This window comes from Bacillus sp. SA1-12 (genome assembly GCF_000981385.1).
Classification (GTDB): domain Bacteria; phylum Bacillota; class Bacilli; order Bacillales; family Bacillaceae; genus Metabacillus.
On record NZ_LATZ01000120.1, the window covers coordinates 115,344 to 346,029 of the forward strand.

General features: G+C 37.0%; 218 protein-coding genes, 8 pseudogenes and 2 riboswitches (2 of these 228 only partly in view). Of the genes and pseudogenes, 94 read left to right on the plus strand and 132 right to left on the minus strand.

The genetic code is table 11. The features are described 5' to 3' along the window. From WQ54_RS22470 to WQ54_RS22500, 7 genes are all read right to left on the minus strand, one after another. A protein-coding gene (locus WQ54_RS22470; RefSeq protein ID WP_046587571.1) for an ABC transporter ATP-binding protein crosses the window boundary here: on the minus strand, positions 1-112 show its 5' portion. It extends 668 nt beyond the left edge of the window; 112 of the gene's 780 nt are visible here — the first part of the coding sequence; it begins with the start codon at positions 110-112; the stop codon falls past the left edge of the window. Beyond that, a complete protein-coding gene (locus tag WQ54_RS22475; RefSeq protein WP_046588005.1) occupies positions 102-1,049 on the minus strand; it encodes a branched-chain amino acid ABC transporter permease in 948 nt (315 codons plus the stop codon). Before WQ54_RS22475 ends, WQ54_RS22470 begins: the two co-directional genes overlap by 11 nt. 12 nt (positions 1,050-1,061) lie before the next feature. Continuing rightward, positions 1,062-1,937 (minus strand): branched-chain amino acid ABC transporter permease, encoded by an 876-nt coding sequence (locus tag WQ54_RS22480; RefSeq protein WP_046587573.1) that lies wholly within the window; start codon positions 1,935-1,937, stop codon positions 1,062-1,064. A 188-nt stretch (positions 1,938-2,125) separates the two neighbouring features. Continuing rightward, positions 2,126-3,307: an ABC transporter substrate-binding protein gene (locus WQ54_RS22485; RefSeq protein ID WP_046587574.1), complete on the minus strand. Its 1,182-nt coding sequence runs from the start codon at positions 3,305-3,307 to the stop codon at positions 2,126-2,128. Positions 3,308-3,756: 449 nt separating this feature from the next. Next, positions 3,757-5,010: a cation:dicarboxylate symporter family transporter gene (locus tag WQ54_RS22490; protein WP_046587576.1), complete on the minus strand. Its 1,254-nt coding sequence runs from the start codon at positions 5,008-5,010 to the stop codon at positions 3,757-3,759. A 98-nt stretch (positions 5,011-5,108) separates the two neighbouring features. Continuing rightward, on the minus strand, positions 5,109-6,542 hold the full coding sequence (locus WQ54_RS22495; RefSeq protein WP_046588007.1) for an amino acid permease: 1,434 nt from the start codon (positions 6,540-6,542) through the stop codon (positions 5,109-5,111). A gap of 85 nt (positions 6,543-6,627) precedes the next feature. Then, a riboswitch (Lysine riboswitch) is annotated at positions 6,628-6,809 on the minus strand. 241 nt (positions 6,810-7,050) lie between these two features. Continuing rightward, on the minus strand, positions 7,051-8,877 hold the full coding sequence (locus tag WQ54_RS22500) for an APC family permease (RefSeq protein ID WP_046588008.1): 1,827 nt from the start codon (positions 8,875-8,877) through the stop codon (positions 7,051-7,053). A 168-nt stretch (positions 8,878-9,045) separates the two neighbouring features. Further along, positions 9,046-9,190, minus strand: a riboswitch (cyclic di-AMP (ydaO/yuaA leader). A 156-nt stretch (positions 9,191-9,346) separates the two neighbouring features. On the opposite strand from WQ54_RS22500, the gene WQ54_RS33880 reads away from it, so the two are divergent. Further along, a complete protein-coding gene (locus WQ54_RS33880; protein ID WP_156178080.1) occupies positions 9,347-9,487 on the plus strand; it encodes a hypothetical protein in 141 nt (46 codons plus the stop codon). A gap of 924 nt (positions 9,488-10,411) precedes the next feature. Here WQ54_RS33880 and secDF read toward each other — a convergent pair. The 11 genes and pseudogenes from secDF to WQ54_RS22560 form a co-directional block, all read right to left on the minus strand. Further along, entirely contained in the window at positions 10,412-12,676 is a 2,265-nt protein-coding gene (gene secDF, locus WQ54_RS22510) for a protein translocase subunit SecDF (RefSeq protein WP_046587579.1), read from the minus strand. Between the two features lie 59 nt (positions 12,677-12,735). Continuing rightward, complete coding sequence (locus tag WQ54_RS22515) at positions 12,736-13,071, minus strand: hypothetical protein (protein ID WP_156178082.1); 336 nt, start codon at positions 13,069-13,071, stop codon at positions 12,736-12,738. Positions 13,072-13,316: 245 nt separating this feature from the next. Continuing rightward, positions 13,317-14,099, minus strand: coding sequence for an alpha/beta hydrolase family protein (locus WQ54_RS22520; RefSeq protein ID WP_046587583.1), 783 nt, complete (start codon positions 14,097-14,099; stop codon positions 13,317-13,319). Positions 14,100-14,364: 265 nt separating this feature from the next. Then, a complete protein-coding gene (locus tag WQ54_RS22525) occupies positions 14,365-15,294 on the minus strand; it encodes a manganese-dependent inorganic pyrophosphatase (RefSeq protein WP_046587584.1) in 930 nt (309 codons plus the stop codon). 130 nt (positions 15,295-15,424) lie between these two features. Then, the gene (locus WQ54_RS22530; protein ID WP_046587586.1) at positions 15,425-16,501 is read right to left on the minus strand and encodes a nitronate monooxygenase family protein; all 1,077 of its coding nucleotides are present in this window, start codon (positions 16,499-16,501) and stop codon (positions 15,425-15,427) included. Positions 16,502-16,630: 129 nt separating this feature from the next. After that, a complete protein-coding gene (locus tag WQ54_RS22535) occupies positions 16,631-17,935 on the minus strand; it encodes a dicarboxylate/amino acid:cation symporter (protein ID WP_084822274.1) in 1,305 nt (434 codons plus the stop codon). Between the two features lie 795 nt (positions 17,936-18,730). Then, positions 18,731-19,879, minus strand: coding sequence for a galactonate dehydratase (gene dgoD / locus WQ54_RS22540; RefSeq protein ID WP_046587587.1), 1,149 nt, complete (start codon positions 19,877-19,879; stop codon positions 18,731-18,733). An 18-nt stretch (positions 19,880-19,897) separates the two neighbouring features. Further along, positions 19,898-20,530, minus strand: a complete 633-nt coding sequence (locus WQ54_RS22545; RefSeq protein ID WP_046587589.1) for a bifunctional 4-hydroxy-2-oxoglutarate aldolase/2-dehydro-3-deoxy-phosphogluconate aldolase — start codon at positions 20,528-20,530, stop codon at positions 19,898-19,900. Between the two features lie 24 nt (positions 20,531-20,554). Then, positions 20,555-21,508 (minus strand): annotated as a pseudogene (locus WQ54_RS22550) (sugar kinase). Between the two features lie 21 nt (positions 21,509-21,529). Next, entirely contained in the window at positions 21,530-22,276 is a 747-nt protein-coding gene (locus WQ54_RS22555) for an IclR family transcriptional regulator (RefSeq protein WP_046587591.1), read from the minus strand. Between the two features lie 323 nt (positions 22,277-22,599). Continuing rightward, positions 22,600-23,661: a DctP family TRAP transporter solute-binding subunit gene (locus tag WQ54_RS22560; protein WP_046587592.1), complete on the minus strand. Its 1,062-nt coding sequence runs from the start codon at positions 23,659-23,661 to the stop codon at positions 22,600-22,602. A 102-nt stretch (positions 23,662-23,763) separates the two neighbouring features. Here WQ54_RS22560 and WQ54_RS22565 point away from each other — a divergent pair, with 102 nt between their 5' ends. Then, positions 23,764-25,341 (plus strand): sensor histidine kinase, encoded by a 1,578-nt coding sequence (locus tag WQ54_RS22565; RefSeq protein WP_046587594.1) that lies wholly within the window; start codon positions 23,764-23,766, stop codon positions 25,339-25,341. Between the two features lie 20 nt (positions 25,342-25,361). Beyond that, positions 25,362-26,045 (plus strand): response regulator, encoded by a 684-nt coding sequence (locus WQ54_RS22570; protein ID WP_046587596.1) that lies wholly within the window; start codon positions 25,362-25,364, stop codon positions 26,043-26,045. Positions 26,046-26,095: 50 nt separating this feature from the next. Here the strand turns inward: WQ54_RS22570 and WQ54_RS22575 are convergent, their stop codons facing one another. The 3 genes from WQ54_RS22575 to WQ54_RS22585 all read right to left on the minus strand — a co-directional run bounded on the left by WQ54_RS22575 (position 26,096) and on the right by WQ54_RS22585 (position 29,119). Next, positions 26,096-26,986, minus strand: a complete 891-nt coding sequence (locus WQ54_RS22575) for a 50S ribosomal protein L11 methyltransferase (protein WP_046587598.1) — start codon at positions 26,984-26,986, stop codon at positions 26,096-26,098. A gap of 321 nt (positions 26,987-27,307) precedes the next feature. Further along, positions 27,308-28,159, minus strand: a complete 852-nt coding sequence (locus WQ54_RS22580) for an NAD(P)-dependent oxidoreductase (protein ID WP_046587600.1) — start codon at positions 28,157-28,159, stop codon at positions 27,308-27,310. A gap of 12 nt (positions 28,160-28,171) precedes the next feature. Then, on the minus strand, positions 28,172-29,119 hold the full coding sequence (locus tag WQ54_RS22585) for an aldo/keto reductase family protein (protein WP_046587601.1): 948 nt from the start codon (positions 29,117-29,119) through the stop codon (positions 28,172-28,174). A 164-nt stretch (positions 29,120-29,283) separates the two neighbouring features. Here WQ54_RS22585 and WQ54_RS22590 point away from each other — a divergent pair, with 164 nt between their 5' ends. Beyond that, positions 29,284-29,616, plus strand: coding sequence for a helix-turn-helix domain-containing protein (locus WQ54_RS22590; protein ID WP_046587604.1), 333 nt, complete (start codon positions 29,284-29,286; stop codon positions 29,614-29,616). 22 nt (positions 29,617-29,638) lie between these two features. On the opposite strand, the gene trpB is transcribed toward WQ54_RS22590, so the two are convergent. The 6 genes from trpB to WQ54_RS22620 form a co-directional block, all read right to left on the minus strand. After that, positions 29,639-30,805: a tryptophan synthase subunit beta gene (trpB, locus tag WQ54_RS22595; protein ID WP_046587605.1), complete on the minus strand. Its 1,167-nt coding sequence runs from the start codon at positions 30,803-30,805 to the stop codon at positions 29,639-29,641. Positions 30,806-31,106: 301 nt separating this feature from the next. Further along, positions 31,107-32,012, minus strand: a complete 906-nt coding sequence (locus tag WQ54_RS22600) for a peptidylprolyl isomerase (protein ID WP_331435172.1) — start codon at positions 32,010-32,012, stop codon at positions 31,107-31,109. A 126-nt stretch (positions 32,013-32,138) separates the two neighbouring features. Continuing rightward, a complete protein-coding gene (locus tag WQ54_RS22605; protein WP_046587609.1) occupies positions 32,139-33,539 on the minus strand; it encodes a cell wall metabolism sensor histidine kinase WalK in 1,401 nt (466 codons plus the stop codon). After that, complete coding sequence (locus WQ54_RS22610) at positions 33,529-34,239, minus strand: response regulator transcription factor (RefSeq protein WP_046587611.1); 711 nt, start codon at positions 34,237-34,239, stop codon at positions 33,529-33,531. The genes WQ54_RS22605 and WQ54_RS22610 overlap by 11 nt, the downstream gene beginning before the upstream one ends. Before the next feature lie 209 nt (positions 34,240-34,448). After that, complete coding sequence (locus WQ54_RS22615; RefSeq protein WP_046587612.1) at positions 34,449-34,637, minus strand: hypothetical protein; 189 nt, start codon at positions 34,635-34,637, stop codon at positions 34,449-34,451. 230 nt (positions 34,638-34,867) lie between these two features. Next, a complete protein-coding gene (locus WQ54_RS22620) occupies positions 34,868-35,065 on the minus strand; it encodes a cold-shock protein (RefSeq protein ID WP_046587614.1) in 198 nt (65 codons plus the stop codon). Positions 35,066-35,324: 259 nt separating this feature from the next. Here WQ54_RS22620 and WQ54_RS22625 point away from each other — a divergent pair, with 259 nt between their 5' ends. Next, on the plus strand, positions 35,325-35,873 hold the full coding sequence (locus WQ54_RS22625) for a CBO0543 family protein (RefSeq protein WP_046587616.1): 549 nt from the start codon (positions 35,325-35,327) through the stop codon (positions 35,871-35,873). A 152-nt stretch (positions 35,874-36,025) separates the two neighbouring features. Here the strand turns inward: WQ54_RS22625 and WQ54_RS22630 are convergent, their stop codons facing one another. After that, the gene (locus tag WQ54_RS22630; RefSeq protein ID WP_046587617.1) at positions 36,026-39,145 is read right to left on the minus strand and encodes an MMPL family transporter; all 3,120 of its coding nucleotides are present in this window, start codon (positions 39,143-39,145) and stop codon (positions 36,026-36,028) included. Between the two features lie 2 nt (positions 39,146-39,147). Then, positions 39,148-39,609, minus strand: coding sequence for a MarR family winged helix-turn-helix transcriptional regulator (locus WQ54_RS22635; protein ID WP_046587620.1), 462 nt, complete (start codon positions 39,607-39,609; stop codon positions 39,148-39,150). A gap of 174 nt (positions 39,610-39,783) precedes the next feature. Between WQ54_RS22635 and WQ54_RS22640 the strand changes: the two genes are divergently transcribed. From WQ54_RS22640 to WQ54_RS22650, 3 genes are all read left to right on the plus strand, one after another. After that, the gene (locus WQ54_RS22640; protein ID WP_046587622.1) at positions 39,784-40,014 is read left to right on the plus strand and encodes a hypothetical protein; all 231 of its coding nucleotides are present in this window, start codon (positions 39,784-39,786) and stop codon (positions 40,012-40,014) included. Between the two features lie 123 nt (positions 40,015-40,137). Continuing rightward, entirely contained in the window at positions 40,138-40,935 is a 798-nt protein-coding gene (locus WQ54_RS22645) for an MBL fold metallo-hydrolase (protein WP_046588010.1), read from the plus strand. A 119-nt stretch (positions 40,936-41,054) separates the two neighbouring features. Next, positions 41,055-41,879 carry a protein-glutamine gamma-glutamyltransferase gene (locus WQ54_RS22650; RefSeq protein WP_046587624.1) on the plus strand — a complete coding sequence of 275 codons (825 nt, stop codon included), beginning with the start codon at positions 41,055-41,057 and terminating at the stop codon, positions 41,877-41,879. A 142-nt stretch (positions 41,880-42,021) separates the two neighbouring features. Here WQ54_RS22650 and WQ54_RS22655 read toward each other — a convergent pair whose 3' ends face one another. Further along, positions 42,022-42,255, minus strand: a complete 234-nt coding sequence (locus tag WQ54_RS22655; protein ID WP_046587626.1) for a DUF2651 family protein — start codon at positions 42,253-42,255, stop codon at positions 42,022-42,024. A gap of 177 nt (positions 42,256-42,432) precedes the next feature. Then, the gene (locus WQ54_RS22660) at positions 42,433-42,837 is read right to left on the minus strand and encodes a secondary thiamine-phosphate synthase enzyme YjbQ (protein WP_046587628.1); all 405 of its coding nucleotides are present in this window, start codon (positions 42,835-42,837) and stop codon (positions 42,433-42,435) included. Positions 42,838-43,268: 431 nt separating this feature from the next. Here WQ54_RS22660 and WQ54_RS22665 point away from each other — a divergent pair, with 431 nt between their 5' ends. Together WQ54_RS22665 and WQ54_RS22670 are read left to right on the plus strand one after the other, a co-directional pair. Next, a complete protein-coding gene (locus WQ54_RS22665; protein ID WP_046587629.1) occupies positions 43,269-43,514 on the plus strand; it encodes a hypothetical protein in 246 nt (81 codons plus the stop codon). A gap of 5 nt (positions 43,515-43,519) precedes the next feature. Then, positions 43,520-44,515, plus strand: a complete 996-nt coding sequence (locus tag WQ54_RS22670; protein ID WP_046587631.1) for a TrkA family potassium uptake protein — start codon at positions 43,520-43,522, stop codon at positions 44,513-44,515. Here the strand turns inward: WQ54_RS22670 and WQ54_RS22675 are convergent. The 4 genes from WQ54_RS22675 to WQ54_RS22685 all read right to left on the minus strand — a co-directional run bounded on the left by WQ54_RS22675 (position 44,512) and on the right by WQ54_RS22685 (position 48,151). Then, a complete protein-coding gene (locus WQ54_RS22675) occupies positions 44,512-44,916 on the minus strand; it encodes a YugN-like family protein (RefSeq protein ID WP_046587633.1) in 405 nt (134 codons plus the stop codon). The two genes, WQ54_RS22670 and WQ54_RS22675, sit on opposite strands and share 4 nt — an antisense overlap. A gap of 105 nt (positions 44,917-45,021) precedes the next feature. Further along, positions 45,022-45,171, minus strand: coding sequence for a hypothetical protein (locus WQ54_RS33885; protein ID WP_156178086.1), 150 nt, complete (start codon positions 45,169-45,171; stop codon positions 45,022-45,024). Positions 45,172-45,277: 106 nt separating this feature from the next. Continuing rightward, the gene (locus tag WQ54_RS22680) at positions 45,278-46,630 is read right to left on the minus strand and encodes a glucose-6-phosphate isomerase (protein WP_046587635.1); all 1,353 of its coding nucleotides are present in this window, start codon (positions 46,628-46,630) and stop codon (positions 45,278-45,280) included. A gap of 357 nt (positions 46,631-46,987) precedes the next feature. Next, positions 46,988-48,151, minus strand: a complete 1,164-nt coding sequence (locus WQ54_RS22685) for an iron-containing alcohol dehydrogenase (RefSeq protein ID WP_046587636.1) — start codon at positions 48,149-48,151, stop codon at positions 46,988-46,990. Positions 48,152-48,293: 142 nt separating this feature from the next. Between WQ54_RS22685 and WQ54_RS22690 the strand changes: the two genes are divergently transcribed. Next, positions 48,294-48,518 carry a DUF378 domain-containing protein gene (locus tag WQ54_RS22690; RefSeq protein WP_046587638.1) on the plus strand — a complete coding sequence of 75 codons (225 nt, stop codon included), beginning with the start codon at positions 48,294-48,296 and terminating at the stop codon, positions 48,516-48,518. 213 nt (positions 48,519-48,731) lie between these two features. Here the strand turns inward: WQ54_RS22690 and yugI are convergent, their stop codons facing one another. From yugI to WQ54_RS22715, 5 genes are all read right to left on the minus strand, one after another. Then, entirely contained in the window at positions 48,732-49,130 is a 399-nt protein-coding gene (gene yugI, locus WQ54_RS22695) for a S1 domain-containing post-transcriptional regulator GSP13 (RefSeq protein ID WP_046587640.1), read from the minus strand. 141 nt (positions 49,131-49,271) lie between these two features. Then, entirely contained in the window at positions 49,272-50,945 is a 1,674-nt protein-coding gene (locus WQ54_RS22700; RefSeq protein ID WP_046587641.1) for a hypothetical protein, read from the minus strand. Beyond that, positions 50,938-51,498, minus strand: coding sequence for an RNA polymerase sigma factor (locus WQ54_RS22705; RefSeq protein WP_046587644.1), 561 nt, complete (start codon positions 51,496-51,498; stop codon positions 50,938-50,940). The genes WQ54_RS22700 and WQ54_RS22705 overlap by 8 nt, the downstream gene beginning before the upstream one ends. Positions 51,499-51,728: 230 nt before the next feature. Beyond that, positions 51,729-52,898: an aminotransferase gene (locus WQ54_RS22710; protein ID WP_046587646.1), complete on the minus strand. Its 1,170-nt coding sequence runs from the start codon at positions 52,896-52,898 to the stop codon at positions 51,729-51,731. Beyond that, the gene (locus tag WQ54_RS22715) at positions 52,895-53,395 is read right to left on the minus strand and encodes an Lrp/AsnC family transcriptional regulator (protein ID WP_046587649.1); all 501 of its coding nucleotides are present in this window, start codon (positions 53,393-53,395) and stop codon (positions 52,895-52,897) included. Before WQ54_RS22715 ends, WQ54_RS22710 begins: the two co-directional genes overlap by 4 nt. Before the next feature lie 269 nt (positions 53,396-53,664). Here WQ54_RS22715 and WQ54_RS22720 point away from each other — a divergent pair, with 269 nt between their 5' ends. Further along, positions 53,665-54,498 carry an alpha/beta fold hydrolase gene (locus WQ54_RS22720; protein WP_046587650.1) on the plus strand — a complete coding sequence of 278 codons (834 nt, stop codon included), beginning with the start codon at positions 53,665-53,667 and terminating at the stop codon, positions 54,496-54,498. Positions 54,499-54,673: 175 nt separating this feature from the next. Here WQ54_RS22720 and WQ54_RS22725 read toward each other — a convergent pair whose 3' ends face one another. Further along, the gene (locus WQ54_RS22725; protein WP_046587652.1) at positions 54,674-54,934 is read right to left on the minus strand and encodes a DUF1871 family protein; all 261 of its coding nucleotides are present in this window, start codon (positions 54,932-54,934) and stop codon (positions 54,674-54,676) included. 111 nt (positions 54,935-55,045) lie between these two features. Between WQ54_RS22725 and WQ54_RS22730 the strand changes: the two genes are divergently transcribed. Together WQ54_RS22730 and WQ54_RS22735 are read left to right on the plus strand one after the other, a co-directional pair. Next, a complete protein-coding gene (locus WQ54_RS22730) occupies positions 55,046-56,212 on the plus strand; it encodes a MalY/PatB family protein (protein WP_046587654.1) in 1,167 nt (388 codons plus the stop codon). A gap of 157 nt (positions 56,213-56,369) precedes the next feature. Further along, entirely contained in the window at positions 56,370-57,668 is a 1,299-nt protein-coding gene (locus tag WQ54_RS22735; RefSeq protein ID WP_046587656.1) for a sensor histidine kinase, read from the plus strand. A gap of 106 nt (positions 57,669-57,774) precedes the next feature. On the opposite strand, the gene WQ54_RS22740 is transcribed toward WQ54_RS22735, so the two are convergent. Next, positions 57,775-57,975, minus strand: coding sequence for a hypothetical protein (locus WQ54_RS22740; RefSeq protein ID WP_046587658.1), 201 nt, complete (start codon positions 57,973-57,975; stop codon positions 57,775-57,777). Positions 57,976-58,136: 161 nt separating this feature from the next. On the opposite strand from WQ54_RS22740, the gene WQ54_RS22745 reads away from it, so the two are divergent. Beyond that, positions 58,137-58,526 carry a kinase-associated lipoprotein B gene (locus tag WQ54_RS22745; RefSeq protein ID WP_046587659.1) on the plus strand — a complete coding sequence of 130 codons (390 nt, stop codon included), beginning with the start codon at positions 58,137-58,139 and terminating at the stop codon, positions 58,524-58,526. A gap of 100 nt (positions 58,527-58,626) precedes the next feature. On the opposite strand, the gene kapD is transcribed toward WQ54_RS22745, so the two are convergent. Then, the gene (kapD, locus tag WQ54_RS22750; RefSeq protein WP_084822276.1) at positions 58,627-59,250 is read right to left on the minus strand and encodes a 3'-5' exonuclease KapD; all 624 of its coding nucleotides are present in this window, start codon (positions 59,248-59,250) and stop codon (positions 58,627-58,629) included. A 392-nt stretch (positions 59,251-59,642) separates the two neighbouring features. On the opposite strand from kapD, the gene WQ54_RS22755 reads away from it, so the two are divergent. Together WQ54_RS22755 and WQ54_RS22760 are read left to right on the plus strand one after the other, a co-directional pair. Beyond that, positions 59,643-61,451 carry a transglycosylase domain-containing protein gene (locus WQ54_RS22755; protein WP_084822301.1) on the plus strand — a complete coding sequence of 603 codons (1,809 nt, stop codon included), beginning with the start codon at positions 59,643-59,645 and terminating at the stop codon, positions 61,449-61,451. A 14-nt stretch (positions 61,452-61,465) separates the two neighbouring features. Beyond that, positions 61,466-61,873 carry a thiol-disulfide oxidoreductase DCC family protein gene (locus tag WQ54_RS22760; protein WP_046587663.1) on the plus strand — a complete coding sequence of 136 codons (408 nt, stop codon included), beginning with the start codon at positions 61,466-61,468 and terminating at the stop codon, positions 61,871-61,873. 185 nt (positions 61,874-62,058) lie between these two features. On the opposite strand, the gene WQ54_RS22765 is transcribed toward WQ54_RS22760, so the two are convergent. Further along, entirely contained in the window at positions 62,059-62,616 is a 558-nt protein-coding gene (locus tag WQ54_RS22765) for a DUF5366 family protein (RefSeq protein WP_046587666.1), read from the minus strand. Positions 62,617-62,753: 137 nt separating this feature from the next. Beyond that, positions 62,754-62,981 carry a hypothetical protein gene (locus WQ54_RS22770; protein WP_046587668.1) on the minus strand — a complete coding sequence of 76 codons (228 nt, stop codon included), beginning with the start codon at positions 62,979-62,981 and terminating at the stop codon, positions 62,754-62,756. Positions 62,982-63,223: 242 nt separating this feature from the next. Between WQ54_RS22770 and WQ54_RS22775 the strand changes: the two genes are divergently transcribed. The 7 genes from WQ54_RS22775 to mnhG are packed head-to-tail and all read left to right on the plus strand — an operon-like array spanning position 63,224 to position 68,984. Further along, the gene (locus WQ54_RS22775; protein WP_046587669.1) at positions 63,224-65,629 is read left to right on the plus strand and encodes a Na+/H+ antiporter subunit A; all 2,406 of its coding nucleotides are present in this window, start codon (positions 63,224-63,226) and stop codon (positions 65,627-65,629) included. Between the two features lie 11 nt (positions 65,630-65,640). Then, a complete protein-coding gene (locus WQ54_RS22780; protein ID WP_046588013.1) occupies positions 65,641-66,063 on the plus strand; it encodes a Na(+)/H(+) antiporter subunit B in 423 nt (140 codons plus the stop codon). Further along, complete coding sequence (locus tag WQ54_RS22785) at positions 66,063-66,404, plus strand: Na(+)/H(+) antiporter subunit C (RefSeq protein ID WP_046587671.1); 342 nt, start codon at positions 66,063-66,065, stop codon at positions 66,402-66,404. Before WQ54_RS22780 ends, WQ54_RS22785 begins: the two co-directional genes overlap by 1 nt. Then, entirely contained in the window at positions 66,397-67,878 is a 1,482-nt protein-coding gene (locus tag WQ54_RS22790; protein ID WP_046587672.1) for a Na+/H+ antiporter subunit D, read from the plus strand. Before WQ54_RS22785 ends, WQ54_RS22790 begins: the two co-directional genes overlap by 8 nt. A 5-nt stretch (positions 67,879-67,883) precedes the next feature. After that, positions 67,884-68,360 carry a Na+/H+ antiporter subunit E gene (locus WQ54_RS22795; RefSeq protein ID WP_046587674.1) on the plus strand — a complete coding sequence of 159 codons (477 nt, stop codon included), beginning with the start codon at positions 67,884-67,886 and terminating at the stop codon, positions 68,358-68,360. Next, a complete protein-coding gene (locus WQ54_RS22800) occupies positions 68,360-68,644 on the plus strand; it encodes a Na(+)/H(+) antiporter subunit F1 (protein WP_046587676.1) in 285 nt (94 codons plus the stop codon). Before WQ54_RS22795 ends, WQ54_RS22800 begins: the two co-directional genes overlap by 1 nt. After that, positions 68,628-68,984: a monovalent cation/H(+) antiporter subunit G gene (gene mnhG, locus WQ54_RS22805; protein WP_046587678.1), complete on the plus strand. Its 357-nt coding sequence runs from the start codon at positions 68,628-68,630 to the stop codon at positions 68,982-68,984. The genes WQ54_RS22800 and mnhG overlap by 17 nt, the downstream gene beginning before the upstream one ends. A 15-nt stretch (positions 68,985-68,999) precedes the next feature. Here the strand turns inward: mnhG and WQ54_RS22810 are convergent, their stop codons facing one another. The 7 genes from WQ54_RS22810 to WQ54_RS22835 all read right to left on the minus strand — a co-directional run bounded on the left by WQ54_RS22810 (position 69,000) and on the right by WQ54_RS22835 (position 75,298). Then, positions 69,000-69,365 carry a hotdog fold thioesterase gene (locus WQ54_RS22810; RefSeq protein ID WP_046588015.1) on the minus strand — a complete coding sequence of 122 codons (366 nt, stop codon included), beginning with the start codon at positions 69,363-69,365 and terminating at the stop codon, positions 69,000-69,002. Between the two features lie 517 nt (positions 69,366-69,882). Continuing rightward, the gene (locus WQ54_RS22815; RefSeq protein WP_046587680.1) at positions 69,883-70,533 is read right to left on the minus strand and encodes a response regulator transcription factor; all 651 of its coding nucleotides are present in this window, start codon (positions 70,531-70,533) and stop codon (positions 69,883-69,885) included. A gap of 112 nt (positions 70,534-70,645) precedes the next feature. Then, positions 70,646-72,943, minus strand: a complete 2,298-nt coding sequence (locus WQ54_RS22820; protein WP_046587681.1) for a histidine kinase — start codon at positions 72,941-72,943, stop codon at positions 70,646-70,648. A 20-nt stretch (positions 72,944-72,963) separates the two neighbouring features. Next, positions 72,964-73,122 (minus strand): competence pheromone ComX, encoded by a 159-nt coding sequence (gene comX / locus WQ54_RS32990; protein ID WP_084822277.1) that lies wholly within the window; start codon positions 73,120-73,122, stop codon positions 72,964-72,966. A gap of 4 nt (positions 73,123-73,126) precedes the next feature. Next, on the minus strand, positions 73,127-74,059 hold the full coding sequence (locus WQ54_RS22825; protein WP_084822278.1) for a polyprenyl synthetase family protein: 933 nt from the start codon (positions 74,057-74,059) through the stop codon (positions 73,127-73,129). Between the two features lie 169 nt (positions 74,060-74,228). Further along, positions 74,229-74,369 (minus strand): DegQ family regulator, encoded by a 141-nt coding sequence (locus tag WQ54_RS22830; protein ID WP_046587683.1) that lies wholly within the window; start codon positions 74,367-74,369, stop codon positions 74,229-74,231. A 704-nt stretch (positions 74,370-75,073) separates the two neighbouring features. After that, entirely contained in the window at positions 75,074-75,298 is a 225-nt protein-coding gene (locus tag WQ54_RS22835) for a hypothetical protein (RefSeq protein WP_046587685.1), read from the minus strand. Positions 75,299-75,567: 269 nt separating this feature from the next. Between WQ54_RS22835 and WQ54_RS22840 the strand changes: the two genes are divergently transcribed. Further along, complete coding sequence (locus tag WQ54_RS22840; RefSeq protein WP_046587686.1) at positions 75,568-76,260, plus strand: TerC family protein; 693 nt, start codon at positions 75,568-75,570, stop codon at positions 76,258-76,260. Between the two features lie 459 nt (positions 76,261-76,719). Then, positions 76,720-78,174 carry a 4-hydroxyphenylacetate 3-monooxygenase, oxygenase component gene (gene hpaB, locus WQ54_RS22845; protein WP_084822279.1) on the plus strand — a complete coding sequence of 485 codons (1,455 nt, stop codon included), beginning with the start codon at positions 76,720-76,722 and terminating at the stop codon, positions 78,172-78,174. Between the two features lie 23 nt (positions 78,175-78,197). Here hpaB and WQ54_RS22850 read toward each other — a convergent pair whose 3' ends face one another. From WQ54_RS22850 to WQ54_RS22890, 9 genes are all read right to left on the minus strand, one after another. Beyond that, complete coding sequence (locus tag WQ54_RS22850; protein WP_046587688.1) at positions 78,198-78,446, minus strand: YueH family protein; 249 nt, start codon at positions 78,444-78,446, stop codon at positions 78,198-78,200. A 106-nt stretch (positions 78,447-78,552) separates the two neighbouring features. Continuing rightward, positions 78,553-78,774 (minus strand): spore germination protein, encoded by a 222-nt coding sequence (locus WQ54_RS22855; RefSeq protein WP_046587690.1) that lies wholly within the window; start codon positions 78,772-78,774, stop codon positions 78,553-78,555. A 73-nt stretch (positions 78,775-78,847) separates the two neighbouring features. Beyond that, positions 78,848-79,966, minus strand: coding sequence for an AI-2E family transporter (locus WQ54_RS22860; protein ID WP_046587692.1), 1,119 nt, complete (start codon positions 79,964-79,966; stop codon positions 78,848-78,850). A gap of 243 nt (positions 79,967-80,209) precedes the next feature. Beyond that, positions 80,210-81,547 carry a hemolysin family protein gene (locus WQ54_RS22865; protein WP_046587694.1) on the minus strand — a complete coding sequence of 446 codons (1,338 nt, stop codon included), beginning with the start codon at positions 81,545-81,547 and terminating at the stop codon, positions 80,210-80,212. A gap of 194 nt (positions 81,548-81,741) precedes the next feature. After that, a complete protein-coding gene (locus WQ54_RS22870) occupies positions 81,742-82,425 on the minus strand; it encodes a zinc metallopeptidase (protein ID WP_046587696.1) in 684 nt (227 codons plus the stop codon). Between the two features lie 119 nt (positions 82,426-82,544). Further along, positions 82,545-82,973: a MerR family transcriptional regulator gene (locus WQ54_RS22875; protein ID WP_046587698.1), complete on the minus strand. Its 429-nt coding sequence runs from the start codon at positions 82,971-82,973 to the stop codon at positions 82,545-82,547. A 177-nt stretch (positions 82,974-83,150) separates the two neighbouring features. Beyond that, positions 83,151-83,681, minus strand: coding sequence for an HD domain-containing protein (locus WQ54_RS22880; RefSeq protein WP_046587700.1), 531 nt, complete (start codon positions 83,679-83,681; stop codon positions 83,151-83,153). Between the two features lie 382 nt (positions 83,682-84,063). Then, entirely contained in the window at positions 84,064-85,296 is a 1,233-nt protein-coding gene (locus WQ54_RS22885; protein WP_156178088.1) for a sensor histidine kinase, read from the minus strand. 302 nt (positions 85,297-85,598) lie between these two features. Then, a complete protein-coding gene (locus WQ54_RS22890; protein WP_046588021.1) occupies positions 85,599-86,351 on the minus strand; it encodes a (S)-benzoin forming benzil reductase in 753 nt (250 codons plus the stop codon). A 168-nt stretch (positions 86,352-86,519) separates the two neighbouring features. On the opposite strand from WQ54_RS22890, the gene WQ54_RS22895 reads away from it, so the two are divergent. The 5 genes from WQ54_RS22895 to WQ54_RS22915 all read left to right on the plus strand — a co-directional run bounded on the left by WQ54_RS22895 (position 86,520) and on the right by WQ54_RS22915 (position 90,049). After that, positions 86,520-87,752 carry a CdaR family transcriptional regulator gene (locus tag WQ54_RS22895; RefSeq protein ID WP_046587703.1) on the plus strand — a complete coding sequence of 411 codons (1,233 nt, stop codon included), beginning with the start codon at positions 86,520-86,522 and terminating at the stop codon, positions 87,750-87,752. A gap of 109 nt (positions 87,753-87,861) precedes the next feature. Beyond that, positions 87,862-88,995 (plus strand): alanine dehydrogenase, encoded by a 1,134-nt coding sequence (gene ald / locus WQ54_RS22900; protein ID WP_046587705.1) that lies wholly within the window; start codon positions 87,862-87,864, stop codon positions 88,993-88,995. Between the two features lie 74 nt (positions 88,996-89,069). Continuing rightward, complete coding sequence (locus tag WQ54_RS22905; RefSeq protein ID WP_046587707.1) at positions 89,070-89,315, plus strand: DUF2164 domain-containing protein; 246 nt, start codon at positions 89,070-89,072, stop codon at positions 89,313-89,315. 73 nt (positions 89,316-89,388) lie between these two features. After that, positions 89,389-89,835, plus strand: a complete 447-nt coding sequence (locus WQ54_RS22910) for a YndM family protein (protein WP_046587709.1) — start codon at positions 89,389-89,391, stop codon at positions 89,833-89,835. Between the two features lie 13 nt (positions 89,836-89,848). After that, a complete protein-coding gene (locus WQ54_RS22915) occupies positions 89,849-90,049 on the plus strand; it encodes a hypothetical protein (RefSeq protein WP_046587711.1) in 201 nt (66 codons plus the stop codon). Positions 90,050-90,106: 57 nt separating this feature from the next. Here the strand turns inward: WQ54_RS22915 and WQ54_RS22920 are convergent, their stop codons facing one another. The 3 genes from WQ54_RS22920 to WQ54_RS22930 all read right to left on the minus strand — a co-directional run bounded on the left by WQ54_RS22920 (position 90,107) and on the right by WQ54_RS22930 (position 92,948). Further along, positions 90,107-90,838: a bifunctional 2-polyprenyl-6-hydroxyphenol methylase/3-demethylubiquinol 3-O-methyltransferase UbiG gene (locus WQ54_RS22920; RefSeq protein WP_046588023.1), complete on the minus strand. Its 732-nt coding sequence runs from the start codon at positions 90,836-90,838 to the stop codon at positions 90,107-90,109. 108 nt (positions 90,839-90,946) lie between these two features. Continuing rightward, positions 90,947-91,315, minus strand: a complete 369-nt coding sequence (locus WQ54_RS22925; RefSeq protein ID WP_084822282.1) for a GrpB family protein — start codon at positions 91,313-91,315, stop codon at positions 90,947-90,949. 394 nt (positions 91,316-91,709) lie between these two features. Beyond that, positions 91,710-92,948, minus strand: coding sequence for an IS110 family transposase (locus WQ54_RS22930; RefSeq protein WP_231597630.1), 1,239 nt, complete (start codon positions 92,946-92,948; stop codon positions 91,710-91,712). A 289-nt stretch (positions 92,949-93,237) separates the two neighbouring features. On the opposite strand from WQ54_RS22930, the gene WQ54_RS22935 reads away from it, so the two are divergent. Next, positions 93,238-93,444 carry a hypothetical protein gene (locus tag WQ54_RS22935; RefSeq protein ID WP_046587712.1) on the plus strand — a complete coding sequence of 69 codons (207 nt, stop codon included), beginning with the start codon at positions 93,238-93,240 and terminating at the stop codon, positions 93,442-93,444. A gap of 198 nt (positions 93,445-93,642) precedes the next feature. Here the strand turns inward: WQ54_RS22935 and WQ54_RS22940 are convergent, their stop codons facing one another. From WQ54_RS22940 to WQ54_RS35325, 4 genes are all read right to left on the minus strand, one after another. Next, positions 93,643-94,653 (minus strand): DUF3231 family protein, encoded by a 1,011-nt coding sequence (locus WQ54_RS22940; protein WP_046587714.1) that lies wholly within the window; start codon positions 94,651-94,653, stop codon positions 93,643-93,645. A gap of 427 nt (positions 94,654-95,080) precedes the next feature. Then, positions 95,081-96,166 (minus strand): nitronate monooxygenase family protein, encoded by a 1,086-nt coding sequence (locus tag WQ54_RS22945; protein ID WP_046587715.1) that lies wholly within the window; start codon positions 96,164-96,166, stop codon positions 95,081-95,083. Positions 96,167-96,190: 24 nt separating this feature from the next. Next, positions 96,191-96,853 (minus strand): YbfB/YjiJ family MFS transporter, encoded by a 663-nt coding sequence (locus WQ54_RS35320; protein WP_269431589.1) that lies wholly within the window; start codon positions 96,851-96,853, stop codon positions 96,191-96,193. Further along, entirely contained in the window at positions 96,819-97,373 is a 555-nt protein-coding gene (locus WQ54_RS35325; RefSeq protein ID WP_269431584.1) for a YbfB/YjiJ family MFS transporter, read from the minus strand. The genes WQ54_RS35320 and WQ54_RS35325 overlap by 35 nt, the downstream gene beginning before the upstream one ends. A 126-nt stretch (positions 97,374-97,499) precedes the next feature. On the opposite strand from WQ54_RS35325, the gene WQ54_RS22955 reads away from it, so the two are divergent. The 11 genes from WQ54_RS22955 to WQ54_RS23010 all read left to right on the plus strand — a co-directional run bounded on the left by WQ54_RS22955 (position 97,500) and on the right by WQ54_RS23010 (position 106,137). Next, positions 97,500-98,360, plus strand: a complete 861-nt coding sequence (locus WQ54_RS22955) for a LysR family transcriptional regulator (protein ID WP_046587716.1) — start codon at positions 97,500-97,502, stop codon at positions 98,358-98,360. A gap of 696 nt (positions 98,361-99,056) precedes the next feature. Continuing rightward, complete coding sequence (locus tag WQ54_RS22960) at positions 99,057-99,377, plus strand: PadR family transcriptional regulator (protein ID WP_046587718.1); 321 nt, start codon at positions 99,057-99,059, stop codon at positions 99,375-99,377. A 71-nt stretch (positions 99,378-99,448) separates the two neighbouring features. Beyond that, positions 99,449-99,790, plus strand: coding sequence for a DUF1048 domain-containing protein (locus tag WQ54_RS22965; RefSeq protein WP_046587721.1), 342 nt, complete (start codon positions 99,449-99,451; stop codon positions 99,788-99,790). A gap of 272 nt (positions 99,791-100,062) precedes the next feature. Further along, positions 100,063-100,824 (plus strand): ABC transporter ATP-binding protein, encoded by a 762-nt coding sequence (locus WQ54_RS22970; RefSeq protein WP_046587723.1) that lies wholly within the window; start codon positions 100,063-100,065, stop codon positions 100,822-100,824. Then, on the plus strand, positions 100,825-101,574 hold the full coding sequence (locus tag WQ54_RS22975; protein WP_046587725.1) for an ABC transporter permease: 750 nt from the start codon (positions 100,825-100,827) through the stop codon (positions 101,572-101,574). A 1,234-nt stretch (positions 101,575-102,808) separates the two neighbouring features. Next, a complete protein-coding gene (locus WQ54_RS22985) occupies positions 102,809-103,612 on the plus strand; it encodes a bifunctional 2-polyprenyl-6-hydroxyphenol methylase/3-demethylubiquinol 3-O-methyltransferase UbiG (RefSeq protein ID WP_046587729.1) in 804 nt (267 codons plus the stop codon). A 213-nt stretch (positions 103,613-103,825) separates the two neighbouring features. Further along, a complete protein-coding gene (locus WQ54_RS22990) occupies positions 103,826-104,011 on the plus strand; it encodes a hypothetical protein (RefSeq protein WP_046587731.1) in 186 nt (61 codons plus the stop codon). 187 nt (positions 104,012-104,198) lie between these two features. After that, on the plus strand, positions 104,199-104,645 hold the full coding sequence (locus WQ54_RS22995) for an NUDIX hydrolase (RefSeq protein ID WP_046587732.1): 447 nt from the start codon (positions 104,199-104,201) through the stop codon (positions 104,643-104,645). A gap of 172 nt (positions 104,646-104,817) precedes the next feature. Next, positions 104,818-105,096 (plus strand): helix-turn-helix transcriptional regulator, encoded by a 279-nt coding sequence (locus WQ54_RS23000; protein WP_046587734.1) that lies wholly within the window; start codon positions 104,818-104,820, stop codon positions 105,094-105,096. 98 nt (positions 105,097-105,194) lie between these two features. Further along, on the plus strand, positions 105,195-105,578 hold the full coding sequence (locus WQ54_RS23005) for a VOC family protein (protein WP_046587736.1): 384 nt from the start codon (positions 105,195-105,197) through the stop codon (positions 105,576-105,578). 334 nt (positions 105,579-105,912) lie between these two features. Continuing rightward, the gene (locus tag WQ54_RS23010) at positions 105,913-106,137 is read left to right on the plus strand and encodes a hypothetical protein (protein ID WP_046587738.1); all 225 of its coding nucleotides are present in this window, start codon (positions 105,913-105,915) and stop codon (positions 106,135-106,137) included. A gap of 56 nt (positions 106,138-106,193) precedes the next feature. On the opposite strand, the gene WQ54_RS35710 is transcribed toward WQ54_RS23010, so the two are convergent. Next, positions 106,194-106,448, minus strand: a complete 255-nt coding sequence (locus WQ54_RS35710) for an IS3 family transposase (RefSeq protein WP_084822283.1) — start codon at positions 106,446-106,448, stop codon at positions 106,194-106,196. Positions 106,449-106,567: 119 nt separating this feature from the next. Further along, positions 106,568-107,065 carry a hypothetical protein gene (locus WQ54_RS23015; RefSeq protein WP_046587740.1) on the minus strand — a complete coding sequence of 166 codons (498 nt, stop codon included), beginning with the start codon at positions 107,063-107,065 and terminating at the stop codon, positions 106,568-106,570. A 530-nt stretch (positions 107,066-107,595) separates the two neighbouring features. Between WQ54_RS23015 and WQ54_RS23020 the strand changes: the two genes are divergently transcribed. From WQ54_RS23020 to WQ54_RS23085, 14 genes and pseudogenes are all read left to right on the plus strand, one after another. Further along, on the plus strand, positions 107,596-109,545 hold the full coding sequence (locus WQ54_RS23020) for a translation factor GTPase family protein (protein ID WP_046587741.1): 1,950 nt from the start codon (positions 107,596-107,598) through the stop codon (positions 109,543-109,545). A gap of 372 nt (positions 109,546-109,917) precedes the next feature. Further along, positions 109,918-110,913, plus strand: a complete 996-nt coding sequence (locus WQ54_RS23025) for a LacI family DNA-binding transcriptional regulator (RefSeq protein ID WP_046587742.1) — start codon at positions 109,918-109,920, stop codon at positions 110,911-110,913. Between the two features lie 386 nt (positions 110,914-111,299). Continuing rightward, on the plus strand, positions 111,300-111,905 hold the full coding sequence (locus WQ54_RS23030; RefSeq protein WP_046587743.1) for an SIS domain-containing protein: 606 nt from the start codon (positions 111,300-111,302) through the stop codon (positions 111,903-111,905). 4 nt (positions 111,906-111,909) lie between these two features. Beyond that, the gene (gene rbsK, locus WQ54_RS23035; RefSeq protein WP_084822284.1) at positions 111,910-112,851 is read left to right on the plus strand and encodes a ribokinase; all 942 of its coding nucleotides are present in this window, start codon (positions 111,910-111,912) and stop codon (positions 112,849-112,851) included. Positions 112,852-113,142: 291 nt separating this feature from the next. Next, the gene (locus WQ54_RS23040) at positions 113,143-114,489 is read left to right on the plus strand and encodes a sugar ABC transporter substrate-binding protein (RefSeq protein ID WP_046587745.1); all 1,347 of its coding nucleotides are present in this window, start codon (positions 113,143-113,145) and stop codon (positions 114,487-114,489) included. Positions 114,490-114,595: 106 nt separating this feature from the next. Beyond that, on the plus strand, positions 114,596-115,525 hold the full coding sequence (locus WQ54_RS23045) for a carbohydrate ABC transporter permease (protein ID WP_052737921.1): 930 nt from the start codon (positions 114,596-114,598) through the stop codon (positions 115,523-115,525). A 48-nt stretch (positions 115,526-115,573) separates the two neighbouring features. Continuing rightward, positions 115,574-116,452: a carbohydrate ABC transporter permease gene (locus WQ54_RS23050; protein WP_046587746.1), complete on the plus strand. Its 879-nt coding sequence runs from the start codon at positions 115,574-115,576 to the stop codon at positions 116,450-116,452. Between the two features lie 70 nt (positions 116,453-116,522). Continuing rightward, positions 116,523-117,644: pseudogene (locus WQ54_RS34880) on the plus strand (glycoside hydrolase family 172 protein). Between the two features lie 541 nt (positions 117,645-118,185). Next, positions 118,186-118,251 (plus strand): hypothetical protein, encoded by a 66-nt coding sequence (locus WQ54_RS35505; RefSeq protein ID WP_331435185.1) that lies wholly within the window; start codon positions 118,186-118,188, stop codon positions 118,249-118,251. A gap of 341 nt (positions 118,252-118,592) precedes the next feature. After that, a complete protein-coding gene (locus WQ54_RS23060; protein ID WP_046587748.1) occupies positions 118,593-119,075 on the plus strand; it encodes a DinB family protein in 483 nt (160 codons plus the stop codon). A 515-nt stretch (positions 119,076-119,590) separates the two neighbouring features. Next, positions 119,591-120,552 (plus strand): annotated as a pseudogene (locus WQ54_RS23065) (aldo/keto reductase). Between the two features lie 81 nt (positions 120,553-120,633). After that, complete coding sequence (locus WQ54_RS23070; protein WP_046587750.1) at positions 120,634-121,659, plus strand: AraC family transcriptional regulator; 1,026 nt, start codon at positions 120,634-120,636, stop codon at positions 121,657-121,659. Positions 121,660-122,733: 1,074 nt separating this feature from the next. Continuing rightward, positions 122,734-123,141: a hypothetical protein gene (locus WQ54_RS23080; RefSeq protein WP_046587753.1), complete on the plus strand. Its 408-nt coding sequence runs from the start codon at positions 122,734-122,736 to the stop codon at positions 123,139-123,141. 774 nt (positions 123,142-123,915) lie between these two features. Beyond that, positions 123,916-124,470 (plus strand): annotated as a pseudogene (locus WQ54_RS23085) (alpha/beta hydrolase); the annotation flags it as partial. A gap of 407 nt (positions 124,471-124,877) precedes the next feature. On the opposite strand, the gene WQ54_RS23090 reads toward WQ54_RS23085, so the two are convergent. Further along, positions 124,878-125,159: a hypothetical protein gene (locus WQ54_RS23090; protein WP_052737922.1), complete on the minus strand. Its 282-nt coding sequence runs from the start codon at positions 125,157-125,159 to the stop codon at positions 124,878-124,880. A gap of 511 nt (positions 125,160-125,670) precedes the next feature. Between WQ54_RS23090 and WQ54_RS35715 the strand changes: the two are divergent. The 8 genes and pseudogenes from WQ54_RS35715 to WQ54_RS23125 all read left to right on the plus strand — a co-directional run. Next, positions 125,671-125,856, plus strand: a pseudogene (locus WQ54_RS35715) (DUF4304 domain-containing protein); the annotation flags it as partial. A 131-nt stretch (positions 125,857-125,987) separates the two neighbouring features. Further along, positions 125,988-126,203, plus strand: coding sequence for a hypothetical protein (locus WQ54_RS23095; protein WP_052737923.1), 216 nt, complete (start codon positions 125,988-125,990; stop codon positions 126,201-126,203). Positions 126,204-126,395: 192 nt separating this feature from the next. After that, positions 126,396-127,277 (plus strand): aminoglycoside 6-adenylyltransferase, encoded by an 882-nt coding sequence (locus WQ54_RS23100; RefSeq protein WP_052737924.1) that lies wholly within the window; start codon positions 126,396-126,398, stop codon positions 127,275-127,277. A gap of 157 nt (positions 127,278-127,434) precedes the next feature. Then, positions 127,435-128,004: a nucleotidyltransferase family protein gene (locus tag WQ54_RS23105; RefSeq protein WP_046587755.1), complete on the plus strand. Its 570-nt coding sequence runs from the start codon at positions 127,435-127,437 to the stop codon at positions 128,002-128,004. Positions 128,005-128,294: 290 nt separating this feature from the next. Next, a complete protein-coding gene (locus WQ54_RS23110; RefSeq protein WP_046587757.1) occupies positions 128,295-129,092 on the plus strand; it encodes an aminoglycoside adenylyltransferase domain-containing protein in 798 nt (265 codons plus the stop codon). Positions 129,093-129,361: 269 nt separating this feature from the next. Beyond that, the gene (locus tag WQ54_RS23115; RefSeq protein WP_046587759.1) at positions 129,362-129,907 is read left to right on the plus strand and encodes a DUF1697 domain-containing protein; all 546 of its coding nucleotides are present in this window, start codon (positions 129,362-129,364) and stop codon (positions 129,905-129,907) included. A gap of 310 nt (positions 129,908-130,217) precedes the next feature. Then, entirely contained in the window at positions 130,218-130,769 is a 552-nt protein-coding gene (locus tag WQ54_RS23120) for an N-acetyltransferase (protein ID WP_046587760.1), read from the plus strand. Between the two features lie 149 nt (positions 130,770-130,918). Then, positions 130,919-131,338 carry a nucleotidyltransferase domain-containing protein gene (locus tag WQ54_RS23125; protein ID WP_046587762.1) on the plus strand — a complete coding sequence of 140 codons (420 nt, stop codon included), beginning with the start codon at positions 130,919-130,921 and terminating at the stop codon, positions 131,336-131,338. A 362-nt stretch (positions 131,339-131,700) separates the two neighbouring features. Here the strand turns inward: WQ54_RS23125 and WQ54_RS32100 are convergent, their stop codons facing one another. Then, the gene (locus WQ54_RS32100; RefSeq protein WP_052737925.1) at positions 131,701-133,266 is read right to left on the minus strand and encodes an MIR domain-containing protein; all 1,566 of its coding nucleotides are present in this window, start codon (positions 133,264-133,266) and stop codon (positions 131,701-131,703) included. 228 nt (positions 133,267-133,494) lie between these two features. Beyond that, positions 133,495-133,641, minus strand: coding sequence for a BH0509 family protein (locus WQ54_RS33890; RefSeq protein WP_156178092.1), 147 nt, complete (start codon positions 133,639-133,641; stop codon positions 133,495-133,497). Between the two features lie 555 nt (positions 133,642-134,196). On the opposite strand from WQ54_RS33890, the gene WQ54_RS34885 reads away from it, so the two are divergent. The 5 genes and pseudogenes from WQ54_RS34885 to WQ54_RS23145 all read left to right on the plus strand — a co-directional run bounded on the left by WQ54_RS34885 (position 134,197) and on the right by WQ54_RS23145 (position 137,785). Beyond that, positions 134,197-134,280: a putative holin-like toxin gene (locus WQ54_RS34885; protein WP_269431590.1), complete on the plus strand. Its 84-nt coding sequence runs from the start codon at positions 134,197-134,199 to the stop codon at positions 134,278-134,280. Positions 134,281-134,844: 564 nt separating this feature from the next. Continuing rightward, positions 134,845-135,318, plus strand: a complete 474-nt coding sequence (msrB, locus tag WQ54_RS23135; protein ID WP_046587764.1) for a peptide-methionine (R)-S-oxide reductase MsrB — start codon at positions 134,845-134,847, stop codon at positions 135,316-135,318. Positions 135,319-135,572: 254 nt separating this feature from the next. Further along, positions 135,573-136,334: pseudogene (msrA, locus tag WQ54_RS23140) on the plus strand (peptide-methionine (S)-S-oxide reductase MsrA). A 295-nt stretch (positions 136,335-136,629) separates the two neighbouring features. Continuing rightward, positions 136,630-136,776 (plus strand): redoxin domain-containing protein, encoded by a 147-nt coding sequence (locus tag WQ54_RS35720; RefSeq protein WP_197089656.1) that lies wholly within the window; start codon positions 136,630-136,632, stop codon positions 136,774-136,776. Between the two features lie 370 nt (positions 136,777-137,146). Beyond that, positions 137,147-137,785 carry a peptide-methionine (S)-S-oxide reductase gene (locus WQ54_RS23145; RefSeq protein ID WP_052737926.1) on the plus strand — a complete coding sequence of 213 codons (639 nt, stop codon included), beginning with the start codon at positions 137,147-137,149 and terminating at the stop codon, positions 137,783-137,785. Between the two features lie 522 nt (positions 137,786-138,307). Here the strand turns inward: WQ54_RS23145 and WQ54_RS23150 are convergent. Continuing rightward, the gene (locus tag WQ54_RS23150) at positions 138,308-139,534 is read right to left on the minus strand and encodes an epoxide hydrolase family protein (protein WP_046587767.1); all 1,227 of its coding nucleotides are present in this window, start codon (positions 139,532-139,534) and stop codon (positions 138,308-138,310) included. Between the two features lie 532 nt (positions 139,535-140,066). On the opposite strand from WQ54_RS23150, the gene WQ54_RS23155 reads away from it, so the two are divergent. From WQ54_RS23155 to WQ54_RS23175, 5 genes are all read left to right on the plus strand, one after another. Continuing rightward, complete coding sequence (locus WQ54_RS23155; RefSeq protein WP_046587769.1) at positions 140,067-141,575, plus strand: spore germination protein; 1,509 nt, start codon at positions 140,067-140,069, stop codon at positions 141,573-141,575. Between the two features lie 10 nt (positions 141,576-141,585). Then, positions 141,586-142,680, plus strand: a complete 1,095-nt coding sequence (locus WQ54_RS23160) for a GerAB/ArcD/ProY family transporter (RefSeq protein ID WP_197089657.1) — start codon at positions 141,586-141,588, stop codon at positions 142,678-142,680. Next, the gene (locus WQ54_RS23165; RefSeq protein WP_046587772.1) at positions 142,670-143,779 is read left to right on the plus strand and encodes a Ger(x)C family spore germination protein; all 1,110 of its coding nucleotides are present in this window, start codon (positions 142,670-142,672) and stop codon (positions 143,777-143,779) included. The genes WQ54_RS23160 and WQ54_RS23165 overlap by 11 nt, the downstream gene beginning before the upstream one ends. 66 nt (positions 143,780-143,845) lie before the next feature. Then, entirely contained in the window at positions 143,846-144,067 is a 222-nt protein-coding gene (locus WQ54_RS23170) for a hypothetical protein (protein WP_156178094.1), read from the plus strand. A 447-nt stretch (positions 144,068-144,514) separates the two neighbouring features. After that, the gene (locus tag WQ54_RS23175; RefSeq protein ID WP_046587776.1) at positions 144,515-145,687 is read left to right on the plus strand and encodes an MFS transporter; all 1,173 of its coding nucleotides are present in this window, start codon (positions 144,515-144,517) and stop codon (positions 145,685-145,687) included. Between the two features lie 273 nt (positions 145,688-145,960). Here WQ54_RS23175 and WQ54_RS23180 read toward each other — a convergent pair whose 3' ends face one another. Both WQ54_RS23180 and WQ54_RS23185 read right to left on the minus strand, forming a co-directional pair. Then, complete coding sequence (locus WQ54_RS23180; RefSeq protein WP_046587779.1) at positions 145,961-146,500, minus strand: GDYXXLXY domain-containing protein; 540 nt, start codon at positions 146,498-146,500, stop codon at positions 145,961-145,963. Next, positions 146,493-147,581, minus strand: coding sequence for a DUF2157 domain-containing protein (locus WQ54_RS23185; protein ID WP_046587781.1), 1,089 nt, complete (start codon positions 147,579-147,581; stop codon positions 146,493-146,495). Before WQ54_RS23185 ends, WQ54_RS23180 begins: the two co-directional genes overlap by 8 nt. A gap of 422 nt (positions 147,582-148,003) precedes the next feature. Between WQ54_RS23185 and WQ54_RS23190 the strand changes: the two genes are divergently transcribed. The 3 genes from WQ54_RS23190 (at position 148,004) to WQ54_RS23200 (ending at position 151,229) form a co-directional block, all read left to right on the plus strand. Further along, positions 148,004-148,570: a VanZ family protein gene (locus WQ54_RS23190; RefSeq protein WP_046587782.1), complete on the plus strand. Its 567-nt coding sequence runs from the start codon at positions 148,004-148,006 to the stop codon at positions 148,568-148,570. Positions 148,571-149,153: 583 nt separating this feature from the next. Continuing rightward, the gene (locus WQ54_RS32105) at positions 149,154-150,158 is read left to right on the plus strand and encodes an EmtA family 23S rRNA (guanine(2470)) methyltransferase (protein ID WP_052737927.1); all 1,005 of its coding nucleotides are present in this window, start codon (positions 149,154-149,156) and stop codon (positions 150,156-150,158) included. A gap of 474 nt (positions 150,159-150,632) precedes the next feature. Continuing rightward, complete coding sequence (locus tag WQ54_RS23200) at positions 150,633-151,229, plus strand: TetR/AcrR family transcriptional regulator (protein ID WP_046587785.1); 597 nt, start codon at positions 150,633-150,635, stop codon at positions 151,227-151,229. Between the two features lie 257 nt (positions 151,230-151,486). Here WQ54_RS23200 and WQ54_RS23205 read toward each other — a convergent pair whose 3' ends face one another. Beyond that, complete coding sequence (locus WQ54_RS23205; RefSeq protein WP_046587787.1) at positions 151,487-153,346, minus strand: FtsX-like permease family protein; 1,860 nt, start codon at positions 153,344-153,346, stop codon at positions 151,487-151,489. A 14-nt stretch (positions 153,347-153,360) separates the two neighbouring features. Then, on the minus strand, positions 153,361-154,119 hold the full coding sequence (locus WQ54_RS23210; RefSeq protein WP_046587789.1) for an ABC transporter ATP-binding protein: 759 nt from the start codon (positions 154,117-154,119) through the stop codon (positions 153,361-153,363). Between the two features lie 251 nt (positions 154,120-154,370). Between WQ54_RS23210 and WQ54_RS23215 the strand changes: the two genes are divergently transcribed. From WQ54_RS23215 to WQ54_RS23235, 5 genes are all read left to right on the plus strand, one after another. After that, positions 154,371-155,882, plus strand: coding sequence for a cation acetate symporter (locus WQ54_RS23215; RefSeq protein WP_046587790.1), 1,512 nt, complete (start codon positions 154,371-154,373; stop codon positions 155,880-155,882). Positions 155,883-155,902: 20 nt separating this feature from the next. Then, the gene (locus WQ54_RS23220; protein ID WP_052737928.1) at positions 155,903-157,678 is read left to right on the plus strand and encodes a LytS/YhcK type 5TM receptor domain-containing protein; all 1,776 of its coding nucleotides are present in this window, start codon (positions 155,903-155,905) and stop codon (positions 157,676-157,678) included. Next, positions 157,675-158,403 carry a LytTR family DNA-binding domain-containing protein gene (locus WQ54_RS23225; RefSeq protein WP_046587792.1) on the plus strand — a complete coding sequence of 243 codons (729 nt, stop codon included), beginning with the start codon at positions 157,675-157,677 and terminating at the stop codon, positions 158,401-158,403. Before WQ54_RS23220 ends, WQ54_RS23225 begins: the two co-directional genes overlap by 4 nt. 199 nt (positions 158,404-158,602) lie before the next feature. After that, positions 158,603-158,944, plus strand: a complete 342-nt coding sequence (locus WQ54_RS23230) for a DUF485 domain-containing protein (RefSeq protein WP_156178096.1) — start codon at positions 158,603-158,605, stop codon at positions 158,942-158,944. 81 nt (positions 158,945-159,025) lie between these two features. Then, the gene (locus WQ54_RS23235) at positions 159,026-160,567 is read left to right on the plus strand and encodes a cation acetate symporter (RefSeq protein WP_046587794.1); all 1,542 of its coding nucleotides are present in this window, start codon (positions 159,026-159,028) and stop codon (positions 160,565-160,567) included. An 89-nt stretch (positions 160,568-160,656) separates the two neighbouring features. Here the strand turns inward: WQ54_RS23235 and WQ54_RS23240 are convergent, their stop codons facing one another. Further along, a complete protein-coding gene (locus WQ54_RS23240; RefSeq protein ID WP_046587797.1) occupies positions 160,657-161,433 on the minus strand; it encodes a phytanoyl-CoA dioxygenase family protein in 777 nt (258 codons plus the stop codon). An 89-nt stretch (positions 161,434-161,522) separates the two neighbouring features. Here WQ54_RS23240 and WQ54_RS23245 point away from each other — a divergent pair, with 89 nt between their 5' ends. Further along, a complete protein-coding gene (locus WQ54_RS23245; RefSeq protein ID WP_052737929.1) occupies positions 161,523-162,461 on the plus strand; it encodes an AraC family transcriptional regulator in 939 nt (312 codons plus the stop codon). A 714-nt stretch (positions 162,462-163,175) separates the two neighbouring features. On the opposite strand, the gene WQ54_RS35510 is transcribed toward WQ54_RS23245, so the two are convergent. From WQ54_RS35510 to WQ54_RS23280, 9 genes and pseudogenes are all read right to left on the minus strand, one after another. After that, entirely contained in the window at positions 163,176-163,481 is a 306-nt protein-coding gene (locus WQ54_RS35510) for a sensor histidine kinase (RefSeq protein WP_046587799.1), read from the minus strand. Beyond that, on the minus strand, positions 163,415-163,615 hold the full coding sequence (locus WQ54_RS34890) for a hypothetical protein (RefSeq protein WP_156178098.1): 201 nt from the start codon (positions 163,613-163,615) through the stop codon (positions 163,415-163,417). Before WQ54_RS34890 ends, WQ54_RS35510 begins: the two co-directional genes overlap by 67 nt. Beyond that, the gene (locus WQ54_RS34895) at positions 163,609-164,136 is read right to left on the minus strand and encodes a PAS domain-containing protein (protein WP_231597621.1); all 528 of its coding nucleotides are present in this window, start codon (positions 164,134-164,136) and stop codon (positions 163,609-163,611) included. The genes WQ54_RS34890 and WQ54_RS34895 overlap by 7 nt, the downstream gene beginning before the upstream one ends. A gap of 13 nt (positions 164,137-164,149) precedes the next feature. Then, positions 164,150-164,593 (minus strand): annotated as a pseudogene (locus tag WQ54_RS34900) (PAS domain-containing protein); the annotation flags it as partial. A gap of 43 nt (positions 164,594-164,636) precedes the next feature. Then, positions 164,637-165,038: a GAF domain-containing protein gene (locus WQ54_RS23260; protein ID WP_046587801.1), complete on the minus strand. Its 402-nt coding sequence runs from the start codon at positions 165,036-165,038 to the stop codon at positions 164,637-164,639. A 97-nt stretch (positions 165,039-165,135) separates the two neighbouring features. Further along, positions 165,136-165,794: pseudogene (locus WQ54_RS23265) on the minus strand (response regulator). Next, a complete protein-coding gene (locus tag WQ54_RS23270; RefSeq protein ID WP_231597632.1) occupies positions 165,791-166,678 on the minus strand; it encodes a hypothetical protein in 888 nt (295 codons plus the stop codon). The pseudogene WQ54_RS23265 and the gene WQ54_RS23270 overlap by 4 nt, the downstream one beginning before the upstream one ends. A 230-nt stretch (positions 166,679-166,908) precedes the next feature. Beyond that, positions 166,909-167,415 (minus strand): hypothetical protein, encoded by a 507-nt coding sequence (locus WQ54_RS23275; RefSeq protein ID WP_046587802.1) that lies wholly within the window; start codon positions 167,413-167,415, stop codon positions 166,909-166,911. A gap of 165 nt (positions 167,416-167,580) precedes the next feature. Beyond that, positions 167,581-168,843, minus strand: a complete 1,263-nt coding sequence (locus tag WQ54_RS23280; protein WP_046587804.1) for a glycosyl hydrolase family 18 protein — start codon at positions 168,841-168,843, stop codon at positions 167,581-167,583. Between the two features lie 267 nt (positions 168,844-169,110). Here WQ54_RS23280 and WQ54_RS23285 point away from each other — a divergent pair, with 267 nt between their 5' ends. Beyond that, complete coding sequence (locus WQ54_RS23285; protein WP_046587806.1) at positions 169,111-169,656, plus strand: DUF420 domain-containing protein; 546 nt, start codon at positions 169,111-169,113, stop codon at positions 169,654-169,656. Positions 169,657-169,755: 99 nt separating this feature from the next. Here the strand turns inward: WQ54_RS23285 and WQ54_RS23290 are convergent, their stop codons facing one another. From WQ54_RS23290 to WQ54_RS23345, 12 genes are all read right to left on the minus strand, one after another. Then, the gene (locus tag WQ54_RS23290) at positions 169,756-170,961 is read right to left on the minus strand and encodes an MFS transporter (protein WP_046587808.1); all 1,206 of its coding nucleotides are present in this window, start codon (positions 170,959-170,961) and stop codon (positions 169,756-169,758) included. Positions 170,962-171,009: 48 nt separating this feature from the next. After that, entirely contained in the window at positions 171,010-171,756 is a 747-nt protein-coding gene (locus WQ54_RS23295) for an ABC transporter ATP-binding protein (protein ID WP_046587810.1), read from the minus strand. Further along, a complete protein-coding gene (locus WQ54_RS23300; protein ID WP_046588054.1) occupies positions 171,743-172,564 on the minus strand; it encodes an ABC transporter ATP-binding protein in 822 nt (273 codons plus the stop codon). The genes WQ54_RS23295 and WQ54_RS23300 overlap by 14 nt, the downstream gene beginning before the upstream one ends. Further along, on the minus strand, positions 172,564-173,463 hold the full coding sequence (gene opp1C / locus WQ54_RS23305) for a nickel/cobalt ABC transporter permease (RefSeq protein WP_046587812.1): 900 nt from the start codon (positions 173,461-173,463) through the stop codon (positions 172,564-172,566). The genes WQ54_RS23300 and opp1C overlap by 1 nt, the downstream gene beginning before the upstream one ends. Continuing rightward, positions 173,464-174,396, minus strand: a complete 933-nt coding sequence (opp1B, locus tag WQ54_RS23310) for a nickel/cobalt ABC transporter permease (RefSeq protein ID WP_046587814.1) — start codon at positions 174,394-174,396, stop codon at positions 173,464-173,466. It lies immediately after the preceding gene. A gap of 75 nt (positions 174,397-174,471) precedes the next feature. Beyond that, positions 174,472-176,073 carry a nickel ABC transporter substrate-binding protein gene (nikA, locus tag WQ54_RS23315; protein WP_046587816.1) on the minus strand — a complete coding sequence of 534 codons (1,602 nt, stop codon included), beginning with the start codon at positions 176,071-176,073 and terminating at the stop codon, positions 174,472-174,474. A 140-nt stretch (positions 176,074-176,213) separates the two neighbouring features. Then, positions 176,214-177,530 (minus strand): opine metallophore biosynthesis dehydrogenase, encoded by a 1,317-nt coding sequence (locus WQ54_RS23320; RefSeq protein ID WP_046587818.1) that lies wholly within the window; start codon positions 177,528-177,530, stop codon positions 176,214-176,216. 18 nt (positions 177,531-177,548) lie between these two features. Then, on the minus strand, positions 177,549-178,355 hold the full coding sequence (locus WQ54_RS23325; RefSeq protein ID WP_046587820.1) for a nicotianamine synthase family protein: 807 nt from the start codon (positions 178,353-178,355) through the stop codon (positions 177,549-177,551). 13 nt (positions 178,356-178,368) lie between these two features. Next, entirely contained in the window at positions 178,369-179,217 is an 849-nt protein-coding gene (locus WQ54_RS23330; protein ID WP_046587822.1) for a diaminopimelate epimerase, read from the minus strand. 278 nt (positions 179,218-179,495) lie between these two features. Next, positions 179,496-180,803 carry a DUF4129 domain-containing protein gene (locus WQ54_RS23335; protein ID WP_046587824.1) on the minus strand — a complete coding sequence of 436 codons (1,308 nt, stop codon included), beginning with the start codon at positions 180,801-180,803 and terminating at the stop codon, positions 179,496-179,498. Next, the gene (locus WQ54_RS23340; RefSeq protein WP_046587826.1) at positions 180,787-181,941 is read right to left on the minus strand and encodes a DUF58 domain-containing protein; all 1,155 of its coding nucleotides are present in this window, start codon (positions 181,939-181,941) and stop codon (positions 180,787-180,789) included. Before WQ54_RS23340 ends, WQ54_RS23335 begins: the two co-directional genes overlap by 17 nt. Continuing rightward, on the minus strand, positions 181,938-182,912 hold the full coding sequence (locus WQ54_RS23345) for a MoxR family ATPase (RefSeq protein WP_046587828.1): 975 nt from the start codon (positions 182,910-182,912) through the stop codon (positions 181,938-181,940). The genes WQ54_RS23340 and WQ54_RS23345 overlap by 4 nt, the downstream gene beginning before the upstream one ends. A gap of 209 nt (positions 182,913-183,121) precedes the next feature. On the opposite strand from WQ54_RS23345, the gene WQ54_RS33905 reads away from it, so the two are divergent. Beyond that, positions 183,122-183,265 (plus strand): hypothetical protein, encoded by a 144-nt coding sequence (locus WQ54_RS33905; RefSeq protein ID WP_156178100.1) that lies wholly within the window; start codon positions 183,122-183,124, stop codon positions 183,263-183,265. Positions 183,266-183,370: 105 nt separating this feature from the next. On the opposite strand, the gene WQ54_RS23350 is transcribed toward WQ54_RS33905, so the two are convergent. Beyond that, positions 183,371-184,450 (minus strand): glycoside hydrolase family 172 protein, encoded by a 1,080-nt coding sequence (locus WQ54_RS23350; protein WP_046587829.1) that lies wholly within the window; start codon positions 184,448-184,450, stop codon positions 183,371-183,373. Positions 184,451-184,715: 265 nt separating this feature from the next. Between WQ54_RS23350 and WQ54_RS23355 the strand changes: the two genes are divergently transcribed. Next, entirely contained in the window at positions 184,716-185,585 is an 870-nt protein-coding gene (locus WQ54_RS23355; RefSeq protein WP_046587830.1) for an AraC family transcriptional regulator, read from the plus strand. A gap of 325 nt (positions 185,586-185,910) precedes the next feature. On the opposite strand, the gene WQ54_RS23360 is transcribed toward WQ54_RS23355, so the two are convergent. From WQ54_RS23360 to WQ54_RS23390, 7 genes are all read right to left on the minus strand, one after another. Continuing rightward, entirely contained in the window at positions 185,911-186,906 is a 996-nt protein-coding gene (locus tag WQ54_RS23360) for a hydroxyacid dehydrogenase (RefSeq protein WP_046587831.1), read from the minus strand. A gap of 29 nt (positions 186,907-186,935) precedes the next feature. Continuing rightward, positions 186,936-188,087 carry a DUF2264 domain-containing protein gene (locus WQ54_RS23365; RefSeq protein ID WP_046587832.1) on the minus strand — a complete coding sequence of 384 codons (1,152 nt, stop codon included), beginning with the start codon at positions 188,085-188,087 and terminating at the stop codon, positions 186,936-186,938. Positions 188,088-188,199: 112 nt separating this feature from the next. Beyond that, complete coding sequence (locus WQ54_RS23370; protein ID WP_046587834.1) at positions 188,200-189,567, minus strand: sugar ABC transporter substrate-binding protein; 1,368 nt, start codon at positions 189,565-189,567, stop codon at positions 188,200-188,202. Positions 189,568-189,619: 52 nt separating this feature from the next. Beyond that, positions 189,620-190,474 carry a carbohydrate ABC transporter permease gene (locus WQ54_RS23375; RefSeq protein WP_231597622.1) on the minus strand — a complete coding sequence of 285 codons (855 nt, stop codon included), beginning with the start codon at positions 190,472-190,474 and terminating at the stop codon, positions 189,620-189,622. A gap of 20 nt (positions 190,475-190,494) precedes the next feature. Next, positions 190,495-191,415: a carbohydrate ABC transporter permease gene (locus tag WQ54_RS23380; protein WP_046587836.1), complete on the minus strand. Its 921-nt coding sequence runs from the start codon at positions 191,413-191,415 to the stop codon at positions 190,495-190,497. Between the two features lie 151 nt (positions 191,416-191,566). Then, on the minus strand, positions 191,567-192,466 hold the full coding sequence (locus WQ54_RS23385) for an AraC family transcriptional regulator (protein ID WP_046587838.1): 900 nt from the start codon (positions 192,464-192,466) through the stop codon (positions 191,567-191,569). Between the two features lie 85 nt (positions 192,467-192,551). Further along, positions 192,552-193,313 (minus strand): sugar phosphate isomerase/epimerase, encoded by a 762-nt coding sequence (locus WQ54_RS23390; RefSeq protein ID WP_046587840.1) that lies wholly within the window; start codon positions 193,311-193,313, stop codon positions 192,552-192,554. A gap of 410 nt (positions 193,314-193,723) precedes the next feature. On the opposite strand from WQ54_RS23390, the gene WQ54_RS23395 reads away from it, so the two are divergent. Genes WQ54_RS23395 through WQ54_RS23415 form a run of 5 tightly spaced genes read left to right on the plus strand, consistent with a single transcriptional unit; the run spans position 193,724 to position 198,987 of the window. Then, on the plus strand, positions 193,724-195,250 hold the full coding sequence (locus WQ54_RS23395; protein ID WP_231597633.1) for a spore germination protein: 1,527 nt from the start codon (positions 193,724-193,726) through the stop codon (positions 195,248-195,250). A gap of 35 nt (positions 195,251-195,285) precedes the next feature. Beyond that, positions 195,286-196,479 (plus strand): Ger(x)C family spore germination protein, encoded by a 1,194-nt coding sequence (locus tag WQ54_RS23400; protein ID WP_046587844.1) that lies wholly within the window; start codon positions 195,286-195,288, stop codon positions 196,477-196,479. A 5-nt stretch (positions 196,480-196,484) separates the two neighbouring features. Continuing rightward, positions 196,485-196,718, plus strand: a complete 234-nt coding sequence (locus WQ54_RS23405) for a hypothetical protein (protein ID WP_046587846.1) — start codon at positions 196,485-196,487, stop codon at positions 196,716-196,718. A gap of 15 nt (positions 196,719-196,733) precedes the next feature. Further along, complete coding sequence (locus WQ54_RS23410; protein WP_046587847.1) at positions 196,734-197,849, plus strand: endospore germination permease; 1,116 nt, start codon at positions 196,734-196,736, stop codon at positions 197,847-197,849. A gap of 37 nt (positions 197,850-197,886) precedes the next feature. Further along, complete coding sequence (locus WQ54_RS23415; protein ID WP_046587849.1) at positions 197,887-198,987, plus strand: GerAB/ArcD/ProY family transporter; 1,101 nt, start codon at positions 197,887-197,889, stop codon at positions 198,985-198,987. Positions 198,988-199,747: 760 nt separating this feature from the next. On the opposite strand, the gene WQ54_RS23425 is transcribed toward WQ54_RS23415, so the two are convergent. The 9 genes from WQ54_RS23425 to WQ54_RS23465 form a co-directional block, all read right to left on the minus strand. Continuing rightward, a complete protein-coding gene (locus WQ54_RS23425; RefSeq protein WP_046587852.1) occupies positions 199,748-200,296 on the minus strand; it encodes an NADPH-dependent FMN reductase in 549 nt (182 codons plus the stop codon). Between the two features lie 120 nt (positions 200,297-200,416). Then, a complete protein-coding gene (locus tag WQ54_RS23430; RefSeq protein ID WP_046587854.1) occupies positions 200,417-201,805 on the minus strand; it encodes an MFS transporter in 1,389 nt (462 codons plus the stop codon). Between the two features lie 59 nt (positions 201,806-201,864). Further along, the gene (locus WQ54_RS23435; protein ID WP_046587856.1) at positions 201,865-202,458 is read right to left on the minus strand and encodes a TetR/AcrR family transcriptional regulator; all 594 of its coding nucleotides are present in this window, start codon (positions 202,456-202,458) and stop codon (positions 201,865-201,867) included. Between the two features lie 161 nt (positions 202,459-202,619). After that, positions 202,620-203,015: a GNAT family N-acetyltransferase gene (locus tag WQ54_RS23440; protein WP_046587857.1), complete on the minus strand. Its 396-nt coding sequence runs from the start codon at positions 203,013-203,015 to the stop codon at positions 202,620-202,622. A 252-nt stretch (positions 203,016-203,267) separates the two neighbouring features. Beyond that, complete coding sequence (locus tag WQ54_RS23445) at positions 203,268-204,035, minus strand: nucleotidyltransferase domain-containing protein (RefSeq protein WP_046587859.1); 768 nt, start codon at positions 204,033-204,035, stop codon at positions 203,268-203,270. Between the two features lie 253 nt (positions 204,036-204,288). Further along, a complete protein-coding gene (locus WQ54_RS23450) occupies positions 204,289-206,028 on the minus strand; it encodes an ABC transporter ATP-binding protein (RefSeq protein WP_046587861.1) in 1,740 nt (579 codons plus the stop codon). Between the two features lie 198 nt (positions 206,029-206,226). Then, positions 206,227-207,348, minus strand: a complete 1,122-nt coding sequence (locus WQ54_RS23455) for an endospore germination permease (protein WP_046587863.1) — start codon at positions 207,346-207,348, stop codon at positions 206,227-206,229. 164 nt (positions 207,349-207,512) lie between these two features. After that, positions 207,513-208,025, minus strand: a complete 513-nt coding sequence (locus WQ54_RS23460) for a DinB family protein (RefSeq protein ID WP_046587864.1) — start codon at positions 208,023-208,025, stop codon at positions 207,513-207,515. A gap of 206 nt (positions 208,026-208,231) precedes the next feature. Continuing rightward, positions 208,232-209,233, minus strand: coding sequence for a DUF3231 family protein (locus WQ54_RS23465; protein WP_046587866.1), 1,002 nt, complete (start codon positions 209,231-209,233; stop codon positions 208,232-208,234). Positions 209,234-209,449: 216 nt separating this feature from the next. Between WQ54_RS23465 and purF the strand changes: the two genes are divergently transcribed. Both purF and WQ54_RS23475 read left to right on the plus strand, forming a co-directional pair. Then, entirely contained in the window at positions 209,450-210,829 is a 1,380-nt protein-coding gene (gene purF, locus WQ54_RS23470) for an amidophosphoribosyltransferase (protein ID WP_046587868.1), read from the plus strand. 91 nt (positions 210,830-210,920) lie between these two features. Further along, positions 210,921-211,970: a DUF3231 family protein gene (locus WQ54_RS23475; protein WP_046587869.1), complete on the plus strand. Its 1,050-nt coding sequence runs from the start codon at positions 210,921-210,923 to the stop codon at positions 211,968-211,970. A gap of 110 nt (positions 211,971-212,080) precedes the next feature. Here the strand turns inward: WQ54_RS23475 and WQ54_RS23480 are convergent, their stop codons facing one another. The 15 genes from WQ54_RS23480 to WQ54_RS23550 all read right to left on the minus strand — a co-directional run. Further along, a complete protein-coding gene (locus WQ54_RS23480; RefSeq protein WP_046587871.1) occupies positions 212,081-213,100 on the minus strand; it encodes a Gfo/Idh/MocA family protein in 1,020 nt (339 codons plus the stop codon). A gap of 163 nt (positions 213,101-213,263) precedes the next feature. Further along, on the minus strand, positions 213,264-214,238 hold the full coding sequence (locus WQ54_RS23485; RefSeq protein WP_046588056.1) for an ROK family protein: 975 nt from the start codon (positions 214,236-214,238) through the stop codon (positions 213,264-213,266). Further along, positions 214,210-214,872 carry an SIS domain-containing protein gene (locus WQ54_RS23490; protein WP_231597623.1) on the minus strand — a complete coding sequence of 221 codons (663 nt, stop codon included), beginning with the start codon at positions 214,870-214,872 and terminating at the stop codon, positions 214,210-214,212. Before WQ54_RS23490 ends, WQ54_RS23485 begins: the two co-directional genes overlap by 29 nt. Before the next feature lie 13 nt (positions 214,873-214,885). After that, entirely contained in the window at positions 214,886-215,662 is a 777-nt protein-coding gene (locus tag WQ54_RS23495; RefSeq protein ID WP_046587875.1) for a DeoR/GlpR family DNA-binding transcription regulator, read from the minus strand. Beyond that, positions 215,659-216,966 carry a four-carbon acid sugar kinase family protein gene (locus WQ54_RS23500; protein ID WP_046587877.1) on the minus strand — a complete coding sequence of 436 codons (1,308 nt, stop codon included), beginning with the start codon at positions 216,964-216,966 and terminating at the stop codon, positions 215,659-215,661. The genes WQ54_RS23495 and WQ54_RS23500 overlap by 4 nt, the downstream gene beginning before the upstream one ends. Next, positions 216,963-217,625 carry a class II aldolase/adducin family protein gene (locus WQ54_RS23505; RefSeq protein ID WP_231597624.1) on the minus strand — a complete coding sequence of 221 codons (663 nt, stop codon included), beginning with the start codon at positions 217,623-217,625 and terminating at the stop codon, positions 216,963-216,965. Before WQ54_RS23505 ends, WQ54_RS23500 begins: the two co-directional genes overlap by 4 nt. 151 nt (positions 217,626-217,776) lie before the next feature. Continuing rightward, positions 217,777-220,242, minus strand: coding sequence for an alpha-mannosidase (locus WQ54_RS23510; RefSeq protein ID WP_046587878.1), 2,466 nt, complete (start codon positions 220,240-220,242; stop codon positions 217,777-217,779). Next, on the minus strand, positions 220,235-222,100 hold the full coding sequence (locus tag WQ54_RS23515) for an MBL fold metallo-hydrolase (RefSeq protein ID WP_052737933.1): 1,866 nt from the start codon (positions 222,098-222,100) through the stop codon (positions 220,235-220,237). The genes WQ54_RS23510 and WQ54_RS23515 overlap by 8 nt, the downstream gene beginning before the upstream one ends. A gap of 48 nt (positions 222,101-222,148) precedes the next feature. Further along, positions 222,149-223,072: a class II fructose-bisphosphate aldolase gene (locus WQ54_RS23520; RefSeq protein WP_084822294.1), complete on the minus strand. Its 924-nt coding sequence runs from the start codon at positions 223,070-223,072 to the stop codon at positions 222,149-222,151. A 22-nt stretch (positions 223,073-223,094) separates the two neighbouring features. Continuing rightward, positions 223,095-224,606: an L-fuculokinase gene (locus tag WQ54_RS23525; RefSeq protein WP_046588062.1), complete on the minus strand. Its 1,512-nt coding sequence runs from the start codon at positions 224,604-224,606 to the stop codon at positions 223,095-223,097. A 5-nt stretch (positions 224,607-224,611) separates the two neighbouring features. Beyond that, on the minus strand, positions 224,612-225,277 hold the full coding sequence (locus tag WQ54_RS23530) for an aspartate/glutamate racemase family protein (protein ID WP_046587880.1): 666 nt from the start codon (positions 225,275-225,277) through the stop codon (positions 224,612-224,614). A 59-nt stretch (positions 225,278-225,336) separates the two neighbouring features. Further along, a complete protein-coding gene (locus WQ54_RS23535; protein ID WP_046587882.1) occupies positions 225,337-226,209 on the minus strand; it encodes a carbohydrate ABC transporter permease in 873 nt (290 codons plus the stop codon). Then, positions 226,206-227,159, minus strand: coding sequence for a carbohydrate ABC transporter permease (locus WQ54_RS23540; RefSeq protein WP_046587884.1), 954 nt, complete (start codon positions 227,157-227,159; stop codon positions 226,206-226,208). The genes WQ54_RS23535 and WQ54_RS23540 overlap by 4 nt, the downstream gene beginning before the upstream one ends. A 71-nt stretch (positions 227,160-227,230) precedes the next feature. Next, complete coding sequence (locus WQ54_RS23545) at positions 227,231-228,571, minus strand: ABC transporter substrate-binding protein (RefSeq protein WP_046587886.1); 1,341 nt, start codon at positions 228,569-228,571, stop codon at positions 227,231-227,233. A gap of 434 nt (positions 228,572-229,005) precedes the next feature. Next, positions 229,006-230,686, minus strand: the 3' portion of a protein-coding gene (locus WQ54_RS23550) for a Sip1-related alpha-galactosidase (RefSeq protein ID WP_046587887.1). 449 nt of this gene lie beyond the right edge of the window; the window shows 1,681 of its 2,130 coding nt (coding positions 450-2,130); the start codon falls outside the window, past its right edge; its stop codon occupies positions 229,006-229,008.

Consider the following 230,686-nt stretch of genomic DNA (forward strand, 5'->3'; position numbering starts at 1 on the left):
TTAACCCAATTAATTCTTCAGGATAGATTTCCATATCAAAACCTGAAACAGCCTTTAAGCCTCCGAATTGGATGCCTGCCCCTTTTACTTGAAGCAATGGATTACTTACCATAAGAGCTGCCTCCTTTCGTACTTTTCCACTTACCAAAATAATCTGTAATTTCGCGAGTACCCATTAATCCTTGAGGGCGGTAGAGCATAACGATAACTAATACTAAACTATAAATAATCATTCGTGTTTCAGGATAATCCTGAAGGAAGGTAGAAACGATTGTTAAAAGAATAGCAGCAATAACCGAACCAGAAAGACTTCCCAATCCTCCCAAAACGACATAAATCAAAATATCAAAAGATTTTAAGAAACCGAAATTCGTAGGTTGAATAATATAAAAATTGTGAGAATACAAGCCTCCTGCGATACCTGCAAAAAAGGAACCAATTGCAAAGGCGACAACTTTGTAATAGGTGGTATTGATCCCCATTGCATCCGCAGCAATTTCATTTTCCCTAATTGATATCGCTGCACGTCCATGTCTTGAATTAGTAAAATTGGCGATAACCAAGATTGTAATAAATAAGCAAATGAACGTTGACGTCCAAGTAGTTAAATGAGATACCTGCATTCCTGCAGCCCCTCCAACATACTCAATATTCAGGAAGACAATTCGAATAATTTCGGCAAACCCTAAAGTGGCAATTGCTAAGTAATCACCCTTCAATCGCAAGCTGGGTATTCCAACAACTAATCCAGCTAATGCAGCTACAAGCCCTCCAGCGATCAATGCTACAGAAAATGGCAACTGCAGTTTCATTGTCATAATGGCAGAAATATAGGCTCCAACAGCCAAAAATCCTGCATGACCAATTGAGAACTGGCCAGTTATTCCGATAACTAAATGAAGACTTACTGCTAAAATAATATTAATTGCCATAAAGATTAACATATTACTGTAAAACGGATTGAGTAATCCATTAAAGATTTGAAATTGGATAATTCCATATATTATCACAGAAAGAATAAAGAATAACCAAAATTTCTTAGATTTCATTGCTGTTTTCACCTACACTTTCTCTCTTGTATTTTTACCGAATATACCTGATGGTCTAAAAATAAGAATCAAAATGAGAATGATAAATGCGGCAGCATCGCGCCATAGAGAATAACCAAGTGCACTAACGATTGTTTCTACTACACCAAGCAAGAGACCGCCTACCATGGCTCCAGGAATAATACCTATACCTCCCAGAACAGCTGCAACGAATGCCTTTAATCCCGGTATGATACCCATTAGCGGCTCAATTTTTGTATAATAAACCCCAAAAATAACTCCACCTGCGCCTGCTAAAGCTGATCCAATAGCAAAGGTAGCTGAAATCGTTCTGTCTACATTAATTCCCATTAATCGAGCAGCATCCATATCATGTGATACGGCACGCATCGCTTTTCCTATCTTTGTACGATGAACGATAAACTGCAAAATCACCATTAATGTAACTGATATCAAAAGAATTAATAGCGACTGAGTGCTAATTTTCGCTCCTAAAAAATTGATCGATGTGTTAGGAAGAATATTTGGATATGCCTCAGGCTGTGCCCCGCGGACATAAATAACTCCATATTCGATAAGCAAGGAAACACCGATTGCTGTTATTAATGCTGCTATTCTAGTCGCGTTTCGCAGCCGTTTATAGGCAATTCGTTCGATTAAAACCCCAAAAGCAGCACAAGCAGCCATTGATAGCAATAGGGCCGGAAAGAAACTCAGTCCCCACGCTGTTATAGAATAAAATCCAATAAATGCACCCACCATAAAAACATCGCCATGTGCAAAATTTATTAATTTAATAATTCCATATACCATGGTGTATCCGAGTGCGATCAATGCATAAATACTTCCAAGTGAAATGCCGTTGATTATTTGCTGAATCCATTCCATGACTCTCACTCCTTTTCATCAAAAAATCGGCGGACTATATGCTGGCAGTCACCTGCTGTGTTGACTGTTGCCTGTCCTGCGCTTATGGATCTTCTGCATAAAACATATATCCACCATAAATTTTATTATTTCAAAATATGAACAAACGAAATGGGAGGATGATAATCCCCCCATTCCTTCCTTAATCTTTAAGGATTAACCTTAGTATTGAAGACTTGTTTTCCATCTTTATATTCTAAAACAGTGGCAGATTTAATTGGATTATGATCTTTATCAATTGTAACTGTACCTGTTACTAAAGATAAGTCCTTCGTTTCCGCAAGTGCATCTTTGATTTTAGTTGGATCTAAGTCCCCTGCCCGTTCAATTGCATCTGCTAATAGATAAACAGAATCATATCCAAGTGCATTAAAAGCGTCTGGTGATTTTCCATCATACTTCTCTTTGAATGTTGTTACAAATGCTTGAATCTTTTCATCTGGATCTTCTGAAGAGTAATGATTTGTAATAAACGTATTATTTAAAGCATCAGCGCCCGCTAATTCTACTAATTTAGGAGAATCCCAGCCATCGGCACCCATTAACGGAGCGGTAATCCCCATTTCACGAGCTTGTTTAACAATCAAACCTACTTCTTCATAATAACCAGGGATAAAAATGAATTCAGGATTTTTTGCCTTAATACGAGTTAATGTAGAACGGAAGTCTGTATCTTTTGCAACATAGGATTCTTCAGAAACAACCTTTCCTCCAGCACTTTCAATCGTTTCTTTAAAGGAAGCTGCTAAACCTTTTGCATAATCACTTGCACTATCTGAAAAGATCGCCACATTTTTAACCTTTAAATCATTTGCTGCAAAGTTTGCTGCAACTGTTCCTTGGAATGGGTCAATGAATGATGTACGAAATACAAACTCATTTACCTTTCCATCTGTTCCTACTGTTACATTCGGGCTTGTACCTGAAGGTGATAGAAGAACCGTTTTATTATCGTTAGCGATTTGAGCCTGAGCGACCGTATTTCCGCTGGTAGCTGCCCCGATTATCGCTGTTACTTTATCTTGACTTGTCAATTTAATCGCAGCATTTGTAGCCTCAGCTGCATCAGATTTATTATCAACCTTAACAACCTCAATTTTTTTCCCGTCTATTCCACCGTCTTTATTAATTTCCTCAACAGCAAGTTCAAGACCATCTGCAATGGAAGAACCGTAAGAAGCAACTGCTCCCGAGAGTTCAAGGTTTGCTCCGATTTTAATGACATCTCCATTTGATCCTCCAGAAGTCTGGTTTCCTCCTGCACATCCAGTTAATAAGCCGGCAGCTAGTAACGAAGACGTTACTAAAAAACTTAATTTCTTTTTCACTATCGTTCTCCCCTTTTATAAATTTAGTATTGAGCGAAAATGGTAAATATTCAGAAATATTACTTTATTAAAAAAGTAATATATTCAAACTTTCTCACTAATACTTTTTTCTTAATTAGCTATTAGTATTTTAAAACAAACTTTTGATTAAGTCTAGTACTGTTTTTTATTTATTTTAACTAGTCTGAAAACTATTCGTGAAATATCTTATACAAATCAGCATAAATAACATTGATATAATGATTTTATGAATCTTTCTATCTTCAAATTCTTAAAATATATTCCCAAAATCTTCTTGTCCTCATAGAATCGTTGCATAAATATATGAATAAATTTACTTTATAAGTACTATTTTTTCTAATCGATGAACGAAAAGGCAAGCAATTAGCTTATGTCCGTTTCTTATACAAAATAGGCATTACCGCATATGCGGTAATGCCTATTTAAAATCCTTATGCAATTTGCTTAGTCGAAGAAGAATTATTTGGTTTGAATTCTCCCTCCCACTTAGAAATAACCACTGCTGCTAGTGAGTTTCCTACAACATTCACTGCTGTTCTGGCCATATCTAAAATACGGTCAATCCCTGCAATGAAAGCCAAACCTTCAATAGGAATACCCACTGTTCCTAATGTGGCTAACAGTACAACAAATGACACACCTGGAACACCAGCTATACCTTTAGATGTAACCATTAGTACAAGCAGTAATGAGATCTGTTGGGATAACGATAAATCAATACCATACATTTGTGCAATGAAAACAGCTGCTAATGCTTGATATAAAGTCGATCCGTCTAAATTAAAAGAATAACCTGTAGGAATAACAAATGAGGAAATGGCTTTCGGACAGCCGAATTTCTCCATTTTTTCCATAATTCTAGGCAAAACTGATTCCGAGCTGGCTGTTGAATAAGCTAATAACAATTCATCTTTTATGATACGGAGAAATTGAAAAATATTAACTCCAGCCATTTTGGCTACTAAGCCTAGTACGACAACGATAAAGAACGCCATCGTTAAATAAACAGTAATAACTAACTTTCCTAGAGGTATGAGCGACGCTAAACCAAATTTTGAAATTGTTACACCTATTAAAGCAAATACGCCAAAAGGAGCAAATTTCATGATTTGATTTGTCATATAAAACATTGCGTCAGCTGTGCCTTGGAAAAAGGCCAGCACAGGTTTCCCTCTTTCTCCAATTGCCGTTAGAGCAAAACCGAATAGGACAGAGAAAAAGATAATTGCCAGCATATCTCCCTCAATAAATGCGGTAAATATATTGCTTGGTACAATATTGACAAATGTTTCAGCGATTCCATGACTTTCTACTTCTTCAGATGTTTCTACATAACTATTAATATCTGTTTTTTGAATGGCACCCATATCCACCCCTGCTCCAGGCTGGAAGATATTTGCCACTGCGAGACCTAAGATGATTGCAATTGTCGTGATAATTTCAAAATAAAGAATAGTCTTCCCGCCTAAACGGCCAAGTTTTTTCGTATCCCCTACACTTGCAACCCCTACGATAATACTTGAAATAACAATAGGTATCACGATCATTTTTATTAGTCTTAAGAATATATCACCAATCGGTTGCAGGTATGACGCCACTTGTTCGTTCCCATAAAAAATGGCACCTACAATGATTCCGAGAATTAGTCCAATAAGAATTTGCCATGCTAGTCCAATTCTTTTCAAATTGATTCCTCCAATCTTAATCTAGTTTTAATCACCTCAAACATTTATTTTACATAAAAATTTATTTTTTCGCAAAAACAAATAAAGGATACAGATTTTTAGTTAACTATATTTTTTTCGGTATTACCATCAATTTGATCGTTATTTCGTTTACGATTTACTATCGGATAAATAATAAATCCTGCTATAAAGAGTCCAATTCCTAATGAAAATGTCTTTAAATCCGAAATTCCTGATTTAATAACCCATATCGAATAGATAAGCGCAAAAACTGCAATTAATCCATCAAGCAATCTCGAGCCTGCAATACGATCATATGTCTCTCCTTTTATGACTAGCTTTAAGAAGAAGATCGCTGAAACTAAATAAGGGATAAGATAGGCTAGTGTTGCAGATGTTGTCAAAAATGTATATGCCTCACTAATCGTGCCTGAAATCACCGAAAGAATAAAAATTTGTGACATGGCATTTGTAACAGTTAAAGCACGAACTGGGCTCCCTTTCTTATTTACCTTGGCAAAAAATGCAGGAAAAGTTCCTTTTTTTGCAGCTTGAAAAGGCACCTCAGCACTTAGGAGAATCCAACCGATTGTTGATCCTAGTAAAGAAACAACTGCAAGTAATGCCATAATTATCGCGCCCATGTCGCCAATCATAACGGAAAGTGCATCGACAAATGGTTTATCTGAAGCTCTTAATACCTCTTGAGGTAAAACACCCATTATTAGCAGCGTAATTCCCATATAGATTGTTAAAGCGATAAATAGTCCGATTATAGTTGCTCTGCTGACATCGCGTTGAGATTTTGCACGGCCAGATAAGATAACAGCAGACTCAATACCAACAAATGCCCAAAGTGTAGAAATCATCGCTAAGTTGATTTGACTAGAAAGATCATGTGTTTGTCCATCAGCATCCACAACAGGTGAATATAAATCCCCCAAGTTTGAGGATTGGAATGCAAAAAGCGCTGCAACAATAAATAAAACAAATCCAATAATTTTTGTAGCAGTTGCTACAACATTTACTTTTCCTCCAACATTTAGGTTCGTCACCAAAACGAAATGTGTTCCCCATAGTAACAGGGTACAAACGATAAATGTCACTAATCTCCCTAATTCAACATCTTGGTTCCCTAGCGTAAACAGGATCGATGAATTTCTCATTATAGGGAAGAAAGTTGATAAATAGCCTGCAAAACTCGTAATAATCGCAACGTTGCTAATCCAGTTTGCGATCCAATATCCCCATACCATACCAAAACCAGCAACATTCCCTTTGTTACGGGATGCAAATAATTCTCTTGCATAGCTTTGTGGACCAGCTGTTAAATCAGGTCTGCGGATTGATAATTTCCCAAAAACAAGTGCAATCATTAAGACACCGATCCCTGTAATGAGCCAAGCAAAGGTTACCCCTAAAGGACTTGCTGTCTGTGCAAGTGTGCTTGGCAACATAAAGATACCGGAACCTACCATATTCCCCACAACCAAGGAGGTTAAAATTAATAGCCCCCACTTTTTCTCTATCATAAAAATTCCTCCGAATAATAATTTAATCAAAAAAAACGCATAGAATCCTATTCCACGCGTTTTTATCCAAAAAACCCGCATCCTATCCCGTAATAGCTCTCCATAGAATAAATCTATGACAGTCCTGCACTTATTCAGTGCAGCCCCAACAAGGACAGCTGTGTGGTCATTCCTTGCTTCGGCGACAATTCCTTTTGTTTCTTCTTCAATGATCCCACCAGATCTCAATAAGAACTACTCTTAATTGTCGCAACCTCTACCTCACCAGGATAGCGATGAGGATTTTAACTCTATTTAATTGACTAGATTTTGAGGATAGCAAATCGTTTCGGGATGGTCAATCATTTGAGGAAAAGCTCTAATATTCTGTTTCTTCAGAATGATTGCCTTAAAAACACGCAAAAACCCTTCTAGTCGTTATTAACAGAAGGGTTTTTGCTATTTTTCAATTATTTATTTCAACCATAAAGATGATAAATTGGAATAAGTTAACACATCATCCCAATCACTATTCCTTAAGATGATATGGCACTGTAGTGACGACCACATCTTTTCTATATAAAAGTATCGCGCGAATTAGTAAGCTAGACTGATTATGAAGAATATAGTGCCATCTTTTCTTCGGAATAAATTGCGGGATTAACACAGTCACTCGATAATTTGATTCATCCGCCTTATGTTCCACTGTATCAATAAACTTCGATAACGGCTGGATAATACTTCTATAATAAGAGTGTAATGTCACAAGCCGGATATCCGGCTGAAACTTTTTCCATTTCTCTTCAAAGGTCTTTTCATCTTTTCGTTCAAACGACACATACACCGCAATGATTTGATCTGCATTTAGAGATTTCGCGTAGTTTAATGAATTTTCTACAACATGAGTAATTCCTGCAACTGGAACAATGATGACATTTCCCTCAATTGGTTTAACTGGTTCACATGTTGTAATTCTCAATTGATTTCCTACTGCTTCATAGTGCTTTTTCACCCTATGAAAGATGACCACAAGAATTGGCAGGAAGATCAGCACAGACCACACCTGGCCAAACTTAGTGATAAAGAAGGTCATCATAACTAAAAAGCTAATGATTGCACCGACAAAGTTTATTGTCAGCTTTACTACCCAGCCATTAGGCTTTTCACGAATCCATTTCACCAGCATCCCTGTTTGAGATAAAGTAAACGGTATGAATACCCCAACAGCATAAAGCGGAATTAATTGCTCCGTATGTCCTCTAAATGCGATAATCAAAATAATAGAAGCCGCTCCAAGGAATATGATACCATTAGAATACCCTAAGCGATCTCCTCTTATAGTAAACATTCTTGCCAGATATTTATCCTTGGCAAGATTAAAAGCCAATAAAGGGAAGGCTGAATAACCCGTATTTGCCGCAAGAATAAGAATCATAGCTGTTGTTCCCTGAATGAAGAAATACATGAAATTCCTTCCAAAGGTTTCTGATGCAATTTGTGAGACAACCGTTTCCTCTGCTTTTGGTGTTATTCCGTAGTAATAGGCTAAATAAACAATACCGGAAAATAAAATCGCGAGCAAAATGCCCATTGCTGCCAGCGTTTTAGCGGCATTATTTGGTGCTGGATCCTTGAAATTGGGTATGGCATTAGATATAGCTTCAACACCAGTTAAAGCAGAACAACCTGACGCAAATGCTCTAAGCAGCAAAAACAAGGTTATCCCAGTAACTGGGGACCCGACAGGTGCATGAAGCTCTGGTGAGACATGACCAGTCAGAATATGATATAAACCAACTCCAATTAAGACAAACAACGCTAAAACAAACAAGTAAACTGGATAAGCTAAAAAGGAAGCTGATTCAGTAACCCCTCTTAAATTCAAGATGGTTAAAAACACAACCAGTATACATGCGATGATGACATTGTATGAATGTAAGGCAGGAAAAGCAGAAGTAATCGCATCTGTTCCTGCCGACACACTAACTGCCACAGTCAGAATATAGTCAACCAATAATGAACCGCCTGCAACGAGTCCTGGATTTACTCCAAGATTCTCCCGCGAAACGACATATGCCCCACCTCCGTGCGGATAGGCAAAAATAATTTGCCGATAGGACAAAATAAGTGCCAATAAGAGAAATAATACACCAACTGCTATTGGAATTGAGTACCAAAAGGCAACGGCACTCACAGTCATTAAAACAAGCAGGATCTGTTCTGGTCCATAGGCAACAGATGATAAAGCATCGGAAGATAAAATAGCCAGAGCTTTCGTCTTATTCAGCTTTTGTTCTCCTAATTCTGTTGACTTTAAAGGACGACCTATTAACAATCTTTTAACCGTAGATACCATTCTTGCACCCCATGTTTTTAATTTCACTCTTATATTCCCCTCAATTAGGGATATAAGCCTTCAATATTTAAACTTTAAACCTTTTTTAGGAACGACAAAAAGCCCACAAAGGCACCATAAATAGCCTTGTGGACATTTGATTTATATGTCAATGTCACACCAGCTCCACCTTCCTCTCATAACGCTTACGGAGTTAGCTGTCGGGTTCGGGACAAAAGAGTATCCCTTCCTGGTAAAGGATTCACCCCAAGAGGATCAAAGATCCACGTAAAAATGGGTCCCCCGTTCCTAATGGATTAAGCGATTTGAATTATGAAACTGATGATTATCATACTCCTATGTTTTCGATATGTAAATACCTCTTTGCTAATTTTTTCTTCTTTGATGAAATAATAAAAAATACATGCTAAGAATATCCATGAAGAAAACGTCAATGATAATGATAGTAAAAAAATGAAGGGGTGATGAAATGACAAAGGAAAAAAAACTCTTATTATCGGACGAGTTTTTAAATGAGTTAGCAAGAGAGATTAACCTACTGTACGGACAACCCCAACCAATAGAAGACGATCATGAAGCTACGAGCGATTCACCTCATCAAGAAAAATAATGGCTCTTCCTTAAATAAGAAAAACGCAAGCACGGATGTTGATGTATTGTAATGAGACGTTTAGTTTTTTCTTTTTGGGGTCTTTTATAGACATTTCTTTCGTTCTCTTGCCGGGTTTGTCTCTTTGATGATGCTTTCAATGAGACACTTCTCCGGTTCTCCTTTCGGATGATTGTCCTTTGATGCTTTCTACGGGACACTTCTTCAGGTCTCTTGTCAGGGTTTGTCCTTTTGGTGCCTTCTATGGAACACTTCTTCGGGTCTCTTGCCAAGGTTTGGCCTTTTGATGTTTTCTACGGGACATTTCTTCTGGTCTCTTATCGAGGTTTGGCCTTTTGGTGCATTCTATGAGACATTTCTCTAACTCTTTTGCTAGGGTTTGGCCTTTTGGTGCTTTCTATGAGACATTTCTCCAGCTCTCTCACTAGAGTTTGTCCTTTTGGTGCCTTCTATGAGACTTTTCTCTAGCTCTTTTGCTAGGGTTTGTCCCTTTGATACTTTCTATAAAATTTTTCTCCAACTCCCTTGCCAAGGTTTGTCCCTTTGATTCTTTCTATAAGATTTTTCTCCAACTCCTTGCCAAGGTTTGTCCCTTTGATGCTTTCTACGGGACAATTCTTCGGGTCTCTTGTCAGGGTTTGTCCTTTTAGTGCTTTCTATGAGACATTTCTCCTGCTCTCTCGCTAGGGTTTGTCCTTTTGGTGCTTTCTATAGGACAATTCTTCGGGCCTCCTGCTAAAGTTTGTCCCATACGCTTTCTTACCTTTAATTTCTATCTTTTTTAAGGATAGTTCCTTGGCCGCAAGATGCTGAAAATGAAACATGAAAGCTAATCCATATTTTATGAATTCTATCATTCCTTGGAAAAATAAAAACACAGAGGTTAGTTTAACCTCTGTGCCTTTTAAACAATTATATTACTTTTTACACTTGTGGTTCATCTGAAACTACACGTTTCTCTTTAAAGGTTTTAATAACACCTTTTTTCTTCAATTCTTTATACTTCCATTCTACCCACAGCTGAGCCGCAATGAAAATAGAGGAATAGGTTCCAACGATTAAACCGACTAATAAAGCAATTGAAAATGGGCGAATCGCTTCACTTCCAAAGATCAGAAGCGATAGAACGGTGATCGCAACCATTAAAACCGTGTTAACGGAACGGCCCAATGTTTGACGTAAGCTTGTATTTACGACATCCACGATATCTTCATATGTCTTTAAATACCTTCTTCTTTGCATATTCTCACGCATGCGGTCAAAAGTTACAATTGTATCGTTTATCGAATAGCCCACAACTGTTAAAAGTGCAGCAATAAAGGTTATATCTACTTCAAGACCAGTAATACTAAAGAACGGAATGACAAAAAATGTTGCATATAAAAGAGCGATGACCGCTGAAACTGCCATTCGAAGTTCAAAACGGAAGGTAACGAAAATGATTAAGCCAACAACCGAAATGAGCAATGCAGTCAAAGCATTTTTTGCAAGCTCTTTTCCCACAGTCGGTGTCACGCTGCTTACATTTGGCTCTGCCCCTAATTCTTTGTTAAAGTGGCTTTTTAACGTTGCGATTTCAGCTTTTGAAAGGATTCCTTTATACCTCGCTACAGCCAAGTTATTCTCTTCACCTGAAATAACGATATCATCTGTCGGCAGATCGATCTTTTCAAGTTCAGATTCAACCATCTCCGTATTAAGAGGTTTATCTGAAAGCAGCTCCACTCTTGTCCCGCTTGTAAAGTCAATGCCGAGATTTAAGCGAAGGACGAATAAGCAAATGATACCTAATAGGAGGACCAAACCTGAAAATGCAAAAAACTTTCTGCGATGTTTTACAAAATCAAAACGATCGAATTTAGTAGGAAGATCAAGCGTATCAAAGTTTTCAGAAATATGGTGAATTTCTTTTTTCTTCACGCCAAACCAACCTGGTTTTTTATTAAAGATTTTACTGTTCACCCATAGGCCAAGCAACCATCTTGAAAGATAGACGTTTGTCAAAAAGCTTCCAAGTATCCCAATAATTAAGCTTGTTGCAAAACCTTTTACAGAACTTGTCCCATAAAAGAAAAGAACAGCAGAAGCTAAAAGTGTCGTTAAGTTGGCATCGGTAACGGCAGAAAAGGAGCTTTGATTACCAGCTTTAAACGCAGCTTGCATTGATTTTCCAACTTTAATTTCCTCTCTTATCCGCTCATAAGTAATGATATTGGCATCTACCGCCATGCCCACACCTAAAATAAGAGCTGCAATACCTGGAAGAGTTAACACCACGTTCATCCAATCAAAAACGAGAACAGTTAAATAGCTGTAAATAGTTAACGTAATCGTGGCAATGAAGCCGGGAAAACGATAGTAAAAAATCATAAAGAGATAAACAGCCAGAACTCCAATAATGCCTGCAAATACGGTTTTATCCATTGCTTGTTCACCAAATGAAGCACCTACTGAAGTGGAGTAGATTTCATCCAGTTTCACAGGCAGAGCACCTGCATTTAGAATATCAGCTAAATTTTTTGCTTCCTCTATCGTAAAATCTCCTACAATCGACACCGTATTTTGATTAAAGACCTGATTTACTACTGGTGCAGAAATGTATTTCGGTTGAGGCTTTGCACTTTCTTTAACAAAAGAGTCCTTGCCTTCTTCAAAGTCCAGCCAAATAGCTAAAACGTTGTTTGGTGCAAGATTAACGATTTCCTGGGTTACATCACGAAATTTATCTGCGCTTTTTAATTTTATTGAAACACTTGGCTTTCCATTCTCATCAAAGGTTTGTTCTGCTCCTCCCTCTGCAAGATCAGAACCATCCATCATTAGACGGTCATTTGCATCACGAAAAGAGAGGTTTGCTTCAGTTGATAAAATCTCTCGTGCCTCATTTTGATCATCAACACCTGCTAATTGAACACGAATGCGATTTTCACCTTCGATTTGGATGTTAGGCTCGCTGACACCTAAGATGTTTACACGTTTATCTAAAGCTTCAGCAGTTGCTGCAAGTGCCTTTTCGTCAATCACTTGTCCTTCTTTTGCAGGTTTTACTTCATAAAGAATTTCAAAACCACCTTGCAAATCGAGGCCTAACTTAATATTGTTTAAAATATCTTTAGATGTCGCCATCATGATGCTTGAAAAAACGACAAGAAAAATAAAAAATGCGACAATGCGACTTTTTTTGACCATTGTTTACAATCTCCTACCTTCATTATGATGAATGATTACCTTCAAATCCTTTTAATTGATCATGATATCAATATTTTAGATAGGTAATTTGATTGGCATTTTTTCACAATGAGAAAGGACTTATCACGAGGGAAAAATTCGGTTAAGCTTAGCAAAATTTGATCAATTCCAATTGTATGTATAACGTAGTTATCATTACTATGAAATGAAGTTAATATTTTTGTCACTTTCAATTCTTTAAACGACGCTAATTTAGAAGCTTCTATCTCCAATTCAAAAAGCAGAGGTAAAAGCTCTTTTTCGGAATGATCAATTTTCAATTGGCCCTTTAAATTAGGAACAGGTGAAATGAACACGTAAATAAGTATGAATAAAGAGATGCATAATTTTATCAAGTGATTCCACCTTCCCAACATTTACTTAACCTCCATTATTATACTATAAGTTACTAAAGCAGATATTAGCTATTTTCATTAATTATTTATTATCTACAAACTTTTGCTAAAATTAACATGTTGATAGAAAAAGATTAAATAATTCTGTTCATAAAAAAACAATGGATTACGATGAATCCACTGCTATACTATATTTGATTATGCCATACAAAAAGTTCCTCTTCACATTGAAAATGTATAAATGTTTATTTCTTATCTAATGGAAGCCACTCTAATACATCTTGAATCTTTTCATCCCAATAAGCCCAATCATGTGTGCCTGGCCCAAAATCTGTGGTTAATTCATAACTGGTCTGCTCACATTTTGCCCTAAAGGTTAAATTACTTTCATAGAGGAAATCCTCTGTCCCGCAGCATTGATAGATGGAAGGCTTTGGTTGACCTGCTGCCTTTTCTCCCTGTTCTAAAAGCCACAAAAGATCATGTTCTGTATCTTTTATCTCTTCATCACCGAAAATGAGATGGAACACATTGTCTAAATGTCCATCCTGCTTGATCCAGCTTGCCATGTCTACGGCTCCAGATAAACTCGCAGCTGCAGAAAAGACATTAGGATGACGCAGCGCCCATTTTAAAGCACCATAGCCGCCCATAGATAAACCTGCTACAAAGTTATCCTCTCTTCTCGAGGATAATGGAAAGAAAGATCGTGCAATCGTTGGCAATTCCTCTGTTAAAAATGCCCAATAGCGATTGCCATATTTCATGTCAGTGTAAAAACTTTGATGAACCTGCGGCATAACAACTGCCAGACCAAGCGGGGCCACATATCGTTCAATTGAGGTGCGACGTGTCCAAATCGTATCATCATCGCTAAAACCATGGAGAAGATAAAGTGTTTTATGCTTATCCGCCATTTGTCTGTTTTCCAGCCCGATCTGTGAGCTTGTTTGCTGTGGCAGAATAACCGTCATTGATGTACTTAAAGATAATACTTCAGAAAAAAATTGACATTGAATGAAAGCCATTGGAATTTCCTCCTACAAGTAATTAACGTTCTCAAAATCTATTTCTTTACTCATAGCGGCTTTTCCTTCTTCCTGCTCACAATCATCCTTAAATAAATGCAAGCACCTTCTCAGTATAGGGAAAAATAAGACTCTCATGAATAGAAGGAGCTCTTTGCCTTCATTTCTTAAGTGGCTGTGACGCTGGCAGACACAAAAACTAAATACAAAACAAAAAAAGAAGCCATTCACCTTGTATAAATAAGGCGAATGGCTTCTATATTTCTTACTTAGTAAATGCTTCTGTTAATACAGGCACGATTTGTTTTTTACGTGAAACAACACCCTTAAGCACTGCTTGGTTGTTATCAAGCTCAACGTTATATGCTTGCTCAACTTTGCTTGCTTCATTACCGATAGCTACAGCAACAGAATCGTTTGTTAAAATATCTGTTACAACGAATAAGAATAAATCTAAACCCTTCTCAGCTACAACTTTTGAAAGTGCTGCTTCAATTTCAGCTTTATTTACAAGCACATCATTTGTATCAACGGCATTAACCTGGGCAATTTCCACTTTGCTTAATCCCATTTGGAATTCTTTCGCATCAAGAGAAATTAATTGCTCAACTGTTTTATCGCTTAGATCAGCACCCGCTTTAAGCATGTCTAAGCCATATGTATTTGCATCAACTCCAGCGATTTCAGCTAATTCTTTTGCTGCGTCAACATCTTGTTGCGTGCATGTTGGTGATTTAAATAGTAGAGAATCAGAAATAATCGCTGATAACATTAATCCAGCTGTTTCTTTTTCAATTTGCACACCATGCTCTTTGTACATTTTGTTAAGAATAGTTGCAGTACATCCAACAGGCTCTGCACGGTAGTATAGTGGATCACTTGTCTCAAAGTTTGCGATTCTGTGGTGGTCGATTACTTCAAGCACGCGAACCGCTGTAATATCATCTGCACTTTGTTGACGCTCGTTATGGTCAACTAAAATAACTTCACTTGCTTCTCCAGCTACTTTTTCTACTAAACGAGGTGCATCTTTTTTAAAGTAGTTAAGCGCATATTGTGTTTCGCCGTTAATTTCACCTAAACGTACAGGCTCAGCGTTTTGTCCAATTTTATTTTTCAGCTCAGCATACGCAATCGCAGAACAGATTGTATCTGTATCTGGGTTTTTATGACCAAAAACAAGTACTTTTTCCATAAGAAAGCTCCTTTACACAATAAAATATATACTATCATATCATATTTTCATCTATTAAAATATCCATCAAATTTGAAAATTATCAAATAATAATTGGAATTTGATCGGAATACATGGCTTTGAAAGAGTATTAGTTTTTATTTAAATTCTGCAAGGCCTCTTCCATTTCCTCTAACACCTCTTTGATGATTGTTTCAGCCGACTTATCCTCCTTTAGCAATCTGGTTGCCTGTCCAGACCATAATGACATATAGTTAGGATTATTCTGTGCAGCAGCAGCCTTTCGGATATCTCCTGTTAATGTGTTTTGACTCGGAAATGGTAAAGGAGCAACACCTGCCTTTTCAAATTCCGTAATAAACACATTTTTAATCCCTCTGGCTGGGCGTCCGGAAAAGCTTTTTGTTAGAACTGTGCTTTCCTCGGTACTATCTGATAATGCTTGTTTATAAAGGGGATGAATTCCGGATTCTTTGCTTGTTAAAAATTGTGTGCCCATTTGTATTCCCCCTGCACCTAAGACAATTGCTGCGAGCATTCCTCTTCCATCCATAATTCCTCCTGCAGCAATAACCGGGATTTTCACATGATCAACGACTTGGGGAATTAGCGAAAATGTTCCGATATTCGCTCCATTTGGATGCTCGTGGATATCAAATGTGCTTCGATGTCCCCCTGCATCACTTCCTTGCGCAACAATGACATCGGCTCCAGCCGCTTCAGCCATGATTGCCTCACGAACCGTTGTGACCATCGCAATGACTTTTACACCTTTCCTTTTCACGATCTCCATTTTTTCTCTCGACAGCAGACCAAATGCAGTACTGATGATCGGCACATTTTCATCAATTACGACCTGAAACTGCTCCTCAAAATCATCAGCAGTTTTTACGGTTTCTTCTCCTTGAGGGACACCTAAATTGTTGCGAAATCGATTTAAGACCGACTGTACCTCTGTGAGATTTTTAGTATGATCCTTCATTGAGGTACAAAACAAATTAACAGCAAAGGGACGATTTGTCCGGTCTTTTATTTTCCAAATGGCTTCCCTTATCATTTCAGGCTTCATATATGCAGCACCTAATGTCCCAAGGGCCCCTGCTTCAGATACACTTGCTACCAAATCAACGGTTGTGGCACCTCCAGCCATCCCTGCCTGAATAATAGGATAGCTGATACCTAACATTTCGCATAGTTTTGAATGCATGACATGACCTCCTTAAACGATCCTCTTGATAGAAGTTCTATTTTTTTAGATCATTACCTTTTTCCACAGCCATTAAAATAGGCTGACCCAATTTGAGTCAACCTAAGTCTCACCATCCATGATAGTATTTTATTTTACGGAAGCACTTACAGATGTGTCATAACTCGGTGAACTTGATTCCGTTTCATTATTCGCTTCAGCTTCAACATACCCATTTGGATCAAACTCATTTTCTGACTTCGCAACAACTACTGTTGCTACACCGTTACCAATTAAATTGGTGATGGCACGAGCTTCCGACATAAAGCGGTCCACACCTAAAAGAAGCGCCATTCCTTCAACTGGAATCATCGGAAACGCAGCTAATGTTGCCGCCAATGTTATAAAACCTGAACCGGTTACACCTGCTGCACCCTTTGAGGTAAGCATTAATACACCCAGTAATGTTGCTAACTGCCAAATTGATAGATCCACGCCATAGGCTTGGGCAATAAAAATGGCTGCCATGGACAGATAAATCGAAGTTCCATCTAGATTAAAGGAATAGCCTGTTGGCACAACAAGGCCTACTACCGATTTGGAACACCCATACTTTTCGAGTTTTTCCATCATTTTTGGAAGTGCAGATTCTGAGGATGAGGTACCAAGTACAAGTAAAATTTCTTCTTTAATATATTTGATGAAGCTAAATATATTAAACTTATAAAATTTTGCAATCGCACCTAAAACAAGGACAACAAAGAAAAACATCGTGATATACACAGAACCCATTAATTTTCCTAAATTTACAAGAGACTCAATTCCAAAGTTACCAATTGTGTACGCCATTGCTCCAAATGCTGCAATAGGTGATATTTTCATGATCATATTAACTATTGTAAAGAAAATATCCGTTAATTTTTCAAATAACGAGATAACCGGTGATGCTTTTTCGCCTAATGATGCCGTTGCAATTCCAAATAATACCGCAAAGAAAAGGATTGGCAACAACTCTCCGCCTGCTAATGCGGCAACTGCATTTTCAGGTACAATGCTCATGACAAAATCCATAAACCCATGGCTTGTTTCCTCTGCCTGTTCCGTATATTGAGAGACATCAGCCCCATCAGCACCGCTCGTATTAAAGCCATTACCCGGCTGAATAATGGAAACAACGATAATTCCAATTGCTAATGCAAAGGTTGTGACAATTTCAAAATAGAGCAAGGCTTTGCCGCCAATTCTGCCAACCTTCTTTAAATCTCCCATACTGCCAATTCCAATGACAATCGTGAAGAAGATAATTGGTGCGATAACCATCTTAATAAGCTTAATAAAAATATCAGCTAATACCTTTAGCTGTGCTCCAAACTCCGGGAAAAGAAATCCAATCGTGATCCCCAGAATAATCCCAATAATTACCTGAACCGTTAAATTTTTAAAATTAAGTTTCATTTATCATTCACCCCTTATTGATACCGCTTTCAATCTTTCTGTTTTCTATATTAACTGATAATTTAGAAACATTATATTTATGGTTTTAATGGTCTTTTTGTTCTTTTTGGTCTTAATTTTACGGTTTAACTTATTTGAGGTTTTCCCCGGGAAGTCCAGAGCCGTTTATCACCCTTCTCAAGCTCCCCTGTCCCTTAGTTCCCTTCCGCAGGAGTCTCGAACCTTCCGCTCCAGCCAACAAACCGACAATTCAAAATGAACTTTAACATAGCTAAAAAAAGAGCAAACCTCTTAAAAGGTTTGCTCAAATCACCTATATAATTATTTTCATCCAAAGCTGTATTATAAAGAAAGTATGACAAAGAAAAGAAGGAGTGCCATTCCGAATACCACGATTAAATGAATAGTCTAGTATACTTTGTTCTTCAGTCATAGTCCATGCTTATTCATCAATTGGTACCAGTCCTGCTTCAACAATGTTTATCACAGACATTTTAACTGTTTCTTTTCGTTGTTTTGGCCTTCACAGCTCTGATCACGGACTCTTTTGCTCTTTCTTTTGCCCGTTTTGGCCTTCACAGCTCTGATCACGGACATTTTAGCTCTTTCTTTTAACCGTTTTGGCCTTCACAGCCTTGATAATGGACACTTTAACTGTTTTTTTACCCGTTTTGGACTTCACAACCTTAATCATGAACAACTTTACTTTCCCTTTTACCCATTTTGGCCTTTACTGCCTATGCACAACATGGTTCATAAACAGTCACTGCTTTGCCATATTCCTCTATATCTCTATCACCATTCAGCAATACTGCCATCTGCATGTCTCCAGATAGGATTTCTCCAATTATGGCTGATTTCCGCCATTTTCCTTACATAATCTTCATTGATTTCAATTCCTAATCCAGGGCCGTCCGGAATGTTTACGTATCCGTTTTCATATTGGAATACGCTGCTATCAGCAATGTAATCTAGTAAATCATTTCCTTGGTTATAATGAATACCCAGGCTCTGTTCTTGAATAAAGGCATTGTGGCATGTAGCATCTACTTGGAGACAGGAAGCCAATGCAATTGGACCTAACGGACAGTGCGGAGCTGCCGCAACATCAAATGCCTCAGCCATTGATATGATTTTTTTACATTCCGTAATACCGCCTGCATGGGATAAATCCGGCTGAATAATATCGACATATCCATCCATTAATAGATTTTTAAAATCCCATTTTGAGAACATTCTTTCACCTGTTGCAATAGGAATGGTTACATGATTGGCAATGTCACGAAGCGCCTCATTATTCTCCGGCAAGACAGGCTCCTCAATAAACATTGGACGGAAAGGTTCAAGCTCTTTTGCTAAAATTTTCGCCATTGGTTTATGTACTCGTCCGTGGAAATCAATTCCGATTCCAATATAAGGACCTACCGCCTCTCTGACAGCTGCAATTCGTTCAATAACCTGATCAATTTTTTCGTGAGAATCAACATATTGAAGCTCTTCAGTCCCATTCATTTTTACCGCCGTAAAGCCTTGGTCCACAACCGCTTTCGCTGAAATTCCTACATCTGCAGGACGATCCCCTCCAATCCACGAATAGACCTTGATCGATTCTCTTGCTTTCCCTCCTAACAGCTGGTGAATAGGTGCGTTGTAGTATTTTCCTTTTATATCCCATAGCGCTTGGTCAATTCCCGAAATAGCACTCATTAAGATAGGGCCGCCACGATAAAAACCAGCGCGATACATCACATTCCAGTGATCTTCAATTGTAAGCGGGTCTTTGCCAATTAGATATTCCATCAATTCTTCCACAGCCGTCTTTACAGTAGCTGCTCTGCCCTCAATAACTGGTTCACCCCAGCCGGTAATCCCTTCGTCCGTTTCTATTTTTAAAAATAACCAACGTGGCGGTACTTGAAATAATTCATAGTTTGTAATTTTCATCAATAACACTCTCCTCGTTTAATTGTCAGATGTTACAGCTACTACAAATTGTTTTGCTTTTTCTGATATTTTTTCTAGATAATCAGCAGTTATCTCTTGCTTCGTATTCACAAGTGCGCTGCCAATTCCGCAACCTGCTGCACCCGCTTTCAAATAATCCTGAATATTACTGACATCTACACCGCCTGTTGGAAGTAACGGTATTTGCGGAAGGGGTCCGCGAATATCCTTTATGTAGCTTGGTCCTAATGTTGCAGGAAAAACTTTGATAATATCTCCGCCACTTTCATAGGCTGATAGAATTTCAGTTGGAGTAAAGGCGCCAGGAATGCTTACTGCTCCATATCTTTTTGTCATATTAATGGTTTCTGGATTAACAGTAGGAGACAAGATGAACTTGGCACCTGCTAAAATGGCAGCTCTGGCCGTTTCCGGATCTAACACGGTACCGGCACCGACAAGCACTTGATCGCCAAGCTCTGCTGTAACGGCTTCAATACCAGCTAAAGCCTTTGGCGAATTCATCGTTATTTCAATCATGTTTACTCCGCCTCCATGCAATGCTTTGGCAATAGAGACAATATTTTCCGGGTTTGCTCCTCGGATAATAGCGATAAGTTTGTTTTCAAGAATGCTAGACAGTATTTTCATTAAAATATTGATCCTCCTATATTTTTATCGAGTAACATCTTCTCTATCTGATAGATGTTGAAGCGCTTCCAATCCATCTCGATCAGGCAAACCTTCAATATCTCCATTCACAGTTGTAACAGTTGCACCGATTGCACAGCCCCTCACGACAGATTCTTTAACAGTAAGCCCTTCTATTAAACCTGAAAGCACCCCTGCAGCAAATCCATCGCCTGCCCCAACGGGATCTATTATTTTTTCCACCTTAAATCCTTGAACAAATCCTTGTTCTATTGGAGTAGAAAAATAAGCCCCTTTTTCTCCAAGTTTTATAATAACGGTTTCAATTCCATGGGAGTAAAACTGCTTCGCCATTTCTTGAGGATCTTCTGTTCCAAATAAAAAAGCCCCTTCACTAATTCCAGGCAAAACGTTATCTGCTTGTTGTGCGATTGCTAATAGCACCGAATGCGCTTCTTCCTCATTCCATAATTTACGGCGTAAGTTAGGGTCAAAAACTACTTTTACATCATGCTTCTTTGCGAGCTCAATCGCATGAAAAATACTATCCCGGCAAGATGTGCTGAGAGCAGGTGTAATACCTGTTATATAAAGAAATTTCGCATTTGCAATATACGCTTCATCTATATCATCAGGTGTTAAGAAGCTCGCAGCAGAATGCTGACGATAATAATAAATTCGAACATTGTTTTCATTCATCATTTCTTTAAAAAAGATACCAGTCGGGGCGTTTTTGTCAGCAGTTACCTGGCTTGTATCGACTCCTTCTCCTCTAACTGCTGAAAGAACGAACGATCAGAATTCATCCTTCCCAACCCGACTGATCCAACCAGTGTTGTGTCCAAGCTTTGCCAACCCAATTATTGTATTGGTCTCGGCTCCAGCAATTTTAGATGAGAAATTTCTAGCGTATCTCATCTGACCTTGGGTATGAGGAGAAAACAAAACCATTGTTTCTTCTATGCCTACAACATCCATGTTCCTCCTCCATTTCTGCTTTTAGGAATAGCCAATGCTTTTGGAAATATTCTTTGCTGTTTGCAGAATCTTTTCGACGATAAAATCCTTCCTGTTGATCATTCTTTCTTTTGGCCCAGCAACACTAATAGCTGCTTGGATTGTTCGGTCCGCGCCAAAAATAGGGGCTGCCAGACAATAGAGGCCTTCCTCATTTTCCTCATCATCAATGGAATATCCCAATTCAGCAAACATGTTTAATTTATCCTCTAACTCCTGGCGATTTGTTATCGTATTCGTTGTAATCCGAGTTAATTCCGTATCGTCCAAAATAGCATTTTTCTCCTGCTCAGGTAAGAAAGCAAGAAAGGCCTTTCCTAACCCTGTGCAATACAGCGGTTTGCGATAACCTGGTTGAGCTGTAGTTCGAATCGAACGGTTATTGTCTATTTTGACGATATAGACTAACTGTCCTGCGGATAGTACAGCCATGAATACTGTTTCTTGAACTTCTTCCATTAACTTTTTCAGAAAGGGTGTTCCTTGGGAAGAAATATCGAGTGACTCCATTGCAAGCGTACCTATTTGAATCAGCTTAGGTCCTAATCTATACCGTTTATGAGAGTCTTGGTTTAAATAACCTTCCTGATATAAAGTGCCAATAAGATTTGATGTACTACTCTGTGGAAACGAAAGCTTTTCACTAATTTCTTTAATGGTTAAACCTTCTTTGTGATGAGCTAATAGCTCAAATACTTTTAATACTCGTTCAGCAGATTTTACTGACATGTTACGACCTCCTAAATCACATATGAGATTCCTAATCGTATATGTGATTTATTAATTTTATCCTAACATGGCATGATGCCATAAACAATGATTTTTGGTATAATTTCATACAACTTAGCCTAATCAAAATCTTTTTACTAAGAAAAGCGCAAGAGCATTGCTCAGCCTTGAGCAATGCCTACAATTTCATTTTGCCTGGACCCTAGATGGGCTGGGTGCTGGTGCTAGACACAAAAACTAGGTTAAAATTTTATCCTTTCTTACCTTTAAAGAAAAAAAAGATTTCCTGTGAAGATGTTGTCCATCTTCTACAAAGTATTCTTTTACTCCCTTTCCATTTCCTCTATCCTTTGTTCAATAAAATCCTTCACAAACTCTTCATTCACCTGATCATAAAGCGTATGATAAACAGGCATAAGCTTGTTTAACCAGGCTTCCCTTTCTTCATCTGTTAAATAATGAATCTCAATCATGGATTCATTGTCAATCACTTGAAGTTGTTGTTTATTCATTTTCATGGATTCTTTGATCATCCAATCGGTTGTCTCATCCATAGCCTCTGTTAAACTTGTTTGCACTCCTTTAGGCAAACTATTCCAAAAATCCTTATTCATTAATACCACATACCCTAAGAATCCATGATTGCTAATCGTCATATAGTTTTGAAGCTCATATAATCGTCGTGAATAAATATTGGAAATGGTATTTTCCTGTCCTTCAAATTTATCTGCTTCAAGCGAAACATACAATTGGTCAAACGGCATCGGAATGGGCACAGCTTCTAATCGCCGGAACTGCTCTGCAATTATTTCGCTGGGCATAATCCTAAAACGCTGTCCAATAAAATCCTCAGGCACTTTCAATGCTTTCACACTGCTTGTCATCTGTTTCATCCCATTGCTCCACAACGCCATCCCTTTGATGTTTTCATCTTCATGCAGCTTTAAGAAGTTTTTACCGATTCCACTCGTAAAAACATCTGTCACATCCTCATTCGTTTGAAACAAGAAAGGCAAGTCAAATAAGCCCCATTCTGGTGCTAAATTTGTCATTTTTGATACAGAAGGCGCGATCATTTGAACGTCGTTTTTTATTAATGCATCCAATTCCTCTTCATCTGTATATAACGTCCCATTAGGAACAACCTCAACATTCACTAATCCGTTTGTTTTATCAGATGCTAAATGGGCAAATTTCTGTGCAGCTAAACCCTTTGGTGTATTTTCAGCAACCACGTGGCTAAACCGTATCGTTATTTGATCAGACAATCCTTTTTGTTCGTCGTCATAACTGATCTTTTCTTGTCTAAATAACTCAAAAGGATAGAATAGGACACATAGTATGATGATGATGACAAGAATACTTGAGGTGATTAAATACTTCATTCTCTACCATCTACTCTCATTATTAATCCTGTTCATTGTAACATGTGTTATTTTCCATGGTAAAATAAGTTCATCTTCTTTTGAAAAGAAAGGAACTCCCAAATGCATTACGTTTCCATCAAAACAAAAATTATGGGTCTCATCTTTTTTATCGTTAGTTTTTCCTTGTTGCTTGCCGGTGTTGTTATTATCGGCAATTTTATTGATTCACGTGAGGATGATTTAAAGCACCGCGCCCTGTTAACAGCCCGTACCGTTGCTGAGGTTCCCGAGATCAGCGCTGCTATTACCGGTACGAAAGATGATAGGAGCACGATTAACGACAGAGTCGAAACACTGCGGATTATTCATGATGCTGATTATATTGTTGTTATGGATATGAACCATATTCGTCTGTCCCATCCTGTTCCAAGCCTGATTGGCAAAAAATCGCAAGGTGATGATGAGAGACCCGCTTTTGCTGAGCTTACCTATACAACAAAAGCAAAAGGAGATGCCGGAACGGTTATACGAGGGTTTGTTCCTATTATTAATAAAAACCATTATCAGGTAGGCGTCGTCGTTGTTGGCTACATCCTTCCGACTTTTTTAGAAATTATTTGGAATGTCCGTTTTGAGATACTTTTAACAGGCGGGATCTCACTTTTATTCGGCGGCTGGGGTGCATGGCTTTTAGCCTTGCGAATTAAAAAAGAAATGTTTAATCTTGAACCACATGAAATTGTTCAATTAGTGATCGAGAGGACAGAGACCTTTAATGCGATGCATGAGGGCATAATTGCGATTGATACAGATGAAACGATTACAATCTTCAATGACAAAGCGAAAAGCATGATGGGGATTACAGGTGACGTCATTGGTCGAAACATTAATTTGATTATACCTGATACAAGGCTCCCTGAAATTCTAAAACTGCAAAAACCGCTCTACAATAAAGAATTAACCGTTCGCAACCTTAATATTGTCTCAAACCGCATTCCTATAAAAGTGCAGGGAAAAACCGTTGGAGCTGTTGCAATCTTCCAGGATCGGACGGAAGTGAAAAAGCTCGCTGAGGAATTAACAGGAGTAAAAGCGTTCGTTAGCGCTTTGCGCGTCCAAAATCATGAACATATGAACAAACTCCATACAATAGCCGGCTTGCTTCAGCTTGGCCATAAAACGAGAGCATTAGAGTATGTCTTTCAAATAACCGAAGAACATGAAGAGCTCACACGATTTTTATCTAAAAACATCCATAGCGAAAGTCTATCAGGTCTTCTTTTAAGCAAGGTTAGCCGCGGAAAGGAGCTGGGCATTACGGTTCATATTGATCGTCATAGCAAATTGACATCATTCCCGCCGCCTCTAGATGATCATGACTTTGTCGTTATCCTAGGAAACCTGATTGAGAACGCATTTGACTCCTTTAAAGACTTCAATGGGAAAGAACAAGAAATATATGTAAGTATCGAACAGCATGAAAATCTGTTATCCGTCCTTGTGGAGGACAATGGAAAAGGAATACCGAAAGAAGCAGAAGCTTTCATTTTTCAAGAAGGCTTCTCTACGAAAGAAGGTTCAAACAGAGGGATCGGTTTGTTTTTAGTAAATGAAATCATTTCTAAAGCAAATGGGACAATCCAAGTGGAATCCACGCTTGAGCAAGGTACATCCTTTACCATCACCTTTAATCTGTAGAGATATGGAGGAATTTTTCTATGAAAAGTACTGCAACACGTGTGTTATTGATTGAGGATGATCCGATGGTTCAAGAAATCAATAAACAATTTGTTGAACAAGTAGAAGGCTTCACTGTTATTGGTTCTGTTTCTAATGGAAAGGAAGGAATCGAGTTTATCAAAAAGGAAAAGCCTGATTTAGCTTTAGTTGACATCTATATGCCAAATCAAGATGGGGTAACAACGATCAAGCAAATTCGTTCCGAAGGACTTAATACCGATGTTATTGCCATCACAGCTGCAAGCGATATCGAAACTGTCCGGCAGGTACTGCAGCTTGGGGCAATTGATTACATTATGAAGCCTTTTAAGTCTGACCGAATCAGACAAGCTCTGACAAATTACCGAAGCTATTATGTAAAGCTTCAAGAAAAAGACGCAATTACTCAACAGGAGCTGGATTTAATCCGATTTCAATCCTCTAAAACTGAGCAAAAACAACTTCCAAAAGGTCTTAATGCTCTTACATTGGAAAAAATAAGTGATTATTTAAAAAAACAAAGCCAGGCTGTTTCCGCCGAAGAGGTTGCAGAAGGAATTGGCATTGCCCGTGTTACTGCAAGGAGATATCTTGAATACATGGAACAATCGGGAAGTGTAAAAATTCAAATTGAATATGGCGGAATCGGAAGGCCGATTAATCGCTATCGTTTCCTAAACTAATGAAGGGTCTGACTCCAAATCAAAGAGTCAGACCCTTCGAGGCAAATCGGCTATGCTTTTGAAAAATGTATTGTTACCCATTCATTCGTTTGTGCTTTTTCTTTAATAGAAAAACCGCCTGATTCAAAAACTGCAATAAGTTGATCAATATGCCATTCAACCAAACCCGAGATGATAAAATCATTGCTGTTTTTTAAAAGGTCATGTCTCTCCAAAATACTCATCGTTTCATTTGCACCAATATTGATTAAAATGAGATCATATTGATTATCGATCGTATAATCACCCGTTATTAAATCGGCTTGCACGACTTCAATTGTGTTCGTTAGATGATTTAATTCAGCATTATGATAAAGCTCCCTTGCAACCTCCTCATAATCAACGGCAACGACTTTTTCAGCCCCTTTAAGGGAAGCAGCAATCGTCAGCATCCCTGAACCAGTTCCTAAATCAAGGACGCTTTTCCCTGTAAGATCCCTATCCAAAATCATTCGTAAACAGCCTTGGGTCGTTTCATGAAGTCCTGTTCCAAATGCAGCCAATGGATCGAATTTTAACACATGCAAATCATCATATTTTGCATGAGAATTTGGATACATAATAACCCAGCCATTTCCTAGATCAATATCCTCAAATTCATAGGTCTCCTCCCAGTCTGTTTCTTCACGGGAAATATAGCTTATGTCTTCTCTTGGAATAGATAATGTTTCTTCTAAAAGGGCAAAATACGCTTCTGGTAAATGATCGACTTCTACATCACTAGCATAAATTTTTAACTCAACATTCTCGTTTTCTTTTTCTTCATAACCATAGCCATTCTGGACTTTAATGATTTCAATTGGGGATTCATAATAAAGATTGTATATTCCCGCCGCATTCAGCGTTTCTGTGTATTCATCAATCCGCTTAAACGGTACTTGTAAAGTAAATTCGTGTAACATCAATCGATTCCTCTCTGTGTATATGTAAGAAAAGGGCAAGCGCCTTGCTAGAGCTAAGGAAAAATAAGACGCTCATGAATAGGAGGCGTTCATTGCCTTCAATTTCATGAATGGCTGGCGCTGGAGCTAGACACAAAAAACTAGTTATCCTTAAACTAAAAACAGCCTTGAAGGACAGCAATGATCCCTTCACAGTGTAATATATTTTGAATTGTGATAGCAAATGGTTTTTATTTTATGCGCCAAAGGTATTATGGCCCCGCCTTATAAATACAAAAGGGAACGATCAACGGTCTCAAACCGTTTCGTTCCCTTTTTAGCTTATTTATTTACCATTACATAATTTCTCCAGCTATGCTTAGGCTCCCAGTTTAATAGCCTTTTTGCTTTTTCGTTGGAAAACAGTGTTTCATATTTATCCAATTGCTTACGGATCTCAGCAGTTGGATAAATGGTCTCCATTAGCTCTTTGCTTTCTATGTTCATACTTGTGTCGTCTGCAGCAATATTTAAAGCAACCGAACCAAGACCATCCGTTTCTACAGCTAAACGGTAAGCAATTGCAGCATCTCTAGCATCGATATAGCTCCACATGATGACCTTACGTTGATGCGGATCATCGATGAAGGACGGAAATCTTTCATACATCGCAGGAGCAATCACATTGCCCAGTCTCATAGAGACAACCTGCATTCCGGTCCGGCGGTGAATCATATCTGCTGTTTGTTCATTCACGATCTTTGATAACCCATAGCTGTCCTCAGGCAGCTGCGGATGATCTTCATCAATTGGGGCATATTGAGGAGATAATTCACTTACCGCAAACACAATGCCATATGATGACTCGCTTGAGGTAATAACTGCTTTTTTAATTCCAAGTGTCCCCGCCGCTTCTAATACATTATAAGAAGACATGACATTGTTTTTAAACGTTACCTCATTTGGGTGTGAATAGGCGACTGGGATCGCTGCCAGATGGACAACCGCATCTGCTCCAGCAAGGACACCATACACCTCGCCAAGATTTTGCAAATCGGTTATGACCGTTTTACAAATCGGTTCCTCTGGATGCTTTAAATCTGCATTTACGACCTCATAACCGCCCGCAACAAACTCTTTTAACACCCATTGACCTAAGAGGCCGCTTCCTCCGGTAACTACGACTTTTTTCAAAGCTTTCTCCCCTTACTTTAAAATATCTTCAATGCTTGAAATGACTTCCTCTGGTAATGTCACTCCTGCTCCTTTTACATTTTCAATGATTTGCTCTGGTTTTGTTGCACCAACCAATGTACTAGCAACGCCAGGCTGACGTAAAATCCAGGCAATGGCTAATTGTGATAAGCTTATATCAAGCTCTTTTGCAATTCCGCCTAATTTATCAACTTTTAGCAAGGTGTCATCTGTTAATAATTGACCCATATGCATGTTTGCCTTCGAATCTGTAGCACGGCTTCCTTCTGGAGCACGATTGCTTAAGGTATATTTTCCTGTCAGTACTCCCTGTGCTAGTGGCGAAAACACAATTTGACTAATACCATGTTGTTCACATACTGGAAGAACCTCTTTTTCAATATAGCGCTGTAACATACTATAGTTCGGTTGATTGACAACAATACGGTTTAATAAATATTTATCAGCTGTGCCTACCGCTTCTTGGATTTGCTGTGCAGTCCATTCACTGACCCCAGCATACAAAATCTTTCCTTGACGAATTAAATCATCAATTGTTCTTAATGTTTCATCAACAGGTGTTTCTGGATCATAGCGATGGCAATAATAGATATCAACATAATCTGTTTTTAATCGTTTTAAACTTGCATGAAGCTGTTCAAATACATGCTTCCTTGACAGGCCTCGATCATTCGGACCATCTCCCATCGGCCAAAACACTTTTGTTGCCAGCACATAAGAATCGCGGGCATACTTGCTAAGCGCTTCACCAACTACTTTTTCTGATTCTCCTCTTGCATACACATTGGCTGTATCAAATGAATTTACCCCTAAGTCGTAAGCGGTCTCAATTGTTTGAATCGCTTTTTCCTTTTCAGTTGAAGCTCCAAATGTTAACCAGCTTCCTAAGCTTACCTCACTTACTTTTAATCCGGATCTTCCTAAGCGACGATATTTCATTCATCCCATCCTCCTCTTCATTTATGAACCAAACGTGTTTTTTTGGTTCTCCCATTAAAATTATAAATTTTTCGAATTTTGTGTACAAGTACTGAAATATTATTGATATAATAAAAATCTAGTGACCTACTATAAATTTTATAGTAACTATCGAGGGGGATTTTATGAAAAAATTAGAGGAAATACATATTGAATGCTCGATTGAAAAAGCGCTTGAAATTATTGGCGGAAAATGGTCTTTCCTTGTTATTAAAGAACTTTTTGAAGGAACAAAGCGATTTGGAGAATTGCAGCGTGCCATTCCAAAAATAAGCCCAAAAGCTTTAACAGATACTCTCCGCCATTTAGAAGCCCATAATGTGTTAACGCGAGAAACATTCCCTACAGTACCTGTAACGGTTGAATATACATTAACTGAAAAGGGGCAATCATTGAATAAAATGTTGAAGGAAATGAAAAAGTGGGGAGCTCAGTGGGGGAAAAAAATTGAGGGATGACATAAGTCATCCCTCATTTATTTTATAATTGAAGCATTTTATAAACCTGCTCCACATCCTTGTCTCCTCTTCCGGAAAGGTTAACAATAATAGCGTCGTCTTTGTCAAGCTCTTTAGCAAGCTTTATTGCATAGGCAATCGCATGTGAACTTTCAAGTGCTGGGATAATCCCTTCTATTTTAGAAAGAGTTTGAAACGCTTCTAATGCTTCTTTCCCGGTAACCGTCACATATTCAGCTCGGTTTGTTGTTTTCAAATAACTGTGCTCAGGCCCGATTCCCGGATAGTCCAATCCAGCTGCAATCGAATAGGTTGGTTGTGGTTCTCCGTTTTCATCGAGCAGTGTTAAACATTTAAAGCCGTGGATGACTGCTGGAGTTCCTTGGGTTAACGTTGGAGCCTCAGCTGGCTCAACACCGATTAAGCGAACCGATTTTTCATCAATATAATGGGCAAACGCGCCGATTGCGTTACTTCCCCCGCCAGCACAGGCAACAACTGCCTTCGGAAGCTTGCCTTCTTTTTCGAGAATCTGTTTTTTGGACTCTTCACTAATAATCGATTGAAAATGTTTCACCATTGTTGGGAATGGATGAGGTCCTACTGCGGAGCCCAACAGATAAAACGTTGTTTTATAGTTGGCCACTAAATCATTTAACGCCGCATCAACTGCATCCTTAAGCCTTCCTTGTCCCTTGTCAACAGGAATAACCTTTGCACCTAATAGCTCCATACGGAACACATTTAATGCTTGTCTTTCTGTATCCAACTTTCCCATGTAGATGGTACATTCCATACCGCCTACAATCGCACAGGCTGTCGCAGTCGCCACTCCATGCTGGCCTGCCCCTGTCTCAGCAATGATACGTGTTGCTCCCATCCGCTTCGCTAATAAAATCTGTCCAATCGCATTATTAATTTTATGTGCTCCAGTATGATTCAAATCTTCTCGCTTTAGGTAGATTTTCGCTCCACCGACCTGCTTGGATAAGTTTTCAGCGTACGTAAGCGGATTTTCCCTGCCGATATATTCCTTCATATAATAATTGTATTCCTCAATAAATTCAGGGTCATTCTTATATTTTTCAAAGTTTTCATCTAAAACATCCAGGACATTTTTTAAATCCTCTGGTACAAAACTTCCCCCAAATTCTCCAAAATATCCTTTTTCCATTGTACGATTTTCCATCTTGCCTCTCCCCTCTGTCTATTAAAATAGCGAATATTCAGAAATGATTGTCTCTATCATTATACCATTATTAAATCAGCAAATGTCAGCCAATATTCTAGTTCCTAATCTCGTTTAAGCACCAAAGCATTATACCGAACAGCATGATATTAATCAAAATGACCAACTGTAATAAGGAAACTTTTCTTTTCATACAATATCCACTTTTTCGAATATCCTACTATTTTGACGCTTTAGCCTGAAAGATGTTCCAGTCTTATAAAAAAAACGGACTCCATATGGAGCCCGCTTCTTAAGCCTATTACTCTTCTTCCTTATCTTGACTTAGGTAATTTTTCACCTTATATTCTTCCTTTTTCTTTTCTAACCATGTTGGATATTCAGTCGCCATTTTTTCATCAAATAAGGTTTCTTTTATTTCTTCTTTGCTATCTTCAAAGTTAGCTTCGGCTGCTTCCTGGATGTCTGTTACTTTTATAATATGATATCCATATTCTGATTTCACGGGTTTGCTGATTTCATTCACCTTCATGGAGAATGCTGCTTCTTCAAATTCGGCAACCATGCTGCCTTCCCCGAAAAATCCTAAGTCACCGCCATTTTCTGCTGATCCTGTATCTGTTGAATATTCTTTTGCAAGTTCAGCAAAATCTTCACCAGCGTCAATCTTTTCTTTGACCTCATTCGCCGCTTTTTCATCTTCTACTAAAATATGGCTGGCTTTTACTTGTTTCGTTTTTGCAAATGAATCTTTGTTTTCATCGAAATAAGTTTTCATTTCTTCATCAGTAATTTTGATACTTGACTCTAATAATTTCTCGATTTGAAGATTTGTTTTAACATCTTCCTTTACATCCTCTTCCGTTAATCCGCTAGCTGTCAGCTGCTGATTAAACGTTTCCTCACCGCCGTAGGAATCGATTAACTCTTTAAGCTCTGCATCGACTTCTTTATCAGAGACAGTCACCTTTTCCTTTGCAGCCTCCTGCTGAATAATGTTTTTCGTAATCAGTGTTTCGACTGCTGCTTCTCCGTTTTGTTCAACAAAAAATGTATATAAATTGTCTTTAGTTATAGATTCATCTCCTACCTTTGCAACAACTTCGCCTCGTGTTGAAAGAAAGATAAATACTGCAGCAGCTGCTACTACAAGCACTGCTAAAATTGCAATTGTTTTTTTACTCGAAAATAGTTTCTCTATCATCATATGTCTCCTTAAAAAAAATAGTCTTCCTTCTAGTCTACTTCTTATTGTAACGGAAAAATATTAATAAACTATGAACAAATGATGAAAAAATGAAAAAAAAGTTACTAGAGTCGCTCTAGCAACCTTTCATGAAGTAGGCAGCTTAATCATAAACTTTGTCCCTTTATTTTTCTCACTGGTAATAGTGATTTTCCCATCATGCAGCTCCACTAGACGTTTAACAATGGAAAGGCCTAAGCCAAACTCACCAAACTGGGTGCTGGTTCTAGATAAGTCCGCTTTATAAAATCTCCTCCAAATGGATTCAACCTCTTGCTTGTCTATGCCTATTCCGGTATCTTCAATTTCAATGATTGTTTCATGATGTGTTTGGCTCCCGCGAAGCCAGACTGAGCCTTGATTTGTAAACTGAATGCTGTTCTTTGTAATATTTATTAAGATCTGAATAAGCCGGTCATAGTCAGCAAAGACGATACTCTTTTCATCAACGTCAATTTGCAGCTCAATCCCCTTTTCTTCCGCTTGATAGAGTAAATGATCCTTAATGACCTCCAGTACCTCTTTTAGCTGGATTTTTTCTTTTGCTAGCTTCAGTTGGTTTGAACGAATCCGTTCATAATCAAGATTTTCATTCACAAGACGGATTAACCGTTTTGTTTCCTGGCTCACAAGCTGGATGCCTTTTTCCTTTTCACTGTCAGCTATCATATTATTTTTTAGTCCTTCAATAACGCCGCTAATCGTAGTCAGCGGTGTACGAAGCTCATGTGAAACATCGGCAATAAATTGTCTTCGCCGTTTTTCCAAACGGTCAATTTCATCGTTTTGTGATTTTAATTGATCAATCATATCATTAAAATCATTTGCCATTTCTGCTATCTCATCAAAGTTCGAGGCAGGGATATAGGCATCATAATCACCCTTGGCAATCTTAGAGGTGGCACTTCTTATTTTTTGGATTCGATTAACATGAATTTTTGAAAGAATCCAGCTTAACAAAAAGGATACTGATAACGCGATAACCACCGTGTAAAGCAAAAATTGATTCATTTCACTAATGATCTGACGAGAACCGCTAACCGGAGAGATGAGCAATATTCCTCCAATCATCCCTCCTCTGCCAATATAAGGGATAGCAACTAACGAAACTTGCTGGTCGGCCCATTTAATATTATGCCTTGTTACAACCTTTTCACCACTTACAAGCTTGTTCCAATCCTCTTCCGTTATGCGTGTTCTTGGCGAGCTTGGCGAAAGGGGATAAACAATTCTGCCTTGCTGATCAAAAATGCTAAAATAAATATTCTGCGAGCTTAAGACATTATTGTATTGGGCCAAAACGAATTCCTGTCCCGTCTGGTTAAAATCGTCAAGGATCTGTTCCCCAAACTCGGTTAATTCTGATACTTTATTTTCGTACACCAAATTTTCAACATAGTGGGCAAACAGCAGACTTAAAATTAAAAAGGCAATGATTAAAATACTGATATGACTTAAAAAAAGCTGATAAATATATTTAATCCTCATTTGCTTCTACCGATTCATCAAATTTATAGCCTACTCCCCATACGGTATGAAAAAATGGATGTGTTTCTGTCTCGATCTTTTTGCGCAATCGTTTAATATGGACATCAACCGTGCGTTCATCACCATAAAATTGATAACCCCAAACTCGTTCTAACAGCTGTTCTCTGGTGAATACTTGGCGGGGATGTTTAAGAAAGTAATAAAGCAGTTCAAACTCTTTTGGTGTTAGGTTCATGATTTTTCGCCCTTGCAAATATACCTCACGTGTTGACTTGCTAATTTTAAAGTTTTCCGTTTGCAAAACATCCGAACTGCTTTCCTGCTGATCCTGCTCAGTTAGCTGATAGCGGCGAGTAACAGCCTTTATTCTTGCCATTAAGGCTAACGGGCTAAATGGTTTTGTTACATAATCATCTGCTCCCATTTCAAGCCCAAGCACTTGATCTGACTCACTATCTTTTGCTGTTAGCATAATAATCGGAATGGCGCTTTTTTCTTGTCTAATCTTTCTGCAAAGTGTAACACCATCCATTCCTGGAAGCATCCAGTCAAGGATCAGTAAGTCCCACTCATGTTTTTTATACTCCTCATATCCTTCAAGTCCATCATAAACAAATTTACCAGTTATTCCTTCTTTTGAAAAAAACATCTCAAGCATCGAACAAACACTTGGATTATCTTCAATAACTAAAACGTCCATTTTCCACCTGCCAGTTGTATCAAAAACTTAAGTATAGATATACTTTTATTTATTTTATCGTTTTCTCACCTGCTGTACAAATAATTCAAGATAAAAAAGAAAGATGCCAATATAAGCTTCATGCTGTTTACATTCAAGTAGTTTAAGTAGAATGGCAGTATCCTTTAGCCAGGTATTCCGCCTTTATTATATTTCCTAAAAATGCTTTTTCAGCCATGCTCATTATCTTCACCTGCCGTAAGATCAAGCTTAAATCCACTGGGAATCACTCTTCCGGCAGGAAATGAATCGGTCAATTGTTTATGTTTTGGTAAAGGCTTTTGGTTCACATGGTAAGCATCAATTTCTTCAACGGTCAGTAACGATTCATTTTCCCAGTTTTTCAGATCCTTCAACATTGTACAGCCTTCCCTTGTTTTTGGCGAAAGCTATCGACATCGCTTTGAAGATCACATTTTCGGTTTTAAAAAGTGAGAATCATCTACCAGCATACAGCTGTTGTATCACATTCACCTTTTCTCAGATGGAACTTGACACCAATTGGCATTAAAAGGATTGCTGGCACGCAACAAAAAAAGACCCCGAAATCGGAGTCTTTTATAAGAGCTGTCTATGCAGCGTTATTTCATTATTTTTGAACGTTAGCAGCTTGTGGTCCACGAGCGCCTTGCTCAACTTCAAAAGTAACTGTTTGGCCTTCTTCTAAAGTTTTGAAACCTTCACCTTGGATAGCAGAGAAGTGTACGAATACATCGTCTTGGCCTTCTACTTCGATAAATCCAAAACCTTTTTCTGAATTAAACCATTTTACTTTACCTTGTAACATTGTTTTTCCTCCTGCGTGGTATTAATAGCCCACATTGTATTACTATTCTTGCTAGACAACGACCTTTCAAGAGGAAACTTTTAAAGCAACTTCCTTCAATAATCCTTATCCGAACAAAAATAATTAATTTTATTCTAACACTAATTAAACCCAAAATCAAGGATCTTATACAAACAACTTTGAGCAATTTACATAATTATTCTAAAGGTGATCAGAATAAAAGGAAAGTTTCACAATAAGACATTGAAAGGGAGGTTCTATGAATACACCTAGCTATGACGATGTGCAGAAGGTAAGGGAAAAGCTTCAAGAGTCAAGCTTTGATCATTGGGTCCAAGATGATGTTTTTGCACTAGCGTGGTGGATCTTGTTCTTTTCGACAATCCTGCCTTACGTTCTATGGTGGAAAATTGTTGATAAAACCAATCTATTTGAAATTGTTGCGTTCGGTTTGCTTTGTGCCGTTTTGGCTTGCTTTCTTGATTTAATCGGCGTATCACTAGGACTTTGGGGATATCCTGATAAATTAATCTCCATTATTCCTCCACTCATTCCAGCAGATTTAATTGTTATTCCTGTTGGCTCTATGATCGTCTACCAGTACTCTTCTTCTTGGTTTTCTTACATTTTACGTTATGCCATTTTTGCAATTTTACTGGCATATGTCATCGAGCCTTTATTTACCCTGCTTGACATCTATGAGAGCTATAAGTGGTGGAATCACACCTCTTCATTCGTTGGATTGTTGTTATTTGGAATCAGCATTCGTGCATTCATTGGCTTTCTCAAAAAACAGCATCAGTCTTAAAGGAAGCCGTTTCGCAAACATCGTGCTTTTTACTAAAAATCATTAAACAGTTTTCACAAGTAACCTACTTAAAAACAATACTCTCTTAGATTAAGAACCTAAAAGAAAGAGGCTGTCGCCATTAACATGGGACAGCCTCATATAAAGTTCACTTATGCTCGTTTAAACGGCCACCAGTTTGCAGCACCAAATGTTTTGACCATAACCGGGACAAATAGAGGCAAAACAATTAAAGCGTAAAGCAGCAAGCCTGTTAAAATAATCGAAGCAATTTGGATAAGTGAAAGCATGCCTGATGGAATCATAGCTGCAAATGTACCGCCAAGGATTACTACAGCCGAAATAATAACTGTTCCCATCTTTTTCATCGATAAAAGCATTGCCTCTCCTACTGATAAATCCTTATACTCATTAAAACGATCCATTAAGAAAATACTGTAGTCCACACCAAGGGCAACCAGAATCACAAAAGAAAAGAATGGAACAGCCCAGCTGATTCCTGTATATCCTAATAGATTCACAAAGATCATTTCGTTTATTCCAATAGCTGTGTAATACGTTAAGATTAAGGAGCCAATCAAATAAAGCGGCATGATGAGCGATCTAAATAAGAAAATAAGAATAATCGATATACCGACAAGCATTAAAATAACGGTACGCGTATAGTCGTTATTAGACATTGTATTTAAATCAGCATTTGTGCTTGTAATCCCCCCAATTGCGACCTTGGCATTTTCTAGCTTTGTACCCTTTGTCGCACGTTCAATCGCCGCATTTAAAGGTTCAACCTGATTGATGGCTTCATTTGAATATGGATTAGCCTCAAAAATAACATCAAATGTCATGACTTTGCGGTCATCTGATAAATACGTATCAAGTGACTGTTGAAAATCATCACTGGTTAACACGTCTTCAGGCAAGTAAAATCCTGCTGTCTCAGAAGTTTTTGCTAAGTCATCTAAATAATCCTGAGCAGAACCAAGTCCATCTGATACCTGATTTAAACCTGTAACACTTTGATTTAATCCGCTTGTTAATTGATTCATTTGTCCATCAAGGTCGCCAAAGCCGTCTAGCAGCTTCTTTTGGCCTGTTGTAACACTTGATAGGCCATCCGATAATTTTGGCATATTGCTTACAATTTGGTTCTGTCCATTGGCAAGCTCATTTAAGCCTGCTTGCTGCTTTTCTATTCCGGCAATTAGTTGTGATAATCCTGCAGAGACTTGCTTATGGCCTTCAATCAGCTGAGCGAAGTTTTTATTTGCCATGTTTAAACCGTCGCTGATCTCTTTTTGTTTAGTGTTTATTTGAGTGATTCCTGCTGCTAGTTTTGGAAGCTGAGTTTTAGCTGTATCCTGGACAGTCCCTTTAATGATTTTATAATCATCATCATTAGCCAGCCCGGGATTTCTTGCTTCAAGAGTCGTAAAATTACCATTTAATTGAGTCAAGGCATTAGATAGTCCCATAATCCCGTTGCCAATTTCGTTATACTGTAAAGCTAAAGCATTTACACCATTTGCGGCATCTTGATACCCTGAAAGAAGCTGACTGCTTCCTGCCTGAAGCTCTTCAACCCCTGCCTTCGCTTGAGCCAAGCCTTTCTTTATTTCATCTGAACCGGCAGATCCTTGGCGAATTCCCGTTTCAATTTTCGCCAGGTTATTCTGTATTTCTGACATACCGGAATGAATTTCCTCAGTACCTGTGATCAAATCATTTATTCCATTTGTTGCCTCTTGGAGTTGTGGCGACGATTTGGTGAGTTCGCTTTCCGCCTCTGCCAATCCTTCACTTATTGTGTCAATCCCGTCCTTTCCGTCATTAAGACCTTCTTCAAGCGTTACCGCTTGATTAGCTACATAGAACTCGTCTATTATTTCACCGGTCGGCCTTGTAACTGAACGGACTGAATCGACTAAATCAACTGTTTCGAGCTCCTTACTAATGTTTTCAGCTAAGTTGATATATTCTGTTGAATCCATTACTTCATCATTTTTTAAAACAATTTGTGTCGGCATGGATTCCCCTGGACCAAAGCTGTCCGAAATCGCATTGAACGCTTTTATCGAGTTGACATCACTGCCGATTTCCTCTAAGGAGTTATATGATAATTTGCCATCATACTGCATTAAAAATGGAACAGATATCGCTGCAACAATTAGCAGAGCGATGAGTGGACGTGCAAGCGAAAAACGGCCGACAATTGCCCATAATTTACTATCCTTATGTTCGAGAGTTCCTTTAGATGGCCAAAAGATTTTATTCCCAAGTACTGCCATGAAGAAGGGAACAACGGTAAATAATGCGATCAGCAAGACGGCAACCCCAACCGCTACGGCAGATGCGGATTGATAAAGCTTAAATTGGGAGAACCCAATAGCAGCAAAGCCGATCATGACAGCTATTCCACTGAAAAAGACAGTGCGTCCGGCATTGCGATACGTTGCAACAATCGCTTCTGTTACACTTTCATAATGTGACAGTTCTTCTTTAAATCGACTTAACAGTAAAATACAATAGTCTGTACCAATTCCGAATAAAACAGCAACTAAAAAGATTTGTGTGAAATTTGAGATTGGAAAATTTACAGCATCAACTAAAATGGCAACAATGGATTGTGAGGCCAAATAGGTAACCCCAACTGTAATAAGCGGAATAAGCGGTGCAATAACTGATCGAAACACAAGGAGCAAAACAGCTAAAATAAACACTACTGTAATCCCTTCCGTTTTCTTTAAGCCTTCTTGTGAACTTGTCATTACATCTTGATCAATCATCCATCCGCTCGTATAGTAATGATCCACATTTACATCTTCAATTGCCTCATAAAGTAATGTTGATACTTCCTTGGCCTCCCGGTCATTCCAACTGACCGACACAGACGCTAAAATGGTTTTGCCGTCCTTTGATACTAACTGTTCCTTTAAGCTTTCTTCATTAAAATGAGTAACAATGTCTTTGACTCCAAGCTCTTTGTTCTCCTCGAGCAAACGAATCGCTCTCTCTGCTTCCTTGATTTCCTCATTTGACAGTTTATCTTCATTATGAAAAACAAGGGCCACCTGTGTTTCATCCCCGGCATTTTCCTGTTTTTGAACATCCTCCAAAATCTCACTTGCCAAGGTTGAAGAATATCCTTCCGGGACGCTAATCTGCCCTTTCTCACGCACAAGGTCTGCCATGTTAGGCGCAGCAAAAAACAGCCCGGCCACAACAGCAATCCAAGCAATAATAACAAGCCATTTTCCTTTAATGATGGTGTTCACTGCTATTCCTCCAAATTACAGTTTTTAAGATTTTTTAAAAGACTATTAAGCTTTTCATACGTTTCGATAAAGGCAACAATTTCACTTTCCTCAAAACTCGTAAGAATGGATCCTACTAAGTTGCAAATTTTATCCTCTGTTTTTTTGTATAACGCTTCACCTTTCTCTGTTAAAGTTAAGTAAATGACACGACGATCATTTTCATCACGTGTCCGCTTAATTAACTCTTTGTCTGTTAAGCGGTTCATAATCGCAGTAATCGCGCTTTTCTTTACCTCAAAGACCTCTGCAAGCTCTGTGGATGTACAGGTTTTTGCCTGATGGATATACCGTAATGTGTAATGCTGGTCATTTGTAATTTCTTCTCCGATACTGTCCTTAATTAAGTTTTCACCCTTTTTTGTAACGGAAAAGGACACGGATATATACCGATTAATTAAATCTTCTATCTGTTGTTCCTTCATGAAAGGAGCCTCCCTTTCTATTAGTTCAACACTTTAACTGTTCAACTATTTAACTATATATCGGCATTCGTCTTCATGTCAATGAATATTCTGATACGCATTGAGCTAGAACATGAAAAATCATTACACGCATATAATTAGGATAAACATTGATAGTAATGAGGAGGTATGTTGGTGAAGCTTTTGTTTAGGAGTAAACAGCTTTTCAGGAGAGATCATCAAGATCATTCATGGCTTTTTTTCTTCATTTTCGTTATCCTGCTAATCGGCTATACCATTGATTTTCTCATTTATAAGGATTGGTCCTTTTTATATGTAACAATTGCAGTTCCTCTTATTTTAGGATGCATATACAGATGGAAAAGCAAAGGAAAAGGAAAGAAATCCTTACCATTCCTAGAGTAATATTTTCATTTTATATCCTCATTATTTTATCTCTATAGATCACTCTTTTAACATGGCATACTTTTCCTCCTAACAGGGTAAAGTAAAAAAAATGAAAGCTTTGGGGGTATAAAAGTGAAAAAGATGCCATTGACCTCTGTCACGAGCGGGATGGGAATTGAAGTTCTTCCAGATGTTTTTTGTTTATCTGATCAAATTGTTAATCTCTGTTTTATTGGAGATCCAAGAGAGACAAATGAATTTGTAATGATTGATGCCGGAATGCCAGGATCGTCTGAATTCATTATTAACGAAGCAGAAAAAAGATTCGGTGAAGGCTGCAGGTTGAACAGCATCATCCTGACACATGGACACTTTGATCATGTTGGTGCTTTACCTGATTTGCTGTATAAATGGGATGTACCGGTCTATGCTCATCCTTTAGAGGCGCCCTATTTAACCGGAAAGAGTGATTATCCGCCGCCAAACCCGGAAGTGAAGGGACTTGTCGCAAAAATGTCCCCCAAATTCCCTAGACATAGCATCGATATAAGCTCTCACCTTAAGCTGTTAGGTGAAGATGGTTCGCTTCCTTCCTTACCGGATTGGCGTTACATTCACACACCAGGACATACACCGGGGCATATTTCATTATACAGGGAGCACGACCAGGTGTTAGTTGTTGGAGATGCATTTACACTAGTTGAACAGGAATCATTATATGATGTCATGACACAAAAGCAGGAAATGCATGGCCCTCCTGCATACTTTACGATCGATTGGCAGGATGCATGGGAATCAGTTAAAAAGTTAGATGCATTAGCGCCTTCCATCGCTATATCGGGACACGGACTGCCAATGGCAAATGATGAGTTAAGAACAGAGCTAAGAAATCTTGCACTTCATTTTGATCAAACCGAAATTCCTGAAAATAGAAAATGAAACTTTTTAAAAAGGCACTTTAATACAGGGGCCTTTTTCTATTTTTCTAAGTCAATTGTGATTCCTATCTCTAACCTCTCTCCCAGAGACATACAATTTACTATGATAGGAGGGAGAAGATGATTTATATAGGAAATAGACTTGTACAGGAAAATCAATTAAAAACATCGTCATTTTCAGAGGAAGAACGAGAAATGATTAAACGTATGGACCGGTTTCAAGTAAGGTATTCCTTTTTAAATTATGATCATTTTAAGTTTGTTCTTCATTTGCGATCAGCAATTATTCAAGCATCAAGAGATTTATTGGCTAGTAAAGCAAAGTTCACTACATTTGAAAAGTCCCGATGCAACGAACGATATTGGAGATTAACCGCGCAAGGAGGCTTTTTGCTTAGAAGCGGGGTTCGGCCTTCAGATGCGATCACTGACATCTTTCAAAATGGCATCAAGTACGGGTTTGAGTGCGCTACTGCGATTGTGATTGTTTTTTACAAAGCCGTACTTGATTCAATAAATCGCAGTCAATTTAATCGAATCTATCAAGGGATGTACTTGCGAGATTGGCAATCAGATGATGATCTTCCAATCCATACAAGAAGGGGAAATGATTTTCTTCCTGGTGATTGTCTATATTTTAATAATCCGCAATTTGATCCAAAAAAGCCCCAATGGCGCGGGGAAAATGTTATTGATTTAAGCAAGGGACTATATTATGCTCATGGAATCGGGATTAAAACAGCAGAAGGCGTTATCGAGTCTTTAAATAAGCGCAGACATCCTTATGCAACTGTATCTGCCTATTTACTGTCACAGGTGACACGGCTTGATGATTATTATCTCTATCAATTTGACAATGACCGCCATCAGCAAGGCAATGTTCCCCGCTTTATCTCACAGAAGAAATTAGTTGGCAGGATCGGGACCCATGTATATTATGATTAACTAAGAAATGCGCATGCACCTTGTTCAGCCTAGGGTAAATAAGAAGTTCATAAATTGAAGGTGTTCTTACTTAATTGATCGCTTCTTAAACCTTGAAAAAAGGCTGTCTCAAATGAAATCCCTTCACATTGAGACAGCCTCTTCAATTTTTAATAGACCGTTTTTTAATAATTGCCATCAGAAATGAAATGATCATTGATAGCAGCGTAAATCCGAGCACCCAAATAAAAAATGTTTCGTCAAAAAACAGGAGCAGGATAAATGAAAAAAGGACGAACACAATAGCAGGGGCAACATAGAACTTTTTCGTTAACATACCCCCTGCAAATGTGAGTAAGATAACTACCGCAAAAAAGATTATAAGCAAAACTTCCATACATCACCTCATACTTACACTTCCTACTACTTATCTTCGTATATCAATCTTAAAGCAGGCATTCCTATAACCCAGCAGGAAAGAATGAACGAATGCCGGCCTTTCCACAGGACATGGCAAAGCCATTATCCCCGCTTAAGCTCCTCTTACATCTTGAAAGAAGAGTTTTCCTACAAATTAATTTTGGGATAAAGATTTTATATAAAAGGTTCTTTGTCTTGGACCGTCAAATTCACAAAAGTAAATTCCCTGCCATGTTCCTAATAGTAATCTTCCATTCGTAATAATAACTGTTTGTGATGCCCCAACAGTGCTTGCTTTCATATGCGCTGCCGTGTTTCCTTCTGCATGCATGTCCTTTACGACATTCCATGGGTAGATTTCATCAAAGCGTCTAATCATATCACCTTTTACATCAGGATCGGCATTTTCATTAATTGTTATTCCAGCCGTAGTATGCGGACAATAAATTAAGACTGCCCCTTCTTGTATCCCTAACTCATTCACGTAGGTTTGGACCTCTTCTGTTACCTCAATCATTTCGTCGCGTTTATTTGTGCGCAGCGTTTGTTTTTTCAACATCTTTGGCTCACCTCTATCAAAGTTAAATTCCCTTTCTAACCATTGGATAAAACCTTTTGCAAGTTATTTCATTCGGATATTCCTATTGACTTATTATCATTTGATTATCTCTTTTCTTATTTTAAACCATCCTGCTATTTTTTCCATAAGACTAAACTCGATTACCATTAAATTGTAGAATTTTCGCAAGCTATTTTAAGAAGTGTGCATACTAAGAAAAGCGTAAGGCGCCCGCCTATAGGCGACAAGCATAAGGCGAATCGGAATAGAAGGTGTTCTTTACCTTCAATTCCGATTTGACTTAAGACCTCGAGCCGATGGCGCCTGGAGCTGGACACCAAAACTAAGTACAAATTTTATACTTTCTGATCTAATTAAGAAAAGCGTAAGCGCCTGAAAAGATGGATTTGTTGAGAAGGTGTGGTGATTTTTTGAAAGTCAGTGAAGAGGAAAAAAAGCAGCTTAGTGAAGCAATTGATAAGATGAATGAAGGCTTAGATGCATTTATTGGATTTTATAATGATTCAGAAGAAGATAAAGGATTAATTGAGTTTTCTGAGGAAACAATCAAAACAATCGAAAACGCCATTGATGTTTATGGGAAAGAAGAAGTCACAGCAAAAATAAATACGATTATTAAAGAAGTTTTATCATTTTTACCAAATAAGAAGGGATGAGTTCAATGGCCAAAACAAATAAAACAATCATCCAATGGCTGCGATGGCCCATCCATTACCGAATATCCATTATCGTGCTTTTTATGATCCTTATATTTGGAGAAATCATTTCATTAGTAGAACCTAGTGTATTTCCCACAACGTTTGACGGGATTTGGTGGGTCGTAGTAACAGTCTCAACTGTGGGATTTGGTGATTATGTTCCTGAAACCTATCTTGGCCGAGGAATAGGGATTATCATGATCTTAGCAGGAGCAAGTTTTGTTACAGCTTATTTTGCCAGCATCTCTGCAGCGGCGATTAAAAGGCAAAATTCACATGCAGAGGGAGCTATTTCATATAAAGGTACAGATCATGTTGTGATCATTGGCTGGAATGAAAAAGCAAACGAGATGATCGAGTCACTGCAATCTGTGAAACCTTATAAGCAAATTGTCCTAATTGACGATTCTTTAAAAGAATCACCACTTATCGAAAACGTCCACTTCGTACGCGGAAATCCGCTCCATGAACAAACCTTATTCAAAGCAAATATATTAGAAGCCGATGCAGCCATTATCACAGCTGATCAGCATAAAAATGAGCATGACGCAGATATGAATTCCATTCTTATCCTATTAACCTTAAAAGGGCAGAACCCAAGTCTGTACTGTGTAGTTGAAATTTTAACTGAGTTGCAAACGAAAAATGCTGATCGTGCCGGTGCGGATGAAATTATTCGCTCCTATAAGCTCACCAGCCATTTTATGATGAGCAGCTATTTAGCGAAAAATGGATTGTCTAAATTCTATTCCGAGCTAAATCCAGCAAGCGGAAATTTGTTTAAAATATTGCCCGCATCAGAAGATCTAATCGGAAAAACATTTAAACAAGCAAGCCATGAGCTTCTTGAAAGAGAATCAATTTTAATTGGAATAAAAAGAGGAGAGGAAACAAAAGTTAATCCCCCCCATAACTATGAAATACAATCATTCGATTCATTAATCGTTTTTACACACTAACTAAGCAGCTCCGCCTCTAATTGTTTAACAAGCTCCTTCCCGGTTTTAACATATTTTTCAGGGAAGGTAGCATCCTTTTCCTCCGGCTCCTGGAACTGATTAAATGAAGCACTAAAGTTGCCAATTTTCGCATGATCATCCATATCTTCTTGATATTGATGGGATAAAAGAAATGGTGTGCCAATTTTGACCATCGTATTAGCCGTGTCAAGCTGTCCATCAGTCGCTTTGAAAGGAACTCTTAAATATTGATAGCCATTCTGAGAATCAATTTTATAATCAAAAAACCCATGATCATACTCCCAATTACCGCCAATTGAATATCCCATCGGCTTTAATTTTTGTTCAAGATCATACAATTCAATCGTTTGCCCCTCAATCCTTGATTCAATCTCGATCATTTTTTAACCCCCTTTTACCTTTAGATTTTCCTAATGATAAAAAAACATTCTTTGGGGCTAAAGATGAGTTTGAATAGGAGAGGCACTGATTTTTTTCTTAGATTTTTATTGTGCTGATATATTTTCTATTTCGCCGATATCCCGTTGGTTCCGCCGATATCCGCTTAACTCCGCTGATAAATTCTCTAAGTCGCCGAATATCAGTCCTGATTGCGGGACAGACCGTTTACATCCAGCTAAATTTGTTATAATCACTTCTGATATAATCCTCCAAAACTTATAATGTTATGCCCCTCTTATCTCAACAAACGACAGAAAAAAGGACTGACAATTTGTCAGCCCCCCAGAACAATCAAATTTATTATTTATTTAAACGGCCTTCAAGCTCAGCTTTCTTTTCTTCAAAGCCTGGTTTTCCCAGTAAAGCAAACATGTTTACTTTATAAGCTTCAACACCTGGTTGGTCAAATGGATTGACTCCAAGCAGGTATCCGCTCATTGCACATGCTTTTTCGAAGAAATATACTAAATAACCAAATGTATACTCGTCCATTTTTGGAATGGATACGACTAAGTTTGGTACACCGCCATCTGTATGTGCCAGCATAGTACCTTGGAATGCTTTCTTATTAACAAAATCAACAGATTTACCCGCTAAGTAGTTTAATCCATCTAGATCACTTTCTTCTGCCTCGACAATTAGCTCATGGCGTGAAGTTTCTACATTGATCACTGTCTCAAAAATGTCACGACGTCCTTCTTGAACATATTGTCCTAATGAATGCAAGTCTGTTGAGAAGTTTGCAGATGAAGGATAGATGCCTTTTTGGTCCTTCCCTTCACTTTCACCAAATAATTGCTTCCACCATTCAGAGAAATATTGAAGTCCTGGCTCATAGTTAATCAGCATTTCGATTGTTTTCCCTTTGTTGTAAAGAACATTGCGAACTGCAGCATATTGATATGCAGGGTTTTCCTCTAACTCCGATTTACCGAAGTCTTCGCTTGCAGCTGCTGCACCTTTCATCATTGCTTCAATGTCAACACCTGTTACCGCGATTGGCAATAATCCAACAGCTGTAAGTACTGAGTAACGTCCGCCAACATCATCAGGAATAATGAATGATTCATAGCCTTCTTCTGTTGCAAGAGTTTTTAATGCACCCCGCGCTTTATCTGTAGTTGCATAAATACGTTGCTTCGCTTCTGCTTTTCCGTATTTCTCTTCAAGAAGCTTTCTAAAGATACGGAATGCAAGCGCAGGCTCAGTAGTTGTTCCAGATTTAGAAATAACATTAATTGAGAAATCTTTGCCTTCAAGTAAATCTTGAACATCCTTCATATATGTAGAGCTAATATTGTTTCCAACGAAGATTACTTGCGGAGCTTTTCTTTGCTCTTTAGATAAAGAGTTGTAGAAAGAATGGTTAAGCATCTCAATTGCTGCGCGTGCTCCTAGGTAAGAACCGCCGATCCCGATTACTAAAAGAACATCTGAATCAGATTTGATCTTTTCAGCACTTTTTTGAATGCGGGCAAATTCTTCCTTATCATAATTTTTAGGCAGGTCAACCCATCCTAAAAAGTCGCTTCCAGCACCTGTTTGTTCATGAATTGAATGATGTGCAACCTTCACAAAGTCACGTAAGTATGTAATTTCATGCTCGTTAAAAAAAGAAAGTGCATTTGAGTAATCAAAGCTAACATGTGTCATACCATTTTCCTCCATTATTCATCAATATTATTATAGCTATTATCACTTTATCTAAACTAATGAGGTAAATCAAGCCAAGCTTCCGATGTAAGCGTAACCAATGATGTTTTTTTCATTTATGAAAAAAACAGGCTAAACACAAAGGGCTGACCACTTATTTAACACAATCTCAGAAAAGCGTGTTTGAAGAAGGGGTCAGTCCAATTGTTTTAGCCTTAAAAAAATAGGCAGTTTTCCAAACTTTGCTGCTTTATGGGAGCGGTTGATTTGGTGCTCGCTTTCCATGTGCCGGCAACCTAAATTGTTTTTGCTCAAAGAGCTGTTAAAAATTACATTCTTTTAGAACAGAAACAAACATTACAATGACGCTGTCAAGATCGCCATTACATCCTGTTTATTTAATTTTTTAAAGTTGCCGAACTCACCATTTACCATCGCTTTATCGGCCATAAGCTCAATGTTCTCATCACCGATTTGATAGTCTTGTAATCGGCTTGGTGCTCCGATGCTGCTCCAGAATTCACGAAGTTTTTCTATACCTTCCAATGCAATTGTTCTGTCATCTTTTCCGCTAGGATTAACATCAAAAACATTTACTGCAAGCTGGACAAATCGCGATACATTCTCTTCAAGAGTATGCTTCATCCAATTTGGGAATAGAATAGCCAGTCCGCCGGCATGCGGAATATCGTAAACAGCAGAGACTGCATGTTCAATATTGTGGGTTGCCCAATCTCCGTGATAGCCCATTTGCAATTGGCCGTTAAGAGCAATCGTTCCAGAATAAAGGATCGTTTCACGCAGTTCATAGTTCTCGAGATCTTCAATTAATTTGGGTGCTGTTTCAATCACGGTTTTTAAAACTGATTCACAAAAGCGATCCTGTAAAGGTGTATTTTTCGTGTGATGAAAATATTGCTCAAAAACATGTGTCATCATATCAACCATTCCATAAATCGTTTGATCCTTTGGAACCGTAAACGTATTTACGGGGTCTAAAATAGAAAATTTCGGGAAAGTAAGCGGGCTGCCCCAGCCATACTTTTCTTTTGTTTCCCAATTGGTGATAACTGATCCTGAGTTCATTTCAGATCCAGTAGCTGCGAGTGTTAGTACCGTGCCAAAAGGCAGCGCCTCTTTTGGAATATGCTTTTTGGTGACAATATCCCAGGCATCTCCATCATATTTCGCTCCGGCTGCGATGGCTTTTGTACAGTCAATAACACTGCCTCCGCCTACAGCTAAAATAAAGTCAATGTTCTCCACTTTGCAAATTTCTACTCCACGGTGAACTGTTGATAGTCTAGGATTTGGTTCGACACCTGATAATTCATATAAGGTAACATCGATTTTCTTTAACAAATTGACAACATTATCATAAAGACCATTCCGCTTAATACTGCCTCCACCATATACAAGCAGAACACTCTTTCCATATTTCGGAACTTCAGTTTCTAATTGTTGAACCTGCCCTTTTCCAAAAATCAGTCTAGTTGGATTATAGTATGTAAAGTTTTCCATTATAAGATCGCCTCCATAGTTAGATTATGTACATTTGCCTTTTTGTTGTAAAGAAAACTGCATTGCCATGAATTCCCACCGAATATAATTCCCTCATCTACACAATCTAATCATGTAGTCATATTCAAAAGGAGGTTGCACAATGAGCGCCATTCAACGTATAGCACTAGTTCTTACCATAATCGGAGCAATCAACTGGGGTCTTATTGGATTTTTCGATTTCAATTTAGTAGCTGCGATTTTCGGTGATACTGCATTATCACGTATTATATACGGTCTAGTTGGAATTGCAGGATTAATAAACCTCGGCCTGCTCTTCAAGCCTTCAGCTGAAGTTGCAAGAGAACCGCGACCAGAAGCAAGATAAAAAAATTGCTCTGAAGCGAAAGACTAAGAGCGAATATACACTATGCAAGCAATAAAAAAGGATGGAACGCTGTGCGTTCCATCCTTTTTAGTCCGTTCATTTATTCCAATCATAATGGGCAGTAAAACCAAATCTTTAAGTTATAGAGAAACTAGGAAGATAAACTGCCCGTAATCCGACGAAGGACAGGATGTCTAAGTCGGAAATCACACATTATTTTTTAATTTCTTCACGTTTAGATTGTTCGATCCATTCTTCAAGCTTATCTTTTAATGTATTAAATCCTTGTGGAGTTTCTGTATCCGTTTTAACAGTTGCTTGACGTTTTTTTGGTTTTTTCGGTGCTTCTTTCTTTTCTTCAGCTGGCGCCTCTTGTGTTGCGCGAATTGATAAACTGATTTTTCCAGTGTTTTCGTCTACAGATAACACCTTAACCTGTACTTCGTCGTTTAGCTTTAAATGTTCGTTTACATCTTTTACAAATCCATGAGTAATTTCTGAAATATGAACTAACCCTTGAGTTTCTTCATCAAGTGCAACGAACGCTCCGTATGGTTGAATTCCTGTAACTTTACCTGTATGAACACTTCCTACTTCGTACTTTGTTGTCATGATAACACTCCTAATTTTCTTATATTTAAAGGTCTCTTTATACGCAATAAAAAATTATATCACATTTCCACTTTTTTTTCAAAAAGTATTTTTCTTTCCTCAGCCCTAGTATGCCAAAAAAGCAACGATTGAAATCGTTGCTTAAGAAAGTGGTTGATATTCAACTTTTGGAAGACTATTCTCAAGTCTCATTTTAAAGAGGACCGATTCTCCATTTTCTTTTATGAGAACATGCTCGATTACTTCGCCAGTCTCCTCATAGTTCGTTCTTACATACTTTACTTCGTTTGATAAAGCTTGATAATCAGCTTGTGCAGCTTTCATCTGTTCAATAAATACTTCTAACTCCGGCAATTTAGAACCTTTTCCATGATAAGAAAGCTGGTAAGCAGTCTCAAAATCTCCTTTTGAAATGGCATACATGTAAATTCTTGCGACCGCAAATTCTATTGATGTGTCAGCCCCGCTATATGGTTCGCTGTAAATAGAAGTAGCGCCAGTATCCTTCAAAGACTTATATCGAGCAAGCATTTCCTTAGTGGTCGGCAATAAATGCTTTTCCAAAGAATATTCTTGAACTTTTGGCTTTAATATATCAGGCAAGGTAATTTCTTCTGCTCTTAATTCATCTGTCAATATAAATTGAGCTGCCTTTAATTTTTGGTAAAATTCTTCTACAACTTTTGCAGTTTCTGAAAATTTATTTTCGCTAATTAACTTTTCAAAATTTATTTTTATCTCCTCTTTTAGTTTTTCACCCTCGATTACAATGCTTGTGTTGTTCATTCCAAGTAAATAGGAAGCAAGGTAATACTGATACTGTATTTTAAGCTCTTCTGCTATAGGAGAAGACGGATTTTTCAAAATGAATTCTTCAATTTCGAGTAATCGTTTTCCAAGCTCAGGATGACTAATGGCTAAAGCTCCATCCATAAAAGCTTCCTTCTCAGACTTGATTTTCAAATATACCTTCGCATCCTCTGTTAAAGCTTTTTCTAAACTCTTATAAACGTCCGTATAATCAGGCTTAAAATTAATACCTCCTTCACCTTCATGGAAAAAGATATACCCATATGCTCTCAGTGTTTTCGTTAATTCAATAAATTCTTGGTCTCCCTCAATGAGATTGCCATCGTTTAATTGTTTAACATAATTTTCTATATCCGTTATTGAATGTTGATTTTGAATAAACAAATCATACCATTCTTCAAAGAATAATTCGTGAAGCAGCTCTAATTTATCGAGATAACTATATAGCTGGCTTTCAGTTATTTCTTCACCATTTACGGCATCTTTCTTGAACAGCTCAAATTCTTCATTTGGCATTGAAACCCGATAAGTAATGATCTCTTTAACCTTGTCCCTATACGTTTCAAGCTCAGCCTGTGATTCATAATTTTTTCGCTGTTCAAATCGTTCAACAGCCGCTTTCGCTTCTTGGACAAACCTGTATTGCTCAGCCTCCTCGAACTTTAGGTTTTCGTTTAACTGATCGAGATTTCGTTCATATAATCCTCTCGTTTCATTTATCGCTTCTTCAATTTCCTTATTTGTTACCGGTTGATTTTTCGGCCCCTCTTCACCGGTTCTAAAATTTGTTGATTGTGACATAAGCTGAATTCCGAGAATGCCTCCAATAATAAGTACTCCAATAAAAGAAGCTACAAGTGGAAGTTGAAAAACGGCTCGCTTTTTTACCGGCTTCTCTTGTCTTTTTATTTGATCCATTATTTTATCAGACGATGAAACTGTTGGGAGTTTCTCATAGGACTGTTTTAAAGATCTCATACGTTCTTCGAAAAGTTTATCATCCATTTATGTCACCTTCTTTCTTGTTAAGTTCCTCGATTACTTTTTTCAGCATGGTCTTTCCCCGTAAAATTCTTGTTTTAACAGTTGATAGGGTAATTGACATGATTTCAGCAATTTCTTCATATTTTTTCTCGTGAAAATAATATAAAACAATTGGTATCCGGTATTTCTCATCAAGCTTTTGGATGGCTAGATGCAAAATTCGATCTTCTTCACTTTTTAACACAGCTGCTTCGATTTCTGGATAATCATCATTTCGAAAGTCTTGTTGTATTTTAAAAACCTTTCGAAGGTTTGATTGTCGTTTTCTAGCAAAATCCCTTGTAACATTTAAGGTAATTTTATATAACCAGGTTGAAAACTTTGCCTTAGTAAATTGATCGATAAAGCGGTAGACACGAATAAAAACCTCTTGAGTGATGTCCTCTATTTCATCATGTCTATTTCCTAATTGATAGGCAAATTTTTCAACTACAGGATAATGAAGTTCAACAAGCTGCTGAAACGCATTCATGTTTCCTTGCTTGGCCTTTTTTATCAGTTCTTCTTCAGACATATTTAACGACCCTCCCTTTTCGCTTATAAAACGGGACTGTTTCTTCATTTGTTTCATTCAGAAAAAAATTTTAGGTGTGATAAATGAGGCAAAGATGGAAGATTTTAAAAAAAGCCTTAAAAAGGGGTTTATGTACACAAGAAAGGGGGAATAAGACAAGCGTAAGGCTTTCTAGTATTCCCCCTTTTTCTATAAAAGACTGTCTGACAGAATCAAAGACAGTCTCTTTTTTATATGCGCTTTTTCACAAAGCGATTCATTCTTTTTAATGCTTCTTGAAGCTGATCTAATGATGATGCATATGAGCAGCGAATATATCCTTCCCCGCTTTCGCCAAACACACTTCCAGGAACAACGGCTACTTTTTCTTCTAATAGCAGCGCTTCCGCAAATTCCTCTGATGAAAGATTGGTTATTTTGATTGATGGGAAAGCATAAAAAGCTCCGCCAGGAACATGACATGTCAAGCCAATATCATTTAAAGCTCCGACAAATAAATTTCTCCGTTGTCTATAGCTTTTCTTCATATGAAGTACGTCTTCTTTACCATTTTTCATCGCTTCGATTGCAGCGTATTGTGCCATGGTTGGCGCACACATCATGGAATATTGATGGATTTTTAACATCGCGCTTAAAAACTCAGGATTTGCCGCAACATAGCCTAGACGCCAACCCGTCATAGCAAAGCCTTTGGAAAACCCGGAAATAAGAATTGTACGTTCAGCCATCCCATTAATCGATACAAAGCTGGTATACATATCATCATATGTAAGCTCCGCATAAATTTCATCTGAAAGGACAAGCAAATCATGCTTTTCAATGATTTTGGCGATACTTTCCAATTCTTCTTTATTATACACTGTACCAGTTGGATTGCTTGGAGAACATAATATGATCCCTTTTGTTTTTTCAGTGATTGCCGCTTCAAGCTCAGCAGGCTGAAGTTTAAATTCCATTTCGCCATTCGTTTGAATCGAGACAGGAACACCGCCCGCTAATGAAACGAGCGATGAATAGGCAACAAAGCTAGGTTCAATCACAATTACTTCATCACCAGGGTTAATAATTGCCCGCAACGCGATATCAAGAGCCTGGCTCGCTCCAACTGTTACAATTATTTCTGTTTTGGGGTCATAGTTAATCGTTGTTTTCTCTTTTAAATAGTGGCTTATTTCGCTTCTCAATTCAAGTAATCCTGCATTCGCAGTATAGGATGTATATCCTTGCTCAAGAGAAAGAATGCAGGCTTCCCTTACATTCCAAGGAGTTACAAAATCAGGTTCACCCACCCCTAACGAAATAACGCCTTCCATACTGGAAGCTAAATCAAAAAATTTTCGGATTCCAGATGGTTTTAAATTTTTGACTGTATCTGAGAGGTAATGAGAATGTTCGATCATGGAGACACCACAATTCTCTTATCCTCATCATCTTGTTCAAATATTGTTCCATCATGCTTATATTTCTTTAAGATAAAATGAGTTGTCGTTGATAAGACTGAGTCTAATGTAGATAATTTTTCAGATACAAATTGAGCGATAGCTGACATCGATTTACCTTCAATAATGACAGATAAATCATATGCCCCTGACATTAAATAAACAGATTTTACTTCATTAAATCTATAAATACGGCTTGCGATTTCATCAAAGCCTACTCCGCGTTTAGGCTGTACTTTCACATCGATCATTGCTTTCACACCTTCGTGACCATCAACCTTGCGCCAATTTACTTGGGCAGTATAGTCAACAATGATGCGCTGATCCTCTAAATTTTTAATTAACTGTTTTGTTTCTGCTTCTGTTAAATCAATCATTTTGGCGATTTGTTCTGCAGATAGGCGACAGTCATTTTCTAAGATCTCTAATATCTCGACTTCCTTGTCCGTAAACTTCATATCCACCACTCCCACTATTCAAATCTTCAGATAATTATACCATTATACACCTGGTTTTCATATGTTTCACCAAAAGAATTAAGGGTAGATTTTACATGAGTGTTTCTTTTCATTTCGGTGAAAATATAAAAAAACAATAAAAATTCATTTGCAATGATGTCAATTGATCTTGCACATTTCGCTTTAAATATACAGCCAGCAATGTTAATCGACATTTCATTTTAACATATGATAACCTTTTATCTATAGGAAAAACGGAGTGAATGCTTATGGAAAAGAGTCATTATTATTGCAGCACTATAAACATTCTTGGTGTAAACGTTCACTATGAGGTATATGAAAAAAACCCTTCAAAACCGACAATGGTGTTAATACATGGATTTTTATCCTCGAGCTTTTGCTATCGAAAAATTATTCCTTTATTGGAGAATGAATTTAAAATTATTGCCATTGATTTGCCGCCATTTGGGAAAACAGAAAAATCAACAAGATTTGTCCATTCCTATCGAAATATGGCAAAGCTGGTGATTGAATTAATCCAATGTCTGCAAATAAAAAAGGCATATATTGTCGGGCATTCCATGGGAGGACAAGTTTCGCTGATTGCCGCGAAGGAAAGACCTGATTTATTTGAAAAGGTCGTACTCTTATGCAGTTCAGGATATATGAAACGAGTTCATCCATCTTTAATCTTAGGTTCTTACATTCCTTATTTTTATTTAGGCATCAAACATTGGCTTGCAAGCCAAGGCGTGTTAAAAAATTTATACAACGTGGTGTATGATCGGTCGTTGATCGACCAGGAAATGATGGATGGATATTTGGAGCCATTTCACGATGACCGAATTTTTAGGGCCCTAAACCGAATGATACGTGACCATGAGGGAGATTTGCTTCCAGAAGAGTTAAAGAAAATCGAGCAGCCTAGTCTTCTGATCTGGGGAAATGAGGACAAGGTCGTGCCTGTCCATATCGGGAAAAGACTCAAAAACGATCTGCCTAATTCCAGCTTTTTTTCATTTAAAAACACAGGTCATTTGGTGCCAGAAGAAAGACCAGAGCATGTGTCGGATATGATTTTTGAATTTTGTCACGCTAATTAGAAAAGCGGAAGCGCCTTGCTCAGCGACGTATGAACTGGAGCACTCCGTATGAGATAAAGGAAACACGAAGAGCGAAGCGATTCGATGTTGACTTATCGTAAGGAGGAGGGGGAAGTTCATTAGTCGCTAGGCGCTGAAGCTAGACAAGAAAATCTAAGGACAAAGAATTTATTGTTTATAATTCGCAGCTGGAATTATTTTTTATGAGAAGCAGTTGCTTAGCAAAGCTCTCGCATTTTTGCAGAGGAATAATTTCTTCAAAAGAAAACTCATAAATCGCCTGAATTTTTCTAGCAAGGAGCATGATGTCATCATATAGATGAACCGCTTGCAGGACGTCCACTACTTCTGTTTCATAGCTTCCCTCTCCATAGCCTAACGGATCCCACTGTAATAAAAGCTCCATTAATTGTAGATTCGTTTGCTGTGCTTCCATTTTTTTCACCTTTACCAATCTTATTTTTTGCACTGTCATTGTATCACATTTATCATGAAAGATAATAGGAAATGCAAGGTTAGAAAATAATCTTCTTTTGAGGTGAAACAAGTGAGTAGATTTGATGAGGTACTAAATCGAAAGAATTCAAATTCCGTGAAATGGGATACAAAGAGAATCTTTGGCATGGACGATGTCTTGCCAATGTGGGTTGCCGATATGGATTTCAAAGCGCCTGATGAGGTGCTCGATGCTCTGCATTCACGTGTTGAACATGGGATTTTTGGTTATACCATCCCTGGTGCGAAAACAGAGCAAGCTATTCAAAACTGGTTAAAAACCCGTCACAATTGGGAAATTGACACAAGTATCATTACATATAGCCCTGGAATTGTAACAGCGATTAGTATGGCGATCCAGGCATATACAGGTCCAGATGATAAAATTGTCGTTCAGCCTCCCGTTTATTATCCATTTTTTGAAGTAGCCAAAAAGCATAATCGCGAGGTCTTATATAATCAGCTGTTATTAAACAATAATCATCGTTATGATATTGATTTTGAAGACCTTGAAGCAAAGCTTTCTGATCCAATGACGAAAATGTTTATTCTCTGCAACCCGCATAACCCGAGCGGGCGTGTATGGAGGAAGGAAGAATTAGAGAGAATAGGAGAGCTTTGTATCAAGCATGATGTTCTTATTGTCTCAGATGATATCCACTCTGATTTATTATTGTTCGACAGTCAATATACACCAATCGCTTCAATAAATAATGATATAGCGGATCGGACCATTACATGTATTGCCCCAAGCAAAACATTTAATTTAGCAGGACTTCAGGCATCTGCTATCCTTATTTTAAATGATACGCTAAAAAGAAAATATAACGCTGCGCTTCAACTCTATGGTCTTTTTACATTAAACACACTTGGTACTGATGCTATGGAAGCAGCTTATACACATGGAACAAAATGGCTGGATGAGCTCATTGATTATTTACAAGGAAATATTCTTTTTATTGAAGATTTCCTGAAAGAGCACCTTCCAGAGTTAAAAGTAATGCGGCCTGAGGCTACCTATCTCGTTTGGCTTGATGTTCGCTATCTAAAGAAAACAGACAAAGAAATAAAAGAACTCCTTCTCAAAAAAGGGAAGCTTGGTTTAGAATCAGGCTCTAAATTTGGTGAAAATGGCGCAGGATTTTTAAGAATGAATATTGCCTGTCCGAGAGAATTGGTGAAGGATGGATTGAATCGTTTAGTTGAAGCATTAAAATAAAAGCTTTCATAATCAATTGGGGTGTCTCAAAAGAGTTCGCCCCTTTTCTTTTTTAAGTCCCTTTGATCAATTTTCAACTTAATTTTATCAAAAATTAACCCCTCTTAAGAAGATTTAATGGTATAATTAGGCAAACTACTTCTAAGGTGACAATCTAATGGAACTGTTAAAAGATATCATCCTGCAAATTGCATTTATTATCTTTCCGATTTTCATCTATCATTTATTTTGGCTAAGCAGAACGCATGTCCAAGTAATCGAGCCAAACAAAATTCTTATTTCTTGCAGTACCATTCTATCTTCTATACTCTGTATCCTTTACCCAATTGAACTCGCGGAGGGATTATACGTAAACCTTCAAGGGATACCTTTATTTATCAGTATTGTTTATGGAGGATTTATTCCTGGTATCTTAACGATGCTGCCAACTTTAACATACCATTTGTTTCAATTGAATCTTGAATGGTACACTGCGGTTCTATGTGTAATTGTCTATTGCACCCTCCCATATTTGCTTCGCATAAAGTGGCAAAGCTTCGGATTAAAGCGGAAGCAGGGCTGGGCAATTGTTTATGGTGCATTCCTCTTTGGATTTTCATTGCTTTTTCTCGGGTATGAAAGCGTTTTAAAAAATGCCTTTTTCTCAATGAAAGACCTTTATATTATTAATGCGTTCAACCTTGTTCTGGCGATCATCCTATTAGTTACCATCTACTTAATTGAATATACGAAAGAAAATGCATTGATACGCATGGAGCTGGTTAAAGCAGAAAAAATGTCGATGGTCAGCGAGCTTGCAGCAAGTGTCGCTCATGAGGTTCGCAACCCTCTAACTGTTGTCAGGGGCTTTGTTCAATTGATCGGAAATTCAACAGACAACAATATAACCCAAAGAAAAGAGTATATGAATCTTGTGCTTGCTGAATTAGATCGTGCCCAATCAATTATTACAGACTACTTAGGTTTAGCGAGCCAGCAATACATAGCGAAGGAAAAAATAGATTTAGCAGAAACGTTAGAGGAAATTAAAACACTTATGACCTCATATGCAAATTTTAAAACAGTCACAATTAACGGGAATATTAATAAAGATTTATATGTAATAGGCGATCACGCCAAATTAAAACAGGTATTTATTAATATTATTAAAAATGCCATTGAAGCAGTGCCGAATGTTGACGGAAAGGTTTCAATTCAGGCATATGTTTCACATGAGTTCGTCAGGATAAAAATTATGGATAATGGAATAGGCATGTCACAAGAACAAATTGCCAGGATAGGAGAGCCCTATTTTACCTTAAAGGAAAAAGGTACAGGCTTAGGATTAACAGTTACCTATTCGATTATTAAAAATCACGGCGGTACCATTCGTTACAAAAGTGAGCTGAATAAAGGAACAATTGCTATGGTTTCTCTTCCTTATTTCGTATCGGATAATGAGCAAGATGCAGGATAAGCGATTGTCATAAAAAGGACAGACCCTCTAAAAAACGCCAATATATAAGTACTAACCAAATTAGTCTTGTATATGGTGCTCTGGTGTCTGACCTTTTTATTTCTACTTAATTCTTTTCTTTCCGCTCTGACTTTTTTAACAGATCATCTACTTCTTGCTGTTCTTTCTTCGATAGTTTAATGATAAAACGAAAAGCAATGAAAGCTAAGATGGTAAAGACCACCATCGTAATACCAGCAGGAATATATTCCGTTTTATCTTCTGGAAAATATAAAAACAAACCTAAAACAGGAATTAATTGGATCATTTTGTCACGACCTTTCTTATCCTTACTATAACAAGTTTTACACTGATTCACTAGGCTGTATTTGTGTTTCCATAAAACGTTCAATATTATTCTTTTTTGTTCCTGCATGTTAAGATAACAATGGATTAGCTTGTACAATAGTAAAAAAGGATTGATGCGAAATGGAAGAAAGAAAGATAGGAGAAATAGTAACAGGAATCTACAAAACAGGAAAATATATCGGGGAAATTACAGATGTTCGTCCAATGCATTATTTAGTTAAAGTAAAAGCTGTCCTAAAGCATCCGCAACAGGGCGACTTACATCATCCAAAACAAGCAGATGTTCAGCTTTTTCATGAAAGACGTGCATTAGCGTACAATGAGCAAACAAATATTCCTAAGCAAATGGTAAAACCTTATTATGGAGCTATCCCAGAATATGAGGATTCGCTTAAGCAAGCGATGGCCGCTCTAAAAAGCGAATTAGAATTAATGGATACCCCGTGGGCGCAGAAATCACTTACCATGATTTCTTCATTAGAGGCAGATTACTTCCCTAATAAAGGGTAAAATAGGTAAACATTACTCAATAACAATAGATATGTGTACACCACAGCGACAACTATTGTTATTGAGTAAGTTAACTATGATGTGTAAAGCTTGTGTTCGATTAAGTTGCATATTTATTTAATACCTTCGCAAGATCAATTCTATCACCAATTGTAGGAGGCGTTGGTTTCTGTAAGTATCGTTTGTCCTCTTCAACCAGCTTAAATATATTATAGGTTGTTAAAGCATCATCTAAAGCACAGTGATGCTTACCTGTAGCTTTTTTTCCATATTCCTCAACCGCCTTCCACAGGCCGGTTTGGTTACGGTCACCGAAAAATTTTTTATATTCCATTGAAAGGTCTCTTATATTCCCGGTAAAAGGAAAGACCTCACCATTCATTTGACAATTTTGCCGCAATACTTTCATGTCCATGTTCCCCCAAGTAATAACAGTAGCAGGAGATGGATCATTATATTTTGTTAACGTTTTTAGAAGTTCAGAAAAGGATATTCCCTCATCAATTTTTGCCTGAGAGATCTTTAGAAAGGTTTTACAGCGCTCACTTAATAAGGGGAATCGCATCGGTTTAACATATGAGGAAAATTGTTCTTCTATTTCATGGTTTCGAACACAAACAATTCCAACTTCAATTATTTCTGGATAAAACCCTTTAGGTTTTGCCTTTCCTTCCGGCATCGTAAATTCAAAATCAATAAATAATAATCGCTCTTGTCCCTTCAAACTATCTCACCCCTCCTTTTTGTAAAATCAACTTTTTGTTTCTATTATTATATCATCGGAGCTGCTAATTTAACTTCAATTTTTCAAAAAATAATGAATTATCCCTTGACTATTTTTTCAAATGAAGAAAGTCATGAGTCGTTTTTCCCGCAACAAGCAAAAAATTTGTCCGCTAACCGGAAAGAATCAGGTAAAATAAAGTGAGACTTCCCTCAGCAGGAGGGTTTCCTGCTGTGGGTTAGCGAAACTTATCGGATCTTTACGTGCAGTTTCCCTCGGCTATTTCATTTAGGAATTACTGCTTGTTAAGAATTAAATAATTCTAGAAAAATTGATGAGAAAGAGTGTGACTTAGAGTGCGAAGTGTATTTGGATGGATTTGTGTTATCATCATGGTGCCGATTTTCCTTTTCAGCGGATTTGCTGCTGGTAAAGAATCGAAAGCCGTTAAAGGGCTTGGAACTGTTTTGGAGGAAAAGATTCCTATTGAATCTTTAGAATTAACACAAAACAGCTATATCTTTGATCATGAAGGAGAACTGATTTCAGAAATAACATCTAATCAGCAAAACCGTGTATATGTACGTTACGAGAATATACCCGAGGCTGTTAAAGACTTATATATTGCATCTGAGGATCAACGCTTTTTTGAACATATTGGGTTTGATGCCGGCGGAATGCTTAGAGCGGTATTTGTCAACGCTAAAAACCAAACTGTTGAACAAGGCGGCAGTACGATTACACAACAACTTGCACGTAATGTTTATTTATCCCATGAACAAACCTATAATCGAAAGCTGAGTGAGCTCCTTTATTCCTACCAGCTTGAGAAAAACTTTACAAAGGAACAAATCCTTGCAGCCTATTTAAATACAATTTATTTTGGAAACGGCACATACGGGATAGGAACGGCGGCTACCTACTATTTTAGCAGACAGATCCAGGAGCTACATTTAGCGGAACTTGTCTTTATCAGTACAATTCCAAATAATCCAACAATGTATGATCCTATTAAAAACTTTGGTAAAACAAAGGAGCGTCAAGAACGTTTGTTAAACCTGCTTTATCAAACCGGGACCATTTCAAAACAGCAAAAGGAAGAGGCAGTTCACTATCCTATTACTCTTTCTATTAACAAAAAAGTTGATATTCATCCAAATTATGTTACGTATGTTCATGAAGAGTTAAAGCAATTAATTTCAGAAAGCGAAGGATTTGCCGGAAAGTTAGCTGCAGATCAAAACAAAGAACTCATAGAAAAACAGCTTTCAGAACGTGTTAACGAGATCGTAAGCAAGGGTATTATTATTCATACAGCATTAGATACGTCCATACAAACGAAGCTTGATAACGCGCTCCAGCACCATATACCATCTGATCAAGTGCAGGGTGCAGGGGTCGTAATCGATCATCAAACACATAAGATTGTAGCCCTTTCTGGAGGAAAGGACTATAAAAAGTATTCGTTTCATCGGGCATATCAAGCATATCGTCATCCCGGCTCGGCAATAAAACCACTTCTCGATTTTGCACCATATATTGATTTAACCGGGACAACAGCTACATCAAAAATTGATGCAGGAGCTTTCTGTCAAGCTGACTACTGTCCGGAAAATTATAGTAAAAAGAATTACGGGATGGTATCACTCGAAACGGCATTAAAATATTCATATAATACGGCAGCGGTACGCATGCTAGATAAAATAGGAATTGAAGAGGGATTATCCTACTTAGAGCCATTTGGATTTTCTGCTTTAGCAAAGGATAAGTATGATCTTTCAGTAGCCTTAGGCGCCCTTGATATTTCACCATTAGAAATAACCGGGGCATATACGGCATTTGCTAATAACGGGCTTTATATTGAAAATCATGCGATTCGTAAAGTTACTGACCTGTCCGGAAAAACGCTCTATGAGTGGAAGGAAAAACCTGTTCGAGTTTGGAAGGAAACGACAAATGATCAAATGCGCAAGCTGTTAGCAGCAGTTATCAAAAGTGGAACAGGGCAGAAGGCTGCTGTTTCTAGTGAATATGTAGGTGGAAAAACCGGGACGTCAAGTGAATATCGCGACCTTTGGTTTGTCGGCTTAACAGATCGGTATACAGCTGGTGTTTGGGTTGGGAAAGATCAGGGAGGCAATGTAAGCCACCTTTATGATCAAGGACCTTCACTGCTGATTTGGAGAGATATTATGAAATAGAAAGTAGGCTGTAAATGAATATTTCAGATGAACGTATTATGTTGTTTGATGGGGTATGTCATTTTTGCAATCATTCGGTTCAATTTGTTATTCGGCATGATAAGCAAGGAAAATTTAAGTTTGCTGCCCTGCAATCACCTATTGGGCAAGAACTATTAAAAAAGTACAATCTTCCTTTAAAAGATTTTGACAGCTTCGTTGTCATCAAAAACAACAATTATTATTTAAAATCAACTGCGGCCATCCAAGTCTGCAAAGAACTGGGTGGGCTTTGGACAGTATGTTCCTTGTTCATTATCATTCCAAAACCGATTAGAGATACTCTCTACAATTTTGTGGCAAAAAATCGCTATAAATGGTTTGGGAAAAAAGATCAGTGCATGATCCCTTCCCCTGAAGTTCGGAAACGGTTTTTATCATAAAAAAGAAGGAGCGACATTATGTCAGCTCCTTCTTTTTTTACTTTTCAATGTTATTAACGAATTTCTATTTTATCGACGAATTTCAATTTAAATCGGCGCTTTCTTGATTTTATCAGCGACTTTCTCATTATTTAAGGGCTCCTTAACTTTATCAACGAAATTTAATCATAACACCGCAACTCACTTTAAACTGGTAAGCTTGCCATTACACTGTTATACAACCTAAAGCATACATACATCGTTCCTAAAAGAAAGATAAACCAAAAAAGGACATGAAACAAAACCAAACCAATCAAGGAAAACGACGTGAGTGAGTTGCTGATTTTGTAAACGATATAGACAAAGTAACAGCCTGTTGCAAGAACGAAGATCGCTACAATCGCTAATGGAACTTGAATAGCAGCTAGAGATAGCGCACCTGCGATTAAATATATGGCTGAACCGCCTCTTATTTTTGAAAGATTCTCTCCTGTTACATCCTTTGAGAAAAATAATAGGGAAAGCTCAGTGACTGTGTCAGCAATTAATTTTAGTGCTGAAAAAACCATAAAATAAAGCAGCGCAAATAATATAAATAAAGCCAGCCTTATGCCATTATTCGAAAAAAACTCTAGCATTCCTTCATAGATTCCAAAAGCCTGCAGATACTCGATTACTGCTATAACTGTCGCTATCGACATAGATGTACTGAATAGTAAAATCGTAATAAGTGGAAAATAACTAGTAAAATATGTATTTTTCATTTTAATTCCCCAAAATACATTTGCTTTTTATCCTCATATTATGAAGTAGAGTTCTTCATTTGACAAGTAAATTTTTACAGTTTCTATGTAAAATTACCCATAACAAAAAACAGAATGCAACAATGTTTACATCCTGTTTACTGGGTGACGACCCGAACATATTCCCGAGGTTTAAATTTTTCAAATACATTTTCTTGCTGAATGAAAAAATCAACCGAAGTTTCAGTATTTGTTAATTGAATCCATAAATCTTCTTCTATTGTCGTATCAACATACTCTCTTTTCATTTTTTCATTTATATTCCAAGCAATGCCAAACATGCATGAAAACAAGCATCCAGCGATAAGAAGCTTCACTTTTTGCATGAAATCACCTCATTATTTAGGATGCTCTTATATCTTAAGAATATACAATTCAACAAAAATTTGTTATCATTTTTATGTTCATATGAACTCGAAATCGACTTTTAGGGACTGATAGCATCCTGCATTCTGAAACATAATAATCAGTATAGGGGTTACCAAAATCCTTCATCAATTTTTTCGATGTTTTATGCAGATCTTCATCTATTTAGTAAATTATTTCAGTACTGTAAGGGGGTTAAAAAATGACATTATTACATTTGGCCATTTTATCACCATTTTTAGCAGCCATACTCGTTCCATTTCTGTATAAGTTATTCCGAAAAGTTCATACAGGCTGGTTCGTATTGGTTTTACCCATTCTACTTTTTATTTACTTTTCCCAATTTGTCAACAGGACTATGGAAGGTCAGCCAGTAATCTCTATTGCCAATTGGATTCCTTCTCTTGGCATTAATTTTACTGTATACATAGATGGCTTAGGCTTGCTTTTTGCCTTGCTCATCACAGGAATTGGTGCACTTGTTATTTTATATTCGATTTATTATCTATCAAAAAATAAAGAACAGTTACACACATTTTACGTTTATTTGTTATTGTTCATGGGTGCTATGTTAGGTGTTGTTCTATCTGATAACATCATCGTCTTGTATACGTTTTGGGAATTTACCTCCCTATCCTCCTTTCTCTTAATTGGATACTGGTATAAACGTGAGAAATCTCGCAACGGTGCACAAAAATCGATGCTGATTACTATTTTTGGTGGTCTGCTTATGCTTGGCGGATTCATCATGCTTTATATCATGACAAATTCCTTTAGTATAAGAGAAATCATTGGACAGGTTCCTGAAATGTCTCAGCATGACTTGTTCATCTCCGCATTGGTTTTGATATTATTCGGGGCATTTACGAAGTCTGCGCAGTTTCCCTTTTATATCTGGCTGCCAGATGCTATGGAGGCGCCTACACCGGTCAGTGCGTATTTACACTCGGCAACAATGGTAAAAGCAGGTATTTATTTAGTTGCCAGATTCAGTCCTGTTTTCTCCGGAACACCTGAATGGTTTTGGATTGTATCCGCTTTTGGGATCTTCACAATGTTCTGGGGTTCTTTCAATGCGGCTAAACAAACAGATTTAAAAGGTATTCTGGCATTTTCAACCGTCAGTCAACTCGGGATGATTATGTCCATGCTGGGTGTCGGGTCAGCTGCCATCGCACTAGATTCACTTGATGATAATATCTTCATCGTAGCGACACTTGCAGCCATCTTCCATTTAATCAACCATGCTACGTTTAAGGGAAGCTTATTTATGGTCGTAGGGATTATCGATCATGAAACAGGTACGCGTGATATTCGGAAGCTTGGCGGTCTTATGAGTCTTATGCCAATTACCTTTACGATTTCCATTATCGGGGCTTTCTCAATGGCAGGATTGCCGCCATTTAATGGATTTTTAAGTAAAGAAATGTTCTTTACTAGTATGATTCGTGTTCTTGAAATGGATGTTTTCAATGTCGAAACGATCGGGCTTTTATTCCCGATTTTCGCTTGGGTCGGAAGCATCTTCACATTCATTTACAGTATGATCCTTGTGTTTAAAACATTTACCGGGAAATATCAGCCTGAAAAGCTTGAGAAAAAACCGCATGAGGCGCCAATCGGTATGCTGATTTCACCGATGATCCTAGCGTCGCTTGTGATTATTTTCTTTTTCTTCCCAAACATATTAGCCTATACAATTATTGAACCGGCAATGGCTTCCATCTTACCAAGCTTACTTGCGGACGGTGGACATTTCCATGTTCATATAAGCGGATGGCATGGACCTACTCCTGAGCTTTATATGACAATTGGTGTGGTCTTGCTGGGAGTGCTGGGTTATCTCACATTGACAAAATGGCGGAGCGTTTACCGCATCGTTCCAAAGAAGCTTACGTTAAATAAAGGCTATGACCGAGCCTTATATTGTCTGGATAAATCCTCTCTAGGGATAACAAAATTCTACATGACAGGATTTATTCGAGATTATTTAGTTTATATCTTTACATTTTTCATTGTCATTTTAGGAACAGCGCTTATCATTAAACAAGGATTTTCATTTTCATTAGAAGGAACGGCACCTGTTGGAATTTATGAAACGGTTCTTGCTGCTGTAATGATCATTGGGACAATCACTGTTTTATTTTCAAAATCCCGCTTAACTGCGATCATAGCCCTTGGTTCAGTGGGTTATACGTTATCACTCTTTTTCGTTTTATTTAGAGCGCCTGATTTAGCTCTTACTCAATTATGTGTTGAAACCGTTTCGGTTGCTCTGTTCTTACTCTGCTTTTATCATTTACCAGAGTTCAAGAAGAAAGAGAAAAAACTCCGCTTTAGAATGACGAATCTGATCATCTCCTTAGGGGTAGGGACGATCGTGACATTGATTGCATTGTCAGCAAACAGCCAGCGTGTTACAGAAACCATTGCAAGCTATTTTATTGAAAACAGCTATAAGCTTGCTGGCGGGAAAAACATGGTAAATGTTATCCTCGTCGATTTTAGAGGCTTTGATACATTGTTTGAAATTACCGTATTGGGCATTGCCTCGCTTGGTATTTATGGCATGATACGCGTGAATGTAAAAAGGGAGGAAGAAGGGTGAAGAAAACAAATATAAAAACAAATGATCTCATATTCCAAACGGTAACAAAGACCGCTGTGTTTATTATTATTATTTATTCTCTCCATCTTTTCTTTTCTGGACATTATACTCCAGGCGGAGGATTCATTGGGGGATTAATGACGGCATCAGCGATTGTGTTGTTACTATTAGCCTTTGATATAAAAACAGTTGTAAATTCGTTGAACATTGACTATATCAAAATGACGGCTACAGGCTTGCTTATTGCACTATTAACAGGGGTAGGTTCGTTTTTCTTTGATGTCCCTTTTTTAACCCACACATTCAGTTATGTAGATCTTCCGGTACTTGGTAAAACCTCATTAGCAACTGCCGTCTTATTTGATCTAGGCGTTTATCTCGTTGTTATTGGTGTAACAATGACCATTATCCAAACGATTGGAGAGACGGAATAATGGAAGTTTTAATGTCTATTGTAGCTGGTGTTCTTTTTACTGCAGCCGTTTATTTAATGCTTTCCAAAAGCTTATTGCGCATCATTATTGGAACTGGTTTATTAAGTCATGGCGCACATTTATTAATTTTAACAATGGGCGGGCTAAAAAAAGGAGCTGCTCCCCTTCTAGGCGAGCATGCACAAAGTTATGTTGATCCACTGCCGCAAGCGTTAATTTTAACAGCGATTGTTATTAGCTTCGGGGTTACCTCGTTTTTCCTTGTCCTAGCCTATCGTTCCTATCAGGAGCTTGGAACAGATGATATGGATCAACTAAGGGGAAATGATCAGCATGAATAACTTAATTATCCTACCAATCGCTATACCTTTATTTGCAGGGATCATCTTAATCTTTTTCAACAAAAACATCAGGATTCAGAGATGGCTAAGTGTGATTGCTTCATTAGCTGGAATCTTTTTTTCGTGTATCATCGTTCAAACGGTTCACATAAATGGTATTCAAACGTTGGAGATTGGAAACTGGAAGGCACCATACGGCATTGTTATTGTTGCAGATATGTACTCAAGCTTACTTGTCTTAACAACGAGTATTATTGCTTTTACTTCGTTATTGTTCGCTTATTCTACAATAAATGTTGAAAGGGAAAAATTTTTCTTTTATCCTGGCGTACAATTTTTAATTTTAGGTGTATCAGGCGCTTTTCTAACAGGAGACATTTTCAACCTGTTTGTTTTCTTTGAAGTAATGCTCATGTCTTCTTATTTGTTAATCGTATTAGGGAACTCGAAAATGCAGCTTCGCGAATCTATTAAATATATTCTTGTGAACGTCATCTCATCTGCTCTTTTCGTTATTACTGTTGCGTATCTTTACGCTGTTACCGGTACATTAAACATGGCAGATTTAAGTGTAAGAATAGCTGAAATGGGACAATCCGGGCTTCTCACCGTTATCTCCCTCCTGTTTTTAATTGTATTCGGTTTGAAGGGAGCTCTGTTTCCGCTTTATTTTTGGCTGCCTGGCTCATACCAAGCACCGCCATCAGTTGTCACTGCCCTATTTGGCGCACTATTAACAAAGGTTGGAATTTACTCAATTACGAGAGTTTTTACCCTCATTTTTTATCATGACCCATCCTTTACCCATCAACTATTGGCATGGTTAGCTGCCTTGACAATTATTTTCGGGGTCATAGGCGCAATCGCTTTTTGGGATATCAAAAAGATTGTGATTTACAATATTATCACTGCAGTTGGCATAATCCTATTTGGGGTTGCCGCAAATACGCCAAATGCAGTTGAAGGGTCTGTTTATTATTTAGTTCATGATATGATTATTAAGGGAGCTTTGTTTTTCTTAGCTGGAGCGATCATTGCGATAACTGGAACAAGCAATTTACGAAAAATAAGCGGGTTGATGGCTAGTCATCCGTTTTTAGGCTGGATGTTTTTTATTGCCGCATTAGCCTTGGCAGGAATTCCGCCGTTTAGCGGTTTTGTTGGAAAGCTGAAAATCGTCCAAGGCGGTTTTGAAGCTGGGGAATATACGATTTCCTTTATCGTTCTACTTTCAAGTTTGCTCGTTCTTTATTCTGTAATGAAGATCTTTATTAACGGCTTTTGGGGGGAACCGAAGCCGGAAATGGCAAACCAAAAAGGATCGGCAAAAGGAATGCTCTTACCGATTGTCATCTTGCTCACATTAACTGTTGCATACGGATTAGGTGTAGAATGGCTTTCACCTTATATATCGCAAGCTGCCGAAACTCTGCTTGATCCGACAATCTATATTCAAGCAGTATTGAAGGAGTAGTAAATATGGCATTTCAAATCTTACTGAACTTTTTTCTAGCGTTTATATGGATGTTCCTATCAAATGATTACTCAACTCTAGCATTTTTTAAAGGTTACTTCTTTGGCGGACTTATTATCTTTGCGCTTAGGAGATTTTTTGCCCACCGCTTTTATTTACTAAATGTCATTGCTGTTATTAAGCTTTTCTTTATTTTTTGCAGTGAGCTTGTTAAAGCAAATATTGCTGTGTTAAAAGTGATTTTATCTCCAAAGCTTACAATGCGCCCCGGCATTTTTGCCTTAGAAACAGAACTTGAGAAGGATTGGGAAATTACTATCCTGGCTAATTTAATTACATTAACACCAGGTACGCTTGTGTTAGAGGTTTCTGAGGATAATAAAATACTCTACATCCATGCAATGGATATTGATGATGTGGAGCAAGCGCGTCTCGATATTAAAAATTCATTTGAAAAGGCTATTAAGGAGGTGAGCCGTTAATGTTTAACCTTGTTATCGGCCTCTCGTTACTCATTGTAGCGATCTCTACCTTATTATTTGTTTACCGTCTTGTGAAGGGGCCTTCTACACCAGATCGAGTGATTGCGCTTGATTCGATTGGTATAAATTTAATTGGCATAACAGCCATCATCTCGATCGTTCTTCATTCAAATGCGTTTGTGGAGATCATTCTCTTAATCGGGATTCTAGCATTCATTGGAACCGTTGCTTTTTCAAAATGGCTGGAGAAAGGAGAAATCATCGAAAATGATCGAGATCAGTAAATTTATCGTAGGCTTTCTCATTCTCCTTGGCGCACTATTCAGTTTAGTGGCAGCGATCGGTGTTGTCAGGCTGCCAGATACGTACACACGTAACCACGCTGCCTCAAAAAGTTCAACCTTAGGAGTTTTAAGTATCCTGTTAGGGCTGTTTATGTATTATTTACTCATTGATCATCATGCAAATGCCCGTGTACTCTTAGGAATTGTTTTTGTATTTATTACATCACCTGTTGCTGGCCATCTCATTATGAGGGCTGCCTACAATATGGGTGTTCCTTTATGGCATAAAAGTGTTCGTGATGACTTAAAAACAGCAAGGAAAGCTAAAAAAAGAAGATGAGCTCATCTTCTTTTTTTATGGCCTCTTTTTTAGGATAGCCATTGTACAACGTGACAAACAGATTAATTCATTCTCTTCATCAACAATGTTAATTTCCCATACCATTGTTGTTTTTCCTCTGTGAGCAGGCTTTGCATACGCGGTCACAGTCCCTGACTTTTTCCCGCGAATATGATTTGCGTTGATTTCCAACCCAACACAAATTTCTGTTTCCTGATCAATTAAATAATAGGCTCCTACACTTGCAACTGTTTCCGCCAATGCGACAGAAGCACCTCCGTGCAACAATCCAAACGGTTGGTGAGTACGGTGGTCTACAGGCATCGTTGCAACTACGCCTTCATCTGAAATAGATGTTATTTCTATACCTAATGCCTCCATTAAGGTATTCTCCACATTAAAGTCCACTCCATTGCCCCCTTACATCCAGTAGTATCAATATGTAGACTATAATGTGAGTATAACACAGCCTAATCGTTATTTTCTCAATAACGCTACAACCAAAAGCAAATAGAATCCTAGAAATAGCAATGTAGGTGAAATAGCCAAAATGTCCATAATAACCCCCTAATTGATGAAACAGTTAATCCTTTCCGTGCAGGCTTTGTTACCATCATAAAGGATGAATATCATGGCAATGTTTACGCTATGTATAGTTTTCGTTAAAACTAGATTCACTCTTTGTAAATTGAACATAAGTTTTGAGTCTATTGAAGGGGCTAGATCCTAGAGGCTAAAGGCTGTCGGCAGTAAAATTTGCGACGCCATCGCCATGGCAGCCCTTACACAACATGTACTGGGCTTACCAGCTGGATGCCAGCGTTTATCCTCAATTTAAAGTATTTATCATTTCCTAAACGACAAAAAAAGAGCCAAGTTAAAGGCTCCTTACATTCTGCTATTCAATGATTCCCTCAGCTTTTGCAATGAGAACTGCCTCAGTACGTGTACTGACATTTAATTTATTAAAAATGGATGTTAGGCTATATTCAATCGATCTTTTACTTAAATGCAGCTGATCAGCAATTTCTTGATTGGTAAGTCCTTTTTCAACCTCATGTAAAATCGCTTTTTCACGCTCGTTAAAGACATTTTGAACATAGGCGGAATCATCCGTTTTTGCTTGTTTATGATGAAGCAAATTTCGTAAATATTGATAAGGGACAACAATATCTCCATTAATGGCATGGCGAACAAAGGATAGCAGCTTTTCTTTCGACTCAGTCTTACTAATTGCACCATGAATGCCAAGTCGGAGTGCCTCTTCTAAATAATCCTCCACATCATAACCAGTATACAGGATTATTTTGCATGAATGCTCCATTCGAATAATCGTTTCAGAAAGCTCTATTCCGTTAATTTCTCCTAAATTTAAATCCATTAAGATCGCATCAAATGGGGAAAAATCAAATTGCTCAAAAGCCTCCACTGTGTAAGGAGGATTTAAGCAATCCACCTGGACTCCAGGCTCAGCTTCCAGTATTGCTTTTGTACCTTCTCTTACTGCCGGATGATCATCGATCACTAAAATCGTTATTTTTTCTGTCATTTTTTTCACCCTTTAAATTGTACTTAACGATGGGATGTCCAATTAAGAAGGGGCTGTCTCAGGAAGGGTCTGACCCTTTGGTTTTGAGAAAGCCCCTTTATAAACGCCAAACTTAAATTTCAACATCAATTTTTAAGCCGTTACCTTTTGCTGAGTCAATGTTAATTGAGCCTTTTAAGGCCTTCACCCGCTCGCTAATTCCTGACAATCCCATACTTTCGGTTTTATCATACCTATGATTATAATCAAACCCAATTCCATTGTCCTCATAATGAAGAACTATTTTTTCTTTTATACAAACAAGAATGATTAATACGTGTGATGCTTTTGAATGCTTTTGGGCATTTGTCAGCAATTCTTGGACAATCCGATAAAGATTTAACTGTGTATCAATATCGAGATTCATTGTAAAGTTACCTGTATTTAATCTGATATCAAAGTCAACGATTTCCTGATATTGCATCACCAGCTTATTAAGAGCCTTAACCAAGCCCAAATCATAAAGCAATTGCGGGCGCAATTCCTGACACGTTTCCCTTGTGGTTTTAATAATTTTCGTCATATTGCTATTCATCTTTTGCAGCTGGTTCTTTAATTCCGTTGATTCCACATCAATTCCAGATAGTACAAGCTCACACTGTCTTTTTAACGAAACTAAATCCTGAAGCACTGAATCATGAAGATCCTTTGCAAGATTTGAGCGTTGCTTTTCTTCAATCGAAAATAACAGTTTTGTAAGCCATGCCGGATTTTGTCCCTCTGTCTCAATCTTTTGTAAATGCTGCATAAGCTCGTCAATTTTCAAAAAGTTTTCTAACGATACATTCGTATAAAAAGATAAGGTTTTTAGCCAAGAAATTTCATCGCGTGTAAGTCTCGGTGTATTTAAGATCGACAAACAAAGCAGCACATAGCTCCTATCCTCGGTTTCGCCAATATTAATGACAAAACCCTTATCCACTTCAATTATTTTCCCAATTTCATTCGAAACATTTTTTATTTCTGAAAGATAGGAACCAAAGTCCGCTTCTTTTGCATGCGGGTCAACAGAAGTTATCTCCTTCTGCTTATCAATCTCAATAAAAAAGGCCTTGCTAACCAGCAAAACGTCCACGATGACCTGTTTCAGTTCGGTGATAACCTGATCTAAATTACTCGACTTCCTAATGCTTTGAGTATATTTAAAAATGCTGTCTTGGTAATTGTATTTTTCAGAAAATCTTTTCAGTCTGAAGCGGAAATCAAAGATTTCTTTTATATAAAAGACAAGGATCATTGCTAAATAAACTACAATTGTGAGTTTTATCTGATAAAAATCAGGGTTACTTTCCTTTAAATTAAGCATAATGCCTACAATAACCAAGGAAGGTATTATTGCTAATAATGAGTAATACCTCAACCTTCCTAATAAAAACTCAATATCATATATTTTGGTAGCTAAAAATTGATAAACCAAAGAAAAAGGTATTAATAATAAGAATGCAGCTAAAAAAGTTGGTGAAAAGATATATTTCTGAAAAATGACATAAGGTAAAACATAGAATAATAAAAAGGGTGAGAATGCTAGAACATTCGTAACTATTAATATTTTAACTATATACGCTTGTTCCGAGTACTTTATCTTTTTTAATCCAGTAAATTTCAAAACAAAGGTTAAAATAAGCAAAATAAAAAAAGAACTTAGATTGATCATTCTATTTATATGAAAGCTAAATAAAAATATATTTTGAGAAATCTCAGCAAGTAAATTAAGTACTACTAAGAAATATCCAAATTTTATAAAAGCAAAACTAAAGAGTTTTTTCCCGAGTTCATAAAAATATTGATATAAAAAATGAAGATAACTTACAGGTACCAGAATAAATAAACTTAAGTTAATATATCTGCTTATTTCATCCCCTCTTGAAGAGCCAGTGGCACTAATATATGCCATTGCAATAATTAATAAAAATAAATTAAGCAAATTTGCAGACTTTAAATTAACTGTCTTATTTGATTTATAGATATAAAAGCTACAGAAGATACAAAGAGAAAGTACTGTCAATGGTATTATTATAACAAATAGACTCTGTGTACTAAGTAATGAAGTGTAAACCTGGTAATATTTATTTATACCGTCTCTTTTTAGAGTAAATGATTGTACCTGCTCAAGAACTTCTTGATTTATTAGAGGTTCATGTTTAAATGGGTCTGCACCGTTAACCTCAACGAGAATATCCCCAACCTTAATACCTACTTTTTCAGCCCATGATTTTGGTTCTAAATTAGTAATTATTATTTCATTATTCTTGTTTATTTCGACATTTGCTCCAACATATGGATACTTAATATTTAAAAAGGAAATATATATTGAAATAATAATACTTATTACCAAAAATAATTTATATGTGTTATTAAAATTACCTCGCATTGCGGACACCTTTCAATATTTTAAGCCCAATAAGTATTTAATAACTTTCCAGAATTAAGAATCCCCTCAATCACAGCCAAAACATCATCTAGATCCACCCCAAGCAAACTTGCTTGTCCGTTAATAACTTTTTCTAATACATCTGGATTTTCAATTAAAAAGTTTACAATTTCATGCATGGCTTTATCTCTCCTTATGATTGGTTTTATTTTTTATTAAATGGAATTTCAAGCTTTCAATTTGGAATGAATTGATTTTTAATCCTTCGATCATTCGTATTGCCCGGTTGATGGCAACTTGGCTTATAACATTTAAATATTGAGCTACGCCAGAATTCAGGAGTTTTTGTTTATAGTATTTAAAATCGCCAAATTCCTCAAGAATGTCTTTTCCACTCGAAAAAAACGTTAACAGATCATGAGCATGTTTGTTGTAGCCCTGTTGTAAATATAAAATGGCCAAAGATTTCTTTTGAATCGAACGGTCATTTTTCATCGGATTAAAGAGATCTCTGAGATCGTTATCAGCTTGTGCGGCAATGCCAATTTGATAAGAATAGTTCTCCACCTCAGGATTATTGGCATTTGCAAGCAGCATTCCGCTTACACAGGCAAGTGCAATTAGTGATCCTGACTTAAGCTTCATCATTTCTAAACATTCTTCTTCTGTGCTTATGGAGTTTTGCAAATCTTCATGCTGCCCTTCCATTGCCTGAACAGCGTATTTATTAACAGCATGCAAAATTTGCTGTTGAAACGGAGAAGATAGTGTTAGAAAAGTGTGTTGGCTAACTGTATACAGTGTGGTAGCAGCATTTAAAGCAATTGCAGGATCCATTTGCATCCAAAGTTCATTCTTATTATCCAAGTCCTCAAGATCATCAAACATATCAAATGACAAAATTAACAATTCAATTGCTGCTGCCAGCCGGAGAGCTTCTGGGTCTTTTCCCCCAAATGCATGATGATGAACAAGCGCCAATTGACCAAAACTAAAACGTTTTTTAGAATTAACAAAGGATTGTAATAGGTCTTGCAGCGTCGTATTCTTAACATTTATGGCAATCGCCTGGTTCATCTGTTCTTGGATTGATTGAAAGTCTACAACTTCTATCACAGTCACCCCTTTGGCTTAATATTACTATACTAAGGGGGATTTGAGTAGTAGTGAAAATAGTATATTATACCCTATTCCATTACATCTATACCTATTCCTTTTAAATATGTCATTTTATAACATAAAAAAAACTTGGCAAATTAGCCAAGTTTTTTTTATGTATAATAATTTAAGAGACGTTCAATACTGCATATTTATCATACTTATCGATACTTTTATTTATACTGTGTAATGATTCTTTCGTTTCTTTAATTTCTTGTTCGAGTTTTAGTAACAGCTTCGTCATTTCTTCAATCTTTTGCTGATCCATCGTTTCACACTCCTTATAAGTTGGTAAGCGAATGCATGGCCAACGTATACAAAATCAATGTTCTATATATAAAAATTCTAAAATACTTAGCGATAATTTTCACCGAAAATAATACGTAATACTCAATGCGCGATACCGCAAACATACGCAATAGTCCAAATTATGTATTTTAGATACATCTTTATACCTGATTCATTAATAAATGATGCCTTTTTATCGCCTTATAAAACTTTACGTGTTTTTGTTGATTCAAATAGGGGTAATGAAATTATTTCTAGCTCTCTGCTTTTTATATAGGCACTGACATACTATTTTAACTTCCGCTGCAGAAGCTTGCTTACCTCTTATAGTGCAAGCCCACCTCTGCACCTTCCGCAGGCTTAGATCTTTCCTGTCCCATTGTCCAACAGGAGTCACGAGAATCCCTTTTAATCAATCAATTTAAGACAAACATAGTACTCTTCCCACTTTAATAAGAACTCAAACCTATTTACGCAAAAAAATAGGATAAAACACAAAAGGTTGACTCCTTTCGTCTTAATCACAGTGACGAAAGAAGTCAACCCATTTTCTTTTCTTCTAATCTTAACGGGCAGAAAGTCCCCACAAAAGGATATAAGAGGGATACTGCCCGTAAACTATCCGACAAGGGGTTGTTGCCCAAGCCAGGCGAGACATAAAGCCGTCGCGTGATAAGTCCCGCTTTATACAGTTAAAATATTATGATCAAATATATTCTGCGCTTTTAAAATTGCCAGTTCAATTAATTCAGCTCTTTTCTCTTTAGGCCCCTGATACTCTAAGGTGTAGTCTTCAATTCCAGTTTTTGAAAACAAGCATTCCATTTTAATTTTGCAATTGTCTTTCATAACCGAAAATACCGCAACCATCTTATCGTCCAAGACAAAAAATGTTGGCTGCCCTCCCATAGAGATAAAGACCTCCTTTAATTGCTCAATTATCATTTTTATAGGCTTATACATTATAAAGATTCTACGGTATCTGTGTGTTTCCTTTTTTATTTTCTTAATTTTTTCAATCAAAAATTAGAAAAAATAAAAAAACATTCTATTCACTAAACATTATGCTCTAAAATACAATAAACTTACACTATTTTCCTTATCAGACCAGTGTTAAATCTTAACAAGGATACATTGCTCCATACCGTTAAAAATAGGAGAAGTGGGGTGAAAATAAAATGGATTTTATCTCTATTGAGTTTTTTACTGCACTTCTGTCAATAGTTGTTATTGACTTAGTTCTTGCCGGTGATAATGCAATTGTCATTGGTCTTGCAGCCCGTAATCTTCCTAAGGATCAGCAAAAGAAAGTGATTCTTTTCGGAACGATTGGGGCCATTATTATTAGGGCTCTTGCTACACTGGTCGTTGTTTATTTGCTGAAGATTCCTGGACTGCTTCTTGTCGGCGGTTTGGTTCTATTATGGATTGCCTACAACTTGATGACAGATGAAAATAGTCATGAGGTAAAATCAGGCTATAGCTTCTGGGCAGCGATTCGTACCATTATCATTGCAGATGCTGCAATGGGGCTCGACAATGTGCTTGCCGTAGCTGGAGCAGCACACGGCAGCTTTTTATTAGTTATATTAGGCTTGTTAATCTCCATTCCAATTGTCGTATGGGGAAGTACTGTGATATTGAAATTTATTGAAAGATACCCGCTAATTATTTTAGTCGGTGCCGCAGTTGTCGCTTGGACAGCAACGAAGATGATTGTTAAAGAACCTTTTCTGCAGAACTTTTTTGCGGATGATTGGGTTCAGTATGCCTTTGAGATTATTGTCGTTGCGGCAATCGTTATTACGGGTTATGTTAAAATGAAGCGCAACGAACAAAGTGAGCAAACAAGAGAAAAAAGTGCTAGTTAATGAAAGTTAACTAGCACTTTTTGCCACAAAATATATTGAACCATATTAGGAAAATGAAATCTATAGGATTAAACATTTGCTGGCTTTACATGTGTTTAAATAAACTCATTGTAATCTTTATCCACCCAAAAAAGGATAACCATAATGGGACACTTAACAATGTTGCCCAAAACATACCCTTCATAAAGTTTTCTTCGTGCATTCTCCTCACACCTCTCAAAATTAGATGCTAATCTTAGCTTATCCATGGTGTATGTATTTAAACATAAAAGAAAACGCTTACATAATTTATTTCCTTGTTTCTATTATCTTTATTCCTTTTTTAGAAGCTTAATTCCTGTGAAAAGTTTTCTTCATTTTCTTACATTATTTTTATTTCCCCTTTTTCATATCTTAAAAACACCTTAGTTATTTCATCAGCATATAGTGTTACATATTTGTTGGTAAGGAGTGGGAAGTGTGCCTGCCATTAACGGGAACCAATACTTAGCACGCATGGATCAAATAAAGCCTGAGGTTTGGATAAAAGGCGAAAAGATTCAGGGTTCATTATCAATGCACCCTGCATATAAAGGGGCAATGAAGACGAAAGCAGCTCTTTATGATCTACAGGTTCATCCTGAGTTGATCAACAAAATGACATATAAGTCGCCAAAAACAAATGAAAGAGTTGGTTTATCATTTCTCCAGCCAAAATCAAAGGAAGATCTTGAAGCGCGAAGGGATATGATCAAGATCTGGGCGACAAAAACAGCCGGCATGATGGGGCGAACACCTGATTACCTGAATACGGTTCTTATGACGCTATCAGCTTCAGCAAGCATTCTTAATGATCAAGATGAAGAGTTTAGCAATAACCTTATCCTTCTCTATGAAACTGCACGTGAAAAAGATCTTTCTTTTACCCATAGCTTTATTAATCCGCAGGTGAATCGCTCTTCAGGGTATGCTGAGCAATCTGCTCAGCCGATTGCACTTACTATTGTGAAAAAAACTTCAGAAGGACTTATCGTTAAAGGAGCTAGGCTTCTAGCAACTCAAGGCGGCATGACTGATGAAGTTTTAGTTTTACCATCTGGCTCTCATGTGAAAGATGAAGCATATGCTTTTTCTTTTAGCATTCCTTCTGATACAAAGGGCTTAAAGTTTATTTGCCGTGAATCCTATTATCAAGGTGAATCTACTATTAATTATCCACTTTCATCTCGTTTTCATGAAATGGATACGATCATGATTTTTGATAATGTGCTAGTTCCATGGGAGCGTGTATTTTTTTACCACCGCCAAGATATAGCTCAAAAGCTCTTTGCCAGAAGCAGCTTTACGCCGCTTGCCCTCCATCAAGTTATCATCAGACAAATCGTAAAAACAGAGTTCATTTTAGGGCTCGCTCAAAAAATGGTGCACACTTTAAATGTATCTGAATATCAACATATTAAAGAGAAAATAAGTGAAATGATCATGGGGTTAGAAACGATGAAAGCGCTATTGGATCGCGCCGAGCTTCATGCCAGTGAGGATAGCTGGGGAACAGTTGTTCCTAATGCGAATTCATTATATGTTGCCGTAACGATGTTTCCAAAGCTATATCCAAGGTTCATTGAAATCTTACAGCTTATTGGGGCTGGGGGCTTAGTTTCGATTCCTAATGAAGAGGATTTCCAATCCTCGTTAGATGCAGATATATCTCAGTATTTCCAAGGGGCTGCCTGTGATGCTGTCACAAAGACGAAGATTTTCAGGCTTGCATGGGATTTAACAATGAGTGCCTTTGGGACCCGCCAAACTCAATATGAACGCTATTTTTTTGGAGACCCAGTGAGGCTGGCTTCCAACCTCTATAGCGGATATCCGAGGGATGACTATGTTAAACAGGTCGAGGATTTTTTAAACAATAATAAAGAGGCTCACTAATCTAAGAGCCTCTTACATTTGCCTTACATTTCCCCTACCCAGTGAATTAATTTAGCTGCCAACTCTTCCGCAGTCTCTTCCGCTACATTTTTCGACAAGGACTCAAAAAGCCGCGCTTTAAGCTCCTCTCTTTCCTCCTCATATTGAACCGACGTAGACCATTCGATTTCAGGAATCGCAATCAGGCTAAATTCTTGTTTTTTATTTTCATATATATACACATTTTCTATAAAAACTTTTCCATTATGTACATTCGCTTTTCTTATTTTCATTTACAACAATCCTTTCCTACAATCTCTCAGCTTTATTATAGTAAATTTTATCAGTTTTACATAATAAAAAAAGGGTCTGACTCCTGATCTGGAGTCTGCCCTTTTTTCAACTATTAAAGAAATTCGATTGATCAAACAGGTCAATATCACTAAAATTTGTAATATTAAATAGATTATGCATCTCAATAAAATCTCCATTATTTGCTACACCAGAACCTAATGAAGATTTATCTACACTTTTTGGAGATAAGCTGAACGAATCTCCAACCTTAAAAATCGCATTCTCTTCAATCGAGTTTAATTGCACTGGACCGACAAATGCAGGCATTGCTCTTCCTCCCCCTTTAGCCCATTAAGCGGCTTTATCGCCATTATATGAGTAAAAGGTAAAATGGTTCTGCTTAATAATCTTCTGCTTTCTCCATGTTCAGTTCTTTTTTGTATTTCATTCTTAATTTTATCAGTCTTATAATGTTCAGCGTAACCGCCTTTAACACGGCATAAGTCGGGACAGCTAAAATCATCCCGATAATTCCTCCAAAGCTTCCTGCACCGATCAATAATAAAATAATCGTCAGCGGATGGGTGTTTAATCGTTTACCAATAATAAGAGGAGAGAGAAAATTCCCATCAATTTGCTGGACAACGAGTACGACAAGGGCTGCCAGTAACGCCTTCGTCGGAGACTCAAGCAAAGCTATAATGACAGCAGGTGCTGCACCAATAAACGGTCCTAAATATGGAATAATGTTCGCAACAGCCACGACAATTCCGAGTACTAAAGCATAATCCAGACCAATAATTGTATAACCGATGAAACATCCTAAACCAACCGCAAGCGACACGATGAGCTGGCCCTGGATATAGGCTGATAACGTTTCATTTAAATCCTGAAAAATTTTAATTCCCTCACGACGATAAGCGGTAGGCAGGATTTTTACTGCGGTGGAAGGCAGCTTATGACCATCCTTTAGCATATAAAATAATATGAATGGGACCGTAATAATTGTTAACGTAATATCTGTCACAACGCCTAAAATCTTTGTAAAGCTGGCGGTAATATTTTCAGGCAAGCTTGTAGCATAGCCTGATAAATTTGCTTCAATTTGTTCAAATGATACATATTCCTGTTCCATAAGCCATTTAAATCCAGGTGATTGCCACATATTTAAAATAAACTCGGTTATTTCTTCAACGTATGTAGGGAAATTTTCAATCAAATCGGTAGCCTGTTCTGAGAGAATCGGACCGATAAAAGCAATAAGTGCAGAAATAACGCCGATAAACACGATATATGGAATTAATATGGCTAAAGTTCTCGGCACATTTCCTCTTTCAAGCAACTTAACTAATGGAGCAAAAATAAAATACAAAATCCCAGCAATTAAAATCGGAAAGAATAGAGTTGAAGCAAAAACAATAATCGGTTCAAACAAAAAGGATACCTTTGTACCAACATAAATAATTAAGAGCAGCAATAAAATCTGTAATGTCCAAAAATGAATCTTAGATTTAAACACAATTTTTCCTCCTGTTTCGTTAGAACCTCTTGTTCTAGACAAAATGGCTAGAGCAGGCATTGAATTAATTATGTATACGAACGGCTTTGATAAAGGGTTTCAAAAATGACTTACTATCTATTACAAATGTACAATATTTATCTTAGGTTTACCAATAATGTCCTAAATTCTTTAACCATTTTCTTCATTAAAATCAAAAAAGCAGTTAGACTTAAATCTAACCACTTCTCCAATTACATAAACCTATTCCTCAACTTCGAGCAGCTTTACCGTTTCCAGCTCAGGTATTTTTTGAATTTCAACTGAGCGGATGAGATGACCTTCCATATCAAGAATATGAAACTCAAAGCCATTGTAAGTCAGCTTATCTCCTTGTTTACTCTCAATATTTTGGGTAAGTATCCAACCGCCGAGTGTATCAATATCTTCATCATCTATATCTAAACCTAGTATGTTATTAATCTCGGAAATAAGCACTTTTCCATCAATAATAAAATGCAATTCACCGCGCTTTTGAATGTCTGGAACCTCATCCTGGTCAAATTCATCTCGGATATCGCCGACAATCTCTTCGATGATATCCTCTACTGTCACAAGACCAGCTGTACCACCATATTCATCCACTAATATTGCCATATGCACACGTTCTTTTTGCATTTTAATTAATAAGTCATGAATCGGAATGGATTCAATCACTTGAATCACGGGACGAATGTATTTTTCTATCGTAGTTGCGTTTCTTTTTTCGGGTATTAAATAATATAAATCGGTAAAAATTTCTTTGAGGTTGACCATGCCGATGATATGGTCCTTATCCCCATTAACAACAGGATAGCGTGTGAATTTTTCGTTCCTCATGATTTCTAAGTTTTCATTAAATGTTTTTTCAACTGATGTTGTTACGATTTCTGTTCGCGGCACCATAATTTCCTTTGCGATTCGCTCGTCAAATTCAAAAATTCGGTTTACATATTTAAATTCGGATTGATTGATCTCACCGCTTTTGTAACTTTCAGAAAGAATAATACGCAATTCCTCTTCTGAGTGGGCTAATTCATGTTCGGAGGCAGGTTTTAGACCAAATAACCGAACAAGCAAATTGGCTGAACCATTTAATATCCAAATAAATGGGAACATCACCTTGTAAAATAAGATAAGCGGTCTTGCAAAGGCCAATGTAATAAATTCCGCCTTCTGAATTGCCACTGTTTTAGGAGCAAGCTCACCAATAACAACATGTAAAAATGTAATTGCAAAAAAGGCAATAGCAAATGTTAAAAGGTGGACAATCGACTCATTTAAATGCAAGGTCTCAAAAAGCGGATGCAGCAATCTTTCTACTGTGGGTTCTCCGAGCCAGCCCAGCCCTAATGCAGTTATGGTTATTCCCAGCTGACATGCTGATAAATAGCCATCAAGATTAGAAGTTACTTTTTTCGCAGAAATTGCGGAAGTGCTACCTTCTGCTATAAGTTGATCCAGCCGAGAGCTTCTTAATTTAACGATCGCAAATTCCGAAGCTACGAAAAATGCCGTTATTGCTATTAAAATCGCAACAATTACCAGGTTAACAATATCCAAAATAAGGGACTGGCCATAAAGCGTGATTTATCGGGACTTTACTGGCAGTTATCACTCCACTTATCTTCTTAGTTTTTTTGAACCTCGAAGTCTGGATTCTACTGCCAGTGTAAGTTTTGAAAAATGATAAACACCATCTTTTAAGCTTGGACAGTCCCCGTCACCTCCTAGGAAATGAAATTTTTTCTCTCAGGTTATTCTTCCTCTCCTTGGAAGAAAATCATAACAAACTTTAATAATTCAAAGAGAGCCATTAATGCTCCTGCCACATATGTTAAAGCAGCGGCACCTAACACTTTATTAACACCATGTTCTTCATTATTACGGATAATTCCTTCTGCTACCATCAATTTTTTTGCACGGGAGCTTGCATTAAATTCAACCGGCAGAGTGATTAACTGAAATGCTACCGCGAATGAGAAGAGAATAATCCCAAGACCGATCAAATTTAGGGAACTTAGAAAAATTCCGCCGATCAGTAAAAATGGCGCAATTCCTGATGTAAGATTAACGACTGGAAACATTTTATGTCTTAATACTAACGCGCCGTATGCTTGTTGATGCTGAATCGCATGTCCTACCTCATGTGCTGCCACAGAAACAGATGAGATGGAATGGCCATAGTATACAGGCTCTGATAGACGAACAACACGCTTGATCGGGTCATAATGGTCTGTTAGTGTCCCTCTGACAGGCTCAACCGGAACTTGATAAAGTCCGTTGCGGTCAAGGATTTGCCTTGCCACCTCAGCACCTGTTTTGTGAGAGGATACAGCTACTTTAGACCACTTATTAAAATTGCCCTTCACTTTAAACTGTGCCCAAATTGATAAGCCTAATGCTGCAAAAATTAAAAAATCCATTGGATGGAAAAACATCCTTTTCTCCTCCTCAAAAAATGAAAGTCTTATTGTAAAGTTGCTGTTTTTGCAAAAAAATAACCTAAACTAAAATTACCTATGCTTATTTTGACCCATCGTACGTTGTAATAGACTCTTTAAAACTGTTGTAAAAGAAACAAAAGCGATTGCATAAGAGCCCTGCTTTGCGGGGTAATCTGCTTTGAAACCTTCTGTTGAGAATCCTCGTTTAAACGATTGAAAATTGGTTTTAATTCGTTAATTTCAATCTCAAGCTGCTTCATATGGGCGGCCAAAATTTCCGCCTGTTTTAAGCATTTATCCTGCTGTTGGCCCGATTGCTTTCCCGAGCGTTTTAGCTCAAGTCGTTCTTTTATATCATGTAAGCTCATATTCAATTCTTTACAGAATTCAATAAAACGAATATCTTCAACCGATTGTTCAGAATATAATCTGTAGTTTGAGGCTGAAGTCGATTCTACCTGCAGCAGCCCTATCTGGGTATAATAATCAATTGTTCGTTTTGAAACATTTGCCTTTTTTGCTAATTCACCAATTTTATACAACAAAACCCCATTATATCACCTCGTACTACTAGTAATACCTTAATCTTATCGTTTTGAAACTGTACAGTCAAACGTTATGGTTTATACATTCATTTCACCCGAATTTAATCCTATGTATATAAAGAAATGGTAAAACTTGCTCTAATAATAAGCCTGTTTTACCATGAACTATTTATTTTATACTGTTTTTCGATATTCCGTTAATAACTGCTCTATTTCCTGATCCAAGCGTTCAACCCTTTTCAATGCTTCCTCTTCGCTGATTTTCCGGTAATGATGTTTTCCAAGAGGTTCCTCATCCATTTCATCAGCCATACGGACAATCTGCTGTAGTGACGTTTTCTTCATTGAGTTTTCTGGTAGATAAGAATCTGTATGCAATAATACAGCTAAAGCGATCTCCTTAGCATATTGCCGATCCTCGCCAAGACGGATGAGAAGCTTGTGAGCACGCTCCGCTCCCTTAATCGCATGAATGTCATTTTTCTTATATTCTTCATAATCCCATTTTCCATTGGTATACCATTCATAATGACCAATATCATGAAGCAAGCCTGCTTTTGCTGCGATATCTGGATTCACTCCATGCTTAATGGCGAGTTGAACAGCATATTGGGCAACCGTTATAGCATGCAAAACACCAGAACGATTTAAATATTTTTGTGCAATAGGATGGATAAATATATCCATGATTCTTACTCGTCGCATGGTCATCCTCCTTTTGTTAAATATTCAGACTAATGTAACATATCTAGACTGCATCTTCAAGAGCAATAGCACAAGCGCCTTGATCAGCTCAGGGCAAATAAGACGATTTAGAATAGAAGGCTCTATTTGCCTTCTATTCTAATTTGGCAAGACACGGGAGGGGCTATGAGCTGGAGCTGGAAATCGAAGCGCTTATCCAAATTATAGAATTTTATTATTTTCAAAACCACTAGATAGGCAGGTTTTCTCTCAATTTTAAAGTATTTTAATTATATATATGTAAGATATGCATGAATGGAACAACTTTTCGATTAGCAAGGGCGAAAATGCGGCAAAATAAAGAGACTGTCTCAGGAAGGATCAGACCTTTTTTGAGACAGCCTCAAGATTTCATTGGAATTGTAATGACAAAGATTGTGGAATTTCTATTTGAATCAACCTCAATTGTTCCTCCATATCGTTCAACTACATGTTTGACAATACTTAAACCGTCGCCTCTTGGAACACCTTTTCTCTCTTCTTTTGTTGAAAATCCCACCTTGAATATTTCCTTTTTTATCTCATTTGGAATCCTTGGACCAATGTTTTCAACCTTGAAGAAGTATAGAGATGGGACTGCTTTGACTTCAATACTAATGAACCGTTCAGCCTCTGGCAGCATCATCGTTGCGTCAAATGCATTATCAATCAAGTTTGACAAAATCTTTATGATGTCAATTGATTTCATTTTGTGAAAAGAATCTTCATCGACTAACAAGTGCATATCTACCTTATCATTTTGCGCCCTAACCCACTTGGACTGTAATAAAATATAAAGTGCCGGATGATTTACTTTTTGCGGCAATTCCATAGATTCGACTTCTTTCGTTAAAGAATTGACATACTCATATGCCATGTCTTCTCGTTTTAGCTTTAATAAACCTTGTATAACTTGAATATGGTTAATAAAATCATGACGAATCGACCGCATTGTCTGAAGCATCGATTGATATTCTCCCTGGTAAGTTTCTTCTGCATCACCTACTTGTGAGGTCACATCACGCCGCAGCCATAACTGATAAGCTAGAAAAATACTAAATGTAAAAAGCACAAACAATCCGCTAAATAGAAAAAAAGGAAAACTACTTTTAATCACGTTATCTACTAAATTGTTTGCTGTTCCAGCATATTCTTCTATAACAAGTGATCCAATACATTCTCCGCTGTTGTTTAAAATAGGGACTCCAGCCAGGACATATGTCCTTTTTTTGTGGTCGTTTACCCTGATCGAAAATGGCTGATTTTCTGTAAATTCCCTCTTAAGTTCTTTCAAAAAATTACTGTACTCTCCTCCATTTGACATAGAAATGGCGGCTGAAATACTATCTGCAACCAGCTTAGGTTGATTGTTTTCAGCAGCCTTTAGGATATATACCTCTTTTGTTCCCATATCATGTTTTGCCTTTCGCAAATTCTCTTCAAGCCTTTGATGTTTGTCCGGAGAATTCTCGTCTTTTAAATAGGCCTCATATGTATGTACATTAAATTGATTCAGCACAGCTCTAGCATTTGAAATTCCTTGGTTTTCAATTGTTAATTCAATCGTTTTACGTGTGCTAGCATAGGTTACATACAAATTTATGGAAGATAATAAAACAATGAGCAAAATTGTTACGGAGATGATGACTGCAACCTTTTTTTGTTTTATACGATTAATATTCAGCCACCTCTAAACTGTTTACTATATAAAGGAAAATGATGGCACATTTCCTTTAAGCCACTTGCTAAAGACCTAAAAAATGAGTAGGAAAGTTTTCATAAGGTCAGCGTGGTACATCCTCCTCATTTTCTTCATAAAATATTATTGCATCAGTTGACAATTTTTGCGAATCTTTTTTTACAATACAATTGATTATTTACAAATAATTTCATAATGCCCTAAACATATTCCTTTATATCGTAAATCCGTCCATTTTCAATTGAACCTGAAAGAAGCTGTATTAACACTTTTGCAACAAAGCCCGGAGACCGTAACATCCCTTTTTCATGGTAGTCTTTAAACTGCTCAATCGATGAAAAGTTTTCTTTTCCCGCAGAACGTATCGTCCCTTGCATCTGTGTATCCATGATACCTGGTGAAAAAGCAATGGCAATCACCTTATTACCACGCTCACCTTGTTCGACACCGATTGTTTTTGTAAACATATTTAATCCTGCCTTTGTACTGCAATAAGCACTCCAACCAGATGTCGGCCGATTTGCAGCACCTGAAGTAATATTAACAATGATCGCTTCACATGGTAATTCCTTCGTTTTCTTTATAAAAAACTCACATAACAGCATTGGCGCAAGTAAATTGAGCTGAACATTTGCGATCATCTCATTCTCCTCTGCATCGCCAACATATTTGATCGGCTCGACCATTCCTGCATTATTAATTAATGTAATTTTAGCTGCCCTGAGGTCATCAATTCTTTCAAACACATCTTCCATGACATTACTTATTTGAGCCACATTCGTTAAATCACATTCAATAAAGTGAAGTGTTGCTTGGTTTTCTAATGCTGCTTCCTCAAGAAAGTAATTTCTTGTTCTAGCTAAGTAGAAAATAGTATTGTCCTTTATTAACAATTTACTTCCTACAGCTTCCCCTAATCCACGAGATGCACCAGTTATAATGTAATAATTCATTTTTTTCATCCCTTCATTTGGTGAATTTTTTAGCCGCTCATGCATGATTCACTAGTCATTTTTCCATAGCTTTTATTGAAAAGCAAGAATGACAAGCGATAAAATAATAGCATAGGTAATCATGTACATGAGACCTATCCTCATCTATAAGAGAAAAGTAGGGATATAATGAATGAGCATTCAAAAAATCCATTTCACTATCATTTTGAAAGATTAGAAGATGTTGCAGACAGAATAAGCGAGGTTTTGCAATGTCCAATTACAATAGAAGATGTTAACCATAGATTACTAGCCTATAGTACACATGATGAATCCACAGACCAAGCCCGAATTTCAACGATTATCCGGCGGCGCGTTCCCGAGAAGGTCATCAATAGCTTATGGAAGGATGGGACAATCCCAAAGCTGTTAAGCACAGATGAGCCAATTCGGGTAGGTCAGATCGATGAGGTTGGATTAGGAAACCGAATTGCGATTTCAATTTGGAAAAACAATGAAGTGCTAGGTTTTATTTGGGCGCTGGAAATTGAAAAGCATCTTGGGGAGAACGAGCTCCACCTTTTAAAAAAGGCTGCACAGGCAGTTAAAAACAAATTATTACATTTGCAAATAGGAAAAACGAAAAAAGCGGAGCGGAACCAAGAGTTTTTTTGGAAGCTATTAACCGGACATATTTCAACAGAAAAAGAGATTCGTGAAGGCTTTCATGAGTTAAACTTGAGACTGCCTGCTATTTTTTCCGTGGTCGTCTTTAAGTTCCCGCATGAGATAAACAGCGCAACAGAAAGAAAGCTTTCCTATTTATTACAAACAACACAGCAGGCTAATATCGTCCTTGATACCATTGATTATGATGAGCTGATTATTTTATTATCGGCTAAAAACAATGCACCTTTATCAGACATTAAACTGTTTACCCGCTCTCTTATACGACAGCTTAATGAACGTTATATAATCAATGATGTTATGGCAAGCATTGGGGGTATTTATTCTCAGCCTGGTCTAATTGAAAAAAGCTATAAAGAAGCTTTAGCAGTACAGAGAATTAAAAAACGATTTCCGTTCGAAACAAACGAATTATCATGCTTTTCAGAATTAGGAATCTATCAGTATCTAGATCTCTTATACGAACAACGTAAACAACAAGGATACACAAATTACTCCTTACAAAAATTAAAGGACTATGATAAACAGCACAAAACCAATTTGGTGCAAACACTAGAGGTCTTTTTAGACCATGACAGCCAGGTCCATGATGTATCCAAAGCGTTAAATATCCATGTGAATACGTTAACTTACCGGTTAAAAAGAATTGCTGAAATTGCGGAGTTAAACCTGAGAAACCAAAATCAAAAAATGACCATTTACCTCGATTTAAAGCTCGATCGCATGTCTTTGTGAAATTTCACAAAAAGACGAAAAATCTTTCTCTTTTTTAAACAAAGATGTTTGGAAGCATTCTATTTATACTTTTTAATAAGAAATATAGCTTCTAGGGAGATGGGTTTTTATGATAATCGGGATTCCAAAAGAAATAAAAAACAATGAAAACCGTGTTGCTCTAACACCAGGCGGAGTAACTCAATTGGTTGCTTGCGGTCATCGTGTATTAGTCGAAAATAACGCTGGGTTAGGAAGCGGCTTTGAAAATGAAGCATACTTACTAGCAGGCGCAGAAATAATTGAAAAAGCGGCAAACGTTTGGGAAAAGGCAGAAATGATTATGAAGGTGAAGGAGCCTCTCCCATCAGAATATGGTTATTTCCGTAAAGGACTCGTCTTATTTACGTATTTACATTTAGCAGCCGAGCCTGCTTTAGCTAAACATCTAAAGAATAAAGGCGTTACAGCCATTGCTTATGAAACAGTGACAGTCAATAAGACATTGCCATTGCTAACTCCAATGAGTGAGGTTGCGGGCCGAATGGCGGCACAAATCGGGGCGCAATTCCTTGAAAAGCCAAAAGGAGGTAAAGGCATCCTGCTTGCAGGTGTTCCTGGAGTTAACCGGGGAAAAGTCACAATCATTGGCGGTGGAGTTGTTGGAACAAACGCAGCGAAAATGGCAATTGGCTTAGGTGCTGATGTAACAATTATCGACTTAAGTGCGGAGCGTCTGCGTCAATTAGATGATATTTTCGGAACGCAAATCAAAACATTAATGTCAAATCCGGTCAATATTGCTGCAGCTGTAGCTGAAGCAGATTTGCTTATATGCGCTGTATTAATTCCTGGCGCAAAGGCTCCAACCTTAGTTACAGAAGAGATGGTAAAGGCCATGAATCCAGGCTCTGTTATTGTTGACGTGGCCATCGATCAAGGCGGTATTGTGGAAACAGTTGACCATATCACAACACATGATCAACCTACCTATGAAAAACACGGGGTTCTCCACTATGCTGTTGCTAACATGCCGGGAGCAGTTCCTCGTACATCAACAATTGCCCTTACAAATGTAACAGTTCCATATGCACTGCAAATTGCCAACAAAGGCATTTATCGAGCAATAAGTGATAATGAAGCACTTAAAGCGGGTGTAAATGTACTTGCCGGCGAAATAACCTATGAGGCTGTTGCCCATGATCTTGGCTATCTTTACAAAACAGTTGAAGAAGTATTAGCGAGTGAACACTTAATGTATTAGTATAAAAGGAGACAGCTTGTAATAGCCTGTCTCCTTTTTTGTATATGACGAATAAACAAATGGAGGTTTCATTTATGTATAATCAACTTTCTAAAGAAGCCAGGAATAGGATGAAAGAAGAAATAAAAAGCTATTTTTACAATGAAAGAGATGAAGAAATCGGGGAAATCGCTACAGATTCTTTTCTTGAATTTTGCATGGAAAAATTAGGTCCTTACTTTTATAACGAGGGCGTACAGGATGCTATCAAAATTATAAATGAACGAAACATGCAGTCTGAAGATGACCTCTATTCACTTAAACGCCCAGTTTCTCGTTAATGGGTTGCTTTGCTTTTTTTGCATAATTTTTTAACCCTTTTCAAATAATAAAGAAAAAAGAAGGGTGATTTAGATGCAACATGTAAAAGCATTAATTATTAAAGCTGTCGCGACTTTCGTTCTCCTTTTTGTCATTTTAGGAATAGGCTTCGATGTTTCCTTTGGCAATATCCTAGCGATTACATTTTTATTAGGGATTATCTCATACATTCTAGGTGATCTCCTTTTGCTTCCAAGAACAAGCAATACAACAGCAATTATTTCAGATTTTGCTCTAGCACTGCTCTTAACATGGTTTTACCTCGCAAATATAACCGAAAATGATACAAATGCCTTTATCGCATCACTAATAACAGCAGTGGGTGTTGCCTTGTTTGAAGCCTTCTTCCATCGTTATATGAAGGCCAATGTACTGAATAACGTTGAGACGAATGAAAAGCTGAACAATGTAAGGTATCAGACAGAAGCCTCTGAAGAGCTTACACCAAATCGACGAGAATTGGATAAAGAGGAACGTTAAGGGAAAAGCGTCTTTGAGACGCTTTTTTGTTTTAATACCAGCAGATAAATGGGGAAAACCTGAAAATTGGCGGATTCGCTTATATATTACGAATTCGCCGATAATTGTCGAACTCGCTGAATGGTTCTGGGAAGGTGCTGAAATATTGGGTCAAACCGCCGATATTTTATTAGGGAACGCTGATAAATGGAGAAATAACGCTGATATAATCTAAAGTCGCCGAAAAATTAAAAAACGTCCCTGCCTCTTGCAGGAACGTATAAGCTAACTTTTACTTTTCAGCTGAGATCATTAAAAACATCGGTCTACGGAGTTCATCTTTCATTTCAGGATTATTCTTTAACATTTCGTCAGATGGAATTGGTTCCTTTACTGCTTTAATACGAAATCCGGCATTAATTAAAGTATTTACATAGGTTGACAGTGTACGATGGTATTTAATAACGTTTTCTGTCAGAAATGTTGTTTCGCGGTTTCCCTCTGACTGATAATCATCAACAGCCCAATGCAGCTTGTTTCCTTGTACATCATAATACCAATCTTGTTCATTACGTGAAGTGAAGATTGGATGTTCTACTGAGAAAACAAAAGAACCATTAGGCTTTAGACAATCATAGACCTTTGTGCAGATTGATTCAAATGACTCAATATAGTGAAAAGCCAATGAGCTGATAACCACATCAAATTGTGATTCTGAAAAATGAATATCCTCAATTGGTAATTTCATATATGAAATTAGAGGGTCATCCGTTTTTTCACGCGCTTTTTGAAGCATTTTTTCAGATATATCGATTCCAATAACAGAACTTGCTTGTTGTTCACGGGCATAGCGGCAATGCCAACCGTAACCGCAGCCTAAATCAAGTATACTTTTATCTCTCAAATCTGGCAAAAGCTCTTTTAATACATGCCATTCGCCTGCACCTTTAAGTCCCTTAACTGAACGTGGCATTTTTTCATATTTAGAAAAGAAAATTTCATCATCATACTTATTTTGCTTCATCATTTAACATCTCCTTAATTAAGTTAGCCTCCTAAAAACTAAACAACAACTTTTTAGGAGGCGATCTATCTCCTTCTAACCATTTCTTTCACCTCTATAAAAATATTACTATTTATTTTTTTGTCTCCATTCCATTGCCTTCCGTTCCAAATTTTTCACAAAATTATCTTTACCAGCACTATAGCCTGCAATGTCATTAGGGAACTCTTTGGCAAGACGTTCCTTCAATTCGCCATAGGTATGCGCTTCTTTTTTATGAGATTTTAAGTAATCACGAACAGCTAAATGGCGTTCAATTTCATATTCGTTGTCATGTTGAAAAACATGTACTTGATGTGTCCGATTTTCCCCGCCTTTTCGAAAATACCTTCTTCCTTTCATCCCAAATTCCCCAAGGGATTCATAACCTATTTCAATCATCTTTGAATCATACATATCAACCATTTCAATCTGTTTAACTTCCTCAGTTAGATACATTTATCTTTCGAATACTCACTTATTCGCAGGATTTCAAACCACTTGATCGAACAATAACGGATGAATGGAATTAATTTTGATACTTTGGCTACATGAAGGCATGCGGAAATAGAAAGGTAGAAATAACTCCAATTATTACCATATTATGCACGCATTCTCCATGCCGCCCCTGGAGGCTATCCCTCCCATGTCTCAACGGGTCTAAGCCCTCTCATTCCTTCGTCATGCCTATCCAAGGGGTGGAGGCCGGTTTTGCTAACGGAACGGGTCGGTGCCCTTGGGTTAAACACATCCAGTACTCCGTGCTTTCTTTGAGATCCTACGAATAAGGCAACATTCGATAAAATACTAATCTAAATATTAATTGATAGGTATTTAATTTATAAAGATACAGTTATGCTGCTAATGGTGTTAAAGGTTGTACTTTTCTAGGACAATAAGATTCATTACGTCGGGCCATTCCTACTAATATTCTTGCAAGTTTACCAATCAGTTTCATAATTGATTTCATTTTCTTCATTTTTTTTACTTTTACATTGTTGGAGTGAAGCTCCTTGAACTCGGGATTGTTCATGACAAGACTCATTGTCGCTAAATACAAGAAACGCCGCAGTCTGGATCTCCCACGTTTAGAAAGAACGATTTGTCCTTTCCATTTACCCGAGCTAGCCTCTGCTAGATGTAATCCTCCATGTCGTAATAGAGAGTTACCATGGGCGAAACCACTTAAATCTCCTGCTTCTCCTAAAATTCCTGCTAATGTTATTTCACTAATTCCTTTAATGGCAAGTAATTTTCTTGCGAAAGGAATTTGTTTGAGTACGTCAGTAACTTCTTTTTCGACTCTTTCGAGTTGGGCTGTAGCGAGATCAAATTCTTCAAGTAATTGTTCTAAGTGTAGTTTATAAGCATCATGTGCTTGGTGACTACCAACAGAATGTTTGGCTAATTCTATTAGTAACTGTGCTTTTTTAAAGCCAGCGTGTCGCTTCATCAGTGTTTTCCAACCTTTTACTATATCCTGTGCTTCCATGGAACGTAGTTCCCTAGGTGTAGGAAATAAGCGAAGAGTTGCGATTGCCCCTTTGCCTTTGAAGTCTTTAAATACCTGTCGAAGTTCAGGGAAGACAATATCTACCCAACGATTTATTTGGTTTATGGAACTGACGAGCCGTTTAACAATCACGTCACGGTTAGCCATTAATACTCGAAGTTTTTCGAAAGGTTCTGAAGTGGGACGAATAAAGGCATAGTAGCCATTCTTCACCATATCAGCGATGACGAGAGCGTCTTTTTTATCACTTTTGGATTGGGTGTTATCTCGGTTTTCCTTATTCTTTTTTACAAGGTGAGGATTAACTGATACGACATCAATGTTTTGTTCGTATAGCCATTTCGATAAGTTAATCCAGTAATGTCCGGTAGGCTCCATACCAACTATTGCTTTATCAAAATTTTTTACAGCTTTTAATCCTTTGATCCATTCTAGTAACCTAGTAAAGCCCACTTCATTATTTTCGAAAGAAAGAGGATTACCAACCACAATACCACGATAATTAACAGCTCGAGCTACATGGACTTGTTGTGCAATATCAACTCCGACAACGAGATGACGGTCTGAGATTCTTTCAATAAGTTGATTTTATTTGTCTTGCATTTTATACTTCATAGTAGAGCTTCCTCCTTAAGATTTGGGTTTAGAGTGGTGTCTATATTCAATCTTACTGAGGAGCTCTTTTTTTATCAAAGTCAATAATTTACTCTCTACAGGAATGCTAACGGAGTGCTTTCCTTTAAGATTCAGGCTGCCATTTCGGTGGCTTTTTCTTATTTAACTAAGAAGCAGGTTTGTTGAAGAAGGATTAAGTATATTACTAGGAGAATTTAAATATATAAGCTTAATAATTGGAGGAAGTAATAGGTTGAAACAAGTTTTTTCAAGATTTTCGCATTGGTTAGCACTATTAATTATCGGTTTTAGCTTTTTTACGATGTTTATTAATTTTAAAGTTATCCAACTCGATGTTTTAGCTGTAATAATGGGTGGTATTGGACTTCTATCCGTTGGTTATCTTACTTTTGCTGTGGAAAAAAAAATAAAGAACCAAAGAAATGACTTATTTTTATGAAGAGAGGTGTTGCAGCATCTCCTTTTTTATTGAACTAAGAAACATAAATGACTTATTTAGATAAAAATAAATCTCAATTTCTCACTTTTGACACTGAGAGATTGAGATTTTAAATACTGGAATATCCATAATGGTATAAATCCTCATTTGCAATACTCCAAAGGGCCTTCTCCATTCGTACTTCCCTTGACATTGCATTCACTGCTTATTAGCTAACTGATCCCGATCTGGTGCTTGTGGTGGTTGCTCGAGCCAACCGTTATCAATCATTATATTGGCTCCATCTTCTGCATATTGTGCAATTTCCGCCATTAATCGAGGATAAAGAACTCCTAAATCGTGTCTTGCACTTGTTCCAAGACTAGCCCCATAATGGGTGATTCCTATCGAAATTAACGCTGTTACATGGTACATCATCAGTTTATCGGAAAATGGGGCAACCGTTGAATCTGTTGCTTCAGCATCCCATTTACTAGCTGGAGGCAGGTGATCCTCACTTAATACAGAGCCGAAAATTTCAATATGTTTGGCTGAAATGTCTCTTCCTCTTATCATAAAGGTACGAACATCTTCAGACCTCGCTACTTGACTAAATCCCGTGACCAGTGCTTCTCCTAATATATTTCGTATCATACTAAAATAGATATTCGAAATTTCAATTGCATTAAGAGGTCTACGCCTGCCAAACCAACCGGCTAAATAACTTTGTTTTTGAACGTATTGAACCTGTTTTGGTTTTGGAATATGCGGAGATCTCGTATGGTTTCCCTTTGATAGTAATACATGTAATGCTTTGTTAAATAGTTGCGTGTATTCAGATAGACAGTTGGTGAAATATTGACTTTGGTCTAATCGAGAAGAATTTGCTAAAGCCATCCCATATGATTCAATTCCGATTTTACCCATGTTGTGAATGTATGTCAGATAGAAGGTATCCGTATATAAAGGAGGGGCTTGTAAATTAAGATCCTCATTTTCGTTAAATCCATCCGGAATAGGAAGTTGTTCTTCGTTAAACATAGCAACTAATTGTTGAACATGTGATTGAGATAACTGTAACGCAAATTCTAAAACGGCACGAATTTCTGTATCTTTAACGGTAGCTAGAGCATATTTAAGAACACAAATGACCATCGTATCATTTTGGTACGCCGTCCAAAGATTTGCCATTTCTGCAGATGTTAAATCAACATGATGTTCTGTTTGCATCGAATTTCCTCCAATTTTTAATTGCTAGCAATAATTTCTCCAATATTAAATTTAATATGTATAATTAGGCTGACTAATTTCGAGAAAACTAGCTTATGTTAGTTTAATTACAAAGCTTCAGTTAGAATAAGTTTTAAAGCTAATTGTTTGCATAAATACTAGTTAATATGAGCTTTTTGTTTATTCAAGAAAAGAGCGCTTTTCTTTAGTAAAAAGGCGTCTATTTGACATGACCCTACACATTAAGGGATTAGATTTTGTTAAGGTTAATAAATTTGTGAAGATTTTCACTTAAACTAATGGGTGTTTGAGTAAAAAAGGAGTTGTTGCTGCAACTCTTTTTTTATTGAACTAAAGGAGTAGGTTAGCTCAATAAGGTATACACAAAAACCTAGCTTTATTGGCTAGGTTTTTGTGATATTAGATATTACCTCGCGTCCATTGAACATAATTTTTTTGCTTCTGTAATAATATTTTTAATGAATATCTCAACGGTTTGATTTTGGGCTAATCGTGGGCTTTGACCAGCCCAAAGTGACATAAAGTCTGGATTGTTTTGTACAGTAGAAGTTTTTCTTATATCTTGAGTAAGTGTATTTTGAACAGGAAAATCTGGTAAAAATGTTTCGTGTTTCTGCATTTCTAAAATAAATTTATTTTTAATTCCTCTTGCCCATTTACCGGAAAATGAACGAGTTAAAACAGTGTGATCTTCGTTTGAATTAAGGATTGCCTCTTTATGAACCTGATGTGCACCACTTTCAACACAAGTCAAGAAAGCAGTACCCATTTGTACACCCTTTGCCCCTAAGCAAATAGAAGCCATCAATCCTCGTCCATCCATAATTCCTCCCGCAGCAATAACAGGAATGTTTACATTGTCAACCACCTGTGGGATTAGTGACATTAAACCAACTAAACTTTCCTGATTCCCATCGATAAAGCTCCCGCGATGTCCTCCAGCTTCACTGCCTTGAACAACGACAAGATCCATTCCTGCTTTTTCATTTTCAACTGCTTCTCCCACAGTGGTGGCTGTTCCTATCAGGATCATATTATTTTTCTTTAATTCAGCCATCACTTCCTTAGAAGGGATCCCAAATGTAAAAGAACAAATAGTTACATTTTCTTCAATTAACACATTGATTTGCTCAATAAATGTTTCATAGACATGTTTAAATCTAGTAATTTCAAAACAATCTTTTCGAGGTAAATTCAATTGCTCACGAATAGGGTTTAATATCTCGTTAATTGATTTCACTTCATCGTCTATAACATCATATTCTTCAGGAACAAATAGATTTATGCCAAAAGGGTTTGATGTTAAATGTTTTATTTCCTGGATTTGTTCTCGCATTTGACCAGGTGTCATATAGCCTGCACCAATCATTCCTAGACCTCCGGCATTTGAAACTTCAGCCACTAATTTCGAAGTTGTTACTCCGCCAGCCATTGGAGCTTGTATAATCGGATACTCAATTTTTAAAAGTTCAGTCATATGATTATTTAACATAATTTCACACCTCGTAATTCATTTTTACTTACTGATTAATATTCCATTGGTTTTTCTCTCAAACTGAATTCCATTTAAAAGCATTACTGCCCCAATTAAAATGACACTAGATGCTCCTATCAATACAGTATTAAAATTATGAGTGATTGACGATAAGACTCCAGCAAGGAGGGGTCCTATCAACTGTAAAATAGCAAATATAGCGGTCAGAATGCCGATAGTTCGACTACTATTAGATGGGTTTATTTCCAGTCCTAATGTGGTAGCAAGTGTAGTGATACCCATAAACGTTGCTCCAAATAATAAAGCACTTATGATAAAACTAGTTTTTGAGATCCAAAAAGCTGGAATCGCCATCCCAAAGGATTGCATTGCCATTGCAAGAACTAAGGATTTAACGTATCCCCTTTTTTTAGCAAGTAAAGACCAAATGAGACAGGATGGAATGGCAGACAAACCAACAAACATCCAAACTAAGGTAGCATCTTTATGAAAATATGAGGTCTTTTCAGCAATAGATACGATAAACGTGCCTGTAACAATGTAACCCAATCCTTCTAATCCATACGCAATAATCAACCAGATGAGCCATTTATTAGGGGGGGATTGTGTAATTTCTTGTTTGGTTTTCATCTCAACTGAGTTTGAATGATCATCTAGCCAGGTCCATACGAAGAAAACGAGGATTCCACTTACAACAGCCTAGTCCCATCCAAGTTCCTTCCCACTGATATAAATGGTTTAAACTCGGAATTAGTAGATTGGATAAACAGATACCCAAACCTACCCCGCCATAGAATAAGCCCGACAAGCTAATTTTGTTTATAGTTGAAAGTTTATCAAACACGATACCGGAAGCTAGGATCAAGACATAAGCACTGGACACCCCTGATAGAAATCGGAGTACATACCAAAATAAATGAGAGTAGGTTAGTCCCATAAAAGCAGTGGTTAAGATACTGATGATTAGACTTATTCTTAAGGAAATCAATCTATATTTCTTCAAAGGAAAAGCACCTGCTAAAATTGCTCCAAGCAAATAACCTGCGTAATTACTGGATGCTATATAACCTGCAACCGTATTAGAAAAAGAAAGGTTTTTTTGCATGAGTGGAAGAATGGGTGTATATGCAAATCTGCCAATCCCCATAGCAATGATTAAAGACAATATTCCTCCTATTAAAAATAGATATAGTTGTTTCTTCAAATTAAAACCCCCAATAAATAAATTATATTTAAAGCATATCTTTTTTTTGGTATATTGAATAATACATAAAACTGATATTTGCTATCAGTCAATCAGATAACAAAAAGGAAGATGAGGAGGACTTTTATGGATTTGCATTCATTAAAAATTTTCCAAACGGTTGCAAAATTGGGGAGTATTTCGCATGCAGCAAGAGAACTTCAATATGCACAGTCCAATATCACGATGAAAATACAGCAGTTGGAATCGGATCTTCAAACAACCCTATTTTACAGACATAATCGAGGCACTGCATTAACTGCCAAAGGAATCATGTTGCTAACATACTCTGAAAAAATATTCGATCTTGTAGAAGAAACTAAAAATGCAATGACTGATGATCAAACACCAAGAGGTCCATTAGTCATTGGTTCAATGGAAACAACTGCAGCAGTTCGTTTACCAGTACTATTTTCAAAGTATCATAAAGACTTTCCGGAGGTTGATTTGACTTTAAAAACAGGACCTACCAAACAAAATATTCAGGCAGTTCTTCAGTATGAAATTGATGGGGCATTTGTAGCTGGACCTATAAATCACCCTGATCTTATTCAAAAAGAAGTTTTCGAAGAGGAACTAGTTCTTATTACGGATACTGTTCATCCTCCTATATCTTCTATTAAAGATATTCAAACAAAGGCAATACTTGTATCTCATATGGGATGTGCTTATCGGGAAATGCTTGAACATTTGTTTTACCAAGAGAAGATAATACCCAATAAGATAATGGAATTTGGCACAATAGATGGGATCATCGGTTGCGTATCTGCGGGTCTAGGTATAAGTCTGCTCCCTAACAGTGCTATTGCAAAACAAGTACAAGCAGGAACTCTTAGACAGCATTCATTACCCATCCCATATGGAAAAGTCAAAACAATGTTCATTTACCGAAAAGAAAAGTATTTATCAGCGTCTTTAATAAAATTTATTGATATGTTAAGCGATTAGGTGGATTTGTCAGGATTATTGTTACAACAAAAATGATAAAATCACAGAATAAATAAGGCTGTTCCGACAGTCTTTTTCATATTTAGTAAAAAGTTTGTGAAATATTGTACTAAAAGTTAACTGGTAGCTAATGTTGAAGATCCAGCTGCCATTTGGTGTTTTTTTTATTGAACTAAATTTGCAGATTACTTCAAGATATTGGGTATATTAAGAGGTGATTAAAAAATGGCTAATGAAAAGTTAATGAGCAAGTAGTGAATAAGATCATCGATAAATAATGGAGTGATAGAATTGCCATATTCACATGTTCAGCTGCCGGATGGGAATGATCAGCGGTGTAATCATTGTGAAAGATGCAAAGGAGGAAGTAAAAGTTCCATAAAGAAGATGCTGTATGAAGTGGGGATAGCTGGTTTTAAAAATAGTTAGAAAATCCATTTGACAGTCGATCTACTACGTGTTACGATATACCTGTAGTAGGTCACACTGAATACCAGCACCACTGAATAGTGGGAAAGCAATTAAATTTTTTGGAGATATAGTTGACACCCCTACTACTCGGTGTTACAATGTACTTGTAATAAGCAATACTGAATAGCGTGACTCTCAGAAGCTATTCGGTAAAAATTCGCCTCAGTACTATGTAATACTGAATATAAGTCAGACAAAATAGAGGAGGTAAAGGAGGTTCTAAACATGGAAAATTTAACTGAAATGCTGAAGGGTTCGCTGGAAGGCTGCGTCCTGGAAATCATCAGCCGCCATGAAACCTATGGCTACGAGATTACCCGCCGCCTGAACGAACTTGGGTTTACAGAAGTTGTGGAAGGGACGGTCTACACCATCCTCGTGCGATTAGAAAAGAAAAAACTAGTGAACATAGAAAAGAAACCATCAGATATGGGGCCGCCACGTAAGTTTTACTCACTTAATGAGGCTGGCAGGCAGGAACTTGAATTGTTTTGGAAAAAATGGGATTTTGTATCTTCAAAAATCAATGTCTTAAAGTCAACCTAGCTTCATAAGATATTCCGTCCGATATTTTTGGAGTGACTTATTCAGCTTTATAAAAAAGGAGGAAAAATAACATGATGGAAATGTTCAAAAAAATGATTGGTGATAAAAAAGAGTATAAGATGATGATGGCACGGGTTGAAGCCCTGCCAGAGGACTACCAGTTTGTCTTTAAGAAAATTCAAAACTACATGTGGAATTTCTCAGCGGGCAACGGGATGGATATGATGCACATGCAGTATGAATTAATCGAGTTGTTCGAAGCCGGAGCAGCGGAAGGAAGACAAGTGCTGGAAATCACTGGGGACGACGTGGCGTCCTTTGCTGACGAACTGGTGGCGAACGCTAAAACTTATGTCGCCAAGTATCGTGAAGATTTAAATCAGAGTATCATGAAGCGTTTGGGAAAAAAATAAATTCAATTGATAATACCGACTGATTAGCAGGTTACAAATGTGAATTGCCGCCTTAGCTATTCAGTTATATTTTTAACTCGGTAATAAGTAATACAGATTATCAGTCAGACTAACTAGAAGAGTATAGGCAATCTAGCTCCGCAATGAGATCGATCGGATCATTACTCAGCTTTGGCTGATCACAAGCAACATGTTTGTTTATCAGACAAAGCTCCGAAATTTCCGGAACTCGCAAGCGGCCTTGCTGCACTATTTATAAGGAGGAAAAAAATATGAGCAATGCAGCGATTTCTGTAAAAGGGTTAAAAAAATCCTTTAAAGACAAGGAAGTATTAAAGGGAGTGGATTTTGAGGTGCGGCGTGGTGAAATTTTCGCACTGTTGGGCTCAAATGGAGCGGGCAAGACGACGACGGTCAACATCCTCTCGACACTTATGAAGCCCGATGGCGGCGAAGCAGGTATTTGCGGCTTTGACGTCCAGCGTCAACCGGATCATGTTCGCCAAAAAATCAGCCTGACAGGGCAGTTCGCAGCTTTAGACGGCATGCTCACCGGGCGGGAAAACCTGATGATGATCGCCAAGTTGCGGGGAGTTTCCAAGCCCGCTCAAGTCGCCGACAATCTGCTTGCAAGATTCAGCCTGACCGATGCGGCCAACCGCCGAGCGGATAAGTATTCCGGCGGGATGAAGCGCCGGCTTGACATTGCGATGAGCCTGATCGGTACGCCAGCAGTCATTTTTCTCGACGAACCGACGACAGGGCTTGACCCCGAAGCTCGGATTGAAGTCTGGGATACCGTGAAGGAGCTTGCTGGCGGCGGCACGACCATCTTGCTGACGACCCAGTACCTGGAGGAAGCCGAACAACTGGCAGACCGTATCGCCATCCTGCATGGCGGAAAAATCATTACGACTGGTACCCTTACCGAACTCAAAGAGATGTTCCCGCCAGCGAAAGTGGAGTACATCGAGAAGCAGCCGACATTGGAGGAAATTTTCCTCGCGATCATCGGCAAAAAGGAGGAGATGTAATTGAAAAGCAAAACAGGGGTATTACTAGGACGTTTAATGCGCAACATTATGCGCAGCCCGGATACGATTATTACGGTGGCGATTACGCCGATTATGATGATGCTGCTGTTTGTCTATGTATTTGGCGGTGCCATAGAGACAGGTACGGACAACTACGTCAATTATTTATTGCCGGGAATCTTGCTGATGGCTATCGCATCCGGAGTCGCTTACACTTCCGTACGGTTGTTTACGGATGTAAAGAGCGGGCTGATGGCGCGTTTCATTACCATGCCCATCAAGCGCTCGTCGGTATTGTGGGCTCACGTGTTGACTTCGCTTGTTTCCAATGCGCTTACTCTCGTAGTGGTTATTCTCGTTGCGCTCTTGATGGGCTTCCGTTCCAGTGCTGATATCCTGGATTGGCTCGCGGTAGCTGGGATACTCGGGCTGTTTACGCTGGCGCTGACATGGCTGGCGGTCATTCCCGGCTTGACAGCAGGATCTATGGAAGGGGCGACAGCCTACTCGTACCCGCTGATTTTTCTGCCGTTTATCAGTTCGGCCTTTGTCCCCACCGAAACCATGCCTAAAATTGTCCGTGCGTTCGCTGAGAACCAGCCCGTGACTTCAATCGTGAATGCAATTCGTGCCCTCTTGTATGAAGGGCCAGTTGGCAACGATATCTGGATCGCGCTTGCCTGGTGTGTCGGCATCATGGTCATCGCTTACTTCTTCGCCAGTAAATCATTTAAACGCCAGTTAGGGTAAGTACACCATCTGTTCGGTGTCTCGTGGAACTAAATCTTCCGAATTATAATATATATTTGGAAAAGCACGGAAACATTTTCCGTGCTTTAATTATTTGTCATGTTCTAAATGTAACTATTGTCGAAATAACACCTTCATGGTATTCAAAAATCGTGCGCAATTTTGCAATATGAATTGTCCTTTTATTTCATTTAATGAAAAAGGACTTTTAAACAAAAATGGACAAAAAAGGTTTATTAGTGTGAGTTTGTGAAGAAATATATTTAAAGTAGAGGATGCAATAATTTTAGAATAAAATGGGTTGCTGCGGCAGCCTTTTTTAATTATGTTGAGTAATAATTGATAGAATTCTTAGAGATGAAATTGGTTTGGGTAAAGCTATTTGACTAAAATGTGCTTACCTTCAATAAGAAGGAAGTTTGTTATGTGGCATTTGACGTAAATTGCGTCGTAAGTGTGTGGCTTACAGTTTAATTCTTTTTATTCTTACAAAAATAAAAGTGCCACCGGGTAGCCAAACAAGCAAAAATATAATAAATTGCAGACCACCATAGCTTCCAACCCTTATATACGACGTACCCACAATAGCTGGATAAGATTTCATAAGTCACGGAGATAATAACCCAGAACAATAGATAGTAAATAAATTTTTTCTTATTATTTGGCATGAAGTTTACATACAGTATTCCAAATGTAGCAGGCAAAGTTGTTTGTATAAATAAATCATATGGTTGAGGTCCGGGATCCATTAAATCATATAAGTCTAAAATATCACCAAGAAATATATCACTCCAAAGCACAACAAGAGTAACAAATATCCATGTTAAATAAATTTCACGTCGATTTAGTTTAATGGGTGCAAACAGAATTATAAGAGAATTAATAATCAAGGAAGTAATAGTGAATACGTAGACCATTATGATGCCCCTAGTAAAGTTAGTTAGCTACAAAAGTAGTGATTATATATATACTTTGAAAAACTTAGTGATACTATTCAGAGATTAAAGCCTAATTGTTTCACAATTCGCTTAAATTGCGAACTAAAAATAAGTTTGATTTTGACTACGGTACAGGTCTGAGAAATTCATCTATAAATTCCAAGAATAGAAAATAAACCAAAAGACTAATTGGACAAAAATTTTTTTGTTCCATTAAACGTGCAATTTAGTTTAAAAAGGATTTAAAGGCAATTTATCGAATTAGAAGAAAAAATGAAGAATAATAGGTGAAAATGATGAGTGAAATAATTAAATACTACAATCAATTTGATGAGTGGGGAAGGCTGGATCGGGAACCGATAGAATTTCAAGTAAATTGGCACTATATTAAAAAATATATGCCAAAAACGGGAGATGTGCTGGATAATGGTGCTGGACCAGGAAAATATTCAATGAAATTAGCTAAAGAAGGTTACAATGTGACATTGGCTGATTTAACACCAAGATTAGTGGATATTGCAAGGAGTAAAGCAATTGACCTTAATTTAACTCATAAATTTAAAGATTTCTTAGTAGCCGATGCAAGAGAACTAAGTATGTTAGAGGATGAACAGTTTGATGCTTCATTGATGCTCGGCCCAATGTATCATTTGCAAGAAGAAAAGAACCGAATTAAAGCAGTCAATGAGTTGAGAAGGGTTATAAAAAAAGGCGGGCTCATATTTGTGGCGTTTATGCCCAGAATAAGGCATATTTTTAACTCTCTTTTATTTCCTGAGAATTGGAAACCTAACAATAATATGGAAACAATTAACCAATTTTCGAAAACAGGTTGTTTCAACCACTCAGACGAAGGGCGTTTTACTGGAGCTTATTATTTTAATATTGAAGAAATCAAGCCATTTATGGAGTCACAAGGCTTTGACAGTCTGGAATTATTAGGTTCGAATGTTGCGGCAATTTTAAATAAAAATAGTTGGGACTATTGGAAAGACAAAGGGGAAGAAGAAAATGTAATGAAACTAATTATCGATCATGCAACCGATCCTTATATTCTTGGGATTTCAACTCACTTGCTTTACATTGGAAGGAAAAAGTAGACCTATTTTTTATTCTTCTTATGCCAACAGATCTTTCATTCTACATAAGTGTTTTTGAAGATTTACATAGGGGAAATTTAAATGAATGATGTTATGGAATTAAGAAGATTAGTAGGAAATAGACCATTAATACTATCGGAAAAGGCTAATTGAAGAATGATATTTCCTAATAGAGTTTGTCATGGTTTAGAGATGGGGGCAAGGGAGATTATAATGAACCGTCATAATATCAAACAATATTTGTTTACATTTGGAACTTTAACATTTTTATTTATGTCTATTTATAGCTTTTACGATGTAGATTGGCGTAATGAGACCTTAAATAATGCAAAATCATTTATTGCACCATTGGGTATGCTGATGATTATGCAAATATTGGGTGGTCTAATCCAGCCTTAGAAAATAAAGGATGGATACTTATCTCTCTTGCAATCATTAGTAGTCTCATAATTTATAATTGGTTAACGGGTGGATGAAATTTTTTCAATTCCTTTTTCAACTGCCCTTTTGGACAGCTACTTATTTACGTAAAGGGCAGGTTAATGGAATCTATCAGTATCAATGTAGTTTTAGGGGGATAATTAATATGTTTATCGTAAATGTTGAAGGTGCTATAAGGAAAAATGATAAGTGGTTAATTATTGAAAGAAGTAAAAAAGAGGAACATGCAGGTGGTCTGCTTTCTCTTGTTGGAGGTAAGGTAGATGGAGAAGGAAATTCATCAAATATATTAGAAAGAACTATAAAGCGTGAAATTATAGAAGAAGTCGGAGTGAAAGTAATTGACAAGGTATATTACGTGCACAGTAAATCTTTTGTAACAGACAAAGGTGAAAATGTAGTAGATATTGTTTTTCTTTGCGAATATGAATCAGGTGAAGCATTTCCTAAAAGTCCTGATGAGGTAGAAGAGGTCTTATGGTTAACGACTGAAGAAATACTAAACCACCCCAATTCGACTATTTATTTAAAGGAAAGTATTAAACTTGCTGAGGATATGATTTCAATTCTACATAACTACATATGCATTTAATGGTGAGAGTCCTGCTGTTGCAGGCTTTTTTATTGAGCTAATGGGTATTTTTCTATATGATTCAAACTACAAATATAAGACTTTAACGGTTGAATGATAAGGTTCCTATCATAAGCAACTCTACAGTTGCTTATGCTTGACAAGCAACCGTAGAGTTGCTTATACTCAATATATGAATTGGGATAAAGACGCTATATTCAAAGCACTTGGCGACTCGACTCGACGACTAATAGTAGATGAACTTTCCGAACGAAACGAGCAGACGTTGTACGAACTTACGGTACGTCTTATTACAAAGCACAATCTTTCCATTACGCGACAGGGGATAGCTAAACATCTTTCTGTACTGGAGGATGCAGGGCTCGTAAAATCACAAAGAAAGGGAAAATATCGAGTAGTTATATTTAACAACGAACCACTTAAAAATTTGCTTAATGGATGGATAGATTAATTTTATTTAAAACCTTCTGACAAATGTAGGTTTTTCTGGTTGGATCCAGATTGTATCCAAAACACCAATGTGGTAAATATCAAAGGAGGCATAACATTATGAAAATCATTGTTACTAGTCTATTCGTACAAGACCAAGACAAAGCACTCGAATTTTATTCAGAAAAGCTGGGATTCGTAAAAAAGCATGACATTCCTATGGGGAAATTTAGATGGATTACGCTTGTTTCTCCCGATGAACGTGAAGGTACCGAGCTATTACTAGAACCGAATGATCATCCTGCTGCAAAGGAGTATCAAAAGAAAATATTTGCCGAGGGCATCCCAGCAACAATGTTTGGCGTTGCTGATATTCATAAAGAGTACAAACGATTATTGGAAAACGGCGTGAAGTTTACTATGGAGCCGACAAAAATGGGTGAAAACACAATTGCAGTTTTCGATGATACTTGCGGCAACCTTATTCAGATATTGCAGCAGTAACTTCATGTCGAAGTTGTCAATTTCTTAACAACTTTCTTGCTTAGGTTTTAAGTTTGCTGAAGTTTTTTTGGTATTAATCCGCTTTAGATAGCCCTGTCCAAATTTTAGGACAGGGTTATACCTTTTTAAGGGGAAAAATAATGACATTCTTCTCATTCGCCAATAGAAATGGAACATTGTGAATAAGTTGATTTACACATGAGTGTAAGAATTAAACATCAGGCTGCCATTTTCTTCTCAGCTAAGGCAGCAAAAAAAGTAGAAGAAGGTAATTGTTTTGTTAAACCAGAATAAATATATAACACACTAAAACAAAGATTAAGGTGGATGAGAAGTGGATAAAAGAGTGCTATTTGATTTTGAAATCGAATTTACGAATGGCGGTGGAATTCAAGGGCAGGAATTCCGATTAGATATTGATGGAGATGACATTTCTGACGAAGAGTTAGCAAAGTATATTGTCGAAGATATGAGGTTGCTAATGGTTGGGAATGTAAGGATTCTTAACAAGAAAATCATAAATGAAACACATAAACGAAAAGCTGCTGACGAGAACTAAGTTAAAGCTGCCAAATGAGGTGGCTTTTCTTTTTTGACTAATGAAGCAGGTTTTATTTATACAGATCTATAATATGTATGAGCATGAATAAGAAAGGTAGTGTTTGATTTTAGGTTGAACTTATTCATAATACGATAGAATTTCTTTAGATTCATCACCGTAAAATAGTCATTTTCTAGAACCATTCTTATATCTCGTTCACCTGATTTACCACTCTTTTCATCGTAGATTTGTTTTATAAGATTTAGTATCCTAGACCGATCTGATACATAATTGACATTTGTTATCCAATTGTTTATGTTAAAATTCATTAAAAATAATTTTACTCATATCTAAATTCCCCGTTCACTCTATTTGTTTTGATTATAAAGGGTTTTCTATGATAAAACACAAAAAATCCCGAATAATGGACTTTTTTTAAAAGTGTCCATTATTCGGGATACAGTTCAATATTATCCAATAAAGGGTTTTTATTTTTTCTTATTTTCTCAAACAAGAATTGAAAGACATATAAAAGATAGGCTCTAAGTTGAAGGAACAAAAAATGCTGGAATGGCTTGATTTTGACTAATGTAGCGATTCGTGTTCGCTTTAAAAGTATTAATCCCCAAACATCAAATAAAAGATGAAGTATGATATTAGAAATTAGATACAAAGGAAATCTGCCGTACGTCAATTTAAGTATCCAGAGTGCTGAAAGAAAGAAAGGACCAAATACAAATGCAGTGTCTCCGCTTATTTTAGGATTTACATTTGTATAAAATAACCACCATTTACGCTTTTTACCTATAAAATATAAAATTTTTGAGATAACACTTATAAAAATAGTGGCGGGAAAAAATCTAACGATCGTTCTCCAACCTAATAGTGGGAATGTAAGCCAAGGAAGAACAAACAGTAATATTAATAACATCTTTGGTTTCTTCATAAAACACCTCTAATTTCAGCAAATGAGCGATAAATCTTATCCACTATATTTTATCCGGAAAGATTAAATCCATACAAACTACAAAAATCCACCACAAAGTTAGCAATGGCTGATGTTCTATTCATGTTTATCATAAACAGGTTTCGTACACTCACATCTTATATTTTCCCCCTATGATTTTACTGATTATTTTGTTAAGAGCAGGTCTAATGTTTTCTTCCACCCTATTGATATCTGGAGTGTTATTGGGCCAATTTTTTCAAATATTGTTTGATATAAACAGTGATCATTCCGTATTTTTTATGCCATAATAAGACACTTTTTTTGTAAAAAACAGAAACGCATTTTTAAAGAATAAATGATCCTATTAGGAAGATGAAAAAGGGGCTCCATAAAAATGGGAATCCTTCTTAAAATTGTGCTAGAATACACTTAACTAACTAAAATGGAGGCGTTTACAATGTGTAAAATCATAAAAACAAACCAAATGAAAGGAAAAAATAAAATCATGATGAAGAGGGTAATTACAGATGAAAATACTCAACATAGGAGTGTTGGCCCATGTTGATGCCGGTAAAACAACTTTAACGGAACAACTTCTTTATAGGGCCGGAATCATTGAACAACCGGGATCTGTTGATCATGGCAATACAACAACAGATTCCTTGGAGATTGAACGGAAACGAGGGATAACGGTAAAATCTGCTGCAGTTTCATTTTCATTGGATGATCTCAAAGTAAACTTAATTGATACACCGGGTCATGCAGATTTTATTTCTGAAGTGGAACATTCCTTAACTGTACTTGACGGAGTTATCCTTGTTATTTCGGCGGTTGAGGGAGTACAATCTCAAACAAAAGTATTGATGCAAACATTAAAAGAGCAGCGAATACCGACGATTTTATTTATGAATAAAATGGACAGGATGGGTGCTAATTATCAAAAAACTAGGGACATGATTCAAAATAACTTAGTTGAAGAAATATGTGAATTGAACGAAGTCATGTATGAAGGAACTTCTACTGTAAAAATTAAACGAAAAGATCCAAAAAAAGCTGGCTGGATCGAAACGTTGGCGTTAAATAATGAAACACTTTTATATGAATTTGCAAATGATCTGTCTATTCCAGACGAACAATTATTTAACGGGTTACATGAGCAAGTTAAAAATGGAGTTGTTTACCCTCTTTTTGCAGGTTCAGCTGCAAAGGGAGTTGGAATTGATCATTTGCTTTCATCATTAAGTGATTTCTTCCCTGTTTGTTATTCCTCACAAAAAAATGAAAGACCGCTTGCTGGGATTGTGTTCAAAATCATTAAACATCCAAATGGTACGCGGGAGGCTTTTGTTCGACTTTTTGAAGGACAACTGCGAATTCGTGACGAAGTCCAAGTTATCACACAGAATGGTCAATATTCACAGTTAAAAATAAAGCAACTTCAATGCTTAAAAAACGGGAAACAAATTCAGACAGCTGCAATTGAAGCAGGGGACATAGGGGTACTTACTGGGTCAGAGCTAAAAGTTGGGGATGTCATAGGAACGAACTCTGATCAAGTGAACATCTTTACATTCCATCGTCCGCCGATACAGGTCCAAATTAATACAGCAAAGGCTGAGGATTCGATTATTCTTCATCAGGCATTGACTGATCTTACAACCGAGGATCCTTTCTTACAATATGTTTACCATCGGGAAACAAAAGAGAATATGATACACGTATTCGGCAAAGTTCAGCAAGAGATTCTTACTGAAATGATCCAACAACAATACGGAATCGACGTCATATTCTCAGCCCCTAAAGTCATTTGTATTGAAAAACCTCTTTCTACCGGTAATGCTGCAGAATACAAAGTTAAAGATGGTAATCCTTTTTGGGCAACAGTTGGTTTCCGAGTCGAGCCTGGTGAAGAAGGTTCTGGTTTGCAGTACCGATTAGAAGTAGAACTAGGTTCACTTCCCTTATCTTTCCAAAAGGCGATAAAAGAAACGGTGGAGGAAGTCTTAAAAGAAGGCTTGTATGGATGGAATGTAACAGACATCATCGTTACGTTGACACACTCAGGATATGAAAGCGCTTGTTCAACGGCAAAGGATTTTCGCAGCCTGGTACCACTTGTCCTTATGAACGCACTGCATAAAGCAGGAACAAATGTTTACGAACCGGTGAATTCCATCCAGCTAACATTACCAGAAAGCAGCCTAAGTAAAGTCTTATCAAGGTTGTCCGTGTTGAAGGGAACATATCAAGATCCGCAATTTCAAAAAGAGATCGTGTATATAAATGGAACCATTCCTGTTCGTCATTCTGATTTGCTCGAGCTAGATTTCCATTCATTAACAAGTGGAGAAGGAACCATTTCTATAAAACCTGGAGGATATAAAAAGGTTGATCAAACGATTCCTAAAAATAAACGGAGCCAACCTAATCCGCTAAATCGAGGCGAATATTTCCTTCACTTAAATAAAATTGTTTAGATAATATGTATTGAAGGGTGTCCTAACCGTATGGGGTTTAGACGCCCTTTCTTATATTATTACTGCACTCACTATTTTGATTTTCTGTTAGGATTCAAGTAAAATCCTAATTTTTTGCAAGAGTTAGTTACGATAATATTTATTGAATAAGAAAAGCTCTATCCCGTAACATCAAGAAACTTTATGAGTTGAAATGTAACCATGTTTTATTAGTCTCTATTATTAAAAGTCTGATCTAAGTCATCCATCACTTCTTCAAGCATAATTAGGGTTTTGCAATAAGGAACCGATATTGATGCATGTTGATACATTAATGTATAATGACAAAAGCGAGTGTGTGTAAACGATCGCAGCGTCAAAGGGGGAGTTTTTTTGGCAGGAATCACGATAAAAGATGTAGCTAGAGAATCAGGTGTATCTACCGCAACAGTTTCACGAGTTCTTAGTAATAAGGGATACGCAAGCGATGAAATAAGAGAGCGTGTTCTTTCTGTAGTGAAGAAATTAAATTATCAACCTAATGCAGTGGCGAGAAGTCTTAAAAATGAACGGACGAATACAATAGGAGTAATTATCCCTGATATTTCCAATTCTTATTTCATGACCATATCTAAAGGGATAGAAGATACATTACATCAAAGTGGCTATAATCTAATTTTCTGCAGCGGTGATGAAAATCCTAAAAAAGAAAAAGAAATGTTAAAAGTATTGTTGGAGAAAAGAGTGGACGCAATTGTTTTAGCTACATCTGGTGAAAACGAAGAAATGGTAACAAAAATCATCAATTCAGGTCTTCCGGTCATTTTAGTAGATAGAAAAATTAATGATCAAAATCATGGGCTGGATCTGGTTGTTGAAGATAATATTGAAGCGGCTTTTGAATTAACCAAAACTCTTATCCTTCAAGGTCATGAACGTATAGGAATTGTTAATGGGTGTTTGAATGTTAGTACGGGATTAGAACGGTATATGGGATATAAAAAAGCTATAGCAGAGTTTGGTATTCAAGAAAATCCAGAGCTTATTTTTAAAGGCAGCTTTACTCAAAATGACGGTATCAAAGCAGTAGATTATTTCTTAAATTTTACTGAGAAACCAACAGCTATCTTATCATTTAATAACTCCATGACGTTTGGAGTGATCCTTCAATTGACTCGAAGGGGGATAAGGATTCCAAAGGATGTAACGGTAGCTTCATATGGAGAAATCGAAGCTGCTCAATTACTGAAGTCTCCAAGGATAATTAGTGTGAATCAGACACCATATGAAATGGGCTTAAAGGTCGGTGAAATATTACTAACACGCTTAACGAATAACGTAAATGGTCCGATATATGAGAAATTTAAACCAACTCTGTCAATAAAATAATAAGAAAATTCAAAAAAATTCACAATAGGTATTGATATTTTAAAAACTTTATAATATTATAACAACAACGCTTACATTAAATTACATATGTAAAATGTGTAATCGTTTACCTATTATTTTGATTAATGTGTAATCGTTTACCTATAATTTTTTAATTAATATGTATTCGTTTACACATTCTTTTTTGGTTGATGTGTAATCGTTTACCTATCGTTTATCCATTAATATGTACTTGTTTTTCCATTATATCGATGTGTATTCGTATACCCATCATTTTAATCAATGTGTAATCGTTTACCTATTGTGTTTAGCTGAAAAATAAATGTTGATGGAAAAAGAATCAAGGACTTAAGTTCAATAAACTTTATTAAAAGGGAGAAAAAACTATGAATATCTTGAACCATGTAAAAAGAGTCATAGAAATAGAAGCTTCTTCAATTCAAGAACTCCTTAATCAAGTAGGTCCACATTATGAAACAGCTGTAAATTTAATTAAAAATTGCAAGGGAAAAGTTATTGTGACCGGGGTTGGCAAGTCTGGACACGTCGGAAAAAAAATTGCAGCTTCTCTTGCAAGTACAGGAACTCCGGCATTCTTTGTCCATAGTACAGAGGGTGTGCACGGCGATTTAGGCATGATACAAAAAGAGGACATAGTAATCATGATTTCAAATAGCGGAGAAACAGCAGAAGTACTAAACCTTCTCCCTTCATTAGAAAAAATAGGATCAAAATGTATTGCGATTACTTCTAGAAAGGATTCAACATTAGCACAGTCCTGTGAAGTAGCGCTTACCTATCAATATAATACAGAGGCTGATTTTCATGGGTTAGCTCCCACTACAAGTTCAACGATTACTCTTGTTATTGGAGATGCTCTAGCCATTGCACTTTCAAATTTAAAGGAATTTAAGGAAGAAGATTTTCTTCTGTATCATCCTGGTGGGAGCTTAGGTGAACAATTATTAATAAAATACAACAAAGGAAGTTGATCGTGTGGAAGTTATAGTTATTGGTAGTTTTATGATGGATTTTGTGATTCATACACCACGAGCACCTAAAAATGGGGAAACCATTATAGGCTCAAGCTTTTCAAGGTTTCCAGGAGGAAAGGGAGCAAATCAAGCCGTAGCTGCAGCCAGACTCGGCGGATATGTAACGATGATTGGGAAACTGGGGTTGGATCAATTCGGAGAAGAATTTATAGATACTCTTAAGAAAGAAAAGATTAATACGCAATTTATTTTACAAGATGAGCAATATGCTACCGGAGTTGGATTTGTTACGTTAGAAAAAAACGGGGATAACCGAATCGTTGTCGTGCCCGGTGCAAATATGAACTATAAAATAGACGACTTAAACAATATAGAAAACCTTATAAAAGAGGCAAAGATATTACTAGTTCAGCTTGAAATGGATCTCGATATGATTCAGAAGGCTGTTTCATATGCTGCTGAAAACCAAGTTCCGGTCATTCTAAACCCTGCACCTGCACCAATCCAGAGGTTAGATAGCAATTTACTTAAACATGTAACCTATTTAACACCCAATGAAACAGAACTAGAGATCCTGACAGGAATTAAGGTCATTTCTAATGAAGATGCCGAAGCTGGAGCAAGGTTGCTTATAGGTAAAGGGGTAAAAAATGTTGTCGTAACACTTGCAGATAAAGGATCTTTACTCGTTAATCAATCTGGTACCAAGTATATTCCGGGATTTCCAGTAAATCCGGTCGATTCAGTTGCTGCAGGTGATGCATTTAATGGAGCACTTGCTGTTGGGAGTATGAATGGAAAATCTTTAATCGAAGTCATTCAATTTGCAAATGCAGTCGGAGCTTTGACGGTGACAAAAAAAGGGGCCATACCATCTCTGCCTTCTATTAAAGAAGTTGAAAATTTTATTAAAGATTTTGAAAATAGGGCAGCTATTAAATAAATGATTTTACTAAAAATTAGGATCTACATTTACATACTGCAAAATAAATTAATATCTTCCTATTTTGTAAACGTTTACTTTACATTTAGGGATATGAATTTTTAAATAACCAATCAGGAGGAAAGTCCTGGGCTATGAGAATCTGTATAGGAGGTGATGAATCACTATTAGATTGAGTTAATATGTCGTTCTTTGATACTTAATTAGATCCATTTATAGCATTACCTCATGAGGCTTGTTACTTAATAGTAAAAAAAAGATTTACTATAAAATTCATAAGGGGTAAAAACTATGTTAATAGCCAATAAAAAAGTTTTTCGTTTGATTTTGATATTGACCCTTTTATCAACTTTGGTTTTTTCAGGATGTGCTCCTAAAAAGCAATCGTCAGGTGGAGAAAGTGGTGACAAAGTAAAGATTAGTATGTCGGTTTGGGGGATGCCTTGGGAAGATGCATTATATAAAGATATTTATATACCTGAATTTGAGAAACAAAACCCGAACATAGATGTTGTTTTTCATAATTACACAAAATATGATGATAAATTAGTAACTTTAGCAGCTGGGGGAAATGCACCTGATGTTATGAGACAAGGAGCTGATACGCTTCCAAAGTTTCTATCAAAGGGTATGAACTTACCGCTGAATGATTATATTGAATCATCTGGGTTGGATAAAAGTGACTTTGTAAAAACGGTATGGGATATTGCAAGTAAGGACGGAAAAGTTTACGCACTTCCACAAGATGAGGCCTTATTAACATTATATTATGATCCAGCTGCCTTTAAGGAGGCCGGATTAAAAGAGCCTGATCACAATTACACATTAGATCAGATGTTAAAAGATGCTGAAACATTAACAATAAAAAAAGGAAAAAAGGTTGAACGCTACGGTTTAGTGCAGGCTTGGAATTCATTTACATTCAGTAACTATGTCATGGCTTTTGGCGGCTCTATCTGGAGTAAAGACAAACAATCATCGACAGTTAATTCTGAAGAAGCAATAAAGGCATTAGAATATTGGAAGAAGCTGATGGTTGATTTTAACTTAACTCCTTATCAATCTGAAATGGGCCAAATAGGACCAGATGTCTATTTCCAAACAGGAAAAGCAGCTATGTTTATTGAAGGTACTTGGATTTCTCCTTCGATTTCAAAGGCAGCTCCGGATTTTAAATTCAAAGCTACTAGTTTTCCAAAGGGAGAAAGAAAAGTTGTTACCGCTCGGTCAGTTATGTGGGCCGTTAGCAATGAATCAAAACACCCTGATGAAGCCTACAAGCTAGCAGAATATTTATCTTCCAAAGAAGCTTTAACTAAGTATTGGCAAACACTATGGGTAGCACCGCCAGCCAGGTACTCAGCTGTAAAGAGCGAAGAATTCAAAAATGTTACAGGATTTAAAGATATTCCTGGAATGAAACCAGAAGAATATGAAGACAAAGCTTCATGGATTGTTGATACATTTGATAATAAATGGGACACCCAGGAATGGATAGGGCCACATCAGGCACTTTATTCAAATGAAGTAGATAATGCTATTCAATCTGTATTAGTTGATGGCTCTAAAGTCACTTCTAAAGAGGCTTTAGAAAAAGCGGCAAATAATATTAATAAAGCGATCAAACAGCAACAATAAAAATTCTTTGCACAGTGCAAATATTTTTTCCTGCACTGTGCAAAAGAAAAATAGTTTTGGAGATTTAAATTCTTTGAAATTCATTGAATAAGCTAGGGGGAAGAATGTGTTAGGGACTAAAAAAGTAGAAACCTCTACTCAATCATTTAAGATAACAAATAAAAAGAGAAAAATAACCTCGAGACTAATTGCACCTTGGTTATTTATGGCGCCAGCTATATTGATTGTTCTTATTTTTGTTGCTGTTCCTGCCGTGACAGGTTTAGGTTTAAGCTTTTTTAAATACGATGGAATCAATCCACCTAATTTTACCGGTTTAAAAAATTATGCTTACTTACTTAACGATGAATTATTTCTCAAGTCTATCCTTGTGACGGTTTATTATGTAGTAGGATCCTTAATTCCTGCTGTTGCGATCTCATTAGCCATTGCAATTGTTTTAAATAAAAAATGGTTTCCATTTAAAAATATTATTAGGGCGACCTATTTTCTGCCTACGATTGTTTCAATGGTAGCTGTCGCTTTTGTATGGAAGTGGCTTTTTAATCCACAGTTTGGCCCGGTTAATGAGTGGTTATCGTCCTTAGGGTTTCCGAATCAACAATTTTTTGGTGATCCACTGCTTGCAATGCCGATGTTAATAATCATTGGGGTCTGGAAGGCTATAGGTTTTAATATGGTTATCTATTTAGCCGGATTACAGGGCATAGATAAAAGCTATTATGAAGCGGCGGAAATTGATGGTGCAAGCTCACTTCAACAATTCTGGTTTATTACTTGGCCGCTTTTAATCCCAACTACCTTTTTTGTTGTAACAATGGGAGTGATAGGAGGCTTCCAAATTTTTGATCAAATTTTCATTATTACAGGAGGAGGTCCGGCCCAATCTACGTACGCCATTGTATTCTATATCTATCAAAAGGCATTTGAGGAATTAACATTTGGATATTCTTCATCTCTATCCATGATTCTGTTCATCATTATTTTAGTCATTACTCTTATTCAATATAAATATATGGGGAAAGTGCAATACTGATTGTTTTGGAAGAAAAATAGTCCCTAAACTAAATAGGAGGTTTTCCTGATGGCTTCATATAATAGTGTTAACAAAAGTTTACAAAGTAATGGGCTGTCACCGGCATTGCGAATCACATTAAAAACGTTAGTCTTAATTATTATCCTCCTAGGAGCATTTACAATGTTAGTACCATTTATATGGATGATCCTAACGTCGTTAAAAACAGATCAAAACGTATTTACAATCCCGATCAAATGGTTCCCTGAAGAAATACAGTGGAGTAACTATCCTGATGCGTGGAAAGTAGCTAACTTCAGTAGATATATATTTAATAGTGTCTTTATAACTACTCAGGTTATGGTATTCAGTCTTTTATTTAACAGTATGGCGGGATATGCTTTTGCAAAATTCAAGTTTCGATGGAGAGAAACGATTTTTCTGCTGCTTCTGTCGACAATGATGATACCAGGACAAGTTACAATGATACCGGTATATCTGATCTTGAAAAATTTAGGTTTTTTAGATACCTACTATGGCTTAGTCGTACCAGGTTTGGCAACCGCATTTGGAATATTTATCATGAGACAATTTATGTTAAATATACCGGATGAGTTCTTGGATGCGGCAAGAATCGACGGCGCCGGGGAAGCGAGGATATTTTTTCAAATCGTACTCCCATTAAGTAAACCTGCGTTATCAGCATTAGGAATATTTACTTTTGTAGGAGCATGGAATGATTTTTTGTTTCCGTTACTTGTAGTAAGCAGCGATGAAATGAAAACGCTGCCTTTAGCGATTGCTTCATTAGCTGCCGGACAATATGTACAAAGCTGGCCAATATTAATGGCTGCTGCAACATTTGTTACATTACCCGTTATCATTGTCTTCTTTTTAGGACAGAGATACTTTATTGAAGGGATTACAATGACTGGTATAAAGGGATAGTTTTATAGTTTTAATCAGCTGTAATTAAGAAATAATAAATAAATCATTTTATAAGGAAGGGAAGTTCAATATGATAAGTTCTTTAGGAAGTATCTTCCATTTGCAAAATGATATTAAAACTAAGCGGATTTCAAGCTATGATCAAAACGGAGGAAATGCAGACCGCCTTGTTATACAAGCTGGGGAAACAGCTAATATAGCTAAAATAAACGGGGCGGGCATCATTAAACATATATGGATTACAATTGCTACGAATGATCCCTTTATCCGACGTAATGCCATAATCCGGATGTACTGGGATGGCGAGAAAAACCCTAGTGTGGAATCTCCTATTGGTGACTTTTTTGGCCAGGGATGCGGAGAAGAATATAATTTTATCTCCCTTCCATTGGCTGCAGCTCCGATGAAAGGGCGTGCTTTAAATTGTTATTTTCCAATGCCATTCGGTGATGGCGCGATTATTACTATTGAAAATCAATCCGATTTACCAATTGATAGTTTCTATTATTATATTGATTACGAAGACACCCATCCATACCTGTATCAGCTGGCCGTTTCCATGCATGGTGGAACAAGGAATTAACTGAAGTTCACCCAGAGGAAGGGGAAACAGAATGGGGAGTCGTTGCTGCCCAAGGAAATAACACTACTGATAAAAATAATTATCTTTGCAGATATTGAAGGCAAGGGGCATTTTGTAGGGGTAAACTATTATGTAGATAGTCCCGGACCTATGTGGTATGGCGAAGGCGATGATATGTGGATGATTGATGGGGAACAATGGCCAGGATCATTACACGGAACGGGAACTGAAGATTTTTTTAACAGCTCATGGTGTCCAAATGAGTTATATCTTCATCCATATTTCGGCTATGCCCGTATACCTGACAAGTTAGGTTGGATGGGGAGAACCCATTGTTATCGATTCTTTTTAGAGGACCCTATCTATTTTGAGAAATATCTGCGGTCCAGCATTGAGCATGGACATGACAATAATCTTACACTCGATCTTTCTACGGTATCGTATTGGTATCAAACAGAGCCTCATAAGATTTTCCCGCCTTTGCCAGGAAGGGAGATGCGTCAAAATATGCCTGAAATTACAGTGCGTGATGTACATAAATGGCGCCACGAGTGGAGAAAAGCGATGGGAAATGGAAAAACGCTATGGGGACATGAAAGTAATCGCTAGATTAGTAAAAAGAAGGCAGGGTCAACATCACACATTTCGTGATTCCTAACCGTCACAAATTACAATCACTTTTTAATTGTATGGTAAGTTGAGATATCCTTAGTTATTGCTGAGACTTCAGTAATGATTGTAAGTGGTAATCTAAATTGGAACGAATCTTCATAAGCTTAACCTTATGGCACAATTCTGAAGAATTGTGCTCTTTTTTATGTATTGGGCCAGATAAATGAGTAAAACTCGGGAAAAATAATAGATATTTATGTTATTTTGAAGTAGTGTATTAACGTGATCACCTTTAATAAAAAAGAACGATAAAAGTGGAAACGATATTAAGTGATAAAAGTTCGATAGTATTGATTGAAAGGATAAGTTCTGTTTAGTTTGGCGGAAAAGAAAAAGTATAGACGCTTGAAATAAGTTTGAAAATTATCCAATTTATTTTTTAATGTTGAAAAGAATTTTAGAGATGACTTCATGAACAAATATGACTATGTGAAAAGACTATTAGCAAAAACAAACAAAAAATGCTGAGAATTACATTATTACGAGAATTTGGCATTTACTAGATAATTACAATATAAAAATGAAGAGCAATTTATTCCACTAGGTTAAATTTTACTATCCAAAGTCAGCCATAGACAAATGGTTGTTAAGTTGGGAATTTACTGCTATTCCTTAACTGTAGTCCTTCTAAACTAAATTAAAGAGTGCTTTCCTGTTATGCTTTAAACTTTTCTTTTTCATGAATGGCGAGATGTTTTTGAGTTATGTAGAATCGAAGAAGAAATTTTCATTTTCATGGAGGAACTGATTTATATTATTTTCCTTAAAGGTGCAATTTAGTTGATATTAATGAATTATTAAAGAGGGGAATAGCCTTATGGAAAAGAATCTCTTAATATAGAGGCGTATAAATTCTAATAATTTTTATGAAGGAGTGTAGCAAGTATGTTTCATGCAAAAGACGTTTTGTCTGACCAGCTATTAGCCAATGCAAATGAGCAAAGTTGGTATGTACCATTTTCAGAAGCTGTTAAAAATTTGACAGAGGATGAAGCTTTTTGGAAGGTGCATGAAGAAAGTAATAGCATAGCTGAAATTGTACAACATTTGCTTTATTGGAATGAAACATGGCAAACAAGGTATAAAGAATTTAGTGTTCATGCAGTTCCGAAAGTAGGAAGTAATGACAGTACATTTTCCATCCCAAAAGAAAAAACATTCTTTGAGTTCCAAAAACAACTATTAGAAGTTCTTTTACATTGGCAAGAAATATTAACGAAAAAACACCTTGAAAGCGATGTTCAAGGGTTCACCGATACGAAATGGTGGGAAGTAATAGGAAATGTAGCAACACATAATGCATATCATATTGGTCAGATTATATATATTCGGAAATTACAAAAGAGCTGGAATCAAAGCATTATGTAAGATTAATTTTATCATTAATAGATCTTACGGTAGCATAAGTTGAAGATCAAGAATGTGAATGGGATCATTATGTTCTTATACCGAAAAAATGTTATTCCTCTTTTTGTTGTTTCTGGAATGGGAATTGGAAAGGTTTGAACTTAATTTTTGTGATAAAATGGACTTAACGAAACGGTGCATGAGTTTAAGATGGGTTGCTGCGGCAATCCTTTTTCTTACTGGACTAACGAACTATGATAGGTTGCGATCCTTCAATAATGGGGGATCGCTTTTCTTATTTTAGCAACAGGATAGGTTAATTCAAGAAGAACGTCGAATATATTTTGTAGTCGGACTTGGAGGAAGAAATGCTTGTTTTTTTCAATATACAATGTCTTTTCTTAAATGATAATCAACAAATTTTACTCTTTTGTTGAATAAACAACAAATTGAGTTAATTTAACCATTGTAAGCGCCATCCTTTTTCTGTTAGTAATAAAAAATAAGGATAATTTATTGAAAAGTGGGTTAATCAAATGGATTTTGCAAAACTCGGATATACGGGATTAGTTGTATTAAACTTTGCTTTGGATGTATGAGCTTTGGTAAGTCAAATAAAGGGGTTCCTAGATGGTCACTTGGTGAAGAGGAAAGTCGTCCTATCATAAAAAAGCCCTTGATTTAGGGAGCGATTTTATAGATTCAGCAAATATGTATTAAGAAGGTATGAGTGAGGAGATTGTTGGACGAGCTTTAAAGGAATTCGCAAATAGGGATAAACTTGTCCTTGCGACAAAAGTTTTTTACCCGATGAATGAAGGTCCAAACGGCAAAGGCCTTTCCCGAAAGCTTATTATGAGCGAAATTGATAACTGTCTTAAACGTCTCGGAATAGATAAGTGGATCTGTATCAAATTCATCACTAGGATTACGGCACACCAATTGAAGAAACAATGGAGGCACTCCATAATATTATAAAGGCTGGTAAGGCAAGATACATTGGTGCTTCCTCAATGATGTCATGGCAGTTTCACAAGGCGACTATGTAGCAGAGAAATATGGATGGACCAAGTTTGTATCCATGCAAAATCATCTAAATCTCTTGTTCCGAGAAGAGGAACCCGAAATGCTGCCTCTCTGCATGGAAGAAAAAATCGGCGTGATTCCGTGGGCCCCACTTTCGTAAGGAAGATTGACGTGTGATTGGAGCGAAACTACATCTCGCTCGGCGAACGATCAAGTGGCACTATGGCTTATTTTCTCAACGGAAGTGTAAGACCGCAATGTTGTTGAACGTGTTGCAAAAGTGGCTGAAAAACACGTAGTTTCCAGAGCCCGAATCGCACTTGCCTGGTTACTACCAAAGGTTCCTGTTACTTCTTCAATAATTGGGTCAACGAAAGCATCTCACCTTGAAGATGCGGTAGGTGCCCTTTCAATAAAATTAACAGCTGAAGAAATTGAGTTTCTGGAAGAGCCGTATGTCCACATAAAGTAGTTGGTTTAGAATAAAATGGTTTGTGGTGGGCTGTATATTGCAGCCCAAATTTTTATTAGAAAGTTAAAAGGGGAAATAGGGATGAAATATAACCTTATCATGAATAAATTATCAAAATGGGAAAAAGATGAATCGTTATATCGAAAATATTATCAGTTGAAAGATAATGCAGAGGCTTTAAATGAATTTTTAGAAGCAATCAATGATGAAACTGAATTAAAGGAGATTATAATACACCCCGAGAATATACCTAAGTATCGGTATGAAGACGAATTTATATCTAATAACCATAATGTTGCTATTATAAAGCACCCGCGGTTTATTCCTTTCTTTTTTCATGAACACAGTTTTTTTGAAATAATATATGTACTATCCGGGACTTGTAAACAACGTATACGTGGTAAGACATTTACCTTTGTACAAGGAGATTTGTGTCTGATCCCACCAAATGTAGAACACGGTCTGGAAGTTTTCGATGATAGTCTCATCCTCAATATTCTCATCAGACGAAGTACATTTCTGGATATTTTTATTAATACCATTCGTGATAAAACTGAAATTTCTTTTTTCTTTTTAGAAAATATATATACCAGACAAAAGGTTAGATACATGATATATCACACAAATGAAGATGTTCTTATCCGAAATTATATTTTAGACATGTATTTGGAACAGCTAAACTTGGATGAATATTCAGATCGGATTATCTGCAGTATATTGATCATTTTTTTTATGCAGCTGACAAGACGCCATAAAAAATCCTTGGAAATTCCTGAGGTTAATCAGAAAGGCAAAGCCTATGAAAATCAATTTTTGAATTATATTCTGAACAACTATGCAACCGTTACTTTAAAAGAATTATCCGAACACTTTAACTTTTCTGTACCTTATTGTTCGAAACTTATTAAATCTTTAACTGGATACAGCTTTACAGAATTATTAACAAGCATCCGTATGCAGCAAGGAGAAAGTCTCCTGTTGCTAACCCAGTTAAGCATCGCTGAAATTAGCGATAAAATTGGATATAAACATCCAGAAACCTTTATCAGGGCATTTAAGAGAAACTTCGAAACAAGCCCGAGCCAGTATCGAAAAGGTAAACATTAGTGTGGCTTTTTTGTATATCACAAAGAAAGAATATGTTAATCCGATATTATGATTTAAACATGTATTCTAGACACCTAAACTCGGATGAATAATCAGAGCGGATTATCTGGCATTATACTGACCATATTTTATTAGCAGGGACAAGCACGCAATAAGGAATACTTGGTAAATCATGAAATCAATCAGAAAAACAAATATATAGACGATTATGATACGGAGAAGGTTGTTTTCTCCGGATCTTTTATAATGTTAAAAAAGGTAATTTCATAATACAGAATTTTCATTTTTTCTAATCTATATATTAATTTATGTATATTTGATTCTACAAGTAAAATAAGTGTAGGAAGCGATAAAGTAAGTGATACTAAAAAAAGAATAACTAGAGTCAATAAAACTGATTCTCTGCAGTCATGGAAAATAGGATTTCTGTTTCCTATAATTTAGATAGAAAGGAGATGGATTAATAAACTCAGAACTAAAGAGAATAGCCAAAAAACTTGTTGCAATACTAGCGTAGTAAGCTATGAACTTTACTTGTGGCTAAAGTGATTTTAACAGCCATTTTAATGAGTGATCTGATAATCCCTGAGAAACCTTCTACCGTTAATGCGTCACGAATAATAACACTTACGGTATTAACTCTTTTAAGGCTAGGTTATCTACATAAGTTAATTAGTTGTTAAAATTAAGTTTTATTTATTGTATAAAATTAATCATCCTATTTACTTCATTGTATGATTTTACTAGTTTTATCACTAATTATTTTACAATGAAGGGCGCTTTATGATTTTATAGTGGGTCATTATATCATCATTAATAGGAGTACTATATTTGAGCACATTAAATTTACGGAATTTACTGAATGAGTATCAAAAAGAACCTAATGGGTTGGATTGTAAGGTTCCACGTTTTTGCTGGGAACTTTTAAGTAATGGTAAAAATGTAAAGCAGATTGCTTGCCAGATTACGATTTATGATTATAGGTTTCGGCTATTTTGCATCAGCACAGGTTAACCAATGCAATGGAAAACAGAATAGAGACTTAAAAATTAAAAACTTAAGGTGAGGATGGATATGAACAAATACTTAAATTGGTATGAACGAGTATTTGAAGAGTTAAAAAATGAGCAATCCTATCTTGGCAGGGATAGTTATTATGAATTTATAGAGTACTTAAATGATAGTTTAATCTTTGAAAAAAAGGTAGCAAATAAACATCCTGTAATTGAGCTTTATGATTTTCAACATGAGGTAAGAGTATGTTATATCTATTTTGACCCAGTTAATTCACTATTTTATTTACCAGTTTACAATGATGAAATAGAAATGAAAATGCATATCATATTAGATTCATTTGAGGATATTCAAAAATTCTTTGTTGGAAGTTGGATTCGATATTCAAGGCTGTTTAAAGACGGCTACGAAAATGAGTCTAAAGATGTTAGTAAATTTCAAAATATTCTGGATATAATGACTCAATAGGAAGCAGATACGGTTAATTGGAAAAGAATGACGGGGCAAGAGTTTAAGATCCAACTGTCAAAATTGCAGCTTTAACAGAAATTGAATCTCTATATCTTTTTCACAAAATTTAATTTACCCCCTCATACTTATCACGTTAATTTATAAAGCACATGGGAATGACCGTAATTGACTATATAAATTCGATTCATCTATAAAGGTCGTATCATGATTTAGTCAATACTGTTTATTCAATTTTACAAATAGCATTAGAACACGGCTTCCTAATTAGAAATCATTTTTCAGGTTATTTAAGAATGTATATAATGTAACTCCAAACATATATCGAAAAGAAAATATACTGAAATCCAATCCTCATAAAAGTTATAACTAGCTTGTATTTTCTTGAAAAGGTAAAAAAATAAACAGAATTAAGACAAAAAAGGATAAATTTTTCCCACGTTTTCATTAATATGGTTTAGGTAGTACCGTCTAAGAAAGGGGAACTAAGATGGCATTAATACAGGTTAATTTTATGTCAAAGACTTTGAAAGGAGAACAGTTCCGATAAATGTCATTTTACCAGTTGATAAAATGACATTTCCGGGAATGCCGGTAAGAGAGGATATACCATACAAGACCTTATACCTCCTTCATGGTGTTTTGGGAAACTACACAGATTGGGTTTCAGGGACAAATATTCTGAGATGGGCAGAGGCAAAGGACCTTGCCGTTGTCATGCCTTCCGGTGACAATTTGTTTTACGTAGACACTCCATGAGGTCGAAATAATTATGGAGAGTTTATAGGGAAGGAACTAGTAGAAATAACAAGAAAAATGATTCCTCTTTCAAACAAAAGAGACGATACATATATCGCAGGTTTATCTATGGGTGGATACGGTGCCATTAGAAATGACTTGAAATATCATGATACATTTGGTTGTATTGCGGGGCTGTCTACCGCTTTGGAAACTGAAAGCCTTGTTAATAGAACAAACGAGAGTCCAATATTCTTTATGAACCGATCCTTTTCGGAAGGCGTTTTTGGTGACCTTACTAAGGTTGTCGACAGTGATATGAACCCGAAATGGCTTGTTCGGAAACTGGCAGAGGAACAATTGAATATACCGAAAATTTATATGGCATGCGGAGATAAAGACATCCTGCTTGAAGCAAACCGAGATTTCAGGAGCTATCTGAAGGAAATAGGTATTGATGTGACGTATGAAGAGGGACCAGGTGGTCACGATTGGGATTTCTGGGATCAATATATTAAAAAAGTGCTAAATTGGCTTCCGCTGGAAAAAAATACAGTAGGTATCAATAGTGGAAATGTGGGTTTTGAATAAAAATTAATAAATGAAACGATTCAATGGATTACGGTATGCGAATTGATAGAAGTTGAAGTAGAAATGAAAATAGCTTGGTCCTGAGGATCATAACAAACCTCTCTTCATTTGGAAGGGAGGTTTGTTATGAATAAGATTGTGAAGAATTGTACTTAAAGTAACTGGTGCGATGCTTCAAATAGGAAGGGTTGCTTTTTTATTCAAGTAACGGATCATAATAATTCAACAAATATTGGTTAATTGTGGTAAAAGAGTGATCGACAATATAAGCATATGTATGGTGTCAGTGAAACTCAATTGCTTTAAAAGAATTTTTAAAATAAAGGATAGGAATAGGTACTTTATTGATAAAAAACAGGATATTAGTCTAAAACTAATATCCTGTTAGTACTAAGGGGTTCAATTTCTTAGTCTTGTTCTTGATCTTGTTCCTGATCTTGATCAGAATCGGCTTTAGCTCTAACTCTTGCTTTTGAGTTACTATCTACTTCAATGTGGATATCCACTTTGGCATTACCACTATTAATGACTTTAGCATTATTAATGTTTTTATCCTTTACACTAATATCATTTTCGTTATCTAATTCATTATCGACGCGATTATCTAGCTTTGTTTTGTTTTCTGCTTCAGCTTTTGCTCTAGCATTAGCATTTGAACGTGATGACTTATTATTTTTCCAATAACCCATATAGTCTCACCCCCTTGCTTTCTACTAATACTATATTCAAGGGAGCAATTGATTGAATGGACAAAATTGCATAGTCAAAGACATATTTTGAAACAGTTTATGCAATTAAGAAAGAACAAGTATGGGAAATATGAGACTATTAGATAAATTAATTTCCTCGGATTGTTCTTTCTTGAACAGCTATAAAAATACGTTTCTTTAATAAAAATATGACATCAATTAAGAAGACTCTACAGAATCGTTAAAAAAGAGGAGAGCGTAAATTAATAAGACTATGGATTCGTATTGACCGGATATAGTCAGTATCAATATTGACACCTCCTAACTATTTCTATTTTTTGTGCTGCAGCTCTGCTACATGGAAGGCTAACAGGTGCAGAGGTTAACACTGAGTAATATAATATAATATGGAGAGTTGCAATGGAAGCTAATGCAAGAACAATAATGAATAATGCGTTGAAAAAAATTGTGATGCCCCTTTTAAAAGAACAAGCATTTAAAGGGCTCCTTACCACACTTTAGACGTAAGAATGAATACAATATAGATTTAATTACTTTTCAATTTAACATATGGGGAGGTTCGTTCGTAGTTGAATTAGCCAGTTGTTCAATTGAAGGAATAACTACACACTGGGGAGAACATATCTTTCATAGCAAAGTTACTGCCCACGATGTAATTTCTATGTTGTTCAAATAAAGGTTGCTTGAGTATAGGTTTTTGGTAACGCTGCATTTTTTTATTTATTGTACGGTCCAGCTAGCATAACAAGGATAATTTACCTTTCTTGAAGAATAAGGAATAGGAGATTTAAATGAGGGGAAGATGCGATGAAACTGTCATTACTTAAAGAACATTTTATTCATCTTGAAAAACATTTAATGACAAATGGTCATAAAGTATTTAATGAGTATCTTGCAGATGATTTTGTGGAAGTCACAATAACAGATTTTACTATTAAAATGCTGACTACAGATGTTGTATTGGCAACGTATCGCACATTTGTCCATCACAATAGTAAATATGCATTACGAAGTTCTATTTGAAAAAAAACGAAGGTAAATGGCAAATGATCTTCCATCAGGGAACTCCTACCTCTCCATATTTTAATGGTTGAGATGTATTATTCTAGAGTAATCGTCCTTTCCTTTAAAAAAGTTTTTTTCGATTAACGTTGAGTATAGAGTATAGGAAACAGAAACGATATTTTAGACAAAAATTTTCAATAGGTGATGAATGTGAAAAAAGAAGAGATCATGTTTAGAGAACTTACTGATTGGGCAAATAGCAAGGAAGTTATTCGAACGATCATTCTCACAAGTTCTCGTGCAAATCCTAATGCTTATAAAGATGTGTTTACCGACTTCGATATTGAACTTTTCGTAAGTGATTTACAGCCTTTTCTTACTAGCGATAGATGGTTAGACAATTTTGGTACAATGATTACTACCATTCCATTAAGACCAGTTGAAAATGATGGTTGGATAACTCGACTTGTTCTTTTTGAAGACGGCACAAAGATTGATTTTCAAATATACACTTCAGAGTCTTTAAAAGAACTTTCAAATAATCAACAGTTACCAGTCAAATATGATAACGGGTACAAGGTATTACTTGATAAGGATAACCTCACAAAAGATATTAAATCTCCTTCATATACAGCATTTGTAACCACAAAACCGACAGAAGAAGAATTTTGTGAACTAATAAATGATTTTTGGTGGGACACTACGTATGTTGCAAAAAGTTTGTGGCGTGATGAACTATATTTCGTTAAATTTATGCTGGACAATGTAATTCGATTTAATTATCTTCAAAAAGTGATTGAGTGGTATATTGGTGTTCAAAATGATTGGAATGTAAATCCTAATAAGTGTGGCAGATGGTTTAAAAGATATTTAGATAAAGAAACCTGGCAAGAACTCGAGTCTACATATGCAGGGGCAAATATTGAAGATAATTGGAATGCACTTTTTAGAACTGCTGACCTTTTTAATAGGTTAAGTGTGAAAATTGGAAAAGATTTAGGCTATGACTATCCAATTGAGCTTGAAAATAAGATTAGAGAATATTTGTTAAAAACAAGAAATTTAGATAAAAACGCTACTGCTTTTCATTAGTATTTTAATTGTTTGAGGAAATTCACTTTAATTATAAGGTGCTTTGCTTCAGTAAGGAGCAAGGCTTTTTTCTTACTGACTTAGTAATTTAGTTTAACAACCTCCTTGCCCTTTCTTATGATAATATAGGAATATACGTTCTGTCGAGGGTGATTTTATGATAATTAAAAACAAAAAAGATGTAATTGAACTAATTAAACAAGATGAATGGATGATGGAAGTATTAAAAGCAGCGAAACGATTAAATCTTCCAGATTGGTGGATATGTGCTGGTTTTGTACGCTCAAAAATATGGGATACACTTCATCATTTTAGTGATAGGACAGATACATCAGATGTGGATGTCATCTACTTTGATGAAACAAATATTGATGAAATTGAAGAAAAGAAATTGGAAGATAAGTTAAGAAACATCATTCCTAATGTTCCTTGGTCTGTGAAGAACGAAGCCAGAATGCACATTGCTAATGATATTCCACCATATGCTTCTTCGGTTGACGCAATATCAAAATTTCCAGAGACTGCAACAGCATTAGGTGTAAAATTAGATGAACAAGAAAATGTCATTTTAACTGCTCCTTGGGGTATAAGTGATGTACTAAATTTAGAAGTAAAGCCCACACTTTATTTTATGGAAAATGAAGACCTCGCTATTATCTATAAAGAACGGATAACAAAAAAGAATTGGAAAGCTACTTGGAACAAGATAAAAGTATATCAAATATAAGAGGTATTCTTTAACGGTAGGTTGCAACAGTTTTAGATCCTTGCTGTCGTAGTGGAAGCTTTCTTATTTTACGAACGTGGCAAATTAGTTCAATAATGAATTAAGATAATTTTAAGGAAGTAAAGCCAAGTATCGATTGGTTAAGAAGTAGGGAAAATCATTAAGGGATTTTTTGTTAAGTTCGTGTTATTGACTTATAGACTTACAAACATACCATTCTATAACATTTAAATGAAATGAGTAAATGTTTAGAGTTTCGAAAGATAAATCAAATACTAGGGGATAAACTTATGAATGGAAAGATTAAACCAACAGCCTATGAAGATGTAAATGAGGTGCTGAATTATTTCTTAAAGCATATTCAAGAAGCTGCTGGAGAACATTTTGTTGGTATGTATTTGATAGGCTCTCTCGCACTTGGTAATTTTAATCCGATTAGCAGTGATATTGACTTTGTGATTGTAACTGATATCGATATAGATGACACTCTCTTTAACAGACTAAAACATATACATTCTGAGTTTGCTGCAAGTCATTCACCATGGGCCAATAAGATAGATGCGGTTTATGTTACTATAAGAGCTCTTCATAATGATGATTCACCTTCATCACGGTATCCTCAAGTAGAACATGGGACTGAGCTATTCAAAAATTTTCTAGAAGATGGCTGGATTTTTCAGATGTATACATTGCGTGAACACGGAATTCGGGTTTTTGGACCTGAACTTAGCTCTTTTGTTAACCCTATTGACCCAAAAGAAATGATACCAGCAGTAACAGCTATAGCAGGATTATGGCTTGAAGGTGCCCAAAACGACCCCTCGTGGCTGGAATGGTTGGCAATTAGGAAATGGCAGGTTTTTGTTATACAAACTCTTTGTCGAATGCTCTACTCACTACGAACGGGTTCAGTAACCTCAAAACCTGTGGCTGTAAATTGGGCACAGCACGAACTGGGTAAGCCTTGGGACTTGCTTATTATGCGTTCTTTATCAGCAAAAAAGGAGAATAGTAAACTTACACAAAAAGATATAGAAGAAACTATTCATTTCATTCGATACACAGTTGAGCAAGCTACTTTGCGTTAGGGTAAAACCATATTTTTCAATTGGACTATTGGATCCTCTGGAAGTATGTTATGTCATGAAAGGCTAATGCAGTTGTTTCATTAGACGTACAAGCCTATCATACCCAACCCTCCAAGTAATTTCCAAGGGTTGTTTACGTTGAAAATTATTAATACGTACTGAAGATCATTCAGCAAAAATACTGTAAATGAGTCGCAGGTAAGTATGACTAATATAGTCACTAAGCATATAATGGATTTATATGTAAAAAGTGGAAAGGAGGATGGGTTATGGTTTATATCGCTCTTCTTCGAGGGATTAATGTGGGTGGTAAAAATAAAATTGACATGAAGTTGCTTAAAATGACTTTTGAACAAGTCGGGATGAATAATGTGGTGACATATATCAATACAGGCAATATTATTTTTTCATATAATGGCCTATCAAAAACTGAACTATCACGTATCTTGGAAGAAGCAATACATAATGATTTCGGTTTACAAATTAAGGTAGTAGTACGTAATGTTGATGATGTAAGAGGAATCATTAACGCTATTCCTGACACATGGAAAAATGACAAAGAGATGTCAAGTGATGTCATGTTTTTATGGGATGAAATTGATGATGAATCTGTACTTGAGAATTTGGCCATTAAACCAAATATTGACACGGTGAAATATGTCCCCGGCGCGATTCTATGGTCAGTTGACAAGCAAAATGTAACCAAAAGTGGAAAATCAAAGATCGTTGGGTCAAAGATATACAAACAAGTTACGATAAGAAATGTCAACACCGCTCGTAAGATATATGAACTAATGAAAGCCCAAAACAGTTAGTTCTCCCGATGATGATATCACGCTGTAGATGCAATCCGTGCCCTGCAATCAGCAAGATCTTATTAAGCTAACTGATGCTTTGCTTGTATAAAGAGCAAGGCATCTTTTTATTAGAATCATAGAGCATTTACTCAATAAACTCAGTGGTTTTTTATGGTAAACTAAACATTAAAAGGCAAGTAGGGTTTGGACAGGAAAATGCGGATTTACAACGCTTAAGAGTTTTGAGCACTGAAATAATAGCATTTTGTATTCGTAACATAATAAATTGACAAAATCCTGACTTAGCCCCTGTAAGGAGATGAATTTGATGAAAAGAATTCCACTTAAAATGATGAGAAAAGATCTGTTAGATCTTCCTGAATATTCGCTTCCAACGGGATTTCGAATCAGGTTATTTGAAAAAGGTGACGAGCATAATTGGGCTAGAGTTGAAGCAAGTGTAGATGAATTTAAAAACGAGAATGCTGCACTAGAACACTTTTATAAAGAATTCGGACCATATATTGATGAGATGTCCAAGCGGTGTGTTTTCGTTGAGAATAAAGATGGTGAAGTGATTGGAACAACAACAGCATGGTATGGCGACTTAAATGGCGATGGAGAAATATGGGGAAGAATACATTGGGTAGGTGTTATTCCCGAATATCAAGGGGCGAAACTTTCAAAACCTTTACTTAGTGCTGCGATGAATATTTTATCAGATCATCATTCAAAGGCCTATCTTACATCTCAAACGACAAGTTATAAAGCTATCAATATGTACTTAAATTATGGGTTTGAACCTTTCATTACAGGTCCTGGCTGTTATGAAGCTTGGTCCTTATTAGAAAATATTTTAAATCGAAAAATATTAAATTAGCTTATATGAAACAAAAGCTGAAGAGAAGGGAAAATTTGACTAACAAAGTAAATTACTTTATAAGGAGTAATGCTTTCTTACTAAAGTAACAGGCAGCAATGTTGAAGAATCGTGAAAATTTCTATAAATGATTCTAAGGTGTGGTAAATTTGGAAATTAAACAGAAGGTAAATTTATTGCTGGAAAATTTTAAGGAATGGTCCGGACAACAACCAACTATAAAAGGTGTTGCAGTTGTAGGTTCATTTGCAAGAGGTGACTTTCATTTAAATTCAGATGTGGATTTAACGATTATTTCTATAGATAAAGACCTAACTTTAGAGAGTATTAAAAATGATTTTCATTTCGGTCATATTGAAAGCAGTACAATTGAACAATGGGGGATTTTGACCTCTCTAAGAATATTCTATGATAATGGTTTAGAGGTAGAATACGGTGTTGTAACCGACAGGTGGGTAAAAGAGCCACTTGATGAAGGAACAAAAAATGTCGTTAAAAACGGCTTTAAGATCATAACTGAAAAAGAAGATATATTCTCTAGTGTAACAATGTTTTTAAATAAATTGTAACCATATTCTTCAACAAAAAAATGATAAATCCCTTTTCAACTGTGAAGGGATTTATCACTCTTGCAGTAATGTGTTTAGAAATTTAGTCCAATTATATGCGAATAGTTGAATATAAGTTATTTTAGAGTGTCCATGTTTGATTTCAATAAAAATTACCCGTAAGGTACGAGTCCATTACAAGATCTGACTCATACCCAACTAATCTTCCTGATGAAATCACCATGTCTGCCTATTTAAAGTCAATCCATATTTCGCATATTTGCTAAATTTCCAAACTGATAGCGACCAGATCAATAGCTTTTGATATTAATATTGTTGAAGCTTGTGATTCAAAGTACAGATGTCTTAAAACTAGTCACCACTCAGCGGATTTCGAGGAGCCACCACCAGTCATTATCGTCACGGCCTCCGAAGCCGGTTACTTCTTGTTGGCCTGCGGTCCATTGGTCATGACTGTGCTCGAGATGGGAGTGGAGGGCATGGTTCGTATTCTGGTGGACAAGCCGGATTCGACGCTGCGCTGTCCATTGACCGCCGCCTTCGAACTCGACCCGCCAGTTATCATTGTTATCTCCCTGGCCTCCAGATCCAAAACAGGTGACCTCCTGCTGACCAGTGACAGGAGAAGGGTGCCCAGAGTGGCTGTGCAGGTTACGTTTTGTGGCAACGTGCTCGAGCCGTATCACATCGCCATGCTTGACTACTTCATTGATCTTATAGTTTGCATCAGTATCATGCGGCCCTTTGATTCTCCAAAGGTCATTGTCATCGGCCCCTCTGAAGCAAGTGACCTGCTGTTGACCAGAGCTGCCTGCATGGCCGTAGTTAAGTGCATGCGAATGAAGGGTCAGCCCAGTCATAAGATGACTTACCTTAATGGTTTGACCGTATCGGACCGCAGCATTGGCCGCCGGTGGATTGGTCGTGAACACAGGAGGATTCTTTTGCGAGTAGTCGACAACAAAAAAGCCTCTCCAAGGGTCAGTATTTGTGGCGTCAAAGTGCTGGTTGCCTGGTTCAGAGGACAAAACGACTTCTTTTCCTACCGTGATGTTATCGTAAACAAATACTTTCATAATGTTGGCCTTCGAATGCCACTCATACCCATAAGCTAGAACCTGGTGATTCTCATTTCCGATCTGCCCAATATTGGTTGCATCGATCATACCTAGGACAACAGGCCTGCCAGCGTCGATGCGCGACCGAAGCTTTGGAAATTCCTCCTCCTTTGTCCAGCGGCTGACTCCTTTCCCTCCAAAAACAGTAGAATGATCAGATGCGACCGTCCAATTAATATACTTGATGGAGGAAGGAACAAGGAAGCTGTCCATTAGTCGACTGTATAGGTAATCCGCAAGCCAGTGTCCATCAGGCGGAACTTCACCGTTGAACAGGCTCCCTGTGTATTTTGGAACGGGAATGCCCTTGAGGAAGTAGTCGAGTGCAGCAAAAGCCATACCTCCGCATCTTCCTTGTGTTTGCACTTGTCCATATCCTGGGATGTTAGCTATATTGTTGACGAACTTATTTCTAAACAAAAATCCGTGAACCGCTGGGTCAAAACCAAGCTTTCGACTATGTCGCCATGTTCCCGAGTCCCAGAGTGCGTTTCCTTGGCTGGCGTAGATCACCAAGTTCCCATCGTCCTGAAGGGTGAGGTATGCTCCTCCGTTCCCATCGGTGCCAGAAGCCCAAACCGCTTGACCATTAGCCTTGTAGACGACTAGGTTGCCATCACCCTGCATGACTGCTCTCACTGCACCGCTGCCGTTGGTGTTAGACGCCCAAACGGGGATGTTATTTCCTTTGTGTACTTCATATAGAACGAAATTTCCATCCTCCTGCATGGTTAGGAATGTTCGCCCATTATTTGCGGTAATCTGTTGGTTTGCCAGAAGTTCCTGCCCTGGCTGAAGTTGATTTGCCATCTTTTAACCACTCCATTCATTATAAAGAACAATAAATTAGAATTGCTTCTCAAAATGGATATGTGATTATTATTCATTTTATGCTAATGATAACGGCAGTTAGAGGAAAAATAATAATTGACAAAATAAAAGAGGTTGTTCTCAACTAAGAACAACCCAATTCTACGAACCACAAAATACAATAAAGCCTTTGTACTCGGTACAAAGGCTTTAGGATTTATTTTCAAATTACATATAATCGTAAACAGAATCTTCAAAGTAGAGCCAGTGATAATATTCAATCTGTGCATCAGTCATTTCAGAAATTTCTTTTTGATTGAATTTTTGTTTTTCTAATAAAACTTTCACTTTAGATTCTCTTGCTAATTGGCTCATAGTCATGTCCTCCTTATGTATAAGAAGTAACGTTGCAGTTACAATCTTGTAAGCGTTTGCTCTTTTCTTGTTTTTATTATATATCTCAAATCGAGATGAAACAAATATCAATTTGAGATTATTTCTCCAAAACTAATATAGAAAAGTTATTTATTGTGTGAGGTGTTTAAATTTAGCTAAAAAAGTCATCGTTTTGTTCAAGTTATCTTTAATTATATGGATCTATCTGTAAAAAGAGGGAGATCTTCTTTAAAAAATATATCTAACGAATTGATGATGATAAAATCATAAAGGTTTTTCCTTTTATAGCACCAAAGTGATTAAAATTCATAGATTATTCTTAGCTTTGCCCATGTTCAGAGAAATGGATTACCGTTTTTAAAAAAGGGGATGCATAATCCTTCTTTTTTCACTTTAGAATTAAAGACTTTAGGAAGGAAGAAATTACGCACGAAGGGAACGTTTGTTCTATACGTGTGCTATAATGGTATTGCAATAGTTAGGGAAACTCAAGGGTGGTCCGTTACCCCAGAAAGAAAGGGGGTGAGGTTTATGATGACTGTGTCTCAAACGATCATGCTGATGATAGATTTTGCAAGTTTGGTGTTGTCAATTATTTCTTTTAGAGACAAAAAATAACCCGCCCTTGAGCTTTGCAGTGCAATAGGGTGAGTTATTTCCCAAAATGCAGATCCCCTTGTTGGGAATCTGCTATTGTATGACTGTTTGGTGTTCCAGCACCGAACAGTATTTTTTAGTTTATGCTTATTCAACTATTATTGTAACTAAAGATTCGATAAATGAAAAGCAATGAAAAGAAAAGTAATTGCTTAAAAAACATAAAGTAGACCTTTTTCCTTAAGAGAGAAGGTTTTTTAACGTTTACAAAACGAATTGCATTGCCACTCGAACAAATGTAAATACTCTCTCTGAAACAAACATGATTGGAATACTGCAGTCTGCAGGATACCATTTTATCTACTTCTATCTATTCCGATTTTTTCGTTGCAAACATTCAAGAACGATCGTTAAAAAATAATTATTGACCGATCGTTCTTGAATGTGATAAATTTGTTTCGAAAGGAGAATCGTTGAGATTTCAGGATAAACCGATTGATCGAACTTCATTAATGACACTAAGATAAGTGACTTCATTTCCGGTTGCGGTTCTTTTTTGAAAACTTTTTGGGGAGTGATTTTACAGTGAAAATTAATTCAAAGCAAGACTTCAATAAAGATTTTAATAGAGAAGATAAGCTGAAGACACTGACTAAAAACCAATATAACGTAACACAGAATGGTATGGACGAGGAGCCGTTTCATAATGAATACTGGGATAACAAAGAAGAGGGGATCTATGTAGATATTGTTTCGGGAGAGCCGCTGTTTAGTTCGAAGGACAAATACGATGCGGGGACAGGGTGGCCGAGTTTTACAAAGCCCTTGGAGTCAAAAAATGTTGTTCTCAAACGCAAAGGATTATTGATGGGGACCGAAGTCAGAAGTCGGAATGCTGATTCCTTCCTAGGCGACGTGTTCAAAGACGGTCAACCAACGGGACTCCGGTTCTGCGTGAACTCTGCATCCATGGAATTTATTCCGAAAGCTGATCTTGAAAAAAGAGGATATGGCGCTTATGCCGCGCAATTTAGCGAGCAGAAGCATGGAAAAAAATAGATTGTACAAACTATATATAGAGATAGATACAAATATAGAAGAATCCGTATGAATCGATTGGAAACCTTGCTTAACTGATAGCTGCGACAAGAAAAGTCTTGCCTCCCATCGTAAAGTGGCTAAAAGGCGAGACGGCAGGTACTTTTTTGTAGGTGAGCCAAGGAAATTAGGAGGAAATGACAAAGGTGGAAATCCTTTAAATACATTAATTGGTGGTTCTTTCTAGCAATCACTGAATAGGGAGGTATATATTTATGGCTACAAATTATGAATTAGCTACCTTTGCTGGAGGATGTTTTTGGTGTATGGTTCAACCATTTGATGAGTTACCTGGCATTCTAAAAGTAGTTTCTGGTTATACAGGAGGGCATAAGGACAATCCGACCTATGATGATGTATGCTCTAATACAACTGGCCACTATGAGGCAGTCCAAATCACATACGATCCAAACATTTTTCCGTATGAAAAGTTGTTAGAGCTTTACTGGCAGCAAATTGATCCTACCGATGCACATGGTCAGTTTCATGATCGAGGCGAGTCTTATAGAACAGCTATCTTTTATCATAATATGGAGCAAAAGCATTCGGCAGAAGAATCTAAACAAAAATTAGAAGACAGTAAAAAGTTTCAAAAGCCAATTGTAACAGAAATAAAAGAAGCGTCTGTGTTTTATCCAGCAGAAGAAAGTCATCAACAGTATTACAAAAAAAATTCCTTCCACTATAATGTTTACAAAGAAGGTTCTGGAAGAGCAGATTTTATTCGGGAAAATTGGAAAAAATGAATAATAACGAAAACATCATATGACACAAGTGAATGGCACTGAACCAGCCTTTTATAATGAATATTGGGATCACTAGGAGGAAGGAATTTACGTAGATATCGTCTCCGGACAGCTGTTTTTTATATCTTTAGATACATTTGATTCTGTGGTGATAAAGGTGGATTTCAATATTTCTTCAGTTCAGCTGCACTTAAGTTTATATCTAAAGAAAAACTAAAAGAAGATGGCTAAGGCAATTACCTACATCAATTTATATAAGTTTAGTTAAGTTCTTGGAGACTTCTCCAAGGATTTTTTATAGATGAACAAAAATGTAAGATAGTTAACAACATGAAAATACAATTGTATTTAAAATTGATAGTAAAAAGAGAAAATAGGATGTAAACATATGACTTTACGAGAACAACTTGACGCAAGATCAATCAGTTTGCTAATAACACCCTTCATTTATAGGCAGCTAAGGTTTTAGAAAGGCATGCTTCTGTCGGATAAAAAGCTCTGAATTTTACTTTTCCAAACGGGGTCGGTGAAAGAGTATCATTATACTCTGAACTCTAGAAGGGTAGTTATTTTAACTTTTTATCGAGGGGTTTGGTGTCCTTATTGTTACTTAGAGCTTAATGCCAATCAGGATTTGCTTCCCAAAATCAACAAAAGGGAGCACAGATGTTAGTCATTTGCCAGCAACGTTCATACTCTTCCTTAAGCATGAAGGAATAATGAACTATAATTCCACTTGTTAAGTGACAAAGGGAATCTGGTTTCAAACGACTATCAGCTAACATTTAAGAGGCAGGAAGCATTAATAGAAATGTACAAGAAATGGACTATTTGTTCTGATTTCAATGGGAAGATAGAAGGTAATTACCACTCGCTGCTGCCTTTGTTTTTATGATCAAGACCTTATCATGGATTAAACTCCCTAAAACTTTTTTATTTATCATAAAGAGCAATGAAATTAGAATATAGTCATTAACATCTTACAAAACAGGCATCATTTTAGATATGAATGCCATGATTTGATTTTTTTAGGAGTGATGATATTGGATACTGTTACTTTTGGAATGGGCTGTTTTTGGGGGCCAGAGGCACGCTTTGGTTCCCTGCCTGGAGTAGTCAAAACGAGAGTAGGGTATGCAGGTGGTAAAGAAGGACAACCATCTTCGAAAAACACCTTAGACTTTACAGAGGTTTTGCAAATCCAATATGATTCAGAGCTGCTGAGTCTTGATCAAATATTGACTCAATTTTTTGCGCAGCATAATACGGCAAGAGCGCCTCGGTCAACTAAGTATCGTTCCGTTTTGTTCTATCAAAATGAAGAACAGAAGGATAAAATGATGCAAAAAGTAGAGGAAAAGAAACGAAATAATGGAGTTATTTATACTGCTGTAGAGCCACTTAAGCAATTCTTTGAGGCGGAAACACGTCATCAAAAATATTATCTTCAACGATGGAAACCAGTTTATCAAAAGTGGTGCAAACTTCATAGCGAGGAAGATTCACTAGTTGAATCAACCTTAACAGCAAGGTTAAATGGACTATCAAAGGGCTGTGGAAAGTTAGAGGAGATACAACGAGAGTTTCTGGATCCATCGTTGGAACCGCTTTGGTGTGTCATTCGTGAGGGAATAATGGATAAGCAAGAGAAGACAGGAGATACGTGTAGCATAGAGTATTGATTAAAAGCAGCTCTATTTGACAGGCTGATTACTCATATATAGATTACGTACTGCATGAAGAAAATTACTCGGCTCCAAACGGGTCATAAAATTTTGATTTACTGGTTTAAAGCGAACTTTGCCTGGTTCATCAATCATAAAAGAAGCGGGTACGGGTAAAATCAATTTACTTTACCATTTCATAAATTTAATCCAATATTTTCATATGCATTCTTTAAGTACTAAAAGCATCAAATAATATAATATGCAGATATGATTCCTTTTTGGGCACTTAAAACTTGTAAATCTAGTTAGCTTCGACCAACAAAAGCTTTTTTTATAATAAAATTGCAGCCCCAACTTTTATAGGGGCTGCATTTCTTTTTTACTTATTTATTTTTCATATCCCTTAAGTTGACAAATTAATGAACGCTTAATGTTACTCAAAACTCTCCCATTGATCTCTTTCCAAACGGATTCAAATTAATGTCCCGTATGGCGTGGAGCACGAGCACAATGTGTTTTTATTCAACCTGTCTCCGACTAGCGTAGAGACTTGATTGCCGTGCGGAGTTCTGAAATGACATACTCTAGCTGTTCCCAAGCAGCGAAGTGTCCGCCCTTAGGAAGTTTGTTGTAGTGGATAAGATTTGGGTATGCCTTCTCTTCCCAGCTCTTTGGTGCTTCATAGAGCTCATCCGGAAATACGCTAACAGCAACCGGAAGTTTGACGCCTTTGATGCTGAAGAAGGAGATTCCAGCATTACTGTTCTCCCAGTAGAGACGGGCAGCAGAAACCGCTGTGTTCGTAAACCAGAAGAGCGAGATGTTATCGAGAACGTCGTCCCTCGTTAGGCCTTCTTTGACTCCAGCAAAAGATCTCGAGATCATAGCAAGGCTCTTCCAGTCGTGGTCAAGCATAAAGGCTGCCAAACCAACGGGCGAATCCACCAGTCCAGTCAGCGTCTGTGGGCGCGTTCCCATCAAGAAGGCGTAATAGAATTTATTTTCAAGCCTTTGCTCGCACGCTTTCTTCTCTTCGTCTGAAAGACCGGATGGCAGCGGGTTGCCAGACCAGAGCGCCGCATCAACGTCGGGCGGAATCACGCCTGCCATGTTAGTGTGAATACCGATTGGTCCTTCTGATTCCTGAACACCCATGAAGTCTACGACAACCGAACCCCAGTCACCGCCCTGCGCTACATACTTCGTATATCCAAGGCGTTTCATCAGCTCTCCATAAGCACGTGCGATGCGTTTAGGATCCCAGCCAGTCATTGTCGGCTTGCCCGAGAAGCCGTAGCCTTGCATCGATGGAATGACCACATGGAAAGCATCAGATGCGCTTCCGCCATGCGCTGTAGGGTTCGTAAGTGGTTCGATAAGTTTCATCTGCTCGAAGATTGAACCCGGCCAGCCGTGTGCAATGAGGATTGGCATCGCATCTTCATGCTTCGAACGCACATGAATGAAGTGGAAGTCCAGACCATCAATTTCGGTAATAAAATGCGGGAAGGAGTTAATTTTCGACTCGATTTTGCGCCAGTCGTATTCGTTCGCCCAATAACGAGCAAGTTCTTGAACCGTAGCAAGCTGTGTGCCTTGCGATTGATCCGCGACCGTTTCTTTCTCCGGCCATCTGGTTGCGTTAATGCGGCATTTCAGTTCGATAATTTCTTCTTCTGGAATGTTCACATGGAATGGACGAATAGAATTCTTGAAGGTAGATTGCTCATTACTTTGTTGTTTTGTACTTGTTGTTTGTGTCATTTTTTTCTCTCCCTTTATTAAGTTCTGTATTTCTAAGTTTGTTTGCCCGAGAGCGCTTTAATGAAATATTAGAGCAATCGGTTTGTCCAAAATTCTCAATGTTTCCTCCTTTCGAAAACAAATTTAGCATATTTAAGAACGTTCGGTTAAGAAATATTTTTGAACGTTCATTCTTGAATGTGCGGACCAATGTAAATAACACCACTATTCATATGAATATGAACGTTTTTGTTGTTGAAATGGAATAAGATAGTGAATGATTATATTTAAACTTGGATGCATTTTATGGATTTCAGCTCACTCAAAACGCACTAAAAGCTAGTGCTAAGTAATGGTGAAAAAAGGGGTTTTATCGCTGAGAAATCGAAAGAGGGAATGAGCTCCACCTACTACACTTTCACTGGGGAAATATTCTAATAATACTTCCATTTAAAACATCTACAAAAATTATGAAAAGAATTAGTTATCCGGTTATTTATGGAATAACTAGTAAAGAATAAAAAAATAAATTAGGTAAAAAGAGGGTACTTGAATGGGTCGCTTGCGAACAAAAGCCAAAAAAATTTTCTTACAAGAGGATTCAGATACAGATTTTGTTAATCTGCATAATACGCCGAATTTTAATAGTAAGGAAAAAACAAAGGCTACTTATGAAAAGACACTTAAAGAATTAGGGGATTCATTTGACTTAGTTCATCGTTCATTTAATGAGGGTGAAATTCACATTATTTATTTAAACTCTTTAGTAGATTCCCACACATTAGAATGGGAAATACTTTCACCCTTAAGAAAAATGTCATTTCAACATTTCGAAAAAGCTTTTCAACAGTCTCTGTATAAACGAGAAAATATTCATGAGAAAGTAATAAATGGAATATTAGATGGCAATGTGTCAATGTTCGCTGGAGAGAAAACCTATTTAATAAATGTTTCAGGTCTCGAGGAACGGTCTATTACACAATCTGAAACAGAAACTGTCATAAATGGGCCGCATGATTCCTTTAATGAAGTATTAAAAACAAACGTTTCGTTGATTAGAAGAAGAGTCAGAAGCCCTCGCTTAAAAATGATTAAATTATCTGTGGGGAAAATTTCAAAAACAAAAGTGCTTTTAATCTATATCGAGGGTATGGCAAATATGGATGTGGTGAATCATCTAAAAGAGAGGATCAAATCAGTTAAAGTTGATTCCATAACTGACTCCAATGTTTTGATTCAAATGATTGATGATCATCAAAATTCTCCATTCCCACAATATTATACCACCGAAAGGCCAGATATCGCTGTAACAAAACTATATGCAGGAAAGATTATCGGACTTGTCGATGATAGTCCAAACATATTTTGCACTCCCTCTAGTTTCTTTGATTTTTTTGAATCATCAGATGACTACAATCAGCGTTGGATTATAGGAACAGGGGTTAGGCTGCTGCGATATATGGCATTATTTATTACATTAATACTCACAGCTTTTTATGTCTCTATCTGTACCTATCACTATGAAATGATTCCACAATCCCTGCTTCAAAGCCTTATGCAGTCTAGGAGTAGAGTGCCTTTTCCGCCTATCTTTGAAGCTATATTTTTAGAAATAGTAATTGAACTGCTAAGGGAGGCGGGTGCGAGACTGCCTACCAAAATAGGTCAAACAATTGGAATTGTAGGAGGTATTGTGATTGGTCAAGCAGCTGTTGAAGCTGGAATTACAAGTAATATCTTAATAATAGTTGTAGCTGTATCGGCCATTGCTTCATTCATAGTACCAAGCTATATTATGAGTGCTTCCATTAGAATCGTTCGGTTCCAATTTATTTTAATGGCAGGGTTTTTAGGGAATATTGGCATTTTTTTTGCTTTAGGAATATTAATCATCCACTTAACTGGGTTAACAAATTTATCTTCACCTTATTTTATGCCGATTTCTCCTACCTTTTTCAAAGATTGGATGGATAGTATTGTGAGAGGGCCTTTTTATAAAATAAAGAAGGGACAACCAGTACAATCTTTGATGCAAAATGATGATGAAAAAGAGAGGAATTAAAGGTGATCATATGAAGGAACGACTCCATCCACTTCAACTATCTATCCTAATCATGATGAGTCAAAATGGTCTCGTCTTGTATAGTTTACCTCGAATAACTGCCGATTATTTCGGAACAAATGGCTGGTTAAGTATTATTTTCATTTTCGTACTCGTTAATATTAATATTATGATGATTGCGATCATTTATAAGCTGGGTAAAGGTAGATCAATTTTTAAAATCATTGATGCGTCGGTTCCCAAATGGGTAATGGTGCCCATCTATTTGTTTATCATTGGTGTTTGGATTGGAATAGCAAGCATGATTATGAGGGAATATATCTTCATATACAAATTGATGTTTTTTCCAGCTTTACCTGTCTTACTTTTTATCATTTTATTTACTTATCTTTGTTTTCAATTATTAAGAGGTGGAATTTACAATATAGCCAAAGCAAGTGTGGTTTTATTCTGCTTCGTGGAGCTGATGATTCTTTTGGTTCCTTATCTTTTTCCAGAATTTGATTTTGCACGTTATACAACTTTCTTTTTTAAAGGAGAAACGGATTATTTAAAGGGGTCACTTCATGTTTATTCAGCTTTTTTGGGTATTGAAGTTTCCATTCTTTTTTTTCCTATGGTAGAAAAAAAATGGACAAAGGCTCTTTTTATTGGGAATTTTATGTCCATGGTAATTTATTTCGGTATCCTCTTTTTAAGTTATGGCTTTTTTAGCTTCGATCAAATATTAAATGATAAATACCCAGTTATGACACTGTTTGAATATACAGAAGTTCCTTTTCTTACGCGAGCAGAAAATCTCTGCTTTTCCGTTTTTGCTTTCAAGGTATTATCAACAATTGTCATATATTACTGGGGAGCTCAGCAAATTTTTAAGAATATTCATAAAAAAGTTAAGCCTGATTTTTGGATATTCATTATACTAGCAAGTGGTTTTATCCTTGCATTGGTCCCAGATTCTGTGGTGGATGTCGAAAAGTGGTTAAAGTGGCTGAGTTATTGTGCAATTGGTATAGCTTGGGCATTACCTATCTTTGTGCTATGCATCCTTTTTATTCAAATTCTTAAAAACCTTTTTAATAAGGAGACAGATCATGCAAAATAAAGTTACTGTATTGATCGCGATATGTTGTTTGTTTTTAACAGCTTGTGGAAGAACAAGTAATATTATAGAAGATTTAGGAATTATACAATCTGTTGCTTTCGATATGTCGGAAAGTAAAGAAAATCCAATACAAACAACTGTCCTATTTCCCACTGTTTCTAAAGAAGGAACGTTTGATACTCAGACTCTAACTGCAAAGGGAAAATCAACTCATGACACCTTCATCAAACTTCAAAATTTAACAAATTTAAAGCTAGTTAGAGGGCAGAATACGATTCTCTTTGGGGAGGAACTCTCAAAAAAAGGACTTATAAATGTTGTTGAGTCGTTTACAAGGGATCCAGAATTCGGAGCTCGCGTTAAATTTGCTATCGTGGAGGGAAAAGGAGAAGAACTTCTTAAAAAAAAGATACCCTCTATTAAAGATAATTCTGAATACCTTTATACATTCATCGAGAAATTAGGCAATCAAAATAAAGTTTTACATACTAATAAATATCGTTTTTTAAGAGATTATTACGACGATGGTATTGATCCGGTTTTACCAGTTTTTTCATATGAAGGCGAGAACATTGAATTAAAAGGATTGGGTACTTTTAAAGGAGATCAATATGTTACAGTCCTAACTTTAAGTGAAACACATATCCTTAACTTATTAAGCGGAGACATTAAAAATGGCAGTTTAATGATTAGTATTAATGATGAAGAGTCAGGAAATAATGATCAGCTTTTGTTAAGTTTTATCAATTCTAATAATGATAAAAAAGTGAACACAAGAAAAATAAAGAATTTGACGGTCGAAGTAATTCTAGATATAAAAGGAAGCGTCCTTGAATACACAGGTACAATGGATTTAAGTGAAGAAAAGTATCAAAGACAATTGGAAAAACAAGTTGAAAATTATTTAATAACCAATTCAAAAAAGCTTCTCAGCAAATTGCAAGAATATCAGACAGATCCTATTGGAATCGGAAAGTTGGTACGTAATCGTTTATCTTATGAAAGATGGAACAAGATGGACTGGAATAACACTTACTCAAACTTGAATATTAAAGTTAAAGTAAAAGTAGATCTGATTAATACAGGGAGATCAAAATGAATTTAGGCAAGATTAGGTTGAAGTTTATCTATGTATTATTTATCTGAGATGTATACGGCAGATTTTATGAATAAACGAAAAAGAGCCAATTTCTTAGTTGAAATTGGCTCTTTTTATATCACTTTAAATACCAACCAAAACAAACAGGCGGTAAATGCAGATTGTGATAAAATGAAATTAGAATCCAAAAAACTACAGTTTTCAGGCTTATTAGAAGTTCTTCTTTCACATCCTCAAAATACCGTCTATAGCACCGTTTTTTTTATGTATGTGGTGCGTGTTTTGTAATCCTTCCAATTTCCCAGCTAACAATTAAAAGAATTATCTATTTACATCCATTACACCAACAAGGAAGTTCATATTCAAACGAGCACGGGCTCCACAGATTTAAGAACGAACGTTCAAAATATTTCTTGACCGATCGTTCTTTAATTTGCTACATTTGTTTTGAAGGAGGAATCATTAAGAGATCATGAACAAATCAATTGCTTGAACTGTCATTTTATTGTTCGTTATTTTTTACTACTGGATTACTGCCTAATGAAGCAGTATAAAACAAAAAACAAGTGAAAAAGATGACAGAGAATTGAATCAAACTATACAATTTCAAATGGTTTAAGGTTTTGGTTGGCATATTAGGTTTAAGAAATGTAGGTAGAGGAAGCTTTTTATTATTTGTACCGAGGGAATTAAGAGCGTTTATATTAAAACAAATTTTGTGAAAGCAGGAAGCCTATGAAAAGAATGCTTTGGGTTATTCTCATGATGTCATGCTGTGCAACGTTTATTTCATCGTTATTTCCTTTATACAGTGATTATTACCAGCTAAATAGTCTCCAAATTACCATCCTATTTGCTATCTATGCTGTTTTTTTGCTACCAACTTTGCTAATAGTAGGTGCCAGGGGGAGCGATTGGGGATTAAAAAGAGTCGTTCGATTCAGTATTTGGATCTCGATTATATCAACATTGATTTTTCTTGGAAGTTTTGATGTCTGGATGCTCTATGTGGCAAGGAGTTTAGAAGGCACCGCATATGGTGCTTTTACTGGAACTGCAAGCGTTTTTTTATTAAAACAGACCTCTCAAGATAAAATGAGAACGGCAATCAAGTTGTCAGGGGTTATAATAAACATCGGTTTTGGCCTAGGTCCAGCTATTTCAGGTGTTATCGTGCAATATGTGCACTTTCAGCCGCTTCGTTTGACGTATTGGTTTCTGCTCGTCATGTTATTGAGTTCCTTGGTCTTTCTTGAAATGTTACCGAAGCAAGAGGATTCACGTGCGCAAAAACCGGCTAAGACAAAGATTTCGCTCGGTGTTCCTGAAGAAATTCGGTCCCATTTTTGGTCTTTTATCGGACTTCCGATCTTTACCGTTTTTACGCTAGGAGGGATTGTATTTTCTCTTATTCCTTCTTTCACCAAGAATGTCATTCACACCACTAATCTCTCCATTTCCGGGTTATTAATATTGTTGCTTTTAGGTGGGGGAGCATTGATGCAGTTCTTTCCTTGGCCGCGTATCTCCATTTCAAGGATGCGTTTAGGGATCCTGTTTCTCGTTATTGGATCAGGGCTTGTTGTAGTTTCTGGTCAGACAGAGAAATTATTTTTGCTTTGGGCTGGCATATTCATTCAAGCAATTGGCGCCGGATGGACGTTTCAAGTAACGTTAAAATTAGCTAGTGAATTACCAAAACCAGAGGAACGCCCGCAAGTTATCTCTGCTTTTTATTTATGTGCCTACTCCGGATTTATTGTTCCGATTGTTGGTATTGGAGTATTAACTCAATTTTTTAATTTGATCTTTTCGTTGATTGTCCTAAATATCTTTGCCGCGCTAATCGTTAGCTACGTGTTGATCTACTCAGTCAAATTTAATTATTCTAAAGTTATATCACCATAATCACCATCGTTGGTTTTTTGCCATTGTTTATGCAGCCTTTTTAAGAGATATGCCTCTAGAATTTGGACGTTATTGCCACCATGATTCCTTTATCTAATATAGATAAAACAATAAATTGAACTGAACCCCGAAGAAATACACTTTTTCTAAAGTGCCTGCTATTCGGGGGTGAATTCAATAACGAAGATTGCATAACCGCCAAAATATATAAGTTTTTCAGCGGCAGCGGATTATCTATGCTATTTTATGTTAGATATAAAAATTTTTAATAAGCTACTCCATGATAATGTCAGTAAGAAGGGCATAACCATTCCTCACTTTTACCTTTGCTAAGATCTGACCTTTTGACGAAGCCTCTTCCCATTCCAGTCCTGTGTTTTCTGTGACAAAGTATTTATCTAAGCTATATTGGATATAAGCATATTCTTGCTCATCATTTTCACTAAAACCTAAACCAATGTAATTTAATTTCCCCTTTAAATAGATTCCGTCGCTGGGTTTTATCAAGGAAACTTTAGTTGGGGAGTGTATCCCATTTTTTTCCTCTAACATAACAAAGACATCAAAATTGTAAGAGCCTTTATTATATTCATCCAGAACTTCTTTTTCTATGAGTTCACGAGGAACTTCTTCTGCTTCATAGGATAGGTTTACATAATCTCCTCGGAACAAATCCGTTGGGTCGATTGGTTTAGTTCGCAAAGTAAGATCATCGCCTGTCATTAGGGTGATGAGGGGAGTAATTGTCATTCCAATAAGTATGATGATCGGGACAAGACAAGCAAGAATTAACTGTTTGGCTTTCCTATTCATGAAGTTCCCCTCCTTTTCTGCGTTGATTTTCAAAGTAGAAACCAAAGCCTACTAAGAGTAATCCTCCTAAAATGAAAACAAGTGACTTTGGAAGAAAATCGAACGTGAAATCGAAATAAAAACGCAGGATTAATACGCACATGATCACAATATTCACTAAATTACCTTTATTGATCAGGTAGAGAACAAAACATACGTAAAGAATGGAAAAAGGGATATAAACCCATCCCGCTGGCCAAATTTCTGAAAATGTCAAAGCAAAACCAGTTAATCCGTGTAAAGCATGACCAGTGTAATGAAAGACCGATTTCATTTGGCTGGCAGTCTTACCAACATGTGCAGCGTAAACCAGACCTAAGCCGATGATAAAATAACAAATTAAAATGAAATAAAAGTATGAATCATTTGCAACGATCACATTGATGGAAATAATCCCAAAAAACACAAGGCCCATAAGCAAAACTAAGAAACCTGTGATTCTAGAATACGATATCTTTACGTTTAAAAAATAGATAGCAAGAATCAAAGGAAGAATGACGAAAGGGATGCTTTCTCCTGAAAGAAATGTGTCATGGCTCATATAGATCAAGGAAAATAATGCTGAAAGAGATAATATCCATTTGTCGCGTAAAACCCAGCTCAAAGGAATAATCCCTATAGACCACCACAAAAATGCATCTTGAAAATCACCGCCAAAGTGAAACATCTGTCCAATTAGGAAAATACCAGCACCGTAAACAAAAACACTTAAAAAATAAAAACTTCTTGATGTTTTTGGGAAATTCCTTTCTAATTTGTATCCTGCCACATTGCACCCGATATACAAACCAATGATCAAAATGAATTTTGCCATTTTCCCGATTTCTTGCCAATTGCTCGCGATAAAACTTAGGAACCCAATTCCAATTAAAATTGAACCAATATATAAAAGAACCTTTGTGAAAGATAACCGTTTTTTCACTTCGTAAAGATCGGTTATTTCGGCCGTTTTTTCCGACGATAAAACTCCGGTATCTTTTAAATAACGAAGTTCTTTTTGTAAGATTTGAAAATCATTATTTTTTATCTTACGTTTTTTCAAAAAAACACCCCGTTTCTGTTAAATAATTCCTACCATTATACACTATAAACAAATAACGAATCTTCTTCAAAAAATAAAAAAGGAGACACGTAGTGAAAACTAAGTAACCAATTCTAACTGTATATACGTTGGAAATGGTTATAAATAATGTATTTTCAATTACATTTCGTTATGCTGAAGTCAAAATGAAAATCTTACATTCAAAGACGAACTCTTATTTTTCAAAAAATAAAAACCGAACAGTAGTAGGGGCAACTACGATTAATAAAGAAGAAAATATAATTTTTAAATTAAGAGAACCTTTACTATCTCTTTAAAAAATCTTTAAAAAATCTTTAAAAATAGGAGCTATACTAAAGTCAACGCTTAAGCGAAACGAACAGACCTCACCAACTACCTTTAAAATTAGGAGGAAACATTAGATGTTAATGACAATAGATTCATGGTATATTTTGCTTCCAGCATTCATTCTCTTTTTACTATCTCTTTTCATTGGGACTAGAAAAAAGAATCATCGAGCGGGACAATATTTTCTATTAATCACATTTGCTATATACTTTTTAGCAGTGATTGATTTAGTATTCTTTCCAATAGAGGTTTATGCAGGAAATGATTATAAGTCGACAGAACCATTGTGGCTAGAGATCTTACAGGAAATTAATTTTATTCCGATCTTAACCATTGACATTCCAAGTTTTGTATTAAACGTCATTATGTTGATACCTTTTGGTGTGTATTTACCGTTACTAAACGATAAAGTGGACTCAGCAAAAAAGGCAGCAAAGTATGGTTTCTTTCTAAGCTTATCAATTGAAGCCTTACAGTTAATAATCGAACTCTCATTAGGAAGCGGCAGAACCGCAGATATTAATGACCTTATTGCAAATACGCTTGGGGCTGCAATTGGATTCTTAATCATAAAGAAATTGGTAAAAATAAAACCATTCAAGGTTTTGGTTTCTAAATTTTCATTAGTGAAATCTATGTAAATCCCCTAACCAGGGGATTACGATTAAGGTAGAAAGTTCAGCAGGGAAGACCACTTTTATCGTTACCTTATTAAAAGAGAAATAAAAGGCAAATAACAGATATTAATTCGATACTGAAAAATTACTTTCATTTGCAAAGTTCATTTGGCTTTGAAAGGATGTTGGTTTATCCGTAAGTATGCTATAAATGATAAAGATGGCTTGCATGATCGGAGAAAAAAGAATAAGGTATTGTTGATTTTTTAAATCCGATATTTTAAGATAATGGTACTATATATGGGTGGAGGTATTCTAATCATGATGATGATGGCAGTGTTTTTGACAGTTATTCGATAATCACAAATTGAATAATAATGATACTTGAAAAATCCCCAGGATCGACGGGGGTAATTTGTCGTGTAATCTTCAAGTATCTGCAGTCAATGAACTTAATCATCATAATGCCGTTAAATAAGACTGTCTGTACACATGTATATAAACAGTTTATAAATAAAGTTTACACAAAGCCATGATGAAAAGTAAGTCGGTACATCATGGCTTTTTTGTGTTCTTAAACGGCGTTCAAAAAATTGGAGGCGTTAGGATGGCTCTTTATTTTGCGAGCGTATTGCCAGGATTAGAATCCGTTTTATCAAATGAAATTTACAACAAGGTGAGTGATGCTGAAATCATTCAAATAAATAGAGGGAAGGTTTTCTTTGCCACAGATAAGTCTTTTACATGCATAAGTTCTTTAAGGTCGGCAGATAACTTGTTTCAGCTGATTGATCAATTCCAAATAGGTCCGCATAAAAAGCACTTAACTCAGTTAAGTGAGCGAATATCCAAGTTGGATTTGGAGTTTATTGAACGTAAAGATTTATTTTGGGTAAATGCAAGCCGTAAAGGAAAACAAACCTATAGTCGTTTTGAAGCAGCAAAAAAAGCAATGGAGGGTATTAATAAGCGTTACCCTGATTGGAATATTGGAACGTCTCAAAATCATCAGATCGAATTCAGACTCGACATTGACCATCATCATTTGATTTTTTCACTTAGGCTTACAGATGCTACGTTTCGTTTTCGCACTCAAAATCGACTATTCTCTCGTGCTTCATTACTTCCTACAGTTGCTCATGCGATGGTGTGGTTGTCAAATCCTAAATCGACAGACATGTTCGTAGATCCTTGTTGTGGTTCAGGCACCATATTATCTGAACGAGCTGCATATCCTGCAAATCGGATCGTTGGCGGGGATATATCTGACGACGTTACAAAGATTGCTAAGAGTAATCTAAATGATTTGAAGGTACAGGTTCATGTTCAGGATGCAAGGGAATTGCCTTTTTCTGATGGTTCTGTTGATAAAATTGTAACGAATCTACCATTTGGGAGACAAATTTCACCTGACGAAGATTTAGAATTATTCAATCACCATATGATGAATGAAATATGCAGAGTCCTGAAGCCAACCGGTAGAGCCGTTATTTTATCTGAGAGTGTCAATCAATTGTTTTGGGAAGCAAAACGATTAGGTCTTTTTTGTTTGGAATCTTATTCTTTGAGTTTGAAGGGGGTCCATCCGACCTTATTTGTGTTTGAAAAATAGGAGAAACAAGAAGCAGCTGCAGAAAGACTCAATTTCATAAGAAATAGTTGACAGTTAAGCGGAGAATATACTGATTTCATGATCAGTTATCTTTCAAAACTTTAAGAGGTAGATAAAATTAAGCTTGAAGCAATGGATTGGTGAAATCCTTACAAGAATGTTGTTAATACAATCATCCAAAGGCAACAATTGTGATAAATAAGGTTTACGTCGTATAATGTAAAAAAATGCAAAGAGAATTCATTTATTATTGGATCTTGTTCTTGAATCAGGACAGATTGTTGATGATGTTATTCTATTTAATGGTAAAATAAAAAAGAGCTGCGACTAATAAATGAGCATTAATCACTGGGCGCTAAGTGCCCAGTGATTGGATAAGGATATTTATGTAGGTTAGGCGACTTAGAGATCCTCATATAGATTTGGATGGTGTCACTTACACTTGTACCACAGCATAAGGAGGTAGGATTTAAGATGGCAAGGAAAAAGGAATTCGATGAAGATGCCGCTTTGCTTAAAGCCATGCGGTTATTCTGGGAACAAGGTTATGAGAAGACATCCATGCAAGAACTGGTCTCTCATATGGGGGTTCATAAAGGGAGCATATATGATACCTTTGGCGATAAACAATCTTTGTATATCAAAACATTGAAACGATATAGTGAAATGTTGGAGCAAGCTTATAAGCGTCGTATGGCTGATACCCGTTCTGCCAAGGAAGCAATCCGAGTGTTATTAGAAATGGCAATCCAGAGAAACTCACTTTATGAACAGCAAGAGGAGTTTCCTGTGGGCTGTTTCCTAGTGAATACCGCGGTAGAGTTGGCAAAACATGATTCTGAGGCCATAGATTTGGTTCATCTGAGATGGACTTATACCCAACAGATAATATATGACCTAATTGTGGAAGGTCAGCAATCTGGAGAACTATCCAAGGCACTCAATGCTGAAGCGCTGTCTTATTATTTTATAAATGCATTAATAGGTCTTCGCGTTATGGTTAAGACGATTTCGGACAGAAAAAAATTACAGGAAATTATTGAAATGAATTTGTCAGTATTAGATTGCTAAATTCGTCAGGATTAGGGGAACTTGGCACGATATGTTTCCACACATGGGTCAGCAAAACTCCCATTTATCATTTAAAAATGAATTGATGCTTAATAAACTCTATATTAATAAACTCTATATCTAATTCGTCCTTTTCTTCATGAAGCTCCCAAAATGAGGGAGCCTTCTAACTAAAGTGATTATATAAAAACAGCCTGCAATAATGCAGACTGTTTTATTTATATTATACATAACACGGTATTAGAGATGTTCAATCCTTATGCCGTGTATTCTATTACCCTGGCTCTATTTTTTGGAAGGACAATCTTTTTATACATATACACGGTTGAAAAATAATAGACCGTATAAATGGCTATGAAAAGAAGGATGGAAATCCAGATTTTATAATACGGATCCAACATAATAAATGAAAACATTCTCATCCCAACGACGACATGCAGGATTCCTAACAAGGCTGGGAAAAGAAAGACAATAAATAATTCCTTTGAAATGGAAGCAGCCAATAGACGATTGCGTACACCTATTTTCCTTAGTATTGCATATCGATGAATATCCATGCTTGCCCCTGAGAGAATTTTAAACATAAGAACACTTGCCATCATGGTGAGAAAAGCAAAACCTAAGAAAAATCCCATAAAATAGGTGCCGCTTGCAAAAGCATATTCATTAAGGAATGAAGAATATTTACTAGAAATAGAATCAGCATCAGGCTTGTAACCAAGCAAATCAAAATATTTTGCTAGTTGAAGTTGATCAAGTTCCTTCCACTGAGCTAAATAATCCTGAAAGTTTTCCGTTTTACCTAAAACGACGATGACTTCCTTTTGCGGAATGTTTTTATAGTCTTCAATTGATACAATTTTGTTAGATCTCATAGAAAACATGGCAGGATTAATCGTTTCCAATGCCATGTACCAATCCTCCGGGAGGATTTGGAATGAGTTCTCAATAGGAAGTTTTTCCGGCAAAGGGAGATTTCCTGCTCGTCTGATTTGATACGTAATAAAATCCTCTATTAATGGAGGGTTTTTCACTAAATCCTCATAGAGATAATAATTGAATTCTTCATCAAATTTAAAACGATAGTGATGCTTCTCCGTAAAGGGAATGGAATGAATCACGGTACTTTCTAAAGCATCCGGATTGTAAAGCGTCATATCATAAATTACTTCTTTATCAACTGTCGGAAGCACATTGTTTTTAAAGGCAAACCCTCCTGAAATCGCACCTGCTGATAGGGCAATAAACATAGCAATCGTTGCTAAAACTCTTTTTAACTCATTTATTCGAAAACTCAATTGTGAGTAAGTGAACGAATTGATTCCTTTCAACCTTTTATGTTTATTCTCTTTTAAACGTTGTACAACAAGGGGCACTATCGAATCAAATAAAAGATAGGTTCCAAGCGTTGTCATGATCGGTGCTAAAAATAACCCCGCATAGGTAATGAATTCCATTAATATAAGGGCTGTATATCCAATAAAAAGGGAAGCAGTACCAAGTATAATTTTAATCATAGTGCCTTTATGTTTAGCTGGACTATGATCGGATTGAATCTCCGAATATAATAATTTTATTATCGGTGATTGTGTTAGCTTGCGATTATTAAGTAAAACAGAAATGAAATAGATAAAAAGAAAAAACAAAATGGTGAAAAGGACAGCCGGCAGATAAAATGGTTTAAAGCCTGCCAAAGTGATGTTAAGTTGTTTTGCGAGCAACATCGCAATACACAAAGAGAGAAAGACACCAAAAGCAATCCCCTGAATAATTGAAAATCCGCCAATTGCCATTGTTTCAGTTAAAATGACTTTCTTAATTTGTTCCTTTTTCACTCCTATTAGTTGATAAATTCCAAATTCCTTTTTCCTGAGGGAGAGAAGGAATGAGGTTGTATAAAGAATATAAATAAAGGAAATCACAGATAAAAGAACAGTTCCTACAATGAAAACAAGTTGTATATGATTAATCAATGAATGATTTCTAATGAAAGTTTGATTGACAGCCAGTGTCAGGAACATATAAAACACGGAAATAGGAATGATTGAACCTGCAAATAAAACAATATAGTCTTTTAACCGGCCCTTCATTCCGTTCATCGCTAATTTTATCAACATATTTTTCACCTGCTTTAAGAAAGTTCTGTATCAATTTCAGATAGGACCTGCAAGATTTCTTGATAAAATTGTTTGCGGGTGCTATTTCGCAAAAGTTCTTTATGAATCTTACCATCTTGGATAAAAAGAACCCTATTACAATAGCTGGCACTATTTGCATCATGGGTGACCATCATAATCGATACGCCATGTTCCTGATTTAGGTTGGCTAATGCTGTTAATAAATTTGTGGCATTTTTCGAATCAAGAGAGCCTGTGGGTTCATCCCCAAGTATAACGGTTGGGTTATGAACGAGTGCACGCGCTATCGCTGCACGCTGTTTTTGCCCCCCAGAAATTTCGGATGGATAGTTGTTTAGAATTCGATCAATACCAAGTATGGAAGCTACCTCTTGTACCTTAGAAACAATGATATGATCTTGAGCATGTTGAAGCGCCAGCGGTAAAGCGATATTTTCAAAAACAGTCATAGTTTCTAGTAAATTAAAGTCTTGAAAAATAAAACCTAATTTCTGTGACCGAAAATCAGAAAGTTCATCTTGACTCATGGCAGAAAGATCTTTGCCAGCAATCGTTATTTGTCCATTGGTTACGGTATCGATCGTCGAAATGATATTAAGCAAAGTCGTTTTTCCGGAACCTGATGGCCCCATAATCCCAATAAACTCTCCTTCTTCCATAGAAAAAGACAGGCCATTTAAAGCAGTATGTTTGCTGCTGCCTTTTTTTCCATATACTTTCGTCATATTTCGCGCCTCAATAATTGTTTGCATTACTATTCCTCCATCATTTATATAGATCGTCAGCTGTCATCCTTGTGTTTAAACCATCCTGTTTTTAAGGATGTAACGTCATTTTAGATGGAAAGTTTAAAGATTTTTTAAAGATAAATTTAAGATTGGGGAAAGTTTTATAAAAAGTCTCCTAGAATCGGAGTATGAAAAAATAATTGCTTAGGGTAGTTACACCTGTTATAACTAAACTAAGCAGAGATGATTAGAAGCCGGAAATAAAGGAGAAGAGTATGAATCTTTCTTATTTTATCTTTTTTCTGTTCATACTTTCAGGTACGTTAATTATTACATATTGGGCTGCAAAACGAGTCACAACAACACAGCAGTTTTATTCTGTATCCCATAGTTTAACCGGCTTTCAAAATGGGCTGGCGATTGCTGGTGACTTTATGAGTGCGGCCTCCTTTCTTGGGATTACAGGAGCTGTTGCCTTACATGGCTTCGATGGATTCTTTTATTCGATCGGCTTTCTGGCGTCCTTTTTTCTTCTTTTATTTGTTATCGCCGAGCCTATACGAAACCTCGGTACTTTTACGCTTGGGGATGTCATTTATTCACGATTCCCGGAAGAACGGATTCGCTTGCTATTAGGCTTTAGTTCGATTATGATTTCAGTTTTATATATCATTCCGCAGATTGTTGCTGCAGGGCTTCTCGTTCATTTAATGCTGGGAATAAATTATAGCACTTCCGTATGGGTGATAGGCAGCTTGATGACGTTGTATGTTATTTTCGGCGGAATGGTCTCTGCTTCATGGGTCCAAATTATTAAAACAGTTCTCTTATTGTCAGGGACTTTTTTGATGACATTAATGATATTAGCCCGGTTTGATTGGAATATTTATTATTTAATTGACCTTGTTAAGGAGAATACACCGTTTAGGGACCAATTTTTTTCTCCTGGCAATCTATTTAAGGATCCTTTGGAAATGCTTTCTCTTAATCTCACATTAATTTTAGGTACGGCAGGGCTGCCGCATATTTTAATCCGTATTTTTACCGTAAAGGATGCACAAGCTGTTCGAAAATCGATTATAACATCGACATGGATTATAGGTTTGTTTTATGTTATCATGCTTGTCTTAGGTATGGGAGCGGTCGCACTTGTCGGCTGGGATAGATTGATTGAAGTCGATGCTACAGGAAATCTTGCGGCACTTTTATTATCATCCGTGCTTGGAGGTGATTTCTTGGTTGCGTTTATATCAGCAGTAGCATTTGCCACGATATTAGCTGTCGTTACTGGACTTGTCACCGCTGCAACTTCATCCTTTACCCATGATATCTATCATCATGTCCTGCGAAAAGGGAAAGCAACTGAGCAAGAACAAATGCAGGTTGCAAAGGTTGCTGCTGTATGTGTTGGGCTTTTCTCTATCATACTTTCTCTTAGTTTAAAAGAGAGTAATGTGACATATCTTGTATCTTTCACATTTGCCATTGCAGCGGCTACAAATCTTCCGCTTTTACTTTTCACTTTATATTGGAAGCGTTTCAATCCGACAGGAGCAATTGTTGGCGTTTTTTCGGGTTTAACAGGTTCATTGCTTGTTGTTTTACTTGGTCCGCAAATGGATCTTTTAGGCGATGAATTGCTTATCCCTCTCTCTAATCCCGGTTTAATTGCCATTCCTTTTGGATTTTTAGGAGCTTTTTTTGGGGCACTTTTCTCTAAAAAACCGGTAGATGAAGAGCAGTTTACTAAAGTTGTCGTACAAGCACAAACAGGAGTAAAACGATAGGGGAGAGAAGGACTTAGGAAATGAGAGCAGGTGACAACTTGGGGGATTTATCTATTCTTTTATTTGAACGAATTGGCATGTTATTGATTTTTGCTTTTATGCTGACGCGGATTCCTTCTTTTCGGTTGCTTTTAGATCGTGAGCTATCTGTTAAAACGATCATCTATCATTCTATTATTTTTGGCATTTTAGCGATTGCAGGGGCTCAAGCTGGTGTAAAGATATCGAATGGGGAGATCACTTCACATATATGGGTGTTGCAGCTAGCTGAAGGGGAAATGCTTGTAGGATCATCCTTGGTAGCGATTGTTATTTCCGGCCTGTTAGGAGGTCCTTTTGTTGGGCTTGGGGCTGGTGCCATTGTTGCTGTTTATTGTTTCTTGATAGGAGGAGAGCATGTTCTTGCTATTTGTCTTGCAAATATGCTTTCAGGAGTGATCGCTGGTTATACTGCACGCTTTTTTTCACAGGAAAGGGTTATCGCATCGGAAAAAGCATTATTTATCGGAATGTTTGCACCAATATTGCACATGGCTTTTTTATTGATTTTTACTTCAACACCTGAGCAAACGATTGAATTAGTCAATACGATCGGAGTTCCGCTTGTTGTCACAAATAGTGTAGCCATCGCCATCTTTACAGCCATGATTCGGATTGCATTGAATGAAAAAGAACAAGAGGCAGCGTTAGAAACAAAACGTGCCTTAAAAATCGCTGAGGAAACCTTGCCTTATTTAAAGCAAGGATTGAGTTTCCAAACGGCTGTGAAAATTGCTGATATTTTGCGGGAAGAATTAAAAATTCCTGCTGTTGCACTAACTGACACGGAGAAGGTCCTTGCTCATACAGGACTTGGGTTTGATCATCACCATCATAATCAACCTATTCAAACCAAACTAACCAGATTGGCGATTGAAACAGGTGAAATCCAAGCAGCTTACGGGTATGAACAGATACAATGCAACCACCATCATTGTCCCTTGGAGGCAGCAATTATTGTCCCAATTCGTGAATCAGGTGAAGTAACAGGTCTGATACAACTATTTTTTAGAAGATCACAACAAATTCGTGCGGTTGAAATCGCTTTTGCCCAAGGATTAGGAAAATTAATCTCGAACCAGTTGGATGCAGTTGCTGCAGAGAAAATGAAAACATTAGTTCAAGAAGCGGAATTACGGCAATTACAATCACAAATTAACCCCCATTTTTTATTTAATACACTCCATGTCATTTCTGCATTAATTCAAAAAAACCCAGTCCAGGCAAGGGGGTTAATTGTAAAGTTAGGACAAATATTGAGAAGCAGTCTGAAAATATCATCAGCTACAGTCATTCCCTTGGATCAAGAAATCACTTATTTGCATTCATATATTGAAATTATGAATGTAAGGTTTTCAGATCAATTGACGATCCAGGTCGATATGGAAGATGGGGTAGGAGCGGCAATGATTCCACCTTTTACTTTACAGCCTTTAGTGGAAAATTGTATCAATCATGGATTAAAAAATGTTTCATCTGGCGGAATGATTAAGATAAAGGCCATTAAAGACGGTGATTCCGTTGTAATTGAAATAAAAGATAATGGAATCGGTTTTACTCCTTCAATGATAAGCAGTCTAGGCAGTAAAGCGGTACAAAGCGAAAAAGGAAATGGTATTGCCATCTATAATGTTAATCAGCGGTTAACCGCGATAGTTGGTGAAACAGCAAGTATGCAATTCCGAAATCGATCTTCTGGAGGTAGTCTAATCACCTTTACTCTACCAATATCCGTGAAGGAAAGGAGACATTTATGAAAATAAAAGTAATGATCGCAGAGGATGAAAGACTAACAAGAGAAGACATCGCTTTTTTAATTCAGCAGGAAAAAGAATTTATTCTGTGTCCTAGTGCGGAAAATGGGCAACAGCTTATTGAGCTATATGAACAATATGAACCAGACCTTGTGATTCTCGATATCAACATGCCGTCTTTATCTGGAATTGATGCGGCAAAACAGCTTAGGAAGCTCTCAAATGGAAAGAGCAAGCCTTATCTAATCTTTACAACTGCATATGATGAATATGCTGTAGAAGCATTTAATCTTGAAGCGGTGGATTATCTCCTTAAGCCTTATGATGTTGAAAGGTTTAAAGAAGCGCTATCGCGTGTAAAAAGGCAAATGATTCAGTCCGAGCGGAAGAACAGTCATTCTTCAAAACTATTAATTGATAATGGGGAGAAGGTTGTTGTTTTAACACCACAGTCCATTTTCTTTGCTGTCCGTTCAGAACGCCTTGTTGAAATACATACAGATAAGGGGCTTGTTCAAACGAAAATGACACTCCAGGACCTGGAAGATAAGCTGCCGTCTTCTTTTTTTCGTTCACACCGCAGCTATTTAGTCAACCTTGATTATATCGATGAAATTGTCCCGTGGTTTAACGGTGCCTTTAATATCATCTTAAAAAATAATGATCAATTGAAAATTCCCGTAAGTCGTTCATCAGCGAAGCAGCTTTTTGATCTTTTACAGGATTGAGAAGCTGTTGCATGTTAAATTGAGTATAAGGCATTTCAAACACAGATTTCTGCAATTGAGACTTAATTGTGAACATTTTACGAATGTTTTAACAATAGATTACAGTTTAATTTTATAATTATTGTAACCGCTTACAATATATAGGTATGAAAGGAGGTTCATTTCGTTTATATTTCATCATTTAAGGGGGAGTTTTTTCATGAGTATGAATGAAAATTCATTAAAGCAAAAAATGGAACAATCACAAACCTCTATTGATTATTCAAAAATCGCACAGTCTGCAAAATTCAAGGAGCTGCTTCACAAAAAACGCAACTTTATTCTGCCGATGTCCTTATTCTATCTAGCATTTTATTTTACTTTGCCTATTATGACGGCCTATTCCACGGTACTGAATCAACCAGCAATTGGTTCAGTTAGCTGGGCTTGGGTTTTTGCGTTTGCTCAATTTATTATGACTTGGGCATTATGTATTCTTTATTCAAAACGAGCGGCAAAATTTGATGAAATGGTTGATGAAATAATCGAAGATGCAAAATAAATATTCGGCTTTATTAAAAGATAAAGTCTGGTACGGTTTATTCGTGTGGCGGGAGAAGGAGAACAAGGGAGGAACAGGTTCATGAATACATTAGCATTTTCACTGTTTTTAGGTATTGTGGCTTTAACACTTGTCATCACGTATTATGCCTCCAAAAAGACAAAAACAACAAGTGATTTCTATACAGCTGATGGAAGTTTGACAGGCTGGCAAAACGGGATGGCGATTGCTGGAGACTATATGTCTGCTGCATCATTTCTTGGTATCGCCGGGATGATTGCCCTATCAGGTTTTGACGGCTTTTTCTACAGCATTGGTTTTCTTGTCGCTTATCTTGTTGTTTTATATGTCGTTGCTGAGCCTCTTCGTAATTTAGGGAAATATACAATGGCCGATATGATTGCAGCAAGATTTAATGCAAAACAGGTGAGGGGAGTAGCTGCTTTAAACACCATTGCGATTTCCATTTTCTATATGATTGCCCAGTTAGTTGGTGCAGGCGGTCTCATTCATTTATTACTTGGACTTGATTATGTTGTTTCTGTGCTTATCGTTGGTATATTGATGACAGTATATGTTGTATTTGGCGGAATGACGGCAACAAGCTGGGTCCAAATCGTCAAAGCAGCGCTGTTGATGATTGGAACGTTTATTATTTCCATTATTGTTTTTGCAAAATTTGATTTTAATATTTTCAACATGTTTACGGAAATGAAAGCAGCAACTCCATTAGGAGAGGGTTTCTTGAATCCCGGTAATAAATTTAAAGATCCGTTAGATACGATTTCGCTTAATATGGCGCTGGTTTTAGGTACAGCAGGGTTGCCGCATATTTTAATTCGCTTTTTTACCGTAAAAGATGCCATTACGGCTCGCAAGTCTGTTGTATATGCAACATGGATTATTGGAATATTTTATGTGATGACCATTTTCTTAGGCTTCGGGGCAGCAGCGTTTGTTGGATATGATAAAATCATTGAAGCAAATGCTGCAGGTAATATGGCGGCACCATTACTTGCTGAAGCAATTGGTGGAGATTTCTTGTTTGCTTTCGTTTCGGCCGTTGCCTTTGCGACCATTTTAGCCGTAGTAGCCGGGCTAGTGCTTTCGGCAGCATCAGCATTTGCCCATGATTTCTATAGCCATATTGTTCGCCGCGGGAATGCAACAGAGAAAGAACAAATAGTTGCTGCAAGATGGGCGTCAATTGGAGTTTCTGTCCTATCTGTCATTCTTGCTCTATTTGCACAAAACATGAATGTTGCTTTTCTTGTTTCATTAGCATTTGCGGTTGCTGCAAGTGCAAACCTGCCGATTATTCTGTTAACGATCTTCTGGAAACGATTTAATACAACAGGTGCCGTTGTAGGGATGCTCGTCGGATTAATTAGTTCACTTGCATTGGTTGCTGTAAGTCCAAGCGTCTTGTCGCCAGAAGCAGGGGCAGCGATTCTTGTTGGAGAACCTTTATTTAAATTAGCAAATCCAGGAATTGTCTCGATTCCATTAGGTTTTATCGGAGCTATCCTGGGAACACTTTTATCAAGTAAAAAAGAGGATGCGAAGAAGTTTGATGAAATCCTTGTTAAAGCAAATACTGGTGTCTCAACAACAATCAAGTAGAAGAAGAATCGTTAGCAGTAAATAAAATATCGTATAAACATAAATGGCCAGACCCGAACATTTGTTTGAGTCTGGCCATTTTCTTTTTATTATACTTTTAAAGCAAAGTCTGGCTGGTATTCTCGGAATTTCGGGTTTTCTCCACACACCATCAAGCCTTGCCCCCAGTTTACATGCACATCGGCAGAAGGTTTATCAGATGGGTCACGGTATTGAAATAAAACATTCCTGCGCGGACGGTCACTGCGGTTAATGTCAGAACCATGGATTGTTAAATAATTAAAAAACAGGACGTCCCCAGCTTCAGCAGGGCATGGCGTTCCGCTTGATATTGGATATTCCTTCTGGTCTAAATAATAACGACCGATGTGGGGGATTGGTCCTTGTTTATGAGATTTTGGCACCACTCTTAAACAGCCGTTTTCCAAATCGGAATCATCCAAATGAACACTTGCTGCCAACATAGTATGGTTGTCATGTGGAAAATAAGGATGATCCTGGTGCATTGGAAATGCCGCTCCCTTTTCAGGCGGTTTAACGAGCATTTTTGAGTGATGTAATTGCACATTCGGACCGATAAGCTTTTGCAAAATAGATACCATATTCGGATGAGAAATCGCCCGTGTAAAAGAGGCATCATGATAATGAACATCATGAAAACCCTTTAAAACAAGCCTTTTTAACTCGTTTGGCGGGATATAGTCACCTTGCCATGTATGGTTTCGATCGAGTTTTTCATTTGCTGCACGTTGAATGATTTGTTCGACTCCATTTTTCATTTGTTCTACTTCATCCTTTGAAAATACCCCCTTTACTAGCAAATAACCATTTTCATTGAAAAATTCTGCATCTTTTAATGTAATCATTCTATATTCCTCCTTTAAGATAGATCGTATTCTTGCTATAATTTTAGGAAAATAAAAGGTGTAAGTCTTTATCTGATGAGGCTACTATTTTGTCTAATGAGGACATCGGGGGGAAATTTGTGGTCATTCATTCTTGTAAACTGAGTGAAGGAATACTAAATCAATATGCAACCAGGCTAATTGGTGAAGAAATATGCTTTAAGGTACATTATTGGGGAGTTAACCCAGGGCATTTTAATAACATATTACATAAGCATTCATTTTTTGAGGTTTGTTATGTACTTAGTGGAGAAGGACTATATCATGACCAGGGTGGACAATTTCAGTTAAAAAAGGGTTCAGTATTTATATCACGTCCAAACATTCAACATCAAATATTAAGTGAATCTGGACTATTTCTTTTATTCGTTGCCTTTGAGGTCATCCCTGACATTTCTAAGGATGATGCTATTAGAAAGTTTGATAAACTTTCAACAACAAATAAAATCTTAATAAATTCCGCTGATGATACACCAACTGCCTTAATTTGGAGAGCACTTGTTGAATATACGTCAATTGGCGGTGCAAACGAATGCGGTTTTATTTCGAATTTGGCAAATACACTGGTCTTGTCTTTTCACTCCATGTTTTCTGAAGAAAAACCAAGAACAGAACATCATGAAAAATTATTCTCAAATCGTTCAAGTCATTTATATCAAGCAAAGTTATTCATCCGTGATAATTTATCAGATCAATTGAGGCTTGAACATGTAGCTAACAATCTGCACATATCTACACGTCACTTATCAAGACTTTTTTCTGAAGAACTTGGTGAAAGTTTTTCCAATTATATTCGCAGGAAGAGGATAGAGGAAGCTGCTAAGCTACTTGAAACGACAAATATTCCGATTAAAGAAATAGCAGATTTGACAGGATGCGGCTCAGTACATTCCTTTACACGTATGTTTACTTCGATGATGAATGTTTCACCAGCAAAATATCGCAATACATACGAAATAAAGCAAGAAAAACAGGAAATAATAATGTAGAGCAAATAAATGTGTTAGATGGGAAATTATTTCCCAATTAATTGGAGAGAACTTGAATCAAAAGATACAAATCATAGTAAGCAATAAATTAGATGAATGTAGACATAGTATAAACGGCTGAAGATTTAATGAAAATAAATAAGAATGAATTTGAGCTAAACAAACAGAAAAAATCTTAGAAATAAAATAAAAATAATTAAAGAATAAATATTGAATTGAATACCATTTTAAAATAAACGTAAATTTTGTCTCAATTGCTTAAGTAAACTTTGCTTTTGAGACGAAATTTAACTATAATATTTAACTTCCTAGAATATATATTATGTAAACTAGAATCAGAAAAAAGTAAGATACGTCTTATTGTTTATTCATAGTTCCCTCTTTAATTTTTTAAGGTTTATAAAATTTGCTTTCGCCTTTGGCTTAACTAATTGATAACAGTCATATTGTTCTAAATTAAACTTTGTATACTTCTAATCGTCCTATATACAGTTTGGAACGGTTTATCCATCAGGATAAATAGTTTTAGCAAGCTTTTTTATACCCAGAATATAAGTTTTACAGTTGTAATGACTGAACGAAAACATATGTTCGCAACTCGGTAATAAGCTGCTTTTTTAAGCTTTTTAATAACTTTTTTCTCGTCATATAATAAAAACCGACCTTCAATAGTAGATCGGTTTCAGACTTCTTCATCAGAATAACGAAATGAACTCAATTAAAAACAGGAATTTCCACAGTCACTTTCGTTCCTTTATCCTGACTCGATTCAATTAAGAAGCTTCCTTCTACAGATTTTGCTCTTTCTTCCATACTGAATAAGCCAACACCTCTGGATTCCTTAATGATGTCAAACCCAGATCCTTTATCTTGTATCTCAACATATACTATATCAGCTATTATCTTAATTTTGACTAAAGCTTTATCTACACTGGCATATTTTCGAATGTTTGTTAGAGCTTCTTGATTCTGTAGATGGTGGTTTCTACCTGTACATTGAGACGTTTCATTAACGTACAATCAAATTCGACCTTGATTCCGTAATAGTTAGAAAAACGGTTAAAATAGGAACGCAATGCAGGGATTAACCCTAAATCATCAAGAACAGATGGGCGTAATTCCCATGAGATTCCTCTAATTTCTTTAATTAGCAACGAGACTTCCTCTTGCATTTGTGTGATGAGCGGGTGGTCATAATCTGCTTTTCTTGATTGATCGTAATAAGCAGGCTATATAAGTCTTGGCCAATGCCATCATGCAATTCCCGAGAAACTTTTTTTCCCTCATCCTCCTGAACCTTGATTATCTTGGCCATCATTCGCTTAAGCTCTTCTTCCACACGTTTTCGTTCGGTAATTTCAAAACGGATCGCTAAATATTGATAAGGTTTACCTTTTTCATTTAAAAATGGAACAATGGTCGTATCAACCCAATAATAAGTTCCGTCTTTCGCTTGGTTTCTGATTTCGCCCTTCCATACTTTTCCGCTTCCAATTGTCCGCCAAAGTTCCTGGGAAAATTGGGTTGAATGATAACCTGAATTAATAATTCTATGATCCTGTCCAAGCAGCTCATCTCGAGTATAGTTAGAAATTTTACAGAACTTATCAGAACTTATCATTAACGTACTTAATGATTCCCTTTTGATCTGTAATCGCGACAATAGATGATTCATCAAGTGCAAACTTAAGATCAACTAATTCATTTAAAGACTGGTTCAGCTCCTCCTGCACTCGCTTAAATTCAGTGACCTCTGTCCGAAGCGCCAAATATTGATAAGGTTTACCCTTTTTATCCATAAACGGGACAATGGTCGTATCAACCCAGTAATAACTGCCATCCTTAGCCTTATTTTTAATATCACCCTTCCATATGTGACCATTTCCGATTGTTTTCTAAAGATTCTTCATAAACTCTTTCGAATGATAACCAGAGTTGATTTTACGATGATCATTACCTAAAAGCTCTTCACGGTCATACTTCGAGATCTCACAAAATTTATCATTAACATATTTAATAATACCTTTTTCATTAGTAACAGCGACGATTGTTGTTTCATCGATTGCGTACTTAATATCTGCCAATTCATTTAGTGTGTGAATTCGGTCTGACGATTCCTCACAGTAATCTATACTATTCCAAGATTCATAGTTTTTTCGTTTACTAAATTCATGGTTATTCATCGTTTGCTAACTCCTTACATTCCTCCTCATGCAGCGTATCTTTTAAAATCTGTTCAATCTGTGATACAGCATGGTTCATGATTGCCAGCTGCTCGGGTGAAAATTGTCCTATGCTTCGGTTTCCTCCAAGTAAGACACCCCAAATCGTTTGATTGAAACAAATTGGAACGGCAATACAAGAGATAAGCTGTTCAGCCAGCAAAATAGGATAATCCGTGGGTTTACCTGGAATCTCATGAGGGAAAGAAGAAATCGTCATTGGTGACCCTGTTCGAATAACGGTCCCTGCCACACCCTTACCATAACGGACTGAAATCCGTTTATATTTATCGTTACTATTGCCCGATGAATACTTCCATCTGATTTCCTTGGCATTTTTAGAGGATATCGCCAATCCGCAAAATCACATGGAAGTTGTGATAAGAGGCTTTTGCATATATGCTCAAATGGTTCAATACTCATGGTCATCACTACTTCTCATCAGTATATATCTAATATCCATAATCCAATAAACCCTTTTGTACTGCATATTTAACAAGCTCAGGACGTGTTTTCATCTTTAATTTCTCCATTAAATGGCTTTTGTGGGTTTCAATTGTTTTTACACTAAGAACCAACTGTTCAGCAATTTCCTTGTTCGAATAGCCTTTAGCAATTAGGGTTAGAACTTCCTTCTCGCGATCTGAAAGAATCATATACGTATCGAGGTTTCCACTCTGCTTAAGCTTGATCATGTATTCTTCCATTAAACGTTTGGTGGCACTTGGATATAAGTATGCCTGTCCGTTTGCAACAGATTCAATCGCAGAAAGAATTCTTCATGTGGGGCACTTTTTAAGATACATCCTGAAGACCCTCCTTGAATAACACGAAATAAGTATTCATCTTCATCGTCATGCATTGTCAAAATTAAGATTGATAGTTTTGGTTGCAGTTTTTTTAACTCAATCCTAGCTGATAAGCCGTCCTTTCCGTGAGGCATACTCAAATCCATTAACACAACATCTGGTAGGACCTCTTGAACTTTTTGAATAGCCTCATTCCCCTCTGATGCTTCTCCAACAACCTCCATATTGGGGTTTGCATCAAGGAGCATTTTTAACCCCATCCTTACGACTGCATGATCATCTACTAGTAAAATTCGAATCATTTGCTATGCCCTCTTTCACGTAACTCCGTTGAAACAAAGTGATTTCCGCAAACCTTGCATTGCTTCATTGATTGATTTCCGTAATGCTCGCGATAGTTTTTGGCAAAAATGCTCATGGGCCGGAATGGAATATGCGCTAACTTTCCAAACGGTAAGTAAATCAATGTCACAATTACTGAAAATTGATGAATAAGTGACATGACCGGCTGCCCGAATCCGTGTAAAAAAACATTGCTAACTGTTAATAGCAGGCCCGTTATACTGATGAAAAGCAAAAGGTATAATGGGAGAAAGTCATATAAAAAGGTTTGCTCCGCTCGAGCCTGCATGTTTTTTAAACGACGATATAAAGCCATACAAACCCCTGAAATAACCATAATGGCGGTTATATTTAATGCATTATAAAAAAAGAAGGCAATGACCCCGTCTGCTTTTACCCTTAATACATCAACCCCCATGGCGACAACTGTATAATAGCCATTTTCCCCCATCGTGAAATACATCCAGCCAAACACAAGCGGGTAGGTGACAAAACAGGAGATGATGCAGCCCCAGCCAATCAAAATATGTTGCGTCCATCGGTAAATTCCCCGATTCCAAATAAATGTGTATGTCCCTAAATGGTCTGGTGTCGTCTTAGGAGTTGATCTTCTGAAGATTAACTTTATACTCTTTTTAAGAATGATTTTCGTTGGCGGCCTTTCTCCCCAAGAAATAAATCGGTAAAAGAAGCCTCCTAAAAAGACAATTGTTCCTACCATGTAGCCATACAAATTTAAGTCAATATGTGTAAAGATCCTCGTGCCAATTAACGTTAGTAAAAAGAGGCCGCTAACGGAGAAGAACAAGGACTTTGCAATTTTTGATGCAAAAGCATGTTCCATGCTGCCAAGCTTTTTTACTGACTTCACGCGACTAATTTCTGACATTGTGATTCCTCCTCCACGTAAAAAACCTTCTATCTGTATTGTAGGAAACCAATCATCATTTTATCAGGGAACTCCCTCATCTTTTACCGAAAAGACCCTTAAATAAAAAAAGACCTGATGATCATAGTCATCAGATCTAGTATAGAAGGACATGGACTTTCTTCTGCATTGGAACAAAACGCTTGTTAACTATCTACCTTCTGTTTTTTCCAATAATCATAAATAAAGTCTCTGAAGAGTTCATTTAAATCCTTCTTCTTTTGATTTTTTAACCATTCCACCTGGTCGATAGGCAAGTTTAGTTTTACATTTACAGCTTCTATAGGCATTTCTACTTTTCTTATCTCTTCCAGGGTAATGCCCTCTTCTATATTTGGAAACCAAGAATCGTTTTCGTTTACAAATTTAACGTTTTCATAGTCATTAAGGTCATCAAGTTCACAGAATAAATTGAGCTGTGGCAATCCGCCTGGCAGACTTTTTACATGCATAATAGAATGGATGATTCTGTTATCTTCGAGTTCTACTTCGATAATAAGGTTATCTTCATTTTTATATTTTTTTAAAACAACTTCACTAACAATGAGATCCAACTCTAATGTGAATCCTAAATTTGACTCAAAAATGTAAATGGCACTATTAAATACATGAATTCTTTCGCCGTCAATATGTACTGACTTTACAACTACCATCAAACTTTCCCCCGTAAGAGTTTATTTCTTTAAAAAGGTCGATGCTTCAAAGAATTATATATATGATTTTATCATCCATTTCTCATTTATTCATAGTTTTTGTAAAAAAACTCATCAGGAGGAAAGGAATATTGAAGTGTTTGTTATCAGAATATCTACTCTCGATTATACCTTCCTTATCCTGTAAAATTTTATTAAAAGCCAAGGTCCTGGTGCAAAGCCTAGTGTAAGTTGCCAAGCGCCAAGCCCTTCCAAACCATATTCCCGAACAAGGACCATTTTTTCGCTCATGCTTCTGACATCTTCAAACCATACCTCATGGGATTGTCCTTGTTCATCCCGATAGCGATAGTAAGGTGATTGGTATTGTTGCGAATATTGGATAGGCACTTGATACCTCATTGCTTTTTCAATCGCATCCTGATTTGATATTGCCGGGGCAGCAGTTCCAGGGGTAAAAGGTGTTTTCCAATCATAACCGTATAGAGGGACACCCAGAATAATTTTTTTACTCGGAACCCTGGCAATGGCGTATTCAAGCGTCCTTCTGACCTCAGTAATTGGCGCTACCGGGCCGGGCTCACTTCCAGCGTGATGCCAATCATATGCCATAATAAACATAAAATTGACTACAGCACCAATTCCACCATAGTCATACCCTCTCAACCAAGGAATTTCATCGCTTGTTTTTGCTGGAACAGCGATGGTCAGAACAAATCCGGCGGGGTTCAAGCGATCCCTTAACTGCCTTAAAAATCCTGTAAATAAATCCCTGTCCTCCGCAGAAACACGTTCAAAGTCAATATTAACCCCGCCATAGCCCTTTCTAGTGATAAGTGTAAAAATATTATTGATAAGGTTTGTTCTTGCCGTCGGATTATTAAGAACCTCATGAACAAGTTCTGTACTAAATCCTTCAGATGTCAGATTTGTTACTGTTACTAACGGTGTTACGCGGTTTCTCCAAGTCGTTTCAACTGCGGTTATGTCATTTAGTTCGGTGAGGATATCGCCATTAGGAGCAAATTGGTAATCAAAAATTGAAATGGCAGAAGCATATGGTGCAAAATCTTTTATTAATGCTTCATCAAGTTGCGGACTTCGAACAACGTAAAACGATAAAGTACTAGCAAGATAGTTTGAGATGTTTGGAATGGTAATTTTCATACCCGGTTGTAAGAAGCTGAGATTCATTGCAGGGTTTGCTGCTCTCAATTGCGCCAAGGAAACATATGCACGTCTTGCAATACTAATCAATGTATCTCCTGGCTGTATCGTATAAACATACAAGGGAATTAACAGAGGCTGACCCTGAACGATATTTATTTCCCCCAGTCCATTAACCGCACGAATTTGATTGATAGTCGTCCCATATTTCCTGCTTATCGAAAATAACGATTCACCTTGTTGTACAACATGAACAAACATGTATCTCGCCTCCATTACTTTAAAGATCCACAAAAGTCCGTATATTCATCTTTATTAAATTGTTCCCGAATAAATGATAAGGAATAGTTAACGGGGGAATATGAGGATTTGATTTGGTGAGATATCATTCAGAAAACAGGTTTAATTAAAAAACTCAAAGTTTTTGACGAATTCATGACAAAGACGTTCTTTAGGTATAAAAACATTGCTCTTTGCTGTCACTTTATTTATTCTTAAGGAAATCACAACATTTAGGAGTAAATAAACATGAGCAATAATCATTCTGAGAAACAGCGAAATTACAATTCAATAATTTGGTTCCTGTCCATTGTCATTGTTGGTGTGATCGTCGGAACCTATTTTCTTCCGAAAAGCGATACCGGAAAATTATTTGGAATTGATCTAACCGTACTGCCGTTAATGAATGCAATTTTTAATACCTTTACGTTTGTTTTTCTTGTACTGGCGTTAATAACAATTAAGCAAAAAAACATTAAATTGCACCGTCGTTTCATCATTGCAGCATTTACGACAACATTTCTATTTTGTATTAGTTATTTAACCTACCATTCAATGGCTGAATCAACAAGCTACGGCGGTGAAGGATTATTAAAAAATATCTACTATTTTGTGTTAATCACTCACATTTTTCTTGCAGCAGCAATTGTGCCTTTAGCACTTATTACGCTAGGCAGAGGGTTGAATATGCAAGTAGAAAAGCATCGGAAAATCGCCCGTTGGACTATGCCGATTTGGCTTTATGTCAGCTTCACCGGAGTCTTAGTCTATTTTATGATCTCGCCGTATTATTAATAGGCTATATACAGAGAAAAGAGAAAAAGACAGTGCTTAAGGAAAAAGCTCTGTCTTTTTTCTTTTATTTATTAATATTTAAATCGAAATCATGACTATTTAAAGGTGAAGATGACTCGACTCTTTTTTTGTTAATATTTTTCTGCGATCATAAACAAAAAAGAACATCGCCACTCCTAAAATGGCACAAATCATATACATGGTTGAGTATGAGTAAAGATCAGCAATCGGCCCCATGATGACACCACCTAAAGAAACACCGAAATCTGCCATTGCAATAAATAAACCAAGTAATACATTACGATTCATCTGAGGCAGGACAAAGCTTAAATAGGTTGTTAATGTTGGATAGAGGAGTGCCTGAGCCAGTCCCATTAGAATGGCACCGATATAGAAAAAGATGGCTCCACCATTTATAGAAAAGCTTACACTTTGTGCGGATACAGCTAAAAGAAGCATCGTTCCCATCATAAATGATGAATGCCATTTACCGTCTGAAGGGATTTTTTTTCTGAAAGCAAATCGAGCAAAAACGACGGTACCGGCCTGAAGCATGAGATAAATTGCTGCGTTTCCATTTTTTATTTGCATAGCGTACAGTGGAATAAAAGTCGTAATTGCCCCAAATACAAGGGATGCAACTAACATCAAGACGCTGCATTTAAACAAAAACGGATTTTTAAAAAGCTGACCAAACAATTGAAACATATTTGCTTCCTGTTCAGTTTGATTTGAAGCAGGCTGAATCTTCTTTTTTTCTATTTTAGCACTATAGCCCATTCCCCCTGTAAAGGCGGCAATAGCAATCATCACCAATGTAAAAGTATTCATTTCCCCTGCTTGCCAAATGTTTAATGCGAGTAAAGGGCCGATGATACTTGGAATATAAGAAAATAAAGAATAAAGTGAAATGCCCTGTGAGCGGTCCTTCTCTGGCAATGCATCAATAATGCCTATCTGTAAAGCCATAGAAAAAAAGGCTGTCGATACCCCTTGAAGCATACGGGCAACAAGATAGCCTCCTAATCCAGTAATCGTATATAGAATTAAAGCCAAGCCATTGATAATAAGAATAACGCGCAACACTTTTATCGGACCGTGTTTTTGAATAATATGACCAGCCCATGGCCGAAAGAACATTGTTGTAAACAAATAGGCCCCCATAATAAAACCGATTGTTGTATTGCTGGCTCCTAATGTTTTCCCCTGTAAAGGTATAATTACGTTTAATATAGCATTGGCACTAAAATAAAGGAGAACTAACAGATACAAACGTAAAAACGGCCAAGACATCGCTCCACTCAATCTTTTCTCCTCCTAATCTATCACCTTTTGTGAGTTTATCTATTTGATTCAAAAGGTTATTAACATTTCTAATAGTTTTTTAGCATATTCTGACTGAACGTCCTTTAATTGTTCAATGTATACATTCTCTTCAATTTGACCATTTCTAAAGATAATGACTCTGTCGCAAATAAAAGCCGCAGCTTGAATATCATGAGTAATAAAAATGTAACTGATATTGTAGACTTTTTTTAATTCTTTTAATAAATTAAGTACTTGTATTTGAACAGATATATCTAGTGAACTGATTGCTTCATCTAATAAAATACATTTTGGCTCTGTGGAAATGGCTCTGGCAATACACACCCTCTGAACCTCTCCCCCTGATAACTCATGGGGATACTTTTTTTTATAGGTAGGATCTAAACCTACTTGGTGTAATAGAGTATCAACCTTGTTTTGCTTTTCTTTTTGCGATTTTTTTTGACCGTTTAACGGCTCCATAATGGCTTCTTCAATTGTAAAAAAAGGATTTATGGAAGATTTATAGTCCTGGAAAACAGCACTAATGGCACCTAATCTTACTCTATTATCCCGTACATTCTTTCCCTCGAATAAAACCGTGCCATGATCAGGCTTTTCAATTCCTACTATCAAACGTCCCAATGTGGATTTTCCGCTTCCACTTTCTCCGATAATACCAAGGCATTCACCATTCTTGCATTCAAAACTAACATTCTTTAAAACTTGCTGTCGTTCTTTAGAAAACAAACCACCTTTTTTGTAGAATTTCACTACTGAATCAATTTTCAGCAAGATTACTCCTCCCCATCATTTTTTTAAAATGATTACTCAACTCTTCTTTAGTGGATATTAAATATTTTGTATATTCATGTTGTGCATCTGAAAAAATAGTTCGGATATTTCCTCTTTCAATAATCTTTCCATCCTTCATGACCAAAACATAATCAGCAATCCTTTTTACAACACCTAAATCGTGAGAAACAAAAATCATCGAGCAGCCCATTCTTTCTCTTAGATTAATAAATTGTTCAACAACCTCAAATTGTGAGATTGTATCTAAAGCAGTTGTCGGTTCATCTGCGATAATAATGTCGGGCTCTAAAACAAATGCCAAGGCAATCATCAATCGCTGCAGCATCCCGCCTGACAGCTGGTGAGGATACTTATTCATGATCTCTGTGGGATTTTTCAGCATGACACTTTCCATTGCATTGTTCATTTTTGCTTCGATTTCGTTTTGGTTCCAGCCGAAATGTTGAGAAAGGGTTTCCTTCATATGTTGCCCAATCACACAAGAAGGATTAAAGGCACTCATTCCATTTTGCAATATCATACAAAGGTTTCTTCCCCTTATTCTTCTCATCTCTTTTTCAGATAGCTGGTTTATATTTTCTCCATTTAAAAAAATGTCTCCTGATTGGCGAAGCGAGGGATTATTCAATCTCATAATAGACTTGCAAGTCACAGATTTCCCGCTTCCACTTTCACCTACTATGGCCAGACAGCTTCCTTCCTGGAGATTAAATGAACTATTGTAGATAATCACATTGCCGGTCCTAACATCTCGTATATTCAAATTTTCAACTTCTAATATATTCATCATTTATTTGCCACCTCTTTTTCTTGAAACGTCATGTTATAGGTTTCAAGTTTTTTCTCGCGTTTCGTTTTCGAAGTGATTAGTTTAGGATCTAACACAACTTGAAGTGCATCCGAGAAAAAATGAAAAGCTGATACAATAAGAACAATGGCAAAACCAGGTGCTAACATTAGCTCTGGTCTTGTAAACATGACTTCTCTCGCTTCATTTAACATCATCCCCCATTCAGCATTTGGAGCTTGGATTCCCAAACCAAGAAATGAAAACCCTGAAATTTGCAAGATCATTGATCCGATAGAACTGCTTGAAATAACCGCGATATCCGAAAATGTAACAGGAACCAGGTGCTTATACATGATGGTTAGATCACTAATTCCAGCTGCTTTGGAAAATTTCACATAATCTAAATCCGAATATTGCATAACAGACGTCCTGATTACGCGGGTAAACCATGCCCATTTCACTAAAATAAACGCAATCAAAATATTCTCAAGCCCCACGCCTAATATTCCAACAATCGCCAATGTCATAACGTATCCTGGGAACGAAAGCATAATGTCACAAATCCTCATTATCAAGGCATCTACTTTTCCTTTAAAATATCCTGCAAGAAACCCTAAAACAGCCCCAATTAAAACAGATATGAACAAAGCGACTAAAACCCATAAAACGCTGGGCCGAATTCCATATATGATTCTGGACAAAATACATCTTCCAAGATGATCATTTCCTAATAGGTACTCCCACGATGGCGAGGCATATCGAAGGCCCATATTTACTTCATTAGGATCATATGGAGCAAAAAATGGAGCAAAAAGTCCAACAATAATGGTTATAATAATGATTATTAAAGAAATAACAGCTAACTTATCAGTGCTTAAATTTCTCACTATTTTCATTTAAAGACCGTTCCTTATCTTTGGATTCAGGGCAGTATTTAGAATGTCTGAAACCGTATTAAACAATACAAAGGCTGCTGCTAATAGAAGAACGTACGCTTGGATAATTGGAAAATCTCTGCTTAGAATGGCTTTCACACTCAGACTTCCTAAACCTGGCCAGGCAAAAACGTTTTCGATCACAACTGTACTTCCTAATATGATGGGTATAGCCATGCCAAATATTGAAATGGCTACTTGCAATGAGTTGCGTAAGATAAGTATAGTGACCTTCTTTTCTGATAAGCCGCATGCTCTTGCATACAGGATATAGTCCTCATTTAAGTTGCTTAGCATTGAACTTCTAATGTTTCGAAAATAAATACCTGCATAACTGATTGTGATTACAGTAACGGGAAGAATATAGCTTTTATGTGATTCCATCCCGCTTGTAGGTAATAAATCGAATTTGACAGAGAAATACCAAATCAAAATAGAGGCAAGCAAGTAGGACGGCATGGCTGTTAGGAAAAATGAAATTCCTCTTATCGATTTATCGATCATTCTTCCTTCTTTCAATGCACAAATAACACCTAATAATATGGACCACACAATAATGGCCATGGATGATAAGAATGTCAGCTTTAACGTATTTAGAAAAGCGGGACCTATTAATGACCAAACTGGTTTTCCTGTCACGTATGAAACCCCAAAATCCAATTGTAAGGAGGCAATGAGCCAATTAACATATTGGACAATAAATGGTTGATCCATCCCTAACTCTTCTATTGTTTGAGCGATTAATTCATCTGTTATGTTTGGAACACCTTGGGCTTGTAACACCACTTCTGCGGGATCTAAAGGGGAAAGATGAATTAACAAAAACGTTAAAAACGAAATAATTAATAATAAAGGGATGGATATGAATATCCTCTTAATGATGTAATTACCCATAGAAAATCTCCTTTCGAATGAACGATCGATGAGGCTGTCCCAAAAGCTCTGAATCTTTTAAGACAGCGGATCTTTCTATTCAAAATGCATCTGCTCAAATGGCAACTCAAATTGCGTCTGTTTAAATGAGATACCTTTTATATTTTTTGGCGCAACTACCGTGACGCTGCCATTTGAAATAGGAATAAAGACGGCTTCATCATGAACAATCGTCAATATATCTGCATATAGCCCCTTTCGGGTTTCTTCATCGGTGGACACCATAACTTCTTCGATTTTTTTGTATAGTTCCTCTGCTTTGGCAATACCTTTGGTAGTATGTAAATATGAAGCTTCAGAAGTAAAGGCAGCAATTGTACTTTGTGGATCATATGCTAGTCCCCATGTTTGATTGAATAATAAATCATAGTCACCTGTAGATCTTCTATTCGCGATCGAAGTTGACTCCTCACCAATAAGCTCTAGCTGAATTCCTGTCTCTTTTAATGATGCCTGGATAAATTCAGCTTGTGTTTTTTGGGAAGAAGAATTGCTATCATAATAAAGTTTCATAGTTAATTTCTTTCCGTCCTTCGTTCTAACATCTGCCCCATCCTTTAATGACCAGCCAGCTTCTTCTAAGATCTCTTTTGCTTTTTCTAAATCGTATCCTCGATTCTTTAAATCGACTTCGGCATAATTGACGTTAGATGAAAATAATGTATTCGCTGCAGTTTCAGTGCCATTTAATAGATCCTCAGTAATGGTTTCCCGATCAATGGAGTACCAAACCGCTTCGCGAACAGATGTTTCACTAACAGGATTTTCGGTTTTACTACTATTGGCCACAATCATTTTCGTATTCATTGGTTCACTTCTAATAAGCTGGTAATCACCTGAATCTACTAATTGATTCATTGCTTCGACATCAATATTATCTGCCCCTCGATCATCTGTGAAAGCAAAGTTTACTTCTCCTTTTTGTAAGGCTAAAAAGGTCGTTTCTCCTGATGGAAGAACTTTAGATGTAATTTTTTTAATTTTAGGCGAGCCGCCCCAATAGTCTTCATTAGCTCCAAATGTAGCGTACTCGTCTGTTTTATGCTCTTTCAGAATATATGGTCCTGTTCCATGATTACCATTGATGCCATCTTTTGTTTTTTCATTAATAAGATCTTTTGGTGATAGGAATACATAAGGTCTTGTCAACGATAATTCAACCAAAGTGGGGTAATAGGCTTCTGACAGTACTAATTTAACTGTATATTCATCTACTACAACACAGCTTACAATTTTTGTTGATAGCTTAATCCAGGAATGTTTTTTGGAATTTTTTTGTACAGCATCAATATTCTTCTTAACTGATTCTGCATTAAATGGTTCACCATCATGGAATTTTACATCTTTTCTTAAATGAAACGTGTATACTGTTCCATCCTCAGAAATTTCCCATGATTCAGCTAGCAAAGGCTTGATTCCATCTTTTGTATTCTCAACTAATGATTCATATACCATCCCCTGAGCCGCCATTGAACCTGTGTATAGGTGGGGATTCAAATCATTAATGTCTTTGGCTGTTGCATAGACTATTTCTGCTTTCTGCTTACTATCTGAGTTTGCCGAATTTGCAGAACAAGCAACTAAAATAGATAAAACAATAAAAACTAGCGCCGTTAAATGAAATCTTTTACTTATCATGGTCGTCCTCTCCCTATACGTCCTTTAATATCAATACAACTTCATTTTTTGTTGGATCATCTCTATACGCCAACTCTCCCGAATAAATCGTAATCGTTACTATTTAAAAAGTATATGACTCTATTGTTTTATTAAAAGTTCTACTCCAGCGTTTTTCCTGCTATTAATTTACCTATTTCACAGCAGATCATATGCAAATCTTCACCAAAATGTTGAACGACAAATGCATCTGACAGCAATTCTCCCCTGCGAGATTGTGCAACTTCTTCTATTTTACTCTCGTATGTTTTAATAAATTTTTCTATTGTTGGACAATTCAACTCTAAAAAGTTTGCAATTCCTTGGATGATTTTGATTCGATAATAATCTTCCTTAGGCATTCTTGGGATATCCAAATACCCTTCTCTGTTGACAAAAATGTTTCTAATTGGAACTGCGGAAAAATCAAAATATCTTCCTTTCTCATCAGGTTCTGAAAAAGGGTCGATCAGCAAAGAGGTATAGCGTATATACAGTAAATACTCTTGATGGATCGCCTCTAAATTAGTGAAATTTTCTATATCATAACGTGATAAACTTTCTAATCTCACCGGATAATTATCATCTGTCATAAATTGAAGTAAGTTTAACCTGTTTATCCTTATTTTTTCTAATATATTCATAATTTCTTTCCATAGGGATAACATATCTCGAATCAGATATTGCGTAATTGGTCCCTCAGGATAAATTTTATAAACATATTTCTTGGTTTCTATACCGTCGAATATGACATTTAATGAAAAATCATTCATAAATAACGGTGGGTGAACATATAAAGAAATATTCCTCGTCTCTGCCTCAATTGGTGTCCTCATCATTTCAAAAGCAACACCTAGTTTTTCATAACCCTTCACTAGGTTTTCAACATTTTCAGATGGAAAATGTGTCGATCCTATATAAATTTTTTTCTTTACTGCTGTAGTTAACACATGATTAGACGGCCGATCGTGCATCCATCGTGTATCACCAAAATAGGTAGAAAAACTAATGATTTCCGGATTAAAATGAAGTTCTTTCATATAATGACTTATTAAGCTGTTAGAACCGAAAGTTGGAGAAATTAATACAATGCATTTTACTTGTTTAAAAAGCTTATGATTGATCTGTTTTATTACTTCCATATATGCATCCGTTGTGATAGAAAAAATGATGGTATCCCATTCACCCTTAATCGTCACATACCCATTAAAAACTTGATCAACGAAGCATTCACCTTTCATATTTTGGTGCTTTTCATTTTGAATGCTAACCCGAACTAAATGCTCATTTTGCTTTAGTGCATCAAAAAACATTTCTGAACGAACAGATTCTCTCCCAGCAATTCCTACGTAGCTATTAAAATGGTTTTTAAAGTTTACCGCAAGCTGAATAGACGTAGGACCGGTACCTAAAAGTAAGACTCGCTTAAAACCGTTCATTTAATCCTTCCTTTCTCACTAACAAGTAAGCAATGCTTTTTTATACAAAGCAATATCAAACACATGATCAGGACGCAGTATGTTCTCAACAAGCTTCCATTTTCTTTTTTCTACTTCTTTTATCGGATAATTAAATAAGGACTTCAGCTGATTACCATATCTCATCGCAACTACGACATGTTCATTTGTCAATGTATGTAATTGATCCAATATGTCATATTTTTGTTCAACAGTTGAACTAAAAATGATATGAGTCACATCTTTTGTAAAATCCAGATTTTCCACTAATTCTTTTGTTAATCTAATATTTAATCCCTTGCCCAATTTCTCTACTACGTTTAATCCAAGCTGTATGGCCTCTTCATCAATATCAATGCCGACAACCTCTGCTCCTGTTCGCTTAGCAATTAACAATAATGTCATCGGGAATGAACCTGAGCCTACTAATAATACTTTTGATTCAGAAGTAATGTGAAAACTGCCGAATTCTTTTTCAATACATGATTCGATATTTTTGAAGTAATCAGTCATGTCGGCATATCCATTCAATAACTTCAAAGCACGATATTTCTCCATAATAGCCACACAAAGAGCTGATTTTTTTCTTAAATCCGCTACATGCTGATCCACCCAACTTGATTCATGCTGTTCAAGTTGTTCCCACTCTTTTCTATTATTCTCGTTTGTAATAAACTTTGAATAGGCATCTATTAAATTCTCTAACTCTGAACAATGATTGATGGTATGATCGTATTGTCCTGCTAATTCTTCAAATTTCTCTAAAAACTCGCTTAAACATTCCTGAAACGTTTTTAATGCATTCAATCATTTCACCTCACTATATATTGTTATGATTAACATCAATAAAAGCTTTGCCTTGAGCTACAATTTCGACAGCGCCTTCAATACTAAGACTTGTTATTTCCTCGTTATGACAAGTAGCAAAAACATTAATCGTACCGCCGGGCTGCTTAATCTTTGCAGCAATTTCCCCTCTTTTCCTCCAAGCTAGGTATGCTCCAATAGAGGCAGTACCAGAACCACACCCCCTTTCCCAGACCATACTGTCTAAATTTGGGACATAGATTAGGGGAGCCAATTGATAAGAATCCGGATTATACAATAAAATGCCGATCAAGCCAGCACCTAAAGTGACTCCAAGTAACTTTGCCAATGATTGAGCTTTTTCCCTTACTGTCTTACTAAATTCGTCTACTTCTATCACAATATGTATAAACTCTTGATATCTCACGATAATGATATTCACATCACCACCATCATACTTAATTGTTTTCTGTTCTATTTTTTTAGGAATAGGCATAGTAACCTGACAATAAAATTCATCTGAAGTTCTTTTCACTTGACACATAATTAACGATTCTATTCCTGATACCTCTAATAAAATTTCCGTCAAATCATTTTGCTTTATGCCTTTTTCAGCTGCAATCAAGGCTGCCATTGCCATACAAGCATTACCGCAAAACTCACCTCCTGCCATGTGCAGGCGGGCAGCAGCTTCATTGTTTGTCGGTTTTGTTATAAAACCGACTTGCTCAGCGTATACACTGTCATATGACATTATTTTTGATGCGATGTGCTTATACTCTTCAACTAGATAATTACTTTTAACAAGAATGGTCATATTCTGTGTTGGATTTACTTTTATAAAGTCAATTTCCTGTTTCATCACAACTACCTCTACCTTTATTTTTTGTAAATCGTAATGATTACTATTTGTTAACTTTCAAATGAATTATAGCATGTTGTTAGATAATGTCAATAATGGATTTTTTTATTATGGGAACGTGTGTGGTACACAAAGGGCGTGGGTCAGTAACAATACTTTATTTTCACAAAAAAAATACTTACACAAAAAGACCAGATTAACAGTAAGGAAAACACTGTCTCTCTGGTCCTCGATGTACAATATTAAAACTCCTTGTCCACTTTCTATAACGAATTGGATTACTCGTAACGATCAACAAGATGTTTAACCTGCTCTAATTCAGGAAAACTTATTTCCTTATTTCCATATCTAGCTTTATCATACGTTTCAGATAATATTTGCAAATCCTTTTGCTCGGTGGCACTTTTTTTGATTTCATTAACTGTTTCTGTCGGAGTTTGGGAAACATTAAAGTTTAACCCTTGCTTAACCTCATCTAATACCACTTGACGATAAGCAAAACGGACCTTTTCTTTGTCTGATAATTCATCCCATTTTGGTTTTCGGCTAAACAACTTAGAAAAAATTTCTCTGGCCTGATCTTCTTTTCCTCTTCTCCATTTTTTAAAATCGATCAGACTTACCTTCTCATCAATATATTGAATTTCTTCTTCCTGCTCAATCTCCCTTATCTTGAAGATCTGATTCAAGCGTTCGATCAGCCATTTAAGACCTAGTTTAAACAAGCGGCCAAACTTCTTTCCGGCAAAAATAATAAAAAATACAATAGCGACAATTGCAATTCCAAAAAAGAGAACGTACATTAGTTTTTCCATAATGACAGCAAATGCAGAAGGGTCGCCTTTCTCTATAACCGGAAAAACAGCTTCATTTGTTGGTAATGTACTTTCAACAGGCTCATCCTTTTCAAACAGGGATAAAAAAGACAAAATCATAGAAAGGACTGTTGAAGTAAGCTTATAAAGAAAATGTTTTATCGTTTCCAAATTGGATATGGCTGCAATCACAAATAAAATAACCAAAATATAGGCGCGATTCTTGCCTTTAATTGAACCAGTTACAAACGGCTTTTTTTGTTTTGATAGGGTTGATGTTTTTAACATATGGTGATTAGAAAGAAATAAAGTAATTGTGACTAAAAGGATACCGCTCCAGGTGATGATCTCAAGATAAGGATTTAACCTATTTACAAAACGATAAGCGAAAAAAGCAATAAAGTAAATCGGAAACCCGAACATCCATAGGGAAGTAAAACTGATTAAATTCTCTATTTCTCGCTCTGCATAAAGGATACTTCTGTAAAAGATTACACAGTTTGCGAGAAAAATGAGCACATAAGTTAAAAGAGATTCATGAAAAAACGCCGTCACACCTGCATTTATGAAAATTGTAGCTGTCAGATAAACCACTCTCTTTTGGGTACCAGCAATCATCCGAATGAAATATCCTAAAATAAAGAGAAAGGGCAAACTGGCGATCCAAAGATAAGGGTTGGATAAGAAGGATATGGCAATAAACAGAACAAGCGGAAAAATGAGAGTAAGTTCCATCATGCCGTATCCAAACCTCTCAAGAAATCTGTTCATCTTTTTCTTCCCCTTTTCCCATTTTGTCATGGTTAGCGTCAGAATCATCCGTTAGCATAAGCAGTTCAATTTTATTTCCTTGTCTTTCAAGAAGCCGGATTTTTTCTGTGACATTTTCCGTTAGGGTTGATGTAATGATAAGGATATCTGTATTGTTTCGCTGTTCCATGTCTTCCATTAGAAATCGATTAAAGCTCATACTCCTGTCTATGCTTAACTTGGCCATTGTATCAAAAAGGTAGGTCAGCTGCTGCTTTCCACTTGCTGGTTCAATTCTAACCGATAATTTAACATTAGGATCAGTTGATTGACCGAAAGGCTCTATTAGATAGGAGTTACAGCCAAAACCTGTACTTATTCCATTGGATATTGATTGATTAGCAATGGAAGCAGCATAAGAAATTCCTTTTTCAAATAGAGCTTTATTTTGTATCGGCATCCAAATATCCTCTGTTTCATCAAAATTTAAATAAATCATAAGGTGATGATCTGCTGTATAATCTCTTTTTCTAACCTGTAATTGGCCAGTCCGAGCTGTTGCTTTCCAATTGACAGAATTTAGCGGGTCCCCATAGGAATATTCTCGTGCTCCAGCAATGACAAAGGGATCTTCAATGATCCATCTTCGTACCATTATATTGCCGAGCCAGCTATGGGATGGCAAAGGAATATCCTCCATTGCGGTAAGTTCAGGATATACCGTAACAACGGCTTTAGCATCAAATTGCTTAAAGCTTTCACTAATACCAAGTACATCTCCTAGTGTCAAAGAAACTGTTTTAAGCTCATAATAACCTCGTTTCGTACAGCAAACCTTATGCCTTCTCGTTATTTTTTGAAAGGGCAGCATGCTGAATAACGTCCGATGCAGTTCTTCCCTTTGGAAATCGGTCATTTGATTTTGATTGCCTGGAAACTGTAAATGTCGATCAATGTTTGATTCTAATCGTAGCCATGGGATTGGAAGCAGTTTATTATTTACTAACTCATCAACCATTTCAATTTCTTCTCCTGCAAACACTGCCTCTTTACTAAAAACACGAGTATACTTTAATCGTAATAGACCAAATTTGGTAAAAATATAGCTTTGAATGCCGCTGATAAGAAGAGTGATAACAAGAAACCAAGCAATATTCATCTTTGATGAAGCCCCTTCATCAGCTCTTTCTCTGTAGGAACTGGAATTGTATCCAATAGTTCATCTATTATCGTATCAACTCGTTCATTTTTTGCTTTCATCATCGAATGAATAATTAGACGGTGTCCTAATACAGGCTTCACCATAGCCTTGACATCATCAGGACTAACATAATCTCTCCCTTTCAGTATTGCGTATACTTGGACCGCTTTTAATAATGCTTGGCTCCCGCGCGGACTAATACCTAATGCAATGGATGGATGCGATCTTGTTTTTTCAACAATCGTCATGATGTAATCAAGAATGTCATCGCTTACAAAAATGCTGGAATATAGATTTTGAGCAGCAATTATTTCCTCCTTGCGTACTACAGCTGTAATTTCTTCTAGCGGACTATGATCCTTAAACCGCATTAAAATATCGATGCCTTCTTCTTTTGACGGGTAGCCTATATTTATTTTTAGTAAAAAACGGTCGAGCTGAGCTTCTGGTAACGGGAAGGTTCCTTGGTTTTCAACAGGGTTTTGGGTAGCAATGACCATAAATGGACGATCTAGTAGATGTGTCTCACCGTCAATAGTCGTTTGCCTTTCCTCCATACACTCAAGTAAACTTGATTGTGTTCTAGGAGTTGCCCGATTTATTTCATCTGCCAAAAGAATATTCGAAAAAATAGGACCTGGCCGAAATTCAAATTCTCCTTGCTTCTGATTGTAAAAATGGATACCAGTTACATCGGAAGGTAATAAATCAGGGGTAAATTGAATTCGTTTAAATGAGCATGCCAGAGATTTAGCCATTGCTTTTGCTAATAGGGTTTTTCCTGTTCCGGGAACATCCTCTAAAAGGACATGCCCAGATGAGATAAAGGCTACGAGAAGCTGATCGATTTGCTCCTCTTTTCCGATGACAACTTTTTGAATATTTTGCTTTACCTTTGCAGCTACTTCTTGTATTGTGGTTAAATTCATGTCCTTTGCTCCTTTTTTTATTACATTTCTGCTACGAGTTAATATAAAACGTTTACATTATGATTTAGACATCTTCTACTTATTTCCTTTTTATAAGTGGAAATCCATGTAAAAAAAACCGTTCTTTAAGTAAATGAAAATATTCATTTCATATTTTTAAAAAAATAACCAATGCTATTTATGATTATGAAAAAAGGAGAATGATGAAAATGGGCAACCAAAGTGATGGCCGCCAAATTCGCTCAAAGGCTGAAAAAAGAGCAATCGAAAAAGGACAAGAAGTGGACACAAAGGAATTTATCCGAGGTAATGGGAGCCAAAACAACAGAATTCCGAATCGCAAAAATACTTAAGATATCTCATCCTATTAAAAAAGACTGAACCCTATTGCACAATTGAGTTCAGTCTTTTTATCCCAATTTACTTTAAAAGAATATAGTCAATTGCCAGTTGCCATTTTAGATTACTTCCAGCTCGTCCTTTCCGGGTAATTCAGAAATATTGGCATGGGGCTCAGCTTGATACCAATAACTAACGGATGCAATATCATCTTGGAGCGGCAAATATCTGCCCTTAGACCTCCAGCCCAGTGCCTGAATGGTTACTTTTAAATCCTGCTCAAAGCGGATGGGATCCATTATATGCCATCTATACATGCCAAACCTCTGCTGTGATTGGTATAATCCATCCGGTTTAGAAACCTGAGGCAAGCCTAAAAAAGGAGTCGAATAAACGCCGTACTGTCCTTTAGGATGTTCGAAATTCCATGCACCGCCAAAATAATCTTCTGTACCGGTGCCCACAATAGTAGGATGTTCATCGCCATCAAGATAAAACTTTATTTCCCCTTCCCCCCACCATCCATTACTGTTTACTTGCCAAGCTAAATAAGTGCCAACATAATGTCCCTGGCCTTTAACACCATCTAGGATCGTATATACTTCTTTATATTTTAATGGATTAGCTCTTCGCCATTGCGCATGGAAATATGCTGCATGATCTGGAACTTCGGTTAGTGTAAAATTAATTTGATAATACAAAATTGCATCATCATCACCAATATTTTCAATAATCATTTTTGCAGATTTCCTAAATGGCATTTCCCAGTAACTGTTATATCCTCCAGCAGGGTTCACCACAATTGGTAATGAATTGACATTAACTCTTTCTCCCCATCCATTACAGAAAAAATCCCCAATTGGAACATTAACAGATGGGTTTTCCTCCCCATCCCAATAGATTTTTAGGATTAATGTTCGAAAATGTTCTTTTGGACAGGTCATCCACATATGTTGAATGGCACCAGAATCCTGAATATCTGCTATTATAAATTGACTTTGTGCTTTAATAGAAATAGACGGCGATACTTTCCAACCGACCCCTAAATCTCTTGCACACTCTTTACCCGTACCCTCTGTGGCCAAACCCCCTTTGCCTTTCTCTCCTGTGAAATTCTCTGCACTTATTGAACGGCTTTTTGCTGATGAAAGCAAAGAGATGTTATGTAACCCCATACCTAAACCATTAAAAGTTTCCATCTTATTTCCTCCCCTAATTAGACGCTACCTTATACTTTATTATTATAAAAGCGCTTTCACCTAGTCGTCTTTAGCTTGCATTTGCAATCTTTTAACAATAATTGCTTTTGTACTTGATTCTAAAGGAGAGAAAAAAGCTGGACATGGAAATGATCAAATTATTGCTTTATCAATTAGTGTTTTTTCGATAAGATGAAAACTATAAAAGCAGTCGTTATTCTATTGTTTAACATATATTGAGTTTGCTAGAAAGGAGGATAAGGAAATGGAAGTAAAGAATTTCACTCCGTATATTCGTGTTGCTATGGACAGTAAAATTGAATCAAATTTTTATTTTAATCGAGCCATTTTTGATCACGAAATTATTTATTTAAAAGAAGGAGAATTACTAGCAAAGATTGGTGAAGAAACATACCATTGTACTCCAGGGGATATTATTTTCTTAAGACCTCAGCAAAATCATATGTTGAAAACCATAAAAAATAGTCCTATTCATCAACCTCATATCCATTTTGACTTTTATTATCAAGAAGATAGCCCGAATGTAAAGGTTTCATTCAAAAAATTAAATGATATGTCCAAAGCAGAAATGAAATGGCTTCGCGAAGATATCACTCGTCAATGGCCGGTACAAATACCCTCCGTGATAAGATTAAGGAATCCAATTATCATCGAAAATATATTGTATGAAATAATAAATGAATTCGATCAAAAATTACCTTTTTATGAATTAAACATTCAAGGGCTTTTTTCACAATTATGGAGTCATTTATCCCGTGAGTCTCATTGGCAAAAAAATGAGCAGCTCCATAAATATTTGGATAATTTACAAAACGTTAAAGCTTATTTATCGCATCATATTAACCGGGAGGTTTCATTGCAGGAACTTGGTGAAATGTCAAATTTAAGTAAGTATCACTTACTGAGATTATTTAAAGAAGCTTACAAAGTAACCCCTATTAAGTATCATTTAGAAATAAGAGTTGAAAAAGCAAAGGAATTAATTCAGTATTCTAATTTGCCAATAACAGAAATTGCTGCAAAATTTGGTTTTCATTCTGTCCACTCATTTAGTCGCTCATTTAAAAACATAGAAGGTGTGCCGCCAACATTTTATCGGAAAAAAGGATTTTAGATCATTTGATTAATAAGATGTCCAATTTTCCTCAAGTTTTTCATGAGGTATCTTTACAGTAAGCATTGGAAATCAAATTACTTAAAATCAACTACTGGTTTCTTACTAGAAAATTGAAAGTAATGCGAATAAATGAAAAGTCCAAATTAAAAGCCCTTTGTTTAGGCCATGATAATTTGGACTTTTTTGCGTCTCCCTTACTTTTCCGTTATCTAGTAAACGCACTCGGAAGATCAATCGATAATAAGTAAATCGGTCATAGATTTTAAAGAAACATCTGAGTGATTTTTTTCACGTTTAGCAACTATTTGATAATTGGCTTTTCTTATGCTAGTATTCCAAGCTCCTTTTGGTTGATTCTCCATTTGAGCGGCTCATTGTTAACATACCTTTTCAATTCCTCTAACATATATACGCCCATCCTTGCACACTCTTGACCTTTACTTCCAGCTATGTGAGGGGTTAAGATCACATTGGGAAGGGTGTATAAAAAAGATTCAGGTACTGGCGGCTCAGGATTGGTCACATCTAATACTGCCGTTAAGTCTTTTCGGTGTTTTAATACGTCAATCATTTCTTCTTCACGAATTATTGCGCCTCTGGCGGTATTAATAAAGCAGGCATTCTCTTTCATCATTGAAAAATGTTCTTTCCTTATCATCCCTCTTGTTGTTTCAAGCAAAGGTGTGTGAACAGAAACGATATCAGCCTTTCTAAAAATATGCTCGAGAGAACAAAGGGTGACACCAAGATCATAAGCAGTTTTTGTGTCGGCATATGGATCATATGCAATAACATCGACATCAAAATGCTTAAGCAATTCTGCTACTCCTTTGCCGATTGTACTTAGTGAAATCAAGCCTACAGTGCTCTGATAGCCACCTGCAGGATAAAAGGGCTTTGCAGGAAATGTTTTCTTACCCCATATGTCACGGACAATCTGCCACCCACTTTTTAAACAAAATAAAATTTGTGAGAGAGTGAACTCTATTACAGGAATGGCATTTGCCTGGACTGCAGTTGTAATCACAATATTTCGTTTTAAAGAATGCTCTGTCGCAATTTGTTTAATCGAGCCTGCTGCATAAAATAAAACCTTTAAGTTTGGGGCCGCATCCAGAAAGGCTTGATCAAGCCTAGGACCTCCCCAACCAGAAAAGATCACTTCCGCGTTTTGTAAAATGGAGGGATTTTTATTTACCATTTCACACGTTAACGGCGGAGCATAAATATCTGCAAGCTCGGCCATTTGAGTGCGTATATGTTCGGGATAAACGAACTCAAATGACTCCTGATTCATAATGAAAAGTCCCTTTACCATGTCTCTACTCCCTTTTCTTTTCGACTAAATTAATCATGAAGTGCATGATCAATAGGAAACTCTTTTCCAGACCAAGCTTTCTTCTGCGTCCATTCCGTTTCCGGATCACTCCAAAATTGATGTGAAGGTGAAAGTCCTAAGGGAAGAAAAGCGACAGAACATAGATAGGTGCTTCCCGTAGATATGTATGATTCACCGATCCTTGGTTGATGACCGGCAAAGCCGACAGTAAGCCAGCCATCTTTCGTAAAGGTATTTGGCGAGTTTAATGTTCTTTTCATTACAGCAGTAAGGCATGATCGTACCTGTGCTGGGGTAAGTCCTTCTGGCAGATCATTTCGCAGCGCATGGTGGGCAAGACATTGAAAAGCACCACATCGATAAGCAAGCGAACGGCCAACTGGAGGAAATGTCCCTTCTGGAGAAATAAGGCGTTCCTGAATCGCCGCATATCGTTGAGACCGTTTGATGATGATGCTCTTTCTTTTTTGCCAATCGGAATATTCATCCCCGACAGCTTCGATTAAATCAACTAGCATCGGATGGATAACGAAGCTATTATAGTAATCATAATGAAAATCAGGACCGTCACTATAAACCCCATCTCCTAAGTACCATTGGTCTAATTGTTTGATGGCAAAATCGATTCGTACCGGGTCCCAATCCTTTTCCCCAAGTTTAAATAAAGCGGTTTCAATCATTGCTGAGAATAAAAGCCAATTTGAGAAAAATGGTTTCCGTGTTCGTGTAGCTTTCAGCGCAGCGATGACATTTTTCTGCACCCTTGTGTCTAATTTCTCCCAAAGCTGGTTTGGCGCACTGAGAATTGCTTGAGCTAAAAAGGCAGTATCAACAATAGGCTGAAAATCATCGGTAAAATTCATATAATCAGGCGATTGCGGGTCAGTCCCCGCATCGATTGCCTGTCTTGCTAGACTTCGATAATATGAAAGGGCTGCTCCTTCCTCTTCTGCATCATTTTCCAGCCATGGTGCCATACCAACTAACAATCTGGCAAAAGCCTCTAAATGAGTAAATTTTTCCCGGCTGGCACCTGTTTTCATTTCTAGAGGCATGGATGACTTTAGCTGCCTTTTTTCTAATGCTTCAAGGACAGGTGTTGCCAACTGAAGCATCGTGCTGATCCAATAAGATCGGTCGTTTGCGAATTCTTCTCTCATGTAATCCACCTGCTTTCATCGTTTACTTATAGAATATTATAAGTAGTTTCATATACTAAAAGATAGAGAAAATATAAAAAGAAGGAAGATGGCTCCCCCTTCTTAAAAGCGTTTACCTATTCTTCACCCAATCGGTGCTTTCTTTCTGTGCCTTCTCTAAAGCTTCTTCAGGTGTTCTTTTGCCAGTTAATGTTGCTTCTATTTCCGATGTTAAGATAAAGCGCGGCTGTGAGGATCCCCAAGGATATCTTGGTGTCATCGGTGTGCTCATTGCCTCAAATACCTGCAGCATCAATGGTTTTTCTTTGACACTCTCCCACTCAGTCGCCGCTTTTATAGCTGGAACTCCACCAACTTCTTCAAATATATATTTTTGTGTAAACTCGCTCGTCGCAAATTTAATCCATTCCCATGCTAGTTCTTTGTTTTTGCTGTTCTTCGCAATGGCCAGCGGGCTTCCTGCAAATAAGCCTCCTTGGCCATGTTCATTTTTAAATTCTTGAGCAATGGCAATCCGATCGTCTAAGCCTTGGGCATATGTTTGCTTAACTATATCTCCTGGCCCTTGGTTAAGCATAATGGCAATATTGTTATCTTTTGTCAGCCATTTTTCCTGTCCTTGGTTACTAACTAAACCCTTTGGTGCATATTGTTGCATGTCAGCTAACCAATTTAATCCATTCAGCATTTCAGGAGATTGAAAGTTAAACTTCACTTCTTCCCAGGCAAATCCTTCTCCCCAGGAACCGTTTTGCCCCTCTGCTAAATTTACAAGGGTAAAGGCCGAAGACCAGTCTCCGCGGAACCATATTCCGTAGTTTTGTTCACCTGTTACCGGATTTTTACCAGTCATTTTCTTTGCCTTTTCAGCAATTTCTTGCATTGTTGGATGATCTGATAAATACTCTACACCCCAGTCATCAAATATTTTCTTATCATATGAAATAAAACGGGCATCTCCTAAAAACGGCAAGCCATAAATTTGTAATTCATCATCATCTGGACCTAATACCTTCCATCCTTCAACTTGATTATCAATGAATATGTCTAAACTAAACTCGCTATCGTTTTCAATAAACGGTTGTAACGGTTCTAAGACGCCTTGTGGTGCGAAGTCAGCCACACCAGGCATTTGATATACATCTGCTTCATTAGAAGTAATCATTGCTTGAGTTTTTTCGGTGTAACCTTCCCACGGCATAATGATAAACTCAACAGTTGCTCCTGGGTGCTGCTTTTCAAACTCTTCTTTTAAAACCTCTACCCCTTTAATAGAATCACCTGTGATCGGGTCTGTCGACGTTTCCATTGTAAAGTCTCCAATTAACTGCACCTTTATTCTTTGACCGGCCCATTCCCCATCGCCGCCTCCGGCATTTTCTGTTGTTCCTGCTTTTGGACTGCATCCAGTAAGAGCAGCTGCAATCGATAGCAGTGCTATAACCATCATTAAGGTTCCTTTTTGTAACAAGCTTTTCATCCTTTTTACCCCCTTGTTTATCATTCACTTAACAAAAAAACAAACTATTAACTTATTCCCCCTTTACCCCGCTTAACGCGATGCTTTGAATAATGTATCGTTGTAGGAAAAGATACACGATGATGATTGGCAAAATACTAACGGTTGCCAGTGCCATTGTTAATCCCCCTAGGCTTGTTCCATTCTCCAGAGAGAAACTAGCCAGATAAAGAGGAACGGTATGAAGATCCTGATCACTTAACACAACGAGCGGCCACATAAAATCATTCCAGCTCCAAATGAAGGATAAAATGACCATTGTTGCTGCAATTGGCCCGGCAAGCGGCAAATACACACGGAAAAACGTTTTAAATTCACCTGCTCCATCAATTTGTGCAGCTTCTCGCAATGTGTCTGGGAGTTGGTCGAAAAACTGCTTGCAAAGAAAGATTAACATTCCGCTAATGATGGACGGTAAAATCAGCGGCCAATAGGTATTTAATAGATTGACAGAATTAAATAACTTATATAAAGGAATTAGACGGGGTTCCATCGGGATCATTAGGGTACAAAGCACGATCAGAAACAAAACTTTTTTCCCTTTAAATTTCCCTTTCGAAAATGCATAACCCGCTAGCAGCGCTGACGAAACTGAAAGGAAGACGGATATAACCGTGATAAATCCAGAGTTGATATAGGACTGGATTAGACGGCCATTTTCAAAAACAATTCCATAGTTAAAAGGGGAAGGATTTTCTGGTATTAGCTTTGGCGGAAACGGCATTGTCACATTTGCTGTTCGATCGAACCCGACACTTACCATCCAAATAAATGGTGCCATAAGCAAACAGCCGCAAATGAGAAGAATAATAAATTTAACCGCCATAGCAATTCGGTCCATTTTCTGATAAGAAATTTTACTGTTCACAATTGCCTCCTCCTTCCTTTTTATAGTTTCATATTGGATATTTTTAAATTAAGAAACGTGAAGATTAGGATGATTATAAACATGATATAGGTGGCCGCTGATGCAATTCCGAATTCAAATCCTGTAAAGCCTCTTTCGTAAATAAAAGCTCCCATTGTTTGAATCGACCTCGCAGGACTGCCATTTGGCCCGCCTAATACATAAACTTCATTAAAGCGCTGAAGTGCACCTATCCAGCCGGTTATAAGAAGAAAGGCAAAAGTGCCAGTCATGTTTGGAATTGTGATAAATAACCATTGTTGAAAATTGGAGGCTCCATCAATTCTGGCAGCCTCGTACATTTCTGGAGATATAGCCTGCAGATTTGCAATACAAATAATGATAACAAACCCTACCCAGTGCCAGACTGCGAGTAAAATGACTCCCCATTTCGAAGTGGATGGATCAGAAAGCCATCCTGGAGTTGGTAAACCAATGGAACCAAGTATATAATTGACAATTCCCATTTCAGGGTGAAGAACAAAAGCAAAGATCATGGCTGCTGCAACAATAGATGTGATATTTGGCAGGAAGTAAATAACCTTGAAGAAATTCTGGCCTTTAGATGTAGAATTGATAAGTGTGGCAAAGATAAAACCTAATGGGATTGTTATAATAATTTGAAAAATACCGATATAGAAAGTATTCCAAACAGAATTCCAAAAAGGGCCAGACGATAAGACAGATTGAAAGTTTGCCAGTCCAATAAAGTTTTCAATTGTCCCATTGGATTGGTAAAAACTTAATCGGAGTGATTCGAATACTGGATACACCATAAATAATAAAATGCCTAAAAAGCTAGGCAGTAAAAAGAGATACCACTTAAAGCTTTTATTCCAGTTTTTTTGTTTTACTAATTTTATCTCGATCTCAGTTGTTAATTCAGGATTGCTTTTGGTCATTTTAATCTCCTTTCTATTAAAAACAATATTTGCTATATATCATCTTCCCTCCAATATACATGTGAAAAGGATGACAACGCTTACAGATGTAAGTGTGTGTAAATATGTCAGGATGCATCAAATCTGTTTATCCCCTGTGCTTAAACGATATTTAGCGAGATTCAATTTGACGTGATTGAAAATCAATTGCTTTCGAATTTCGATAATCGGTTGGGGTAATTTTGACTTGTTTTCGAAAGAACCGACTAAAATGGGATAAATTTTCAAAGCCTGACTCTAATGCAACCTCTAAAATTGATTTGTCAGGATGCATTTCTAATAAATATTTTGCCCGATTGATCCTGCAGCTCATGAGATATTGCATAATCGTATATCCAGTGACATCCTTAAAAACCCTTGACATATAATATTTACTAATATTTAAATTATCAGCAATGTTATCTAAAGTAATGTTGCTATCAAGATGTTGTTCAATCCATTTTGCAATCCGGTTAGCGTGACTCGCTTTATCCGATTTTACAGTGGGTATTTTGACTAATCTCAGTTTGCTAAGTTCATAGATTTTAAATAAAAGCTGCACGAGCAGTGCTGAAACCTCTCCCTCTAAGAGTCGATTCTCAAAATTGGAAGCATTTGTCTTTATATTGTTTACATTTATTGCGGCAATTCTCTTCATTAAATCTTCTATTTCGGCAAGCTTTGCTGTCTCTCCCCCTCTGAACAAGCTGTTGCTCAGCATCTGAAAAGGATTTAATAATTCTGGAACTTTTAAACTGCTTAAGATCGGTCGAACCCATTCTGCTGAAAATTCGATTACACTTCGTTCATATAGTTTTCCAAGCTCAGGATTAGCACGATGCAGGGTTAACCCATTCATGATAATGATATCGTCCTCTTGTAAATAATGAATTTGATCACCAATTAGAAACTTGCAGTTTCCGCTATGGCAATAGTAAATTTCATAGCGGTCATGTGAATGGTAAGTAAATTCTTCTTTTGAGGAAACTTCGGTTTTAATTCGGTAATAAGCACGTATATTCCCTTCATTCATAACTCCCCCTCCTCGAAACTTAGCTTTGAAATGATTAGGAACCGATAAAAGAAAAACTGAATTTCACCGAAATTTCTTTATAAATTTATTCAAACAGATTTTGTAAAAATTGTTTTGTTTGATAGATTTCTGTTTCAAAGTCTTTCCAATTGCATTCAATTGAGACCAAGCCGTCATAATTGGCTTCCTTTAAACAATGAACAAACGTTTTATATGGATAAGTTCCTGTTCCTGGAGCAAATCTGCCTGAGTCCGCAACGTGAATATGTTTTAGAAGATCCTTAGCTGATACAAGATGTTCAATAGGTTCTTTTTCTTCATGCATATGATAGAAATCGGCAAGCACCTGGATGGAATCTCGGTTCACTTTTTTCGCTATTTCCATCGCTTCTGGAATACTATTAATCATGTTGCTTTCCTTTCGATTTAATGGTTCAATCACAACCGTAATACCTAACGGGTCTGCGTAATCGGCAACGATATCTAGAAATGTTATGATTTGTTCCTCACCTTTCACTCGTGAAAAAGCCTCTGGCAAAGAACGTGCTCTGCCGCTTCCAAACACAACCGTTCTAGCACCGATTTGTTTCACTCTACTTAGAGCTTTGTCAACATAACGTTCAACCGCTCCATAATTGACTTCATTTCCGACAATTTTTAAGTTCCCCGGTAAGAAAATGTTACACGCTTCAATGGGTAATGGACTTTGTTTATACGTATTAAAAATTCTTTCAAAGTCATCATCATTGTCAGGTACCAGTGAGACGACTGTACATTCTAAAAAATCAAAACCGGCTTCTTTAACAATGGCTGAATGGTTGATATCTGTACAACACCCGAATCTCATTTTTTCACTTCCTTAATTTAGAAGAATGCTTATTGAATACTCATTTTCTAAGTTCTAAAAAGATTTCGCTGCATTTTTGATAAAGAAAGATTTCGAACATGAAAACTCTTACCTTAATCATAGAGAATATTTCCTTATTTTTCTTTATCCCTATTGCTCTGATGAAAGGAAAGTTTTACTTAAATTGCTATAGTCATAATGACAGATTAAAAAATCTCTGAATGATTCGACTTATTTATTACGAAATCATGGATAAATTATCCTCCATTTCGAAAAAATACTACATATGTATCAATGTAAATAGGGAGGATCAAATGAAAATCCGTACTCCTAAATCATTATTGAAATTAACAAAAGATAAACAATCTGAGAAATACAATATGGAGTTAACAAAACATACTGCAGGAGCGATGGGTAATTCGCAGGATGAAAACGATATCCACCCAAACCTAACTGACAATTTAGAAAATATAAAGAAAACTCTGGGAAATAGTTCTGACATTGTCATAAGGGATTTTCATTCCGGAAATAATGGAAATATTCATTTAGGAATTATTTATACTGAAGGGTTAGTTAATAAAACATTTGTTCAGGATTTTATCCTTGAAACGCTTATGGTTGAAATTCGAGAGACAAACCTAAATCCAACAATGACAAATTCAGCTAATCTCTTTGACATTATTAAGTCGCATTCTCTCCCAATTGGGGAAATAAAGGAATTTAGTGATTTTCAAACCCTATTTTTCCATGTGTTATCAGGAGATACAATCATATTAATTGATGGTTTTCAAAAAGGACTTGCTCTCAGCACCAAAGGTTGGACAGACCGCGGCGTACAAGAACCTACTTCTCAAACAGTTGTAAGAGGACCAAAAGATGGCTTTTCAGAAACACTGCGGACAAATACGGCATTAATACGCCGGAGAATCAAGGATCCAAACTTATGGCTTGAAACAAAGCAAATTGGTGAAAAAACACATACTGACGTTGCGATCATGTACTTAAAAGGGGTTGTCAATGAAAAAACGGTAACAGAAGTGCGAAATCGACTAGATCGAATTAAAATTGATGCAATCCTTGAAAGCGGGTATATTGAAGAGTTTGTTCAAGATGAGGTTTATACCCCCTTTCCTACGGTTTTTAATACTGAGCGCCCAGATACTGTCGCTGCAGCAATTTTAGAAGGCAGGATTGCCATTCTTGTTGATGGAACACCCTTTGTGCTTCTTGTACCGGCGCTTTTAGTGCACTTTTTTCAATCAAGTGAAGACTACTATCAACGGGCTGACATTGGAACGCTCATTCGCTTACTGCGGTATTTGTCTTTTTTTCTAGCCCTGCTGACACCATCAGCTTATATAGCAGTTACTACCTTTCATCAGGAAATGCTCCCTACCCCATTGCTTATCAGTTTGGCGGCTCAACGCGAAGGTGTTCCATTTCCCGCTATTGTCGAGGCAGTAATGATGGAGTTTACCTTTGAAATCCTGCGTGAAGCAGGTGTAAGGATGCCTCGCGCGGTTGGGTCGGCTATTTCAATTGTCGGAGCCTTGGTCATTGGACAAGCAGCTGTTGAAGCTGGAATTGTCACGGCAACAATGGTAATCGTCGTTTCCTTAACAGCTATCAGCAGCTTTGTGTCCCCTTCCTTTAATATGGGGATTGCTGTTCGGATCCTTCGTTTCGGGTTTATGATACTTGCTGCTACTTTTGGATTATTTGGGATTATTTTAGGACTCATTGTAATGGTCCTTCATCTAAATAGTTTACGCTCATTTGGCATACCGTATCTTGCACCAAGTGCACCATTTATTTTAAAGGATCAAAAAGATAATATTACCCGTTTCCCACTTTGGGCTTTATTTGCAAGGCCTCGCTTAATTAGTCAAAAAGACACGGAAAGGGAAAAAACGCCCTCTCCAAAACCTTCAAACTAATAACTGTTGGAAATCCTTATACAAGGAGCATTCATATGAAAAAAATCATTCGTATTTTTGCTATTCTCATGCTAATTCTCAGTTTATTAACTGGATGCTGGAGCAGAAAAGAATTGAATGAGCTAGCAATTGCAACAGCTTTGGGAATCGATAAAACAGAGGATGGTTACCTTATATCCATCCAAATCCTTAATCCTGGTGAGCTAGCAGGTAAAAGCAGTTCAGGACGTACGGAAGTTGTAAGATTTATGAAAAGAGGCGAAACTGTCTTTGAAGCTTTGAGAAAAATTTCAATGGATGCACCAAGGAAAATATATGTTGCTCATCTTCGTGAAGTTATTTTTGGTGAAGAAATTGCAAAAGAAGGAATTGGAAAAGCTCTTGATTTTATTTCACGTGACCATGAAATGCGAACGGATTTTTATATAACTGTCGCAAAGGGTTCCACCGCTTCAGATATTCTAAATGTGCAAACCGCTCTCGAGAAAGTGCCAGCAAATAAACTATTTAGTGCCTTAGAAAATTCAGAGAAAAATTGGGCTGCAACTAAATCGGTTAAATTGGATGAATTAATCAACAGTATTGTCAGCAAAGGAAAGGAGCCTGTTTTAACAGGAATCTATGTATATAATGATCCCGAAGCAGGCAGTGATATTAAAAATGTGCAAAATGTCTCTCCGAAAACGGGTCTTAAAATCGACTCTCTTGCCGTTTTTGATAATGACAAGCTTATAGGCTGGTTGAATTTGGATGAAAGTAAGGGCTTTAACTATATTACGGATAATGTGAAAAGTACAGTGGTTAAGGTTCCAATGGAGGACGGTTCTATTTCAATTGAAACAATCCGTTCTAAGACAAAGGTCAAGGGGAAGATGGTTAATGGGAAACCAAAAATAAACATTACGATCAATACAGAAGGGAATGTTGGTGATGTTGAAAGTAAATTTGATTTATCTAAACCGCAAAACATCGATGAATTAAATGAAAAATACCAAAACGATATTAAAAACAAAGTAGAAACAGTAATAAAAAAAGTACAAGAGGATTATCAATGCGATATTTTTGGTTTTGGCGAGGTGATTCATCGTGCTGATCCTAAAGCGTGGAAACAGCTCCAAAAAAATTGGGACGAAGAATTCGCAGAATTAGCTGTAACTGTTAAAGTTAACGCAGATGTTCGGCGTTTAGGCACAATTACAGAATCCTTTCAAAAAGAAGCCGAGGAGTAATGACCATGTGGAACATGATAGGAATCGCGTTTATTGGAGTTCTTATTACTTTATTTGAAATCCCGCCCCTAATAAAAAAGAAATGGTGGAGAGAAATGATTGTCTATTTCTTGCTCCTTACAGCTGGTCTAACGTTGTGTATGTTAATAAGTGTTAATGTAGGTATTCCGACTCCTATGGATTTCATAACGAACTTTTATAATCCAGTCTCTTCTTATATCGAACGGATTTTATCTTAGGGGTGAATGAACATCATGCTAGAAAAGGGAAAAATTAGTGCCGGTGAATTTCAGGTGTTAGTTATCACATATACGATAGGAAGTTCGATTCTTGTAGCCCCATCTTTGCTTGCCAAGTTAAGCGAGCAGGATGCCTGGCTTGCTTCTATTCTTACATTGCTTATAGGTATAGCTTTCGTCCTCCTATACTATCGATTATCGGTACTTTACCCAGCAATGACCTTTGTCGAATACAATGAAAAGATTTTAGGGAAATGGTTTGGGAAACTCAACTCCCTTCTCTTTCTATTTTATTTTTATTACCTTTCTTCCGGTTTACTTAGAGAAATTGGGGATTTTTTGACAACTCAGGTAATGGTTGAAACGCCAATTGAAATGATTATGACTTTGTTTATTATCATTAGCTTATTTGGAGTGAAGCTGGGATTAGAAGTCATTTGCCGAACGGCCCTTATCTTTTTCCCATGGGTCATTGTTCTTCTTTTTCTATTACTATTATTTCTTATCCCTGAAATAAAGATTGAGTATATCGTACCAATCTTTGGTGCAGGCATAAAACCAATTATGTATGCAGCATATAGCAATCTAGGTCTCCCCTATTTAGAACTATCCATTTTTTTAATGATTACTCCTTATGTTTCAGAAATAGTTAAAGTGAAAAAAGCATTTTTTATGGGAACTTTAATCGGCGGTATAATCCTATCTATTCTTATATTGTCAACTATATTAGTATTAGGTCCTGATTTCACTCAAAGAAATGGCTATCCCTCTTATATATTAGGAAAAAAAATAAGTATAGGTGATTTTTTAGAAAGGATTGAAGTTATTGTAGCAATCATTTGGTTTTTTACGATGTATTTTAAACTAACAATTTGCTATTACGGAGTTTCTCTTGGTTTAGCCCAAGTATTGGGATTAAAAAATTATCACATCCTGCTTTACCCATTAGCGATTTTAATCATTGCCTTTTCAATTATTGCACATCCAGATATTGTTCACTTTCACCATTTTGTTGCTAAAACATGGTCTCCTTATTCCTTAACAATTTGTTTTTTTCTTCCAATGCTGCTATTAGTGATTGGAAAATTGAGAAAAAAGGCTGAAGCTTCCAAGAGCTTCAATCCATATTAAAACCTGTGCCAATACCTATGAAAGGAGAACTTCAGCAATGGTCCAAAAAAAGATTCAGCCGATTCAACTTTTTGTTGTTATGGTTTTATTTGAGCTAGGAAGTGCAGTGGTAGTTGGACTAGGGTTGGAGGCGAAACAGGATGCTTGGCTGGCCATTTTGATCGGAATGATTGGAGGACTGATCTTATTTTTCCTATACACCTATCTATACATGCAATTTTCAACCTTACCATTTACTAATTATTTGGAAAAAATCGTGGGCAAAATGATCGGAAGATTTCTTGCTATTGTCTATATCTGTTTATTTTTATACATTGCCGCAAGAGTTTTAAGAGATTTTTGTGATCTTTTATTAACAACGATTTTATATGAAACACCGGTTTTTGCAGTTGCTTCTTTAATGATGTTTGCCATTTGCATCGGGTGTTATTTAGGGTTTGAAGTAATTGTTAGAACTGCCGAAATTTTTTTTCCTTGGGTAATGCTTTTTGGATTTATGTTTATATTATTTACATTTATTAGTGGTTTGCCAAAATTTGAGAACTTGCAGCCAGTCCTTGAAGCTGGGTTGAAGCCTGTATTTCATGCTGCTTTTCCAACTATCGTCACTTTTCCATTCGGAGAAACCATTGTATTTACGATTTTCTTTCCCTATTTAAATCAGCAAAAGCAAGGAATCATGGCTGGTTATTTAGCCCTTATTTTTAGCGGCATCCTTCTAACTATCATTACAACCATTATGATCAGCGTTCTTGGACCTTTTTTAGCTTCAATAAGTACATTTCCTTTATTGCAAAGTGCCGGAAAAGTAAATATTGGTGAAGTTTTTCAAAGGCTTGATCCAATAGCTCTTATTTTATTGATTATTGGAGGCTTTTTTAAAATTACTGTTTTTTTCTATGGTGCTATTGAAGGAATATCTAGTCTTGTAAAAAAACCTAATTTAAAAAAGATCTCTATTCCTTTAATGGGCTTAGCTGTCATTATAATGGCCATTTTCATGGCCGAAAATTATGTAGAACATATCTATATCGGGATTGAGATTGTTCCAAAAATATACTTTATCCCTTTATTTATTGTTATTCCTTTTTTGTTGGTCATTATTGTCATTATAAAAAAGAGATTAAAAAAGTTATAAAAATCGTAAAATGGTTCGAGATAGAAAATAGATAATTTCCTCTGTTTCATTGTCTCTCCTTTTTTCTGTTAACATGAAAATATGCAGCCTCGTTACCACCAAAAATGATTGAAGTCCCTTTTTGTGTAACTCATGATTCATGTAAATCCAGAATATCCTTATTTCTAAAAAATTGTTGTTTTTTTTCGTATTATAGAAATTTACTGTGGAAGGGATGATTGAGCGGATGTTTGATAATCCAGCAGGACAGGGGTGAGAACCCGCAGGAGCTGTGCCCTGAGAAGGCTCCCCGCCCGCACTGAGGAAGCGAGCAACCTGGAGATTCAATCAACCATACCATTGTTAAAAAGCAACATGGTTTACGAAAAACAGTCTTCTAAAAAGAAAAGAGTTTGCTGCAGCAAACCCACTCTACCCTCTAATTAAACATAGCATATTATTTCTTACTGCTTGTTTATCTTTCTCATATCCCCATATACAAGACATTCCACCGTTGACCATTTAGATCAGTAAAACCGCAGCCGCACTTCCAGTCTTGGTGTTCTTTTAGGCTCAGCAGAGATCGTAAGCCATTAAATTCGTAAGCCCTATTTGCATTATAACTTTTTTGTTTGGGTATGATTCTCTTTTTTTGAACTCCGCTGAATTTGATCGCTTTTTAACAGAAAAAGAAGTAGCGCGCGGCAACAGTTAAATAATTGATATCTGTACAAAGGCTGCTTCCTGCCAGATTTTCATGTAACTTTACCAAAAACAAAAATTATACGCGAATTGTTTTTAACGCAGCAGACCATGTAATAACTTGGTCCAACATTCCATTTATATTATTAAGATGGAGCTCAGCAGGTTTAAATTGATTGAAGTTCTGAAAGTCGGTAAAGATAGATAACGTTGGATGGATTCGAACGTCCGCAACATGCAGTTCTCCTAAAATTCCACGTAAATGCTCTGCAGCGCGGGCTCCGCCTGTTGAACCATAGCTTACGATGCCTGCTGCTTTATCATTCCATTCTGTCCGAATAAGATCAAGTGCATTTTTTAATACGCCTGAGATGCTGTGATTATATTCAGCTGTTATAAACACAAATCCATCCAGACTATCAATTTTCTCTGACCAGGCTTTCTCCTGTTTTTCCCCGCCTGGTTCTCCTAAAAAAGGTAACTTGTAATCTGCTAAATCAACGATTTCATAATACGCATCCCCGCGTTTTTCAGCAATTTCTTTGACCCAATTTCCTACTTGCGGACTTACTCGTCCTGGGCGTGTGCTTCCTAAAATAATTCCAATTTTCAATGCTTCATTTTTCATCATTACTTCCCTCGCTATTCATAAAGTTTTTTTAAAGGCTATGTGCGACCATCTGCACTATTTTATTTATATGAATAGGCTGCATCACATCCTTTCATTTTTTATCGTGAAAAATTTGTACTATGCTTTTATCCTTGTATTTAATTGGACTTTGTTTCTATATCCCTTGGCAATCATAAAATAATAGGTCAAGAGAATTCCTGCATGCAAGATAAACAATACAAAATATATGTTGCTGTATATAAAACTAGAAGAGTCAGATACAAGAGGATTGATATGGTTATTTGCTCCGATGTCAACAATCTTTGCATAAATTCCTGTTGCTATACTGGCAGAAATGAAATTTGTCATCGATAAAAGCCCCATTCCTACTCCTGTTTGTTCCTTCGGCAAGATAAAAGATACAAAAAGAGTCATCGCGATCATCATAAAAGTTTGCCCGACATTTCCTGAAATCAAAAAGCCTGCGATCCATATCGGGGAACTTTCGGTGAAAGTAAAAAGTAACAGAAAACAAATGATCAACAATCCTGAAGCTATAAAAAACAAATAGGAAGTTCCTTTTTTGTCTGCTAGGCTTCCACCCTTTCGTCCCAAAACTGCTGAAGCAACAGCTGCAGGAACGAGCGCAAATCCTATCCAGTTTGAAGATAGGTTCTGTACAGCAGAAAGAAGTATGGGGCTTAGAAAATATAAGGAATAACCAATCGCATTGACCAGAAAGAATAGCACTAAACTAAATGTATACTGTTTGTTTTTAAAAAGCTTAGGCTGAATGAATGGATCAGTTGCTTTTTGAATCCGTGCAATAAAGAGTATTAGGAAAAGTAAGCTACCTGCCAGGAAGAACCAAGAACCATTTGAAACACCCAATAGTAACATGACAATGGTCCCGCAAAGACTTAAGCATCCAATCCAATCGAAGCTCCCACCTTCACCCACCTCATCCCCGAGGTATTTTCGATAAAATGGAAGAACAAGCAAGATAAGAAGTGTGATACTGAATAACCATCGCCAATGGGCTATGCTAATAATAAGTGCTGAAATAATAGGACCGACCGCTGTTCCGATTGCCAAGCCTGATGCGGCCATTCCAGATGCATACCCCCTGTTTTTTGGAGGGAAATAACGAATGGGTATAATCATAGCTGTGGCGGGTATAGCTGCAGCTCCCATTGCCTGCAGACATCTTGCAACAAGGATGAGCCAGAAAGTTTGGGAAACAAGGCCAAGCAGTGATCCCCCTGCAAACAACAATAGTCCAATGGTCAGTAATTTCTTTAATTTGTAAAGGTCAGCAAGTTTCCCGTAAGTCACTGCACCTATTGCATATATAAGACCATAAGCGGAAGAGATCCAACTTACTTCCGAGATGCTTAACTCAAATTCCTCGCTTATTTGAGGGAGCACAATGTTAAAAATGGTACCGCTCATAGCTGAAAAAATAAGCGTAATCATTAGTAAATAGATTAATTTTTGTCTATTTGCCGTTATTTTTGTTTCCATCATAAACCTCCATGCTTCATTTTAGTATGTCAGCACTGACTGACACTGTGGGTAAATAAATACTAGGGAGTTAAAGCCCTAGCAAATAGTTGGACACTCTCTGTCACAAACTCATCAAGTGAAACCGTAGTAAAGCTTGATGAGTGATCCAAATTATTCATAAAAGCACCAAAGTTCATAAACATGAATGAAAGGGCCTGCACATCAGCCTTTGATTGGATCATTTTCCCCATTTCCTGCATTCTCGAAAAATATTGTGTCAGAATGTCCAAAAATTGTTTCGGAGGTTCCTGGGTAGTTTCCAAAAATCCAGGCGGTAAATTTCCTGCTTCTTTAATGCTGATTTGAATCATTTTTCGATTTCGATTCATAAGTTCATGGTACTTGCGACTAATCAAAAGCAAATCAGTTTGTAGATCCCAGACCAACTTTTCGTTATAAAGTGTCTTCATTTCCTCTGAATAATGAAATCGTTTAAAGGCCGTTTCAAGCAAATTTTGTTTACTTCCAAAATGACGGAATAATGTTTTTTCACTAAAACCAGCTTCTTCCGCAATTTCCTTTGTTGTCACACTATTGTAGCCTTTTTCTGAAATTAAATTGATTGCTGCAATCATCATTTTGTCTGAATTGCTTAGCTTTTGCTGGCTTTCCATGTTATCACCCTTAATTTAAAACTTTTCTCAGGTTTTAGCGGCAGTAAAACTCTTCTGTTTAAAGTCTCACTGCATGTCAGTGATCACTGTCATTATGTTTTTATCATATGATGGATGTTAATTATTGTCAACATTTTTTGTATTTCTCACAACATGACCTTTTACTTGTTATTCCTCCACACCCCGCCATGGCAAGCAGTGAAGCCGCATGATTCGTAAAATTTTAAGTGTTTCGATTGAAAAGTCAAAGTAACAATTTCTAATCCATACCGCTCAGCTTCACTTAATAGGTATTTTACTAACTCAACCCCAATTCCTTGCCTTTGATAGTCAGGATGAACGAGTATGTCCTCCATATAGCCATGCTGTAGCCCCATTCCTGAAATATAACCGAAGCCAATCAGCCTTTCTTTTTCGTCTCGTACTCCCGCCCAGAAATTGCAGCGTTTAAACAATATAGAATAATCTTCATCACGTCTTTCCCAGCCAATCACTTCCCTTAAATCAGGCACTTCATGGTTAGCTATGTAAGAATTTATTTTTATGGAATATTTCATGCTTTTCTCTCCCAAAATCAATATTTGTAAAAATAAATAACAGCAACTAATTAACTTTCAACTAATATATTACATTATTTAGAAAGTTTTATAATTTGCTTCATCTTTAGGTGTATGAGATGTATTTACTGTCGGCATGATGGTGTTAAATGCCTTATCCGAATTTACATTTATCCATTTTGCAAAGTCATTGTGTTCTTAATCAGTACTAAGAAGATTTGTTCTTTGTCTCAGGATTCTCGTCCGGATAATTTATATTTCCACTGAGCTAATTATTTTCCAGCCGTCTATATCAAAGCCACCCATTTTGTCTAAAACATATTTAGATAGTTGTTTATAATTGTTTATCATTTCGAGGTTTTCTTTCTGTTCTATTGCTTTGATAAACATGTTACTGAATTCAGTGTCTGGAAAAGTATCTTTTAGATATTTTTCCTTAAAGTCAGTGTTTTTTAGATAGGAAAGGATTTGATAGGGTGGAATAAGTTCTAATCCTAGATAAAGACAATATTGATTAAATAAATTTGATAATGAATGATAGTATATAAGATAAAAGTCCGGACTTTGTTGTTCGTAACAATCTTGTAAATTGTCACAGGTGTCCCATATTCCATATTTTTTGATTTCTTGTAATATATAGTTAGGTTTTTCATGTTTTTTATTGATCCATTCCTGTGCTTCTCGTTTTAGCTCCTCAATGACTCCCGTTTTATCAAAAAGAACTTGACCAGTAAGAAACTGAACCATAGACATAGTTCTGTGATCTCTAAAATCCTCTTGAAAATATTGACGAATTTGCCTCGGGGGATTGACAAAATATTCGATAAGATACTTGTCAATTTGTTTATTGCCTCTTTCTCTCCAGTTTGCTTCATCAGATAAAAGGATATGCACGTCTATATCTGATCGTTTAGTCGGATTACCGGTCACATAACTTCCGCAAACGAGTGCTGCTATTACGTCGTTTCTATCTATCCACTCTTTTAAAAATTTATGGAGGGCTTTTTCCCACTTTTCCATTTGCGTTTCCCACCTTTAGTTCCATTCATCAGTATTCTCTCTATCAGTATGGCAATCACTTTATCTTGATTGTTGATTTCCGCTAAAAACCAGTGGTCTGGTGAGATTAGACTTACTCTCCTGATCATAATTTCCTGTCCCTTTGAAGTCTCACGCTGTCCCCCCAATCAACTTATTGCTAAATGCAACAATGAGTATTAATATTCCTTTTGTATATAAAAATAGGATTGCCGAAGCAATCCCAATCATTCATTCAACTAATCTTAAATTGCATTTGATATAAATGGGCATAGGTACCTTCATATGCCAGTAATTCTTCATGTGTTCCTTCTTCATCAATGCCATGATCTGTTAAGACAACAACCCTTTTGGCATTTCTAACCGTTGATAATCTATGAGCAATCACAAATGTTGTTCGATTTTTTGCCAGATCGTCCAACGCCTTTTGCACAACTCTTTCACTTTCATTATCCAGAGCACTTGTTGCTTCATCAAAAATAAGAATAGGCGGATTTTTCAAAAAGACGCGTGCAATGCTCAACCGCTGTTTTTGTCCACCAGATAAGGTTACACCACGTTGACCAATATCAGTCTCATACCCATCTGGTAATCCCATTATAAAATTATGGGCATTAGCCTTTATTGCTGCCTCAATGATTTCCTCTTTACTTGCATTTGGTTTACCATAGCGGATATTGTCCAGAACGGTTCCGGCAAATAAATAGACATCTTGCTGGACTACACCTATGTTTCGTCTTAGAGTGTCCAGGCTAATATTCTTAATATTTATCCCATCAAGTAAAATTTCTCCCTCTCTAACGTCATAGAAACGGGGGATGAGCGAGCATAATGTTGTTTTACCGGCACCAGATGGGCCGACTAATGCAATATAGTCTCCTGCTTTAACGTCTAGTGAAATGTTTTCCAAAACATAGTCATGGGTATCAAGATACTTGAAGCCGACATTTTTAAACTCTATATTACCTTTTACATCTTTTAAATCAATCGCATCTCTTGAGTCTTGAATATCAGGCTCAATTTCTAGAATTTCCATAAAGCGTTCAAAGCCGGTAATGCCTTCCTGGTACTGCATTGTCATATGGGTTAATTTTTGTAAAGGCTCAATGAGATAACCAATGTATAATAAAAATGTGATTAAATCCGCCAAATCTAAGGAAGCATTTACAATGTTAACACCGCCAAATACAATAACTGTTATTGTAATAAGCTGGATAAACGTTTCCATTCCATTGTATAAATAGGCTTCATTTCGATACGTGCTCTTCCTGCTTTCAAGAAAGCGATTATTTTCATAGGCGAATTTTTCCCTTTCAATGTCTTCATTGGCAAATGACTTTACAACTCGGATCCCCGAAAGGCTATCCTCCACCTGTGAATTAATATCAGCAATTCTCGCTTTATTTCTTTTTATTGCAAGATTTATTCGTTTATTTAAAATCAAGGCAAAAAACGCCATTGGCGGTAAAAACATAAAGACGGCCAACGTTAATTTGACATTGATCATCATTAAGATAACAAAAGCACCGATAAACTTTACAAGATATCTAAGGTAATCCTCGGGACCATGATGATACAATTCAGATAATAAAAGTAAATCGTTTGTAATTCTTGACATTAGCTGCCCTGTTTTTTGCTTATCGTAAAAACGAAAGGATAATTTTTGTAAATGATCAAATAATTCACTGCGCATATCACTTTCCATCATAGCACCTAGCTTATGTCCCTGATAATCTGAAAAAAAGTTACACGCATTTTGTATCAAAACCAACAAAAGCATCAAAGCACCAATGATGTAAATTTGATTTAGCGCATGGGAGATGTTTCCTTCCAGCACATCTTTTGTTATATATCGTGTCAATAATGGATAGCTTAACGAAATGACAGACACGATTAATGTACAAGTTAAAACAGCCGAAAACAATCTTAAATACGGTTTGTAATAGGAAAGAAATTTTTTTAATCGATTATTCATTTTTTGCTCCTTGTATGTTCGAGTTCCTCATTCTTGTTCATGCATCCGTCTCACATATAAGGGCAAACACATATTGTCAGTTAATGAAATGCTGCACCCTTATATGTTTGTTCTTCTTTAGTTACAAATTTTTTCATCATAGTAGCCTCCTTTTTTCTCGTTAACTAATAATATTCCGTATTTTTTTTGAAATTCCTTTTATTTTTTTAGGGTATTAGTGTTCTTTTTTGTTTGGAGCTTATTTCGGAAAAATGCAATACAAAGTAATAACAATGGAAACAGAATTTGCAAAGGTATATGAAAGTATAATGTGAAAAAATCTAAGCCAATTTCATTATGACGAATTTGATTCGGTGCAATTAAAAGTGATAAGGGTGTTATGATCATACCCATTCCAAGGAATACAGAACGATTTTGTTTTAATTTAAAAAGTTGGGCAATCCCAACTGCTGATCCGAAAGTCCATCCGCCAATTTTAAAAAACACGCCAGCTAACATCGTTAAAATAACCAATGCATCAAATCTTTCCAAGAAATCAGCAATGGAAACCATTCTGGCAGCTGTAAGAAGAGGAAAAAAATCTTTTTTGTATATTTCAGGACCTAGTACAGATAAAACCATGATTAAATTAACGGTCATAATCATCCCGGTAAGGAATATGGCTGTCATTCCAACTATTCTTTTTTTATTCATTTTGTTTAAATATGGGAAAAACATCGTAATGATGATTGCTTCTCCAAACGGGAAGGTTAATACCATTGGAAACACTTCATTCATGATCGGTTTTAGACCATTTCCTAAAATAGGGGTAAGCTGCTGTATATCGAATTCTCTTACAGTTAGTAATAGAACCCATATGATACTTAAAGACATAAGATAAAATGGAATTACGGCTTCTCCCATTCTGCCGAAGGACTCAACTCCACCTCGAAAACAATACACGATTAAGATCATAAAACTTCCTATTACGACTACCATGGGTGTTTTAACCAGCATGGATGCTGCTAATATCTCAGCGAAATCTCGACATGCTCGAGCAGCTAAATATGTAAAATAGCCAATATAGATCAAAATAAACGGGAATGCCAAAAACTTCCCGATGATTTTTGGTATCATTTGAATCAACGTATCATTTGGATAATAGTTCGATAATTTCGTATAGACAAACATTAAGATAAAGCCGCCTAACATTGAGACTAGAATAACAATCCAAGCATCTTGTTTGGCACCTCCACCTAAACCAAAAACAAATGTATTCCCTATTTGGAATCCAACGATCACATAAAGTAATTGGAGTGCACTGATTTTTTCCTGCTTCATTCTACCACCCCAAGGATTGAAATGCTTCCATTAAATTGTAGATAGTATATACAATTTAATGGTATCTTATCCAAAAGCAGGGTTTGAAGGTAAGTTTGCACGGGGCAGTTTCAAAAGGGCTTGTTCTTTTTTGACCTGCACCGAAAGATGATGGTGAAAAAGAACTACTTACCTGTTTTCTTTAGATATAGATAAAAAACATAATCAGTGCCAATACCTTGATAACCTAATTGCCGAAGCATAGCAGTAATATTACCTCGGTGGTAGGTTCCATGATTGACAACATGCTGGACTAACTCAAATAGATTTGTATCTAGCCGTCCGTATGTTGGATGCTCAGGGAATATTCCTTGACCGTAGTCATACTGTTCAAAAAAAGCTTTCATTTCCGTTGATAGGTCAGAATACAAAGTCTCCATTTCTTCTAAACTTTTTCCGTTGACCGTCTCACGTAACTGATTTGTTTGTTCAGCGATTTCGTGATAACTTTTGTTAGACATGACACCTAACCATGTGATATCGGTTAAATACACATGCACCATGACCTTAGAGATTGATGGAAATACGCTTTGAATCTCCTGATCGAAAATGCTGCTCGGTAGTTCCTTTAAGTGTTCAAAAATCTTTTGGTTTGCCCATACATGATAATCATACAGTTGGATCGTTTGCTGTTTCATTTGTCATTCTCCTCGCTCTAATAGAGATCAACTTCCTTATTTAAAGTTCTATACTAATCGCAAAATCCCTTGTTTATTATGGTATTTATTGTAAAAAATGTTGGTTCACGTTCTATGTTGTAAAGGTTATTAGAAGCGTATTTTTTATTGGAAGTAGCAAAAAAAAAGAGCCCTGCCATGGCTCCTGTAAAGTTGTTATTATGGATTTATTTCGTTAATTGTTTGCGGTCCTCAATTTGCGGGGGTTCTTCCAACCAGCCATTTTTTAACATTATTTTCGCTCCTTCCCTTGCGAAGGAGTAGATGTCTTTTGCCAAAATGGCCATTTTAAACGGGAGGTCACTGCGTAAACTAAAAGCACTTCCAATTGCATTGCTTCCAAGCCCAAAAGAAGAGAGCAAGCTTGTATTGTATAACATGATTTTATCCGAAAAAGGGGCTGTTTTCGAAGCTGTGGCTTTCCCTGCATGACTGGCTGGCGGTTCTATAAAGCTTTGCCTTAAAAATTCACCTAATTCTATTTCAATCTTTTTAGATAAGTTTATTCCTTTTGTAAGGTATTGCTTCACTTCCTCATCAGAAGCCACTTGAGCAAACCCTATCATTAATTGCATGCCAACAAGGTTTGTTTCAATGGCATGATGAATAAGTGAAACTTCAACAGTATTTAATGATCTTGTTTCACCCAATGGATTTAATCCGCCTAAATAATGTTTATCTTTTACAAATGTAACTTCTTTTGGCATACTGACTAGCGGCGGCCGTACCAATATTCCTTTTCCTAAAAGAAATTGGGTTGTTTGGCTGTTCATTTTTTGGGATTCTTTCGTCAATTGAATAAAAAATTCCTCAATATCCTTTCGATAAGACATCCCTGTATAAAGGGCAAAAAGACTCATTTCAACTTTTGTCATCATATGCAAATACACAATATCAAACAGATAATCAAAAAGCTTTGGAACCCCTTTATGAACATCGCCTTCTGAAAAAGCTATCGGCAATACCGCACCTTCCTGTTGAAAGATATTTTTCATTTTATCTATATTTTCGACTGTCTTAATATAATACTCTTGCAATAGCTGTATTTCATCATCGTCAGCGTGTTCTATAAAATGCTCCAGCATTAGTAGAATCATCGTTTTTTCCTGGTAAGTCATCCACAAATTAGCTAATTCTGAGGATGAAATAGGTGCTTGACTTGAAGGCATATCAACCCTCCTACTTTTTTTCTTTAATATGTCCTATTTTCTTTTTTATATAAATAACCATTGGTAAACATACCAGTTCGAATGAACAAAATGCCATACAATAGTAAGTTTCAATAAAGTCAATAAGTGTTCTGCTCCCTCTTCTCATAAATTATTGAGGATAGAAATTTTTTCTACGTAAAAAATAGGAAAAATGATGATATCGGAGGGGTAGGAATGTCTTCGGAAATGAAAGAGAAATGTGGTGTTTTTGGGATTTTTAATCATCCAAAAGCAGCAGATTTAACGTATTACGGTCTTCACGCTTTGCAGCATCGCGGCCAGGAAAGTGCGGGAATTGTGGTTAGTGATGGCAAATCATTTAGGCATCATCGTGGAATGGGGTTAGTGACCCAAGTGTTTTCACGAGACATCCTTAATGGCTTAAGTGGCAATATGGCTATCGGTCATGTTCGCTATTCAACAACAGGCATGAGTTTATTGCAAAATGCACAGCCTCTTGTTTTTAAATATAGTGAGGGCGATTTAGCTGTGGCTCATAACGGAAATTTAGTCAATGCGGGATTTGAAAGAAATATTTTACAACAGCAAGGGAGTATTTTTCAAACAACGACTGATACTGAGGTCATTGCCCACCTTATTGCCCGTTCTAAGAAAAAAATGTTTGGACAAGCAGCCCCAGAAGTTTTGAAAAGACTCGACGGATCATTTGCCTTATTAATCATGACAGAAAAACAAATGCTTATCGCTCTCGATCGGAATGGTTTACGTCCTCTCTCACTAGGAAAAATTGGGGATGCCATTGTTGCTGCTTCAGAAACGTGTGCATTGAAAGCTGTTGATGCGAAATTTTGGCGCGATGTAGAGCCCGGTGAATGGCTTTTAGTTGATGAACACGGTGTGAAAACAGGACGGTTTGCTGCAAAAGAAAACCTGTCTCTTTGTTCGTTTGAGTTTGTGTATTTTGCGCGTCCTGACAGTGTCATACAAGGGAGAAATGTTTTATCCATTCGCAAGGAGCTTGGACAGATCTTAGCAAAAGAGCATCCAACAGAAGGGGATGTGGTAGTCGCAGTTCCTGACTCAAGTATCCCTGCTGCTATTGGATTTTCCCAACAATCAGGGATTCCCTATGAAATGGGCTTAATAAAAAACCCCTATGCTGGACGGTCCTTCATAGAACCAACTCAGGAATTGCGGGAATTAGCCGTTCGCCTTAAACTGAGCGCGGTTGAAGAAATACTTGAGGGGAAAAATGTAGTTCTAGTAGATGACTCTATCGTAAGAGGTACAACCAGCAAGCGTATTGTTCAATTAATTCGGCAGGCTGGCGCAAAGGAGGTTCATGTCCGAATTAGTTCTCCAATGGTTAGAAATCCTTGTTTTTATGGAATTGATATGCCGACAAAAGAAGAATTATTTGCTAATGTACATGAGCATGAGCAAGCAATGGGCAAAGCGATCGGGGCAGATTCATTGGCTTTCTTAAGTACCGAAGGATTATTAGAGGCTGTAAAAGTAGATTTGGCTGAAACGAGCAGTCGTTGTGCAGCATGCTTTAGCGGAGCCTATCCAACCAAACTTTACCTTGAATAAAATATATTATTTGTTAAGAATAATCTAGACGGAATGATAGATGATAACATTAAAAAGATTTTGATTGGTAAGCTTTAAAGGAGGAAACTTTGTGAGTGGCCATACAAAAGGAAATGAAAACGGACAGGTATTAACAGAACATAAAATTCCCCTTACTGCGGCTGAAGTGGGATTTCTTTGGACTCAATATATGAATGACAGCTTGGCAACCTGTGTTTTTAAATATTTTAAAAGGACATGTGAAGATATAGAAATCCTCAAGCTTATTGAAGATGGCATTAGATTAACGCAAAAAAACCTTACGACCATAACAGCTATTTTTAATGAAGAGAACCATCCAATCCCAGTTGGATTTACGGATGAAGACGTTAACGAAAATGCACCAAGATTGTTTACAGATACATTTATGCTTATGTACTTCCAAAAAATGGGTAACATTGCTATGGCAGGTATTGGTGTCGCCATCGGGGTTTCTGCTCGTGAAGATGTCAGTCATTTTTTTAACGAACTGCTTGTTTCTTCTGCAAACTTGCACGATAAAGCAAGAAAATTAATGCTAGCAAAGGGCATTTATATTAGACCGCCGCAAATTTCAACGCCCGATAAGGTTACTTTTGTCAAAAAACAAAGCTTCCTTTTTGACTTTATTGGCCAGCAAAAAAGACCGTTATCAGCGATCGAAATTACCCATCTTTATATTAACGTCCAAACAAACGCTTTAGGAAAAGCGATGATGATGGCTTTTGCCCAGGTCTGTAAAAATGAAGATGTTAAACAATATTTTATGGCAGGAAAAAACATTTCCAATAAACATATTAATAAATTTAGCTCTATTTTAACCAATGGCGATGTACCAGCCCCTATGAATTGGGACTCTAATGTTTTAGACAGCATGGTTGCTCCCTTCTCGGATAAATTAATGATGCTCCACACTACTGGAATGATTGCAATCGGGATAGGTAATTATGGAACGGCTGCAGGTACCTGCCATCGATTGGATTTAAGTGCTACATATACAAGACTTTCAGCGGAAATTGCTTTGTATGCAGAAGATGGGGCAAATATTTTAATAAAACACGGCTGGCTTGAGGAACCGCCACAATCAGATGATCGTCAAGCACTTATTAAACAGTCCAAATAAACGAATCATTTCCTGGGGAAGCGCAAAAACTGACAATTTCCGTTCATATGAAAGAGCGGCCATTTGAATGGCCGCTCCCTCCTTTTTATATTTCAAAAACTCATTATTTGTTAAGCCTGTTGATTAATAGTGGTAAGCTCAACTGTTTCTATTCGTCTTTCTTGCTCATTAGAAATGCTTGCTGCTTGATTTATTAATGTTAAGTTTCGAATATCTTCTTCTGTAATCGTAGGTTCGACATTTCCTAAAATGTTATTTACCCATTGAACCATTGGGCTTTGAATCGGTTCAGGCAATTGCTCAGGAACAGTCCACCCATCACCTAACTGCTTGCTTTTCAAACGGATATTACGTTCTTCAATTAATAATGTTCCTTCTGTGCCATACAATTCAAGCTGAAAAGGACTGCCGTTTGCTAAGAACCCGGTTTCTAGAGTTCCAAGTGCTCCTGATTCGTATTCAATGACCGCGACTGCATTATCATCTACTTCATAACCTAATGTGTTTTGCAAGCGGGCAGTTACTGCTTTAGCAGGACCAGCCAAACGATTCGTTAAGTAGATTGGATGGGCACCCAGGTCAATGAACGAGCCTCCCCCACACTCTTCTTTATTGAAGAAATGATTAGGCAGCCAGCCATTTGGATTCCCTTCGAAAGGAACCGCACCATTGTGTGCTAATCGGCACCGGATGGATGTTAATCTGCCTAAAAGCCCTTTATCAATCGTTTCTTGAGCAAATATGTAATAGTCTTCCGTCAGCCTTGGTAAGGACACCATTAACTTCACATTATTTTCCTTTATTACCGAGAAGATCTCATCACAATCTTGAACCGTAAACGCTAACACTTTTTCTGTGAAAATATGTTTTTTATGTTTTGCTGCAAGAATAATAACTTCCTTGTGAAGATTTGTTGGTGTATCTACAATAACAGCATCAATTTCTGGGTTCTGTAACACTTGTAGTAAATCAGCTTCAAATGCTACATTAAGCTTTTCAGCCCATTCTCTGCCCCTCTCTTCATTTTCATCCCAAACCACCTTAATGGTTACGTTTTCATTTTCAGACGCCTGACGGGCATAATCTTCAGCATGGACATGCCATTTGCTTAGTAAGGCAACATTTAACATGGAAAAACCTCCTTAAATAAGTAAAAGAAATAGTTTCAAATGTTGTGAAATCTAGTGATGTCAGAGGAATAAACAACAGAAGCGATTTGTTATTTACTCCCCTCACGTCATAGAAGGGTGCGAAACCTGAAATTTTCTTCCTCTAAAAGACTCCGCACATTTTTTATTTCTCAATCGTATGTAAAGCAACTGATAAACTGGCAAAATCTCCAACCTGTTCTTCCAACCCTGATGGCAGAACCTCGCAAACGGAATTTGTTATGTTTAAGGATTCTTTTTGGAGTTCTTCTTTGACAATCGGCTCTAATATGTCCTGCTGGCGACCATAAATACTGCCGATTATAATTCTTTCCGGATTAAGAAGATCTACTAAGATTGCTAATCCCCTGCCTAATTTTCTTCCAACTTCATGATACACTTTAATTGCAAGCGGGTCACCTTTTTCTGCAGCAATCCCTACACTTTTTGCTGTAATCATCTCTTTTTTCTCCAATGAAGGGCAGAATGATGGGGCCTTCCCTTCGTTAATGGCAGATTCTGCCATTGCTTTTGCTAAATTGGCGATTCCCCCTCCACTGCAAAAGCCCTCAAAGGAACCATATTTTCCATACCCAAGCGGACCATCTTCTTCAAGTCGGATATGTCCCACTTCCCCTGCCATATCATTGGTTCCTGTATATAAACTTCCATTCATGATAAGACCTGCACCCATCCCTGTGCCAAAGGTTAAAAAAATCATGTTGGAAGCCCCTTGTCCTGCTCCCCATTTCCATTCTGCTAAAGCACAAGCATTAGCATCATTTTGCAATCCCGCAGGAACACCGTATTTTTGCTTAAAAGGGGTTATGACATCTACCTTATCCCAATTAGGAAGATTTGGAGGGGAAAGGATCAAACCTCTTTTACTATCAAGCGGGCCACCACAGCTGATCCCGATAGCATCAATGGAACCTAGATTCAGGACTTGGATGATATCATCTATCGTATCCTCCAGCTGTTTAATGGCTTTTTCAGGTGACGCAGGTGTTGGGAATTGTTTCTTGTCAAGGATCTCAATACGAGAACCAATTACTCTGCCAATCGAAACAGCGCATTTTGTACCGCCAATATCAAGTCCTACTAATATATTTCTCCGCATTCCCAAAAAACTCCTCCTCCAGCATAATACATAATGAATGATAAATTGGCAGATGTCTTTCTTGAATAGATGGTGTATCATTCCAAGGAACCTTTATCGTCACATCGCAAACATCTTTTATTTCCCCGCCGCTTCTCCCGGTTAGACCAATTGTGCACATGCCTTTTGCTTTGGCTACTTTAAGGGCCTGCAGCACATTTTTAGAATTGCCTGAAGTACTTATGCCGAATAAAACATCGCCTTTCTTTCCATAGCCAACAACCTGTTGTGCGAAAACGAGAGATGGATCAACATCATTTGAAAAGGCTGTCATAAGTGCCGAATGGCTAATAAGGGAAATAGCTGGAAGGGCTCCTTGCAAATGATTGATAAGGTATTCTGCATCAGACGGAGCAACCTCGAAGAGCCGTTCTTGAAAATCCTTATCGATAGGCCTTTTTAAAAGGAAGCCTTTCATTAATTCACCAACAATATGTTCGCAATCTGATGCACTTCCGCCATTCCCGCAAAGTAAAAGCTTTCCGCCATGGTCAAAGCACTCCTTAAGTATAAAAAAAGCTTCTTCAATATCAGCCAAACAGGCGGATAGCTCGGGATATTTTTTTACTAATCGAGTCATTTCCTGATTCATCATGTCACCACCTATTTTATACAGGAGCAATAATCACCTGTATGCCCCGTTTCTCAAATTCCTTTACCATTTCTTTGTCTGCAAGTTCGCTTGTAATGAAGATGTCAGTCTCTTCGAATTGACAAAATGTGGTCAAACCTGCTTTTTTGAGTTTGCTATGATCTGCAACAACAACGATTTTTTGTCCTGCGCGGACCATTGCCCTTTTCATATTTGCCTCGTATAGATCTGAACTAGTAAAGCCTTGTCTTAAAGAGATTCCAGACGTCCCCAGGAAGACGTAATCGGCATTATAATTTTGTAATTCGATCTCCGCTTGCGGTCCTACTAGGCTCATTGAATTTCTCCTTAATTTTCCGCCTAATAAATAAATTGACGCTGAGTCATCTTTGCTGCATTCCTCGGCTACATTCATTGCATTGGTGATCACGGTCAGATTTCCGCTTTCAGGTAAGTTTTTTGCAACATACCAAGTAGTAGAGCCTGCATCCAAAATAATAATTTGTCCCTCTTTTACTAATTGCGCAGCTGCTTTTCCAATGGCAATCTTTTCCCGAGAGAATTGATGGGTTCTTTCGTCTACCGGAAGAATAAGTGGTTGACTTTGCGGCTCTTCGATTAAAATTGCCCCGCCATAATTTTTCTCAGCAATTCCCTCTTTTTCTAACAGTGCTAAATCCCGCCGAATCGTTTCCTCGGATACATGCAGCAATTCAACAAGCTCTGAAACTTTAACACTTTTATTTTTAATTAATTTCTCTCTAATCATCTTACGACGTTCCGCCACGATCATCGGACGACTCCCCCTGGCTCTAGTAATTGCTCTTTTAAGTGATGAAACGCTTGTTTAATAAAGTCTTGATTGCCAAAACTTCCTGATTTTAAGACAAATAACATAGGATCATTTATTAAGGAAATGCATGATGGCAATCCGGGCTGTATTTCTTTCCACACTCTCATCCCATTTATTTTTAGTCTGTGACAGACAGCCGCAGATGTATCACCGCCTGCGATCACGAAACGTTTTTGTCCTGTTAGTTGAAGAACAGCTTCTGTTATTTCGGCAAGTGTGCTTGATACCAACTGGGATATTTCTCGATTATTTAATCCTTGCTGAAAAGCTTTTTGTTTCGTTTCTCTCACCATGACAGGATGATTTGTGGAATGAAAAATGACATTTTTTCCTTGATTCATATTGGCTGCCATCTCATTTATTAGCTGTTTTCTCGTGTTTTTGAATTGTTGCTTATCCAGCAAGGAAAGGCTCTCCAGTTCAAATACGCTAGCACCTTGTTCCTTCATATATTCGATTTGCTCTATTGTTTGCGGAGTTAAACTTCCTGCTGCACAGAATAATCCTTTCTCCAGATGGTATTCAGGTATCCTTTTGGGAATTTCTTGTACAGGCTTTTTTCCAATAACTGTGGGCAATTCCTCTGCTAATGCTGAGCTACCAGCTAAAATGGTGAAATCATGAACAGCATGTGCGATTGTTTGTAAATCAGCTTGGTCTGTCACATCTATAATGACATATTGATAGTCTTTTTTTAGAGAATAAATCGTTTCTCTAAGTATTTCTGAACCTTGCTTAATAATTCCTTCTTTTATGTTTGTTACTTTTCTTTTAGTCTGCGATTTTAGAATGTCGACTAAATTAGAGCTGGACATCGGATGAACAGGGTCATGGCGGAACGCTGAATCTTCTAAAAGCTGTCCGTATACATAATGCATCCCATGGATGGTTGTTCTTCCATTCTTAGGGAATCCTAGAACAACAATTGCAAAATCTTCTTCAAGTGCGTCAAGCATAGCATCAAATTCAGCCCCGATATTTCCTCTGAACACGGAACAGGTTTTATTAAAAAATTGTGTTATCCCTCTTTTTTGTAATTCCTTCGTTGCTTGGAAAACCTTTTGGTAGGCAGTTTTTGCCTCATCAAACCTGGAATTTGTATCAAATATGATGACATCTGTACCTTTTAGTTGGATGTCTTCGGACTGGATTGACGAATAAACATCAACGTTATAGTTTGATTTTGCAAACATGATTCCAATATCATTTGCACCTGTAATATCATCTGCTACAACACCAATCATTGCATTTGCCACTTCCTTCTTGATTTATATCCAGAGAAGTGGAGAAAGTCCTCTACTGTGTCAGTAGATAAGGGAGTGAATTCGAAGCGTTTCCCCTTAGCAGTGATTACCATTCGGGATACCATCTCCAAGGTTTCAAGTGCCATTCTTGCTTCTTTTATGCTTGTATCATATACGAGCACCCCATGATTTTCCAGTAAAAGGATGTTAGCCTTTGCCGCTTTCTTTCTGACTGCTTCTCCAAGCACGTTTGAACCAGGATGAAAATAAGGTATCCGTTCCACTCGTTCGAGGTAATACATAGATTCAACAAATAAATTTGATGGCAGATCCATTTGAGTGCATGCAACCATCGTGCTATAAAATGGTGAAGCATGAATGACAGCTGAAATATCAGGTCTTTCTTGATAAATGGCGCGGTGCATTGGCATTTCCTTAGAAGGCTTTCTCTTTAAATCAGTGAGGCTGGCGTTAAATTGGCACTCAATGAGATCCTTATCTGCTAATTCTCCAAGATATGTACCGCTAGCGGTAATAATGCAGCCCTCTTCTCCGATCCTTGCACTGATATTACCAGCATTCCCCCATGCAAGTTGTTTATCGATCATATACTGTCCTAATTGTTTTAACTCTTGAACTATGGGATTCAAAAGACACACCTCATTTCTTAATTATAAAAGGGAGGATTTCTGGAAAGGGGGACATCTAGGCACAGTCCCCTCTTAAGTCCCCCTCCAGAACAGAAAACACGTAATTTATATGGATCTCTAAACCATTTTTGTGTTTTTTGGGGAAAGTTTCCTCCCTTTCTCACCACTCAAGCAAATTCGTTTCTGCTACTGCCTCAGATTCATTAGCAGGAATCCGGAATGTTTTTATTTCGGATGGATTGAAGTGTGCTTTGATCTGTCTGTTCCATTTTGGCAGTGTGATGATGGCAGTTGTAGCGTCGTTTGATGTTTCGTACGCACGGAGGATAAGATCATCATTGTCTTCTGCTTTCTTAACAACACTTACAATCACATTTTCTGTATCTACAGTTAAAAAGGAATCTTTCTGCGGTAGAGTACCTTTATGATACGTTTCAATGATCGTGACCGGTTTTTGATTTAGTTCCGCCGCTCGTTTAACGGTTCCGGCTGTTTCCCAGTTATCTTTATGCGGAAGCATGGAATAGGTGAATGTTTGAATTCCTTGATCAATAAAGGAATAATGGCCGTCTTCCTCTGGAACTAATGGGTCATGGTGAGCGTAGATCGGGCTGCGCAGAACCGTCATGCTCATTTCTTTATTATGAATATCAAAGCTATACTTTCCATCATTAAGAATGCTTAATCCATACATTTCCCCTGTTTGAGGATGTGTCCCCGATACATCGATCCAGTTCTGGCCAGGCTCTTCTTCCCCATTACATTCCCTTACAATCGTTCCATAAGGAATTTCGTAGGTTGCTTTTCTAAACACGAGATCTACAGGGAACTTCAGTTTTAAAAGCTTAAATTTCTCCTGCCAGTTTAATCTGCAATGAACATCAATTTGTTCTAATTCCTTATACATTGTAAAGTCTTGTACGAATGTAGAATTACCGTATTCACTAATAACGCGAATAACCGATTTTACCGGTCCATGCTCTACACGTTTTACGCTTTTTGCTTTAAAAGAACCCGCTTCTTCTTTAAACTGAAGGACATTATGTGACCATGTATCACTTTGATCATGGATGACAATTGGTCTTGCTGCCGGACCATCCAGTAATTCGAGCTCATTTGTTTTATCAAACAAGCTTGTTACAAAGCCAGTCTCTGCGTCAATTTCAACGCGGATTGTATCGTTTTCTAAAACGGTATCATTTGCAGGTAAACCAGGGGACTCCTTTGAAGCTTCCGCTCGCAGCAATTTATAGACACGGTATCCCATCGATGGTAGATCAGCGATAAAACTTATTCGATAGCGTCCGCCTGCAGTTGCATGTGATTGAACAGTTTGCAATGGAATTTGTTTACCTTCTTCATCGACCAAAATATCGCCTGCTTTTAATCCGCCTACTTCTAATTCGACGTTAACCCTACTATTCCAAGAGTGAGGATTAAAAACGACGATAGGCTTCATCCCCTCAATTTCTTCAATATCTATTCTCCATGATAAAGCTTGAACGGCATAATTTAATCCTCTGCTGCCGATCGACATCGCCTCACCATGCATATTCCTTGCATCCTCGTAGGCTTCCTCTAAGCTTGTTCCTGCTAAAATATCATGAAATTGATTGAATAACACATTCTTCCAAGCTCGGTCATACTCCGTGATCGGATAGTTTTGGCTTGTTGCCCAATTAGCGATTGCAGAGAATTTTTCCGCTTTGATTAACATATTTTCTGCTTCCCTATTCCATTTTTTAATACCTGAATGAACAGCATAACAGCCGCTTGCATGATGTTGCAGGTCATCGTGTACGGTTGGAAACGGAAGATCCTTTTTCATTATTTCTTCAAAGAATGTATTGGGTGTGCTAAAGATCAGTGTCGGAAAAGACGGGTCTTCGTTTAAATTCTTGATGCTCTCAATATTCTCCTTAGTTGGACCTCCACCATGGTTACCGACGCCATAGAAACACATTAATTCATCAAAGGGTGTTTTTAATTCTCCGGCATTACGGCGGATATGCTTATCTAAATCCTTGCCCCACGTACAATATTCAAATGGGATACGAAACGCTAACACCTGAGAGCCATCATCCGATTCCCACCAAAAAAGCCTTCCAGGAAGCCCTTTTTCCTGCGGATTTGGGCGCATGAAGATGTAATAATCCATCTCGCTTTTTTTCAGGATTTGAGGGAGCATGCCATGATGTCCAAAACTGTCTACATTGTAGCCGACCTTCGCTGTTACCCCGAACTTTTCCTTAAAATAAAGTTGGCCATATAGCCCTTGTCGAACAAAGGATTCCCCGCTAGGCAGATTGCAATCTGGCTGTACCCACCAGCCGCCAACGATTTCCCAGCGCCCCTCTTTAATGCGCTGCTTGATTTCTTCAAACATTTCCGGCTCATTGTTTTCAATCCACTCATAGTTTGCTGCAGAGCTATTTGTAAACACAAATTCAGGGTATTCCTTCATGCGGTCAAGTGCTGAGCGAAACGTAGCTTTTGTTTCCTGAAAGCCTTCTTGCCACTGCCATAACCACACAGGGTCTAAATGTGCATTTCCAATCATATGCAATGTTTTCTCTTTTGTTTTGGATCGTTGCTTTTCTTGGACCACTGTTGTTTTTTCAGTCATCTTTATTTCCTCCCCATGTCATAAAAATAGTTGGTTCTATGGTTGATGAACCAATCGTTGATTGTTGGATCGAGATTAATGCTTCAGCCTGCTGGCCAAAACGTTGTTCTCCAATAGTTACGTCAACAGCAATTCGTTCTCTATAACCAACTGCTTCCTTTGGTACAGTAATGGTTGTTTTATATAGGATGGCTTGCCTGCTAGGCACAAAGGCAATACATTCACTTGTCTCTATTATCCAGCCTTTAGGTGCAAACATTTTCGCTTTAACTTCTTTTTCCTCGTTAAAGGGATTTTTTATTTCTACCTCTATTGTAAAACTTTCCCCTTGATTGACAGTCAGCTGGTATGGTTGAATAATTGCTGCAAATCCATCAGCGCCAAAATCGATTTCCTCTAAAGGAAGCAGCTCACGATGTATCTTTTCTAGTAGTCTGCCTTTCTCAACAATCTGGTTTAAATAATTTTCTGTTACGGAGATTGGATCCCAATGTCCTGAAAGAAGGAGATCCGGTTTAATCGTTTTATAGAGTTCAGCGCTATCAACATAGTCCCATATACGAAATTTGTTATGGTAAACATAGTTAGCGTCTTCATTTCCTTGATATTGATCACCAATTGCGATAACCCGTTTTCCATCCACTTCAAATTCGATCGCCGCTGCATATAGGGTATGTCCTGCTTGTTGATACAAGGTGAGATCATATTCTTCCCATCTTACTTTTTGTTTCAGTGGCAAAATGCGGTCAATAGATATAGGGTCATACCATATACATGGCAGATCATATGTTTTAGGATGTTTTAAAATATCGGCAAAGTTTTCAGGGCACCATATTTCTGTTCCTTCAACATCCCTTAGAAGGTTCAGTCCTGCGACATGATCATCATGATAATGAGTTGGAATGACAACATCAATTTTATCTATTTCATATTGTTTCTTTAAGGTTGAAATGGTATAAAGCCATGGCCGACGTGAAGTCCTGTCAGAGCCTGCAGCAATTCCTCCAATAAAGTCATAGCCAAAATCAAGGAATAACGCCTTCCTGCTTTTTGAGATCAGCACATAGGAGTTTGCCATACTTGTTCGATTCATTAATAGATTCTCAGTGATCCGTTTATATGGTTCCTCTCTTAGTTGAAACAATCTTGGATTTTGCTTGCGTTGTTTCATTAGATTTGTAAAGCGGTCTACTAAAAGATTAATCGATTCTATTGGTTGATCCATCATTTCTCCGTGTGACGGGAGTAAAATATCTGGTTTTCTGTCTTTGAGATCCAAAAGCGAAAGAATACTTAAAGCAATTCCTTCGCCCCCGTTATAGGACCATTGTGTTGCTGATAAAGACCAAACCTTTCCAGGAGCGTAAATCAAATCCCCTGTAAAAGCAGTTCTTGTGTTATCAATTTCTGCGAATATGGAGATAGACCCAGTTGTGTGGCCCGGTGTAGGCACAATCGTAAAATGATTTCCATTAAGCATAATTGTTTCATAGTCTTTTAACGTTTTATGAACAGGCACTGATTTGAAGAGGGAAAAGCGATCCTGCCTCATGTTATAGTTATTGTCGATTGTCCTCGCCTTCCAATGCTCATCGACATGCTGAAATAAATCCTGTTCTGTATGAGGGACCCGAATTCGAATTCCTTTCCTCGCTGCAAGCTCAAGTCCTTGTGCTTGATCGCGATGATGATGGGTCATAAAAATATCTGTTACTTCTTCTATCCCGATTGATGGCAATTCAACAAGTACATCTCCACTGCCAAAATCGATAAGGATGGCTTTTTTTCTGGTTTTTATGACGTAGACGTTACAAGTATCCTTATAGACATAAAGATTAGGAGAGATTTGTCTCATCATTATTATTCACAACCTTTATTTCTGCTGATATAAAATTCCTGATATGGCTTATGTAAGTTGAAATGTTTTCGCTTTATTAGTACTGCCTAAGAAATGTTCGATTTTTTCAATAACTGTTGTTTCTACTGCATTTCTTCCTTTCATTAACTGCTCTTGAACGAGAGCTTTACATTCCTGATTTGTCATCCTTTCCTCCCGCCCTAGTGCTTGCAGTAAGGATAGTTCTAAATCAGTAGCGATATTTACCTTGCTGATTCCGCCATTGGGAATAGCTATTGCCTCTTTCATCATTTCCGCTGGGACGCCGGAACCGCCATGAAGCACTAGGTGTACTGGAGTTAAATGGCGTATGGCTTTTATACGATCGAGATCTATTTTCGGTTTGCGGACATGATATACACCGTGTGCAGTTCCAACAGAAACGGCTAGTGCGTCACAACCGGTTTCGGTTACAAATCTCCATGCCTCTTGTGGATCTGTATAAAGCTCTTCATCTGTATCTGTTTCAACAAAATCTGTCGTCCCTATTTTGCCAAGCTCTGCCTCAACAGAAACTCCTCTTGTATGAGCAATATCGACGGCTACTTTACTTATTTTGATATTTTCATCAAGTTCTTTCTCTGAAGCGTCAATCATGATCGAGGTGAAACCAGCTTCTATTGCAGCCTCAATAATGGAAAGCTGCTTTGTATGATCAAGATGAAGGACAACTGGAACAGTGATATTCTCTTCTTCTACCGCATGATAAAACTCTTCTGCCATTTCCATTGGGGTAATACCATAGCGTACGAGCTCCTTTTCAGAAATTTGAACAATGACAGGTGATTGTGTTTTCTGTCCTGCACGTAAGATTGGACGAATCATAGGTGTATACCTTGGTGAAAAGGAACCAATTGCATATCCGTTTATTTCGGCATTTACTAATGCTTCTTTCAATGTAAGAACATTTTTAAGCTTCATATTCTTTGCCATTAGAGTAAACTCCTTTAGTGTTTTATTTGGTAACGAACTCTGTCATTCTGTGATAGTAATCTCTTAATGAATGTTGAAGCTTCATATATCCATCTTCATAGATTTTGTGATAAACCCGATGTGCTTTTTCGTTTGGGGTAATGAGTGTTTGCTGGTTACGTAAACAAGAAGTAGCTTCGTCTGCGTTTTGATAGACTTTGCTGCCAATTCCCGCCATCATTGCCGCTCCCAGTAAAGTTGCTTCAGAAAGATGACTTGGAATGGTTAATTTACAGTTGGTAATATCTGCTTTTATTTGCAGCCAAACTTTGTTTTTTGTTCCTCCGCCAACAACATTAACTTGGTTAATTGGACTTTTTGTGACCTTTTCTGCCGATCTTTTGATCGATTCCATTTCAAAACCAGTCCCTTCCATCATCGCCTTCAATAAATCCTGACGCTGATGGGAGGCATTAACGCCAATAAAAGCAGCTTTTGCATCGGGATCTTGGTTTGGCGCACCGCTGCCAGATAAATAAGGATAGTAGAGAATCCCGGTAGGCTCAATATCCGCAAGAGAAGATAAACGAATGATTTCTTCATATGACAATGTTTGATCTGATAATTGACTTCTGAACCATTCGATCGAACCCCCAGAGGATGAAATTCCACCCATCCAAAAATAGCTGTTTGGTACGATGTGGGATCCAAAAGACAGCCCTGATTCATAGTCATTTTTTGATAAATCTCTTTCTTCTAGTGACCCTACTAACGTTTCAGCAGTGCCTATTGAATCAAAGACAATTCCAGGTTTAATTGCTCCAACTGCGAGAGAGGCGCATACATGATCATGCCCGGAGATGGCAACAGGAATTCCAAACCCAATCCCAATCCTTTGAAGATCTGTCAGACTCGTTTCCCCCATAATCGTTCCGCTTGGAAAAGCTTGCGGAAACAACTGATCTGCCAGATCAAAATGGGTAAGCCACTCAAAATCCCAGGCTTTTTGATCGATTCGAAAAGCAAATGTTCTTGCCGCAAGGGTGTAATCGGTTGCTAGTTTACCTGTTAGTCTATAGGCAATATAGTCTGATGCAGATAACCAAACAGCTTTTTTTAACAAACCATCATCTTTTGCTTTTAAGGAAAGAATTTTGGCTAGGCCATATTTGTAGCTAGTATGCAAACCAGTTTTTTGAAATCGGTAATAAGGGTCATCTTCCTTTTCGATTTGAATTGCTTCTTTTATAGCACACCGACTGAACCATGGAATAAAAGCTGTTTTTGGCCTCCCTGTTTCCCTATCAAGCAGCAGCCCTGTTTCTGCCATGCTTGTAATGCCAATAACGGAAACCTTCACATTTCGGTTTGACATCACTTCATCCAAACATTCGTAAATCTTTTTCCATACATCCTCTGGCTGAAAAAATGGGTTTCCTTCCTGATCATAATGTGTCACCATTGGTCGGACAGCGATCTTTATAACTTCTCCATTTTCTTGAAATAGGCCTGCCTTACAATGTGTTGTGCCTATATCAATCCCTATTATCGCCATTTGCTTCACTTACCTTCTTCTAATGCTTGTTTAACCCGCTCCATTCCTAGCTCGGGACTAGTCAAAAATTTGGTTTGCATTTGTTTTGGAAATTTGCCAAGTACTCTAGCCATTGATGCTTGTGCTAAAACGACAAGATCTGACCGATAAGCAAGGTCAGACAGCATATTGGCAAGCAGGTCATCATGACCAGCTTTGTCTCCTTTGATTAGGCGCTGATATGCCTCTTCTACAAGTACTGGCTCAAAAATAACTTGAGTTGAAAACTTTTCCGCTTTTTCTTTTAGAAGTCTTATTGTTGGATTTAAAGTTGTTGCAAGAGTTGCAGCCACACCTATTCGTTTCCCGCGGATTATCGCTTCTTCCGCCATGGCGTCATCGATTCGGATAACCGGGATCGAGACTTTTTCCCTTGCTAGAGGAACAATTTCACCAACTGATGAACATGCGTTTAAAATGATATCAGCACCCAATGCTTCTGCGTTTTTTGTGTATTGAATCAGCCTTTCCTGCACTTCTTCAAGTTTTCCGCCATTTTGACCTAACTGCGGCAAAATTGAATCATCGACAAAATTGATGACGCGATGAGCTGGCAGATGCTTAGCTGCCAAGTCTTTTAGAGGTTCGACTGTAACATGGGTGGTATGAATAATCGCTAGTGTTTTCCCCACCTATTTCACTCCCTTTCCGCTATTTTTACTAACGAGGTGATAAACTTGAGGCCATCGCTTTATCCCTTTGAACCAGCAGTTAAATTCATGCCTTCAATAAAGTATCTTTGAAAAATAAAGAACAAGATGATGACTGGGAGTAAAACCAACAGTGAACCAGCCATTAAATAATTCCATTGGGTAGCCAGCTGTCCTTTAAATACTTGCAGGCCTATTTGCAAGGTATAAAGTGATTCATCATTTACATAAAGTAAAGGTCCTAAAAAGTCATTCCAGGCTCCGTTAAATGAGAAAATCGCAACTGTAGCAACCGCAGGTTTTGCTAATGGGATCATAATTTTCCCCCAAATATAAAAGTGGTTGGCCCCGTCAATTTTTGCTGCTTCAATTAACTCATTTGGGATGGTTAAATAAAATTGCCGGATCAGGAAGATATTGAACGCGCTTCCGAAAAACGACGGAATAATCAGCGGTAAATACGTATTTAACCAACCTAATTTCGAAAATATAACATAATGCGGGATCATGGTGACAAATCCCGGAATCATCATTGTGGCTAATACGACGGCAAATAAGAAATTTCGGCCTTTAAACCGGATTTTAGCAAAGCCGTATGCAATAAAAGAGTTTGCTACTACATTGCCTAAGACAACAAAAACAGTAATGAACAGCGTGTTAAACAAATACCGTGTAAATGGGGCAGCTTTCCACGTTTCAAGATAATTTTCCCAATGCCATTCTTTTGGAATAAATGTTGGAGGATATTGCATAATTTCTCCCATGTGTTTAATCGAAGTGGCAAACATCCACCAGACAGGTGTCAAAATCAGCAAGCTGCCCGTCAGGAGAATAATGGTGACGATGGTTTGGGATATTCGTTTCTTTACCTTCACACTTTGAAAATACGCTTTTTCTTGTACAGAGGCACTCATTTATGGTCTTCTCCTTCATAGTGCACCCATTTTGGAGCAAGTTTTAAATTGATTACGGTTAAGATTAAAATGATGATAAACAAAATCCATGACATCGCCATAGCATAACCCATATCAAAAACTTCAAAGGCTTTATTCCACATATGTAAATTAAAGAAAACCATTGAATTAGCAGGACCGCCATTTCCACTTTCACTCATAACATAGGCTTCTTGGAAAACTTGAAAGCCCCCTATTAAACTTGTTACAACATCAAAGAAAATGACCGGGGTAATCATTGGTAAGGTGATATGTCTGAATCGTTTAAATGCAGTTGCACCATCGATTTCTGCAGCCTCATAAAGGGATTTTGATACACCTTGCAAGCTTGCGAGATATAAAAGCATTCCTCCGCCAAGACTCCAAAGCTTCATAAAAATCAAAGAAGGCTTAGTCCAATTAGGGTCAAATAACCATGCTGGCCCGGTAATGCCAACCCAAGATAGGAAGGTATTAATTAGACCGGTGTTCGGACTTAATAATTGCATCCAAAGCAAATAAACACCAACACCTGATAAAACAGCAGGCAAATAGAAAATGGTTCGATAAAATCTCATGCCAGGCACACCTTGATTTAGTAAGACCGCTAAAAGGACGGCACCAGCTGTTGTGATGGGAACAGATATCACAACATAATAGAGGGTATTTCCTAAAGAGATCCAAAACAGATCGTCATTGGTAAACATTCTGATATAATTACTTACACCGATAAAATCCATTCTTGAAGTGACATCATAGTTTGTAAAGCTTGCATATAAAGAAAACAACATTGGACCAGCTGTTAATATTAGAAAGCCTAACACCCAAGGAGCAACAAAGATATATCCTTGTAAACTTTCCTTTTTTTTCATGGTCATTACTTTTCTTTTTTTGATTTTCACTCTTCTTTCAGTCGAAGCCTGGGTTTGCATGTTTTAAGGTTCCCCCTTTTCCAAAGATGAAGTAATCAGGGAGCGAAACATCTCACTCCCATGAACTTCGATTATTTTGTGCTTTCAACCAACTGCTCAACTGCTTTTTGGGCATCCTTCAAAGCATCTTTTGGTGTTTTTTCACCTAGTAATGCTTTATCCAGCTCCGGGTTAATGCTGTTCAGGTAATCCGGGGCCTCCAGAGGTGTAGGTGTTAAAATCGTATGTTCCATATTGTCAATGGCAGTTTGGTAAACCATCTTACCGTCTTCCTTAAGCTCAGAGCTTTTTGCTGCATTTTCTGATGCTTCAATGTTAGCAACATTATCAAAGTTCTTAACAGCCCAATATTCTTGTGCTTTAGGTCCTGTTAAATATTTAATAAACTCCCATGAGGCTTCAGGATTTTTTGCTCCATACGGTACTTCAGCAACGAAGCCTCCTCCCCATACTTTTTGGCCATTTCCTGGTTCCATTTCAGGCATTGGCGCAACACCGAATTTCATACCATTTCCAAAGTCGCGAATTTTTGTATAAGCATCAGTTGGCGTTGTTACAACCATTCCGATTTTACCGGAAATAAATGGATCCGCTTGGTTTTCGCCAAATTCTGCTTTAAATCCGTTAATGACTTCTTCACCATACATTTGTTCTAAATCATACACCCACTGCAGAGCATCAACCGCTTTTTCATCATTTACGACCGGCTTACCGGCTTCATAGTCCCAGTAGCCATTTCCTGTTGCGTTGAGCATCCAAATATCCGGCCCAATTTTATGTCTCGGTAAAAACCCGATTCGCGTAAAACGTTTTCCGGCTTTTTGGTCGATTTTTTTCGCAAACTCTTTTACTTCCTTCCACGTTTTAGGTGGTTGCTCTGGATCTAAGCCTGCTTCTTTAAACAATTCCTTGTTCCAGAATAATAATCGAGTGTCTGTATTAAAAGGTAAGGCATATGGGACGCCTTCATGTGTGACAGCATTCCAAAGCTCAGGATAGAATTGATCTTTTATGCTGGTATCTTGTTCAAAGAATGTACCTAAGCTCTCATTTTGCTTCTTTTCTGCACGTTGTCTTACTGTGTTAATATCATTGATGATGACATCTGGAGGATTGCCTGCTGCTACTGCAGCCAATTCCTTCGTCCAAATATCTCCCCAAGGCAGATATGTATGTTTGACGTGAATCTTATCCTGTGAATTATTAAAGTCTTCAATTATTTTTTCAATAATTGGTCTGCGAGTTTCAGAGCCCCAGAAGGTCCAGAAATCCAACTCAATTTTCCCTTCGCTGCTCGTTTCATTTGTTTCTTCTTTTGAAGCCTCTTTGTTACCAGAACATCCTGATAGGAACGTTCCCAAAAAAATCGCAAAAATCAAAAGCAATGTTACAGATCTTTTGTAACTGTTCATCCTTTTTCCCCCTTTTTAATTCGGAATTTACATCATTCAAAAACTCACAATCTCGGTAATGAGCTTAGTAGAATAGTATTGACATTGTTAGGTTGAATTCTTGTGAGATTATGCAGCATATTCTTCAGCTAGGTGCAGTTGGTTTGTTGTTGAGTGTTTACTGAATTCGTGAGGTTTTGTTGACTTGCCTTTATTATCTGTGTATACGCTTTCAATGTCAACAATATTTTGAATTTTTTTACCTGAAAAAATGCGATAAATTTTTGTGTTACGTAATACCTATTTAGTAGTTTAAAGAAAAAACAGCTAGGTTTACGACTAATTATTCAATCAAGACAAGAAGATCCCACTACTAGCATTCTGAAATCAACAAAACTCCACACAATCCTTAACAATGACTTTTTACCTTTCCTTGTCTCTCTTTAATATGATATTTAATAAAAGATTTCAATTTGGACTTCTTTATCCTCTCCGTGGCAATCAATCTTATAAAAAATCCCATCTACATCTTGAATAAGTGTTTCTTTTTTGTTTACAAATGCGGCAATCGGCTTTTTCTCAGATAAAAATCCAAAAGTTCCTCCCTCAGCCACATCGATGATTACCGACTTTTCTCCTGCGAAGAAGTTTAATACAGTTGCTGGTGATAAATATTTGTTTAAAAGTCCGATAGGAGTAAATCCTTCGAACGGCAAAATAAGGTATAGTTCAGCTGAATCTTTCTCTAAAGATAACGGCAGTGCTTCATCTTTTGATAAAATCTTGACGGTTTGTTTCAGATTATCTACTACTGCAAAGCGCTCTCCAGTTAGATTAGGGATGTCAGCTGGACGCAAAGCACCATGTACCTGCTCTCCATTTAAGTCAATGTTAAACACAGCGATAACACCAGTGTTCTGAACCGTATTCCATACTTTTAACGGGACTTGTTCAAGATTCGGATTTGTAAATAAGCAGTCTTCGGTTGGTAATCCAGGCTGTTCAGCACGCAAAATTTTCCCATCATTAAGAATAAGCGGCAAAATTTTTTCAGGATCGGTTAACCCTACTTGGTCACTAAAGTAAACAGGACCTCCACTTACCGCTCGTAAGATGGCATTTTGCACAATTTCTTCATGGGTTGTCCAGAACATATCCCAATCGCCCCAATAAAACTCTCCATGGTAATAGGAGTTATATGCATTTTGCAAAGCATGCTCTTTAAAGCTAATTTCCTCTCCTGGTACAAAATCATCACTATTGCGGGAAATAGCTGAGATTGGCCGGTAAAAGATATTTTCAGACGCCATCCCCATGCAATTAATCATGCAATGATCGAAATGCAGTCCTGCAGAAGCTTCTAAGCCAGCGTGGATGCCGCGAGCTGCTTCTCCCGCTGATTTTTGGTACATCATAAAGTTCGTAACCGCACTTTGACTATCTACCTTTACAAAATCAATTCCTTGCTTTTTTAAACTTGAATGAAATTCATTCCAAAATTTAAATCCTTTATCAAGCTCTGGATGCGGGATAAATTTTTGGCTGTTTGTTTGATAGACACAATCTTTTAAGCTTTCAGCAAGCTTTGAGTGGACTCCTCCCCAATAGCCGGCAATCGTATGCCATACTCCAACCCACGGAACATCGTATTTTTCCTTTAATTTTCTCGAGATTGAGGAAAGTCCATTTGGAAATTTTTCACGATTTGCTTTAAAAGAAACCAGTCGATTATCTTCAACATCCAACCAGCCGTCATCAATCATCACCCATTTAACCGGCAGCTTCTTTTCTATTAATTCATCCATTTTTTCAATGATTCCATCTTCGTTTACTTCATGATAAAAAGCATCCCAGCTGCACCAGCCTAAATAGTCCAATACATGTGGATACCGCTTTTTCTTACGCGGTAATGTTGGAAATTCCAAGGCTTCTAATGTTCTTTCGATTGTTGCAGTTGAAAGTTCAAATGGCTGTTCCCCAACACCTATTGCAAAGGCTAATGTTTGACAACGATCAAACCCTCCTGTATAGGCAGAAAGCTTTATATCCATCCCTTGTTTACCGCCTGAAAGATCTGTGCGATAAATCTTATCAACGACCGGTAAAAGATAATAATAACGATTTTTATCTTTCCAT

Coding starts and splice junctions, on each gene's coding strand:
- WQ54_RS22475 (WP_046588005.1), bottom strand. CDS start 1,049: ATGAAATCTAAGAAATTTTGGTTATTCTTTATTCTTTCTGTGATAATA.
- WQ54_RS22480 (WP_046587573.1), bottom strand. CDS start 1,937: ATGGAATGGATTCAGCAAATAATCAACGGCATTTCACTTGGAAGTATT.
- WQ54_RS22495 (WP_046588007.1), bottom strand. CDS start 6,542: ATGATAGAGAAAAAGTGGGGGCTATTAATTTTAACCTCCTTGGTTGTG.
- WQ54_RS22500 (WP_046588008.1), bottom strand. CDS start 8,877: ATGGTATCTACGGTTAAAAGATTGTTAATAGGTCGTCCTTTAAAGTCA.
- WQ54_RS33880 (WP_156178080.1), top strand. CDS start 9,347: ATGACAAAGGAAAAAAAACTCTTATTATCGGACGAGTTTTTAAATGAG.
- secDF (WP_046587579.1), bottom strand. CDS start 12,676: ATGGTCAAAAAAAGTCGCATTGTCGCATTTTTTATTTTTCTTGTCGTT.
- WQ54_RS22520 (WP_046587583.1), bottom strand. CDS start 14,099: ATGGCTTTCATTCAATGTCAATTTTTTTCTGAAGTATTATCTTTAAGT.
- WQ54_RS22525 (WP_046587584.1), bottom strand. CDS start 15,294: ATGGAAAAAGTACTTGTTTTTGGTCATAAAAACCCAGATACAGATACA.
- WQ54_RS22530 (WP_046587586.1), bottom strand. CDS start 16,501: ATGCATTCAAAACTATGCGAAATGTTAGGTATCAGCTATCCTATTATT.
- WQ54_RS22535 (WP_084822274.1), bottom strand. CDS start 17,935: ATGAAACTTAATTTTAAAAATTTAACGGTTCAGGTAATTATTGGGATT.
- dgoD (WP_046587587.1), bottom strand. CDS start 19,879: ATGAAAATTACAAACTATGAATTATTTCAAGTACCGCCACGTTGGTTA.
- WQ54_RS22545 (WP_046587589.1), bottom strand. CDS start 20,530: ATGAAAATACTGTCTAGCATTCTTGAAAACAAACTTATCGCTATTATC.
- WQ54_RS22555 (WP_046587591.1), bottom strand. CDS start 22,276: ATGTCAGTAAAATCTGCTGAACGAGTATTAAAAGTATTTGAGCTATTA.
- WQ54_RS22560 (WP_046587592.1), bottom strand. CDS start 23,661: ATGAAGTATTTAATCACCTCAAGTATTCTTGTCATCATCATCATACTA.
- WQ54_RS22565 (WP_046587594.1), top strand. CDS start 23,764: ATGCATTACGTTTCCATCAAAACAAAAATTATGGGTCTCATCTTTTTT.
- WQ54_RS22570 (WP_046587596.1), top strand. CDS start 25,362: ATGAAAAGTACTGCAACACGTGTGTTATTGATTGAGGATGATCCGATG.
- WQ54_RS22575 (WP_046587598.1), bottom strand. CDS start 26,986: ATGTTACACGAATTTACTTTACAAGTACCGTTTAAGCGGATTGATGAA.
- WQ54_RS22585 (WP_046587601.1), bottom strand. CDS start 29,119: ATGAAATATCGTCGCTTAGGAAGATCCGGATTAAAAGTAAGTGAGGTA.
- WQ54_RS22590 (WP_046587604.1), top strand. CDS start 29,284: ATGAAAAAATTAGAGGAAATACATATTGAATGCTCGATTGAAAAAGCG.
- trpB (WP_046587605.1), bottom strand. CDS start 30,805: ATGGAAAATCGTACAATGGAAAAAGGATATTTTGGAGAATTTGGGGGA.
- WQ54_RS22600 (WP_331435172.1), bottom strand. CDS start 32,012: ATGATGATAGAGAAACTATTTTCGAGTAAAAAAACAATTGCAATTTTA.
- WQ54_RS22605 (WP_046587609.1), bottom strand. CDS start 33,539: ATGAGGATTAAATATATTTATCAGCTTTTTTTAAGTCATATCAGTATT.
- WQ54_RS22610 (WP_046587611.1), bottom strand. CDS start 34,239: ATGGACGTTTTAGTTATTGAAGATAATCCAAGTGTTTGTTCGATGCTT.
- WQ54_RS22615 (WP_046587612.1), bottom strand. CDS start 34,637: ATGTTGAAGGATCTGAAAAACTGGGAAAATGAATCGTTACTGACCGTT.
- WQ54_RS22620 (WP_046587614.1), bottom strand. CDS start 35,065: ATGTTACAAGGTAAAGTAAAATGGTTTAATTCAGAAAAAGGTTTTGGA.
- WQ54_RS22625 (WP_046587616.1), top strand. CDS start 35,325: ATGAATACACCTAGCTATGACGATGTGCAGAAGGTAAGGGAAAAGCTT.
- WQ54_RS22635 (WP_046587620.1), bottom strand. CDS start 39,609: ATGAAGGAACAACAGATAGAAGATTTAATTAATCGGTATATATCCGTG.
- WQ54_RS22645 (WP_046588010.1), top strand. CDS start 40,138: ATGCCATTGACCTCTGTCACGAGCGGGATGGGAATTGAAGTTCTTCCA.
- WQ54_RS22650 (WP_046587624.1), top strand. CDS start 41,055: ATGATTTATATAGGAAATAGACTTGTACAGGAAAATCAATTAAAAACA.
- WQ54_RS22655 (WP_046587626.1), bottom strand. CDS start 42,255: ATGGAAGTTTTGCTTATAATCTTTTTTGCGGTAGTTATCTTACTCACA.
- WQ54_RS22660 (WP_046587628.1), bottom strand. CDS start 42,837: ATGTTGAAAAAACAAACGCTGCGCACAAATAAACGCGACGAAATGATT.
- WQ54_RS22670 (WP_046587631.1), top strand. CDS start 43,520: ATGGCCAAAACAAATAAAACAATCATCCAATGGCTGCGATGGCCCATC.
- WQ54_RS22675 (WP_046587633.1), bottom strand. CDS start 44,916: ATGATCGAGATTGAATCAAGGATTGAGGGGCAAACGATTGAATTGTAT.
- WQ54_RS22680 (WP_046587635.1), bottom strand. CDS start 46,630: ATGACACATGTTAGCTTTGATTACTCAAATGCACTTTCTTTTTTTAAC.
- WQ54_RS22685 (WP_046587636.1), bottom strand. CDS start 48,151: ATGGAAAACTTTACATACTATAATCCAACTAGACTGATTTTTGGAAAA.
- WQ54_RS22690 (WP_046587638.1), top strand. CDS start 48,294: ATGAGCGCCATTCAACGTATAGCACTAGTTCTTACCATAATCGGAGCA.
- yugI (WP_046587640.1), bottom strand. CDS start 49,130: ATGACAACAAAGTACGAAGTAGGAAGTGTTCATACAGGTAAAGTTACA.
- WQ54_RS22700 (WP_046587641.1), bottom strand. CDS start 50,945: ATGGATGATAAACTTTTCGAAGAACGTATGAGATCTTTAAAACAGTCC.
- WQ54_RS22705 (WP_046587644.1), bottom strand. CDS start 51,498: ATGTCTGAAGAAGAACTGATAAAAAAGGCCAAGCAAGGAAACATGAAT.
- WQ54_RS22710 (WP_046587646.1), bottom strand. CDS start 52,898: ATGATCGAACATTCTCATTACCTCTCAGATACAGTCAAAAATTTAAAA.
- WQ54_RS22715 (WP_046587649.1), bottom strand. CDS start 53,395: ATGAAGTTTACGGACAAGGAAGTCGAGATATTAGAGATCTTAGAAAAT.
- WQ54_RS22720 (WP_046587650.1), top strand. CDS start 53,665: ATGGAAAAGAGTCATTATTATTGCAGCACTATAAACATTCTTGGTGTA.
- WQ54_RS22725 (WP_046587652.1), bottom strand. CDS start 54,934: ATGGAAGCACAGCAAACGAATCTACAATTAATGGAGCTTTTATTACAG.
- WQ54_RS22735 (WP_046587656.1), top strand. CDS start 56,370: ATGGAACTGTTAAAAGATATCATCCTGCAAATTGCATTTATTATCTTT.
- WQ54_RS22740 (WP_046587658.1), bottom strand. CDS start 57,975: ATGATCCAATTAATTCCTGTTTTAGGTTTGTTTTTATATTTTCCAGAA.
- WQ54_RS22745 (WP_046587659.1), top strand. CDS start 58,137: ATGGAAGAAAGAAAGATAGGAGAAATAGTAACAGGAATCTACAAAACA.
- WQ54_RS22755 (WP_084822301.1), top strand. CDS start 59,643: ATGGTGCCGATTTTCCTTTTCAGCGGATTTGCTGCTGGTAAAGAATCG.
- WQ54_RS22760 (WP_046587663.1), top strand. CDS start 61,466: ATGAATATTTCAGATGAACGTATTATGTTGTTTGATGGGGTATGTCAT.
- WQ54_RS22765 (WP_046587666.1), bottom strand. CDS start 62,616: ATGAAAAATACATATTTTACTAGTTATTTTCCACTTATTACGATTTTA.
- WQ54_RS22770 (WP_046587668.1), bottom strand. CDS start 62,981: ATGCAAAAAGTGAAGCTTCTTATCGCTGGATGCTTGTTTTCATGCATG.
- WQ54_RS22775 (WP_046587669.1), top strand. CDS start 63,224: ATGACATTATTACATTTGGCCATTTTATCACCATTTTTAGCAGCCATA.
- WQ54_RS22785 (WP_046587671.1), top strand. CDS start 66,063: ATGGAAGTTTTAATGTCTATTGTAGCTGGTGTTCTTTTTACTGCAGCC.
- WQ54_RS22790 (WP_046587672.1), top strand. CDS start 66,397: ATGAATAACTTAATTATCCTACCAATCGCTATACCTTTATTTGCAGGG.
- WQ54_RS22795 (WP_046587674.1), top strand. CDS start 67,884: ATGGCATTTCAAATCTTACTGAACTTTTTTCTAGCGTTTATATGGATG.
- WQ54_RS22800 (WP_046587676.1), top strand. CDS start 68,360: ATGTTTAACCTTGTTATCGGCCTCTCGTTACTCATTGTAGCGATCTCT.
- mnhG (WP_046587678.1), top strand. CDS start 68,628: ATGATCGAGATCAGTAAATTTATCGTAGGCTTTCTCATTCTCCTTGGC.
- WQ54_RS22810 (WP_046588015.1), bottom strand. CDS start 69,365: ATGGAGGCATTAGGTATAGAAATAACATCTATTTCAGATGAAGGCGTA.
- WQ54_RS22815 (WP_046587680.1), bottom strand. CDS start 70,533: ATGACAGAAAAAATAACGATTTTAGTGATCGATGATCATCCGGCAGTA.
- WQ54_RS22820 (WP_046587681.1), bottom strand. CDS start 72,943: ATGCGAGGTAATTTTAATAACACATATAAATTATTTTTGGTAATAAGT.
- comX (WP_084822277.1), bottom strand. CDS start 73,122: ATGCATGAAATTGTAAACTTTTTAATTGAAAATCCAGATGTATTAGAA.
- WQ54_RS22830 (WP_046587683.1), bottom strand. CDS start 74,369: ATGGATCAGCAAAAGATTGAAGAAATGACGAAGCTGTTACTAAAACTC.
- WQ54_RS22835 (WP_046587685.1), bottom strand. CDS start 75,298: ATGGGAGGGCAGCCAACATTTTTTGTCTTGGACGATAAGATGGTTGCG.
- WQ54_RS22840 (WP_046587686.1), top strand. CDS start 75,568: ATGGATTTTATCTCTATTGAGTTTTTTACTGCACTTCTGTCAATAGTT.
- WQ54_RS22850 (WP_046587688.1), bottom strand. CDS start 78,446: ATGAAAATAAGAAAAGCGAATGTACATAATGGAAAAGTTTTTATAGAA.
- WQ54_RS22855 (WP_046587690.1), bottom strand. CDS start 78,774: ATGCCTGCATTTGTCGGTCCAGTGCAATTAAACTCGATTGAAGAGAAT.
- WQ54_RS22870 (WP_046587696.1), bottom strand. CDS start 82,425: ATGTTTTTCCATCCAATGGATTTTTTAATTTTTGCAGCATTAGGCTTA.
- WQ54_RS22880 (WP_046587700.1), bottom strand. CDS start 83,681: ATGCGACGAGTAAGAATCATGGATATATTTATCCATCCTATTGCACAA.
- WQ54_RS22890 (WP_046588021.1), bottom strand. CDS start 86,351: ATGAATTATTACATTATAACTGGTGCATCTCGTGGATTAGGGGAAGCT.
- WQ54_RS22895 (WP_046587703.1), top strand. CDS start 86,520: ATGAATGAGCATTCAAAAAATCCATTTCACTATCATTTTGAAAGATTA.
- ald (WP_046587705.1), top strand. CDS start 87,862: ATGATAATCGGGATTCCAAAAGAAATAAAAAACAATGAAAACCGTGTT.
- WQ54_RS22905 (WP_046587707.1), top strand. CDS start 89,070: ATGTATAATCAACTTTCTAAAGAAGCCAGGAATAGGATGAAAGAAGAA.
- WQ54_RS22910 (WP_046587709.1), top strand. CDS start 89,389: ATGCAACATGTAAAAGCATTAATTATTAAAGCTGTCGCGACTTTCGTT.
- WQ54_RS22920 (WP_046588023.1), bottom strand. CDS start 90,838: ATGAAGCAAAATAAGTATGATGATGAAATTTTCTTTTCTAAATATGAA.
- WQ54_RS22925 (WP_084822282.1), bottom strand. CDS start 91,315: ATGTATCTAACTGAGGAAGTTAAACAGATTGAAATGGTTGATATGTAT.
- WQ54_RS22940 (WP_046587714.1), bottom strand. CDS start 94,653: ATGCAAACAGAACATCATGTTGATTTAACATCTGCAGAAATGGCAAAT.
- WQ54_RS22945 (WP_046587715.1), bottom strand. CDS start 96,166: ATGTTAAATAATCATATGACTGAACTTTTAAAAATTGAGTATCCGATT.
- WQ54_RS22955 (WP_046587716.1), top strand. CDS start 97,500: ATGGATTTGCATTCATTAAAAATTTTCCAAACGGTTGCAAAATTGGGG.
- WQ54_RS22960 (WP_046587718.1), top strand. CDS start 99,057: ATGGAAAATTTAACTGAAATGCTGAAGGGTTCGCTGGAAGGCTGCGTC.
- WQ54_RS22965 (WP_046587721.1), top strand. CDS start 99,449: ATGATGGAAATGTTCAAAAAAATGATTGGTGATAAAAAAGAGTATAAG.
- WQ54_RS22970 (WP_046587723.1), top strand. CDS start 100,063: ATGAGCAATGCAGCGATTTCTGTAAAAGGGTTAAAAAAATCCTTTAAA.
- WQ54_RS22985 (WP_046587729.1), top strand. CDS start 102,809: ATGAGTGAAATAATTAAATACTACAATCAATTTGATGAGTGGGGAAGG.
- WQ54_RS22990 (WP_046587731.1), top strand. CDS start 103,826: ATGAACCGTCATAATATCAAACAATATTTGTTTACATTTGGAACTTTA.
- WQ54_RS22995 (WP_046587732.1), top strand. CDS start 104,199: ATGTTTATCGTAAATGTTGAAGGTGCTATAAGGAAAAATGATAAGTGG.
- WQ54_RS23000 (WP_046587734.1), top strand. CDS start 104,818: ATGAATTGGGATAAAGACGCTATATTCAAAGCACTTGGCGACTCGACT.
- WQ54_RS23005 (WP_046587736.1), top strand. CDS start 105,195: ATGAAAATCATTGTTACTAGTCTATTCGTACAAGACCAAGACAAAGCA.
- WQ54_RS35710 (WP_084822283.1), bottom strand. CDS start 106,448: ATGAATTTTAACATAAACAATTGGATAACAAATGTCAATTATGTATCA.
- WQ54_RS23015 (WP_046587740.1), bottom strand. CDS start 107,065: ATGAAGAAACCAAAGATGTTATTAATATTACTGTTTGTTCTTCCTTGG.
- WQ54_RS23020 (WP_046587741.1), top strand. CDS start 107,596: ATGAAAATACTCAACATAGGAGTGTTGGCCCATGTTGATGCCGGTAAA.
- WQ54_RS23030 (WP_046587743.1), top strand. CDS start 111,300: ATGAATATCTTGAACCATGTAAAAAGAGTCATAGAAATAGAAGCTTCT.
- WQ54_RS23040 (WP_046587745.1), top strand. CDS start 113,143: ATGTTAATAGCCAATAAAAAAGTTTTTCGTTTGATTTTGATATTGACC.
- WQ54_RS23050 (WP_046587746.1), top strand. CDS start 115,574: ATGGCTTCATATAATAGTGTTAACAAAAGTTTACAAAGTAATGGGCTG.
- WQ54_RS23060 (WP_046587748.1), top strand. CDS start 118,593: ATGTTTCATGCAAAAGACGTTTTGTCTGACCAGCTATTAGCCAATGCA.
- WQ54_RS23070 (WP_046587750.1), top strand. CDS start 120,634: ATGAAATATAACCTTATCATGAATAAATTATCAAAATGGGAAAAAGAT.
- WQ54_RS23080 (WP_046587753.1), top strand. CDS start 122,734: ATGAACAAATACTTAAATTGGTATGAACGAGTATTTGAAGAGTTAAAA.
- WQ54_RS23090 (WP_052737922.1), bottom strand. CDS start 125,159: ATGGGTTATTGGAAAAATAATAAGTCATCACGTTCAAATGCTAATGCT.
- WQ54_RS23095 (WP_052737923.1), top strand. CDS start 125,988: ATGAAACTGTCATTACTTAAAGAACATTTTATTCATCTTGAAAAACAT.
- WQ54_RS23105 (WP_046587755.1), top strand. CDS start 127,435: ATGATAATTAAAAACAAAAAAGATGTAATTGAACTAATTAAACAAGAT.
- WQ54_RS23110 (WP_046587757.1), top strand. CDS start 128,295: ATGAATGGAAAGATTAAACCAACAGCCTATGAAGATGTAAATGAGGTG.
- WQ54_RS23115 (WP_046587759.1), top strand. CDS start 129,362: ATGGTTTATATCGCTCTTCTTCGAGGGATTAATGTGGGTGGTAAAAAT.
- WQ54_RS23120 (WP_046587760.1), top strand. CDS start 130,218: ATGAAAAGAATTCCACTTAAAATGATGAGAAAAGATCTGTTAGATCTT.
- WQ54_RS32100 (WP_052737925.1), bottom strand. CDS start 133,266: ATGGCAAATCAACTTCAGCCAGGGCAGGAACTTCTGGCAAACCAACAG.
- WQ54_RS33890 (WP_156178092.1), bottom strand. CDS start 133,641: ATGAGCCAATTAGCAAGAGAATCTAAAGTGAAAGTTTTATTAGAAAAA.
- WQ54_RS34885 (WP_269431590.1), top strand. CDS start 134,197: ATGACTGTGTCTCAAACGATCATGCTGATGATAGATTTTGCAAGTTTG.
- WQ54_RS23150 (WP_046587767.1), bottom strand. CDS start 139,534: ATGACACAAACAACAAGTACAAAACAACAAAGTAATGAGCAATCTACC.
- WQ54_RS23155 (WP_046587769.1), top strand. CDS start 140,067: ATGGGTCGCTTGCGAACAAAAGCCAAAAAAATTTTCTTACAAGAGGAT.
- WQ54_RS23160 (WP_197089657.1), top strand. CDS start 141,586: ATGAAGGAACGACTCCATCCACTTCAACTATCTATCCTAATCATGATG.
- WQ54_RS23165 (WP_046587772.1), top strand. CDS start 142,670: ATGCAAAATAAAGTTACTGTATTGATCGCGATATGTTGTTTGTTTTTA.
- WQ54_RS23170 (WP_156178094.1), top strand. CDS start 143,846: ATGAATAAACGAAAAAGAGCCAATTTCTTAGTTGAAATTGGCTCTTTT.
- WQ54_RS23175 (WP_046587776.1), top strand. CDS start 144,515: ATGAAAAGAATGCTTTGGGTTATTCTCATGATGTCATGCTGTGCAACG.
- WQ54_RS23180 (WP_046587779.1), bottom strand. CDS start 146,500: ATGAATAGGAAAGCCAAACAGTTAATTCTTGCTTGTCTTGTCCCGATC.
- WQ54_RS23190 (WP_046587782.1), top strand. CDS start 148,004: ATGTTAATGACAATAGATTCATGGTATATTTTGCTTCCAGCATTCATT.
- WQ54_RS32105 (WP_052737927.1), top strand. CDS start 149,154: ATGGCTCTTTATTTTGCGAGCGTATTGCCAGGATTAGAATCCGTTTTA.
- WQ54_RS23200 (WP_046587785.1), top strand. CDS start 150,633: ATGGCAAGGAAAAAGGAATTCGATGAAGATGCCGCTTTGCTTAAAGCC.
- WQ54_RS23205 (WP_046587787.1), bottom strand. CDS start 153,346: ATGTTGATAAAATTAGCGATGAACGGAATGAAGGGCCGGTTAAAAGAC.
- WQ54_RS23210 (WP_046587789.1), bottom strand. CDS start 154,119: ATGCAAACAATTATTGAGGCGCGAAATATGACGAAAGTATATGGAAAA.
- WQ54_RS23215 (WP_046587790.1), top strand. CDS start 154,371: ATGAATCTTTCTTATTTTATCTTTTTTCTGTTCATACTTTCAGGTACG.
- WQ54_RS23220 (WP_052737928.1), top strand. CDS start 155,903: ATGAGAGCAGGTGACAACTTGGGGGATTTATCTATTCTTTTATTTGAA.
- WQ54_RS23225 (WP_046587792.1), top strand. CDS start 157,675: ATGAAAATAAAAGTAATGATCGCAGAGGATGAAAGACTAACAAGAGAA.
- WQ54_RS23230 (WP_156178096.1), top strand. CDS start 158,603: ATGAGTATGAATGAAAATTCATTAAAGCAAAAAATGGAACAATCACAA.
- WQ54_RS23235 (WP_046587794.1), top strand. CDS start 159,026: ATGAATACATTAGCATTTTCACTGTTTTTAGGTATTGTGGCTTTAACA.
- WQ54_RS23240 (WP_046587797.1), bottom strand. CDS start 161,433: ATGATTACATTAAAAGATGCAGAATTTTTCAATGAAAATGGTTATTTG.
- WQ54_RS34895 (WP_231597621.1), bottom strand. CDS start 164,136: ATGAATCATCTATTGTCGCGATTACAGATCAAAAGGGAATCATTAAGT.
- WQ54_RS23270 (WP_231597632.1), bottom strand. CDS start 166,678: ATGGAACATGCTTTTGCATCAAAAATTGCAAAGTCCTTGTTCTTCTCC.
- WQ54_RS23275 (WP_046587802.1), bottom strand. CDS start 167,415: ATGGTAGTTGTAAAGTCAGTACATATTGACGGCGAAAGAATTCATGTA.
- WQ54_RS23280 (WP_046587804.1), bottom strand. CDS start 168,843: ATGTTTGTTCATGTTGTACAACAAGGTGAATCGTTATTTTCGATAAGC.
- WQ54_RS23285 (WP_046587806.1), top strand. CDS start 169,111: ATGAGCAATAATCATTCTGAGAAACAGCGAAATTACAATTCAATAATT.
- WQ54_RS23300 (WP_046588054.1), bottom strand. CDS start 172,564: ATGAATATATTAGAAGTTGAAAATTTGAATATACGAGATGTTAGGACC.
- opp1C (WP_046587812.1), bottom strand. CDS start 173,463: ATGAAAATAGTGAGAAATTTAAGCACTGATAAGTTAGCTGTTATTTCT.
- opp1B (WP_046587814.1), bottom strand. CDS start 174,396: ATGGGTAATTACATCATTAAGAGGATATTCATATCCATCCCTTTATTA.
- nikA (WP_046587816.1), bottom strand. CDS start 176,073: ATGATAAGTAAAAGATTTCATTTAACGGCGCTAGTTTTTATTGTTTTA.
- WQ54_RS23320 (WP_046587818.1), bottom strand. CDS start 177,530: ATGAACGGTTTTAAGCGAGTCTTACTTTTAGGTACCGGTCCTACGTCT.
- WQ54_RS23330 (WP_046587822.1), bottom strand. CDS start 179,217: ATGAAACAGGAAATTGACTTTATAAAAGTAAATCCAACACAGAATATG.
- WQ54_RS23335 (WP_046587824.1), bottom strand. CDS start 180,803: ATGAACAGATTTCTTGAGAGGTTTGGATACGGCATGATGGAACTTACT.
- WQ54_RS23340 (WP_046587826.1), bottom strand. CDS start 181,941: ATGAATATTGCTTGGTTTCTTGTTATCACTCTTCTTATCAGCGGCATT.
- WQ54_RS23345 (WP_046587828.1), bottom strand. CDS start 182,912: ATGAATTTAACCACAATACAAGAAGTAGCTGCAAAGGTAAAGCAAAAT.
- WQ54_RS33905 (WP_156178100.1), top strand. CDS start 183,122: ATGGGCAACCAAAGTGATGGCCGCCAAATTCGCTCAAAGGCTGAAAAA.
- WQ54_RS23350 (WP_046587829.1), bottom strand. CDS start 184,450: ATGGAAACTTTTAATGGTTTAGGTATGGGGTTACATAACATCTCTTTG.
- WQ54_RS23355 (WP_046587830.1), top strand. CDS start 184,716: ATGGAAGTAAAGAATTTCACTCCGTATATTCGTGTTGCTATGGACAGT.
- WQ54_RS23360 (WP_046587831.1), bottom strand. CDS start 186,906: ATGGTAAAGGGACTTTTCATTATGAATCAGGAGTCATTTGAGTTCGTT.
- WQ54_RS23365 (WP_046587832.1), bottom strand. CDS start 188,087: ATGAGAGAAGAATTCGCAAACGACCGATCTTATTGGATCAGCACGATG.
- WQ54_RS23370 (WP_046587834.1), bottom strand. CDS start 189,567: ATGAAAAGCTTGTTACAAAAAGGAACCTTAATGATGGTTATAGCACTG.
- WQ54_RS23380 (WP_046587836.1), bottom strand. CDS start 191,415: ATGACCAAAAGCAATCCTGAATTAACAACTGAGATCGAGATAAAATTA.
- WQ54_RS23385 (WP_046587838.1), bottom strand. CDS start 192,466: ATGAATGAAGGGAATATACGTGCTTATTACCGAATTAAAACCGAAGTT.
- WQ54_RS23390 (WP_046587840.1), bottom strand. CDS start 193,313: ATGAGATTCGGGTGTTGTACAGATATCAACCATTCAGCCATTGTTAAA.
- WQ54_RS23395 (WP_231597633.1), top strand. CDS start 193,724: ATGGGTAATTCGCAGGATGAAAACGATATCCACCCAAACCTAACTGAC.
- WQ54_RS23400 (WP_046587844.1), top strand. CDS start 195,286: ATGAAAAAAATCATTCGTATTTTTGCTATTCTCATGCTAATTCTCAGT.
- WQ54_RS23405 (WP_046587846.1), top strand. CDS start 196,485: ATGTGGAACATGATAGGAATCGCGTTTATTGGAGTTCTTATTACTTTA.
- WQ54_RS23410 (WP_046587847.1), top strand. CDS start 196,734: ATGCTAGAAAAGGGAAAAATTAGTGCCGGTGAATTTCAGGTGTTAGTT.
- WQ54_RS23415 (WP_046587849.1), top strand. CDS start 197,887: ATGGTCCAAAAAAAGATTCAGCCGATTCAACTTTTTGTTGTTATGGTT.
- WQ54_RS23425 (WP_046587852.1), bottom strand. CDS start 200,296: ATGAAAAATGAAGCATTGAAAATTGGAATTATTTTAGGAAGCACACGC.
- WQ54_RS23430 (WP_046587854.1), bottom strand. CDS start 201,805: ATGATGGAAACAAAAATAACGGCAAATAGACAAAAATTAATCTATTTA.
- WQ54_RS23435 (WP_046587856.1), bottom strand. CDS start 202,458: ATGGAAAGCCAGCAAAAGCTAAGCAATTCAGACAAAATGATGATTGCA.
- WQ54_RS23440 (WP_046587857.1), bottom strand. CDS start 203,015: ATGAAATATTCCATAAAAATAAATTCTTACATAGCTAACCATGAAGTG.
- WQ54_RS23445 (WP_046587859.1), bottom strand. CDS start 204,035: ATGGAAAAGTGGGAAAAAGCCCTCCATAAATTTTTAAAAGAGTGGATA.
- WQ54_RS23450 (WP_046587861.1), bottom strand. CDS start 206,028: ATGAATAATCGATTAAAAAAATTTCTTTCCTATTACAAACCGTATTTA.
- WQ54_RS23455 (WP_046587863.1), bottom strand. CDS start 207,348: ATGAAGCAGGAAAAAATCAGTGCACTCCAATTACTTTATGTGATCGTT.
- WQ54_RS23460 (WP_046587864.1), bottom strand. CDS start 208,025: ATGAAACAGCAAACGATCCAACTGTATGATTATCATGTATGGGCAAAC.
- WQ54_RS23465 (WP_046587866.1), bottom strand. CDS start 209,233: ATGCCTTCAAGTCAAGCACCTATTTCATCCTCAGAATTAGCTAATTTG.
- purF (WP_046587868.1), top strand. CDS start 209,450: ATGTCTTCGGAAATGAAAGAGAAATGTGGTGTTTTTGGGATTTTTAAT.
- WQ54_RS23480 (WP_046587871.1), bottom strand. CDS start 213,100: ATGTTAAATGTTGCCTTACTAAGCAAATGGCATGTCCATGCTGAAGAT.
- WQ54_RS23485 (WP_046588056.1), bottom strand. CDS start 214,238: ATGCGGAGAAATATATTAGTAGGACTTGATATTGGCGGTACAAAATGC.
- WQ54_RS23490 (WP_231597623.1), bottom strand. CDS start 214,872: ATGATGAATCAGGAAATGACTCGATTAGTAAAAAAATATCCCGAGCTA.
- WQ54_RS23495 (WP_046587875.1), bottom strand. CDS start 215,662: ATGATCGTGGCGGAACGTCGTAAGATGATTAGAGAGAAATTAATTAAA.
- WQ54_RS23500 (WP_046587877.1), bottom strand. CDS start 216,966: ATGATTGGTGTTGTAGCAGATGATATTACAGGTGCAAATGATATTGGA.
- WQ54_RS23510 (WP_046587878.1), bottom strand. CDS start 220,242: ATGACTGAAAAAACAACAGTGGTCCAAGAAAAGCAACGATCCAAAACA.
- WQ54_RS23515 (WP_052737933.1), bottom strand. CDS start 222,100: ATGATGAGACAAATCTCTCCTAATCTTTATGTCTATAAGGATACTTGT.
- WQ54_RS23520 (WP_084822294.1), bottom strand. CDS start 223,072: ATGGCAAAGAATATGAAGCTTAAAAATGTTCTTACATTGAAAGAAGCA.
- WQ54_RS23525 (WP_046588062.1), bottom strand. CDS start 224,606: ATGGCGATAATAGGGATTGATATAGGCACAACACATTGTAAGGCAGGC.
- WQ54_RS23535 (WP_046587882.1), bottom strand. CDS start 226,209: ATGAGTGCCTCTGTACAAGAAAAAGCGTATTTTCAAAGTGTGAAGGTA.
- WQ54_RS23540 (WP_046587884.1), bottom strand. CDS start 227,159: ATGCAAACCCAGGCTTCGACTGAAAGAAGAGTGAAAATCAAAAAAAGA.
- WQ54_RS23545 (WP_046587886.1), bottom strand. CDS start 228,571: ATGAACAGTTACAAAAGATCTGTAACATTGCTTTTGATTTTTGCGATT.